The sequence below is a fragment of the Citrobacter sp. Res13-Sevr-PEB04-36 genome, from assembly GCF_015672735.1.
Taxonomy (GTDB): Bacteria; Pseudomonadota; Gammaproteobacteria; order Enterobacterales; family Enterobacteriaceae; genus Citrobacter.
Genome location: NZ_JADABY010000007.1, coordinates 1 through 203,909, shown reverse-complemented (window position 1 = coordinate 203,909; position 203,909 = coordinate 1). Strand labels below are relative to the sequence as shown.

General features: G+C 53.1%; 180 protein-coding genes, 3 tRNA genes, 1 pseudogene, 1 riboswitch and 1 other annotated feature. Of the genes and pseudogenes, 108 read left to right on the top strand and 76 right to left on the bottom strand.

Features of this window, described 5'->3' with window-relative positions; genetic code table 11:
- Positions 1–371 (top strand): DNA-binding transcriptional activator BglJ (gene bglJ / locus IMQ48_RS02735; RefSeq protein WP_196207810.1); only part of this gene is annotated, 371 nt, incomplete at its 5' end.
- Positions 372–430: 59 nt separating this feature from the next.
- Here the strand turns inward: bglJ and IMQ48_RS02730 are convergent.
- From IMQ48_RS02730 to IMQ48_RS02720, 3 genes are all read right to left on the bottom strand, one after another.
- Positions 431–889: a YbaK/EbsC family protein gene (locus tag IMQ48_RS02730; RefSeq protein WP_196207809.1), complete on the bottom strand. Its 459-nt coding sequence runs from the start codon at positions 887–889 to the stop codon at positions 431–433.
- 154 nt (positions 890–1,043) lie between these two features.
- A complete protein-coding gene (gene fhuF, locus IMQ48_RS02725; RefSeq protein ID WP_196207808.1) occupies positions 1,044–1,832 on the bottom strand; it encodes a siderophore-iron reductase FhuF in 789 nt (262 codons plus the stop codon).
- 119 nt (positions 1,833–1,951) lie between these two features.
- The gene (locus IMQ48_RS02720; RefSeq protein WP_196207807.1) at positions 1,952–3,016 is read right to left on the bottom strand and encodes a diguanylate cyclase; all 1,065 of its coding nucleotides are present in this window, start codon (positions 3,014–3,016) and stop codon (positions 1,952–1,954) included.
- Positions 3,017–3,354: 338 nt separating this feature from the next.
- Here IMQ48_RS02720 and IMQ48_RS02715 point away from each other — a divergent pair, with 338 nt between their 5' ends.
- Positions 3,355–3,630: a DUF1435 domain-containing protein gene (locus tag IMQ48_RS02715; protein WP_196207806.1), complete on the top strand. Its 276-nt coding sequence runs from the start codon at positions 3,355–3,357 to the stop codon at positions 3,628–3,630.
- Between the two features lie 39 nt (positions 3,631–3,669).
- On the opposite strand, the gene IMQ48_RS02710 is transcribed toward IMQ48_RS02715, so the two are convergent.
- From IMQ48_RS02710 to rsmC, 4 genes are all read right to left on the bottom strand, one after another.
- Positions 3,670–3,755, bottom strand: a tRNA-Leu gene (locus IMQ48_RS02710).
- 33 nt (positions 3,756–3,788) lie between these two features.
- Positions 3,789–3,874, bottom strand: a tRNA-Leu gene (locus IMQ48_RS02705).
- A gap of 29 nt (positions 3,875–3,903) precedes the next feature.
- A tRNA-Leu gene (locus tag IMQ48_RS02700) sits at positions 3,904–3,990 on the bottom strand.
- 137 nt (positions 3,991–4,127) lie between these two features.
- A complete protein-coding gene (gene rsmC / locus IMQ48_RS02695; protein ID WP_196207805.1) occupies positions 4,128–5,159 on the bottom strand; it encodes a 16S rRNA (guanine(1207)-N(2))-methyltransferase RsmC in 1,032 nt (343 codons plus the stop codon).
- Between the two features lie 155 nt (positions 5,160–5,314).
- Between rsmC and IMQ48_RS02690 the strand changes: the two genes are divergently transcribed.
- The 8 genes from IMQ48_RS02690 to IMQ48_RS02655 all read left to right on the top strand — a co-directional run bounded on the left by IMQ48_RS02690 (position 5,315) and on the right by IMQ48_RS02655 (position 11,826).
- The gene (locus IMQ48_RS02690) at positions 5,315–5,728 is read left to right on the top strand and encodes a DNA polymerase III subunit psi (RefSeq protein WP_137399159.1); all 414 of its coding nucleotides are present in this window, start codon (positions 5,315–5,317) and stop codon (positions 5,726–5,728) included.
- Complete coding sequence (gene rimI, locus IMQ48_RS02685; RefSeq protein WP_196207804.1) at positions 5,697–6,143, top strand: ribosomal protein S18-alanine N-acetyltransferase; 447 nt, start codon at positions 5,697–5,699, stop codon at positions 6,141–6,143. The genes IMQ48_RS02690 and rimI overlap by 32 nt, the downstream gene beginning before the upstream one ends.
- Positions 6,144–6,160: 17 nt before the next feature.
- Positions 6,161–6,838: a pyrimidine 5'-nucleotidase gene (yjjG, locus tag IMQ48_RS02680; RefSeq protein ID WP_196207811.1), complete on the top strand. Its 678-nt coding sequence runs from the start codon at positions 6,161–6,163 to the stop codon at positions 6,836–6,838.
- Positions 6,839–6,930: 92 nt separating this feature from the next.
- Complete coding sequence (prfC, locus tag IMQ48_RS02675) at positions 6,931–8,520, top strand: peptide chain release factor 3 (RefSeq protein WP_196207803.1); 1,590 nt, start codon at positions 6,931–6,933, stop codon at positions 8,518–8,520.
- 305 nt (positions 8,521–8,825) lie between these two features.
- On the top strand, positions 8,826–9,443 hold the full coding sequence (gene osmY, locus IMQ48_RS02670; RefSeq protein WP_196207802.1) for a molecular chaperone OsmY: 618 nt from the start codon (positions 8,826–8,828) through the stop codon (positions 9,441–9,443).
- 126 nt (positions 9,444–9,569) lie between these two features.
- Positions 9,570–9,731, top strand: coding sequence for a DUF1328 domain-containing protein (locus IMQ48_RS02665; RefSeq protein WP_003019081.1), 162 nt, complete (start codon positions 9,570–9,572; stop codon positions 9,729–9,731).
- Between the two features lie 245 nt (positions 9,732–9,976).
- Complete coding sequence (locus IMQ48_RS02660) at positions 9,977–11,053, top strand: patatin family protein (protein WP_196207801.1); 1,077 nt, start codon at positions 9,977–9,979, stop codon at positions 11,051–11,053.
- Positions 11,050–11,826, top strand: a complete 777-nt coding sequence (locus tag IMQ48_RS02655; RefSeq protein ID WP_196207800.1) for a metal-dependent hydrolase — start codon at positions 11,050–11,052, stop codon at positions 11,824–11,826. The genes IMQ48_RS02660 and IMQ48_RS02655 overlap by 4 nt, the downstream gene beginning before the upstream one ends.
- A gap of 115 nt (positions 11,827–11,941) precedes the next feature.
- Here IMQ48_RS02655 and IMQ48_RS02650 read toward each other — a convergent pair whose 3' ends face one another.
- Positions 11,942–12,805: a YjjW family glycine radical enzyme activase gene (locus IMQ48_RS02650; RefSeq protein ID WP_196207799.1), complete on the bottom strand. Its 864-nt coding sequence runs from the start codon at positions 12,803–12,805 to the stop codon at positions 11,942–11,944.
- A complete protein-coding gene (locus tag IMQ48_RS02645) occupies positions 12,777–14,327 on the bottom strand; it encodes a YjjI family glycine radical enzyme (protein WP_196207798.1) in 1,551 nt (516 codons plus the stop codon). Before IMQ48_RS02645 ends, IMQ48_RS02650 begins: the two co-directional genes overlap by 29 nt.
- Before the next feature lie 261 nt (positions 14,328–14,588).
- Here IMQ48_RS02645 and deoC point away from each other — a divergent pair, with 261 nt between their 5' ends.
- From deoC to deoD, 4 genes are all read left to right on the top strand, one after another.
- The gene (gene deoC / locus IMQ48_RS02640; protein ID WP_196207797.1) at positions 14,589–15,368 is read left to right on the top strand and encodes a deoxyribose-phosphate aldolase; all 780 of its coding nucleotides are present in this window, start codon (positions 14,589–14,591) and stop codon (positions 15,366–15,368) included.
- A gap of 107 nt (positions 15,369–15,475) precedes the next feature.
- On the top strand, positions 15,476–16,798 hold the full coding sequence (deoA, locus tag IMQ48_RS02635; RefSeq protein WP_196207796.1) for a thymidine phosphorylase: 1,323 nt from the start codon (positions 15,476–15,478) through the stop codon (positions 16,796–16,798).
- A 175-nt stretch (positions 16,799–16,973) separates the two neighbouring features.
- Entirely contained in the window at positions 16,974–18,197 is a 1,224-nt protein-coding gene (deoB, locus tag IMQ48_RS02630; RefSeq protein ID WP_196207795.1) for a phosphopentomutase, read from the top strand.
- Positions 18,198–18,296: 99 nt separating this feature from the next.
- Positions 18,297–19,016, top strand: coding sequence for a purine-nucleoside phosphorylase (gene deoD, locus IMQ48_RS02625; protein WP_000224864.1), 720 nt, complete (start codon positions 18,297–18,299; stop codon positions 19,014–19,016).
- Between the two features lie 85 nt (positions 19,017–19,101).
- Here the strand turns inward: deoD and lplA are convergent, their stop codons facing one another.
- Positions 19,102–20,118, bottom strand: coding sequence for a lipoate--protein ligase LplA (lplA, locus tag IMQ48_RS02620; protein ID WP_196207794.1), 1,017 nt, complete (start codon positions 20,116–20,118; stop codon positions 19,102–19,104).
- Positions 20,119–20,140: 22 nt separating this feature from the next.
- Complete coding sequence (locus IMQ48_RS02615) at positions 20,141–20,782, bottom strand: YtjB family periplasmic protein (RefSeq protein ID WP_096758398.1); 642 nt, start codon at positions 20,780–20,782, stop codon at positions 20,141–20,143.
- A 115-nt stretch (positions 20,783–20,897) separates the two neighbouring features.
- On the opposite strand from IMQ48_RS02615, the gene serB reads away from it, so the two are divergent.
- The 3 genes from serB (at position 20,898) to nadR (ending at position 24,773) form a co-directional block, all read left to right on the top strand.
- Entirely contained in the window at positions 20,898–21,866 is a 969-nt protein-coding gene (gene serB / locus IMQ48_RS02610; protein WP_196207793.1) for a phosphoserine phosphatase, read from the top strand.
- 11 nt (positions 21,867–21,877) lie between these two features.
- Positions 21,878–23,260 carry a DNA repair protein RadA gene (gene radA, locus IMQ48_RS02605; protein WP_196207792.1) on the top strand — a complete coding sequence of 461 codons (1,383 nt, stop codon included), beginning with the start codon at positions 21,878–21,880 and terminating at the stop codon, positions 23,258–23,260.
- A 280-nt stretch (positions 23,261–23,540) separates the two neighbouring features.
- Positions 23,541–24,773: a multifunctional transcriptional regulator/nicotinamide-nucleotide adenylyltransferase/ribosylnicotinamide kinase NadR gene (gene nadR, locus IMQ48_RS02600; RefSeq protein WP_196207791.1), complete on the top strand. Its 1,233-nt coding sequence runs from the start codon at positions 23,541–23,543 to the stop codon at positions 24,771–24,773.
- A 100-nt stretch (positions 24,774–24,873) separates the two neighbouring features.
- Here the strand turns inward: nadR and ettA are convergent, their stop codons facing one another.
- The gene (gene ettA, locus IMQ48_RS02595) at positions 24,874–26,541 is read right to left on the bottom strand and encodes an energy-dependent translational throttle protein EttA (RefSeq protein WP_182270470.1); all 1,668 of its coding nucleotides are present in this window, start codon (positions 26,539–26,541) and stop codon (positions 24,874–24,876) included.
- A gap of 331 nt (positions 26,542–26,872) precedes the next feature.
- Between ettA and sltY the strand changes: the two genes are divergently transcribed.
- On the top strand, positions 26,873–28,810 hold the full coding sequence (sltY, locus tag IMQ48_RS02590; protein ID WP_196207790.1) for a murein transglycosylase: 1,938 nt from the start codon (positions 26,873–26,875) through the stop codon (positions 28,808–28,810).
- 89 nt (positions 28,811–28,899) lie between these two features.
- Complete coding sequence (trpR, locus tag IMQ48_RS02585; RefSeq protein WP_196207789.1) at positions 28,900–29,226, top strand: trp operon repressor; 327 nt, start codon at positions 28,900–28,902, stop codon at positions 29,224–29,226.
- Positions 29,227–29,327: 101 nt separating this feature from the next.
- On the opposite strand, the gene yjjX is transcribed toward trpR, so the two are convergent.
- Positions 29,328–29,843 (bottom strand): inosine/xanthosine triphosphatase, encoded by a 516-nt coding sequence (gene yjjX, locus IMQ48_RS02580; RefSeq protein WP_196207788.1) that lies wholly within the window; start codon positions 29,841–29,843, stop codon positions 29,328–29,330.
- Between the two features lie 52 nt (positions 29,844–29,895).
- On the opposite strand from yjjX, the gene gpmB reads away from it, so the two are divergent.
- Positions 29,896–30,543, top strand: coding sequence for a 2,3-diphosphoglycerate-dependent phosphoglycerate mutase GpmB (gene gpmB, locus IMQ48_RS02575; protein ID WP_196207787.1), 648 nt, complete (start codon positions 29,896–29,898; stop codon positions 30,541–30,543).
- Here the strand turns inward: gpmB and robA are convergent.
- Complete coding sequence (gene robA / locus IMQ48_RS02570; RefSeq protein ID WP_196207786.1) at positions 30,540–31,409, bottom strand: MDR efflux pump AcrAB transcriptional activator RobA; 870 nt, start codon at positions 31,407–31,409, stop codon at positions 30,540–30,542. The two genes, gpmB and robA, sit on opposite strands and share 4 nt — an antisense overlap.
- Positions 31,410–31,620: 211 nt before the next feature.
- Between robA and creA the strand changes: the two genes are divergently transcribed.
- Genes creA through creD form a run of 4 tightly spaced genes read left to right on the top strand, consistent with a single transcriptional unit; the run spans position 31,621 to position 35,624 of the window.
- Positions 31,621–32,094 (top strand): protein CreA, encoded by a 474-nt coding sequence (gene creA / locus IMQ48_RS02565; protein ID WP_196207785.1) that lies wholly within the window; start codon positions 31,621–31,623, stop codon positions 32,092–32,094.
- A 12-nt stretch (positions 32,095–32,106) separates the two neighbouring features.
- Positions 32,107–32,796, top strand: coding sequence for a two-component system response regulator CreB (gene creB / locus IMQ48_RS02560; protein ID WP_196207784.1), 690 nt, complete (start codon positions 32,107–32,109; stop codon positions 32,794–32,796).
- Entirely contained in the window at positions 32,796–34,220 is a 1,425-nt protein-coding gene (creC, locus tag IMQ48_RS02555) for a two-component system sensor histidine kinase CreC (protein WP_196207783.1), read from the top strand. The genes creB and creC overlap by 1 nt, the downstream gene beginning before the upstream one ends.
- A gap of 57 nt (positions 34,221–34,277) precedes the next feature.
- Positions 34,278–35,624, top strand: coding sequence for a cell envelope integrity protein CreD (gene creD / locus IMQ48_RS02550; RefSeq protein ID WP_196207782.1), 1,347 nt, complete (start codon positions 34,278–34,280; stop codon positions 35,622–35,624).
- Between the two features lie 60 nt (positions 35,625–35,684).
- Here the strand turns inward: creD and arcA are convergent, their stop codons facing one another.
- Positions 35,685–36,401 (bottom strand): two-component system response regulator ArcA, encoded by a 717-nt coding sequence (gene arcA, locus IMQ48_RS02545; RefSeq protein ID WP_001194359.1) that lies wholly within the window; start codon positions 36,399–36,401, stop codon positions 35,685–35,687.
- Positions 36,402–36,496: 95 nt separating this feature from the next.
- On the opposite strand from arcA, the gene yjjY reads away from it, so the two are divergent.
- From yjjY to thrC, 6 genes are all read left to right on the top strand, one after another.
- Positions 36,497–36,637 carry a protein YjjY gene (yjjY, locus tag IMQ48_RS02540; RefSeq protein ID WP_001541509.1) on the top strand — a complete coding sequence of 47 codons (141 nt, stop codon included), beginning with the start codon at positions 36,497–36,499 and terminating at the stop codon, positions 36,635–36,637.
- 399 nt (positions 36,638–37,036) lie between these two features.
- On the top strand, positions 37,037–37,723 hold the full coding sequence (locus IMQ48_RS02535) for a tRNA/rRNA methyltransferase (RefSeq protein ID WP_196207781.1): 687 nt from the start codon (positions 37,037–37,039) through the stop codon (positions 37,721–37,723).
- A gap of 206 nt (positions 37,724–37,929) precedes the next feature.
- Positions 37,930–38,056, top strand: a sequence feature (Thr leader region).
- Positions 37,935–38,000, top strand: coding sequence for a thr operon leader peptide (thrL, locus tag IMQ48_RS02530; protein WP_096759473.1), 66 nt, complete (start codon positions 37,935–37,937; stop codon positions 37,998–38,000). It overlaps the preceding feature by 66 nt.
- A 23-nt stretch (positions 38,057–38,079) precedes the next feature.
- A complete protein-coding gene (gene thrA / locus IMQ48_RS02525) occupies positions 38,080–40,542 on the top strand; it encodes a bifunctional aspartate kinase/homoserine dehydrogenase I (protein WP_196207780.1) in 2,463 nt (820 codons plus the stop codon).
- Position 40,543: 1 nt separating this feature from the next.
- Positions 40,544–41,476, top strand: a complete 933-nt coding sequence (gene thrB / locus IMQ48_RS02520; RefSeq protein WP_196207779.1) for a homoserine kinase — start codon at positions 40,544–40,546, stop codon at positions 41,474–41,476.
- Positions 41,477–42,763, top strand: coding sequence for a threonine synthase (thrC, locus tag IMQ48_RS02515; protein WP_196207778.1), 1,287 nt, complete (start codon positions 41,477–41,479; stop codon positions 42,761–42,763).
- A gap of 103 nt (positions 42,764–42,866) precedes the next feature.
- Here thrC and yaaA read toward each other — a convergent pair whose 3' ends face one another.
- Both yaaA and IMQ48_RS02505 read right to left on the bottom strand, forming a co-directional pair.
- Positions 42,867–43,640: a peroxide stress protein YaaA gene (gene yaaA, locus IMQ48_RS02510; RefSeq protein ID WP_196207777.1), complete on the bottom strand. Its 774-nt coding sequence runs from the start codon at positions 43,638–43,640 to the stop codon at positions 42,867–42,869.
- A gap of 77 nt (positions 43,641–43,717) precedes the next feature.
- Complete coding sequence (locus tag IMQ48_RS02505; protein ID WP_196207776.1) at positions 43,718–45,148, bottom strand: sodium:alanine symporter family protein; 1,431 nt, start codon at positions 45,146–45,148, stop codon at positions 43,718–43,720.
- Between the two features lie 274 nt (positions 45,149–45,422).
- Between IMQ48_RS02505 and tal the strand changes: the two genes are divergently transcribed.
- The 3 genes from tal to IMQ48_RS02490 all read left to right on the top strand — a co-directional run bounded on the left by tal (position 45,423) and on the right by IMQ48_RS02490 (position 48,506).
- Positions 45,423–46,376, top strand: a complete 954-nt coding sequence (gene tal, locus IMQ48_RS02500) for a transaldolase (protein ID WP_196207775.1) — start codon at positions 45,423–45,425, stop codon at positions 46,374–46,376.
- A 110-nt stretch (positions 46,377–46,486) separates the two neighbouring features.
- Positions 46,487–47,074, top strand: a complete 588-nt coding sequence (mog, locus tag IMQ48_RS02495) for a molybdopterin adenylyltransferase (protein WP_196207774.1) — start codon at positions 46,487–46,489, stop codon at positions 47,072–47,074.
- Positions 47,075–47,198: 124 nt separating this feature from the next.
- Positions 47,199–48,506, top strand: coding sequence for an MFS transporter (locus tag IMQ48_RS02490; RefSeq protein WP_196207773.1), 1,308 nt, complete (start codon positions 47,199–47,201; stop codon positions 48,504–48,506).
- A gap of 34 nt (positions 48,507–48,540) precedes the next feature.
- On the opposite strand, the gene satP is transcribed toward IMQ48_RS02490, so the two are convergent.
- The 3 genes from satP to IMQ48_RS02475 all read right to left on the bottom strand — a co-directional run bounded on the left by satP (position 48,541) and on the right by IMQ48_RS02475 (position 50,408).
- The gene (gene satP, locus IMQ48_RS02485; RefSeq protein ID WP_196207772.1) at positions 48,541–49,107 is read right to left on the bottom strand and encodes an acetate uptake transporter; all 567 of its coding nucleotides are present in this window, start codon (positions 49,105–49,107) and stop codon (positions 48,541–48,543) included.
- 148 nt (positions 49,108–49,255) lie between these two features.
- On the bottom strand, positions 49,256–49,969 hold the full coding sequence (gene msyB / locus IMQ48_RS02480) for an acidic protein MsyB (RefSeq protein WP_196207771.1): 714 nt from the start codon (positions 49,967–49,969) through the stop codon (positions 49,256–49,258).
- Positions 49,970–50,003: 34 nt separating this feature from the next.
- On the bottom strand, positions 50,004–50,408 hold the full coding sequence (locus IMQ48_RS02475; RefSeq protein ID WP_196207770.1) for a DUF2541 family protein: 405 nt from the start codon (positions 50,406–50,408) through the stop codon (positions 50,004–50,006).
- Between the two features lie 382 nt (positions 50,409–50,790).
- Here IMQ48_RS02475 and dnaK point away from each other — a divergent pair, with 382 nt between their 5' ends.
- The 4 genes from dnaK (at position 50,791) to nhaR (ending at position 56,242) form a co-directional block, all read left to right on the top strand.
- Complete coding sequence (gene dnaK / locus IMQ48_RS02470) at positions 50,791–52,707, top strand: molecular chaperone DnaK (RefSeq protein WP_196207769.1); 1,917 nt, start codon at positions 50,791–50,793, stop codon at positions 52,705–52,707.
- A gap of 86 nt (positions 52,708–52,793) precedes the next feature.
- Positions 52,794–53,927: a molecular chaperone DnaJ gene (gene dnaJ, locus IMQ48_RS02465; RefSeq protein WP_196207768.1), complete on the top strand. Its 1,134-nt coding sequence runs from the start codon at positions 52,794–52,796 to the stop codon at positions 53,925–53,927.
- Between the two features lie 210 nt (positions 53,928–54,137).
- Entirely contained in the window at positions 54,138–55,304 is a 1,167-nt protein-coding gene (gene nhaA, locus IMQ48_RS02460; protein WP_196207767.1) for a Na+/H+ antiporter NhaA, read from the top strand.
- A gap of 38 nt (positions 55,305–55,342) precedes the next feature.
- The gene (nhaR, locus tag IMQ48_RS02455) at positions 55,343–56,242 is read left to right on the top strand and encodes a transcriptional activator NhaR (protein WP_196207766.1); all 900 of its coding nucleotides are present in this window, start codon (positions 55,343–55,345) and stop codon (positions 56,240–56,242) included.
- A 59-nt stretch (positions 56,243–56,301) separates the two neighbouring features.
- Here nhaR and rpsT read toward each other — a convergent pair whose 3' ends face one another.
- Positions 56,302–56,565 (bottom strand): 30S ribosomal protein S20, encoded by a 264-nt coding sequence (rpsT, locus tag IMQ48_RS02450; protein WP_003018940.1) that lies wholly within the window; start codon positions 56,563–56,565, stop codon positions 56,302–56,304.
- 105 nt (positions 56,566–56,670) lie between these two features.
- On the opposite strand from rpsT, the pseudogene IMQ48_RS02445 reads away from it, so the two are divergent.
- The 9 genes and pseudogenes from IMQ48_RS02445 (at position 56,671) to IMQ48_RS02405 (ending at position 65,117) form a co-directional block, all read left to right on the top strand.
- Positions 56,671–56,885, top strand: a pseudogene (locus IMQ48_RS02445) (DUF2575 domain-containing protein).
- Between the two features lie 7 nt (positions 56,886–56,892).
- The gene (gene ribF / locus IMQ48_RS02440) at positions 56,893–57,831 is read left to right on the top strand and encodes a bifunctional riboflavin kinase/FAD synthetase (RefSeq protein ID WP_196207764.1); all 939 of its coding nucleotides are present in this window, start codon (positions 56,893–56,895) and stop codon (positions 57,829–57,831) included.
- A gap of 37 nt (positions 57,832–57,868) precedes the next feature.
- Positions 57,869–60,685 carry an isoleucine--tRNA ligase gene (ileS, locus tag IMQ48_RS02435; RefSeq protein ID WP_196207763.1) on the top strand — a complete coding sequence of 939 codons (2,817 nt, stop codon included), beginning with the start codon at positions 57,869–57,871 and terminating at the stop codon, positions 60,683–60,685.
- On the top strand, positions 60,685–61,182 hold the full coding sequence (gene lspA, locus IMQ48_RS02430; RefSeq protein WP_196207762.1) for a signal peptidase II: 498 nt from the start codon (positions 60,685–60,687) through the stop codon (positions 61,180–61,182). Before ileS ends, lspA begins: the two co-directional genes overlap by 1 nt.
- Positions 61,183–61,299: 117 nt before the next feature.
- On the top strand, positions 61,300–61,749 hold the full coding sequence (gene fkpB / locus IMQ48_RS02425) for an FKBP-type peptidyl-prolyl cis-trans isomerase (protein WP_096758362.1): 450 nt from the start codon (positions 61,300–61,302) through the stop codon (positions 61,747–61,749).
- 1 nt (position 61,750) lies between these two features.
- Entirely contained in the window at positions 61,751–62,701 is a 951-nt protein-coding gene (gene ispH, locus IMQ48_RS02420; protein WP_115259499.1) for a 4-hydroxy-3-methylbut-2-enyl diphosphate reductase, read from the top strand.
- A gap of 65 nt (positions 62,702–62,766) precedes the next feature.
- Entirely contained in the window at positions 62,767–63,681 is a 915-nt protein-coding gene (gene rihC / locus IMQ48_RS02415) for a ribonucleoside hydrolase RihC (RefSeq protein ID WP_196207761.1), read from the top strand.
- 97 nt (positions 63,682–63,778) lie between these two features.
- A complete protein-coding gene (locus IMQ48_RS02410) occupies positions 63,779–64,342 on the top strand; it encodes a glucose-6-phosphate isomerase family protein (protein WP_196207760.1) in 564 nt (187 codons plus the stop codon).
- A complete protein-coding gene (locus tag IMQ48_RS02405; protein WP_196207759.1) occupies positions 64,335–65,117 on the top strand; it encodes a glucose-6-phosphate isomerase family protein in 783 nt (260 codons plus the stop codon). Before IMQ48_RS02410 ends, IMQ48_RS02405 begins: the two co-directional genes overlap by 8 nt.
- Before the next feature lie 70 nt (positions 65,118–65,187).
- Here the strand turns inward: IMQ48_RS02405 and IMQ48_RS02400 are convergent, their stop codons facing one another.
- From IMQ48_RS02400 to IMQ48_RS02380, 5 genes are read right to left on the bottom strand one after another with little or no spacing between them, the layout of a single operon-like run.
- Positions 65,188–66,006, bottom strand: coding sequence for a PTS system mannose/fructose/sorbose family transporter subunit IID (locus IMQ48_RS02400; protein WP_196207758.1), 819 nt, complete (start codon positions 66,004–66,006; stop codon positions 65,188–65,190).
- On the bottom strand, positions 66,006–66,803 hold the full coding sequence (locus IMQ48_RS02395; RefSeq protein WP_196207757.1) for a PTS sugar transporter subunit IIC: 798 nt from the start codon (positions 66,801–66,803) through the stop codon (positions 66,006–66,008). Before IMQ48_RS02395 ends, IMQ48_RS02400 begins: the two co-directional genes overlap by 1 nt.
- 10 nt (positions 66,804–66,813) lie before the next feature.
- Entirely contained in the window at positions 66,814–67,308 is a 495-nt protein-coding gene (locus IMQ48_RS02390; RefSeq protein WP_196207756.1) for a PTS sugar transporter subunit IIB, read from the bottom strand.
- Positions 67,309–67,319: 11 nt separating this feature from the next.
- Complete coding sequence (locus IMQ48_RS02385) at positions 67,320–67,748, bottom strand: PTS sugar transporter subunit IIA (protein ID WP_196207755.1); 429 nt, start codon at positions 67,746–67,748, stop codon at positions 67,320–67,322.
- 4 nt (positions 67,749–67,752) lie between these two features.
- Positions 67,753–69,498, bottom strand: a complete 1,746-nt coding sequence (locus IMQ48_RS02380; protein ID WP_196207754.1) for a class I mannose-6-phosphate isomerase — start codon at positions 69,496–69,498, stop codon at positions 67,753–67,755.
- Between the two features lie 189 nt (positions 69,499–69,687).
- Between IMQ48_RS02380 and IMQ48_RS02375 the strand changes: the two genes are divergently transcribed.
- The 5 genes from IMQ48_RS02375 to caiF all read left to right on the top strand — a co-directional run bounded on the left by IMQ48_RS02375 (position 69,688) and on the right by caiF (position 77,168).
- Positions 69,688–70,695, top strand: coding sequence for a LacI family DNA-binding transcriptional regulator (locus IMQ48_RS02375; RefSeq protein WP_196207753.1), 1,008 nt, complete (start codon positions 69,688–69,690; stop codon positions 70,693–70,695).
- A gap of 133 nt (positions 70,696–70,828) precedes the next feature.
- Positions 70,829–71,650, top strand: a complete 822-nt coding sequence (gene dapB / locus IMQ48_RS02370) for a 4-hydroxy-tetrahydrodipicolinate reductase (protein ID WP_196207752.1) — start codon at positions 70,829–70,831, stop codon at positions 71,648–71,650.
- 455 nt (positions 71,651–72,105) lie between these two features.
- The gene (gene carA / locus IMQ48_RS02365; protein WP_196207751.1) at positions 72,106–73,254 is read left to right on the top strand and encodes a glutamine-hydrolyzing carbamoyl-phosphate synthase small subunit; all 1,149 of its coding nucleotides are present in this window, start codon (positions 72,106–72,108) and stop codon (positions 73,252–73,254) included.
- Between the two features lie 18 nt (positions 73,255–73,272).
- Positions 73,273–76,497 carry a carbamoyl-phosphate synthase large subunit gene (gene carB / locus IMQ48_RS02360; RefSeq protein WP_196207750.1) on the top strand — a complete coding sequence of 1,075 codons (3,225 nt, stop codon included), beginning with the start codon at positions 73,273–73,275 and terminating at the stop codon, positions 76,495–76,497.
- A 275-nt stretch (positions 76,498–76,772) separates the two neighbouring features.
- Positions 76,773–77,168: a carnitine metabolism transcriptional regulator CaiF gene (gene caiF / locus IMQ48_RS02355; RefSeq protein ID WP_196207749.1), complete on the top strand. Its 396-nt coding sequence runs from the start codon at positions 76,773–76,775 to the stop codon at positions 77,166–77,168.
- A 76-nt stretch (positions 77,169–77,244) separates the two neighbouring features.
- On the opposite strand, the gene caiE is transcribed toward caiF, so the two are convergent.
- From caiE to caiT, 6 genes are all read right to left on the bottom strand, one after another.
- The gene (caiE, locus tag IMQ48_RS02350; RefSeq protein ID WP_196207748.1) at positions 77,245–77,841 is read right to left on the bottom strand and encodes a carnitine operon protein CaiE; all 597 of its coding nucleotides are present in this window, start codon (positions 77,839–77,841) and stop codon (positions 77,245–77,247) included.
- 93 nt (positions 77,842–77,934) lie between these two features.
- On the bottom strand, positions 77,935–78,720 hold the full coding sequence (caiD, locus tag IMQ48_RS02345) for a crotonobetainyl-CoA hydratase (protein WP_196207747.1): 786 nt from the start codon (positions 78,718–78,720) through the stop codon (positions 77,935–77,937).
- A gap of 53 nt (positions 78,721–78,773) precedes the next feature.
- The gene (gene caiC / locus IMQ48_RS02340; RefSeq protein WP_196207746.1) at positions 78,774–80,327 is read right to left on the bottom strand and encodes a crotonobetaine/carnitine-CoA ligase; all 1,554 of its coding nucleotides are present in this window, start codon (positions 80,325–80,327) and stop codon (positions 78,774–78,776) included.
- A 63-nt stretch (positions 80,328–80,390) separates the two neighbouring features.
- Positions 80,391–81,608 carry an L-carnitine CoA-transferase gene (caiB, locus tag IMQ48_RS02335; protein WP_196207745.1) on the bottom strand — a complete coding sequence of 406 codons (1,218 nt, stop codon included), beginning with the start codon at positions 81,606–81,608 and terminating at the stop codon, positions 80,391–80,393.
- A gap of 105 nt (positions 81,609–81,713) precedes the next feature.
- Positions 81,714–82,856 carry a crotonobetainyl-CoA dehydrogenase gene (caiA, locus tag IMQ48_RS02330; RefSeq protein WP_181498955.1) on the bottom strand — a complete coding sequence of 381 codons (1,143 nt, stop codon included), beginning with the start codon at positions 82,854–82,856 and terminating at the stop codon, positions 81,714–81,716.
- Between the two features lie 33 nt (positions 82,857–82,889).
- Positions 82,890–84,407, bottom strand: coding sequence for an L-carnitine/gamma-butyrobetaine antiporter (gene caiT / locus IMQ48_RS02325; protein WP_181498956.1), 1,518 nt, complete (start codon positions 84,405–84,407; stop codon positions 82,890–82,892).
- Between the two features lie 481 nt (positions 84,408–84,888).
- On the opposite strand from caiT, the gene IMQ48_RS02320 reads away from it, so the two are divergent.
- From IMQ48_RS02320 to folA, 9 genes are all read left to right on the top strand, one after another.
- Positions 84,889–85,659, top strand: a complete 771-nt coding sequence (locus tag IMQ48_RS02320) for an electron transfer flavoprotein FixA (protein ID WP_181498957.1) — start codon at positions 84,889–84,891, stop codon at positions 85,657–85,659.
- Positions 85,660–85,674: 15 nt separating this feature from the next.
- Positions 85,675–86,616: an electron transfer flavoprotein subunit alpha/FixB family protein gene (locus IMQ48_RS02315; protein ID WP_196207744.1), complete on the top strand. Its 942-nt coding sequence runs from the start codon at positions 85,675–85,677 to the stop codon at positions 86,614–86,616.
- A 49-nt stretch (positions 86,617–86,665) separates the two neighbouring features.
- Positions 86,666–87,952, top strand: a complete 1,287-nt coding sequence (locus IMQ48_RS02310) for an FAD-dependent oxidoreductase (RefSeq protein WP_196207743.1) — start codon at positions 86,666–86,668, stop codon at positions 87,950–87,952.
- On the top strand, positions 87,949–88,236 hold the full coding sequence (gene fixX / locus IMQ48_RS02305; RefSeq protein ID WP_096758345.1) for a ferredoxin-like protein FixX: 288 nt from the start codon (positions 87,949–87,951) through the stop codon (positions 88,234–88,236). The genes IMQ48_RS02310 and fixX overlap by 4 nt, the downstream gene beginning before the upstream one ends.
- A 108-nt stretch (positions 88,237–88,344) precedes the next feature.
- On the top strand, positions 88,345–89,688 hold the full coding sequence (locus tag IMQ48_RS02300; protein ID WP_196207742.1) for an MFS transporter: 1,344 nt from the start codon (positions 88,345–88,347) through the stop codon (positions 89,686–89,688).
- 90 nt (positions 89,689–89,778) lie between these two features.
- Entirely contained in the window at positions 89,779–90,012 is a 234-nt protein-coding gene (locus tag IMQ48_RS02295; RefSeq protein ID WP_196207741.1) for a YgdI/YgdR family lipoprotein, read from the top strand.
- 104 nt (positions 90,013–90,116) lie between these two features.
- Positions 90,117–90,647, top strand: coding sequence for a glutathione-regulated potassium-efflux system oxidoreductase KefF (kefF, locus tag IMQ48_RS02290; protein ID WP_196207740.1), 531 nt, complete (start codon positions 90,117–90,119; stop codon positions 90,645–90,647).
- On the top strand, positions 90,640–92,502 hold the full coding sequence (gene kefC / locus IMQ48_RS02285; RefSeq protein ID WP_196207739.1) for a glutathione-regulated potassium-efflux system protein KefC: 1,863 nt from the start codon (positions 90,640–90,642) through the stop codon (positions 92,500–92,502). The genes kefF and kefC overlap by 8 nt, the downstream gene beginning before the upstream one ends.
- 198 nt (positions 92,503–92,700) lie before the next feature.
- Positions 92,701–93,180: a type 3 dihydrofolate reductase gene (folA, locus tag IMQ48_RS02280; RefSeq protein WP_137383754.1), complete on the top strand. Its 480-nt coding sequence runs from the start codon at positions 92,701–92,703 to the stop codon at positions 93,178–93,180.
- Between the two features lie 96 nt (positions 93,181–93,276).
- Here the strand turns inward: folA and apaH are convergent, their stop codons facing one another.
- From apaH to lptD, 6 genes are all read right to left on the bottom strand, one after another.
- The gene (apaH, locus tag IMQ48_RS02275) at positions 93,277–94,125 is read right to left on the bottom strand and encodes a bis(5'-nucleosyl)-tetraphosphatase (symmetrical) ApaH (protein ID WP_196207738.1); all 849 of its coding nucleotides are present in this window, start codon (positions 94,123–94,125) and stop codon (positions 93,277–93,279) included.
- A 10-nt stretch (positions 94,126–94,135) separates the two neighbouring features.
- Complete coding sequence (apaG, locus tag IMQ48_RS02270; RefSeq protein ID WP_045439694.1) at positions 94,136–94,513, bottom strand: Co2+/Mg2+ efflux protein ApaG; 378 nt, start codon at positions 94,511–94,513, stop codon at positions 94,136–94,138.
- A gap of 2 nt (positions 94,514–94,515) precedes the next feature.
- Positions 94,516–95,337 (bottom strand): 16S rRNA (adenine(1518)-N(6)/adenine(1519)-N(6))-dimethyltransferase RsmA, encoded by an 822-nt coding sequence (gene rsmA, locus IMQ48_RS02265; protein ID WP_196207737.1) that lies wholly within the window; start codon positions 95,335–95,337, stop codon positions 94,516–94,518.
- The gene (gene pdxA / locus IMQ48_RS02260; protein ID WP_196207736.1) at positions 95,330–96,322 is read right to left on the bottom strand and encodes a 4-hydroxythreonine-4-phosphate dehydrogenase PdxA; all 993 of its coding nucleotides are present in this window, start codon (positions 96,320–96,322) and stop codon (positions 95,330–95,332) included. The genes rsmA and pdxA overlap by 8 nt, the downstream gene beginning before the upstream one ends.
- On the bottom strand, positions 96,322–97,608 hold the full coding sequence (surA, locus tag IMQ48_RS02255; RefSeq protein ID WP_196207735.1) for a peptidylprolyl isomerase SurA: 1,287 nt from the start codon (positions 97,606–97,608) through the stop codon (positions 96,322–96,324). The genes pdxA and surA overlap by 1 nt, the downstream gene beginning before the upstream one ends.
- Before the next feature lie 256 nt (positions 97,609–97,864).
- Positions 97,865–100,222: an LPS assembly protein LptD gene (gene lptD, locus IMQ48_RS02250; protein ID WP_196207734.1), complete on the bottom strand. Its 2,358-nt coding sequence runs from the start codon at positions 100,220–100,222 to the stop codon at positions 97,865–97,867.
- A gap of 378 nt (positions 100,223–100,600) precedes the next feature.
- Here lptD and djlA point away from each other — a divergent pair, with 378 nt between their 5' ends.
- Positions 100,601–101,413 (top strand): co-chaperone DjlA, encoded by an 813-nt coding sequence (gene djlA, locus IMQ48_RS02245; RefSeq protein WP_181618629.1) that lies wholly within the window; start codon positions 100,601–100,603, stop codon positions 101,411–101,413.
- A gap of 95 nt (positions 101,414–101,508) precedes the next feature.
- On the opposite strand, the gene rluA is transcribed toward djlA, so the two are convergent.
- The 3 genes from rluA to polB all read right to left on the bottom strand — a co-directional run bounded on the left by rluA (position 101,509) and on the right by polB (position 107,613).
- Positions 101,509–102,168: a bifunctional tRNA pseudouridine(32) synthase/23S rRNA pseudouridine(746) synthase RluA gene (rluA, locus tag IMQ48_RS02240; protein ID WP_115259480.1), complete on the bottom strand. Its 660-nt coding sequence runs from the start codon at positions 102,166–102,168 to the stop codon at positions 101,509–101,511.
- 11 nt (positions 102,169–102,179) lie between these two features.
- Entirely contained in the window at positions 102,180–105,086 is a 2,907-nt protein-coding gene (gene rapA, locus IMQ48_RS02235; protein ID WP_196207733.1) for an RNA polymerase-associated protein RapA, read from the bottom strand.
- 175 nt (positions 105,087–105,261) lie between these two features.
- On the bottom strand, positions 105,262–107,613 hold the full coding sequence (gene polB / locus IMQ48_RS02230; RefSeq protein WP_196207732.1) for a DNA polymerase II: 2,352 nt from the start codon (positions 107,611–107,613) through the stop codon (positions 105,262–105,264).
- 520 nt (positions 107,614–108,133) lie between these two features.
- On the opposite strand from polB, the gene IMQ48_RS02225 reads away from it, so the two are divergent.
- A complete protein-coding gene (locus IMQ48_RS02225; protein WP_196207731.1) occupies positions 108,134–108,517 on the top strand; it encodes a DUF4751 family protein in 384 nt (127 codons plus the stop codon).
- Between the two features lie 49 nt (positions 108,518–108,566).
- On the opposite strand, the gene araD is transcribed toward IMQ48_RS02225, so the two are convergent.
- The 3 genes from araD to araB all read right to left on the bottom strand — a co-directional run bounded on the left by araD (position 108,567) and on the right by araB (position 112,590).
- Positions 108,567–109,262: an L-ribulose-5-phosphate 4-epimerase gene (araD, locus tag IMQ48_RS02220; RefSeq protein ID WP_196207730.1), complete on the bottom strand. Its 696-nt coding sequence runs from the start codon at positions 109,260–109,262 to the stop codon at positions 108,567–108,569.
- 105 nt (positions 109,263–109,367) lie between these two features.
- Entirely contained in the window at positions 109,368–110,870 is a 1,503-nt protein-coding gene (gene araA, locus IMQ48_RS02215; RefSeq protein WP_196207729.1) for an L-arabinose isomerase, read from the bottom strand.
- A gap of 10 nt (positions 110,871–110,880) precedes the next feature.
- Complete coding sequence (araB, locus tag IMQ48_RS02210) at positions 110,881–112,590, bottom strand: ribulokinase (protein WP_196207728.1); 1,710 nt, start codon at positions 112,588–112,590, stop codon at positions 110,881–110,883.
- A 339-nt stretch (positions 112,591–112,929) separates the two neighbouring features.
- Between araB and araC the strand changes: the two genes are divergently transcribed.
- Positions 112,930–113,775 (top strand): arabinose operon transcriptional regulator AraC, encoded by an 846-nt coding sequence (gene araC / locus IMQ48_RS02205; RefSeq protein WP_196207727.1) that lies wholly within the window; start codon positions 112,930–112,932, stop codon positions 113,773–113,775.
- A gap of 119 nt (positions 113,776–113,894) precedes the next feature.
- The gene (locus IMQ48_RS02200) at positions 113,895–114,662 is read left to right on the top strand and encodes a DedA family protein (RefSeq protein WP_096758325.1); all 768 of its coding nucleotides are present in this window, start codon (positions 113,895–113,897) and stop codon (positions 114,660–114,662) included.
- A 50-nt stretch (positions 114,663–114,712) separates the two neighbouring features.
- Here the strand turns inward: IMQ48_RS02200 and thiQ are convergent, their stop codons facing one another.
- The 4 genes from thiQ to sgrR all read right to left on the bottom strand — a co-directional run bounded on the left by thiQ (position 114,713) and on the right by sgrR (position 120,214).
- Positions 114,713–115,414: a thiamine ABC transporter ATP-binding protein ThiQ gene (gene thiQ / locus IMQ48_RS02195; RefSeq protein WP_196207726.1), complete on the bottom strand. Its 702-nt coding sequence runs from the start codon at positions 115,412–115,414 to the stop codon at positions 114,713–114,715.
- Positions 115,398–117,008 (bottom strand): thiamine/thiamine pyrophosphate ABC transporter permease ThiP, encoded by a 1,611-nt coding sequence (thiP, locus tag IMQ48_RS02190; RefSeq protein WP_196207725.1) that lies wholly within the window; start codon positions 117,006–117,008, stop codon positions 115,398–115,400. Before thiP ends, thiQ begins: the two co-directional genes overlap by 17 nt.
- A complete protein-coding gene (thiB, locus tag IMQ48_RS02185) occupies positions 116,984–117,967 on the bottom strand; it encodes a thiamine ABC transporter substrate binding subunit (RefSeq protein ID WP_196207724.1) in 984 nt (327 codons plus the stop codon). The genes thiP and thiB overlap by 25 nt, the downstream gene beginning before the upstream one ends.
- Before the next feature lie 232 nt (positions 117,968–118,199).
- Positions 118,200–118,378: riboswitch (TPP riboswitch) on the bottom strand.
- Positions 118,379–118,558: 180 nt separating this feature from the next.
- Complete coding sequence (sgrR, locus tag IMQ48_RS02180; protein ID WP_196207723.1) at positions 118,559–120,214, bottom strand: HTH-type transcriptional regulator SgrR; 1,656 nt, start codon at positions 120,212–120,214, stop codon at positions 118,559–118,561.
- A 99-nt stretch (positions 120,215–120,313) separates the two neighbouring features.
- Here sgrR and sgrT point away from each other — a divergent pair, with 99 nt between their 5' ends.
- Together sgrT and IMQ48_RS02170 are read left to right on the top strand one after the other, a co-directional pair.
- Positions 120,314–120,436, top strand: a complete 123-nt coding sequence (sgrT, locus tag IMQ48_RS02175; RefSeq protein ID WP_196207722.1) for a glucose uptake inhibitor SgrT — start codon at positions 120,314–120,316, stop codon at positions 120,434–120,436.
- A 380-nt stretch (positions 120,437–120,816) separates the two neighbouring features.
- On the top strand, positions 120,817–121,995 hold the full coding sequence (locus tag IMQ48_RS02170; RefSeq protein ID WP_196207721.1) for a sugar efflux transporter: 1,179 nt from the start codon (positions 120,817–120,819) through the stop codon (positions 121,993–121,995).
- Between the two features lie 107 nt (positions 121,996–122,102).
- Here IMQ48_RS02170 and leuD read toward each other — a convergent pair whose 3' ends face one another.
- The 5 genes from leuD to leuL all read right to left on the bottom strand — a co-directional run bounded on the left by leuD (position 122,103) and on the right by leuL (position 126,961).
- Positions 122,103–122,708, bottom strand: coding sequence for a 3-isopropylmalate dehydratase small subunit (gene leuD, locus IMQ48_RS02165; RefSeq protein ID WP_196207720.1), 606 nt, complete (start codon positions 122,706–122,708; stop codon positions 122,103–122,105).
- A 10-nt stretch (positions 122,709–122,718) separates the two neighbouring features.
- Positions 122,719–124,119 carry a 3-isopropylmalate dehydratase large subunit gene (gene leuC / locus IMQ48_RS02160; RefSeq protein ID WP_196207719.1) on the bottom strand — a complete coding sequence of 467 codons (1,401 nt, stop codon included), beginning with the start codon at positions 124,117–124,119 and terminating at the stop codon, positions 122,719–122,721.
- 2 nt (positions 124,120–124,121) lie between these two features.
- The gene (gene leuB / locus IMQ48_RS02155) at positions 124,122–125,213 is read right to left on the bottom strand and encodes a 3-isopropylmalate dehydrogenase (RefSeq protein ID WP_196207718.1); all 1,092 of its coding nucleotides are present in this window, start codon (positions 125,211–125,213) and stop codon (positions 124,122–124,124) included.
- Positions 125,213–126,784: a 2-isopropylmalate synthase gene (leuA, locus tag IMQ48_RS02150; RefSeq protein ID WP_196207717.1), complete on the bottom strand. Its 1,572-nt coding sequence runs from the start codon at positions 126,782–126,784 to the stop codon at positions 125,213–125,215. Before leuA ends, leuB begins: the two co-directional genes overlap by 1 nt.
- A gap of 96 nt (positions 126,785–126,880) precedes the next feature.
- Positions 126,881–126,961, bottom strand: coding sequence for a leu operon leader peptide (leuL, locus tag IMQ48_RS02145; RefSeq protein ID WP_115259466.1), 81 nt, complete (start codon positions 126,959–126,961; stop codon positions 126,881–126,883).
- Between the two features lie 653 nt (positions 126,962–127,614).
- Here leuL and leuO point away from each other — a divergent pair.
- The 23 genes from leuO to mutT all read left to right on the top strand — a co-directional run bounded on the left by leuO (position 127,615) and on the right by mutT (position 154,742).
- Positions 127,615–128,562 (top strand): transcriptional regulator LeuO, encoded by a 948-nt coding sequence (gene leuO, locus IMQ48_RS02140; protein WP_196207716.1) that lies wholly within the window; start codon positions 127,615–127,617, stop codon positions 128,560–128,562.
- Positions 128,563–128,881: 319 nt separating this feature from the next.
- A complete protein-coding gene (gene ilvI, locus IMQ48_RS02135; RefSeq protein WP_196207715.1) occupies positions 128,882–130,606 on the top strand; it encodes an acetolactate synthase 3 large subunit in 1,725 nt (574 codons plus the stop codon).
- Positions 130,607–130,608: 2 nt separating this feature from the next.
- Entirely contained in the window at positions 130,609–131,100 is a 492-nt protein-coding gene (gene ilvN, locus IMQ48_RS02130) for an acetolactate synthase small subunit (RefSeq protein ID WP_196207714.1), read from the top strand.
- Positions 131,101–131,280: 180 nt separating this feature from the next.
- Positions 131,281–132,285: a catabolite repressor/activator gene (gene cra / locus IMQ48_RS02125; RefSeq protein ID WP_196207713.1), complete on the top strand. Its 1,005-nt coding sequence runs from the start codon at positions 131,281–131,283 to the stop codon at positions 132,283–132,285.
- 615 nt (positions 132,286–132,900) lie between these two features.
- Positions 132,901–133,359, top strand: a complete 459-nt coding sequence (gene mraZ / locus IMQ48_RS02120) for a division/cell wall cluster transcriptional repressor MraZ (RefSeq protein WP_005124560.1) — start codon at positions 132,901–132,903, stop codon at positions 133,357–133,359.
- A gap of 1 nt (position 133,360) precedes the next feature.
- A complete protein-coding gene (rsmH, locus tag IMQ48_RS02115) occupies positions 133,361–134,302 on the top strand; it encodes a 16S rRNA (cytosine(1402)-N(4))-methyltransferase RsmH (RefSeq protein ID WP_096758310.1) in 942 nt (313 codons plus the stop codon).
- Positions 134,299–134,664, top strand: a complete 366-nt coding sequence (ftsL, locus tag IMQ48_RS02110; RefSeq protein ID WP_115259462.1) for a cell division protein FtsL — start codon at positions 134,299–134,301, stop codon at positions 134,662–134,664. The genes rsmH and ftsL overlap by 4 nt, the downstream gene beginning before the upstream one ends.
- 15 nt (positions 134,665–134,679) lie before the next feature.
- Positions 134,680–136,446 carry a peptidoglycan glycosyltransferase FtsI gene (gene ftsI / locus IMQ48_RS02105; protein ID WP_196207712.1) on the top strand — a complete coding sequence of 589 codons (1,767 nt, stop codon included), beginning with the start codon at positions 134,680–134,682 and terminating at the stop codon, positions 136,444–136,446.
- Entirely contained in the window at positions 136,433–137,920 is a 1,488-nt protein-coding gene (gene murE / locus IMQ48_RS02100; protein WP_196207711.1) for a UDP-N-acetylmuramoyl-L-alanyl-D-glutamate--2,6-diaminopimelate ligase, read from the top strand. The genes ftsI and murE overlap by 14 nt, the downstream gene beginning before the upstream one ends.
- Positions 137,917–139,275 (top strand): UDP-N-acetylmuramoyl-tripeptide--D-alanyl-D-alanine ligase, encoded by a 1,359-nt coding sequence (gene murF, locus IMQ48_RS02095; RefSeq protein ID WP_196207710.1) that lies wholly within the window; start codon positions 137,917–137,919, stop codon positions 139,273–139,275. The genes murE and murF overlap by 4 nt, the downstream gene beginning before the upstream one ends.
- Complete coding sequence (gene mraY / locus IMQ48_RS02090; RefSeq protein WP_096758305.1) at positions 139,269–140,351, top strand: phospho-N-acetylmuramoyl-pentapeptide-transferase; 1,083 nt, start codon at positions 139,269–139,271, stop codon at positions 140,349–140,351. The genes murF and mraY overlap by 7 nt, the downstream gene beginning before the upstream one ends.
- Positions 140,352–140,353: 2 nt before the next feature.
- Positions 140,354–141,670, top strand: a complete 1,317-nt coding sequence (murD, locus tag IMQ48_RS02085; RefSeq protein WP_196207709.1) for a UDP-N-acetylmuramoyl-L-alanine--D-glutamate ligase — start codon at positions 140,354–140,356, stop codon at positions 141,668–141,670.
- Positions 141,670–142,914, top strand: a complete 1,245-nt coding sequence (gene ftsW, locus IMQ48_RS02080) for a cell division protein FtsW (protein WP_196207708.1) — start codon at positions 141,670–141,672, stop codon at positions 142,912–142,914. The genes murD and ftsW overlap by 1 nt, the downstream gene beginning before the upstream one ends.
- Positions 142,911–143,978 carry an undecaprenyldiphospho-muramoylpentapeptide beta-N-acetylglucosaminyltransferase gene (murG, locus tag IMQ48_RS02075; RefSeq protein WP_196207707.1) on the top strand — a complete coding sequence of 356 codons (1,068 nt, stop codon included), beginning with the start codon at positions 142,911–142,913 and terminating at the stop codon, positions 143,976–143,978. The genes ftsW and murG overlap by 4 nt, the downstream gene beginning before the upstream one ends.
- A gap of 51 nt (positions 143,979–144,029) precedes the next feature.
- Positions 144,030–145,505 (top strand): UDP-N-acetylmuramate--L-alanine ligase, encoded by a 1,476-nt coding sequence (murC, locus tag IMQ48_RS02070; protein WP_196207706.1) that lies wholly within the window; start codon positions 144,030–144,032, stop codon positions 145,503–145,505.
- Positions 145,498–146,418 carry a D-alanine--D-alanine ligase gene (locus IMQ48_RS02065; RefSeq protein WP_196207705.1) on the top strand — a complete coding sequence of 307 codons (921 nt, stop codon included), beginning with the start codon at positions 145,498–145,500 and terminating at the stop codon, positions 146,416–146,418. Before murC ends, IMQ48_RS02065 begins: the two co-directional genes overlap by 8 nt.
- A 1-nt stretch (position 146,419) precedes the next feature.
- Positions 146,420–147,253, top strand: a complete 834-nt coding sequence (gene ftsQ / locus IMQ48_RS02060) for a cell division protein FtsQ (protein WP_196207704.1) — start codon at positions 146,420–146,422, stop codon at positions 147,251–147,253.
- A complete protein-coding gene (gene ftsA, locus IMQ48_RS02055) occupies positions 147,250–148,512 on the top strand; it encodes a cell division protein FtsA (RefSeq protein WP_003018755.1) in 1,263 nt (420 codons plus the stop codon). Before ftsQ ends, ftsA begins: the two co-directional genes overlap by 4 nt.
- 60 nt (positions 148,513–148,572) lie before the next feature.
- Positions 148,573–149,724, top strand: coding sequence for a cell division protein FtsZ (ftsZ, locus tag IMQ48_RS02050; RefSeq protein ID WP_003018753.1), 1,152 nt, complete (start codon positions 148,573–148,575; stop codon positions 149,722–149,724).
- A 100-nt stretch (positions 149,725–149,824) separates the two neighbouring features.
- Entirely contained in the window at positions 149,825–150,742 is a 918-nt protein-coding gene (gene lpxC, locus IMQ48_RS02045; RefSeq protein ID WP_045439825.1) for a UDP-3-O-acyl-N-acetylglucosamine deacetylase, read from the top strand.
- 281 nt (positions 150,743–151,023) lie between these two features.
- Positions 151,024–151,530, top strand: coding sequence for a secA translation cis-regulator SecM (secM, locus tag IMQ48_RS02040; RefSeq protein ID WP_196207703.1), 507 nt, complete (start codon positions 151,024–151,026; stop codon positions 151,528–151,530).
- 60 nt (positions 151,531–151,590) lie between these two features.
- Positions 151,591–154,296 (top strand): preprotein translocase subunit SecA, encoded by a 2,706-nt coding sequence (gene secA / locus IMQ48_RS02035; protein ID WP_196207702.1) that lies wholly within the window; start codon positions 151,591–151,593, stop codon positions 154,294–154,296.
- Between the two features lie 56 nt (positions 154,297–154,352).
- The gene (gene mutT / locus IMQ48_RS02030; protein ID WP_196207701.1) at positions 154,353–154,742 is read left to right on the top strand and encodes an 8-oxo-dGTP diphosphatase MutT; all 390 of its coding nucleotides are present in this window, start codon (positions 154,353–154,355) and stop codon (positions 154,740–154,742) included.
- A gap of 88 nt (positions 154,743–154,830) precedes the next feature.
- Here the strand turns inward: mutT and yacG are convergent, their stop codons facing one another.
- From yacG to coaE, 3 genes are read right to left on the bottom strand one after another with little or no spacing between them, the layout of a single operon-like run.
- Positions 154,831–155,025, bottom strand: coding sequence for a DNA gyrase inhibitor YacG (gene yacG / locus IMQ48_RS02025; RefSeq protein ID WP_181637211.1), 195 nt, complete (start codon positions 155,023–155,025; stop codon positions 154,831–154,833).
- Between the two features lie 9 nt (positions 155,026–155,034).
- A complete protein-coding gene (zapD, locus tag IMQ48_RS02020) occupies positions 155,035–155,778 on the bottom strand; it encodes a cell division protein ZapD (protein ID WP_196207700.1) in 744 nt (247 codons plus the stop codon).
- Positions 155,778–156,398 (bottom strand): dephospho-CoA kinase, encoded by a 621-nt coding sequence (gene coaE, locus IMQ48_RS02015; protein ID WP_196207699.1) that lies wholly within the window; start codon positions 156,396–156,398, stop codon positions 155,778–155,780. Before coaE ends, zapD begins: the two co-directional genes overlap by 1 nt.
- A 225-nt stretch (positions 156,399–156,623) precedes the next feature.
- Here coaE and IMQ48_RS02010 point away from each other — a divergent pair, with 225 nt between their 5' ends.
- Positions 156,624–157,667 carry a GMP reductase gene (locus tag IMQ48_RS02010; protein ID WP_196207698.1) on the top strand — a complete coding sequence of 348 codons (1,044 nt, stop codon included), beginning with the start codon at positions 156,624–156,626 and terminating at the stop codon, positions 157,665–157,667.
- 108 nt (positions 157,668–157,775) lie between these two features.
- Here IMQ48_RS02010 and hofC read toward each other — a convergent pair whose 3' ends face one another.
- The 4 genes from hofC to nadC all read right to left on the bottom strand — a co-directional run bounded on the left by hofC (position 157,776) and on the right by nadC (position 161,925).
- Positions 157,776–158,978: a protein transport protein HofC gene (gene hofC / locus IMQ48_RS02005; RefSeq protein WP_196207697.1), complete on the bottom strand. Its 1,203-nt coding sequence runs from the start codon at positions 158,976–158,978 to the stop codon at positions 157,776–157,778.
- A complete protein-coding gene (gene gspE / locus IMQ48_RS02000) occupies positions 158,968–160,353 on the bottom strand; it encodes a type II secretion system protein GspE (protein ID WP_196207696.1) in 1,386 nt (461 codons plus the stop codon). Before gspE ends, hofC begins: the two co-directional genes overlap by 11 nt.
- Before the next feature lie 9 nt (positions 160,354–160,362).
- Positions 160,363–160,800, bottom strand: coding sequence for a prepilin peptidase-dependent pilin (ppdD, locus tag IMQ48_RS01995; RefSeq protein ID WP_196207695.1), 438 nt, complete (start codon positions 160,798–160,800; stop codon positions 160,363–160,365).
- A gap of 231 nt (positions 160,801–161,031) precedes the next feature.
- Entirely contained in the window at positions 161,032–161,925 is an 894-nt protein-coding gene (nadC, locus tag IMQ48_RS01990) for a carboxylating nicotinate-nucleotide diphosphorylase (RefSeq protein ID WP_196207694.1), read from the bottom strand.
- 87 nt (positions 161,926–162,012) lie between these two features.
- Between nadC and ampD the strand changes: the two genes are divergently transcribed.
- Together ampD and ampE are read left to right on the top strand one after the other, a co-directional pair.
- A complete protein-coding gene (gene ampD / locus IMQ48_RS01985; protein WP_096758288.1) occupies positions 162,013–162,576 on the top strand; it encodes a 1,6-anhydro-N-acetylmuramyl-L-alanine amidase AmpD in 564 nt (187 codons plus the stop codon).
- A complete protein-coding gene (gene ampE / locus IMQ48_RS01980; protein ID WP_196207693.1) occupies positions 162,573–163,427 on the top strand; it encodes a beta-lactamase regulator AmpE in 855 nt (284 codons plus the stop codon). Before ampD ends, ampE begins: the two co-directional genes overlap by 4 nt.
- A gap of 81 nt (positions 163,428–163,508) precedes the next feature.
- Here the strand turns inward: ampE and IMQ48_RS01975 are convergent, their stop codons facing one another.
- The 3 genes from IMQ48_RS01975 to aroP form a co-directional block, all read right to left on the bottom strand.
- The gene (locus IMQ48_RS01975; RefSeq protein WP_196207692.1) at positions 163,509–164,459 is read right to left on the bottom strand and encodes a family 43 glycosylhydrolase; all 951 of its coding nucleotides are present in this window, start codon (positions 164,457–164,459) and stop codon (positions 163,509–163,511) included.
- Positions 164,459–165,865 carry a glycoside-pentoside-hexuronide (GPH):cation symporter gene (locus IMQ48_RS01970; protein ID WP_196207691.1) on the bottom strand — a complete coding sequence of 469 codons (1,407 nt, stop codon included), beginning with the start codon at positions 165,863–165,865 and terminating at the stop codon, positions 164,459–164,461. The genes IMQ48_RS01975 and IMQ48_RS01970 overlap by 1 nt, the downstream gene beginning before the upstream one ends.
- 154 nt (positions 165,866–166,019) lie before the next feature.
- On the bottom strand, positions 166,020–167,393 hold the full coding sequence (aroP, locus tag IMQ48_RS01965; RefSeq protein WP_196207690.1) for an aromatic amino acid transporter AroP: 1,374 nt from the start codon (positions 167,391–167,393) through the stop codon (positions 166,020–166,022).
- 564 nt (positions 167,394–167,957) lie between these two features.
- Between aroP and pdhR the strand changes: the two genes are divergently transcribed.
- The 5 genes from pdhR to traT all read left to right on the top strand — a co-directional run bounded on the left by pdhR (position 167,958) and on the right by traT (position 176,091).
- Positions 167,958–168,722, top strand: coding sequence for a pyruvate dehydrogenase complex transcriptional repressor PdhR (pdhR, locus tag IMQ48_RS01960; RefSeq protein WP_096758283.1), 765 nt, complete (start codon positions 167,958–167,960; stop codon positions 168,720–168,722).
- 284 nt (positions 168,723–169,006) lie between these two features.
- Positions 169,007–171,670 carry a pyruvate dehydrogenase (acetyl-transferring), homodimeric type gene (gene aceE / locus IMQ48_RS01955; protein WP_196207689.1) on the top strand — a complete coding sequence of 888 codons (2,664 nt, stop codon included), beginning with the start codon at positions 169,007–169,009 and terminating at the stop codon, positions 171,668–171,670.
- Positions 171,671–171,684: 14 nt separating this feature from the next.
- Complete coding sequence (aceF, locus tag IMQ48_RS01950; protein ID WP_196207688.1) at positions 171,685–173,565, top strand: pyruvate dehydrogenase complex dihydrolipoyllysine-residue acetyltransferase; 1,881 nt, start codon at positions 171,685–171,687, stop codon at positions 173,563–173,565.
- A 175-nt stretch (positions 173,566–173,740) separates the two neighbouring features.
- Complete coding sequence (gene lpdA / locus IMQ48_RS01945) at positions 173,741–175,165, top strand: dihydrolipoyl dehydrogenase (RefSeq protein ID WP_003018686.1); 1,425 nt, start codon at positions 173,741–173,743, stop codon at positions 175,163–175,165.
- Between the two features lie 194 nt (positions 175,166–175,359).
- Complete coding sequence (gene traT, locus IMQ48_RS01940) at positions 175,360–176,091, top strand: conjugal transfer complement resistance protein TraT (RefSeq protein WP_137361998.1); 732 nt, start codon at positions 175,360–175,362, stop codon at positions 176,089–176,091.
- Between the two features lie 52 nt (positions 176,092–176,143).
- On the opposite strand, the gene IMQ48_RS01935 is transcribed toward traT, so the two are convergent.
- A complete protein-coding gene (locus tag IMQ48_RS01935; protein WP_196207687.1) occupies positions 176,144–176,938 on the bottom strand; it encodes a DUF2950 family protein in 795 nt (264 codons plus the stop codon).
- A gap of 10 nt (positions 176,939–176,948) precedes the next feature.
- Complete coding sequence (locus IMQ48_RS01930) at positions 176,949–178,541, bottom strand: DUF3300 domain-containing protein (RefSeq protein ID WP_196207686.1); 1,593 nt, start codon at positions 178,539–178,541, stop codon at positions 176,949–176,951.
- Positions 178,542–178,976: 435 nt separating this feature from the next.
- Between IMQ48_RS01930 and acnB the strand changes: the two genes are divergently transcribed.
- Both acnB and yacL read left to right on the top strand, forming a co-directional pair.
- Positions 178,977–181,574 carry a bifunctional aconitate hydratase 2/2-methylisocitrate dehydratase gene (gene acnB / locus IMQ48_RS01925; protein WP_196207685.1) on the top strand — a complete coding sequence of 866 codons (2,598 nt, stop codon included), beginning with the start codon at positions 178,977–178,979 and terminating at the stop codon, positions 181,572–181,574.
- 174 nt (positions 181,575–181,748) lie between these two features.
- On the top strand, positions 181,749–182,111 hold the full coding sequence (gene yacL, locus IMQ48_RS01920) for a protein YacL (protein ID WP_196207684.1): 363 nt from the start codon (positions 181,749–181,751) through the stop codon (positions 182,109–182,111).
- Positions 182,112–182,170: 59 nt separating this feature from the next.
- Here yacL and IMQ48_RS01915 read toward each other — a convergent pair whose 3' ends face one another.
- Positions 182,171–182,518, bottom strand: a complete 348-nt coding sequence (locus IMQ48_RS01915) for a YacC family pilotin-like protein (RefSeq protein ID WP_096758273.1) — start codon at positions 182,516–182,518, stop codon at positions 182,171–182,173.
- A 153-nt stretch (positions 182,519–182,671) separates the two neighbouring features.
- Between IMQ48_RS01915 and cueO the strand changes: the two genes are divergently transcribed.
- From cueO to hpt, 3 genes are all read left to right on the top strand, one after another.
- Positions 182,672–184,267, top strand: coding sequence for a multicopper oxidase CueO (cueO, locus tag IMQ48_RS01910; protein WP_196207683.1), 1,596 nt, complete (start codon positions 182,672–182,674; stop codon positions 184,265–184,267).
- 144 nt (positions 184,268–184,411) lie between these two features.
- Entirely contained in the window at positions 184,412–186,067 is a 1,656-nt protein-coding gene (locus IMQ48_RS01905) for a methyl-accepting chemotaxis protein (protein WP_196207682.1), read from the top strand.
- A 291-nt stretch (positions 186,068–186,358) separates the two neighbouring features.
- The gene (hpt, locus tag IMQ48_RS01900; protein WP_003018658.1) at positions 186,359–186,895 is read left to right on the top strand and encodes a hypoxanthine phosphoribosyltransferase; all 537 of its coding nucleotides are present in this window, start codon (positions 186,359–186,361) and stop codon (positions 186,893–186,895) included.
- Between the two features lie 72 nt (positions 186,896–186,967).
- Here the strand turns inward: hpt and can are convergent, their stop codons facing one another.
- Positions 186,968–187,630 (bottom strand): carbonate dehydratase, encoded by a 663-nt coding sequence (gene can, locus IMQ48_RS01895; protein WP_196207681.1) that lies wholly within the window; start codon positions 187,628–187,630, stop codon positions 186,968–186,970.
- A gap of 109 nt (positions 187,631–187,739) precedes the next feature.
- On the opposite strand from can, the gene IMQ48_RS01890 reads away from it, so the two are divergent.
- The 4 genes from IMQ48_RS01890 to IMQ48_RS01875 all read left to right on the top strand — a co-directional run bounded on the left by IMQ48_RS01890 (position 187,740) and on the right by IMQ48_RS01875 (position 191,268).
- The gene (locus IMQ48_RS01890; RefSeq protein ID WP_196207680.1) at positions 187,740–188,666 is read left to right on the top strand and encodes an ABC transporter ATP-binding protein; all 927 of its coding nucleotides are present in this window, start codon (positions 187,740–187,742) and stop codon (positions 188,664–188,666) included.
- Positions 188,663–189,433, top strand: coding sequence for an ABC transporter permease (locus IMQ48_RS01885; protein WP_196207679.1), 771 nt, complete (start codon positions 188,663–188,665; stop codon positions 189,431–189,433). The genes IMQ48_RS01890 and IMQ48_RS01885 overlap by 4 nt, the downstream gene beginning before the upstream one ends.
- Positions 189,434–189,536: 103 nt before the next feature.
- Complete coding sequence (locus tag IMQ48_RS01880; protein WP_196207678.1) at positions 189,537–189,977, top strand: PTS sugar transporter subunit IIA; 441 nt, start codon at positions 189,537–189,539, stop codon at positions 189,975–189,977.
- A 61-nt stretch (positions 189,978–190,038) separates the two neighbouring features.
- On the top strand, positions 190,039–191,268 hold the full coding sequence (locus IMQ48_RS01875) for a polysaccharide deacetylase family protein (protein ID WP_196207677.1): 1,230 nt from the start codon (positions 190,039–190,041) through the stop codon (positions 191,266–191,268).
- Positions 191,269–191,274: 6 nt separating this feature from the next.
- Here the strand turns inward: IMQ48_RS01875 and panD are convergent, their stop codons facing one another.
- The 9 genes from panD to thpR all read right to left on the bottom strand — a co-directional run bounded on the left by panD (position 191,275) and on the right by thpR (position 198,452).
- On the bottom strand, positions 191,275–191,655 hold the full coding sequence (panD, locus tag IMQ48_RS01870) for an aspartate 1-decarboxylase (RefSeq protein WP_126319212.1): 381 nt from the start codon (positions 191,653–191,655) through the stop codon (positions 191,275–191,277).
- A gap of 94 nt (positions 191,656–191,749) precedes the next feature.
- Positions 191,750–192,604, bottom strand: a complete 855-nt coding sequence (gene panC / locus IMQ48_RS01865; protein WP_196207676.1) for a pantoate--beta-alanine ligase — start codon at positions 192,602–192,604, stop codon at positions 191,750–191,752.
- Positions 192,605–192,615: 11 nt separating this feature from the next.
- Positions 192,616–193,407, bottom strand: a complete 792-nt coding sequence (gene panB / locus IMQ48_RS01860; RefSeq protein WP_096758264.1) for a 3-methyl-2-oxobutanoate hydroxymethyltransferase — start codon at positions 193,405–193,407, stop codon at positions 192,616–192,618.
- Positions 193,408–193,527: 120 nt separating this feature from the next.
- Positions 193,528–194,019 (bottom strand): 2-amino-4-hydroxy-6-hydroxymethyldihydropteridine diphosphokinase, encoded by a 492-nt coding sequence (gene folK, locus IMQ48_RS01855; protein ID WP_196207675.1) that lies wholly within the window; start codon positions 194,017–194,019, stop codon positions 193,528–193,530.
- A 110-nt stretch (positions 194,020–194,129) separates the two neighbouring features.
- Positions 194,130–195,527 carry a polynucleotide adenylyltransferase PcnB gene (gene pcnB, locus IMQ48_RS01850; RefSeq protein WP_370551825.1) on the bottom strand — a complete coding sequence of 466 codons (1,398 nt, stop codon included), beginning with the start codon at positions 195,525–195,527 and terminating at the stop codon, positions 194,130–194,132.
- A 71-nt stretch (positions 195,528–195,598) separates the two neighbouring features.
- A complete protein-coding gene (gene gluQRS, locus IMQ48_RS01845) occupies positions 195,599–196,495 on the bottom strand; it encodes a tRNA glutamyl-Q(34) synthetase GluQRS (protein WP_196207673.1) in 897 nt (298 codons plus the stop codon).
- A gap of 72 nt (positions 196,496–196,567) precedes the next feature.
- On the bottom strand, positions 196,568–197,023 hold the full coding sequence (gene dksA, locus IMQ48_RS01840) for an RNA polymerase-binding protein DksA (RefSeq protein ID WP_196207672.1): 456 nt from the start codon (positions 197,021–197,023) through the stop codon (positions 196,568–196,570).
- A gap of 178 nt (positions 197,024–197,201) precedes the next feature.
- Complete coding sequence (gene sfsA, locus IMQ48_RS01835; RefSeq protein ID WP_196207671.1) at positions 197,202–197,906, bottom strand: DNA/RNA nuclease SfsA; 705 nt, start codon at positions 197,904–197,906, stop codon at positions 197,202–197,204.
- Positions 197,907–197,918: 12 nt separating this feature from the next.
- Entirely contained in the window at positions 197,919–198,452 is a 534-nt protein-coding gene (gene thpR / locus IMQ48_RS01830; RefSeq protein WP_196207670.1) for an RNA 2',3'-cyclic phosphodiesterase, read from the bottom strand.
- Between the two features lie 73 nt (positions 198,453–198,525).
- On the opposite strand from thpR, the gene hrpB reads away from it, so the two are divergent.
- Positions 198,526–200,958 carry an ATP-dependent helicase HrpB gene (hrpB, locus tag IMQ48_RS01825; RefSeq protein ID WP_196207669.1) on the top strand — a complete coding sequence of 811 codons (2,433 nt, stop codon included), beginning with the start codon at positions 198,526–198,528 and terminating at the stop codon, positions 200,956–200,958.
- A gap of 163 nt (positions 200,959–201,121) precedes the next feature.
- The gene (mrcB, locus tag IMQ48_RS01820) at positions 201,122–203,659 is read left to right on the top strand and encodes a bifunctional glycosyl transferase/transpeptidase (RefSeq protein ID WP_196207668.1); all 2,538 of its coding nucleotides are present in this window, start codon (positions 201,122–201,124) and stop codon (positions 203,657–203,659) included.
- Positions 203,660–203,909: the final 250 nt, after the last annotated feature.

Below are 203,909 nucleotides of genomic sequence, written 5' to 3'. Positions count from 1 at the left end.
CTCTTTCTCCATTGCCGCTGGATGGCGTCATCAGTAAAGCATCATCATTAGATGTTTTACAGGAAGGGTTACTTTCAGCCTTGAATTGCGCCGGGCGGGGAAGAGAAAGTACAAAAAACCACTGGTTTATTAACCAAAACCGTATGTTAAGCCCCACTGAGCGCGAAATACTGCGTTTTATGTCGAATGGATACTCGATGCCGCAGATCGCCATTCAGCTTGAGCGGAATATTAAAACTATTCGGGCGCATAAATTTAACGTGATGTCTAAATTGGGAGTGAGCTCCGATGCCGGGCTGCTGGATGCTGCTGATATTCTGCTGTACCTGCGTGCCGGGGAATCTATGCCTTTCTTCCATGCGGTTTCATAGCGAGTATTATTGATGTGGTGTGTGCCGGATTCAGCTGCCGGCACTGGGACGAGGATTTGTCACTGGCAGACATCGACCCAAGTGGCGGCAGTTAGCTCGGCTATCCTGTCTGGCGTGATACGAACCGCGCTGTGCGTAGCCCCTGCCGCAGGGAGCACTTCAGCGTAGTGCTTCAGAGAGATATCGCAGTACACTGATAGTGGTGTTTCCAGCCCAAAAGGGCAGACGCCGCCAACAGGATGACCCGTTGCGCTGACCACTTCATCACTACTCAACATGCGCGCTTTTGCGCCAAAGGTAATTTTTAGCTTCTTATTATCCAGACGTGCATCGCCTTTGGCGACAACCAGGATAATGTCGTTTTTCACCTTTAGAGAAAGCGTTTTAGCGATCTGTCCTGGTTCGACATTGTGGGCTTTCGCTGCCAGATCGACCGTGGCCGTGCTCTGATCCAGTTCGATGATTTCAATATCCGGGGCATATTCCGCCAAAAATTGCCGTACTGATTGCAAACTCATTCTTCTCTCCCGATCGCGTACAAGCAGCCCTGCAGCGCAGAAAACTGCATAGCGTAATTTGTCACAGGGAAAGCGCCGCTGTAAATATTTTATTGGTTACAACAAAGTAACATTAGCAGGATGGTTAAGATAAACAGTGAGGGGAGATTCTTGCTTATTTCAGCGTGCAGTCGCCACATTGTTGGACGTCTGGCAGACGGTAGCGCTGGCAGCAGGTTCTACGAACTAATAGCCCGTCGCGCGGAACCACGGTGCGCCAGAGTGGATTATCTTCACCGCAGGAGAGTTGTTTCTCAAAGAAGCAGGTCTGGCGCAGTGCTGTCAGTAATTCATCACCCAGTAGTGGCTTCATCTCTGTCAAATACCAGTGAATTAAGTATCCGGTATTGCTCCAGATAAGCTTACCGTTGATCTCTCCCGTCGCCTCAAGCGCCTGGACAACCGGCGTCAGCGCAGAAAGAATCAGTGTTTCCATCCGCTGTTGAGGAGAGCGGGCGGTAGTCTGCATATCCTGGTGAACATCTATCCAGAAGCATGCTGCACGACCCGTTTCGTGAAACTCGACGTGCATATGCTCTGGCGCAACATTAATAGCGTCTTTTTGCGTCAGCAGCGCCACCATCAGCGGGGGCATCATCAGGCCGATGTACCATTGCGCCCAAAATGAAATTAGCGGTTTATTTTCACGGGGCAATGTGGGCTGGTTGCGATAGATATGATCGGAATAGACAGCCAGGAGTGCGCTAAGCGTTGCGGGTTGGGTCCATTCTTGCAGCACCATGGCACCTTGTGGCGGTGTCTCGTCAAGACGAATAAAATCCAGCAGGTGCTCACGGGTTTCGGCAATGGTTGCGCGCACGGAATCGGCCAGCGAAGGTATCTCCGGGGGGAGGTGGCTACGCCAGATGACATCTTCAACGATCGGTGCGGAACGATAAGTCATGTCTATATAAGGATGTTAATCTAAATGATAATGATTTCTAATCCTATAGGTGGGCGCAAGCGATAGCAAGATTTTTGTCGTGGTGTCGGGCGACAGCGCACAGATAGCGTAGCCAGGGGTTAACCTATCCGCAGTTCATCGCTGACCAGCGTGTTATTGCGTCCTTGGTTTTTGGCTTCGTAAAGGGCTTTATCTGCTTTGCTGATTGCGGCATCAATATCTTGATCCACCAGTGGTGCAATGCCGATACTGACAGTCACGTTGGTTGCTACGTTTTCATTAAACATGTGAGGAATTTTAAGATCGTAGACTTTCTGGCGAATACGCTCGGCAGCGGCCTGCGCTTGCTGCGGATCGATTGCCGTCAGCAAAACCATAAATTCCTCACCGCCAAAGCGTGCCACAACATCCCGTGAACGCACAGAGTCTCGAATTGCGGCGGAGACGCGAATCAGCGCCTGGTCACCCATCATATGCCCGTAGTGGTCGTTATAGGCTTTGAAATGGTCGATATCCAGCAGCAGCACGTAATGCTTCGCGTTGCTCAGGGCCAGCAGCGTATCGAGTCGGTGTTGCAGCCCCCGGCGGTTATACAGACCGGTTAGCGGATCGAGCATACTGAGGCCGTTAAGCGTTTCTCGCTCTTCCAGGAGCTTGTACATCAGTTGCTGAGCAAAACCGTCGTAACGCTTTTGTATCACGTGCTGAATGGCTATCCCGGCCATCGGCAGCGCCATAAAATAGATCACTCGCAGCCCATGTTCGCTGCCATTTAGCCACAAGCACACGGCAACGGAGGGGAGTGAATGTAGGGTAAAGGCGATGATATTATTGGCAAAAGCAATCGATCCAATAAACAGTACGCTGAGCAGTGCGATCAATAGAAAAGAATAATCGTTATGCCCCATTGCGGTATATTTCTGGGCGATATGCACCGCCCACAGCACGCCAAAAAGGGTTGAAATAAAAGGGAGATTAATTCTTTTCTCCGTGTATTTCCCATGCCATATCAGCAGTAGCGTACTGGCGACAAAGATCAGTACCGCCGGGACGGATAACACCTTGACGGCGAAAAGCGGGAAAAAAAGCGTAAACATCGCGGACACTGCGTTAAGCAGCAGAAATAAGCGTAAGGAAAGTTGATATTTTTTTGTGCGCAGAGCTCGCCAGGATTGTACTGTCATAGGTAAATATTGTTATTTATCTGCAATATATCCATCATACTTCAAGCTGCCTGTGCGTTGGCTACGTTTGCTCACCTTAGTCACATAGTTATCTATGCCCCTGGCGATTGGCTCTCTTGCCGCCTTCATGCAACTCGAATTATTTTGGGTATATACGAGGTTGAGTTTGTCGGAAAAAATAACGTGCGGAGAATTGTCCGCCCAGGTTTTTATTGTTTTTTTGTTGATAAGCTACCGGCGAGCAATTTATCACCTTCAATTATTCGTGTCATCAATCGTTAAGTAAAACTCATATAATTGATAGCCTTTCCATGCTGACAAATGAGAAAACATATCATATGATATTGATTATCATTATCGATATTGTAGGTGAAACCATGTTGCAACGTGCGCTGGGCAGTGGATGGGGTGTGCTGCTGCCGGGGATATTCATTGCGGGTCTGGCTTTTACTGACCTGTCAGTTCACGCATGGAAAGCGATGATTGTATTAGGATTGCTGTTAACTTCACTCATGCTGTACCACAAGCGTTTACGGCATTTTGTTTTACTGCCTTCATGCGCAGCAGTGATCGCCGGTGTGGTGCTGATGATGATGAACTGGAATCAGGGATGAACAAAGCAAGGAAGAGAATCGAGAGGAAAATAAGATAATTGGTGCGAGGGGGGGGACTCGAACCCCCACATCCTAAGGACACTAACACCTGAAGCTAGCGCGTCTACCAATTCCGCCACCTTCGCACAGTTATCTTACTTTTTTTGATATCGCCTCGTTGGTGCGAGGGGGGGGACTCGAACCCCCACATCCTAAGGACACTAACACCTGAAGCTAGCGCGTCTACCAATTCCGCCACCTTCGCCCAGTGCGAGCAATATCAAACGTGGATTATGGTGCGAGGGGGGGGACTTGAACCCCCACGTCCGTAAGGACACTAACACCTGAAGCTAGCGCGTCTACCAATTCCGCCACCTTCGCATACCATCGACACTCAAAAAGTATCGTTACCACGGAGGCGCATTCTAGTGGTTTTCAACTTTTCGTCAATAGCTAATTGCGCGGTCTGGGTTGATTGGCGCAAAAACGGCCACGTACATGGCCGTGAGTGATTTCCGTTAGGCTTTCTTTGCCTGGCGCGTCATCACCGTGCGGTACACCTTAAAACGACCGGTCTGGGCGATGACTTCATGGAAGCCAAACATCTCATCGAGGATTTTCGGGTACGGCAGGAAGGCGTTGGCCACAATACGCAGTTCACCGCCGCTGTTCAGGTGACGCACCGCGCCGCGAATCAGCGTTTGTGCGGCGTCGAGGCTGGTTTGCATCCCGTCGTGGAACGGCGGGTTAGAGATGATCATGTCAAAGCGACCGGTCACGTCAGAAAAGACGTTACTGGCGAAGACATCACCTTCAATACCGTTTGCCGCAAGCGTTGCCCGGCTGGCTTCAACCGCTGATGCGCTGACATCGCACAGAGTCAGGCGCACTTTCGGTGAATGACTGGCTAAGGCTACGGAAAGAACACCAGCCCCACAGCCGACATCCAGCACTTTACCTTTGGTGTGTGGTGTCAGGGTTGAGAGCAGGAGCTGGCTGCCGACATCCAGGCCGTCACGGCTGAACACGCCCGGCAGCGTTTTGATGGTCAGGTTGTCGACGCTGTACTCGTCCCAGTATTTTTCTGCATCGAAGACCGGCTGTTTTTCCAGACGACCGTGATAGAGACCACAACGGCGTGCGCTGTCGATTTTATTCAGCGGCGCGTATTCGGCCAGCATCTGTTCCGCGCTGCGTACACCGCTGCGGTTCTCGCCAACGACAAAAATATCGGTGCCGACCGGCATTAGCGACAGAATGTTCATCAGCTGGAACTGGGCTTCCGGCTTATTCTTCGGCCAGTAATAGACCAGTGTATCGCTGTCCGCAACGTCTTCGGCCTGGGCTACGAGGCTAAAGCGTACGTTATCGCCCATCTGGCGGTTTAACACCTGCCAGTGGTGGAGTTGTTGGGTATGTGCGCGGTTGGCGGCACTTTCGAAGTGGGCAGGCAGGTCATCCTGCAAATCACCGGCAAAGAGAATACGGCTTTGTTCGAAATCATCACTGTGGCGCAGCAAGACTTCACTTGCCGGGGTAAAAGCAGACATGGAATGCTCCTCAATTTATACAGGTTGCGATTATATACACAAAATCAGTCAAGCTGAATCAAGGCGGCCTGCGGGATGTCGTGTATCGTTGTTTGTTGGCGTAGATTCGACAGATTTGCTATATTTGCGCCCCTGATAGACAGGAGTGTTTCGCTATGACATCCCGACGAGACTGGCAGTTACAGCAACTGGGCATTACGCAGTGGTCGCTGCGCCGTCCTGGCGCACTGCAAGGGGAGATCGCGATTTCCATTCCTGCGCACGTCCGTCTGGTGATGGTCGCGGCGGAGCTACCCGCGTTAACCGAACCGTTGATGAACGATATTTTACGCGCATTGACCGTCAGTGCGGATCAGGTTTTACAACTGACGCCAGACCGTGTCGCCATGCTGCCGCAAGGCAGTCGCTGTAATAGCTGGCGGCTGGGAACCGAAGAGCCTCTGCAACTGGATGGCGCTCAGGTCACCAGTCCTGCGTTTAATGAATTACGGGAAAACCCAGCGGCACGCGCCGCCTTATGGCAACAAATCTGCGCATATGAACACGATTTCTTCCCTCAATCCGACTGATTTACCCGCAGCATTTCAGATTGAAAAACGCGCCCATGCCTTTCCATGGAGCGAAAAAACATTTGCCAGCAACCAGGGCGATCGCTATCTCAACTATCAGTTAACCGTTGATGGAGTGATGGCCGCCTTTGCAATAACGCAGGTCGTGCTGGATGAAGCCACGCTGTTCAATATCGCCGTCGATCCTGATTTTCAGCGGCGGGGATTGGGACGTGAGCTACTGGAGTACCTGATCGACGAGCTGGAAAAACGCGGCATTCTGACGCTGTGGTTAGAAGTTCGCGCCTCGAACGCTGCAGCGATTGCGCTGTATGAAAGCCTCGGCTTTAACGAGGCGACAATCCGCCGCAATTACTACCCGACAGCCGACGGCCACGAAGACGCCATTATTATGGCATTGCCAATCAGTATGTAAGACAAGGTGTAATGATGATGAAGTGGGACTGGATTTTCTTTGATGCCGACGAAACGCTGTTCACCTTTGACGCGTTTACCGGCCTACAGCGGATGTTTCTCGACTATAGCATTACCTTTACCGCTGAGGATTTTCAGGACTACCAGGCCGTGAATAAACCGCTGTGGGTGGATTATCAAAACGGTGCGATTACCTCATTACAACTGCAGCATGCCCGTTTCCTGAGCTGGGCTGAGCGTCTGAACGTGCCGCCGGGCTCGCTCAATGATGCGTTTATTAATGCGATGGCCGAAATCTGTTCCCCGTTACCGGGTGCAGTGTCACTGCTGAATGCGATTCGTGGCAAAACGAAAATCGGCATTATTACCAACGGTTTTACCGCCTTGCAGCAAATTCGCCTTGAGCGTACCGGGCTGCGCGATTACTTCGACCTGATGGTTATTTCTGAGCAGGTTGGCGTGGCAAAACCCGACCCGCGTATTTTTGATTATGCGCTGGAGCAGGCGGGTAATCCCGATCGCTCCCGCGTGCTGATGGTGGGTGACACGGCGGAGTCCGATATTCTGGGTGGTATCAATTCCGGGCTATCAACCTGCTGGTTAAATGCGCACCAACGCGAACAGCCGGTAGGCATTCAGCCGACCTGGACTGTGGCTTCATTAAGCGAACTGGAGCAACTGCTGTGTAAACACTGATTGCCTCCCCCCCGTTGATGGGTAAAATAGCCGCAATTTTTCGTATTCAACATGCCCGGCTTGACGCCGTGCTTACCTAAGAAGATTTGACTATGACGTTGTCTCCTTTTTTGCAAGAGGTGGCCAAACGCCGCACTTTTGCCATTATTTCTCACCCGGATGCCGGTAAAACGACCATCACCGAAAAGGTGCTGTTATTCGGACAGGCAATCCAGACCGCCGGTACCGTTAAAGGCCGCGGTTCTAACCAACACGCGAAGTCCGACTGGATGGAGATGGAAAAGCAGCGTGGTATCTCCATTACCACCTCTGTGATGCAGTTTCCGTATCATGATTGTCTGGTAAACCTGCTGGATACCCCAGGGCACGAAGACTTCTCGGAAGATACCTACCGTACGCTGACGGCGGTCGACTGCTGCCTGATGGTCATCGACGCCGCGAAAGGTGTTGAAGACCGTACCCGTAAGCTGATGGAAGTAACGCGCCTGCGCGATACGCCGATCCTGACGTTCATGAACAAGCTCGACCGTGATATCCGCGATCCGATGGAGCTGCTGGATGAAGTCGAAAACGAACTGAAAATCGGCTGTGCGCCAATTACCTGGCCGATTGGCTGCGGTAAATTGTTCAAAGGCGTTTACCACCTGTATAAAGACGAAACCTACCTGTACCAGACCGGTAAAGGTCACACTATTCAGGAAGTCCGTATTGTTAAAGGTCTGAATAACCCGGAGCTGGATGCTGCCGTCGGTGAAGACCTGGCGCAGCAGCTGCGCGACGAACTGGAGCTGGTGCAGGGCGCGTCTAACGAGTTCGACCAGGAATTGTTCCTCGCCGGTGAAATCACTCCTGTGTTCTTCGGAACCGCGCTGGGTAACTTCGGCGTTGACCATATGCTCGATGGTTTGGTGGAGTGGGCGCCTGCGCCTATGCCGCGCAAAACCGACACCCGCGTGGTTGAGGCTGCAGAAGAGAAGTTCACCGGTTTCGTGTTTAAAATTCAGGCCAATATGGACCCGAAACACCGCGACCGCGTGGCGTTCATGCGTGTGGTTTCTGGCAAGTACGAGAAAGGCATGAAAATGCGCCAGGTGCGCATTGGTAAAGACGTAGTGATCTCTGATGCGCTGACCTTTATGGCGGGTGACCGCTCTCACGTAGAAGAAGCCTATCCGGGCGATATCCTCGGTCTGCACAACCACGGCACTATTCAGATTGGCGACACCTTTACCCAGGGTGAAATGATGAAGTTCACTGGCATTCCGAACTTTGCGCCGGAGCTGTTCCGTCGTATTCGCCTGAAAGATCCGCTGAAGCAAAAACAGCTGCTGAAAGGGCTGGTGCAGCTGTCTGAAGAAGGTGCGGTGCAGGTCTTCCGTCCAATTGCCAACAACGACTTGATCGTTGGTGCCGTCGGTGTGCTGCAGTTTGACGTCGTCGTTTCCCGCCTGAAAAGCGAATACAACGTTGAAGCGATCTACGAATCGGTCAACGTGGCGACCGCGCGCTGGGTAGAATACTCAGACGTGAAGAAATTCGAAGAGTTTAAGCGTAAAAACGAAATTCAGCTGGCGCTGGATGGCGGCGATAACCTGACCTATATCGCCCCGACCATGGTTAACCTGAACCTCACCCAGGAACGTTACCCAGACGTGACGTTCCGTAAAACGCGCGAACACTAATCGGCCTTCCAGGGTGCGGCTTATGCCGTGCCCTGCGACTTTCCCTGCCTTATTAATCCCTTACGGAATGTTCTTAAATCCCGCACTTTTTCCTCATTTCGCCTGTTTTTTAATCGCATTTGTCTGCGGCATCAAAATTGTGATCTATATTTAACAATGTGATGACATAAATATCGGTTTTAAATTCTACGTTATCTCCTCAGCTTAGTTGTTTTTGCTGATATTTATTTCTATTACGAGATGAGTTGCTGGCTCGGCCCGATAAGCGGCAGGGCATCGATATGAGCAAAAAAAGGATTAAATCGATGACAATGACAAAACTGAAGATCTCAAAAACGCTGCTGGCTGTGATGCTGACCTCTGCTGTTGCCACGGGTTCTGCATTTGCAGAAAACGCGACCACCGATAAAGCGCAATCCGGTCTTGAAAGCGCGGGGCAGAAAGTCGATAGCTCGATGAATAAAGTCGGCGATTTCATGGATGACAGCTCCATCACCGCAAAAGTGAAAGCTGCGCTGGTCGATCATGAAAGCATTAAGAGCACCGATATCTCGGTCAAAACAGACCAGAAAGTGGTCACGTTAAGCGGCTTTGTTGAAAGCCAGGCGCAGGCAGAAGAAGCGGTAAAAGTGGCGAAAGGCGTTGAGGGCGTTACCTCCGTGAGCGACAAACTGCACGTGCGTGACAGCAAAAGTACATCTGTAAAAGGCTATGCGGGCGATACGGCAACCACCAGTGAAGTCAAAGCCAAATTGCTGGCTGATGACATCGTGCCTTCTCGCAAAGTGAAAGTGGAGACCACCGATGGTGTGGTTCAACTTTCAGGCACCGTTGACTCACAGGCGCAAATCGAGCGCGCTGAGAGTATCGCCAAAGCCGTTGATGGCGTGAAAAGCGTTAAAAACGACCTCAAAACTCAGTAATTCGACTTAATTCGGCAACCTGATATTTGTCGGAAGGCGTGTTGTGCACCACACTAAAATATCGCAATGGGCGGCCTGAGCGCCCATATCAAGCGGTTGACATTAACTATGGTAAAGGAGAAGCGTATGTTTCGTTGGGGCATCATATTTCTGGTTATCGCGTTAATTGCCGCCGCTCTGGGCTTTGGTGGACTGGCGGGTACTGCTGCAGGTGCAGCGAAAATTGTCTTCGTGGTGGGGATTATCTTGTTCCTGGTCAGCCTGTTTACCGGGCGTAAACGACCTTAGCTATATCCCCTTTATTCTTCAAGTTACAGGTGCGTTGGCTACGCTCGCTCCCCCGAATCACTTACCAGAGTAAGTTCATCGGGATTCACGCACTTGCCGCTTTCCTGTAACTCGAATTATTTTGGGGATTAACCGTAAAGAAAAATTGCTACTCAGCCAGTCCAGCGGACTGGCTTTTATGGTTTTAGTGATACGTAATTTGCGTTACTTTGTCGCACTATCATAAAAAAAACAGGAAGGCAGAGGTGGGGCAGAGAATACCCGTCACACTCGGTAATATTGCGCCGTTATCGTTACGTCCGTTTCAACCCGGCAGCATGGCGCTGGTGTGCGAGGGCGGAGGGCAAAGAGGCATTTTTACCGCGGGCGTGCTGGACGAGTTTATGCGCGCGCAGTTTAATCCTTTTGATCTCTTCTACGGGACTTCTGCGGGTGCGCAAAACCTGTCGGCCTATCTCTGCAATCAACCGGGCTACGGGCGCAAAGTGATTATGCGCTACACAACCCGGCGCGAATTCTTTGACCCGGTGCGATTTGTGCGCGGGGGAAATCTTATCGATCTCGACTGGCTGGTGGAGGCCACCGCTGCGCAAATGCCGCTGGCGATAGACCATGCCGAAAAGTTATTTGCCGCGGGAAAAGCGTTTTACATGTGTGCCTGTCGCGGAGATGACTACACGCCGGGTTATTTTTCGCCGAACCGACAAAACTGGCTCGACCTTCTGCGTGCGTCCAGCGCCATTCCAGGATTTTATCGTAGCGGGGTAGCGCTGGACGGCGTGAACTATCTGGACGGTGGGGTCAGTGACGCCATCCCCGTTCAGCAGGCGGTAAAGCAGGGGGCGAAAACACTGGTGGTGATCCGCACCGTGCCCTCGCAAATGTACTACACCCCGCAGTGGTTCAAACGCATGGAACGTTGGCTGGGGGAAAGCAGCCTGCAACCGTTGGTCAATCTGGTGCAGCATCATGAGGCCAGCTACCGCGCCATTCAGAGTTTTATTGAAAAACCGCCGGGTAAGCTGCGTATCTTTGAGATCTATCCGCCCAAACCGCTCCACAGTATGGCGCTGGGAAGCCGAATTCCGGCCCTGCGGGAAGACTACAAAACCGGACGCCTGTGCGGACGTTACTTTTTGGCGACCGTCGGTAAACTGTTGGCGAAAAACACACCGTTGCCCCGCCAGACGCCGAAGATTATGGTACCTGGACCGGTGGTGGTCCCTCCGGCACCGGTTGCCAACGATGCCCTTATACCACCCGTGGTGGCCGATGCACCTCAGGCCAACGACACCACGTTTAGCCATGAGGATCTGGCGTGAGCTATCGGTTTATCGATACGCATTGTCATTTTGATTTTCCGCCGTTCACCGGCGACGAACCTGCCAGCATTCAGCGGGCAGTTGAAGCCGGTGTGAGCCGCATTATTGTGCCGGCGACCGAGGCGGCGAACTTTTCCCGCGTGCTGGCGTTGGCGCAAACCTACCCCCCGCTATTTGCAGCTTTGGGTTTACATCCGATTGTGATTGAACATCATGACGATGATGCCCTGGACCAGTTGCAACAGTTGCTGGAAAAGCGTGTACAGAAGGTGGTGGCGGTCGGGGAGATAGGACTGGATCTGTATCGTGACGATCCGCAGTTCGACAAGCAGGAAAGGATGCTGGACGCGCAGCTTCAACTGGCGAAGCGCTACGAACTGCCGGTGATCCTGCATTCCCGACGTACTCATGACAAACTGGCGATGCACCTTAAACGCCATGCGCTACCGCGTACCGGCGTGGTGCATGGTTTTGCCGGGAGCTTGCAGCAGGCGGAACGCTTTGTGCAACTGGGGTACAAAATTGGCGTGGGCGGAACCATTACCTATCCCCGCGCCAGCAAAACGCGCGAGGTGATGGTGCGGCTGCCGCTGGAATCCTTGCTGCTGGAAACCGATGCGCCGGATATGCCGCTCAACGGCTTTCAGGGTCAGCCCAATCGCCCGGAGCAGGTCACCAGGGTGTTTGAAGTATTATGTGAGCTGCGCCCGGAGCCCGCAGAGGTCATCGCCGAGGCGTTGTATCGCAATACGACGGCATTGTTTACGGTGTGATTGTTGAGTGCCGGATGGCGTATCCGGCCGACAAAAGTGTGCGCTCCGTAGGCCTGATAAGCGAAGCGCATCAGGCATATCTTCGCCAGATGGCGGCTGTGCCTCATCCGGCATTTCACAGGTACAGCGCCGGGAAGATCACATTATTCATACCGCGTTCGCGCAGCCCTTGCGCCAGTTGCTCCACATCCTCTGGCGTCGCGCTCGGCCAGGTTTTGGCTTCACCATACACGCCATACGCATGAAACGCGTTAAGCCGCACGGGAATGTTGCCCAGACGGTGAATAAACGCTGTCAGCGCATCAATGTGCTGCAGGTAATCAACGTGTCCGGGAATGACCAGCAGGCGAAGCTCCGCCAGTTTTCCCCGCTCGGCCAGAAAGAGAATACTGCGCTTGATTGCCGCGTTATCGCGCCCGGTGAGCTGCAAATGACATGCGCTGTCCCAGGCTTTTAAATCCAGCATGACGCCATCGCAAACCGGCAGCAGTTTCTCCCAGCCGGTTTCACCCAGCATGCCGTTGCTGTCCACCATGCAGGTCAGGTGTTGCAGGTGCGGATCGGCTTTGATCGCTGAGAACAGCGCAATCACGAAGGGAAGCTGCGTTGTCGCCTCGCCGCCGCTTACGGTTATCCCTTCAATAAACAACGATGCCTTACGCATGTGACGCAGCACCTCATCGACGCTCATCGTCTGCGTCATTGGCGTGGCCTGCTGTGGGCATATTTGCAGGCAGGTGTCGCACTGCTGGCAAACATCGGACTGCCACCACACCTTTCCCGCGCTCAGACTTAATGCGTCATGTGGACAATGCAGTACGCACTCCCCGCAATCGTTGCAGCGCCCCATCGTCCACGGATTGTGGCAATTTTTACAGCGCAGATTGCACCCTTGCAGGAACAGGACCAGGCGACTGCCCGGCCCGTCGACGCAGGAGAAAGGGATCAGCCTACTTACTGAAGCGCATCTGTTGTTCATGACTTATCACGCGAGGTTGACGTTCCAGAATGCGGGTATTGCGTGCGGCCTCTTCGCCCAGCCAGGTGGTGTTGGTGCGTGAGCCTTCGGCACGGTATTTTTCCAGATCCGACAGGCGCACCATATAACCGGTGACGCGGACCAGATCGTTACCGCTGACGTTAGCGGTAAATTCACGCATTCCGGCTTTAAACGCGCCCAGGCAAAGCTGTACCAGCGCCTGTGGATTACGCTTGATGGTTTCATCCAGCGTGAGGATGTCGCTGATCCCGGCGTGATAATACGCGTGATGCGGGGCCACGGTTTGCAGATGGGTAATAGGATCCGGCTCGTCGCCATATGGCAGACGTGCGCCCGGCGTGGTGCCGATGTCTGAACTGATCCCCGACTGCGCATGCAGCATCGCGCGCTGCTGCCAGCCGTATTTCACCGGTGTGTTGGCTACAAAGTCGGCAAGCTGGGCGCTGATCCGATAGCCCATCTCATTGGCGCTCTCATCTTTGCCGTAGCGTGCGTTCAACCCGGCTTTCTCACACAATAGGTTTACCGCTTCCGCCAGACCGTACATGCCAAACATTGGCACAAAACGTTCGGGATCAATCAACCCTTCCTGCACCAGGAAGCTATTCTCAAAGAAATGTGATTTCTCATAGAGGAATTCACACCGTGAATCAATGATGGCAATTTGCTGCTGGCAATAGTGCGGTAGGGTGTGCGTAAAGAAGTCATCGACAGACGTGCTGCGCTCTGCGATGGCTTTCAGGTTCATCCTGACCAACGTACTTCCGCCGCCCGCCAGCGGCAGAGAGTTGTAACAACTGACGACACCATAGTGGCCTTTTGTGAAAATTTTATCATTTTCCGGGCCGTTGGAAATATGCGGTTTACTGCATTCGCAAATATTTTGTGCCACATTCAGTAGCAGGTCGTCAGGGGTGATTTGTGGATCATAAATAAAGGTAAGATTCGGCGAAACCTGCTTTAACTCTGCATCTGCACGTAAAATGGCGCGTGTGATCGGCGTATCGGCCGGGCCAATATTGGCATGCATAAAGGCATCTGGCAGAGTTCTGTCGAGATAGCGCCAGAAACGTTTTATTCGAATATCGATCTCGTCTTGTGTTAGAATTTTAACATAAGGTTGTAGCAGAGCGTCGAGTTGACCAAGATACACCGGCATAGACGTCACTGACGGAACATGGTGGTACAGAATGGTGAGCAAGGATAATGCGTCGTCAAGATCCTGTGCACCTTCCAGCTCAAGCCATGCGGAACCGTTGGCCAGAAAATGGGCATAATTGGGCAAAACATAACGTGGTTTGAACGGGGCATGACCTTCGTACATATCGCAGATAACCCCGTCATCCAGTGCCTGGCGTGCTTCGGAAGGCAATTGTGGATAAGGCAGTGCGTTTTCTGCCTCCAGTGCCAGAAAGTGGCGTTTCTGCTCAGGGCTGAGCACCGGACTGGTCACGATTTGTTGGCAGCGCTGTTGCAGCGCGAGTTCGCTTGGAGTGGGCATCGTTGATTCCTTTATGTGCCGAAGGTTAAGCAACATTGTAGGAAGCAACCGATCCTCAACCTTTGATCCGGATGCGCTTGATGCCATCGCTTCTCGCCAGTAAAGGTCGATTGTTTGAAGTAGATCTCATTAGAGTAATGCAAATCTGTATGTGGTTTTCATTAACTGTGATGTATATCGAAGTGTAATAGCGAGCGGATGTTAGAATACTAACAAACTCGCAAGGTGAAATTTTATACGGCGATGCCGTTGGAGAATGTTATGACCGATTTAACAGCAAGCAGCCTGCGTGCCCTGAAGCTGATGGACCTGACCACCCTGAATGACGACGACACCAATGAAAAAGTGATCGCGCTGTGTCATCAGGCAAAAACCCCGGTGGGCAACACGGCGGCAATCTGTATCTATCCGCGTTTTATCCCTATTGCGCGTAAAACGCTGAACGAGCAGGGTACGCCGGATATCCGTATTGCAACGGTAACCAACTTCCCGCACGGCAACGACGATATTGATATTGCGCTGGCAGAAACCCGAGCAGCGATTGCCTACGGCGCAGACGAAGTTGACGTGGTATTCCCGTACCGCGCGCTGATCGCCGGTAATGAGCAGATCGGTTTTGACCTGGTGAAAGCCTGTAAAGACGCATGTGCAGCGGCAAACGTGCTGCTGAAAGTGATCATCGAAACCGGTGAGCTGAAAGAAGAAGCGTTGATTCGCAAAGCATCTGAAATCTCCATCAAAGCAGGGGCTGATTTCATCAAGACCTCTACCGGTAAAGTCCCGGTTAATGCGACACCGGAAAGCGCACGCATCATGATGGAAGTGATCCGTGATATGGGTGTTTCTAAAACCGTTGGTTTCAAACCAGCTGGCGGCGTGCGTACTGCGGAAGACGCGCAGCAATTCCTTGCCATTGCCGATGAACTGTTTGGCGCAGACTGGGCGGATTCCCGTCACTATCGCTTTGGCGCATCCAGTCTGCTGGCAAGCTTGCTGAAGGCGCTGGGTCACGGCGACGGTAAGAGCGCAAGCAGCTACTAAGTTTTCATTGCCCATCGTAGGCCGGATAAGGCGCAAGCCGCCATCCGGCATGAATACGACTTGCCGGGGGGCGCATTGCTTACCCGGCCCATAATCGGGAGGTTCCCTTGTTTCTCGCACAAGAAATAATTCGTAAAAAACGTGATGGTCATGCGCTGAGTGATGAAGAAATTCGTTTCTTTATTAACGGTATTCGTGATAACACCATCTCTGAAGGGCAAATCGCCGCCCTGGCGATGACCATTTTCTTCCACGATATGACAATGCCTGAGCGTGTTTCGCTGACTATGGCGATGCGTGATTCAGGTACCGTGCTGGACTGGAAAAGTCTGCAGCTGAACGGCCCGATTGTGGATAAGCACTCTACCGGCGGTGTAGGTGATGTGACGTCACTGATGTTAGGGCCAATGGTCGCAGCATGCGGCGGTTATATTCCGATGATCTCCGGGCGCGGTCTGGGTCATACCGGCGGTACGCTGGATAAACTGGAAGCGATCCCGGGGTTTGACATCTTCCCGGACGATGCGCGTTTCCGTGAAATTATTAAAGACGTGGGTGTGGCGATTATTGGGCAAACCAGCTCGCTCGCACCGGCGGATAAACGTTTTTATGCCACCCGCGACATTACCGCGACGGTGGATTCCATCCCGCTGATCACCGGTTCGATCCTGGCGAAAAAGCTGGCGGAAGGGCTGGATGCGCTGGTCATGGATGTAAAAGTCGGCAGCGGCGCCTTTATGCCGACCTACGAGCTTTCTGAAGCCCTTGCCGAAGCAATTGTTGGCGTGGCGAACGGGGCAGGCGTGCGTACCACCGCACTGTTAACCGATATGAACCAGGTGCTGGCTTCCAGCGCTGGTAACGCAGTAGAAGTCCGCGAAGCGGTGCAGTTCCTGACTGGTGAATACCGCAATCCACGTTTGTTAGACGTCACCATGGCGCTGTGTGTGGAAATGCTGATCTCCGGCAAACTGGCGAAAGACGATGCCGAAGCCCGCGTCAAACTGCAGGCGGTGTTGGATAACGGTAAAGCGGCGGAAATTTTTGGTCGCATGGTGGCTGCGCAAAAAGGCCCGACCGACTTTGTGGAAAATTATGCGAAGTACCTGCCGACGGCAATGCTCAGCAAAGCGGTATATGCTGATACCGAAGGTTTTGTCAGCGCAATGGATACCCGTGCGCTGGGGATGGCGGTGGTTTCCATGGGCGGCGGTCGTCGTCAGGCATCGGACACCATTGATTACAGCGTTGGCTTTAGCGACATGGCGCGTCTGGGCGACAGCGTAGACGGGCAGCGTCCGCTGGCGGTGATCCATGCCAAAGATGAAGCTAGCTGGCAGGAAGCGGCGAAAGCGGTCAAAGCGGCAATCAGCCTTGACGACAAAGCGCCAGAAATTACACCGACAGTCTATCGTCGTATAACCGAATAACTGTATACTGATCTGATCGCTTTTTTGCGGCGCAGATAGATACCCTAAATAATTCGAGTTTTAGAAAGGCGACAAACGAGTGAATCCCCGGGAGCGCACATCAGTACGTGACTGGGGTGAATGAGTGAAGTTAACGCATCGACAACTTGAAGTATGATGGGGAATGGAGAACAAGATGAAACGTGCATTTATTATGGTGCTGGACTCCTTTGGTATTGGTGCGACTGAAGATGCGGATCGCTTTGGCGACGTAGGCGCCGATACTATGGGGCATATTGCAGAAGCCTGTGCGAAAGGCGAAGCTGACAATGGTCGCAAAGGTCCGCTGAATTTGCCTAACCTGACCCGTCTGGGCCTGGTGAAAGCTCACGAAGGTTCTACAGGTAAAATTGCCGCCGGAATGGACGGTAATGCAGAAGTGATCGGTGCCTACGCATGGGCGCACGAACTCTCTTCCGGCAAAGACACGCCGTCTGGTCACTGGGAAATCGCCGGTGTGCCGGTGCTGTTTGACTGGGGTTACTTCTCCGATCATGAAAACAGCTTCCCGCAGGAGTTGCTGGACAAGCTGGTTAAGCGTGCCAACCTGCCGGGCTACCTCGGCAACTGCCACTCTTCCGGTACGGTCATTCTGGATCAACTGGGCGAAGAACATATGAAAACCGGCAAGCCGATTTTCTATACTTCCGCTGACTCCGTGTTCCAGATTGCCTGCCACGAAGAGACCTACGGTCTGGATAAACTCTACGAGCTGTGCGAAATCGCCCGTGAAGAGCTGACCGAAGGCGGCTACAACATTGGTCGCGTGATCGCCCGTCCGTTTATTGGCGATAAAGCCGGTAACTTCCAGCGTACCGGTAACCGTCACGACCTGGCCGTAGAACCGCCAGCGGCAACCGTTCTGCAGAAATTGGTCGACGAGAAAAAAGGCCATGTTGTTTCTGTGGGTAAGATTGCCGACATTTACGCGAACTGCGGTATCACTAAAAAAGTGAAAGCGACCGGTCTGGACGCGCTGTTCGACGCCACCATCAAAGAGATGAAAGAAGCGGGTGATGAGACCATTGTCTTCACCAACTTCGTCGACTTCGACTCCTCCTGGGGCCATCGTCGCGATATCGCCGGTTATGCAGCAGGTCTGGAGCTGTTCGACCGTCGTCTGTCTGAGCTGATGGAGCTGGTAGGGGAAGATGACATTCTGATCCTGACCGCTGACCATGGCTGTGACCCAAGCTGGCCGGGCACTGACCACACTCGTGAACACATTCCGGTGTTGATCTACGGCCCGAAAGTCAAACCAGGTTCACTGGGTCATCGCGAAACCTTCGCGGATATCGGTCAGACGCTGGCGAGCTACTTTGGTACGTCGCCAATGGACTACGGTAAAAACATGCTGTGATGCAATTGCCCGGTGGCGCAAGCTTACCGGGCCTACGGTTTTGTAGGCCTGATAAGGCGTAGCCGCCATCAGGCAATAACAACGAAATAAGGATAAAAGATGGCAACTCCACATATTAATGCAGAAATGGGTGATTTCGCTGACGTCGTATTGATGCCTGGCGACCCGCTGCGTGCGAAGCACATTGCTGAAACTTTCCTCGAAGATGTCCGTGAAGTGAACAACGTTCGCGGCATGTTAGGCTTCACCGGGACTTACAAGGGCCGTAAGATCTCCGTGATGGGTCACGGCATGGGTATCCCATCCTGCTCCATCTACACCAAAGAACTGATCACCGATTTCGGCGTGAAGAAAATCATCCGCGTAGGCTCCTGTGGCGCTGTGCGTATGGACGTAAAACTGCGCGACGTGGTTATTGGCATGGGTGCTTGCACCGACTCCAAAGTTAACCGTATCCGCTTCAAAGATCATGACTTCGCTGCTATCGCTGACTTCGACATGGTGCGTAACGCCGTTGATGCGGCCAAAGCGCTGGGCGTAGACGCGCGCGTGGGCAACCTGTTCTCCGCTGACCTGTTCTACTCTCCGGACGGCGAAATGTTCGACGTGATGGAGAAATACGGCGTGCTGGGCGTGGAAATGGAAGCGGCGGGTATCTACGGTGTTGCGGCTGAGTTTGGTGCGAAAGCGCTGACCATTTGCACCGTGTCCGACCATATCCGTACTCACGAGCAGACCACAGCTGCTGAACGTCAGACGACTTTCAACGACATGATCAAAATCGCGCTGGAATCTGTTCTGCTGGGCGATAAAGAGTAATATCTTTAGTGCCGGGGGGCGGCTTCGCCTGACCCGGCCTACGGTTTTGTAGGCCCGCTAAGCACAGCGCCAGCGGGCTTTTTTATTAGCGTACCGCGCTCGCTATCCACGCTGACAGTTCTCGTAGCTCTTTTTCCTGTTGCGGGAAATCGCCAATCAACGCCTCGCACTCCTGTTGCAGCCTGTCTGCCCGATACAGACACCCTTGCAAGCTGCCCGCCAGCGCTTCTAATGGCGCGGGATTGAGGCTGTCGGTAAAGACCTGCGCGCGGGTGATATGGCCTTTCTCCACATCAAAATGCAGTTCAACGCCGCCCCAGGTAAAGCGCTCATCCAGCAGATGCGAAAAGGCGGGGGCCTGACCAAAGTTCCACTCCCAACTACTCTGCCGGGCAAACGTTTCGGCAAAGTTGGGCAGATCCGGCGTGTTATCCGGGGAAATAATTTCAGCCGCCACGCGTTCGCCGTAGTGCTGGAAAAAGGCTTCGGTTACGGCTTCACAGATTTTTTCATGAGTGACCTCAGGCAGCAGTTCAACCAGATTAGCGACCCGACCACGCACGGAGGTGATCCCCTTCGCCTGGAGCTTTTTCTTATCAGGGTTGAGGTAATTAGCAAGGCGACTGAGGTCGGCATTCAGCAGCAGAGTACCGTGGTGGAACCCGCGATCTTTGGTTTCGCGATACGCCGAGCCTGAAACTTTGCGGTCTCCTTCGGCCGTTTTGACCACCAGATCGTTACGTCCGGAGGCCTCGGCGTTGACGCCCAGAGCGTTCAGGGCATTGAGTACGATAGCGGTGGAGATGGTTTTGTCGTATTCCGGTTTGCCTGCCATAAAAGTAAAGCAGGTATTGCCGAGATCGTGAAACACCGCGCCGCCGCCGCTACTTCGACGCGCCAGCCGGACGTTATCCTCCTCCATGCGCCGGGTATTGCACTCTTTCCACGGGTTTTGCGCCCGACCAATGACCACCGTATCGGCGTTGCGCCATAAAAACAGCACACGCTGTGTAGCGGGCATTTGACGAAAAATGCACTCTTCAACCGCCAGATTAAACCACGGATCGTAAGAGTCGGAGATAAGCAGGCGTAATGTGGTCATGGTTGATTTCCTTCCTGGTGAATTACTCTTTTTTCTCGCTGTCTTCTTCCTGCACCGGTTTGTTGGCGGTTAGCAGGAACGGCGATTGTTGCCAGCGGGTGCGCTTACCTTGCAGTAATGTCCGGGTCAGTACCACGCCAATAGCCAGTGACAGGAGCAGCATCAGGCGTAGAATGTTGGTGGTGTTATCCACCTGTTTGGCCTCGGTGGCGAGCGTGTGGGTATCCAGCGTCAGTCGCAGGTAGCCCAGTGGACCATTTTTTCCCTGAATGGGCTCGACAATTTGTTGATTAAAATAGCCCCCGGCTTTTTTACCATCCAGCGCCAGGCGGTCGCGAACATTCACGCTCTCGCCGGCATGCGTAATGAGATCGCCCTGTTCATCATAAACGCCCGCATCGAGAATACGGCTCTCGTCGGTGAGTTGACGCAGTACGACAGCGATGCGTTTTTCATCCGGCGTTTCGGTACGCATCAGCGGCGCGACGTTTAACGCGACCTGGCGGGCCAGCGTGCGGGCCAGCTCTTCCAGCTGCGGGTTTCGCTGCTGTTGATGGTTTTGACTAAACCACGACGCGCCCTGCATCAGGGCGACGAGCAGCGCGAGGCAGGATAATACAATCACTGCACGATGAAGTCGGAATTTCAGTTTTGCGCGAGCCATATTCCACCTGCTGAAAATTTGAGGCTTAATGTTGCCAGAAGCGCTGGTTACAGGGTAGCCTCATGCGTTATTTTCCCCTGATGATTCCGACCCGAACGATTTTACAGGAGCTTTAATGCCTAACATTACCTGGTGCGATCTACCTGAAGATGTCTCTCTGTGGCCAGGTCTGCCCCTCTCTTTAAGTGGTGATGAAGTCATGCCACTGGATTACCACGCGGGCCGTAGCGGCTGGCTGCTGTATGGTCGTGGGCTGGATAAGCAACGCTTAACGCAGTACCAGGGCAAACTGGGTGCGGCGATGGTGATCGTGGCGGCCTGGTGCGTCGAGGATTATCAGGTGATTCGCCTGGCGGGGTCGTTAACGCCGCGTGCGACAAAACTGGCGCATGATGCCAAACTGGATGTCGCCCCGCTGGGGAAAATCCCGCATTTGCGCACGCCAGGCCTGCTGGTGATGGACATGGATTCGACGGCAATCCAGATCGAGTGCATTGATGAAATCGCGAAACTGGCTGGAACCGGCGAGATGGTTGCAGAAGTAACGGAACGCGCGATGCGCGGCGAGCTGGATTTTACCGCCAGCCTGCGCAGCAGGGTCGCCACGCTGAAGGGCGCTGATGCCAATATTTTGATGCAGGTACGTGAAAATCTCCCGCTGATGCCCGGCTTAACGCAGCTGGTGCTGAAGCTGGAAACGCTGGGCTGGAAAGTCGCGATAGCCTCCGGTGGCTTTACCTTCTTTGCTGAATATCTGCGTGAAAAGCTGCGCCTGACGGCGGCTGTGGCGAACGAGCTGGAGATCATGGACGGGAAATTTACCGGTAACGTGATTGGCGATATCGTCGATGCGCAGTACAAAGCCAATACCCTGACCCGACTGGCGCAGGAGTATGAAATCCCGATGGCGCAGACGGTAGCGATCGGCGACGGCGCCAACGATCTACCGATGATCAAAACGGCAGGGCTGGGGATCGCCTACCATGCTAAGCCGAAAGTGAATGAAAAGACGGAGATCACTATCCGTCACGCTGACCTGATGGGAGTGTTCTGCATTCTCTCCGGCAGCATGAACCAGAAATAACGAGGTAAAACGTGGCAAAAGCTCCTAAACGCGCCTTTGTATGTAATGAATGCGGGGCCGATTATCCGCGCTGGCAGGGGCAATGTAGCGCTTGTCAGGCGTGGAACACCATTACTGAGGTACGCCTTGCCGCGTCGCCGACGGTGGCGCGTAACGAGCGCCTCAGCGGCTATGCGGGTAATGCGGGCGTCGCGAAGGTGCAAAAGCTGGCGGATATCAGTCTGGAAGAGCTGCCGCGTTTTTCTACCGGTTTTAAAGAGTTCGACCGCGTGCTGGGCGGCGGTGTGGTGCCCGGCAGCGCTATTCTAATCGGCGGTAATCCAGGCGCCGGCAAATCCACCCTGCTGCTGCAAACGCTGTGCAAGCTTGCCGAGCAGATGAAAACCCTGTACGTCACCGGGGAAGAGTCGCTGCAACAGGTGGCGATGCGCGCCCATCGGCTCGGTCTGCCGACGGCGAATCTGAATATGCTGTCAGAAACCAGCATTGAGCAGATTTGCCTGATTGCAGAAGAAGAGCAACCAAAGCTGATGGTTATCGACTCCATTCAGGTGATGCACATGGCGGATATTCAGTCTTCGCCCGGCAGCGTGGCGCAGGTGCGTGAAACCGCCGCTTACCTGACGCGCTTTGCTAAAACTCGCGGTGTGGCGATTGTTATGGTCGGTCACGTCACCAAAGATGGCTCGCTGGCCGGGCCAAAAGTGCTGGAGCACTGCATTGACTGCTCGGTGCTGCTTGACGGCGATGCGGATTCTCGTTTCCGCACTCTGCGTAGCCATAAAAACCGCTTTGGTGCGGTGAATGAACTTGGCGTCTTCGCCATGACCGAACAGGGCCTGCGCGAGGTCAGCAACCCTTCCGCTATCTTCTTAAGCCGTGGTGATGAAGTGACCTCCGGCAGCTCGGTGATGGTGGTCTGGGAAGGGACGCGTCCGCTGCTGGTGGAGATTCAGGCGCTGGTCGATCATTCGATGATGGCGAACCCTCGGCGCGTAGCGGTAGGGTTGGAACAAAACCGTTTGGCGATCTTGCTGGCGGTGTTGCACCGTCACGGCGGCCTGCAAATGTCTGACCAGGACGTGTTCGTTAACGTCGTCGGCGGTGTCAAAGTCACCGAAACCAGTGCGGATCTTGCGTTACTGCTGGCGATGGTTTCCAGCCTGCGCGACAGGCCGCTACCGCACGATCTCGTGGTCTTTGGCGAAGTGGGGTTGGCGGGTGAAATTCGCCCGGTTCCCAGCGGTCAGGAGCGTATTTCTGAAGCCGCGAAGCACGGTTTCCGTCGGGCGATTGTCCCTGCCGCCAATGTGCCGAAAAAGGTGCCGGAAGGAATGCAGGTTTTCGGCGTTAAAAAGCTCGCGGATGCGTTAAGCGTGTTTGACGACTTATAATTCATTACCCGTCGTCTTTCTGTCGGCAGGTGTGTTGGCTGCGTTCGTTCACCCGAATCACTTAGTTTACTAAGCTCATCGGGATGAAATGAGGGACATTCATGTCCCTCACCAGAGGCCAGCCCTCGGCTGGTCAAATTCGTTCCTGACGAATTTGTCACTCACTTGCCGCCTTCCTGCCACCAGAAATCCATAGGGTAATTATTTGTTTCACCCTGTAGGCCTGATAAGCGAAGCGCCATCAGGCAGTGTTACGCGATTTTTCCAGCAGGAGGCTCTTGTGTCATCGTTCGACTATATCAAAACCGCCATTAAGCAAAAGGGCTGTACCCTGCAACAGGTGGCGGATGCCAGTGGCATGACCAAGGGATATTTAAGCCAGCTGCTGAATGCCAAAATCAAAAGCCCCAGCGCGCAAAAGCTGGAGGCGTTGCACCGTTTTCTCGGGTTGGAGTTTCCGCGCCAGCAGAAGAATATCGGCGTGGTATTCGGTAAGTTTTATCCGCTGCATACCGGTCATATCTATCTGATCCAGCGCGCCTGTAGCCAGGTTGATGAGCTGCATATCATCATGGGCTATGACGATACGCGCGACCGTAGCTTGTTTGAAGAAAGTGCCATGTCACAACAGCCCACGGTTTCTGACCGTCTTCGCTGGCTGCTGCAAACCTTTAAGTACCAGAAAAATATCCGTATTCATGCCTTCAATGAAGAGGGGATGGAACCCTATCCACACGGTTGGGATGTCTGGGGGAACGGCATCAAAACGTTTATGCAGGAGAAAGGGATTCAGCCAAATTGGATCTACACGTCTGAAGAATCAGATGCCCCGCAGTATTTGGAGCATTTGGGCATTGAAACGGTGCTGGTCGATCCCCGGCGGACGTTTATGAGTATCAGTGGCGGACAAATTCGTGAAAATCCGTTCCGCTACTGGGAGTATATCCCCACTGAGGTAAAGCCGTTTTTCGTACGTACCGTGGCGATCCTCGGCGGCGAGTCTAGCGGCAAATCGACGCTGGTGAATAAGCTCGCCAATATCTTCAACACCACCAGTGCGTGGGAATATGGCCGTGATTACGTCTTCTCCCATTTGGGTGGCGATGAGATGGCGCTGCAGTATTCCGATTACGATAAAATCGCGCTTGGTCAAGCGCAGTACATTGATTTTGCAGTTAAATATGCCAATAAAGTGGCATTTATCGACACCGATTTTGTGACGACTCAGGCGTTCTGTAAAAAGTACGAAGGACGTGAGCATCCGTTTGTGCAGGCGCTGATCGACGAGTACCGCTTTGACCTGGTGATTCTGCTGGAAAACAACACCCCGTGGGTGGCAGATGGACTACGCAGTCTGGGCAGTTCGGTTGACCGTAAGGCATTTCAGTCGCTGCTGGTGGAAATGCTGCAGGAAAATAACATCAATTTTGTCCACGTTGAGGAGCCTGACTATGACGACCGCTTTCTGCGCTGTGTGGAGCTGGTGAAAGAATTGATGGGTGAGCAGGGGTAGGTTTTAATGCCGGATGGCGGCGTAAACGCCTACCCGGCCTACAAGTTACACTCACCTCGTAGGCCGGACACGCGCAGCGCCATCCGGCACTTAACGGCAATTACTTAGCAATACGCTTGTACTTGATACGCTTTGGCTCCAGCGCATCGGCGCCCAGCGTGCGTTTCTTGTACTCTTCGTATTCGGTAAAGTTACCTTCGAAGAACTCGACTTTACCTTCATCCTGGTAATCCAGAATGTGGGTAGCAATACGGTCGAGGAACCAACGGTCGTGCGAGATAACCATTGCGCAGCCCGGGAACTCCAGCAGGGCGTTTTCCAGCGCGCGCAGGGTTTCGATATCCAGGTCGTTGGTTGGTTCATCGAGCAGCAGCATGTTGCCGCCAACCTGCAGCAGCTTCGCCAGGTGCAGACGACCACGCTCACCACCGGACAGCTCGCCGACGCGTTTGCCCTGATCAACACCTTTGAAGTTGAAGCGGCCTACGTAAGCGCGGCTTGGCATTTCGGTGTTGCCGATCTTCATGATATCCAGCCCGCCGGACACTTCTTCCCACACGGTTTTGCTGTTATCCATCGCGTCACGGAACTGGTCAACGGAGGCCAGTTTCACGGTTTCACCCAGTTCAATGGTGCCGCTGTCAGGCTGTTCTTCACCGGAGAGCATGCGGAACAGGGTGGATTTACCCGCGCCGTTCGGACCGATGATCCCGACAATCGCACCTTTCGGTACCGAGAAGCTCAGGTCGTCGATCAGGACGCGGTCGCCGTAGGATTTACGCAGATTGGTAACTTCAACGACTTTATCGCCCAGACGGGGTCCAGGTGGAATAAACAGTTCGTTGGTTTCGTTACGTTTCTGGTATTCGGTATTGTTGAGTTCTTCAAAGCGTGCCAGACGGGCTTTGCCCTTAGACTGACGGCCTTTTGCACCCTGACGTACCCACTCCAGCTCTTTCTCAATGGATTTACGTCGAGCTGCTTCCTGAGAGGCTTCCTGTGCCAGACGCTGATCTTTCTGTTCCAGCCAGGAAGAGTAGTTACCTTCCCACGGAATACCTTCACCGCGGTCAAGCTCCAGGATCCAGCCGGCAACGTTATCGAGGAAGTAACGGTCGTGGGTAATCGCCACCACGGTCCCTTCGAAGTCGTGCAGGAAGCGTTCCAGCCATGCCACGGATTCTGCATCCAGGTGGTTGGTTGGTTCGTCGAGCAGCAGCATGTCTGGTTTTTCCAGCAGCAGGCGGCATAGCGCGACGCGACGGCGTTCACCCCCGGACAACTTCTCAATTTTGGCATCCCAGTCCGGCAGACGGAGTGCGTCAGCGGCACGCTCCAGTTGCACATTCAGGTTGTGACCGTCATGCGCCTGAATAATTTCTTCGAACTTACCCTGTTGCGCGGCAAGCTTATCGAAGTCGGCATCCGGCTCGGCGTACTTCGCATACACTTCGTCCAGGCCTTTCAGGGCGTTAACTACTTCGGCAACCGCTTCTTCAACGGATTCACGCACGGTATGTTCCGGGTTCAGTTTCGGTTCCTGCGGCAGGTAACCGATCTTGAGGCCCGGTTGTGGACGTGCTTCTCCCTCGATGTCGGTATCAATACCGGCCATGATGCGCAGCAGGGTGGATTTACCCGCGCCGTTCAGACCGAGTACACCGATTTTGGCACCCGGGAAGAAGCTCAGAGAGATGTTTTTAAGAATATGACGTTTCGGCGGAACGACTTTGCCGACACGATGCATGGTATAAACGAATTGAGCCACGTTGGACTTCGCCTCTTTTATATACTCTTCATCCTTCAGGCTGCCTCTGTGTTGGCTGCATTCGAAAACCCTGGTCACATAGCCATCTATGCTCGCAGGGATTTTCTCTTTTGCCGCCTTGATGCAGCCAGAATGATTTTGAGTAGGGTAGTGAATAGTTATCAAAGGCGAAGTGTAGCCTTTTTCACGTTCTAATCCCAGCCAGCAGATCTCACTCGCAACAAAAGTAAAAAAGTGTCCGGAACGTGGCACTTTCTGCAATGTCTGATTAGCATGAATCTATTAAGCGGCATGATGCTGCACAGTCGTAACACGATAAGAGGAAGAGCTTGTGGACAAAGCCAAACACGTAGCCTGGCGCCTGCTGGCGGTCAGCGTATGTCTGATGACGGTCAGTCAAGTGGCGCGAGCTGATTCTCTGGATGAACAGCGCAATCGCTATGCACAAATTAAGCAGGCCTGGGATAACCGGCAGATGGATGTCGTCGAGCAGATGATGCCGGGTCTGAAAAGCTACCCTCTGTATCCTTATCTTGAATATCGTCAGATTACTGACGATTTGATGAATCAGCCTACCGTTACCGTCACCAATTTTGTGCGTGCTAACCCAACGCTGCCGCCTGCGCGCACGCTGCAATCGCGCTTCGTGAACGAACTGGCGCGTCGGGAAGACTGGCGCGGGTTGTTAGCGTTCAGCCCGGATAAGCCCGGCACTACCGAAGCGCAATGTAATTACTATTATGCGAAATGGAGTACCGGACAGGCTGAAGAAGCCTGGCAGGGCGCAAAAGATCTTTGGCTGACCGGGAAGAGTCAGCCCAACGCTTGCGACAAATTATTCGGCGTATGGCGGGCATCTGGCACTCAGGATCCGTTAGCTTATCTCGAACGTATTCGCCTGGCGATGAAAGCGGGTAACACCGGGTTGGTTACCGCGCTGGCCGGACAAATGCCAGCGGAGTATCAGACCATTGCTTCAGCGATTATTGCACTGGCAAATAACCCTAATTCGGTGATGACGTTTGCGCGTACCACCGGAGCTACGGATTTTACCCGTCAGATGGCGGCGGTGGCGTTTGCCAGCGTAGCGCGCCAGGACGCGGAAAATGCGCGTTTGATGATCCCATCATTGGCGCAGGCGCAGCAGCTTAATGACGATCAAACCCAGGAGCTGCGCGATATCGTCGCCTGGCGTCTAATGGGCAACGATGTCACTGACGAGCAGGCCAAATGGCGCGATGACGCGATAATGCGCTCACAATCCACCACGCTTGTGGAGCGGCGCGTGCGGATGGCGCTAGGAACTGGCGATCGTCGAGGGCTAAATACCTGGTTGGCGCGTCTGCCGATGGACGCGAAGGAAAAAGATGAATGGCGCTACTGGCAGGCGGATCTGCTGCTGGAGCGTGGACGTGACGCCGAAGCGAAAGAGATCCTGCATGCGCTAATGCAGCAGCGTGGCTTCTATCCGATGGTGGCGGCGCAACGCCTGGGTGAAGAGTACACGCTGAAAATTGACAAAGCGCCTGCGGATGTCGACTCCGCGCTGACGCAGGGGCCGGAGATGGCGCGTGTGCGTGAACTTATGTACTGGAACATGGATAATACCGCGCGCAGCGAGTGGGCGAATCTGGTCACCAGCCGCACCAAGTCTGAGCAGGCACAGCTGGCACGTTATGCGTTTAACAACCACTGGTGGGATCTGAGTGTACAGGCCACGATCGCTGGCAAACTCTGGGATCATCTGGAAGAGCGTTTCCCGCTGGCTTACAAAGATCTGTTTACCCGTTACACCAGCGGGAAAGACATTCAGCCAAGCTACGCGATGGCCATTGCGCGTCAGGAAAGTGCCTGGAACCCGAAGGTAAAATCACCGGTGGGTGCCAGCGGGCTGATGCAAATTATGCCGGGCACGGCGACGCATACGGTGAAGATGTTCTCGATTCCGGGTTACAGCAATCCTAATCAGCTGTTGGATCCCGACACCAATATCAACATCGGCACCAGCTATTTGCAGTATGTGTATCAACAGTTTGGCAATAACCGTATCTTCGCTTCAGCAGCCTATAACGCCGGACCGGGTCGCGTTCGTACCTGGCTTGGCAACAGCGCAGGGCGCATTGACGCGGTGGCCTTTGTAGAAAGCATCCCGTTCTCTGAGACCCGTGGATATGTGAAAAACGTACTGGCTTACGATGCCTACTATCGTCACTTCCTTGGCGATAAGCCGGAGTTGATGAACGACGCAGAATGGCAACGCCGTTACTGATCGTGGTGAGTGTGTTATGCTATCGTACTCGTTAAAGAGTACAAAGGGGGAGGCAATCGCGCTTCCCCCCGCAACGATGGCGATATCTTATGACTCAGCAATCACCCTATTCAGCAGAGATGGCAGAACAGCGTCACCAGGAGTGGTTACGTTTTGTCGACTTGCTTAAACACGCTTATGAGCAAGATTTACACCAGCCACTGCTTAATTTGATGTTAACGCCAGATGAACGTGAAGCTCTGGGAACGCGCGTGCGCATTATTGAAGAGCTGCTACGCGGCGAGATGAGCCAGCGAGAGCTTAAAAACGAACTCGGGGCGGGGATCGCCACCATTACGCGAGGTTCGAACAGCCTCAAATCCGCCCCAGTGGAACTGCGTCATTGGCTGGAGCAGGTGTTGCTCAAAAATGGCTGATTCGTTCGTAGGCTGGATAAGGCGAAGCCGCCATCCGGCAACATCGCCGCGAAATGCCTGATGGCGCTGTGCTTATCAGGCCTACAACGTAGCGCAAATAATTACCGATACGCGGCGTTATGAAACGGGCTGAGCGCCAGGATCACCGCCTGATGATAGACACTGGCGCGGGTTAGCTTCCCGGCGGTAAACACGCCAATCGCCCCTTCTTTACGGCCTATCTCGTCAATGCCCGTGTACTGTGACATCACCGGACCGAGCGCTTCTCCCTGGCGAACTCTGTCGAGAATCACCGCTGGCAGCGGCAGCGTGGCTGAGCGGGCTTCGCCGCGCTGAACGCCATTATCAATCACCACCCAACTGAAGGTGGCGTCATCGTCAATGCCGGCTTCAATGGCCACCCAGAAATCGGCCTGTGGATGCAGGCGGCGTGCGTTTTCTACGCGATTTCGTGCGCCAGTGCGCGTTTCCTGACTTCCAAAAGGTTGTTCCGGCACACCGCTCTCGACGGCGATGGGTTCAATATGGCAGGATCCTTCACCGAAAATCTCTTCAAATGCCCGAAGAATTGCCTGAATTTTGGCAGGATTGGTGGTCGCAGAGATAACCTTGTGCATAATTAAGCTCAGTTTGAAAATTCATCGCATCGCAGTATAACGGAAAAAACGCATGTTACAGGTATACCTTGTTCGCCACGGTGAAACGCAGTGGAACGCCGAGCGACGTATTCAAGGCCAGTCAGACAGCCCGCTGACCGCTAAAGGTGAACAGCAAGCTATGCAGGTTGGCGAACGCGCCCGCTCGCTTGGCATTACTCACGTCATCAGTAGCGATTTAGGTCGTACACGACGCACAGCAGAAATCATCGCCCAGGCTTGCGGCTGTGATATCACCTTCGATGCCCGCCTGCGCGAGCTGAATATGGGGGTGCTGGAAAAACGCCACATCGATTCTCTGACACCAGAGGAAGAGGGTTGGCGTCGCCAGTTGGTGAATGGCACGGTTGATGGTCGTATTCCGGAAGGGGAATCTATGCAGGAACTGGCCGATCGTGTTAATGCCGCGCTGGCAGCCTGTCTGGAACTGCCGCAAGGGAGCCGCCCACTACTGGTAAGCCACGGTATTGCGCTGGGCTGCCTGGTGAGTACGATTCTGGGACTGCCCGCCTGGGCTGAGCGTCGCTTGCGTCTGCGCAACTGCTCAATTTCCCGCGTCGATTATCAGGAAAGTTTATGGCTGGCGCCGGGTTGGGTGGTCGAAACGGCAGGGGACATCTCACATCTGGACGCCCCTGCGTTGGATGAGTTACAGCGTTAACGGCGGATAGGAATCAGGAATTCGCAGCGTAGATTAATAGGGCGATCGCCTGCTTTGGCATCTTCTGCCGGGTAGTATCGCTCTATATCCTGACCTTTACGACGGGTCAGGTTTAGCATTGGCATACAGGTGCCGTATACCGTCAGAATGAATTCTTGCACGCCCGTTCCCAGGCCTTCATAGGTAAACATCACGTATTCACCGCCCTGCAACAGGATCGGCTGCGCCGACTGGACATAGCCATTGGCCTGTTCTGGCGTAAGAGCGGTGGTATAGAATACTTCCTGTTCGTCATCTTTCTCAAAGCTGGGGCGTGTTTCGTTCAGTCCGTACAGCACCGGTGGGATCGCAGGGGCCTGGCTGAGGAAGTCGCGCCAGAACTGAATACGCATTTCATGACGGAAATCAGAAATTTGTTCCAGCGAGCAGGAGTAGCTTTGCGTGGTGCCGAGCAACTGCGTATCTTCCAGCGTCACAAACTGATGCGCTGGCATGGCGAATTCTCCGAGTCGCATCGGTGGTCGAATACCAAAAGCGCTCCATTCCGGCGAACGGCGGTACAGTGCGGGCGTTTGGGAAAATTGCTTTTTGAATGCTCGGGTAAACGTCTGTTGAGAGTCAAAACGGTATTGCAGGGCAATATCCAGAATCGGACGCGCAGTCAGGCGTAGCGCCACAGCGGACTTCGATAAACGACGGGCGCGGATATAGGCGCCAATAGCGTGGCCCGTCACGTCCTTAAACATTCTCTGCAAATGCCACTTGGAATAGCCTGCTTTTGCCGCCACATTGTCAAGCGACAGAGGCTGATCCAGATGACCTTCCAGCCAGATTAATAGGTCGCGAATAATGCCAGCCTGATCCATAAAATATCCTCATCCTTTCAACAGCGAATACCTGACGTCAGGTAAGAGGATAATAGCATTTTTTGTTGTTTTAGCATTCAGTGTTTTTTTTGCTCATAAATGCTGTTTTCGGACATACGAAAGCGTGATTATTGTAATCCTGTGATCTGTATACGTTTTATTTTAAGATGTTGAATAATTACACAGAGTAACTTTAAAGAATGGTAACAATATGAAATATAAGAGCTTAGTCATTTCCTCAATTTTGCTGATGTTGGGGCAGGTGGCCCATGCGGAGCAGATTGGTTCTGTCGATACGGTATTTAAAATGTTTGGCCCGGATCATAAAATTGTCGTCGAAGCGTTTGACGATCCCGACGTGAACAATGTGACCTGCTATGTTAGCCGCGCAAAAACCGGCGGTATTAAGGGTGGGTTGGGACTGGCTGAAGATACCTCTGATGCGGCCATTTCCTGCCAGCAAGTGGGGCCGGTTGAACTGAGCGACAGAATTAAGAACGGTAAAGCGCAGGGTGAGGTCGTCTTCAAGAAACGGACGTCGCTGGTGTTCAAATCATTACAGGTCGTGCGTTTTTATGATGCGAAGCGTAACACGCTGGCGTATCTGGCCTATTCCGACAAGGTTGTCGACGGTTCGCCTAAAAATGCCATCAGTGCGGTGCCTATCATGCCGTGGCGGCAGTAACAAGGAAGCAAAATGCAACAGGCGTTGATCTGGTTGGTTGAGGATGAGCAGGGGATCGCGGATACGCTTATCTACATGCTGCAACAGGAAGGTTTTAGCGTGGAAGCGTTTGAACGTGGGTTGCCTGTGCTGGAAAGCGCACAACAGCGATGCCCGGATGCGATAATCCTTGACGTCGGACTGCCCGACATCAGCGGTTTTGAGCTGTGTCGACGTCTGCTGGAGCGCCACCCGGCGCTGCCTGTTCTTTTTTTGACTGCTCGCAGCGACGAAGTGGACCGCCTGTTAGGTCTGGAGATTGGTGCGGATGATTACGTCGCCAAACCCTTCTCACCGCGCGAAGTGTGCGCCCGGGTACGCACGCTGCTCAGGCGGGTGAGAAAATTTTCCGTGCCGCCATCAGCAACACGTTTTGGCAATTTTGAGCTCAATGAACCTGCTGCACAGATTGCGTGGTTTGGCAGTCCGTTAAACCTGACTCGCTATGAGTTCCTGCTGCTGAAAACCTTGCTGATGTCGCCGGGGCGTATTTATTCGCGCCAGCAACTGATGGATTTAGTCTGGGCCGATGCGCAGGATACCTACGACAGAACGGTGGACACGCACATCAAAACGCTGCGTGCCAAACTGCGGGCTATTAACCCCGATCTATCGCCGATAAACACTCATCGCGGTATGGGATATAGCCTGAGGAACGCCTGATGCGTATTGGCATGCGGTTGCTATTGGGCTACTTTCTGATTGTCGCCGTTGCCGCTTGGTTTGTTCTGTCTATTTTTGTGCAGGAGATTAAGCCTGGCGTACGCCGGGCGACCGAAGGCACGCTGATTGACACCGCCACGCTGTTAGCGGCGCTGGCGCGCGACGACGTTCTCTCTGGCTCTGCTACCAACGGCAAGCTGGCGCAGGCTTTCTCGCAACTGCATAATCGCCCTTTTCGCGCCAATATCAGCGGTATTAACAAAGTGCGCAATGAATATCACGTCTATATGACGGATGCTCAGGGCAAGGTGCTGTTTGATTCGGCCAATAAGGCAGTAGGGGAAGATTATTCCCGCTGGAACGACGTATGGTTAACGCTGCGCGGGCAATATGGCGCGCGCAGTACGCTGCAAAATCCGGCCGACCCGGAAAGCTCTGTGATGTACGTTGCGGCACCGATTATCGACGGTGAGCGCATCATCGGGGTGCTTAGCGTCGGTAAACCCAATGCGGCGATGGCCCCGGTGATTAAACGCAGCGAGCGGCGGATGCTGTGGGCGAGCGCCGTGTTGCTGGGGATCGCGTTGGTGATTGGCGCAGGGATGGTATGGTGGATCAACCGCTCTATTGCCCGGCTGGCGCGCTATGCCGACTCCGTGACGGATAATCGGCCAGTGGCGTTGCCTGATTTAGGCAGCAGTGAATTGCGAAAACTGGCGCAGGCGCTGGAAAGTATGCGCCTGAAGCTGGAGGGTAAGAATTATATTGAACAGTATGTGTATGCCTTAACACATGAACTGAAAAGTCCGCTGGCGGCCATCCGCGGCGCGGCGGAAATTTTACGTGAGGGGCCGCCGCCCAACGTGGTAGCGCGTTTCACCGATAATATTCTGACGCAAAATGCGCGTATGCAGGTGCTGGTCGAAACCTTGCTGCGCCAGGCTCGACTGGAAAACCGGCAGGCTGTTGCGTTTACGCCTGTTGCGGTTAACACACTGTTTGCCCAGTTGCGTGAGTCGCGTAGCGTCCAGCTGGCAGCTAAAAATATCACACTGAATATCGAGCCCTCATTGTTGATGGTTTCTGCTGAACCTGCGTTGCTGGAGCAAGCCGTGGGCAATCTGCTGGATAACGCCATCGACTTCACGCCAGAGTGGGGGACCATTGTTCTGAGCGCGCAACAGCAAGGAGAGAAGGTTACGTTGCAGGTGACGGACAGCGGCAGTGGGATCCCTGACTTTGCGTTACCGCGCATATTTGAGCGCTTCTATTCGCTGCCCCGCGAGAATGGACTCAAGAGCAGCGGTTTGGGGCTGGCGTTTGTCAGCGAAGTTGCGCGCTTGCTTGAAGGTGACGTGACGTTGAGCAATCGCCCTGAAGGCGGGGTACAGGCGTCGTTCACTCTTCACCGTCACTTCACATAACTTCAAATTCTGCGCACATAGCCGTTCTACCTTGTCGTTATTGCAAAGGAGAACGCTATGTTGAAATCCCCCCTGTTTTGGAAAATTGTCACCTTAGGTGGCGCCATGCTGCTGCTGTTAATTCCGCTGACGATGGTCAGGCAGATAATTGTTGAGCGGTCGGATTATCGTAATGAGGTCGAAGATGCCATCCGGCAGAGTACCAGTGGGCCACAGAAGTTAGTTGGGCCGCTGATCGCTATCCCTGTGACCGAACTGTATACCACGCTGGAGGATGAGAAACAGGTCTCGCATAAGCGCAGCTATATCCATTTCTGGCTACCAGAGTCGTTGATGGTTGAAGGCAATCAAAATGTTGAAGGACGTAAAGTCGGTATTTATGAGGGGCAGGTCTGGCACAATGATGTGTCGCTGAAAGCGGAGTTTAATGCTGAACGACTGAGTGAGTTGAATCATCCCAATATAACGTTAGGGAAACCGTTTATTGTGGTTGGTGTTGGTGATGCGCGCGGGATTGGCGTGGTGAAAGTGCCACAGATCAACGGGATGTCGCTGGCCGTTGAGCCAGGAACGGGGCTGGATGGGCGTGCGCAGGGGATCCACATTCCGCTACCGGATGCGGGATGGACGAAGCAAAATCTCAGCCTGGCAATGTCGCTAAATTTGAGCGGTACCGGTGATTTCTCCGTTGTCCCCATTGGACGTAACAGTGAAATGACCTTAACCAGCAACTGGCCGCATCCCAATTTCCTGGGGGATTTTCTGCCCACTAAGCGTGAAGTTAGTACGTCAGGGTTTACGGCCCAATGGCAAAGCAGTTGGTTTGCCAATAACCTCGGTGAGCGTTTTGACGGGGAAAAGATTGGCTGGCAGGGAATGCCGGCGTTTAGCGTAGCGGTGGCAACACCGGCCGATCAGTATCAGCTCACTGACAGAGCGACGAAGTATGCCATATTACTGATCGTACTAACCTTTATGTCTTTCTTTGTGCTGGAGAGTATGACCAGTCTGCGCCTGCACCCTATGCAGTATCTGTTGGTAGGGTTATCGCTGGTGATGTTTTATCTGCTGCTGCTGGCGCTGTCAGAACATATTGGTTTTACCGCGGCGTGGATTATTGCCAGCCTGATTGGTGCCCTGATGAACGGCGTGTATTTACAGGCGGTATTACAAGGATGGCGTAACAGTATTTTGTTTACGGTGGCGCTGCTGGCGCTGGATGGGGTCATGTGGGTGTTGCTGCGTTCGCAGGACAGCTCTTTGCTACTGGGAACCGGTGTGCTGTTATTGGCACTGTGCGGGATTATGTTCCTGACGCGTCATCTTGACTGGCACGCGCTGGCTCAGCCCAGGACAAAGGAAACTCAGAACGTTGATAATGACGAGTTACGGTTGTGGAAATAGGGTAATAAAGAAATGAAAAACGGCGCGTAAAGCGCCGTTTTTATTCCCGCAAGGATTGGATTAATCCTGCAGGTCGCCGCAGAAACGGTAACCTTCACCGTGAATGGTGGCGATGATTTCTGGCGTATCCGGCGTAGATTCGAAATGCTTACGAATGCGGCGGATAGTCACGTCAACGGTACGGTCATGCGGTTTCAGTTCGCGACCGGTCATTTTTTTCAGCAGTTCTGCGCGAGACTGGATCTTGCCCGGATTCTCACAGAAGTGAAGCATGGCACGGAATTCGCTACGTGGCAGTTTATACTGCTCGCCGTCAGGACCGATCAGAGAACGGCTGTTGATATCCAGTTCCCAACCATTGAACTTGTAGCTTTCGACGCTACGGCGTTCTTCGCTGACCGTGCCCAGGTTCATGGTACGGGACAGCAGGTTACGAGCACGGATAGTCAGTTCACGCGGGTTAAACGGCTTAGTGATGTAATCATCAGCGCCGATTTCGAGGCCGAGAATTTTATCGACTTCGTTATCGCGGCCCGTCAGGAACATCAGCGCAACGTTAGCTTGCTCGCGGAGTTCGCGCGCTAACAGAAGACCGTTTTTGCCTGGCAGATTGATATCCATAATCACAAGGTTGATGTCATATTCAGAGAGGATCTGATGCATTTCCGCGCCATCTGTCGCCTCGAATACATCATAGCCTTCCGCTTCGAAAATGCTTTTCAACGTGTTACGTGTTACTAACTCGTCTTCAACGATAAGAATGTGCGGGGTCTGCATGTTTGCTACCTAAATTGCCAACTAAATCGAAACAGGAAGTACAAAAGTCCCTGACCTGCCTGATGCATGTCGTAAATTAACATGATCGGCGTAACATGACTAAAGTACGTAATTGCGTTCTTGATGCACTTTCCATCAACGTCAACAACATCATTAGCTTGGTCGTGGGCACTTTCCCTCTGGACCCGACAGTGTCAAAAACGGCTGTCATCCTAACCATTTTAACAGCAACATAACAGGCTAAGACGTACCGGACACCCAATAAAACTACGCTTCGTTGACATATATCAAGTTCAATTGTAGCACGTTAACAGTTTGATGAAATCATCGTATCCAAATGTTAGCTTTCATCACAAAATTGCAATAATACAACTAGTTGCACGCGCTAACTAATAAATGTAGTGAATCCAACTGATGAGAACCATCTTAAATTAAATTATCATGAATAAACAGAAGGATATGCAACTTCTGTTAACATAAAAAGCAATAGTACAGGTACGAAACAGTTTAGCATTTTTTACTTAATGTGAAATGCTTTTTCAGTGATCTCTGTTAAAAATATGTAAATTCGCGCTGCGTAATATGTTGATGCGCATCACATTATTATCGGCAAACTGACTAAAAAGAGTAGCAAAATGCGTTTAACAATTATTCTGGTAGCCCCTGCCAGAGCGGAAAATATTGGTGCGGCTGCCCGTGCGATGAAAACCATGGGATTCACCGAGTTGCGGATCGTTGACAGTCAGGCTCACCTGGAACCTGCCACGCGCTGGGTGGCTCACGGTTCGGGTGACATTATTGATAATATTAACGTTTTTACAACGTTAGCCGAGGCGCTGCACGACGTGGATTTTACTGTTGCTACCACGGCGCGCAGTCGCGCAAAGTTTCATTATTACGCTACTCCGGTCGAATTGGTTCCGTTGCTGGAGGAAAAATCGGCGTGGATGGATCACGCTGCGCTGGTTTTTGGCCGTGAGGATTCTGGCCTGACGAATGAAGAACTGGCGCTGGCGGACGTGTTGACCGGCGTACCGATGGTCGCTGACTATCCTTCACTGAATTTGGGGCAGGCGGTGATGGTGTATTGCTATCAATTAGCCGGTTTAATACAACAGCCCGCTAAAACCACTGAGGTGACGGATGAGCTTCAGCTCCAGGCATTACGGGCGCGTGTATTACGTTTATTGACCACGCTGGACGTTGCCGATGACATCAAACTCACGGACTGGTTGCAACAACGAATGGGCCTGTTAGGACAGCGAGACACGGTAATGTTGCACCGTTTTTTACATGACATTGAAAAAAATGTCACAAAATAAAACATTGCCAATATAGTCTGTGTTGGTTTTTTATTCTGACTTCAAGCGTGTCTGACGCGCTGTATTGGTTGAAAGTAAAACGGTAAGCAGTGACTCGTGAACAAGTTTCGGAACGTGATCAATTTAGAAATTTATTGACTTAGGTCACGAGATACTTTAACCCTAAAAGAATAGAGCACAGACAGATAATAATTACAGAGCACACAACATCATGAAACGCATCGGCACCACCATTACTACAACCATCACCATTACCACAGGTAACGGTGCGGGCTGACGCGTACAGGAAACACAGAAAAAAGCCCGCACCTAAACAGTGCGGGCTTTTTTTTCGACCAGAGGCAACGAGGTAAACCATGCGAGTGTTGAAGTTCGGCGGTACATCAGTGGCAAATGCAGAGCGCTTTCTGCGGGTTGCCGATATTCTGGAAAGCAATGCCAGGCAGGGGCAGGTTGCGACCGTCCTCTCTGCCCCGGCAAAAATCACTAACCATCTGGTGGCGATGATTGAGAAGACCATCGGTGGTCAGGACGCTTTAGCCAATATCAGTGACGCCGAACGTATTTTCTCTGAGCTTTTGGTCGGTCTTGCCGCGGTACAGCCCGGTTTTCCACTGGCGCAGCTCAAAGCTTTTGTTGAACAAGAATTTGCCCAAATCAAACATGTCCTGCACGGTATCAGCCTGCTGGGACAGTGTCCGGACAGCATCAACGCCGCGCTTATCTGTCGTGGTGAAAAAATGTCGATCGCAATTATGGCCGGGCTGCTGGAAGCGCGTGGCCACAAAGTGACGGTTATTGATCCGGTCGAGAAACTGTTAGCGGTGGGTCATTACCTCGAATCTACCGTTGATATTACTGAGTCTACACGTCGTATCGCCGCCAGCCGTATTCCTGCAGACCATATGGTGTTGATGGCAGGCTTTACCGCCGGGAATGAAAAAGGTGAACTGGTGGTGCTGGGGCGTAACGGCTCTGATTACTCCGCCGCCGTACTGGCCGCCTGCCTGCGTGCAGACTGCTGTGAGATCTGGACGGATGTTGACGGCGTATATACTTGCGACCCGCGTCAGGTGCCTGATGCCAGACTGCTGAAGTCAATGTCATACCAGGAAGCGATGGAGCTGTCTTATTTCGGCGCCAAAGTGCTTCACCCGCGCACCATTACCCCGATTGCCCAGTTCCAGATCCCTTGCCTGATTAAAAATACCGGTAACCCGCAAGCGCCGGGTACGCTGATTGGCGCCAGCCGCGATGAAGATGATCTGCCGGTAAAAGGCATTTCGAATCTCAACAATATGGCGATGTTCAGCGTGTCGGGCCCGGGAATGAAAGGGATGGTTGGCATGGCGGCCCGTGTGTTTGCCACGATGTCTCGTGCCGGGATTTCGGTGGTGCTGATCACCCAGTCGTCTTCTGAATACAGCATCAGCTTCTGCGTCCCGCAGGGTGACTGTGCGCGTGCACAGCGTGCGATGCAGGATGAATTCTACCTCGAGCTGAAAGAAGGGCTGCTGGAGCCGCTGGCGGTCACTGAGCGTCTGGCGATCATCTCAGTGGTTGGCGACGGTATGCGTACGCTGCGTGGTATCTCGGCGAAATTCTTTGCCGCGCTGGCGCGTGCCAACATCAATATCGTGGCCATCGCCCAGGGCTCGTCTGAGCGCTCTATTTCGGTGGTGGTGAACAATGATGATGCTACCACCGGCGTGCGTGTGACGCATCAAATGCTGTTCAATACCGATCAGGTGATCGAAGTCTTTGTGATAGGCGTCGGTGGCGTCGGGTCTGCGCTGCTTGAACAACTTAAGCGGCAACAAACCTGGCTGAAGAGCAAGCATATTGATTTACGCGTTTGCGGGGTGGCGAACTCGAAGGCCCTGCTGACCCATGTTCACGGTCTGAATCTGGAAAACTGGCAGGCGGAGCTGGCGGAAGCCAAAGAACCCTTCAACCTCGGTCGCTTAATTCGCCTGGTGAAAGAATACCACCTGCTTAACCCGGTGATTGTGGACTGTACCTCAAGCCAGGCCGTGGCGGATCAGTATGCCGATTTCCTGCGCGAAGGTTTCCACGTGGTCACGCCGAATAAAAAGGCCAACACCTCGTCGATGGATTACTACCATCAGCTGCGTTTTGCCGCCGCGAAGTCCCGGCGTAAATTCCTCTACGACACCAACGTTGGCGCGGGCTTGCCGGTTATCGAAAACCTGCAAAACCTGCTTAGTGCAGGCGATGAACTGCAACGCTTCTCGGGGATTCTGTCCGGTTCACTGTCGTTTATTTTTGGCAAACTGGATGAAGACATGAGCTTCTCGCAAGCCACCACGCTGGCACGCGAAATGGGCTATACCGAACCCGATCCGCGCGACGATCTTTCCGGGATGGATGTGGCGCGTAAGCTGCTGATCCTCGCCCGTGAAACCGGCCGTGAGCTGGAGCTTGCAGATATTGTTATTGAACCGGTGTTACCGCAAGACTTTGATGATTCCGGCGACGTCTCTGCGTTTATGGCTAAGCTGTCGCAGCTCGATGATGCGTTTGCCGCTCGCGTGGCGAAAGCCCGTGATGAGGGGAAAGTCATGCGCTATGTTGGCAATATCGAAGAGGACGGCGTGTGTCGGGTAAAAATCGCCGAAGTGGATGGTAACGATCCGCTGTTTAAAGTGAAAAATGGCGAAAACGCGCTGGCGTTCTACAGTCACTACTACCAGCCATTGCCGCTGGTACTACGTGGTTACGGTGCGGGTAATGATGTCACGGCGGCGGGTGTCTTTGCCGACTTGCTGCGTACCCTTTCATGGAAGTTAGGAGTTTAACATGGTGAGAGTTTATGCCCCGGCTTCCAGTGCCAATATGAGCGTCGGGTTTGATGTGCTCGGGGCGGCGGTCACGCCGGTGGATGGTTCTTTGTTAGGCGATGTTGTCTCTGTGGAGGCAGCCGATAGCTTTAGTCTCAAAAATCTGGGGAGATTTGCGAGCAAACTGCCGTCAGAGCCGCGGGAAAATATCGTCTACCAGTGCTGGGAGCGATTCTGTCAGGAGCTGGGGAAAGCTGTTCCGGTGACGATGACGCTGGAAAAAAATATGCCGATTGGCTCCGGCTTAGGTTCCAGCGCCTGTTCTGTCGTTGCTGCGCTGGTGGCAATGAACGAGTACTGTGGCAAACCGCTCAACGATACGCGCTTACTGGCAATCATGGGCGAGCTGGAAGGGCGTATCTCCGGCAGTGTTCACTACGATAACGTGGCACCGTGCTTTTTGGGCGGTATGCAATTGATGATTGAAGAAAACGGCATTATCAGCCAGCAGGTGCCAGGCTTTGATGAGTGGTTGTGGGTGCTGGCCTATCCGGGCATTAAGGTTTCCACGGCTGAAGCGCGGGCGATTTTACCGGCGCAATACCGTCGTCAGGACTGCATCGCCCATGGGCGACATCTGGCGGGCTTCATTCATGCCTGTTATTCCCGTCAGCCAGGGTTAGCAGCAAAGCTGATGAAAGATGTGATTGCCGAGCCATACCGTACCCGCTTGCTGCCCGGCTTCAGCCAGGCGCGTCAGGCGGTGGCGGAAATCGGTGCGGTGGCCAGCGGCATCTCCGGTTCTGGACCGACGCTGTTTGCCCTGTGCGATAAACCGGATACGGCGCAGCGGGTTGCAGACTGGCTGGATAAAAATTACCTGCAAAATCAGGAAGGCTTTGTTCATATTTGCCGGCTGGACACGGCGGGCGCACGGGTACTGGGAAAATAAATGAAACTCTATAATCTAAAAGATCATAACGAGCAGGTCAGTTTCGCGCAGGCTGTCACCCAAGGGTTGGGTAGAAAACAGGGGTTATTTTTTCCGCACGATCTGCCGGAATTTAGCCTGACCGAAATCGATGAAATGCTGAAGCTGGATTTTGTCAGCCGCAGCGCAAAGATCCTGTCCGCCTTTATTGGTGATGAAATTGCGCACGACGTCCTCGCAGAGCGTGTGCGTGCGGCGTTTGCGTTCCCTGCACCGGTTGCTCAGGTGACGAGCGATGTTGGTTGTCTGGAGCTGTTCCACGGCCCGACGCTGGCCTTTAAAGATTTTGGCGGGCGCTTTATGGCGCAGATGCTGACGCACATCAGCGGCGACAAGCCGGTGACCATCCTGACGGCCACTTCCGGAGATACCGGGGCGGCGGTTGCGCATGCCTTTTATGGCCTGAAAAATGTACGTGTGGTGATCCTCTATCCGAACGGTAAAATCAGCCCGTTACAGGAAAAACTGTTCTGTACGCTGGGCGGAAACATTGAAACTGTTGCTATTGACGGCGATTTTGATGCCTGCCAGGCGCTGGTGAAACAGGCGTTTGATGACGAAGAACTGAAGGTGGCACTGGGGTTAAACTCGGCTAACTCGATCAACATCAGCCGTTTGCTGGCTCAAATCTGCTACTACTTCGAGGCTGTGGCGCAACTGCCGCAGGAGGCGCGTAATCAGCTGGTGGTTTCTGTACCGAGCGGCAACTTTGGCGATCTGACCGCCGGACTGCTGGCAAAATCACTCGGTCTGCCGGTGAAGCGCTTTATCGCGGCAACCAACGTCAATGATACGGTTCCGCGTTTCCTTGAAGAAGGTGAGTGGGAGCCAAAAGCCACCCAGGCGACCTTATCGAATGCCATGGATGTCAGCCAGCCGAACAACTGGCCGCGCGTGGAAGAGTTGTTCCGCCGTAAAATTTGGCGTCTGAACGAGCTGGGCTATGCGGCTGTTGACGATGCGACCACAGAGGAAACGATGCGTGAGCTGCAGGCGATTGGCTACACCTCTGAGCCGCATGCTGCGGTGGCTTACCGTGCGCTGCGTGATCAACTGAATCCAGGCGAATATGGCCTGTTCCTCGGGACCGCGCACCCGGCGAAGTTTAAAGAAAGCGTTGAGCAGATCCTTGATGTGACGCTGGATCTACCAAAAGAGCTGGCGGAGCGTGCGGACTTGCCGCTGCTGTCACATCATCTGCCGGCTGATTTTGCCGCGCTGCGTCAGCTGATGATGACCCGCGGGTAATTATTGTGCCGGATGGTGACGCTGGCGCGTCTTATCCGGCCTACGGGCGTTCGTTTTGTGTCGTAGGCCGGATAAGGCATTAGCCGCCATCCGGCCTCTTTCATTACTGCTCGTGACGTTTAAACACCAGTTCGCCTTTACCGGAAGCCTCTTCATCAAAGAAATAGCCTTCGCTGTTAAAGGCGGTCAGCTGTTCTGGCTGGGTTAAGCGGTTTTCAATGATATAGCGGCTCATCAGACCACGCGCTTTTTTAGCATAGAAACTGATCACTTTGAATTTGCCATTTTTCTCGTCGAGGAAGACCGGTTTGATCAGCTCCGCGTTCAGTTTTTTCGGTTTCACGGATTTAAAATACTCATCCGAGGCGAGGTTAATTACCACGCTGTCGCCTTGTGCTTCCAGCGCTTCGTTCAGCTTGTCAGTAATGATATCTCCCCAGAACTGATAGAGATCTTTACCTTTGGTATTGGCGAGGCGAATGCCCATCTCAAGGCGATAAGGTTGCATCAGATCCAACGGGCGCAGCACGCCGTACAACCCGGACAACATGCGTAAATGCCGCTGGGAAAAATCAAAATCGGCCTCGCTGAAAGTGTCTGCCTGCAGCCCGGTGTAGACGTCGCCTTTAAACGCCAGAATAGCCTGGCGCGCATTGTCGGGCGTGAAATCAGGCTGCCAGTCGTGGAAGCGGGTGGCGTTCAGGTCCGCCAGTTTGTCGCTAATTCCCATCAGCTTACCAATCTGCGGCGCTGAAAGCTGACGCGCTTGGTGAATCAACTGCTGGGAATGATCCAGCAACTCGGGCAGCGTATAACGCGTAGTGGCCAGTGGGCTTTGATAGTCGAGTGTTTTTGCAGGTGAAATCAGAATCAGCATATCCAGTCCTTGCGGGAGATTTACTGCGACTGTAGCAAAAAAAACGACAGAATTGATCGATGGTTGTGATTGCCGCGCTAGCTGCGCGGCGGTTCATCCCAGGCATCAGGTGCAAGCTGTTGTCTGATATCAGGATAACGCTGCGGATTAAATTCCGGCCGCACGCCGAGTTTTCGCTGGCGCAGGTAATCGCTGGCAAGGGTATGGACAACCGGGGAAAGCAGCAAAATTGCCGTCAGATTCGTGATGGCCATGCAGGCCATGATAATGTCGGCGAGCTGCCACACCAGCGAAAGGTTGAGTAATGTTCCGCCGATCACGGTGCAGACGGTGGAGATACGCAAAACCCAGATGACGCGCATATTGTCTAACTTCAAAAAGATCAGATTATTTTCTGCATAAATGTAGTTGGCGACAATAGAGCTGAAGGCAAACAGAACCACAATCAGTGCAACGAACCCGGCACCCCATTCACCCGTGAGCGTTACCATGGCCTTCTGGACCAACTGAATACCTTCCATTGGGGCGTACGTGGTGCCATTGCCTGCCAGTAGAATAATCATTGCGCTGGCCGTACAGATAATCAACGTATCGCCCAGCACACCAATCATCTGCACAATGCCTTGTGCGGCGGGATGCGGAGGCCATGACGCTGCTGCGGCGGCTGCGTTAGGGGTTGAGCCCAGTCCCGCTTCATTAGAAAACATACCGCGTTGAAAGCCGCTGGCAATGGCCTGGCTTAGCGTATAGCCGGCAGCGCCGGCGGCGGCTTCCTGCCAGCCAAACGCACTTTTCACGATAGTGACAATGACCTCAGGGATCTGTCCGATATGCCACAGGCAGATGGCGATGCTGCTGCCGACCCACAGCAGGGCCATTAATGGCACGAACCATTGCATCAGGCGGGCAACGCCTTTAATACCGCCAATGATAACCAGTAAAGACAGTAACGCCAGCGAGATACCAGACGCGAGAGGCGGAATGTCGAAAGCAAACTCCAGCGCACGCGACACCGAGTTCGCCTGGACACTGTTAAAAATAAAACCATAGGCAATGAGTAAAAAGATAGCAAACAGAACGCCCATCCAGCGCATGCCCAGCCCGCGCGCCATATACCACGCGGGTCCGCCGCGAAACTGACCTTTACTGTCGCGCTCTTTATACAGTTGGGCGAGTGAGCATTCGGCAAATGAGGTCGCCATACCGATCACCGCCGAGACCCACATCCAGAAGACGGCGCCAGCACCCCCTGCGGCGATGGCCAAAGCAACGCCCGCCAGATTACCGCTGCCGATACGGGCGGCGAGACTGGTACACAGTGCCTGAAATGAGGTTAAACCACCCGGTTGCGGACTGATGCTATTTTTAAGACTTTTGCCAAACTGGCGAATGTAGCGGAACTGGACGAACCCGGTACGGTAAGTGAACCAACATCCTGCGCCAAGCAGGAGGTAGATCATCACCGAGCCCCACAATATTTCATTAATAAATACGAAAAAATCAGGCATTAACATCCCTCTTGTTGATGCCGGTACGCGCTAATATCCCCGTGTAAGCGCTACCAATTATCGAACAGTATAAACCTTGTAATGAGAATGATAGAGGGAGTTTACCATAACATCAGCTCGACTCTTTAATTGCGCACAATGGGCTCTGAGATGCGTAATCAGGGCTGAACGGTAAGTGAGGTACTCCCGGCGGTTGCGCTGAGAGTGCGTCGTGCTATCATCAGGAAAGATCGGTTACATCCCCCTAACAAGCTGTTTAAAGAGAAACGCTATCATGACGGACAAATTGACCTCCCTTCGTCAGTTCACCACTGTAGTGGCCGACACCGGAGACATCGCGGCAATGAAGCTGTATCAGCCTCAGGATGCCACAACTAACCCTTCTCTCATTCTTAACGCAGCGCAGATCCCAGAATACCGCAAGCTGATTGATGACGCTGTGGCCTGGGCTAAGCAGCAGAGCAACGATCGCGCGCAGCAAGTCGTCGACGCGACGGACAAACTGGCGGTAAATATCGGTCTGGAGATCCTGAAGCTGGTCCCGGGTCGTATCTCTACTGAAGTTGACGCTCGCCTGTCCTACGACACCGAGGCATCTATCGCGAAAGCGAAACGCCTGATCAAAATGTACAACGATGCTGGCATCAGCAACGATCGCATTCTGATCAAACTGGCTTCCACCTGGCAGGGTATCCGTGCCGCGGAGCAGCTGGAAAAAGAAGGCATCAACTGTAACCTGACTCTGCTGTTCTCCTTCGCGCAGGCGCGCGCATGTGCAGAAGCAGGCGTGTACCTGATTTCTCCGTTTGTTGGCCGTATTCTGGACTGGTACAAAGCCAATACTGACAAGAAAGAGTACGCACCGGCAGAAGATCCGGGTGTGGTTTCCGTTACGGAAATCTATGAGTACTACAAACAGCACGGTTACGAAACCGTGGTGATGGGCGCAAGCTTCCGTAACGTCGGCGAAATCATTGAGCTGGCGGGCTGCGATCGTCTGACGATTGCCCCGGCACTGCTGAAAGAGCTGGCAGAAAGCGAAGGCGCTCTCGAACGTAAACTGTCCTTCTCTGGCGAAGTGAAAGCACGTCCTGCGCGTATCACCGAAGCCGAATTCCTGTGGCAGCACAACCAGGATCCGATGGCTGTAGACAAACTGGCGGACGGTATCCGTAAGTTTGCTGTAGACCAGGGCAAACTGGAAAAAATGATCGGCGATCTGCTGTAATCATCTTAGCGTGGCCCTGACAGGGGTCACGCTACCTCTTCTGAAACCTGTCTGTCCTTCCCTTCGCAGTGTATCATTCTGTTTAACGAGACTGTTTAAACGGAATAATCATGAACACTTTACGCATTGGCTTAGTTTCTATTTCTGACCGTGCCTCCAGCGGCGTTTATCAGGATAAGGGTATCCCCGCACTCGAAGAGTGGCTGGCGTCTGCCCTGACAACCCCTTTTGAATTGCAAACCCGACTGATCCCGGACGAGCAGGCGATCATTGAACAAACGTTGTGTGAACTGGTTGATGAAATGAGCTGCCACCTGGTGCTAACCACTGGTGGCACTGGCCCAGCACGTCGCGACGTCACTCCTGATGCTACGCTGGCGGTGGCCGACAGGCAGATGCCCGGCTTTGGTGAGCAAATGCGCCAGATTAGCCTGCACTTTGTGCCGACGGCGATCCTCTCCCGTCAGGTTGGGGTTATTCGCAAGCAGGCGCTGATCCTCAACCTGCCAGGCCAGCCGAAGTCGATCAAAGAAACGCTGGAGGGGGTGAAAGACGCTGACGGTAACGTTATCGTGGCGGGTATTTTCGCAAGTGTACCATATTGTATACAGCTGCTGGATGGGCCGTATGTGGAAACTGCTCCCGCTGTAGTAGCATCTTTTCGGCCTAAAAGCGCGATACGCGATACAAATACCTGAAAGTAGCCTTTTCGTGACATAAAGCGTAATGCCGGTGGAGTATTGAATTGTTTACGATATAGTAATTTTTGATTTACATATATCGCTAAGCACCTTCAATCACTCCACTGACGCATGGTTTGCTATGTCACAACATTCTCGACCACTGAATCGCCAGGATTATAAAACCCTTTCGCTCGCCGCTCTCGGCGGGGCGCTTGAGTTTTATGATTTTATTATCTTTGTCTTCTTTGCCGCCGTTGTGGGTGAGCTGTTCTTCCCCGCAGACATCCCCGAATGGCTACGTCAGGTGCAAACCTTCGGTATTTTTGCCGCAGGATATCTGGCGCGCCCATTAGGCGGCATCATCATGGCGCATTTTGGCGATCTGGTTGGGCGTAAGAAAATGTTCACTCTGAGCATTTTATTGATGGCGATACCGACGCTGGCGATAGGTCTGCTGCCGACGTATGCCTCGATGGGGATCCTGGCCCCGCTGTTGCTATTGATGATGCGTATTTTGCAGGGAGCAGCCATTGGGGGAGAAGTGCCGGGGGCGTGGGTGTTTGTTGCCGAGCATGTGCCGGAGCGCCGTATCGGCATTGCCTGCGGAACGCTGACTGCCGGGTTAACGGTGGGGATTCTACTGGGCTCGGTGGTGGCCACGTTGGTGAATACCAGCCTGACGCAGCAAGCGGTGCATGAGTACGGCTGGCGTATACCTTTCTTGCTGGGGGGCGCATTTGGGCTGATAGCAATGTATCTGCGCCGCTGGCTGCAGGAGACGCCGATCTTTCTTGAGATGCAGCAGCGTAAAGCATTGGCGCAAGAACTGCCGGTGAAGTCGGTCGTCAGTAAACATAAAAAAGCGGTGGTGGTGTCGATGCTGCTGACCTGGTTGCTTTCAGCTGGGATTGTGGTGGTGATCCTGATGTCACCTGTCTGGCTGCAAAAACAGTATGGTTTCGCTCCTGCACTGACATTACAGGCCAACAGCGTGGCCACCATTATGCTGTGCATCGGGTGCCTGCTGGCTGGATTTGTGGTCGACAGAGCAGGTGCCAGCAAAACCTTTATTGTTGGCAGCCTGCTGCTGGCCTGTTCCAGCTGGTTTTTCTATCACCTGACCGGCAGTCATCCTGAGCACCTGTTCCTGTTGTACGGTCTGGTCGGGCTGTGCGTTGGCGTGGTCGGCGCGGTGCCATACGTGATGGTGCGGGCGTTTCCGGCGGAAGTCCGTTTTACCGGTATCTCTTTTTCCTATAACGTCTCATATGCCATTTTCGGTGGTTTGACGCCAGTCGCGGTAACGATGTTGATGAGCGTGTCGCCGATGGCTCCGGCCTGGTATGTGCTGGCACTTTCGCTGGTGGGGTTAGGGCTGGGAATTTGGCTACGACAGGATATTTATCATCGTGATACGGACGTTGAGGAAGCATTACAGCGTCTGTAAGGATTATCCCCCCTTGCGGGGGGATAATGGAAGATTAGTGCATTTCACCAATCGGCAGGATGGTGCGGCCAAACTGTTCGTTCAGCACTTCACCCATCGCCAGGTAAATGGCGCTTGCGCCACACACTAAGCCAATCCAGCCAGCAACATGGATAATGGCTTCGTTACCTGCAATGTTACCCACAGCCAGCAGGGCAAACAGCACGGTCAGGCTCAGGAAGACAAACTGCAATGCGCGGTTTGCTTTCAGCGTGCCGAAGAACATGAACAGGGTGAACACGCCCCACAGTCCCAGATACACGCCCAGGAACTGGCCATTTGTTGCATCCGCCAGACCCATTTTAGGCATGATCAGGATCGCAACCAGAGTCAGCCAGAAAGAACCGTAGGACGTAAAAGCGGTTAACCCGAAGGTATTGCCTTTTTTGTATTCCAGCAGTCCGGCAAAAATTTGCGCGATGCCGCCGTAGAAAATTCCCATCGCCAGAATAATAACGTCAAAGGCGAAGAAACCCGCGTTATGCAGGTTAAGCAGAATGGTGGTCATGCCAAAGCCCATCAGGCCCAGCGGTGCCGGATTAGCCAACTTAGTGTTGCCCATAATTCCTCAAAATCATCATTGATTGAATGGTGAAATAATTTCCCCGAAAAACGATCATAGACTTCGGGGCGCGGCATGATAATCAGGGGAGAGGGCACTGTCTATGATCTAACGAAGGGAAAATGAATTATTTTCCCTGTGATGGGCATCACGCTTGCGCGTGGGCGATCATTCTGCGCAGGCAGGCGATTTGAAGTACCGCCGGAATCGTCACGCGATAGGCGCTGCCGCTCACCGCTTTAACCCCGTTTAATGCGGCGCCGACCGGGCCGCCAAGTCCGGCTCCACGCAGTAATCCGTGTCCGATGACGCTGACGGCGGCGTGTGTTCTTAGGATCTTGCTAAGCTGGCTGGAGAGCAGGTGAGATACACCTGTCGCCAGATGACGGTCCTTCATTAATAGTGGCAAAAGTTCTTCCAGTTCAGAGACTTTTGCATCAACGGCCTGTAAAAAGGTCCGCTTGTGTTCCGCATCCATTTTTTGCCAGGCATTACGTAAAAAGTGTTCCAGCAGATATTGTTCAATTTCGAATGTGGACATCTCTTTGTTGGCTTTCAGCTTCAGACGCTTCGAAACATCCAGCAAAATCGCCCGATACAGTTTTCCATGGCCGCGGAGTTTATTGGCAATGCTGTCGCCGCCATAATGCTGAAGCTCGCCGGCAATCAGCTGCCAGTTGCGGCGATGTTGTTCCGGGTGTCCTTCCATCGATTTAAATAAATCGTTGTGGTTTAGTACGCTCGACAGACGGGCTTTCCCTTTTTCATTATGCGTGAGCAGGCGGGTAATATTGGCGAGTTGCTCCTCACTACAATGCTGAAGAAAGTCGAGGTCGTCGTCATTCAAATACGTGACATTCATGTTTTCTATGGCTTCTGAATAAAAGTGTGCGGAATTAGTCGTCGCCGATGATTTTCAGCGTCGCCATATCAGAGGAGTTCACCGTATGGCCGGAGAAGGTGATTTTTTTGACGCAGCGCTTATTGTCGTTGTCACTATTAATGTTGATCCAGTTGGTCGTTTGCCCTTCTTTGATGGAGGAAGGCACATTCAGACTTTGGCTGGACATGCGGGCAGCCTTGAAATAAACAGATGCGCCACTGAGCTGTAAATCACCATGATCGGCAGTGAGTTGAATGCGTTTCACCACGCGACAAACGGGAAGTTTTAGGGTCAGATCGTTGGTTTCATTACGGGGCATGGCAATCATACCCAAAACTTTATGATCGTTAGCGTGCGCGGCGCTGCTCAGCAGCAGGCCCATAAACAGGCTGGCGGAAAGGGTTAACGTGGATTTCATGGGATTTCTCTTTGACGGCTGCAAAAGTGTGTGACTTCAGACCATCTTACCGCCGTCGGAAAAACGATTCATGCTCGTAATCTTTTCTTTTTATTACAATTTTTATGTGAATAACTTTACTTATTAAATTGATGGCGCGAATTAATTCTGGTTGGCAACTATTCATTTTTTATCTTTTAGCCTTTTTTCTGTGATTTTATTGCCACAAGGCTAAAAAAAATTTTCATTCCCCCCTTGATGAAGTGGGTTACGACCCCATCTTGTAGACAACCGCAGTGGTGAGTCTGAAAAAAAACGATTCAGGGTAGTTGAAACAGCACGTTTCGCCCTTATTACAGATTCACAACCACCTGATGACAGAATTTTTAGTGGAGACGTTTAGATGGGTAAAATTATTGGTATCGACCTGGGTACTACCAACTCTTGTGTAGCGATTATGGATGGCACTACTGCACGTGTGCTGGAGAACGCCGAGGGCGATCGCACCACGCCTTCTATCATTGCTTATACCCAGGATGGTGAAACTCTGGTTGGTCAGCCGGCTAAACGTCAGGCAGTGACAAACCCGCAAAACACCCTGTTTGCGATTAAACGCCTGATTGGCCGCCGCTTCCAGGACGAAGAAGTACAGCGTGATGAAGCCATCATGCCGTACAAAATCATCGGTGCTGACAACGGTGATGCATGGATTGACGTAAAAGGTCAGAAACTGGCACCGCCGCAGATCTCTGCTGAAGTGCTGAAAAAAATGAAGAAAACGGCTGAAGATTACCTGGGCGAGCCGGTAACTGAAGCGGTTATCACCGTACCTGCTTACTTCAACGATGCTCAGCGTCAGGCAACTAAAGACGCTGGTCGTATCGCAGGTCTGGAAGTTAAACGTATCATCAACGAACCGACCGCTGCTGCGCTGGCTTACGGTCTGGACAAAGAAGTCGGCAACCGTACTATCGCGGTTTACGACCTCGGTGGTGGTACTTTCGATATCTCTATTATCGAAATCGACGAAGTTGACGGTGAAAAAACCTTCGAAGTTCTGGCAACCAACGGTGATACCCACCTCGGTGGTGAAGACTTCGATAGCCGTATGATCAACTACCTCGTTGATGAATTTAAGAAAGATCAGGGCATTGACCTGCGTAACGACCCGCTGGCTATGCAGCGCCTGAAAGAAGCCGCAGAGAAAGCAAAAATTGAGCTGTCTTCTGCGCAGCAGACCGACGTTAACCTGCCGTACATTACTGCAGATGCGTCTGGTCCGAAACACATGAACATCAAAGTGACTCGTGCGAAACTGGAAAGCCTGGTAGAAGACCTGGTTAACCGTTCTATCGAGCCGCTGAAAGTTGCTCTGCAGGATGCTGGTCTGTCTGTTTCTGACGTTCAGGACGTTATCCTGGTCGGTGGTCAGACTCGTATGCCGATGGTACAGAAGAAAGTTGCTGAGTTCTTTGGTAAAGAACCGCGTAAAGACGTTAACCCGGACGAAGCCGTGGCAATCGGTGCTGCTGTTCAGGGTGGTGTATTGACCGGTGATGTTAAAGACGTACTGCTGCTGGACGTTACCCCGCTGTCTCTGGGTATCGAAACCATGGGCGGCGTGATGACTCCGCTGATCGCGAAAAACACCACTATCCCGACCAAGCACAGCCAGGTGTTCTCTACCGCTGAAGACAACCAGTCTGCGGTAACCATCCATGTGCTGCAGGGTGAACGTAAACGTGCTGCTGATAACAAAGATCTGGGTCAGTTTAACCTGGATGGTATCAGCCCGGCACCGCGCGGTATGCCGCAGATCGAAGTGACCTTCGATATCGATGCTGACGGTATCCTGCACGTTTCTGCGAAAGATAAAAACAGTGGTAAAGAGCAGAAGATCACCATCAAGGCGTCTTCTGGTCTGAACGAAGAAGAAATTCAGAAAATGGTTCGTGAAGCAGAAGCGAACGCAGAATCTGACCGTAAGTTTGAAGAGCTGGTTCAGACCCGTAACCAGGGTGACCATCTGCTGCACAGCACTCGTAAGCAGGTTGAAGAAGCTGGTGATAAACTGCCGGCTGACGACAAAACCGCTATTGAGTCCGCTCTGACTGCGCTGGAAACGTCTTTGAAAGGCGAAGACAAAGCAGATATCGAAGCGAAAATGCAGGCGCTGGCACATGTTTCCCAGAAACTGATGGAAATCGCTCAGCAGCAGCATGCACAGCAGCAGGCGGGTTCAGCTGATGCTTCCGCGAACAACGCAAAAGATGACGATGTTGTCGATGCTGAGTTTGAAGAAGTGAAAGACAAAAAATAATCGCCCTTTGAACGGGTAAAACACTGGCACGGGCGAAGAGGTTTCCTCTCCGCCCGTGCACGCATGTTAGGGGCAGATAAAAAGAGATGGCTAAGCAAGACTATTACGAGATTTTGGGCGTTTCCAAAACAGCGGAAGAGCGTGAAATCAAAAAGGCCTATAAGCGCCTGGCCATGAAATTTCACCCGGACCGTAACCAGGGTGATAAAGAGGCCGAAGCCAAATTCAAAGAGATCAAAGAAGCCTACGAGATCCTGACCGACGCGCAAAAACGCGCGGCTTACGATCAGTACGGCCATGCGGCGTTTGAGCAAGGCGGTATGGGCGGCGGCGGCGGTTTCGGCGGCGGTGCTGACTTCAGCGATATCTTTGGTGACGTGTTTGGCGATATCTTTGGCGGTGGTCGTGGCCGTCAGCGCGCCTCACGTGGTGCGGATTTACGTTACAACATGGATCTCACTCTGGAAGAAGCCGTGCGTGGCGTCACCAAAGAGATCCGTATTCCTACGCTGGAAGAGTGTGACGTTTGCCACGGCAGCGGTGCTAAATCTGGCACTCAGCCGCAGACCTGTCCGACCTGTCACGGTTCCGGTCAGGTGCAGATGCGTCAGGGCTTCTTTGCCGTACAGCAGACCTGTCCACACTGTCAGGGCCGCGGTACGCTGATTAAAGATCCGTGCAACAAATGTCACGGGCATGGCCGCGTAGAGAAGAGCAAAACACTGTCCGTTAAAATCCCGGCAGGGGTTGATACCGGCGACCGTATCCGTTTGTCTGGTGAAGGCGAAGCGGGTGAGCATGGCGCACCGGCAGGCGATTTGTACGTTCAGGTGCAGGTGAAACAGCACCCGATTTTCGAACGCGAAGGGAATAACCTGTACTGTGAAGTACCGATCAACTTTGCGATGGCTGCGCTGGGCGGCGAGATTGAAGTCCCGACGCTGGACGGTCGCGTGAAGTTAAAAGTCCCTGGCGAAACGCAAACCGGTAAACTTTTCCGTATGCGTGGCAAAGGCGTTAAATCGGTTCGCGGTGGTGCTCAGGGCGATCTGCTGTGTCGCGTGGTGGTTGAAACCCCGGTTGGTTTGAACGACAAGCAGAAACAGTTGCTGAAAGATCTGCAGGACAGTTTTGGCGGCCCGACGGGTGAGCAAAACAGCCCGCGTTCTAAAAGCTTCTTCGACGGCGTGAAGAAATTCTTTGACGATCTGACGCGCTAATTTACCGCCATAAATTTGACAAAAAGCCTGGGACTGAAGAGTCTCAGGCTTTTTTTATTTATTTCGATCCGTCCTGAACAGGGACGATACTTTTCAAAATCATTAACTCGTAAAAACCGAATTATTCATCATGAATAATCTAATATTAACGATGAGTTATGCGGAGTAAGATAGTAATTACGAAGTATTCACCCAATAGAGAGAATAAAAGTGAAACATCTACATCGTTTTTTTAGTAGCGATGCCTCGGGAGGCATTATTTTGATCATCGCTGCGGTAGTCGCAATGTTGATGGCCAACATCGGTATAACCAGTGGATGGTACCACGACTTTCTGGAGACCCCGGTTCAACTGCGGGTGGGCGCGCTTGAGATCAATAAAAATATGCTGCTGTGGATCAACGATGCGTTGATGGCGGTGTTTTTCTTGCTGATTGGTCTGGAAGTTAAGCGCGAATTGATGCAGGGATCGCTGGCCAGTCTGCGACAGGCGGCGTTTCCGGTTATTGCCGCGATTGGTGGCATGATCGTCCCGGCGTTGCTGTATCTGGCATTCAACCATGCTGACCCCATCACCCGTGAAGGATGGGCAATCCCAGCGGCAACGGATATCGCTTTTGCGCTCGGCGTACTGGCGCTGTTGGGTAGTCGCGTTCCGCTGGCACTGAAAATCTTCTTGATGGCGCTGGCGATTATCGACGATCTTGGCGCGATTGTGATCATCGCACTGTTCTATACCAGCGATCTCTCCCTGCTGTCGTTGGGGGTTGCCGCGTTCGCTATCCTCATTCTGGCGGCGTTGAATCTGTGTGGTGTCAGACGTACCGGTATTTATATCCTGGTAGGCGCAGTGCTGTGGACTGCAGTGCTGAAGTCAGGTGTGCATGCGACGCTGGCGGGTGTGATTGTCGGTTTCTTTATCCCGCTGAAGGAAAAGCATGGCCGTTCTCCGGCGAAACGTCTGGAGCATGTTCTGCATCCGTGGGTAGCCTATCTGATCCTGCCGCTGTTTGCCTTCGCCAATGCGGGGGTTCCACTGCAGGGCGTGACGTTAGATGGACTGACCTCCATCCTGCCACTGGGGATTATTGCTGGCCTGCTTATCGGTAAGCCGCTGGGGATCAGCCTGTTCTGCTGGCTGGCGTTACGCCTCAAGGTAGCGCAATTGCCTGAAGGCACGAACTTCCAGCAAATCATGGCGGTGGGTATTCTGTGCGGCATTGGCTTTACGATGTCGATTTTCATCGCCAGCCTGGCGTTTGGTAACGTTGATCCGGAACTGATTAACTGGGCGAAACTGGGGATCCTGATTGGTTCTCTGCTGTCGGCGGTAATCGGTTATAGCTGGCTGCGTACCCGCTTGAACGCGTCAGTCTGAGCCGATAACCCTTTGGTGACAATTTTCAGGGAGAGAGTATGTCTCATATAAATTACAACCACCTGTATTACTTCTGGCATGTGTATAAAGAAGGTTCGGTGGTGGGGGCCGCAGAAGCGCTTTATCTGACACCGCAAACTATTACCGGGCAGATCAAAGCGCTTGAGGAGCGCTTACAAGGGAAATTGTTTAAGCGTAAAGGGCGAGGTCTGGAACCCAGCGAGTTAGGCGAGTTGGTTTTTCGTTATGCGGACAAAATGTTCACCTTAAGCCAGGAGATGCTGGATATCGTGAACTACCGTAAAGAGTCTAACTTGCTGTTTGATGTGGGCGTGGCGGATGCGTTGTCTAAACAGCTGGTTAGCAGTGTGCTTGACGCCGCCGTGGTGAAAGATGAACAAATTCACCTGCGCTGCTTTGAATCAACGCATGAGATGCTGCTGGAGCAACTCAGCCAGCACAAGCTGGATATGATTATCTCCGACTGCCCGATCGACTCAACGCAGCAGGAAGGGCTGTTCTCTGTGAAAATTGGCGAGTGTTGTGTGAGCTTTTGGTGCACCAACCCGCTACCGGAGCAGCCGTTTCCTGCCTGTCTTGAGGAGCGGCGTTTACTGATACCAGGGCGTCGCTCAATGCTAGGGCGTAAGCTGCTGAACTGGATTAACTCGCAGGGACTGAACGTTGAGATTCTCGGGGAGTTTGACGATGCCGCATTAATGAAAGCCTTTGGCGCTACGCATAATGCTATTTTCGTCGCCCCTACGCTCTATTCGAACAATTTCTACGCTGATGACTCGATCATTGAGATTGGGCGCGTGGAGAATGTGATGGAGGAGTACCATGCTATTTTTGCCGAGAGGATGATCCAGCATCCGGCGGTGCAGCGCATTTGCAATGCTAACTACTCGGCATTGTTTGCGCCGGGGAGTAAGTAAAAAGACATAAAAAAACCCGCTTGCGCGGGTTTTTTCACAAAGCGACAACAAGCAGGCGATTAAGCCAGTTTGTTAATCTGTGCAGTCAGGTTTGCTTTATGACGTGCAGCTTTGTTTTTGTGGATCAGACCTTTAGCAGCCTGACGATCCACGATTGGTTGCATTTCGTTAAATGCTTTCAGTGCAGTAGCTTTGTCGCCAGCTTCAATAGCTGCGTATACTTTCTTGATGAAAGTACGCATCATAGAGCGACGGCTAGCGTTGTGCTTGCGGGCCTTTTCAGACTGAACGGCACGCTTCTTAGCTGATTTGATATTAGCCAAGGTCCAACTCCCAAATGTGTTCTATATGGACAATTCAAAGGCCGAGGAATATGCCCTTTTAGCCTTCTTTTGTCAATGGATTTGTGCAAATAAGCGCCGTTTAAATTGCAGCACTCGTTGCGTAGTGATGGCGCAGGATTCTACCAGCTTGCGGGTTGTGAATACAGCTTTTCCACGAGAAAAGTTGAATTGGGTGGTCAGTGAAGGCATCTATTTGTTTCATAGTAATGAAAACAATCTTCTTTCTGTTTCACAGCGCCAATCGCCGGTTAACGTTGACCGCGGTACAGGGTATACTTTCACGATTTTCACTGTTTTGAGCCAGACATGAAGCTGATACGAGGCATACATAATCTCAGCCAGGCCCCGCATGGGTGTGTGCTGACTATTGGTAATTTCGACGGCGTGCACCGTGGTCATCGTGCGTTGCTGCAGGGCTTACAGGAAGAAGGACGCAAACGAAATTTACCGGTGGTGGTGATGATTTTCGAGCCGCAGCCGCTAGAGCTGTTTGCGACCCAAAAGTCACCAGCACGACTGACTCGCTTGCGGGAAAAGCTGCGTTATCTGGCGGAATGCGGCGTGGATTACGTACTGTGCGTGCGTTTTGACCGGCGTTTTGCCGCATTAACGGCGCAGAACTTTATCAGCGACCTGCTGGTTAAGCGCCTTGGCGTACAATTTCTTGCCGTAGGTGATGATTTCCGCTTTGGCGCTAGCCGTGCGGGCGATTTCTTGTTATTACAGGAAGCGGGCGCGGAGTATGGCTTCGATATCACCAGCACGCAGACTTTCTGTGAGGGTGGGGTGCGAATTAGCAGCACCGCCGTGCGCCAGGCGTTGGCTGACGATAATCTGCTGCTGGCCGAAAGCTTACTGGGCCATCCGTATACCATTTCAGGACGGGTGGTACACGGCGACGAATTAGGGCGTACCATCGGTTTTCCGACGGCCAATGTCCCTCTCCGTCGCCTGGTTTCTCCGGTGAAAGGGGTGTATGCGGTTGAAGTGATGGGACTGGGCGACACGCCTTTACCCGGAGTCGCGAATATTGGTACCCGTCCAACGGTGGCAGGCGTACGCCAGCAGTTAGAAGTGCATCTACTGGACGTTGTAATGGACCTCTATGGTCGCCATATAGATGTAGTGCTGCGTAAAAAAATACGCAGTGAACAGCGATTTGCCTCGCTGGATGAACTAAAAGCGCAGATTGCGCGTGATGAGTTAACTGCCCGCGAATTTTTTGGGCTATCAAAACCGGCTTAACGCCTATACGAGTTTTAAATACGGAACCGAGAATCTGATGAGTGACTATAAATCAACCCTGAATTTGCCGGAAACAGGGTTCCCGATGCGCGGCGATCTCGCCAAGCGTGAACCGGGAATGCTGGCGCGTTGGACCGATGATGACCTGTACGGCATCATTCGTGCGGCTAAAAAAGGCAAAAAAACCTTTATTCTGCATGATGGCCCTCCTTATGCGAATGGCAGCATTCATATTGGTCACTCCGTTAACAAGATTCTGAAAGATATTATCGTGAAGTCCAAAGGACTTTCCGGTTATGACTCACCGTATGTTCCAGGCTGGGACTGTCATGGCCTGCCTATCGAACTGAAAGTAGAGCAAGAATTCGGCAAGCCGGGCGAGAAGTTCACTGCCGCAGAGTTTCGTGCCAAGTGCCGTGAATACGCTGCAACGCAGGTTGACGGTCAGCGTAAAGACTTTATCCGTCTGGGTGTGCTGGGCGACTGGCAGAAGCCGTACCTGACGATGGACTTCAAAACCGAAGCCAACATCATCCGCGCGCTGGGCAAAATCATCGGCAACGGTCACCTGCATAAAGGCGCGAAGCCGGTGCACTGGTGCGTAGACTGCCGTTCCGCGTTGGCGGAAGCGGAAGTTGAGTATTACGACAAAACCTCCCCGTCTATCGACGTTGCGTTCCACGCCGCCGATCAGGATGCGGTGAAAGCGAAATTTGGCGTGTCTGACGTCAACGGCCCGATCTCCCTGGTTATCTGGACCACCACCCCGTGGACCCTGCCGGCTAACCGGGCGATCTCTCTGGCCCCTGATTTTGACTATGCGCTGGTGCAGATTGACAGCCAGGCTGTGATTCTGGCGAAAGATCTGGTCGAAAGTGTGATGCAGCGCCTCGGCGCGGCGGATTACACTATTCTCGGCACAGTAAAAGGCGCGGAGCTGGAACTGCTGCGCTTTACCCATCCGTTCATGGGCTTCGATGTTCCGGCTATTCTTGGCGATCACGTGACGCTGGATGCCGGTACCGGTGCGGTACATACCGCACCAGGCCACGGTCCGGATGACTACGTGATTGGTCAGAAATACGGCCTGGAAGTCGCAAACCCGGTAGGGCCAGATGGTACCTATCTGCCGGGCACGTACCCGACCCTGGATGGCGTTAACGTCTTCAAAGCGAACGATGTTGTCGTGGCGCTGCTGACTGAAAAAGGTGCATTGCTGCACGTTGAGAAGATGCAGCATAGCTATCCGTGCTGCTGGCGTCACAAGTCACCGATCATCTTCCGTGCCACTCCGCAGTGGTTTGTCAGCATGGATCAGAAAGGCCTGCGTGCGCAGTCGCTGAAAGAGATCAAAGGCGTGCAGTGGATCCCTGACTGGGGCCAGGCGCGTATTGAATCGATGGTTGCCAACCGTCCTGACTGGTGTATCTCCCGTCAGCGTACGTGGGGTGTGCCGATGTCACTGTTTGTCCACAAAGACACTGAAGAACTGCATCCGCGCGCCATCGAACTGATGGAAGAAGTGGCTAAACGCGTTGAAGTTGACGGCATCCAGGCGTGGTGGGATCTCGATCCAAAAGATATTCTCGGTGATGAAGCCGACCAGTACGTCAAAGTACCGGATACCCTGGACGTATGGTTCGACTCTGGCTCTACCCATTCATCCGTTGTCGACGTGCGCCCTGAGTTTTCGGGTCACGCGGCAGATATGTATCTGGAAGGATCTGACCAGCATCGTGGCTGGTTCATGTCTTCGCTGATGATCTCCACCGCGATGAAGGGCAAAGCGCCGTACCGTCAGGTACTGACCCACGGGTTCACCGTTGATGGTCAGGGTCGCAAGATGTCCAAGTCCATCGGTAACACCGTTTCTCCGCAGGACGTGATGAACAAGCTGGGTGCGGATATTCTGCGCCTGTGGGTGGCGTCTACCGACTATACCGGTGAAATGGCCGTTTCTGACGAAATCCTGAAACGTGCTGCCGACAGCTATCGCCGTATCCGTAACACCGCGCGCTTCCTGCTGGCGAACCTGAACGGGTTCGATCCGGTAAAAGACATGGTGAAACCGGAAGAGATGGTAGTGCTGGACCGGTGGGCTGTGGGCTGTGCGCAAGCGGCACAGGACGAAATCCTCAAAGCCTACGAAGCCTATGACTTCCACGAAGTGGTACAGCGCCTGATGCGTTTCTGCTCCGTCGAAATGGGTTCGTTCTACCTCGACATCATTAAAGACCGTCAGTACACCGCGAAAGCGGACAGCGTGGCGCGTCGTAGCTGCCAGACCGCGCTGTATCATATTGCCGAAGCGCTGGTGCGCTGGATGGCGCCGATCATGTCCTTCACCGCGGATGAAATCTGGGGCTACCTGCCGGGCTCCCGCGAGAAGTACGTCTTCACCGGTGAGTGGTATCAAGGGTTGTTTGGCCTGGCCGATACCGAAGCGATGAACGACGCGTTCTGGGACGAGCTGCTGAAAGTGCGTGGCGAAGTGAACAAGGTCATCGAGCAGGCACGTGCAGACAAGAAAGTGGGCGGTTCTCTGGAAGCGGCAGTGACCCTGTACGCTGAACCTGAACTGGCTGCCAGGCTGACCGCGCTGGGCGAAGAACTGCGCTTTGTTCTGCTGACCTCCGGTGCGGTTGTTGCGGACTATGCCGCAGCACCGGCTGATGCTCAGCAGAGTGAACTGCTCAAAGGCTTGAAAATCGCCCTGAGCAAAGCCGAAGGCGAGAAATGCCCGCGCTGCTGGCATTACACGACCGACGTGGGTCAGGTGGCGGAACACGCAGAGATCTGCGGACGCTGTGTCAGCAACATCGCCGGTGATGGCGAACAACGTAAGTTTGCCTGATGAGTCAGCCTCTTTGTTCAACAGGACTCCGCTGGCTGTGGCTGGTGGTAGTCGTGCTGATTATTGATTTGGGCAGCAAGTACCTGATCCTCCAGAATTTTGCTCTGGGGGATACGGTGTCGCTGTTCCCGTCACTGAATCTGCACTATGCGCGTAACTATGGCGCGGCGTTTAGCTTCTTAGCCGACAGCGGTGGCTGGCAACGCTGGTTCTTTGCTGGTATCGCAATCGGTATCTGCGTCATCCTGGCGGTGATGATGTATCGCTCTAAGGCGACGCAGAAGCTGAATAACATCGCGTATGCGTTAATCATTGGCGGTGCGTTGGGCAACCTGTTTGACCGCCTGTGGCACGGCTTTGTCGTGGATATGATTGACTTTTACGTCGGTGACTGGCATTTCGCCACCTTCAACCTTGCCGATACGGCGATTTGTATCGGTGCGGCGTTGATTGTGCTGGAAGGCTTCTTACCGTCGAAAGAGAAAAAAGCCGCATAAAAATGTGCCGGATGGCGCTATGCTTATCCGGCCTACACTCTACTGCGAATCTTGTAGGCCCGGTAAGCGTAGCGCCACCGGGCAAACAGGCGGCAGCACTTTTAAAGAGCAATCTGCATGTCTAAATCAGTACAGAGTAACAGTGCGGTGCTGGTGCACTTCACCTTAAAGCTCGACGATGGCTCCACCGCAGAGTCAACCCGCAGTAACGGCAAGCCAGCGCTGTTTCGCCTGGGTGACGGTTCTCTGTCTGAAGGACTAGAACAACACCTGCTGGGGTTAAAAGAGGGCGATAAAACCACTTTTGCCCTGGAGCCGGACGCCGCTTTTGGCGTATCAAGCCCGGACCTCATTCAGTATTTCTCGCGTCGGGAGTTTATGGACGCGGGTGAGCCAGAAATTGGCGCTATCATGCTCTTTACCGCAATGGACGGCAGTGAGATGCCTGGCGTTGTCCGCGAAATCAACGGTGATTCCATCACGGTTGACTTCAACCATCCGCTGGCCGGGCATACCGTTCATTTTGATATTGAAGTGCTGGAAGTCGAACCGGCACTGGAGGCGTAAAATGCAGATCCTGTTGGCTAACCCGCGCGGATTTTGCGCTGGCGTAGACCGCGCTATCAGCATTGTGGAAAACGCGCTGGCTATTTACGGCGCGCCGATTTATGTCCGTCATGAAGTGGTACATAACCGCTATGTGGTGGATAGCCTGCGCGAGCGCGGCGCTATTTTTATTGAGCAAATCAGTGAAGTGCCGGATGGCGCGATCCTGATTTTCTCCGCCCACGGTGTGTCTCAGGCTGTGCGTAACGAAGCCAAAGGCCGCGACCTCACGGTCTTTGATGCGACCTGCCCGCTGGTGACCAAAGTGCATATGGAAGTCGCGCGCGCCAGCCGCCGTGGCGAAGAGTCGATTCTGATTGGTCACGCCGGACACCCGGAGGTTGAGGGTACGATGGGCCAGTACAGCAACCCGCAGGGGGGGATGTACCTGGTGGAATCACCGGAAGACGTTCTGACGTTGAATGTCAAAAATGAAGGTAAGCTCTCCTTCATGACCCAGACCACGCTCTCGGTTGACGATACCTCTGATGTTATCGATGCCCTGCGCCAACGCTTCCCGAAAATCGTCGGGCCGCGTAAAGACGATATCTGCTATGCCACCACCAACCGCCAGGAAGCGGTTCGTGCCCTGGCGGAGCAAGCGGACGTGGTACTGGTGGTTGGCTCGAAAAACTCGTCGAACTCCAACCGCCTGGCAGAACTGGCCCAGCGTATGGGCAAGGCCGCGTATCTGATTGACGATGCGACCGATATCCAGGAAGCCTGGGTGAAAGACGCGGCGTGCGTCGGCGTGACGGCCGGGGCTTCCGCGCCGGATATTCTGGTACAGAACGTGATTGTCCGTCTGCAGGAGCTCGGCGGTGGAGATGCTATCCCACTGGAAGGCCGTGAAGAGAACATCGTGTTCGAAGTACCGAAAGAGCTGCGTGTGGATGTTCGTGAAGTAGAGTAACTCTTTCGCGTCATGATTATGAGAAGATGCCAGACTTAACGTCTGGCATTTTTTTTGGAGAAACCATGCGCTTACCTATCATACTTGATACCGATCCCGGCATTGATGATGCGGCGGCGATTGCCGCTGCACTGTTTGCCCCTGAGCTGGATCTGCAACTGATGACCACGGTGGCAGGCAACGTGTCGGTGGAAAAAACCACCCGTAATGCGTTGCAGTTGCTGCACTTCTGGAATGCGGATATTCCGCTGGCGCAGGGGGCAGCTATGCCACTGGTGCGGCCGCTGCGTGATGCGGCTTCAGTACACGGTGAGTCCGGTATGGCAGGGTATGATTTCGTTGAACATAATCGGCAGCTGCTGGCGAAACCCGCTTTCCAGGCAATTCGTGATGCGCTGATGCATGCCCCGCAGCCCGTTACGCTGGTGGCAATTGGTCCGTTAACCAATATTGCGTTACTGCTTACCCACTATCCTGAATGCGTGTTCAATATTCACCGTCTGGTGATGATGGGCGGTTCAGCCGGACGCGGGAACTTCACGCCAAACGCCGAGTTTAATATTGCTATCGATCCCGAGGCCGCCGCGAAAGTTTTTCAGAGCGGGCTGGAGATAGTGATGTGCGGGCTGGATGTGACTAATCAGGCGATGCTCGCACCAGAGTACCTGGCAACATTGCCCGCGCTGAATCAGACGGGGAAAATGCTGCACGCGCTGTTCAGCCATTATCGTAGCGGCAGCATGAACACCGGGCTGCGCATGCACGATCTCTGCGCTATTGCCTGGCTGGTCCGCCCGGATCTGTTTACGCTCCAACCCTGCTTTGTGGCGGTGGAAACCCAGGGGGAATATACCTCCGGGACGACGGTGGTGGATATCGAAGGGCGATTAGGTCAACCGTCGAATGCCCAGGTGGCGCTGGGGCTGGATGTTGAAGGCTTCCAGCACTGGGTGGCACAGGTGCTGGCACTGGCACCGTGAGGCTGTGATCCGGCCCGCAATATGCAGACAGAATTAGAAGGTTAATCGATTAATCTGCTAATCTGACAGTGTTGTTCTCCTCGGGCCGGAGACACATATGAACCTTTCTTTTATCCAGCCACCGCAGGTGGCGTGGGCAAGCGGCGCTTTAGCTGATGGCCCGTTATTGCGTAAATCTACCCGTATTCAGGATCTTACTGACGTTTTTATCGATGAAAACGCCCGCCAGCAACTGGCTGGTGAGCAGGTCGCGTATGACGTTGAGATGCTGGATACGTCTCCCGCTGAAGGCGAACTCTATACCGGCGTGACCCACCTTTATCCTGGCCGGGTCGGCTGCGAGTATTTTATGACCCGTGGGCATTTTCATGCGCGCCGCGAACAGGGAGAAGTCTATTTTGGCCTGCATGGCAGTGGTTTGCTGCTGCTGCAAACTGAGCAGGGCGAAGCGCGGCTGGAAAAGGTATTTGCGGGATCTGTCCACATCATCCCTGGCTTTACCGCTCATCGGTTAATTAACACCGGGTCAGAGGTGCTGTCCGCGCTCGCCGTATGGCCAGGGATTGCGGGCCATGACTATGCGGCGCTGGCAAGAGGCTTCAGAATAAGAGTCTTTGAGGAAAATAAGACGGTTCAGGCGAAGGAGGTACAGAATGGCTGATTTAGCGCATTCTTACGGCCTGGACATGACGGTGCATCACCATCCGCTTGGCTTTAGCTATGGGGATGAAGTCACCGGCCCGATGCCGGAGATCCGCCGACTCGATCACATTCGCGCCTCACTGCGCGATCCGCACTGTGAAGGTCCGGAAGAGGTGTATGCCATTGCGATGGATGTAGCACGGATGCAGGATCGTGAAGAGCTGAAAAAGCGGATGCTGCTGTTTGGTGTGGTGACCTATGCCGCGGGGCGACTGGGGGAAGAGCCGGTGCGTAGCCAGGGGCATATTCATCGTATCAGCCAGCACAGCGGCTGGTCTCCGCCGGAGCTTTACGAAATCTGGCAGGGAAAAGCGATAATCTATATGCAGGAGTATGTTGAGGATGACCCAGGCCGTTGTTTTGCTGTGATCGCCGGACCCGGTGAGAAAGTGTTGGTACCACCCGGCTGGGGGCATGCGACCATATCCGCAGACCCGGATGTACCGCTAACCTTTGGTGCGTGGTGCGACCGTGAATATGGTTTTGAATACGACGCCGTGCGGGCGCATAAAGGGCTGGCATGGTACCCGTTACTGCAGGGTAACAATATTATCTGGCAGCATAACCCACGTTACGTACCCGGGCGACTGCAGGCCATTACGCCCCGGCAATATACGGAATTTTCGATTACTTCCGCACCTGTCTACCAGCAATTTATTGAGGACCCGGCACGTTTTCAATTTATCTCACGCCCGGACAGGCACCCTGAGCTGTGGCAAAACTTTCATCCATAAAGAGCCGGGGCTATGCCCCGGTACTTATTTTGCCGGATAAGCGTATGCGCCATCCGGAAAATGCGAGACGCTAACCCGCAAACAGGCCCGTGGCGACGCCGAGGGCGGCCAGTATCAACAGTAAAATCATCGCTTTCACTGGCGACACACCACGCTTGGCCATCAGATACCAGGTACCGAGTACCACAATCAGCGGCAGTAACTGTGGGAAGATACCGTCCAGCATCTGCTGAACGTGGATATTCACTCCATCTTTGGTGATGAATTCCAGTCCGGTGCCGAGCTTAACGTAGCTTGCTGCGACGCCGCCCATAACAAATACACCAAGCAGCGACAGGGCTTCGCGCAGGCGGGCAGACTTGCTGCTCACCAGCATTTCCACCGAGCCGGATCCCATTTTGTAGCCTTTCAGGAATAAAAACCACGAACCGGGAATGATGATGGCCAGCCAGGCAACGGTATAAAACAGCGGCCCCAGAATGTTACCGCCGGCTGCCAGCGCCATGCCGATGCTGAGCAGGATCGGGATCAACATGCCAGGGATCATTGAATCGCCGATCCCGGCAATAGGGCCCATCAAACCAACCTTCAGGGTGTTGATCGTTTCTCCGTCAATCGGTTCTCCGTTTGCCTTTTTCTCTTCCAGCCCCAGCACCATGCCATTCACGATAGCGCCTATCTGGGGTTCTGTATTATAGAATGAGGCGTGGCGGCGCAGCATTTCAGTACGCTGGGTTGCATCGGGGTAAAGCTTTTTCGCCACCGGCAGCATACTCAGGCAAAAACCAAAAGATTCCAGACGTTCAAAACTCATGGATGACAAGTTATGCATCATCCATGCACGCCAGCAGCGGCGCAGATCTTTACGCGTAAGTGTACGTTCTTCCATCAGAATTCATCCTCATCATCGACTGCCGATTTTGCATTCGTGGCCTGCGGCGGTTCCGGTTTGTAGTTGTAATGGATCAACGCCAATAGCGAACCGACGATCACTAGCGCGACCATGTTGAGTTTTAAAAAGACGATGCAGACGAAACCGACGAGAAAGTAGATCAGCATGGTGTAGTTTTTGATGATCTGCTTAAGCAAAATAGCGATCCCGACGGCGGGTAAAATGCCGCCCAGCACGTTCATCGTCGACAGAACAATTTTTGGCAAACTGTCCATAAAACCGCTGATGTATTGCGCCCCGAAATAGACCGCAATAAAGGTCGGTACAAAACGCAGGACAAAGTTTGTCACCTGCGGCCAGATGGCGCTGTTCAGATAAATTCCACGTTCATCGCCCCGTTCCAGCGCTACATCTGCCCGGTGATTCCAGAAGGAGTTCAGTACCATCATCGCGTTAAACAAAATGGTTCCGGCGATACCGATGGTCGCCGCCAGCGCGACTGCGACTTCTGGTCCTTTTCCCGAAAGGATCCCTAACGCAATCGCGGGGTAAGCAACAAAGTTGAGATCGGCGGGCATCGAACCGCCCGGCGTTACCATCGCGATATACACTGCCTGAACTGCGACGCCAATCATGATCCCTGTTTTAACGTCGCCGAGAATAATCCCGACCAGCATGCCTGAAATCAGCGGGCGGGTGATCAGATACCAGCCGCCGGTCAGTCCCAAAAGCCAGGGGCTGCTGAGGGCGCCGAGATAGCAAAGTATGCCAATCAACGTAGCTTCGATAATCATCGTGCGCTCCTTATTTCAGTTTCTGACGTGCGTCCTGCCAGCTGTAGCAACTGGCATCAGGAACCAGGCGAAACTCAACCAGGTGTCCATGCTGCGTCAGCCAGTCAAAAGCGGCAATTTCATCCCCATTGACCGACTGATTCGGACCGATGGTAGTGGTATCAGCACGAGCGCTCATCGGACCCACATTAATCTTGCCGTTGGCATTTTTCAGGCTAATACCTGCTTCTTCAATGCGTTTGAGCGTAATGGGGGATTTGCCAATGACGAAATAACGTTTCTCGCTGGCAATAACTTTTGGCAGCTTTTCGATCGCGGTGGCCGTATCAAACAACCAAACTTTGGTGTCCTGAACGGCACCCTTCATCACCGAAGAGAGCAGAGGGTCGGCCGCGACGGCATCGTCAATGGCGACAATGCCGTCACAGGGCAGCTCTTTGGCCCAACGTGTCACGAGCTGCCCATGGATTACGCGGTCATCGATACGTACAAAAGAAATACTCATAGTGGTTTCCTTTAAAAATCATCGGACTGAACGGATAAAACCGGGGCGGCTTTAATCAGTGTGGGTAGCGTCAGCGCCAGTAGCTCGTCGGCTGCAGCGTGAACATCTGTTAAATGGCATATCTCTTCGCTTTGCAGCAACATCGGGAAATTGACCCCTGCCACTACGGCCACGGGAGGAACGGTTTGTGAAGAAAACGCATGATGGCAGGCGACATTCCACGGTGTGCCGCTTTGCATGTCGCACAGGACCAGCACACCGTCAGCGTTTTTCCCGGCACTCGCGAGAACCTGAGAGAACGTCTGTTTAAATCCTTCGATACCCGCTTGTTCGCTTAGTATTACGGGGTAAACATGCGGTAATTCTCCGTAAACCATACGGCCACTGGCGAGAAGCGCTTCTGCCAGGGGGCCATGGGTGGCAACAATAATGTTGATCATGCGCTTATCCTCTCACCCAGGCTTTTATCGTGGCGAGCTGTTGACCGACGCCTTTACCAAACGGTGAAATACGATATTCTCCAACGGCAGCTGGGATGATAAAGGTCTCTGCATAGTTGACGACAAACGGGGGAAACGCACCGCTCGGGCTTTCGACAACGGCTTGTGTACCTTCGACCAGGTTCAGGACGTTCACGCCGCCATGGGTATGGTGAGTTACCGATGCCGTAAACCAATGGCGACGCGTTTCGATAAACTCGCGCTCGTGCATCCCGGTTCTTTCTTCCCGCCAGCCTTCTCCTTCAGCGATGGGTTCAATACGGTTGACCAGGTTATCGTGTACCCATTGGGTATCACGCTGCCAGTCGATCACCTGTTGACCGTGTTCCAGATGGACCGGACGCGGCAAGCCGTCTAACCCTAAACGTCCCCAATCCCACAGCTTGAAGGTGAAGATATACGGTGTTGCGCTGATCTCAAGGACCATGGTTCCCGCACCTGAGCAGTGCACGGTTCCTGCAGGGATCAGAAAGTGGTCGTGTTTATGTGCAGGGATCTGATTCACGAATCGCTCATCATCAAACGTTTTTTCGCCACGACCCGCAGCTCGTAAATCGTCGAGCATATCCTGCGGTGCAATCCCGGTTTTGGTGCCGAGATACACCACGGCGTCCGGCTCGGCTTCGAGAATGTAATAGCTCTCATCCTGGGTATAGTGCATACCAAACTGTTGCTGTATGTACTCAGTGAGCGGATGAACCTGAAAACTCAAATTCTGGCCGCCAATAGTGTCGAGGAAGTCAAAACGGATCGGGAATTCCGCGCCAAAGCGCGCATGAACTTTTTCGCCCAGCAGTGGGCGGGGAAAGGTCAGCACCAGATCCTGAGAGGGGATCTCGATCCGCACGTTGCCAAAACGCAGTAACAGGCTGTTTTCCTCGGGCACGCAATCAAAACACCACGCGTAATTGGGGGCTGAGGGATCGAGATCGAATTGTTGTTTCATCCATTGCCCGCCCCAGACGCCTGGGTCAAAGAAAGGGGCAACGCGAAACGGTTGTTCGGTGGTTTGTTGCAGACCGGCGCGTAGCGCGTCGCCGCTGACCATCGCAGGGTTATTTTCTACCGTGGTATCAAGCAAATAATCAGCGCGTTTGAGTAACGGCGTTTTGTGCCTGTCGAATACCCGCCACTCAATGAAGAAAGCGCGTTTGTAACGACGAAGAATATCTTCATCCTGGTTTTCTGCCCCCCAGTTACCCAGCCCGTCATGGCGCATGCGTTGTTGAATTTCCCAGCGGGGAAGGTCAGCATAAACCAGCACGTCACCGGGGTGTGCCAGCGCTGCGCCGGATCCATATACGACGACCAACCCTTCGGGGACGGCATCAATCTGTTGCCGGAGTTGACTGAGCTTGTCGCTGTCAAAAAACTCATCCAGATGATGGCAGGAGAGGACGCCAAAGACGCGATCGTCGGTAAGGTTGCGCGCCAGTAAATCATGCAGAGCTTGCTCATCTCTGCGGGCAGATTCAATGTTCAGTACCAGGGCAGTATCTAACGTCGTGACGAGCTGTTGCTCCAGCTCATCAAGCCGTACGCCTGGATAGCAATCCACTATCAATACGGTTTTGGCCGCAGTAGAAACCCTGGTGTTAAGCATTGAATGGATCGACGCCCAACCCTGCCAGGCGTGATTGTCATAGCCCTGAACGTTAACCTCAGGGAATTTATTATAGGTTGTACGCACTTTCTGTCTCCGTGTTGGCTTATTTAAGATTAATCGATTAACCTTATTTTCATAGTGTGGTTAACGCGATTAACCCGCCATATTCAGAATCCAGTGCGGTGAAAAGCACGTTCGCGTGATGTGAATCACACGTAAAAAGACAAGATTTAGGTTATTCGATTAACCCGAGATCAAAAACCAGGAGAAGTCATGACAACAGTCACGTTGGCGCAGGTCGCTGAACGCGCGGGAGTCTCCACGGCGACCGTTTCAATGGTATTGCGTAACCGGGGGAGAATATCTCAGGCTACACGCGACCGTGTGCTAAAAGCACTGGACGATGCGGGCTACGTTTACAATCAAACCGCTGCTAATCTGCGTAACCGGAGTAGTAATCAGGTCGGATTGTTGTTACACGATATCACTAACCCTTTTTACGGCGAGATGACGGCAGGGCTAAGCCACGAGATGGAACGGCATGACCTGCTGTTGTTTCTGGCAAATAGCGAAGAGTCAGGAGAACGGCAGCAAAAATTTGTTGATTCGCTGATGCGTAATAATGCTTGTGGCATGGTGTTGTGCGCCGCGAGGGAAACGCCGACCTCCTTTTTTGAAGCGCTGAAAAGGCGCAACATTCCCGCCATCATGGTGGTCCGTCCTCTTAGCGATCCTGATTTTGATTTTGTGGGAACCGATAACTTTCTCGGTACGCAAATGGCGACCACCCATTTAGTCAAAATGGGGCACAAGAATATTGCGTTTATTGGTGGTAGCCCCAGTTCAGGGAGTCGGGCACAGCGTATTGGTGGCTTCACCAGCACATTGCTGGAGCAGGGAATATCACCGAATCCGGAATGGATCGTGGCGACGCAGGCCAGCCAAATTGACGGCGCAAAAGCGGCGGAGTCTCTCCTTCTGCGCCATCCGCAAATTACCGCCGCCGTATGTTATCAGGATATCGTAGCGCTTGGGGTCATGCAGGCGCTACGCAAAATGGGGCGTGAGCCTGGACGTGATTTTGCGTTGGTGGGGTTCGATGACATCACCGAAGCTGCGTTGGTTCAGCCTGCGCTTACCACCGTGTCGGTGGCCGCAAAAGAGATAGGTCGCAAGGCGGGGGAGCTACTTTATAGTCGCATTCAAGGAAATGACGAACCACCGAAACGCATTATTCTGCCGCCTGCGCTGGTGGTCAGAGAATCATGTGGTTTTAGCTGATCGTCATGCCTTTTACTGATATCTCCGCCTGTTTATCATTAAATTCTAATTATCGACGTTTTCGGCTGGCGGCGTAGCGATACGCTGGTTACTCTGAAAACGATTCACGTAAAATTAACAAAAGAGAATACCTATGCATGATGCACAAATCCGCGTGGCCATCGCGGGAGCCGGAGGACGCATGGGGCGTCAATTGATTCAGGCCACCCTCGGCATGGATGGCGTACAGCTCGGCGCGGCGCTGGAGCGCGAAGGGTCTTCGCTACTGGGCAGTGATGCTGGAGAGTTAGCGGGCGCCGGGAAGACAGGCGTTACCGTAAAGAGCAGCCTTGAGGCGATTAAAGATGATTTCGATGTTTTCATCGATTTTACCCGCCCGGAAGGCACATTGGTGCACCTGGCGTTTTGTCGTCAGCACGGTAAAGGGATGGTGATTGGCACCACCGGCTTTGATGAGGCGGGCAAACAGGCTATTCACGATGCCGCGCAGGAGATTGGCATTGTCTTTGCCGCTAACTTTAGCGTTGGCGTGAACGTCATGCTGAAGCTGCTGGAAAAAGCGGCGAAAGTGATGGGGGATTACACCGATATCGAAATTATCGAAGCCCATCACCGTCATAAAGTGGATGCGCCGTCAGGTACCGCTCTTGCGATGGGGGAGGCGATCGCCGGCGCGCTGGATAAAGATTTAAAGGACTGTGCAGTCTACTCACGCGTGGGTTACACCGGTGAGCGCGTACCTGGCACTATCGGTTTTGCCACGGTGCGAGCGGGTGACATCGTCGGGGAACATACTGCGATGTTCGCCGATATTGGTGAACGTATTGAGATTACACATAAAGCGTCCAGTCGTATGACGTTCGCCAACGGTGCCGTGAGATCGGCGATGTGGCTAAAAAATAAATCAAACGGTCTTTTTGACATGCGTGATGTGCTGGATTTACGTAATTTATAAGTTTTTTTACCCTTCGTGATGTGGTCGTTGTAATCATAATTTATTGATTACATAGGGCAATATTTTATTGCCCTTTTATTTTAACCTGATTGTTCTTTGTTTTGTTTTAAATTCATGTTTTTACCTATTTTCCTCTGTATTTTTGTTGATTTTATGCGAATTTTGACCAAATGGTCCACTTTCTTTATCGCGATGACCATCTTTTACATTCTTTGTCTTCCGCAAGCGTTTTCTACCACAACTTAGCTGATCTTTTTGCCTGTTAAATCGAATGATTCATCCCAGTGGCGTAAAATAATAATAAAAATTGCCCTTTTGGGTAGACTTTTATCCGGGCTGTCTCTAGAATGCCGCCGTTTGCCAGAAATCCATAGGTAAGCAAATTTGCATTGATTCATAGTGGTTGAATGAATTAATATGCAAATAAAGTGAGTGAATATTCTCTGGAGGGTGTTTTGATTAAGTCAGCGCTATTGGTTCTGGAAGACGGAACCCAGTTTCACGGTCGGGCCATCGGGGCAACAGGTTCGGCGGTTGGGGAAGTCGTTTTCAATACTTCAATGACCGGTTATCAAGAAATCCTCACTGATCCTTCCTATTCCCGCCAAATCGTCACCCTTACTTATCCTCATATCGGCAATGTCGGCACCAATGAAGCCGATGCAGAATCTTCTCAGGTACATGCGCAAGGCCTGGTCATCCGCGACCTGCCGCTGATTGCCAGCAACTACCGCAATACTGAAGACCTCTCTTCTTACCTGAAGCGCCATAACATCGTGGCGATTGCCGATATCGATACCCGTAAGTTGACCCGTCTGCTGCGCGAGAAAGGCGCTCAGAACGGCTGCATCATCGCAGGGGATAACCTGGATGCACAGCTAGCGCTGGAAAAAGCGAAAGCCTTCCCGGGGCTGAACGGCATGGATCTGGCGAAAGAAGTCACCACGGCGGAGCCGTATGGCTGGACGCAAGGTAGCTGGACGCTGGCTGATGAGCTGCCGGAAGCGAAATCTGCCGATGAGCTCCCGTTCCACGTGGTTGCCTACGATTTCGGCGCAAAACGTAACATCCTGCGTATGTTGGTGGACCGCGGCTGCCGCCTGACGGTTGTGCCGGCACAGACCTCCGCAGAAGACGTATTGAAGATGAATCCGGACGGTATCTTCCTGTCCAACGGTCCTGGCGACCCGGCACCGTGTGATTACGCGATTGCTGCAATTCAGACATTCCTCGAAACCGATATTCCGGTATTTGGCATCTGCCTCGGCCATCAGTTACTGGCGCTGGCGAGCGGTGCGAAGACCATTAAGATGAAGTTTGGCCACCACGGCGGCAACCACCCGGTAAAAGATATTGATAACAATACCGTGATGATTACCGCGCAGAACCACGGTTTTGCGGTGGATGAAGCCTCGATGCCTGCGACCTTGCGCGTCACGCACAAATCACTGTTCGATGGCACCCTGCAGGGTATCCACCGCACCGATAAACCGGCGTTTAGCTTCCAGGGGCACCCTGAAGCGAGCCCGGGGCCGCATGATGCTGCGCCGCTGTTCGACCACTTTATCGAGCTTATTGAGCAATACCGTCAGTCCGCGAAATAATCAGGAGTTAAAAGAGCCATGCCAAAACGTACAGACATAAAAAGTATCCTGATTCTGGGCGCGGGTCCGATTGTTATCGGCCAGGCGTGTGAGTTTGACTATTCCGGTGCGCAAGCGTGTAAAGCCCTGCGTGAAGAGGGTTACCGCGTTATTCTGGTCAACTCCAACCCGGCGACCATCATGACCGACCCGGAAATGGCCGATGCCACTTACATCGAGCCGATTCACTGGGAAGTGGTACGCAAAATTATCGAAAAAGAGCGCCCGGATGCGGTGCTGCCGACCATGGGCGGCCAGACGGCACTGAACTGTGCGCTGGAGCTGGAGCGTCAGGGCGTACTCGAAGAGTTCGGCGTGACCATGATTGGCGCCACCGCTGATGCGATTGATAAAGCCGAAGATCGCCGTCGCTTCGACATTGCGATGAAGAAAATTGGCCTCGACACCGCGCGTTCTGGCATCGCCCACACCATGGAAGAAGCACTGGCGGTTGCCGCTGACGTCGGCTTCCCTTGCATTATCCGGCCTAGCTTCACCATGGGTGGTACCGGCGGCGGTATCGCCTATAACCGTGAAGAGTTCGAAGAAATTTGCGAGCGCGGTCTGGATCTTTCCCCAACTAAAGAGCTGCTGATTGATGAGTCGCTGATTGGCTGGAAAGAGTACGAGATGGAAGTGGTGCGTGATAAAAACGACAACTGCATCATTGTCTGCTCGATTGAAAACTTCGATGCGATGGGCATCCACACGGGTGACTCCATCACCGTGGCGCCTGCCCAGACGCTGACTGACAAAGAATATCAAATCATGCGTAACGCTTCGATGGCGGTACTGCGTGAAATCGGCGTAGAAACCGGCGGTTCTAACGTACAGTTTGCGGTTAATCCGAAAAATGGCCGCCTGATTGTTATTGAAATGAACCCGCGCGTTTCTCGTTCCTCAGCGCTGGCCTCGAAAGCGACCGGTTTCCCGATTGCTAAAGTGGCGGCGAAACTGGCGGTCGGTTACACCCTCGATGAGCTGATGAACGACATCACCGGTGGTCGCACCCCGGCATCGTTCGAACCGTCCATCGACTACGTTGTGACTAAGATCCCGCGCTTTAACTTCGAGAAGTTTGCCGGTGCTAATGACCGTCTGACGACACAGATGAAGTCCGTCGGCGAAGTGATGGCGATTGGCCGTACCCAGCAGGAATCGCTGCAAAAAGCGCTGCGCGGTCTGGAAGTGGGCGCCACCGGTTTCGACCCGAAAGTGAGCCTGGATGACCCGGAAGCGCTGACCAAGATTCGTCGCGAGCTGAAAGATGCGGGCGCCGAGCGTATCTGGTACATCGCCGATGCGTTCCGCGCGGGCCTGTCCGTTGATGGTGTCTTCAACCTGACCAACATCGACCGATGGTTCCTGGTGCAGATTGAAGAACTGGTGCGTCTGGAAGAACATGTCGCAGAGCTGGGCATTAACGGTCTCGACGCTGATTTCCTGCGCCAGCTTAAGCGTAAAGGTTTTGCCGATGCGCGTCTGGCAAAACTGGCTGGCGTGCGTGAAGCGGAAATCCGCAAGCTGCGCGAACAGTATAAGCTGCACCCGGTTTATAAGCGTGTGGATACCTGCGCGGCGGAATTCTCCACCGATACCGCCTACATGTACTCCACGTATGAAGAAGAGTGTGAAGCGAACCCGACTCAGGATCGCGACAAAATTATGGTGCTGGGCGGCGGTCCGAACCGTATCGGTCAGGGTATCGAATTCGATTACTGCTGCGTACACGCCTCGCTGGCGCTGCGCGAAGACGGTTATGAAACCATTATGGTCAACTGTAACCCGGAAACGGTTTCTACCGACTACGACACCTCTGACCGTCTGTACTTTGAACCGGTAACGTTCGAAGATGTACTGGAAATCGTGCGTATCGAGAAGCCGAAAGGCGTTATCGTGCAGTATGGCGGGCAGACCCCGCTGAAGCTGGCGCGTGCGCTGGAAGCCGCAGGCGTGCCGGTTATAGGCACCAGCCCGGACGCGATTGACCGCGCTGAAGACCGTGAGCGTTTCCAGCAGGCGGTTGACCGTCTGAAGCTGAAACAACCCGCCAACGCCACCGTCACCGCCATTGAAATGGCGGTCGAGAAGGCAAAAGAGATTGGCTACCCGCTGGTGGTTCGCCCATCCTACGTGCTCGGTGGTCGGGCAATGGAAATTGTGTACGACGAAGCCGACCTGCGTCGCTACTTCCAGACTGCGGTCAGTGTCTCCAACGATGCACCGGTCCTGTTGGACCGCTTCCTGGATGATGCGGTTGAGGTGGACGTAGATGCTATCTGCGACGGCGAAATGGTGCTGATTGGCGGCATTATGGAGCACATCGAGCAGGCGGGCGTTCACTCCGGTGACTCCGCGTGCTCTTTGCCAGCCTACACGCTAAGCCAGGAAATTCAGGACGTGATGCGCCAACAGGTACAGAAGCTGGCCTTCGAACTGCAGGTTCGCGGCTTGATGAACGTCCAGTTTGCGGTGAAGAACAACGAAGTTTACCTGATTGAAGTCAACCCGCGTGCGGCGCGTACCGTACCGTTTGTCTCCAAAGCCACCGGCGTTGCGCTTGCAAAAGTAGCGGCGCGCGTGATGGTCGGTCAAACGCTGGCACAGCAGGGCGTGACCAAAGAAATTATCCCGCCGTACTATTCGGTTAAAGAAGTGGTGCTGCCGTTCAATAAGTTCCCGGGCGTTGACCCCCTGTTAGGGCCAGAAATGCGCTCTACCGGCGAAGTGATGGGCGTAGGCCGCACCTTTGCGGAAGCATTCGCCAAGGCGCAACTAGGCAGCAGCTCAACCATGAAGAAACAGGGCCGTGCGCTGCTCTCTGTGCGTGAAGGTGATAAAGAACGCGTTGTTGACCTGGCGGCGAAGCTGCTGAAGTTTGGTTTCGAGCTGGATGCTACGCACGGTACGGCAATTGTGCTGGGTGAAGCCGGTATTAACCCGCGTCTGGTGAACAAGGTGCATGAAGGTCGTCCTCACATTCAGGACCGTATCAAGAATGGCGAGTACACTTACATCATCAACACCACTGAAGGGCGTCAGGCGATCGAAGACTCCAAGCTGATTCGCCGCAGTGCGTTGCAGTACAAAGTCCATTATGACACCACACTGAATGGCGGTTTCGCCACGGCGATGGCGTTGAATGCGGATGCTACCGAAAAAGTGACCTCCGTTCAGGAAATGCACGCGCAGATCAAAAAGTAATAAACTGCAGGTTCGGTAATATTTGCGCTAACCGAGTCTGCAATATAATTCGTAAGGGTTTCTGTAAAGAAACCCTTTTTTTATATCTTGTAAGACCAGTCCTGACTAAATGCGGTTTCATAACCACATTTTCAATGTAATAAGCACGATGTTGCTCACACTAATCAACATTCAAGTCGCATACTATCTCTCATATACACAATTTTAATAGGGCTTTGTTTTTATTTATCCAGACAGGCCGTAGCCAGATTTTTAATTTGTGAAATGGTGTGCTTATGTGTGAAAAATATGTTGAAAGACCGCTTTATTTGTTAATTGCTGACTGGATCATGGCTGAAGATCGTTGGGTCACGGCAAAGGAAATTTCCCGCCATTTTGATATTGAACACAGCAAAGCGATTAATACGCTCTCCTATATTCTGTCAGAAGTGGGAGAAATTGTTTGTGAAGTTAAGATGATTCCTAATCAGATTGCAGGTCGGGGCTGTCAGTGCCAGCGTCTGGTGAAAGTCATCAGCATTGATTCTCATCTCTACCGCCGATTGAATCACAATTTGCAGGAAAAAAAGGTGAGCGTGGCGAAAACGCCGCGACTGTCTGCAGTTCCCCCAACAGAACTCAATCGCGAGCAGAAATGGCAGATGATGCTCTCCAAGAGTATGCGTCGCTAATTGTCAGTTTGCCTGATGGCGGCATAAACGGTGATTGAATCGTAGGCCGGATAAGCGTGAGCGCATCCGGCATCAATTACTGTGCTGATTTTGGCTTCACATCCGTCGTACCCTTCAACCGTGGGCGATTTTTATCAACCAGCGTTAACGGCTGTGTTTCGTGTAATCCTATCCGATAACGGACCGCGAGGTCCTGATACTCTTTGGTATTCAGCCGCTTCCAGTGCATCTCCTGGTCTGTCACTTCACGCAGTATGCGGGCGGGTGAACCGACCAGCATCTGCCTCGCCTCACCGATAAATCCGGCTTTAACAAAACTCATGGCGGCGACAATGCTCTCTTCGCCAATGATCGCGCCGTCCATAATGACGCTGTTCATGCCAACCAGCGCATCGCGGCCAATTATGCAGCCATGCAAGATTGCGCCGTGTCCGATGTGTCCATTCTCATGCACGATGGTGTCGGTGTCGCAGTAGCCGTGCATGATGCAGCCATCCTGAAGATTAGATCCCGCTTCAAGGATCAGGCGGCCATAGTCGCCGCGCAATGATGCGTGCGGACCAATATAAACCCCGGCACCCACAATGACATCGCCAATCAGCACTGCACTGGGGTGGACATAAGCCTCTGGATGTACCACCGGGATCAGACCTTCAAACGCATAATAACTCACGATATTCCTCAGTTGTTTTTGCCGGATAACGCGGCCTACGAGTGTGCATTTTTTGTAGGCCGGATAAGCAAAGCGCCATCCGGCATCAGCACATTAACGTCCTTTCCACACCGGATCGCGTTTTTCGGCAAACGCCTGCGGCCCTTCAAGCGCATCTTCAGAGTGCAACACGGATGGGTAATGCTTCAGCACGCCGCTGCGGATGTAGCGGTAGCCTTCTTCTACCGGCATTTCGCTGGTCGCGCGGTAAATCTCTTTCAGTGCGGCAATAGCCAGTGGAGCGCTATTCACCAGCTGCTGCGCCAGTTCGCGGGCGCTGTCCATCAGTTCAGCCTGGCTGACGACGCGGTTCACAATCCCCCAGCGCAGCGCTTCTTCGGCACCCATTCGTCTGCCGGTCATCACCATTTCGTTGACGATAGCAGGCGGCAGCAGCTTCGGCAGACGCAGCACACCGCCGCTGTCTGGCACGATACCGAGCTTGGCTTCCGGCAGCGCGAAGCTGGCGTTTTCCGCACAGACGATAAAATCCGCCGCCAGCGCCAATTCAAAACCACCGCCAAACGCATAGCCGTTTACCGCGGCGATGACCGGTTTATCGAGGTCGAAAATTTCGGTTAACCCGGCAAAACCACCTGGACCAAAATCGGCATCCGGCGCTTCACCTTCAGCCGCTGCTTTTAAGTCCCAGCCTGCGGAAAAGAATTTTTCGCCGCCGCCGGTGATGATCGCCACACGTAATTCCGGGTCATCACGGAAATTAAGAAAAGCCTCGCCCATGGCAAAACTGGTTTTGGCGTCAATGGCATTCGCTTTGGGCCTGTCTAATGTAATTTCCAGAATCGGGCCGTTGCGGGTCAGATGTAATGATTCACTCATAGTTCATCTCCAAAAAATAGGTTTACCGGCAGGAGAAATTCCTGCCAGTGGGTTTATTTCAGATTCTTTTTGATTATTTTTCCTGAACAATTACGCGGCAGGTCGGCTCTTATCTCCATAAATGAGGGAACCTTAAATTTCGCCATATTGCTTTCGCAGAAACTGAAGAATTCCGCTTCGCTTAATGTTTCACCCTCATTCAATACAATAAAGGCTTTAATCGCCTCATCGCGGATAGCGTCTTTAATACCGACGATGACAATGTCCTGAATTTTAGGGTGAGCAGAGATAATATTTTCCAGTTCGACGCAGGAAACATTTTCCCCACCGCGTTTAATCATGTTGCAGCGCCGGTCAACGAAATAGAAAAAACCGTCTTCATCGCGGTAGCCGGAATCACCGGTATGCAGCCAGCCGTCTGACTCCAGCGCATTGGCAGTGGCCTGCGGTTGCGCATAGTACTCTTTAAATATCGTTTTACCCGGCACGCCTTTAATGCAGATTTCGCCAATCTCTCCGGCGGGTAGTACCTGATTATGATCGTCACGAATTTCGGCTTCATAGCTAAAGCCCACGCGGCCAATAGAAGGCCAGCGACGCTTGTCACCGGGGCGGTCGCCAATAATACCGACGATGGTTTCCGTCATGCCGTAGGAGGTCAGCAGCCTGACGCCAAAGCGCGCGATAAACTCGTCTTTTTCCTGCACCGACAAATTGAGGTAGAACATCACTTCGCGCAGCTTGTGCTGCCTGTCTGTCGGGCTTGCGGGCTGTACCATCAGGGTGCGGATCATCATCGGAATGCATTCCGTCACCGTCGCCTGATATTTGCGTACCTGGTCCCAGAAGGCCCGGGCGCTGTATTTCTCTATCAGCACAAAGGTACTGCCTGCGGAAAAAGCCGCCATGGCTGCCGTACACTGGCAGTCGATATGGAAAGCGGGCATTACCGTCAGGTAGACGTCGTCGTCGCGCAGGGCGCACTGCCAGGCGGAGTAGTAACCGGCAAAACGCAGGTTATAGTGGGTAATGACCACCCCTTTGGGACGTGAGGTGGTGCCAGAGGTAAACAGAATTTCTGCTGTGTCATCAGTGGATAACGGTGGCGTATAGCACAGCGTTGTCGGCTGCTGATCCTTGAGCTGAGAAAAATGGCTCACGCTATCGTCAGCCGGAACCTGCTCGCCTATTAAACAAATGTGGTTGAGCGGGGTAGTATTTTCCCGTTTTATCTGGCGGTACATTGGATAAAACTGGGCGCTGGTGACCAGCAAGCTGACCAGACTGTTTTGCAGGATCCAGGCGCTTTCTTCCCCCAGCAAGCGGGCATTAACAGGCACCATAATGGCGCCAATTTTTGCCAGTCCAAACCAGCAAAAGATAAACTCCGGGCAGTTATCCAGATGTAATGCGACCTTGTCGCCTTTGCGTATGCCTAATGAATGAAAAAGGTTCGCCGTACGGTTAATCTCTTCATTAAGTGAGGCATAGCTAAACTGTCTAACGTTTCCTTCGCAGGATTCGAAAATAAGCGCCGTTTTATCTCCGTATACCCCGGCCAGGTCGTCCCACATCTGACGTAAGTTTTGTCCGCCAACGATATCCATTTTACCTTATCCACTGAAATCAGGCGTGAGCGCTAACCCGCAAAGCTAGTCAGCGCATCGCGTTTAATCCTCAACTCTGGCCAGGCCTTTGCCGACCAGCTCATTAATGTCTGCTTCGCTGTAACCAATATTTTTCAGAATGGCGGCGGTATCCATACCGTGTGTCGGCATGCCACGCCAGATTTTCCCTGGGTTGTTTTTGAATTTCGGCATGATGTTGGGGCCTTTACAGGTGCGACCGTCCATCGTTTGCCACTGGGTAATAGATTCACGGGCTACGTACTGCGGGTTGGCTTCCAGTTCCGGAATTGTCAGTACTTTCGCGCAGGCGATATTCAGTTCGGCAAAGCGCGCCTGAACATCTGCAATGGTGTGTTCCGCCAGCCAGGCATCCAGTTTCTCTTCGACTAACGGGCCGTACGGGCACTCAACGCGATGGATAAGCTGTGTACCTTCAGGGACTTCTGGTGTGCCAAGAATGTGCGCCAGACCAATATCCTTGAAGCATTCGTTGATTTGCGTAATGCCAACCAGTTCCATCACGATGTAGCCGTCGGCGCATTTATACAGGCCGCAGCCGGCGTAGTAGGGGTCTTTACCTTTGGTCATGCGCGGGCAAACTTCACCGCCGTTGAAGTAATCCATCATGAAGTACTGGCCCATACGCAGCATGACTTCGTACATGGCTATATCAATACTTTCGCCTTTACCCGTTTCGCGCACTTTATACAGGGCCGCCAGGGCTGCCGTGGTGGCGGTCATGCCGGAGAAGTAATCGGCGGTGTAAGGGAAGGCCGGCATCGGCTGGTCAACGTCGCCGTTTTGAATCAGATAACCGCTGAATGCCTGGGCGATGGTGTTGTACGCCGGGAGGTTGGTGTACTCATCGGTGCCATACTGGCCGAAGCCGGAGAGGTGAGCGATAACCAGCTTCGGGTTGTGTTCCCATAACACGTCATCGGTAATACCCCGGCGGGCAAAGGCTGGGCCTTTACTGGCTTCAATGAAAATGTCGGTGGTTTCCATAAGCTTCAGAAACGCTTCCCGGCCTTCATCTTTGAAAATATTGAGTGACAGGGCGTGCAGGTTGCGGCGTGACAGCTGCGGGTAGTTGGGTTGTACGCGGATGGTATCGGCCCAGGCGACGTTTTCAATCCAGATAACCTCTGCGCCCCATTCGGCAAACATCTGTCCGGCGAACGGACCGGCGATTTCTATTCCTGAAAAGACAACCCGTACCCCGGCAAGCGGGCCAAACGCAGGCATTGGTAAATGATTCATAATTTAGCTCCTGGCATTTTTTGTAGGCCCGGTAAGCACAGTGTCACCGGGCATGTTGCCGGATGGCGGCGTAAACGCCTTTTCCGGCCTACGAATCGTGCTGAATTAGCGGTATTGCTTGAGTACCGCACGACCCAACGTCAGGATCTGCATTTCATCAGAGCCACCGGAAACACGGTCAACGCGTAGGTCACGCCAGAAGCGCGTGATGCGATGATTGCCCGCAATACCCACGCCGCCCAGTACCTGCATGGCGCTGTCTACGACCTCAAACGCGGCGTTGGCGCAGAAGTATTTGCACATCGCCGCATCTCCCGAGGTAATGGTGCCGTTATCTGCTTTCCACGCGGCTTCCAGCAGCATGTTTTTCATGGAGTTCAGTTTGATCGCCATATGTGCAAACTTCTCCTGAATTAGCTGGAAACGACCGATCGCTTCGCCAAACTGGACGCGCTGATTGGCGTAGCGCGCCGCATCTTCAAAGGCGCACATTGCCGTACCGTAGTTGGTCAGGGCGACGAGGAAACGTTCGTGGTCAAACTCTTCTTTCACGCGGTTAAAGCCATTACCTTCCCGACCGAACATGTCTTTTTCATCCAGTTCGACGTCATCAAAAGTAATTTCACAGCAACTGTCCATGCGCAGGCCGAGCTTCTCCAGCTTGTTGACCTTGATACCGGCCTTGCTCATATCAACAAACCACTCGGTGTAAACAGGTTTATCCGGTGAAGCACCATCTCGTGCCATTACCACAACATACGGGGTGTAGGCGCTACTGGTGATAAAGCACTTACTGCCATTAAGATAAACCTTACCATCTTTGCGTGTATAAGTGGTTTTCAGACTGCCAACATCCGATCCTGCTCCCGGTTCGGTAATGGCGGAGTTCCACATCTGCTTACCGGTGCCCTGGAATGCCATGATTTTATCAATTTGTTCCTGGGTACCTTCACGCAGGAATGTGTTAAAACCCCCCGGTAATTGATACAGCACGTAAGTCGGTGCGCCAAGGCGACCCAATTCCATCCATACCGCGGCAACGGTGACGAAACCGGCTTCCAGACCGCCGTGTTCTTCCGGGATCAGCAGGCTATCGATACCCATATCCGCCAGCGCTTTTACAAAACGTTCCGGGTAGACGCTGTCACGATCGCACTCGGCAAAGTAAGCTTCCCAGTTCTCACTGGCCATCAGTTCACGAATACCTGCGACAAACAGTTCCTGCTCGTCATTCAAATTGAAATCCATCTTCAAGCCTCTTCAGTAATGGGTTAATTAAACTTACTTGTCTTTCCAGTGCACTTTGGCGTCTTTAATAAAGGACAGCGTGACCATAATGTTGACGAAGAACAGCGGGCATCCTCCGGCAATAATCGCCGTCTGGATGGGCTTCAATCCGCCCAGCGCCAGCAGAACAATACCGATGACGCCGACCAGTACCGACCAGCCGATGCGGATCAGCAGCGGCGGTTCTTCGCCGTCGCGGACTTCGCGGCAGGTGGACATCGCCAGGGTATAAGAGCAGGCGTTAATCAGGGTAACGGTGGCGATAAAGCAGAGGATAAAGAATCCCCACATGGTGGCGGTGCTGAACGGCAATGCGGCCCAGGTTTCGATGATGGCGCGCGCCACGCCGTGTTGCTCAATCAGTTGCGGGATGTTGAGAATGTTTTTATCCATCAACAGCAGCGTGTTGCTGCCAAGAACGGTCCACAGGATCCAGGTGGAAGCGGTCAGACCCAGCACCATGCCGAAGCACAGTTCACGTACGGTACGGCCACGCGAAATACGGGCGAGGAAGATACTCATCTGGATGGCATAAATTACCCACCATGCCCAGTAGAAGACAGTCCAGCCCTGCGGGAAACCGCCTTTACCGATAGCATCGGTATAGAACAGCATGCGTGGCAAATACATCATCAGCATGCCGACGGAGTCGGTGAAGTAGTTCATGATGAAGCTGGCACCGCTGACGATAAACACCCAGCCCAGCATCAGGAAGCTCAGATAGCTACGAATGTCGCTGGCGATCTTCACCCCTTTTTGCAAACCACATGCCACGCAAATGGCGTTCAGAATGATCCAGCAGGTAATGATGATGGCGTCTAATTGCAATGTGTGCGGAATGCCGAACAGATACTGGATGCACTCGGTCACCAATGGTGTCGCCAGGCCAAGACTGGTCCCCATCGCGAAGATCAGCGCGACCAGGTAGAAGTTGTCGACGATGGTGCCGAATAACCCTTTGGCATGTTTCTCGCCAACCAACGGTACCAGCGTGGAGCTGGGACGGATGACGTCCATCTTGCGTACAAAGAAAAAGTAGGCGAAGGCCACTGAAAGGAAGCTATAGGTTGCCCATGGCAGCGGTCCCCAATGGAACAGGCTGTATGCCAGCCCCAGTTCTTTTGCACCCGTGGAGTTGGGGGCGAGAGCAAAGGGCGGGGTGGAAATATAGTAGTAAATCTCTATTGAACCCCAGAACAGCACGGCAGCCGATGTACAGGAGGCGAACATCATAAAAATCCAGCTGGCGGTGCTAAACTCCGGTTTTTCATCACCTAATTTCTTTTTGGCATAGGGGCCAAAGACCAGCCAGAACCAGCCGAACAGCATGATGACCATATACCATTCAAATGCCCAGCCCCAGACATTGGTGACATAACTGAATACCGCATTAATAACCACATTCGCGGCATCAAGATCTCGAACTGTTAGCCAACAAAGTATTCCGACAATTATTAATGGCGGAAAAAAAACCTTAGGTTCTATTCCCGACTTCTTCTTTTCATTTTTCATAAGTGAATTCCAGTGTGAAAACGAAATTTATTTAGCGTTCCCGATTGTGCTGTTTTGTATATTTATTATTAATGATTTGTTGATAACTATTTAACCTTTGGGGCGCCTCGGTGAGTAACTCATAATGGGTATTCGTTACCGGTGGTTCTGTTATGCTCGTCACATTTTTTTACGCTGGTAGTTTTGATGGTTTTTATGAATTTTATTGTTATTAATCAATTTGTTGATGTTTGTTTTTTAAGTTTTTTAAGTGGTTGTCTTTCAATATTGTTGAGCCAGTAAACAATATTGAAAACTTTCATGTTTGACAGGCGATTTTCAATATTGGTGAGATGCGTAACACTATTGAAAGTTACAAATATCAATGTGTGACATTTTCAATATTGGTGATCAATGTTTTATTTCCGAATTAAAGAGCGTGATATCTGTATTTAACACCGCCGATATGAATAACGTTTCCTTCATGATTTCTGGAGATGCAATGAAGATAATTACTTGCTACAAATGCGTGCCTGATGAACAGGATATTGTGATTAATAATGCTGATGGTTCTCTGGATCTCAGCAAGGCTGACGCCAAAATTAGTCAGTACGATCTGAATGCGATAGAAGCTGCCTGCCAGTTAAAACAGCAGTTGGGAGAGGCTCAGGTTGTTGCGCTGAGCGTGGGTGGCAAAGCGTTGACCAATGCTAAAGGGCGCAAAGATGTGCTTTCTCGTGGCCCTGATGAATTGATCGTGGTGATTGACGATAGGTTCGAACAGGCGCTGCCACAGCAGACGGCGACAGCGCTGGCTGCCGCGGCACAAAAATCTGGTTTTGATCTGATTATCTGCGGCGATGGGTCTTCCGATCTCTATGCGCAGCAGGTCGGTCTGCTGGTGGGCGAAACGTTGAATATCCCGGCGATTAACGGCGTCAGCAAGATCCTCTCGCTGACGGAAAACACCCTCACGGTAGAACGTGAGCTGGAAGATGAAATTGAAACCCTGAGCATCCCGCTTCCGGCGGTGATTGCGGTCTCTACCGACATCAACACACCACAAATCCCTTCCATGAAAGCCATTCTTGGCGCAGCGAAAAAACCGGTTCAGGTCTGGTCGCCAGTGGATATTGCGCTAAATAGCGTGGATGCGTATTCCGTCCAACAGGTTGCTGCACCGAAGCAACGCGAGCGTCAGCGTGTTGTGATTGAAGGTGACGGTGAAGAACAGATTGCCGTGTTTGTCGAGAATCTGCGCAAAATCATTTAATTATCAGGGGATGTTATGAACAAGTTTTCCAGTGTCTGGGTATTCAGCGATACCCCTTCTCGTCTGCCGGAACTGATGAATGGCGCGCAGGCTTTAGGTGAAAAAATTAACGCGTTCGTATTGAACGAGGCTGAGAGTGCGATGGCAATTCAGCTGGGCGCCAACCATGTTTGGCTGCTCAGCGGTAAGCCAGATGACCGGATGATTGAAGATTATGCGGGCGTGATGGCCCAGACCATTCGTCAGCACAGTGAAGGTGGTGCAGTACTGCTGCCGAATACGCGTCGCGGCAAACTGCTGGCGGCAAAGCTGGGCTTTCGCTTGTCGGCTGCGGTGTCTAACGATGCCAGCGCGGTGACGGTGCAGGACGGCAATATGGCGGTCAAACACATGGTGTATGGCGGTCTGGCAATGGGGGCGGAAACCATCACCTCACCATTTGCGGTGGTTACGCTCGGCAGCGGAACGTTTGATGCGATACAGCCAGATTCGTCCCGCAGCGGCGAGAGGCATGAGGTGCAGTGGCAGACCCCGGCTGTCGCGGTCACCCGCACCGCCACGCAGGCGCGTAAGAGCAACAGCGTCGATCTCGACAAAGCGCGACTGGTGGTCAGCGTGGGACGCGGTATTGGCAGCAAAGAGAATATCTCGCTGGCGGAAGCGCTGTGTCAGGCCATGGGCGCTGAGCTGGCCTGTTCCCGTCCGGTGGCGGAAAACGAGAAGTGGATGGAGCATGAACGCTACGTCGGTATCTCCAATCTGATGCTCAAGCCTGAGCTGTATCTGGCGGTGGGGATCTCCGGGCAGATTCAGCACATGGTGGGCGCGAACGGCGCACAGACGATTTTTGCCATCAACAAAGACAAAAATGCCCCGATCTTCCAGTACGCAGACTTTGGCATCGTTGGCGATGCGCTGAAGATCCTGCCTGCGCTGACGGCCGCATTAGCGCGCTAAACCATTCCGGGCAGAGTACGACAGTACTCTGCCGCTGAGAGGAGTACTTATGTCCGAAGATATCTTTGATGCCATTATCGTGGGTGCAGGCCTGGCCGGTTCGGTTGCGGCGCTGGTGCTCGCTCGCGAAGGTGCACAGGTGCTGGTTATCGAGCGCGGCAATTCTGCTGGCGCGAAGAATGTCACCGGTGGTCGCATGTATGCGCATAGCCTGGAGCGTATCATCCCCGGTTTTGCTGAGCATGCTCCCATTGAACGCATAATCACCCACGAAAAACTCGCCTTTATGACTGAAAAAGGGGCGATGACGATGGATTACTGCAACGGAGAAGAAGCGACGGCGTCGCAAGTTTCCTATTCCGTATTGCGCAGTAAATTTGACGCCTGGCTAATGGAACAGGCTGAAGAGGCTGGAGCCCAGTTGATCACAGGTATTCGCGTGGATAACGTCGTCCAGCGTGATGGCAAAGTTGTGGGCGTGGAAGCCGATGGCGACATCCTTGAAGCAAAAGTGGTGATTCTCGCCGACGGCGTGAATTCTTTGCTGGCAGAAAAGTTGGGCATGGCCAGGCGCGTTGAGGCGGCACATGTTGCCGTTGGTGTGAAGGAGCTTATCGAATTACCGAAATCGGTGATTGAAGACCGCTTTCATCTGCAGGGCAACGAAGGCGCAGCCTGTCTGTTTGCCGGGGCGCCAACCGACGGTCTGATGGGCGGTGGCTTCCTCTATACTAATGAAACCACCGTTTCTTTGGGGCTGGTATGCGGCCTTCATCACCTGAAAGACGCGAAAAAATCGGTTCCACAAATGCTGGAAGATTTCAAACAGCACCCGGCCGTTGCACCGCTGATTGCCGGTGGCAAGTTGGTGGAATATGCCGCTCACGTGGTGCCGGAAGCCGGGATGAATATGCAGCCGGAGCTGGTGGGCGACGGTGTACTCATTGCCGGTGATGCTGCCGGAATGTGTATGAACCTTGGCTTCACCATTCGCGGTATGGATTTGGCTATCTCGGCAGGTGAAGCGGCAGCTAAAACGGTACTTTCAGCCATGAAACGTGACGACTTTAGCAAACAGGCGCTTGGTGAATATCACCAGCATCTGGATGATGGTCCTATGCGCGATATGCGCATGTATCAGAAGCTACCCGCGTTCCTCGATAACCCTCGTATGTTTACCGCCTATCCAGAAATGGTGGTCAATATCGCCCGCGACCTGTTCACCGTCGATGGCTCAGCGCCGGTCCCTGTGCGTAAGACATTGCTGCGTCATGCGAAGAAAGTGGGCTTCATCAACCTGATGAAAGATGGCCTTAAAGGAGTGACCGTATTATGACTTCTCCCGTCAATGTGGACGTCAAGCTGGGCGTCAATAAATTCAATGTCGATGAAGAAAGTCCGCACATCATTCTGAAGACTCAGCCTGATAAGCAGGTGCTGGAGGTGTTGATCAAAGCCTGCCCAGCCGGTTTGTATAAAAAGCAGGATGACGGCAGCGTGCGTTTTGATTACGCCGGTTGCCTGGAATGCGGTACCTGTCGAATTCTCGGTCTCGATACGGCGCTGGAGAAATGGGAATACCCGCGCGGCACCTTTGGCGTGGAATTCCGCTACGGCTAAACCTGGTGCCGGATGGCGGCTTCGCCTTATCCGGCCTACAGGCACAGTACGTAGGCCTGATAAGCGCAGCGCCATCAGGCATTAAGTTAAATAAAACAGGACATCACCATGCAGCAGCCCAGGAACTTTGATGACATCAAATTCACCTCTATTCACCGCCGGATAATGCTGTGGGGAAGCGGCGGACCGTTTCTGGATGGCTATGTGTTGGTGATGATTGGCGTTGCGCTGGAGCAGCTTACACCGGCATTGAACCTGGATGCTGAGTGGATTGGTCTGCTGGGAGCCGGAACTCTGGCTGGGCTGTTTGTCGGCACGTCGCTGTTTGGCTATATCTCTGACAAAGTTGGGCGGCGCAAAATGTTTATCATCGATATCATCGCCATTGGCGTGATATCGGCGGCAACGATGTTTGTGACGTCCCCCGTTGAATTGTTGGTGATGCGGGTGCTGATTGGGGTGGTGATTGGTGCTGATTATCCGATAGCCACTTCCATGATCACCGAATTTTCTAATACTCGCCAGCGCGCCTTCTCCATCGGTTTTATTGCCGCCATGTGGTATGTCGGTGCAACCTGTGCCGATCTGGTCGGTTACTGGCTGTATGATGTCGAGGGCGGATGGCGCTGGATGCTGGGGAGTGCGGTGATCCCCTGCATTTTGATCCTCATCGGTCGCTTTGACCTTCCCGAATCGCCGCGCTGGCTGCTGCGTAAAGGTCGGGTTAAAGAGTGTGAAGCGATGATGATCAAGCTGTTCGGCGAGCCGGTGGTGTTCGACGAAGAAGCACCGCAGGAAACACGCTTTCTCCAGTTGTTTAATCGCCGCCATTTTCCGTTTGTCCTGTTTGTTGCCGCCATCTGGACCTGCCAGGTGATTCCGATGTTCGCCATTTACACCTTCGGTCCACAAATTGTCGGGCTGCTCGGCCTCGGCGTTGGGAAAAGCGCTGCACTGGGTAACGTGGTGATTAGCTTGTTCTTTATGCTGGGCTGTATTCCGCCGATGTTCTGGCTCAACAGCGCGGGTCGTCGACCGCTGTTGATCGGCAGCTTTATTATGATGACGCTGGCGCTGGCTGCGTTGGGGTTGATCCCGGATATGGGCGTCTGGCTGGTGGTGCTGGCGTTTGCTGTGTATGCGTTTTTCTCGGGAGGGCCGGGGAATCTTCAGTGGCTGTATCCCAATGAGCTGTTCCCTACCGATATTCGTGCGTCAGCCGTCGGGGTGATTATGTCGCTAAGCCGGGTAGGGACCATTGTTTCCACCTGGGCGCTGCCTGTCCTCATCACCAAATACGGGATCAGCCACGTAATGCTAATGGGGGCCGGGATTTCGCTGATTGGTCTGCTGGTTTCTATTGCCTATGCGCCAGAAACGCGGGGGATGACGCTGGCTCAGACCAGCCAAATGACGATCCGCAGTAAGCCTGTGTCGAGAGTGACCCATTAGGAGTGTTCTGTATTTTCCCTGTTCCTCAGTCAGTTAGTCTAAGCTTAATCGGTATATCACTGAAAATGACTGAAAAGCAGGGAGAACACCATGCAAAAACATATTCTGATCACCTCGATTTTTACCGCAGCAGCGCTGTTCACCGTCGCCGGTTGTTCCTCAAACCAGGCGGTTAAAACGACCGACGGTAAAACTATCGTTACCGACGGCAAGCCGCAGGTGGATGACGATACTGGCCTGGTGTCGTATGAAAATGCGGAAACCGGTAAAACGGAACAAATTAACCGCGATCAAGTGAAAGATATGAGCGAACTCGACAACTAATTCAGTTTTCTCCATTCAGCTACTCAATAATATTGACTTTTAGCCTGCTGATTAACTGACTAAACTCACTGGTATTACAATAATGCAGTGATAGCAGGCTAATCATGATTCTCATCATTTATGCACATCCCTATCCGCAGCATTCGCATGCGAATAAGCGGATGCTTGAGCAGGCAAGGGCGCTGGAGGGTGTAGAGGTTCGTTCGCTCTACCAGCTTTACCCCGACTTCAATATCGACATCGCCGCGGAACAAGACGCGCTTTCACGCGCGAGCCTTATCGTCTGGCAGCATCCCATGCAGTGGTACAGCACGCCGCCTCTCCTCAAACTGTGGATGGACAAAGTTCTTGCCCACGGCTGGGCGTATGGTCATGGCGGTACCGCGCTGCACGGTAAACATTTGCTGTGGGCGGTCACCACCGGCGGCGGTGAAAATCATTTTGATATCGGCGCCCATCCGGGGTTTGACGTGCTTTCCCAGCCTTTGCAGGCCACGGCGTTATATTGCGGTCTTAAGTGGCTGCCGCCTTTTGCGATGCACTGTACGTTCATCTGTGACGACGAAACGCTGCAGGCGCAGGCGCGGCATTACAAGCAGCGCTTAATGGAATGGCAGGAGACACATCATGGATAGTCATACTCTGATACAGGCGCTGATATATCTTGGTTCAGCGGCGTTGATTGTACCGATTGCGGTCCGGTTGGGGTTAGGGTCGGTGCTGGGGTATCTCATTGCAGGGTGCATCATCGGCCCGTGGGGTTTAAGACTGGTGACGGACGCTGAATCTATCCTGCATTTTGCAGAAATCGGCGTGGTGCTGATGCTGTTTGTCATCGGTCTGGAACTCGACCCACAGCGCTTGTGGAAGCTACGTGCCTCGGTGTTTGGCGGCGGCGCATTGCAAATGGTGGTTTGTGGTGGATTGATTGGTCTGTTCTGTATGTTCCTTGGCCTGCGCTGGCAGGTGGCAGAACTGATTGGCATGACGCTGGCACTATCCTCCACGGCTATCGCCATGCAAGCGATGAATGAACGTAACTTGATGGTGTCGCAATTGGGACGCAGCGCATTTGCCGTGCTGCTGTTCCAGGATATTGCCGCCATTCCGCTAGTTGCCATGATCCCGCTGCTGGCGGCGAGCGGGGCGTCAACCACGCTTGGGGCGTTTGCGCTGTCAGCGCTGAAAGTGGCTGGTGCGCTGGCATTGGTGGTGGTGCTGGGGCGATATGTCACACGACCGGCCCTGCGTTTTGTCGCGCGCTCCGGGCTGCGGGAGGTGTTCAGCGCCGTTGCCCTGTTCCTTGTTTTTGGATTCGGTTTATTGCTGGAAGAAGTGGGCCTGTCGATGGCGATGGGTGCATTCCTGGCGGGAGTGTTGCTGGCAAGCTCGGAGTATCGTCATGCCCTGGAAAGCGATATCGAACCGTTTAAAGGGCTGTTGCTGGGGCTGTTTTTCATCGGCGTCGGGATGTCTATCGACTTCGGCACGCTGATTGATAATCCGCTGCGTATTATTATTCTGCTGGCGGGTTTCCTGGCAATCAAAACCATCATGCTGTGGGTAATTGCTAAGCCGTTGCAGGTGCCGAACAAGCAACGTCGCTGGTTTGCCGTATTATTAGGACAGGGGAGTGAGTTTGCCTTCGTGGTGTTTGGTGCGGCGCAAATGGCCAATGTGCTTAACCCTGAATGGGCAAAAGCGCTGACGCTGGCGGTGGCGCTGTCTATGGCGGCTACGCCAATTTTACTGGTTGTCCTGACGCGTCTGGAAAAATCGTCCGCCGGTGAAGCGCGTGAGGCGGATGAAATCGATGAGGAGCAACCTCGGGTGATCATTGCCGGGTTTGGTCGATTTGGTCAGATAACCGGTCGTTTGCTGTTGTCGAGCGGGGTGAAGATGGTGGTACTCGATCATGATCCGGACCATATCGAAACGCTGCGCAAATTTGGTATGAAGGTTTTTTATGGCGATGCGACACGGATGGATCTGCTGGAGTCTGCGGGTGCCGCGAAAGCGGAGGTGATCATTAACGCTATTGACGATCCGCAAACCAGCCTGCAATTGACCGAAATGGTGAAAGCACATTTCCCGCACCTGCAAATTATTGCCCGGGCGCGCGATGTTGATCATTACATCCGTCTGCGTCAGGCGGGGGTCGAGATGCCCGAGCGTGAAACCTTTGAAGGCGCATTAAAAACCGGGCGTCTGGCGCTGGAAGGTCTGGGGCTTGGGCGCTATGAAGCACGCGAGCGGGCCGATGTATTCCGTCGCTTCAATATGCTGATGGTTGAAGAGATGGTGAAAGGTGAAAACGACGCGATTTCACGCGCGGCAGTATATAAACGCACCAGCGCCATGCTGAGTGAAATTATTACCGAGGATCGTCAGCATTTGTCTCTCATTCAACGCCATGGCTGGCAAGGCACGGATGAAGGTAAACATACGGGCGACATCGCAGATGAGCCGGAAGTGAAACCGTCAGCATAGGGTAAAAAGTGTGATGTTCTGCAAACTTTACTGCTAATTGGCTGTTTTTGAACTACTGTAATGCTGGGAGTCCGCTCAGAAGTTACGGACTCGCCAGCAGAACAGAAAATTTTCCTGCACATCTTCCTTTGGCTAGTCGACGAAAGAATGCGCTTTCCGTATAGTGGCGACAATTTTTTTGTATCCGGGAAATATTCAATGATCAGTCTGATTGCGGCGTTAGCGGTAGATCGCGTCATCGGTATGGAAAACGCCATGCCGTGGAACCTCCCTGCCGATCTCGCCTGGTTTAAACGTAATACCTTAAACAAGCCAGTTGTCATGGGACGCCATACCTGGGAATCGATCGGCCGACCGTTGCCAGGGCGTAAAAATATCGTCATCAGCAGCAAGCCTGGCACCGACGATCGCGTGCAGTGGGTGAAGTCTGTTGATGAGGCGATTGCTGCCTGTGGCGATGAACCCGAAATTATGGTGATTGGCGGTGGGCGCGTGTATGAGCAGTTCTTGCCTAAAGCGCAGAAGCTGTATCTGACGCATATTGATGCAGAAGTTGAAGGGGATACGCATTTCCCTGACTATGAGCCAGACGACTGGGAATCTGTTTTCAGTGAATTCCACGATGCCGACGCGCAAAACTCGCACAGCTACTGCTTCGAAGTTCTGGAACGTCGTTAAGCATGTCAATGCCGGATGGCGGTGAAACGCCTTATCCGGCCTACATCCGGCACTGGAGTAGGCCTGATAAGCGTAGCGCCATCAGGCATAAACATTTCAGGCGTTTACCGCCTCGCCGGGATCCAGACTCTGATGGCGATTTGACGGCTGAGTAAAGTACTGCTTGTCTTCCCAACGTAGACAGGTGAGATCCCCGCCCCAGCAGCAGCCCGTATCCAACGCGTAAATCCCTTCCGGCGTCCCTTTACCTTCCAGCGATGCCCAGTGCCCAAAGGCAATACTATAGGCGTCATTTACCGGTCCAGGGATGGCAAACCACGGTTTCAGCGGCGCAGGCGCGTCTTCCGGCGACTCTTTGCTGTACATATCCAGCTGGCCGTTGGGGAAGCAATAGCGCATACGGGTAAAGGCGTTTGTAATAAAACGTAGGCGGGCAAGTCCCGTCAGTTCCGGCGTCCAGTTATTTGGCATGTCGCCATACATGGCATCGAGGAAGAACGGATACGAGTCGCTCGACAGTACCGCTTCGACATCCCGGGCGCAGTCTTTCGCGGTTTGTAGATCCCATTGTGGCGTAATCCCGGCATGCGCCATCACCAGCTTCTTCTCTTCGTCTACCTGCAACAGAGGTTGGCGACGTAGCCAGTTCAGCAGCGAATCAGCATCCGGAGCTTCGAGCAGCGACGCCAGCCTGTCTTTGGGTTTATTCCGGCTGATGCCTGCAAACACTGCCAGCAGGTGTAAATCGTGATTACCTAATACTAACCGCACGCTATCGCCGAGCGATTTGACATAGCGCAGCACGTCCAGAGAGCCGGGCCCACGAGCGACCAGGTCGCCGGTGAGCCATAAGGTATCTTTCCCGGGGGCAAAATTGACTTGATGCAGCAAGGCTACCAGTTCATCGTAACAACCATGAACGTCGCCAATGAGGTATGTTGCCATAGCTATTGTTTTAGTGGATGAGAGTTGGAACGGCGAGCCTGAATACGGGAATGTCGATGGTAAAGGCAACGCCCTGCTCATCAATCATTTCGTAATGCCCCTGCATGGTACCCAGCGGGGTTTCAATCACCGCACCGCTGGTATACTGGTACTCTTCGCCGGGCTCAATGTGGGGCTGAACGCCTACCACACCTTCGCCCTGGACTTCGGTTTCACGGCCATGACCATTGGTAATTAACCAGTAACGCCCTAACAGCTGTACTGGCGCTCGCCCCAAATTGCGAATAGTTACGGTATAAGCGAAAACGTAACGTTCATCATCAGGTGAGGATTGCGCCTCAATATAGACGCTTTGTACCTGAATACACACTCGGGGCGAATTGATCATGCTTAACTCTCCTTCGATGGCGCTTTTTCTGACAGATAGTTAGCCATCCGGCAGTATTGGGCGACAGAGATATTTTCCGCGCGCAACGCCGGATCAACACCCAGCTCCGTCAGTACTTCAACGCTGAACAGATTACCAAGGCTGTTACGTACCGTTTTACGGCGCTGGTTAAACGCTTCGGTGGTAATGCGGCTCAGGACGCGAACATCTTTAACCGGGTACGGCATTGTCGCGTGAGGGACCAGGCGTACAACGGCAGAATCGACTTTAGGCGCAGGCGTGAACGCTGATGGCGGCACTTCGAGTACCGGGATCACCTGGCAGTAATATTGTGCCATAACGGTTAGTCGACCATACGCTTTACTGTTTGGCCCTGCAACCAGACGGTTGACCACTTCTTTTTGCAACATGAAATGCATGTCGGCAATGGCATCAGTATAGGTAAAAAGATGGAACATCAGCGGCGTGGAGATGTTGTAAGGCAGGTTACCAAATACGCGCAGCGGCTGTCCCAGGGTTTGCGACAACTCGCCGAAGTTCATGGTCATGGCGTCTTGCTGATAGATAGTCAGCTTTGGCCCTAAAAACGGGTGCGTTTGCAGGCGTGCGGCCAGATCGCGGTCCAGTTCAATGACCGTGAGCTTGTCCAGACGTTCACCTACCGGCTCGGTCAGTGCCGCAAGGCCCGGGCCGATTTCGACCATGGCCTGGCCCTTTTGCGGGTTGATAGCAGAGACAATACTTTCGATCACAAATTGATCGTTGAGGAAGTTTTGCCCGAAACGTTTACGGGCTAAATGGCCCTGATGGACTCGATTATTCATTAGTATTAACAATCATCTTGATGGCGAGGTTAAGCGCCGTAATAAAACTGCCGACATCTGCTTGTCCACGACCCGCCAGTTCAAGTGCGGTGCCGTGATCAACGGATGTGCGAATAAATGGCAGGCCCAGTGTGATATTCACACCGCGACCAAATCCCTGGTATTTTAGCACGGGGAGGCCCTGATCGTGGTACATTGCCAGCACAGCATCCGCGCTATTGAGATATTTGGGCTGAAACAGGGTGTCTGCAGGCAGTGGGCCATGCAATTTCATGCCCTGTGCGCGCATCTCATCCAGTACCGGAATGAGCGTGTCGATCTCTTCCGTTCCCATATGACCCCCTTCCCCCGCATGCGGGTTCAGGCCACAGACCAGAATCTGCGGATCGTTCAGACCAAACTTGGTGCGTAAATCATGATGCAGGATGCCGATCACTTCCCGCAGTAGCGCGGGCGTAATCGCATCGGCAACGTCTCTGAGCGGCAGGTGCGTGGTTGCCAGTGCTACGCGCAACTCTTCGGTTGCCAGCATCATCACGACTTTTTTCGCTTGCGAACGTTGTTCAAAAAATTCGGTGTGTCCGGTAAACGGCACGCCGGCGTCATTGATCACGCCCTTGTGAACCGGGCCGGTAACCAGCGCGGCAAACTCTCCATGTAAGCAACCGTCGCACGCGCGAGCCAGCGTATCGACCACATACGGTCCATTTTCTACCGCCAGTTGACCCGCAACGGCAGGGGCCCGCAGCGCAATCGGTAGCAGTGTCAATGTGCCTGCTAATTGTGGTTTAGCAGGCGTTTCTGGAGAGTAGGGGAGGAGCGAGAGCGGTAAACCGAGCATGGCTGCCCGGTTTGAAAGTAGTGCGGCATCGGCGCAGATGACGAGTTCTACCGGCCACTCACGCTGCGCAAGCTGGACCACCAGGTCCGGGCCAATCCCGGCAGGCTCGCCGGGAGTGATGACAACGCGTTGAGTACGGGCCATTAGTTGCTCAGAATTTTAACGTACGCACTGGCACGCTGTTCTTGCATCCAGGTTGCCGCTTCTTCTGAGAACTTACGGTTCATCAGCATGCGATAGGCTTTGTCTTTCTGCGCGGCGTCAGTTTTATCAACGTTACGCGTGTCCAGCAGTTCGATCAGGTGCCAGCCAAAAGAGGAGTGTACCGGGGCGCTCATCTGGCCTTTATTCAGTCGGGTCAGCGCATCGCGGAAGGCCGGATCGAAGATATCCGCTGCAGCCCAGCCCAGATCGCCGCCCTGGTTTGCTGAACCAGGATCCTGAGAGAACTCTTTAGCAGCGGCGGCAAAGGTGGTTTTACCGCTCTTAATATCAGCCGCAATTTGCTCCAGCTTCTGGCGCGCTTGCTGATCGGTCATGATCGGCGACGGTTTCAGCAGGATATGGCGGGCATGAACTTCAGTCACGGAGATGCTCTGGCTCTGGCCACGCATATCGTTGACTTTCAGGATGTGGAAACCGACACCTGAACGGATCGGGCCGATAATATCGCCTTTTTTCGCGGTGCTTAACGCCTGAGCAAAGATACCCGGCAGTTCCTGAATACGGCCCCAACCCATCTGACCACCTTTCAGTGCCTGCTGGTCTGCGGAATAGGTGATAGCCAGTTTGCCGAAATCGCTACCATTACGAGCTTCATCGACAACTGAACGCGCCTGGCTTTCTGCTTCGTTAACCTGGTCTGAGGTTGGGTTTTCCGGTAACGGAATCAGAATGTGGCTCAGATTCAGTTCAGTGCTGGCATCATTTTGGTTGCCAACCTGCTGTGCCAGAGCGTCTACTTCTTGCGGTAGAATGGTGACGCGACGGCGGACTTCATTGTTACGCACTTCAGAGATGGTCATCTCTTTGCGGATCTGGCTACGATAGGTAGAATAGCTCAGGCCATCATGTGCCAGACGGCTGCGCATCTGGTCCACTGTCATGTTGTTCTGCTTAGCGATGTTGGCAATGGCTTGATCCAACTGCTCATCAGAGATTTTCACCCCCATCTTCTGACCCATCTGCAGAACGATTTGATCCATGATCAAACGTTCGAGGATCTGATGACGCAGCGTAGCGTCGTCGGGTAATTGCTGACCCGCCTGACCCGCATTAAGTTTTACTGACTGCATTAATCCATCGACGTCGCTTTCCAGAACGACGCCGTTATTGACGACGGCTGCGACTTTATCGACTACCTGTGGGGCAGCGAAACTGGTATTCGCGACCATGGCGATACCGAGAAGCAGCGTTTTCCAGTTCTTCATACTTTTTCCATTATTAATTAACCGCAAGGCGGATTACGTTTATACCCGTCGTCTTTCAAACTGCATTTTTGTTGGCTGCTGAGTTACTCGTTTCATCCATGAGACCCGCCCTTACGGGCCGTCGCTGTGCGACGTTCAAATCTGTTCCTCACAGACTTGTCATTCACCCCAGTCACTTACTTATGTATGCTCCTGGGGCTTTTCTCAGTTGCCGCCTCAATGCAGCTCGAAATCCATTGGGTATTAATCAATCAGATCATAATGTGCTTTGATACGGCAAAATATTCGAACGCAACATTTGACTGGTGCCGAGACCATAGTTAGAGCTCAGACCGCGCAGTTCGATATTAAAGCCGATCGTGTTGTCATAAATCGCGTGTTGCATTTTGTTATCCCATCCGTTCAGCTTACGCTCGTAGCCAAAGCGAATAGCGTAACAGCAGGAGTTGTACTGTAAGCCCAGCATTGAGTCCGCTGCTTTGTTCACATTGGTATCGAAGTAGTACGCCCCGACAATTGACCAACGGTCAGCAATCGGCAAGCTGGCCACGCCACCCACCTGAGAGATCCCGTTTGCATACTGTGCGTTTGTCACATCACGCGAAGGTACTGCGGCCTGAATATATTCCGGACTGGCGTAGCGGTAGTTCAACTGCAGTAAACTGTTTTCGTCACGACGGTATTCGATACTGCTGCTGCTGGTCGCGATGCTGTCCAGACGGGTGTCGTACTGGATCCCGCTGCGTAAACCCCAGCGATCGGAGATACGCCAGTAGGTATCGCCTGCCCACACTAGCGAGCCGGTTTGGTCGTCATTCTCCCATTTTATCTGGTCATCACCGGTGCGAGACTCGGTGAAATAGTAGATTTGACCCACAGAAATGTTAAAACGTTCAACGGCAGCGTCATCATATACGCGAGATGTGACCCCGGTCGTCACCTGATTGGCTGAGGCAATACGGTCCAGGCCGCCATAGGTGCGGTCGCGGAACAGGCCGCTGTAGTCAGATTGCAGCAGGGAAGAGTCATAGTTATAGATATGACTTTGGTCGCGATACGGCACGTACAGATATTGCGCGCGCGGCTCGAGCGTCTGAGTATAGCCTGGCGCCAGCATTTCCATGTCACGCTCAAAGACCATTTTACCGTCGACTTTGAATTGCGGCATCACGCGGTTGGCGGAGTCATCCAGCTTGGTGTTCTGCGGGTTACTGTTATACCAATCCAGGTTGGTCTGCTGATAGTGTGTCGCCAGCATTTTGGCTTCAGTGTTGATACTTCCCCACTGATTAGATAAAGGCAGATTGATGGTCGGTTCGAGGTGTAAACGCGTTGCTTCCGGCATGTTGTCGGTCGTGTTGACGAAATGCACTGCCTGCGCATAAACGCGGGTATCAAATGGACCAACGTCGTTCTGATAGAAGTTAACGTCTAGCTGTGGCTCGGCGGAATAGCTACTCTTGTTCTGATCGCCAAAGACCTGGAACTGTTTGGTGGATACTGTCGCATCAAAGTTTTTCACCGCGTAGCCGACGCTGAATTTCTGCGTGGCGTAACCGTCGGTACTGGAACCATACTTGTTATCAAAGTCGTTGAAATAGCTGGAGTCGCTGACCTTGGTGTAGTCGACATTAAAGCGCCATACCTGGTCCATCACGCCAGCGTGGCGCCAGTAGAACAGCCAGCGGCGCGAGTTGTCATCCTTCGAGTTTTCATCCTCGTAGACTTTATCAGAGTTCAGATAGTCGAATTCCATTAAACCGGCACCCGCCTGGCTGAGGTAGCGGAATTCGTTCTCCCACATCACGCCGCCACGACGGTGCATGTAATGCGGCGTGATGGTGGCGTCCATATTGGGCGCAATGTTCCAGTAATATGGCAGGTAGAACTCAAAATAGTTATTGCTAGTGTATTTTGCGTTCGGGATCAAGAAACCGGAGCGGCGTTTGTCGCCGACGGGCAGCTGCATATACGGGCTGTAAAAGACCGGAACCGGACCCAGCTTAAAGCGGGCGTTCCAGATTTCTGCAACCTGTTCTTCACGGTCGTGGATCACTTCGCTACCGACAACGCTCCAGGTATTGGAGCCCGGCAGACAGGAGGTAAAGCTCCCATTTTCCAGAATGGTATAGCGGTTTTCACCACGCTGTTTCATCAGGTCGGCTTTTCCGCGTCCCTGACGTCCCACCATCTGATAGTCACCTTCCCAGATGTTGGTATCTTTGGTATTCAGATTCGACCAACCCTTTGGTCCCTTCAGAATGACCTGGTTGTCATCATAATGGACGTTACCCAGCGCATCGACGGTACGAACCGGCTCCGGCAGACCCTCGGCCTGCTTCTGGTGCAGCTGCACTTCGTCAGCCTGCAGGCGGCTGTTACCCTGTGCGATATCCACGTTGCCAGTAAACACGGCGTCATCCGGGTAGTTCCCTTTCGCGTGATCGGCATTGATGGTAACAGGTAATTCATTGGTCTCGCCCTGCACCAGAGGACGGTTATAGCTCGGCACGCCCAACATGCACTGTGAGGCGAGATCGGCTGCCAGGCCCTGTTGACTATAAAGGGCGCTGGCAATCATGGTGGCCAGAAGAGTGGGAATACGTTTTTTCATACGTTGTATTTATTGTTCCATCATCAGTAGCGTCGCGCGTGACAAACGGTCACAGCCTAACTTATCTCATCTTCACTTCGCTAGTATTAATCCAGCCCATTTTATACCTGCCACCTTTCAAGCTGCATCTTCGTTGTCTTCCTCGTTCACCCCAGTTACTTACATTGGCAAGCTCTTGGGAGTGACTGTGTTACCGCCTTGTTGCAACTCGAAATCCAACGGGTATAGCGTTTGTGGTGTTAGGCACGGCATTGAATGACAGGTATGATAATGCAAATTATAGGCGATGTCCCACAATTGACCGCTGCCGTAAAACGGTAAAAGCACCTTATATTGTGGTACATAGCCCGGCTGGCAGCGTAAAGATTTGGGGAGTCTATGCAGTATTGGGGAAAGATTATTGGTGTGGCCGTGGCCTTAATGATGGGCGGCGGCTTCTGGGGCGTGGTTTTAGGTCTGCTAGTCGGCCATATGTTCGACAAAGCCCGCATGCGCAAAATGGCGTGGTTTGCCAATCAACGTGAACGTCAGGCGCTGTTTTTTGCTACCACCTTTGAGGTGATGGGACACCTGACTAAATCAAAAGGACGCGTCACGGAAGCCGATATTCATATCGCCAGCCAGCTGATGGACCGGATGAATTTACACGGGGATTCACGTACCGCCGCGCAGCATGCCTTCCGGGTGGGAAAATCAGACAATTACCCATTACGTGAAAAAATGCGCCAGTTTCGCAGCGTCTGTTTTGGCCGCTTCGATCTGATCCGTATGTTCCTGGAGATCCAAATTCAGGCGGCGTTTGCGGACGGGTCTCTGCATCCTAACGAACGCGAAGTGCTGTATGTAATCGCTGAAGAGCTGGGGATCTCGCGCGCGCAATTTGATCAGTATCTGCGCATGATGCAGGGTGGTGCGCAGTTTGGTGGTGGATATCAGCAACAGTCTGGCGGTGGCTGGCAGCAGGCACAGCGTGGCCCGACGCTGGAAGATGCGTGTAATGTGCTGGGTGTTAAAGCGACCGACGATGCCACTACTATTAAGCGGGCTTATCGTAAACTGATGAGCGAGCACCATCCCGACAAGCTGGTCGCGAAAGGACTGCCGCCAGAAATGATGGAAATGGCCAAGCAAAAAGCGCAGGAAATTCAAAAAGCTTACGAGCTGATTAAGGATCAAAAAGGATTCAAGTGATTGAATTGCCGGATGTGGCTAGCGCCTTATCCGGCCTACGTTAATGAATGTAGGCCGGGCAAGCGAAGTGCCCCCGGCATAAATTGGCTCAGAATTTAAAAATCCGCTGGGACTTTAAAGGTCATACTGTTGCCGTACTCGGGATGGGTAATGGTGAGCATCTCGGCATGCAGCAGCAGGCGTGGCGCTAACGCCAGGGCCTCCGGCGGGGCATAGAAGCGGTCACCCAGAATCGGATGCCCTAACGCCAGCATATGCACGCGTAGCTGATGAGAACGCCCGGTAATGGGTTTCAGCACCACCCGGGCGGTATTATCCGCCGCGAATTCCACCACTTCATATTCGGTCTGCGCGGCTTTGCCCGTCTCATAACACACTTTCTGTTTTGGTCGGTTCGGCCAGTCGCAAATCAGCGGTAAATCCACCAGTCCCTCGGCGGGTGAGGGATGTCCCCACACGCGTGCGACATATTGCTTCTTCGGTTCGCGCTCGCGAAATTGACGCTTTAGCTCGCGCTCTGCCGCTTTGGTCAGCGCCACTACAATTACGCCGCTGGTGGCCATGTCCAGACGATGCACTGATTCCGCCAGTGGATAGTCGCGTTGAATACGCGTCATCACGCTGTCTTTGTGCTCTTCAAGGCGACCCGGCACGGACAGCAAACCGCTCGGCTTGTTGACCACCATAATGTGTTCATCCTGATACAGGATAACCAGCCAGGGTTCCTGCGGCGGATTGTAGTTTTCCATCCCCATGTATGGCTCCGTTACTGATGCGTCACGACGATCAGGCGTAAGGCATCCAGACGCCAGCCGGCCTGATCCAGGCTTTCCATGACCTGTTGGCGGTTGCTTTCAATTGCGGAAAGTTCGTCATCACGGATATTCGGGTTAACGGCGCGCAGCGCTTCCAGACGCGACAGTTCTGCAGACAGCTTCTCATCCGCTTCTTTACGCGCGGCGTCGATCAGCGCGCGGGCAGATTGCTCAACCTGTGCTTCACCCAACTGCAGAATCGCATGGACATCTTGCTGCACGGCATTGACCAGCTTGCTACCGGTATGGCGGTTAACGGCGCTGAGTTGGCGGTTAAAGGTTTCAAACTCCACCTGGGCGGCGAGGTTGTTACCGTTTTTATCCAGCAACATGCGCACCGGTGTCGGTGGCAGGAAGCGGTTGAGCTGCAGTTGCTTCGGTGCCTGCGCTTCAACCACATATACCAGTTCAACCAGTAGGGTACCAACCGGTAATGCTTTGTTTTTCAAAAGAGAAATCGTGCTGCTGCCGGTATCGCCAGACAGGATTAGATCCAGACCGTTGCGGATCAGCGGATGCTCCCAGGTGATAAACTGGGCGTCTTCACGCGACAGTGCAATATCTCGCTCAAAGGTAATGGTGCAGCCATCTTCCGGCAGTCCTGGGAAATCCGGGACCAGCATATGATCGGACGGCGTCAGCACAATTAAGTTGTCCCCGCGATCGTCCTGATTAATACCGACGATATCAAACAGGTTCATAGCGAAAGCGATCAGGCTGGTGTCATCATCCTGCTCTTCAATGCTCTCGGCCAGTGCCTGCGCTTTTTCACCACCGTTGGAGTGAATTTCCAGCAGACGGTCACGTCCTTGCTCCAGCTGTACTTTCAGCGCGTCATGCTGTTCGCGGCAGGTTTTGATCAGGTCATCAAATCCTTCGTTGTTTTCCGGCTCTGCCAGATAACCAATCAGGTTGTTATAGACTGTGTCATAAATCGTACGCCCGGTCGGGCAGGTGTGCTCAAATGCATCCAGACCTTCGTGGTACCAGCGCACCAGCACGGACTGGGCGGTTTTTTCCAGGTAGGGGACGTGAATCTGAATATCGTGCGCCTGACCAATACGGTCCAGACGTCCAATACGTTGTTCCAGCAGATCCGGGTTAAACGGCAGGTCAAACATCACCAGGTTGCTGGCGAACTGGAAGTTACGGCCTTCAGAACCGATCTCCGAGCACAGCATCACCTGGGCACCGCTGTCTTCTTCGCTAAACCAGGCGGCAGCACGGTCACGTTCGATGATCGACATACCCTCATGGAATACGGCGGCACGAATGCCTTCACGCTCGCGCAGCACCTGCTCCAGCTGCAACGCGGTGGTCGCTTTCGCACAGATAACCAGTACTTTCTGCGAACGATGGCTGGTCAGGTAGCCCATCAACCATTCAACGCGTGGGTCGAAGTTCCACCAGGTGCCGGTATCGCCTTCGAACTCCTGATAAATCTGCTCCGGGTAGAGCATGTCGCGGGCGCGCTCTTCTGCGCTCTTACGTGCGCCCATAATGCCGGAGACTTTGATTGCCGTCTGGTATTGGGTCGGCAGCGGCAGCTTGATGGTATGCAGTTCGCGTTTCGGGAAACCTTTTACCCCGTTACGGGTGTTACGGAACAGCACGCGGCTGGTGCCATGGCGATCCATCAGCATGGAAACCAGCTCCTGGCGCGCGCTCTGGGCATCTTCACGATCGCTGTTAGCGGCCTGCAGCAGCGGCTCAATGTCCTGCTCGCCAATCAGATCGCCGAGCATGTTCAGCTCATTATTGCTCAGTTTGTTGCCTGCCAGCAGCATGGCAACGGCATCAGCTACCGGACGGTAATTTTTTTGCTCTTCAACAAACTGCTCGAAATCGTGGAAACGGCTTGGGTCCAGCAGGCGTAAACGTGCAAAGTGGCTTTCCATGCCCAGCTGTTCCGGCGTGGCAGTCAGCAGCAGGATACCCGGTACGCGCTCGGCCAGTTGTTCAATCGCCAAATACTCGCGGCTTGGCGCATCTTCGCTCCACACCAGGTGATGGGCTTCATCAACCACCAACAGATCCCATTCTGCTTCACACAAATGTTCCAGACGCTGCTTGCTACGACGAGCAAAGTCCAGCGAGCAGATGATCAGTTGCTCGGTTTCAAACGGGTTGTAGGCATCGTGCTGCGCTTCGGCATAGCGCTCATCATCAAACAGCGCAAAGCGCAGGTTGAAACGGCGCAGCATTTCGACCAGCCACTGGTGCTGTAACGTCTCAGGGACGATGATCAGCACGCGTTCGGCGGCGCCGGACAGCAGTTGCTGATGCAGGATCATCCCGGCTTCAATGGTTTTCCCCAGGCCTACTTCATCTGCCAGCAAAACGCGAGGGGCATGGCGACGACCGACATCATGGGCAATATTAAGCTGGTGGGGGATCAGGCTGGTACGTTGACCACGCAGACCACTCCACGGCATACGATACTGTTCGCTCTGAAATTTACGCGCCCGATAGCGCAGTGCAAAGCGGTCCATTCGATCGATTTGGCCGGCAAACAGGCGGTCCTGAGGTTTGCTGAAGACTAGCTTGCTGTCGAGCAGCACTTCGCGCAACACAACGCCGGTTTCTTCGGTATCAAGGCGGGTTCCGATATAGGCAAGCAGTCCGTTTTCTTCTTTTACTTCATCGACATGCAATTGCCAGCCTTCATGGCTTGTTATCGTATCGCCAGGATTGAACATCACGCGGGTCACGGGGCAGTCACTGCGCGCATACAGACGGTTTTCACCCGTCGAGGAGAAAAGTAGGGTGACGGTTCGCGCATCCATGGCGACAACGGTACCAAGTCCCAATTCGCTTTCTGTATCGCTGATCCAGCGTTGACCAAGTGTAAAAGGCATATGTGTTCGGCTCTATATCTTTAATTGCAGGTAATACTCGTCATTTATCGGGTAACCCGAGTTTTCAGAGCATACGACCCCGCTACCAGGCTAATGAATCAGTGGTAGTGGTGTTAAATGGGTCCAGGAATGGAAAGGGCGCTATGGTACTGGATGGCGGCGGTTTCGTCACGCGTCAAAATAACCCCAGTTGCCCTGTGAGTAGTGTAGCAAAGTTATCATCAACAAAGGGAAGAATTCCCTCGGCAACCGGCTGTATCTGGCGGGTGAGATAATGCTCGTAATCCAGGGCAGAGAGCTGATAATCCACAGGTTCCGGGCCATTAATTGTCCAGACATATTTAATGGTGCCACGATTTTGATACTGCGGCGGGCGGCCTCGCTTGACGTTCTGTTCGTCGGCAAGCCGCGCGGCACGAACGTGCGGCGGAACATTACGCTGGTATTCGCTTAACGGGCGGCGCAGGCGCTTGCGGTAAACCAGCTGTTCGTCCAGTTCACCGGCCATCAGGTTGTCGATGGTTTCCCTGACAAAGTCCTGATACGGCTCCTGACGAAAGACCCGTAAATAGAGTTCCTGCTGGAAGCGTTGCGCCAGCGGAGTCCAGTCGGTGCGCACCGTTTCCAACCCTTTGAAGACCATGCGCTGTTGATCTCCATCTTGAATGAGTCCGGCGTAGCGTTTCTTGCTGCCGGTATCCGCGCCACGGATGGTCGGCATGAGAAAACGGCAGAAATGGGTTTCAAATTCCAGCTCCAGCGCGCTGGTCAGGTTTTTTTGTTGCAGCGACTGCGCCCACCAGGTATTGACGTGGCGCACCAGCTCCCGACCAATCTTTGCCGCATTTTCTTCTGTATGCGCGCCTTTGAGCCAGACAAACGTTGAGTCGGTATCGCCATAAATAACGTCGTAGCCCTGCGCCTCAATCAGCGCTTTGGTCTGGCGCATGATCGCATGCCCGCGCATGGTGATCGACGAGGCCAGTCTGGGATCGAAAAATCGACATGCCGTGGTGCCTAGCACGCCGTAAAAGGCGTTCATAATGATTTTGAGCGCCTGCGAGAGCGGCTTATTTCCCTGGCGTTTTGCTTCGTCACGCCCGTGCCAGATCTGGGTCACTATTTCCGGTAGGCAATGCTTTTCGCGTGAGAACCAGGCGTCAAGAAACCCTTCAGTGCTGTGTTCAGGATCTGGCTGTGCCATGCCTTCGATAAGTCCTACCGGATCGATCAAAAAAGTGCGGATGATCGACGGGTACAGGCTTTTGTAATCCAGTACCAGCACCGAATCATACAAACCAGGACGCGAGTCCATCACATAGCCGCCAGGGCTGGCGAGCGGTGGGACTTCACCGAGATTTGGCGCGACGTAGCCAGCACGGTGCATGCGCGGAAGATAGAGGTGACCAAAGGCGGCAACTGAACCACCGTGCCTGTCAACCGGCAGGCCGTTAACCGTTGAACGCTCCAGCAGAAACGGCATGATCTCGGTTTTATGAAAGATCCGTGTGACCAGCTCACAGTCTTTGAGATTATAAGTAGCAAGCGCGGGCTTATCCTGAGCGAACCGACGGTCAATTTCGTCCATGCGGTCCCAGGGATTATCAATCGATTTCCCTTCACCCAGTAGCTCCTGTGACACTGTTTCCAGCGAAAACGAAGAAAAATTCCAGAATGCGGATTTGAGGGCTTCAATGCCGTCAATAATCAGGCGGCCTTTGGCTTGGGCGAAAAAAACGCCGTTTTTGAAACCGTGCTCGCGCCATTCCAGTTCGCTGTTGTCGCGGCCAAAACGCAGGGGAATTCGGTAACGCTCGGCATGATTTTGCAGAACGCGTAAATCGAACTGCACTACGTTCCAGCCGATGATGACATCAGGATCGTGACGGGCTATCCACGCGTTGAGTTTTTCCAGCAACAGTGGGCGACTCGCCACATATTCAAGTTCAAAATCAAGCTGTGAGGCATCGCCATTGGCCGGACCGAGCATATAGACAATGCGCTGCCCGCAACCTTCGAGGCCAATGCAGTAAAGCTCGCCGTGCCGCGTGGTTTCGATATCCAGCGACAGCCATTTTAAGGGTGGGCGATAGTCCGGGTTTGGCTTAAGCCGGGCGTTGATCAGCGTGTTGTTATGCCGATCGCCGTCCACCCAAACGGGGGAGGTGATAAACCGCTCCATTAGATACCGTTCCGGGGGACGCACGTCAGCCTCATACACCGTGACGCTGTTTTCGCGCAGCAGTTTCTCGAGGCGCATTAGTTGGCGATGCGAATGGCAGTACAGGCCAGAAACGGGCTGGCGATGAAAATCTCTCAGGTTAAGCGGCGCCAGCCGATAGCCGTTTTCTGCGCGTAATAATGTGGTAACGCGGGAAACCTGGCTGGTGGGGATAAAGGCAACCGACTCCTGTGGCGCAAGCGTGACCTGCAACGGCCCGTTGTCCGTTGCCAGCCAGAATGAAACCTCTGTCCCCTGCGGGGTATCCCGCCAGTGCCGGGTTAAAATAAAACCTGCCTGCGCCACGCTGTATACCCATCAAAAAGCCCGGCATGATTATAGCCTGGTTTACTCAGATATACTGTTATTTTGTACAGGGTATGATGCATTTAAGCCATGAATAGGATGATTGAGATTGGGGTGGATGAATTATTTTATTCGTGGGTTTTTGGATTTTGTTTTTTATTACTTATCTTGTTTATACTTTGTGATGTATTTTCAAGTCCATTTTCGGATGCTTACTGTTTTTCAGATTTTTGCTTATTTGTTTTTGCTACATCTTTCTCGGATTCAGGAAAATTGTATTTTTTTATTTGTGTTTATTAATGGTTAATGTAAAAATTTCATTCGAAGCATCCGGGTATTAACTTGAAATATAATATATATTTAATGGTTTTTATTGCTGAATAGAAACGGATTTTCATTTCGAATTCGTCGGGAATCTCTGTAAAATTTTGTTTTTATTTCGGGATATAATTTTATTCTCAACTTATTATTCGGGTGCTTTTTAATACCTCCTCGAAGAAGTGCATTAAATGGAGTTTTTATGAATGTCTACACGCAGGCTATTTTTCCTGGATATCATCGCCATCTATTTGTTAACACTCAACTTTCAAATCCATCAATCAAAGCAGTGAGCAAATACATAGAGTACAAAACATGGACTGGACAAATTTGGCGGGCTGAAGTTATTGAAAATGGAAACGCTTTTTTTCATTGGCAGGGGCATGACAGAAAAAATGGTCATCGGGACACACTGATTAACTATTTGTTACGTGGGCAGAAATGGCAGTCAACAATAACAGACTATATTTTCTTTCATTCATTAGAAGGAGGGGAAGTACACGGAAATTATGACAATGTGATTGAATATGTTTGCTCTAATAACTGTGTATATCAAAGTGCTTTTGCTGAATATATAGAAGATTAAGAATAAAGCGCGCTACGACAAAAACGCGCTTATAACTTATAACAGAAGGTTACTGCCCGTAGTAGGCTTTAGCACCGTGCTTACGCAGATAATGCTTGTCCAGCAGTGTTTGCTGCATATCCGGCAGCTGTGGCGCGAGCTGGCGGCAGAAGATCCCCATATAAGCGACCTCTTCCAGCACAATCGCGTTATGAACGGCATCTTCGGCGTTTTTACCCCACGCAAACGGGCCGTGAGAATGTACCAGTACGCCTGGCATTTGTGCAGCATCAATACCTTTTTTTTCAAAGGTTTCAACGATCACATTCCCGGTTTCCCACTCGTATTCACCGTTAATCTCGCTATCGGCCATTTTGCGCGTGCAGGGAATAGCACCGTAGAAATAGTCTGCGTGGGTCGTGCCGGTTGCCGGAATTGACTGGCCTGCCTGTGCCCAGATCGTCGCGTGACGTGAATGGGTGTGGACAATACCGCCAATGCTCGGGAAAGCCTGATACAGCAGACGGTGAGTAGGTGTATCGGAGGATGGTTTTTTCTGCCCCTCCACCACTTCGCCCGTGGCGATGCTGACCACCACCATGTCGTCAACGGTCATCACGCTGTAATCAACACCGGAAGGTTTGATCACAAATACGCCATGTTCGCGGTCGACGGCGCTGACGTTCCCCCAGGTGAGGGTCACCAGGTTGTGTTTCGGTAGCGCCAGGTTTGCTTCCAGGGCCTGACGTTTAAGATCTTCTAGCATAGTTGTCTCCATGCAAGCTTTACCGGATGGTGCTTGGCTTATCCGGCCTACAGGCAGTATGTCCCGTAGGCTGGATAAGGCGGTTATGCCGCCATCCGGCAACGGTTAGCGTTTAAAACCGTAATACACTTCGTTCCAGCGCAGCGCGTCTTTAAAGGCCGGCAGGCGGGTATCGTTGTCGATCACGGCGATCTCGATATCGTGCATTTCAGCGAACTGACGCATATCGTTCAGATCCAGCGCGTGACTGAAGACGGTGTGGTGCGCGCCACCGGCAAGGATCCACGCTTCAGAGGCGGTTGGCAGATCCGGCTGGGCTTTCCACAGCGCGTTAGCCACCGGCAGTTTCGGCAGGGAGTGCGGGGTTTGTACCGTATCGATGCAGTTGACCAGCAGACGATAGCGATCGCCGAGATCGATCAGGCTGGCGACGACGGCCGGGCCGGTTTTGGTGTTGAAGATCAGACGGGCAGGATCATCTTTACCACCAATGCCGAGGTGCTGTACGTCGAGGATCGGTTTCTCCTCTACGGCGATAGATGGGCACACTTCCAACATGTGCGAGCCGAGCACCAGATCGTTGCCCTTCTCAAAGTGGTAGGTGTAATCCTCCATAAATGAGGTGCCGCCCTGCAGGCCGGTTGACATCACCTTCATGATGCGAAGCAGCGCGGCAGTTTTCCAGTCGCCTTCGCCCGCAAAGCCGTAGCCCTGCTGCATCAGACGCTGTACGGCCAGACCCGGAAGTTGTTTCAGGCCGTGCAAATCTTCAAACGTGGTGGTAAAGGCATGGAATCCACCCTGTTCGAGGAAACGCTTCATGCCCAGTTCAATACGGGCCGCTTCCAGCACGTTCTGACGCTTGTCGCCGTGGATCTGCGTCGCTGCCGTCATCGTATAGGTACTTTCGTATTCGTCGATCAGCGCGTTGATCTCTCCATCGCTAATCGCGTTCACTACCTGCACCAGGTCTCCAACGGCCCAGGTATTCACCGAGAAACCGAATTTGATCTGTGCTGCCACTTTATCGCCGTCAGTGACTGCGACTTCACGCATGTTGTCGCCAAAACGGCATACTTTCAGATGGCGGGTATCCTGTTTGGACACGGCCTGGCGCATCCAGGAACCGATACGCTCGTGCGCTTGCTTATCCTGCCAGTGACCGGTGACCACGGCATGCTGCTGGCGCATACGCGCGCCGATGAAGCCAAACTCACGGCCGCCGTGTGCGGTCTGGTTCAGGTTCATAAAGTCCATATCAATGCTGTCCCACGGCAGGGCGGCATTAAACTGGGTATGGAACTGCATCAGTGGTTTGTTGAGAATAGTCAGGCCGTTGATCCACATTTTGGCCGGCGAGAAGGTATGCAGCCAGACCACCATCCCCGCACAACGATCGTCATAGTTGGCGTCACGGCAAATAGACGTAATCTCGTCAGGTGACGTACCCAGTGGTTTTAATACCAGTTTGCAGGGCAGTTTAGCTTCCGTATTCAGTGCGTTAACGACGTGCTCGGCATGCTGAGTTACCTGACGCAGAGTTTCTGGGCCATACAGGTGCTGGCTGCCAATCACAAACCACACTTCATAGTTATCAAAAATCGTCATTGTCGTGTCCTTAATGTGTCAGGGTTGCCAGGTCTACCGGGGCTTTGTGCGCCGGCGCGGCAGTCGGAAGGTATTGTTGTTCGGCGCTTACTGCCCATTGCTGGTAGCGGCGATATAGCTGTTCAAAACGTTGAGCCTGTTCAGGACGAGGTTGCAGCGTGTTTTCCACGGCACTCGCCATTTTTTGTTGGGCTTCGGGGATATTGGCATGCACTTTAGCGGCAACGGCGGCAAAGATTGCCGCGCCGAGCGCGCAGCACTGGTCTGAGGCGACAATCTGCAGCGGACGGTTAAGCACATCGCAGCAGGCCTGCATGATGACCGGGTTTTTACGCGCGATGCCGCCGAGTGCCATCACGTTGTTCACCGCGATGCCTTGTTCGGTAAAGCATTCCATAATGGCCCGCGCGCCAAACGCCGTTGCAGCAATCAGGCCGCCAAATAGCGCTGGTGCGTCTGTCGCCAGGTTAAGATCGGTGATGACCCCTTTCAGGCGCTGGTTGGCATTTGGCGTACGACGACCGTTGAACCAGTCGAGTACTACCGGCAGATGATCCAGCGACGGATTTTTTGCCCATGCTTCGGTTAGCGCAGGCAGCAGCTGTTTTTGGCTGGCTTTAATCTGGGTTTTCAGTTCCGGGTGTTGTACAGCAAGCTGCTCCAGCGGCCAGCTCAGTACGCGGCTAAACCAGGCATAGATATCGCCGAAGGCGGATTGGCCGGCTTCCAGACCAATAAAGTGCGGCACCACGCTGCCATCAACCTGGCCGCATATGCCTTTCACAGCACGCTCACCGACGCTGGCTTTGTCGGCAATCAGAATGTCGCAGGTGGAGGTGCCAATGACTTTTACCAGCGTGTTTGGTTGTGCGCCCGCGCCGACTGCACCCATATGACAGTCGAATGCGCCGCCGGAAATAACCACGCTTTCCGGCAGGCCCAGGCGCTGCGCCCATTCTGTGCTCAGTGTGCCCACCGGCAGATCGGCGGTGAAGGTGTCGGTAAACATTGGGTATTGCAGATGTTGGTTGATGAGCGGATCGAGTTCATCAAAGAAACTGGCTGGGGGCAGACCACCCCAGCTTTCATGCCACAGGGATTTGTGACCGGCGCTGCAGCGTCCGCGACGAATATCCTGCGGGCGTGTGGTGTCAGAGAGTAGGGCGGGGATCCAATCGCACAGCTCAATCCAGGACACGGCAGCCTGTGCGACCGCATTGTCCTGGCGGGTAACGTGCAGGATTTTAGCCCAGAACCATTCGCTGGAATAAATGCCGCCAATATAGCGGGAATAATCGACCTTGCCTGGCGTATGGCACAGGCGGGTAATTTCTTCGGCTTCCTCGACGGAAGTGTGATCTTTCCACAGAACGAACATTGCATTCGGGTTTTCAGCGAATTCTTCTCTGAGCGCCAGAACGTTGCCGTTGGCATCAATAGGCGCGGGGGTTGAACCGGTGCTGTCCACGCCAATCCCGACAACAGCCGCACGTTGTTCTGCGCTCAGTTCGGCAAGGACGGTTTTCAGCGCCGCTTCCATGGATTCAATATAGTCACGTGGGTGATGACGAAACTGGTTGTTTGGGCCATCGCAATATTGCCCCTCCTGCCAACGCGGGTACCACTCTACGCTGGTGGCGATCTCCTCGCCGGTGGCACATTCCACCGCCAGAGCGCGTACTGAATCACTTCCAAAATCGAGGCCAATTGCAATCGCCATCGTCTTACTCCATCCAAAAATACGGGTATGGATAAACAGTAGATAATTGGGGTGAAAACCGTCAGGCAGGATCCGCTAATCTTATGGACTAAAGTGCTGTGGCATCACAAAGTGTGACGCCGTGCAAATATTCAATGTGGACATTTCTGCCGTAGTTATAGACACTTTTGTTAGCCGTTTTTATCGTTGGCGCAGGACATGTTTTTTACAAAATGCTTTTAGCAAGCGGGGTTGATGGTCCATCACTGAAACCACAACGGTCTACAGGGGCGACGGTGACGATATCTTGCGTAATATGGACGATTTGTTTCTTATCAGAACACCGGGAGTATTGAAATTATGGCTGAACCGCAAAATGATCCCCTGCTGCCGGGCTACTCGTTTAACGCACATTTGGTGGCGGGATTAACCCCTATTGAGGCGAACGGGTACCTGGATTTTTTTATCGACAGGCCGCTGGGTATGAAAGGTTATATCCTGAACCTGACTATTCGTGGGGAAGGGGTCATCAACAATCAGGGCAAGCAGTTTGTCTGCCGACCGGGGGATATTTTGCTGTTTCCGCCGGGTGAGGTTCACCATTACGGCCGCCACCCCGACGCCAGTGAATGGTATCACCAGTGGGTTTACTTTCGACCGCGTGCTTACTGGCAGGAGTGGCTCACCTGGCCGGCGATTTTTGCGCAGACCGGTTTTTTCCGTCCGGATGAAGTGCATCAGCCGCACTTCAACGAACTGTTCGGTCAGATAATTAATGCCGGGCAACGGGAGGGACGCTACTCCGAACTGCTGGCGATAAATTTGCTCGAGCAACTGCTGCTCAGACGTATGGAAGCGATTAATGAATCGCTGCATCCCCCCATGGATAACCGCGTGCGCGACGCCTGCCAGTACATCAGCGATCACCTGGCGGACAGTAATTTTGATATTGCCAGCGTCGCGCAGCATGTCTGCCTGTCGCCGTCTCGTTTGTCGCACCTGTTTCGCCAGCAGCTCGGTATCAGCGTACTCAGCTGGCGTGAGGATCAGCGTATCAGCCAGGCAAAGCTCCTGTTAAGCACCACGCGCATGCCGATCGCCACCGTTGGGCGCAACGTCGGGTTTGACGATCAACTCTATTTCTCCCGCGTTTTCAAAAAATGTACCGGCGCCAGCCCGAGCGAGTTTCGCGCTGGATGTGAATAAAAAGTGAATGATGTGTCCGAAAAGTTGTCATACCTCGCAAACTATTCAGACAAATGATGGCTTGACGAAGTTGAGAAGGGTTATCAGAATCCTTGCTTCGTAAATCTGACGGACACATTATGCAAGCATTGCTGGAACATTTTATTCTCCAGTCCGCCGTATACTCTTTGATAGCCGTACTGCTGGTGGCTTTCCTGGAGTCGCTGGCGTTGGTTGGCCTGATTTTACCTGGCACCGTGTTGATGGCCGGACTGGGTGCGCTGATTGGCAGCGGCGAACTAAACTTCTGGCATGCCTGGCTTGCGGGCATAGTCGGTTGTCTGATGGGCGACTGGATCTCCTTCTGGCTGGGCTGGCGGTTTAAAAAGCCGCTGCACCGCTGGTCTTTTATGAAGAAGAACAAGGCGTTACTGGACAAAACCGAACATGCTCTGCATCAGCACAGCATGTTTACTATTCTGGTGGGACGCTTTGTTGGCCCGACGCGTCCGCTGGTGCCAATGGTGGCGGGGATGCTGGATCTGCCTGTCGCCAAATTTATTGTGCCTAATATCATTGGCTGCGTACTGTGGCCGCCGTTTTATTTTCTGCCGGGTATCCTGGCGGGCGCGGCAATTGATATTCCTTCAGATGTACAGAGCGGCGATTTCAAATGGCTATTGCTGGCGACCGCGCTATTGCTGTGGGTCGGGGGATGGCTGTGCTGGCGGCTATGGCGTAGCGGCAAAGCGGCTGTTGATCGCTTAACCGTTTATTTGCCGCGAGGTCGACTGCTGTATCTGGCGCCGCTTGTTCTCGGGATCGGCGTGGTGGCGCTGGTCGCACTGATCCGCCATCCGTTGATGCCGGTGTATATCGATATTCTGCGCAAAGTGGTGGGCTATTAGGGCATATTTTGCCGGATGGCGCTGGCGCTTATGCGTCGCCATCCGGTATGTCACTGATGTTTGATGCCCAACAGCGCCGAGGCGCTGGCGTGACCGCTCAACAGCTCATCTGTTTTACCTTGCCACGCAATGCGCCCGTCGGCGACTACGATTGAACGTGGCGCAATGCGCGCGGCGTCTTCTACGCTGTGGGATACCATCAGCATCGTCAGCTGCTTCTCACGACACACGTCGGCCACCAGTGTGAGCATTTCCTGACGCAGGGCGGGGTCGAGTGCGGAGAACGGTTCATCAAGCAGCAACACGGGCTGTTCCCGCACCAGGCAGCGCGCCAGTGCTACACGCTGGCGTTGCCCGCCGGAAAGCTCGCCGGGTAGCCTTTCCAGTAGCGTGTCGAGCCCCATTTGTTGACCAATGTGGTGCATTTTCTCCCGCTGCTGCGCGTTTAGCTTTAACCCCGGGTTAAGGCCGAGGGCGATGTTCTGTTGCACACTCAGGTGACTGAACAGATTATTTTCCTGAAAGAGCATGGAGACAGGGCGGCGAGAAGGCGGCGTGGTGGTGTGATCCTCACCCCCAATCATCATTGTGCCGCTGGCCGGAGCCAGAAAACCGGCAATTAGGTTTAATAGCGTACTTTTCCCGGCACCGCTGGGCCCCAGGACGGCGACCTGTTCACCGCGCGCGACCGACAGCGAAAAGCGCATGGGCAAATGGTGATACAGCCATGTGATATCAATCAGTTTTAACATGTCGACCCGGTAATTTCTCAATAACGGTAAACAGCGTAAAGCACAGGATCAGCAGCAATAATGCGGTGACCGCACCATCCTGACTGCGATATGAGCCAATCTGCTGATAGAGGTAAAACGGTAATGTGCGGAAATCCTCGTTGCCAAACAGGGCCACCACGCCAAAATCGCCAATCGACAGGACGCAGGCGAAGGCCATAGCTTGCGCCAGTGGACGTTTAAGCGCACGTAGCTCAACCACTTTCAGCCGTGACCATCCTTCAATGCCTAAAGACTGGCACAACATACTGTAGCGTGCCGTTACGTCACGCATAGGGTTTTCCAGTACTTTCAGCGCATAGGGGATGGCCATCAGGGCGTTGGTAAAAATCACAATTCCGTCGGCAGAGTCCGGCAGGCCAATACTGTTATTGAGCAGCAGGAAGAACCCGGTTGCCAGCACGATGCCCGGCATTGCGAGGATCAGCATACCGCTCAGTTCCAGTGTCTGACCTGCCAGTATCTGCTGCCGTGCCCGTAGTTCCCGGCTGCTCCATAGCAGCATCATGGTAAGAATGACGCACAGCAGACCTGCCGCCAGCGCAATACGCAGCGAAGTCCACAGGGCTTGCCATAATACAGGCTGCGCGAGAACATCCAGAATATGACGGTTAAAACCATCGACAATCACCGCCAGCAGTGGCGGGAGCAACAGCAGCAGCGCCAGAATAATCAGTAGGGTGTCGGTTAGACGGCTGTGCAGGCGGTCGTCGGGATCGCGCCAGCCTTGTACCAGCGTGGTGCCGGGGGCTATCGCTCGACTCATGCGCTGGCTGAGCAGTACCAGTCCTAAGCAGCAAATCATCTGGATCAGCGCCAGCATGGCGGCGCGCGAGGGATCGTAGTCGAAGCTCAGTGCCTGATAGATAGCCAGCTCGATGGTGGTCGCCTGCGGCCCGCCGCCGAGTGACAGCACGGTAGCAAAACTGGCGAAGCACAGCATAAAGATGAGCGCCGCTACCGGAGGGATCTGGCGGCGCAGCCACGGCCATTCAACAAAGCGGAAGAAATGCCAGCCGCGCATACCTAGCTGCGCGGCGAGCTGCCGCTGTTCGCCGGGAATATTCTCCAGCGACTGCAGCAGTAAACGGCTGGCCATCGGCAGGTTGAAAAAGACGTGTGCCAGCAAAATGCCCTGCAGACCGTACGGTGAAAACGTCCACTCCAGGCCGAGAGCCTGCCAGAGTGAGGACAGCCAGCCCTGGCGACCGTAGACGCTAAGGATGCCAAAGACGGCGACCAGTACCGGCAGGATCAGCGTCATTGCGCACAGGCGCAGCAGCGCTATACGCCCAGGGAAACGGCGACGATAAAGCGCTCGGGCGAGGAAGATTGCCGGGATCACCGATAGCGCAGCGGATAAAAATGCCTGCCAGAAGGAAAAGCGGACCACGTGCCACAGGTAGCTGTCCTGCCACAGCGTGATCCAGTCTCCCTGAGGGGCGTTAAGCCACAGCGCCAGAAATGCCGCCAGGGCGACGGCCACTATCAGAGTAGCGGCCGAAAGCCCTGGGATCAGCCAGCCGGGAATTAACGGCTGACGGCGCGTTGCCATGCGTTAATCCATGTCTGACGTTGAGTTGCTACCTGCTGTGGGGTGAACTCCAGCGCGGTGGACGGTTTTTCCAGTTGTTCAATGTCCGGAGGAAGCGTGACCTGAGTTACCGGATACATCCAGTTGCCGGTGGGAATTGCATTCTGGAACGCCGGAGAAATCATAAATGTCAGGAATTTTTCCGCCAGTTCTGGCTGCTTGCTGGCGGCGGTACGTGCGGCGACCTCCACCTGCAAATAGTGTCCCTCGCTAAAATTGGCGGCGGCGTAGTTATCTTTCTTCTCTTCGATGATGTGATACGCCGGAGAGGTGGTATAGCTCAGCACCAGATCGCTTTCACCCTTCAGGAACAGACCGTAGGCTTCACTCCAGCCTTTGGTGACGGTGACGGTTTTGGTTGCCAGTTTCTGCCAGGCTTTCGGCGCTTTATCGCCGTACACTTTTTGCATCCACAGCAGCAGTCCCAGACCCGGCGTGCTGGTGCGTGGGTCCTGATAAATTACGCGCCATTTCTGGTCGCTTTCGACCAGTTCTTTCAGGCTCTTCGGTGGGTTTTTCAGCTTGTTTTTGTCATAGACAAAGGCGAAATAGCCGTAATCAAACGGTACAAAGGTGTCGTTTTTCCAGCCGCCAGGAACGTTAATGGCATCGCTCGCCACGCCGCTTTTGGCAAACAGTTTGGTCTGCATTGCCGCGTCGAGCAGGTTGTTATCCAGTCCGAGCACGACGTCGGCTTTACTGTTTTTTCCTTCCATGCGCAGGCGGTTAAGCAGCGAGACGCCATCTTCCAGCGCCACCAGCTTTAGCTCGCAGTTGCAGTCGGCTTCAAAGGCTTTTTTGATGGTTGGACCGGGGCCCCAGTCGGCGGCGAACGAGTCGTAGGTATAGACGGTCAGCACGGGTTTGGCGAAGGCAGGCACTGCGCACAGCAGTAAAAGCGGAAGACATTTTTTAAACACTTTGCACCTCATAAAGTAAAACTCTAAATAATTCGAGTTGCAGGAAGGCGGCGACGCAGCGCATCCCCGGGAGCGTACAGGTAGTACGTGACTGGGGTGAGCGACAAATCTGCCGGGAGCAGATTTGAACGCTGCTTGCAGCGGCCCTGAAAGGGCGAGGCCCATGGATGGGCCGAGTAATAAAGCCAACGCATCTGCAGCTTGAAGTATGACGAGTTAGGTGGCAAAGGACTTGAGCTACAGCCTCAAATCCCTTCGCCGGCATTATCCGGATCAGGTTCGACGGGTATCTCTCAGCCTCATACACTTCATCCTTCAAGCTGCCTCTGTGTTGGCTGCGTTTGCTTGCCGCCTTGATGCATCATGAATGATTTTGTGTATGTTTTTTATTTGGCACCCCGTTGAGAACGGCGATAGTGTAATGATTTTGTTGCTATGCGGCAATCAAGAGCCTTGTCCATTAGGCTATCTTGTTTGCCAGTTTGAACCTGGGCAGTGCTCAAAATCCTCACGTACTACGTGTACGCTCCGGTTTTTCCGCGCTGTCCGTGTTCAAACTGTCTTCACCGATTACGCCTACTGAACAAGGCGTTAAGGATCCGGTGGTGCAAACCACGCCGATTTAAAATCAAACCAGCCAAGCGTATTCATGCGTAACCCGCGCATGCTGCGTTGCCCCTGAATGATCAGCCAGTGATGGATCAGCGGTACAATGGCTTTACTGGCAAGCAGTTGCTGACACCATGCTGCGAGGCTCATCTCGCCGGTGCGCCAGCGGGCGGCGTCGCTTTCCCAGTCCAGAGAAAGACAGTTTTGCAGCAGCGGGACTTCGCTCAAATGGGCGAACAGCGAGAAGTCCAGCGGTAAGGTAAAGTTGGCGCTGTTGAGCCAGATATCGCTGACGGTCTCGCCTGCGTGCCATTGATCGTAGTCGATCTCCTGAATATTCAGCTGTACCTGATGCTCCGCTAGCAATGTTTTCATGATCTGCGCAATCACCCGATGCTCGATATGATCGCGATAGTAGGTGAGCGTCAGTGTTTCCAGCCCCGCCGGTTTTTCACCGAGCCCAGGTCTGGCGTGATGCCAGCGAGGCAGTAATCCGTAAGCGGGAAACCAGTGACGCTGATACTGCTCGTCAGCCTGAAAAATTAAATTTGTCGGCGAGAGAATGCGGCTTACCCATTCGCGCACCTCCTGATTGGCTCCGCGATGGGAACGCGAGTCAAACAGCATGTAGTAACAACCTTCCTCAAGCCGGCTTTCGATGGCCTTTTCATCTTCCGTCGGGCCTTTGAGCGTGAGTCCGCCGCCTGGCTCCTCGGCAATGTCCGGTAACACCCATACGTTCACTTCGTCGATCAGCGCCCGGTAGCCAAAGTAATCATCAAAGGCGTGAATTTTAAGCTGGTTACTCGTATTGCGGATGACTGCATAGGGGCCGGTGCCAATCGGGTGGCTGGAAAAATTATTCAGCGTTTCCCATTCGCGCGGCAGGATCATGGCGGGGACCTGTCCCAGCAGCCACGGTAGCCAGCGATCCGGTTGCGCCAGATGGATATCCAGCGTCCAGGCTGTGGGGGAGACAATCTGTGTAATATGCGAGTACAACGGCAGAGTGTTAATGCGCATCAGCGAGGCGATGACATCTTCCATTTCCAGTTCGCGGCCATGATGAAAATGGATCCCAGGACGCAGGAAGAACCGCCAGTGCAGCGGCGAAATTTGTTGCCAGTGGTGGGCAATGTCCGCTTCCAGTTCCCCATTTTCCTCATTTACCCGAATTAAGGCGCTGAAGATTTGCCGGGCGATATGGGTTTCGGAACGGCGTAGCGCCGTACCGGGAAGCAGGTTGTGCATCGGGCGATAATAAAGAACGCGCATGATGTGCCGCCCCTGGCGAAAGCTGCGGCCCAGATGGGAAACCAGCATTTGGCGTACGGCCGTTTTGTCGCCGACCAGTTGTACCAGTTGATCAATGCGATCCTGTTCCAGCAGGTCTTCCGCCCGCTGCTGCTGGAGCGCCAGCCCGGTGTAGAGAAAGGTCAGGCGTGAACGTTTGCCGCGACCGACCTCGGCTTCCCACGTTAGCCAGCCGCGTTCCTGCATGGTGTTGAGCAGGGTGCGCATATGGCGGCGTGAGCAACTGAGTAACTCCGCCAACTCGTTCAGCGTGGTGTCTTGTGTTTTGCCGTCGCAGCATTGCCACAGGCGGATAAACTGTTGTTGCAAACGACCGGAAGACATAAAAGGGGAACTCCCACGGAAAACTCAGCAATTTTATTATCCCCATATTAAGCCAATAATGAATTCTGATGAAGCGATGAGACAACGAAGGGGTCATCTATGCGTCAGTTCTATTTAAAGTACTTTACCTCGACAGCACGTTTGTCCTGGTTGGCTTGCCTGAGCGTGCCGCAGCGCTTAAAGATGCTCGATGAACTGATGCAGTGGGAGTTGCAAGACTGACCTCTGAATTGGGAATTGCAGACATCATGTGTGACTGAGTATTGGTGCAGGCTGTATCCTGCCATTATCTCTGAGCATCGCTGGTGGCTATTTTTTCACATGGTAAGGCGCGAACAGTGAAATTTGGTGAACCAAATAAGGTGTGAGCAACACAGCTATGTGAAAAAATAGTCCCAGCCCTCTGGGATGCGTGTAAAAAACGCATACTCTGCGTTGTCAGGCTTGGGAATAGGTTTCTATACCCAGCGCCCTCCGCCTGGATTATGCGTTTTTTAGCCAGCGTCGATGCCAGATATAATGGCAGGATACAGCCTCGTTCACCCGCCAGCAGGTATTATCTGCTGGCTTTTTTCGTTTCCGCTGCGCTTAAAAGGAAAGATATGCTCTGGATTATGACCATGGGACGGCGCCTCAACGGCGTGTATGCGGCGTTTATGTTGGTCGCCTTTATGATGGGCGTGGCGGGCGCGTTACAGGCACCCACGCTGAGTCTGTTTCTGAGTCGCGAAGTGGGGGCGCAGCCATTTTGGGTTGGGCTGTTTTACACCGTCAATGCGATCGCCGGGATCGCGGTCAGCCTGGGTCTGGCGAAACGATCCGACAGTCGGGGCGATCGGCGTAAGCTGATCATGTTCTGCTGTCTGATGGCGATTGGTAACGCGTTGCTGTTTGCCTTTAACCGCCACTATTTAACGCTGATCACCTGCGGGGTGCTGCTGGCTTCGCTGGCAAATACCGCCATGCCGCAGCTGTTTGCGCTGGCACGGGAGTATGCCGATAACTCGGCGCGAGAAGTGGTGATGTTCAGCTCGGTGATGCGTGCGCAGCTTTCGCTGGCGTGGGTGATTGGGCCGCCGCTGGCGTTTATGCTGGCGTTAAATTACGGCTTCACGATGATGTTTTCGATTGCTGCCGGGATATTTGCCATTAGCCTGGTGCTGATTGCGCTGATACTACCGTCGGTGGCGCGGGTCGAGCTTCCTGTTGATGCCCCGCTTGAACAGACTGGCGGTTGGCAGGACAAAAATGTGCGCATGTTGTTTATTGCCTCCACGCTGATGTGGACCTGCAACACCATGTACATTATCGATATGCCGCTGTGGATTAGCCTTGAACTGGGGCTCCCGGACAAACTGGCCGGGATATTGATGGGCACCGCCGCCGGGCTGGAAATTCCGGCCATGATTCTGGCGGGCTACTACGTGAAACGTTTTGGTAAGCGGCGGATGATGATAACCGCCGTGGCGGCAGGCGTGCTGTTTTACCTTGGGCTTATCTTCTTCCATAGCCATACTGCGCTGCTGCTCCTGCAGCTGTTTAACGCGGTATTCATCGGAATTGTTGCCGGAATAGGCATGCTGTGGTTTCAGGATTTAATGCCGGGCAGGGCGGGTTCAGCCACCACCTTATTTACCAACAGTATCTCAACGGGGGTGATTCTGGCGGGGGTAATTCAGGGGGCGGTGGCGCAAAGTTATGGGCATTATGCCGTCTACTGGGTGATTGCGGGAATTTCGGTGGTTACGCTGGTGATGACCGGACGAGTGAAGGATGTGTAGTGGGGGTGCCGGATGCGCTGCGCTTATCCGGCCTACAAATCTTTCCGTAGGCCGGATAACACACTTTTGCGTCGCCATCCGGCATGCTTATCCGGCAACAACAAGCACTAGCGCATAAACGCCGGCTGTTTGTCCTCGTAAGTCGAGATCGCGTCTTCGTGTTGTAACGTCAGCCCGATGCTGTCGAGACCGTTCAGCATGCAGTGGCGGCGGAAGGTGTCGATTTCAAACGGATACGCTTTATCCCCAGCCTTCACCACCTGTGCTTGCAGATCCACCTCAAAACGAATCCCCGGATTGGCCTGTACCAACGTGAACAGGTCATCCACTTCGTCGTCGCTTAATTTCACCGGCAGCAGTTGGTTATTAAAGCTGTTGCCGTAGAAGATGTCGGCGAAGCTTGGCGCGATCACCACTTTGAAACCGTAATCGGTCAGCGCCCACGGCGCATGTTCGCGCGAGGAACCACAGCCAAAGTTTTCTCGCGCCAACAGAATGGACGCGCCTTGATACTCCGGGAAGTTCAGCACGAATTCCGGGTTAGGCTGCTGGCCGTTTTCATCGAGAAAGCGCCAGTCGTTAAATAGGTGGGCACCAAAACCGGTACGCGTTACTTTCTGCAAAAATTGTTTGGGAATGATTGCATCCGTATCGACGTTGGCGGCATCCAGTGGGACAACCAGGCCGGTATGCTGGGTAAATTTCTCTGCCATGGTAGTTTCCTTATTTGATGCGGCGAATGTCGGCAAAATGACCGGTAACGGCGGCGGCAGCGGCCATGGCCGGGCTGACTAAGTGCGTACGCCCTCCGCGGCCCTGACGACCTTCAAAGTTACGGTTGCTGGTGGAAGCACAGCGCTCGCCCGGATTCAGACGATCGTTGTTCATCGCCAGGCACATCGAGCAGCCCGGCAAACGCCATTCAAAACCGGCCTCAATGAAAATCTTATCCAGGCCTTCTGCTTCCGCCTGCGCTTTAACCGGACCCGAACCCGGCACTACCAGTGCCTGCACGCCAGGAGCGACCTTGCGCCCTTTGGCAATTTCAGCAGCCGCACGTAAATCTTCAATACGCGAGTTGGTGCAGGAGCCGATAAACACTTTATCGATAGCCACTTCCGTCAACGGAATGCCCGGTTTCAGCCCCATATAGGCCAGCGCTTTTTCCGCTGATGCGCGTTCAACCGGATCGCTAAACGACGCCGGATCGGGAATGTTATCGTTCACGGAGATTACCTGGCCTGGGTTAGTGCCCCAGGTGACCTGCGGGGCAATCTCTTCTGCCTGCAGGGTGACGGTGGTATCAAACGTCGCCCCGTCGTCGGTGTTCAGCGTTTTCCACCAGGCGACAGCATCGGTAAAATCCTGACCTTTAGGGGCATGCAAACGCCCCTGTACATAGTTGAAGGTGGTTTCATCCGGTGCGACCAGGCCCGCTTTGGCCCCCATTTCGATCGCCATGTTACACAGGGTCATACGACCTTCCATGCTCAGGGCGCGGATGGCATCGCCGCAAAACTCAACCACGTGCCCGGTACCGCCTGCACTACCGGTTTTACCGATAATTGCCAGCACGATATCTTTGGCGGTAATGCCTGGCGCTGCCGTGCCATTGACTTCTATTTTCATGGTTTTGGCGCGCCCTTGCTTCAGGGTTTGCGTGGCCAGCACGTGTTCGACTTCGGAGGTGCCGATACCAAACGCCAGCGCGCCGAACGCACCGTGTGTGGCTGTGTGGGAGTCACCGCAAACGATGGTCATACCCGGTAAGGTCACACCTTGCTCGGGTCCCATCACGTGGACGATGCCCTGAAAAGGGTGGTTCAGATCGTACAGTTCGACGCCGAACTCATTGCAGTTTTTGATCAGCTCCTGCATCTGGATGCGCGCCATTTCACCGGAGGCGTTAATGTCTTTGGTTTGCGTCGAGACGTTATGATCCATGGTGGCGAAGGTTTTACCCGGTTGGCGAACCGGACGGTTGTGCGCCCGCAGGCCGTCGAATGCCTGTGGGGAAGTGACTTCGTGCACCAGGTGGCGGTCGATATACAGCAGCGGCGTTTCGTTTTGTGCTTCATACACGACGTGCGCATCGAACAGCTTTTCATATAATGTCTTAGCCATGATTACACCCCTTCCGCGACGTAACGAGCAATGATATCGCCCATTTCATCGGTACTGACTGCGGCTGCGCCACGGGCTAAATCACCGGTGCGAATACCTTCTGCTAATGCGCGGTTAACGGCGCTTTCAATGGCGGTGGCCGCATCATTGGCATCCAGGCTGTAACGCAGCAACAGCGCCAGCGACAAAATCTGGGCGATCGGGTTGGCAATGTTTTTCCCGGCGATATCCGGTGCCGAGCCGCCGGCGGGCTCGTACAGGCCAAAGTCCTGCTCATTCAGGCTGGCGGATGGCAACATGCCCATGGAGCCGGTGATCATCGCACATTCATCGGACAGGATGTCACCAAACAGGTTGGAGCACAGCAGTACGTCAAACTGAGACGGGTCTTTAATCAACTGCATGGTGGCGTTGTCGATATACATATGCGTCAGGACAACGTCCGGGTATTCATTGGCAATTTCATTGACGATTTCGCGCCACAGAATAGAGGTTTGCAGCACGTTGGCTTTATCAATCGATGTGACTTTACAGCGACGCTTGCGGGCTGACTCAAACGCAATGCGCGCAATACGTTCGATCTCGAAACGGTGATAGACCTCGGTATCAAAGGCTTTTTCATGTTGACCGCTGCCTTCGCGGCCTTTTGGCTGACCGAAGTAGATCCCGCCGGTCAGTTCACGTACGCACAGGATGTCGAAGCCGTTGGCGGCAATGTCGGCGCGCAGTGGGCAAAAATCTTCCAGTCCTTGGTACAGCTTAGCTGGACGCAGATTGCTGAATAATTTGAAGTGCTTACGCAACGGCAGCAGGGCGCCGCGCTCAGGCTGCTGGTTGGGCGGCAGGTTTTCCCATTTTGGGCCACCCACGGAGCCAAACAGAATCGCATCGGCCTGCTCACAGCCTTCAACCGTTGCGGGTGGCAGTGGCTGTCCGTGGTTGTCGATAGCGACGCCGCCGACGTCATAGTGGCTGGTGGTAATGCGCATAGCAAAACGGGTGCGAATTGCGTCCAGTACTTTCAGGGCCTGCGCCATCACTTCCGGGCCAATACCGTCACCCGGCAAAACAGCAATATGGTAATTCTTCGACATCACACGGTTTCCTTATTGTTCTCGTTGTTTTGAGCTTTGCGTTGCAATTCTTTTTCGACTTCTTCGGCACGCCAGATATTGTTCAGCACATGGACCATGGCTTTGGCGGAGGACTCGACGATATCTGTTGCCAGACCTACACCGTGGAAGCGGCGGCCATTAAAGTTAGCGACGATATCCACCTGACCCAGCGCATCTTTACCGTGGCCTTTTGCGGTCAGGCTATATTTCACCAGTTCGACGTTGTAGTCGGTAATGCGGTTGATGGCCTGATAGATGGCGTCAACCGGGCCGTTACCGTTGGCGGCTTCGGCTTTGATTTCTTCGCCACAGCCAAGCTTGACGGAGGCGGTAGCAATATCGTTTGAACCAGACTGCACGCTGAAATAATCCAGACGGAAGTGTTCGGGCTCTTCTTGCTGTTTGTTAATAAAGGCGAGTGCTTCCAGGTCGTAATCAAATACCTGACCTTTCTTATCCGCCAGCTTCAGGAAAGCGTCGTACAGGCTGTCCAGGCTGTATTCACTTTCTTTATAGCCCATCTCATCCATGCGGTGTTTAACGGCGGCACGTCCGGAACGGGAGGTCAGGTTCAATTGCACCTGGTTCAGGCCAATGGACTCCGGGGTCATGATTTCGTAGTTTTCACGGTTTTTCAGCACGCCGTCCTGATGAATACCGGAGGAGTGCGCAAAAGCGCCACTGCCGACAATGGCTTTGTTGGCCGGGATCGGCATGTTGCAGATTTGGCTGACTAACTGGCTGGTACGCCAAATTTCCTGGTGATTAATACGGGTCTGTACGTTCAGGATGTCTTTACGGACTTTGATCGCCATGATCACTTCTTCCAGCGAACAGTTACCGGCGCGTTCACCGATCCCGTTCATCGCCCCTTCAACCTGTCGTGCACCAGCATGGACGGCGGCTAGCGCGTTACCGACGCCCAGGCCTAAATCATCGTGGGTGTGGACCGAAATGATTGCTTTGTCGATATTCGGTACTCTTTCATACAGGCCGGATATGATTGCGCCAAATTCGAAGGGCATGGTGTACCCGACGGTATCGGGGATATTAATGGTTTTGGCACCGGCATTAATCGCTGCTTCTACCACACGGGCCAGGTCTGCAATAGGGGTACGGCCAGCGTCTTCGCATGAGAACTCCACGTCATCCGTGTAATTACGTGCTCGCTTAACCATATAGACTGCCCGCTCGATAACTTCATCCAGCGTGCTGCGCAATTTGGTGGCGATATGCATCGGTGAAGTGGCGATAAACGTATGGATGCGGAAAGCCTCAGCTACCTTCAGGGATTCAGCCGCCACGTCGATATCTTTTTCTACACAGCGGGCTAAGGCGCAAACACGGCTGTTTTTGACCTGCCGGGCAATGGTTTGTACTGACTCAAAATCGCCTGGTGAAGACACAGGGAAACCGACTTCCATCACGTCAACGCCCATACGCTCGAGAGCCAGAGCAATTTGCAGTTTTTCTTTAACACTCAGGCTTGCCTGTAACGCCTGTTCACCATCGCGTAAGGTGGTATCGAAAATAACGACTTGCTGGCTCATGATTTAGGTCCTTTGTCTTTTTTGGCGCCTTGCTTCGAGCATAAAAAAACCCGCGCAACGGCGCGGGTTTTTGTCTTAACTGGAGCTGACTTAATACTAAATGTCGTTCACCAGTCTACCGCGCAACGAAGATGCGTTTAGTAGTAGTAGACCGTTAAAACGAACAATGTAAGTCATCAATCTGGCTCCAGGCGAATGCGATATGCTTTTAGTGGTACTGGATATGAAAGCTGAAGTCAACCCCATTCCCCGTAAACATCCGCACTTAGAAGAAAAACACCTCTCCAATCTAAGCGAATTGTGCTGAATTTTTAGCGTTGCATAAAATAAATTAGTGCGCGCTCGTACATACTTTTCATGCTTTGACATATTTAAGCATACTTGTTTGCAACTATTGTGACAGCATGCTGAGGATACGAAACGGAGTAGGAGATTTTATCTTTATGATTTGTCTGTTTTTATCGTAACTATGAATAGGTATAGAGAACATGCTCACTCATGATTGATAAGTTAATGTTAACTTTTAATGTATTAATAATATAAACATTTAATCAAATTTTAAATATATATTCACAGTATGTATGATTGTGTATTCGCCAAGCTTATGGTTATATTGCTAGCGAAATTTAAACATATGAATCATTGTGCAGTGACATCCGCCACACTGCGCTCGCATTGGGTTTCTGTTCATTTAGGTTTTTACCTTTATGTTTTCCTAATTTTAATGTTTTCTCTTTTTCTTATTTTATATGTATGGTAAATCATATTAACGGAGGTTATTTCTTACTCCGTCTGGGAAAAGGGAGTTTAGAGTGACAGTGGAGTTAAATATGCCGGAAGTAAAAATAATAGATAAATCAAATTCTATAGAGATGGGGAAACCGCAGCTTCGCATGGTTGATCTTAATTTATTAACCGTCTTTGATGCAGTGATGCAGGAGCAAAATATTACCCGCGCAGCGCATACTCTGGGGATGTCGCAACCCGCAGTCAGTAATGCCGTGGCCCGTCTGAAAATCATGTTCAATGATGAACTCTTCGTTCGTTATGGCCGTGGGATCCAGCCGACAGCAAGGGCCTTCCAACTCTTTGGTTCCGTTCGCCAGGCATTACAACTGGTACAGAATGAATTGCCAGGATCGGGGTTTGAACCTACCAGCAGCGAGCGCGTATTCAATCTTTGCGTGTGCAGTCCATTAGACAATATTCTGACCTCCTTAATTTATAATCGGGTTGAGCAAGTTGCGCCTAACATTCATGTCGCATTTAAATCTTCACTTAATCAAAATACCGAACATCAATTACGCTATCAGGAAACTGAGTTCGTTATTAGCTATGAAGAGTTCCGTCGCCCTGAATTCACTAGTATTCCCTTGTTCAACGACGAGATGGTGTTAGTAGCGAGTCGGAAGCACCCACGTATTAGTGGTCCATTGCTGGAAAACGATGTCTATAATGAACAGCATGCGGTGGTATCTCTCGAGCGCTTTGCATCATTTAGCCAACCCTGGTACGACACTGCGGATAAACAATCCTGTGTTGCTTATCAAGGTATGGCATTAATCAGCGTGTTGAATATTGTTTCGCAAACGCATCTGGTGTCTATAGCACCACGTTGGTTAGCGGAAGAATTCTCTGAACAGTTAGATCTGCAAATATTGCCTTTACCGTTAAAATTGAATAGCCGTACCTGTTATCTTTCCTGGCATGAAGCTGCGGGCAGGGATAAAGGTCATCAATGGATGGAAGAATTGTTAGTCTCCGTCTGTAAGCAGTAGTATTTGGCAGAATAAATCAGGCGATACGTCTGGTTTATTCTGTTTTTATATTTTTATCTGAAATTTTATGCTGAATGTGTATTTTTATATCGCGCGAAAAGTGTAAAAAAATAGAGTAATCACTGTAAGTCCCCATTTTTAAGCGATTATTTATCATTTCATTTGCGGATACTGGTTTAAATCTCCATTTATTCGACGCTTTCCTCCTTTTTATTCTTATTCACACGAATCCCCCCTCTTCGGTGTCAATTGCCATGCGTCATCCTCAGCGGTTAATGTGTTGTTAAACCGTTATTCATTATAAGAGTGGAGGCAAGCCATGGAGATGTTGTCTGGAGCCGAGATGGTCGTGCGATCGCTCATCGATCAGGGTGTGAAGCAGGTATTTGGCTATCCTGGAGGCGCAGTACTCGATATTTATGATGCGCTGCATACGGTTGGGGGTATCGACCATGTGCTGGTGCGTCATGAACAAGCCGCAGTACATATGGCTGATGGTCTGGCGCGTGCCACGGGTGACGTCGGTGTGGTTCTGGTGACTTCCGGGCCGGGTGCAACCAATGCGATAACCGGGATTGCCACGGCGTACATGGATTCCATTCCACTGGTGATCCTCTCCGGGCAGGTGGCGACGTCGCTGATTGGTTATGACGCCTTTCAGGAGTGCGACATGGTGGGGATATCCCGTCCGGTGGTGAAGCACAGCTTCCTCGTTAAGCAAACGGAAGATATTCCTCAGGTACTAAAAAAAGCCTTCTGGCTGGCGGCTAGTGGTCGTCCTGGTCCTGTGGTGGTGGATTTGCCGAAGGATATTCTGAATCCGGCGAAGAAACTGCCGTATAGCTGGCCAGAGTCGGTCAGTATGCGCTCGTATAATCCGACAACGACCGGACACAAGGGGCAAATAAAACGTGCACTGCAAACGCTGGTCGCGGCTAAAAAACCGGTGGTGTATGTTGGCGGCGGTGCGGTTAATGCGGCCTGTCATGAACAACTGGGCCACATTGCTGAAGCCCTTAATCTGCCGGTTGTTTCTTCGCTGATGGGATTGGGCGCGTTCCCGGCCACACATCGTCAGGCGTTGGGCATGCTGGGCATGCATGGCACCTATGAAGCCAATATGACCATGCATCATTCCGATGTGATCTTTGCCGTAGGCGTTCGCTTTGACGATCGCACGACCAATAACCTGGCAAAATATTGCCCAAATGCGACCGTACTGCATATTGATATCGATCCAACCTCTATTTCAAAAACCGTTAATGCGGACATCCCTATTGTCGGCGATGCCCGCCTGGTGCTTGATCAGATGCTGGAACTGCTACCTCAGGAGAGATCACAGCAGCCGCTTGATGATAACCGCGACTGGTGGCAGCAGATAGAACAGTGGCGTGCGCGCCAGTGCCTGAAATATGACACGCAGAGTGAGAGCATTAAGCCGCAGGCTGTTATTGAAACCATCTGGCGTCTGACGAATGGGGATGCGTATGTGACCTCGGACGTTGGCCAGCACCAGATGTTTGCCGCACTGTATTATCCGTTTGATAAGCCGCGCCGTTGGATTAACTCCGGTGGCCTCGGCACTATGGGATTTGGTTTACCTGCGGCGTTAGGCGTAAAGATGGCGCTGCCGAATGAAACGGTGGTGTGCGTCACTGGTGATGGCAGTATTCAGATGAATATCCAGGAACTGTCGACGGCGTTGCAATACGAATTGCCCGTGCTGGTACTCAACCTTAACAACCGCTACCTCGGCATGGTTAAACAGTGGCAGGACATGATCTACTCCGGGCGCCACTCGCAGTCCTACATGCAGTCGCTGCCCGACTTTGTGCGTCTTGCTGAGGCGTATGGCCATATCGGTATCCAGATAAACCATCCGGATGAACTCGAGAGCAAACTGGGTGAGGCGCTGGAGCACGTGCGGAATCATCGTCTGGTGTTTGTCGATGTCACTGTTGATGGCAGTGAACATGTCTACCCGATGCAGATTCGCGGAGGCGGTATGGATGAAATGTGGTTAAGCAAAACGGAGAGGACCTGATTATGCGCCGGATATTATCAGTATTGCTGGAAAACGAGTCGGGGGCATTGTCACGGGTGATTGGTCTCTTCGCTCAACGCGGTTACAACATTGAAAGTCTGACCGTTGCACCGACGGACGATCCGACGTTATCGCGAATGACGATCCAGACGGTGGGTGATGAAAAGGTCCTTGAGCAGATCGAAAAGCAGCTGCACAAACTGGTGGATGTCCTGCGCGTAAGCGAGCTGGGGCAGGGATCTCACGTTGAACGAGAGATCATGCTGGTGAAAATTCAGGCCAGCGGTTACGGCCGTGAAGAAGTGGTACGCAATACGGAAATTTTCCGTGGACAAATCATCGACGTCACACCGTCCATCTATACCGTACAGTTGGCGGGTACCAGCGATAAGCTGGATGCTTTCCTGGCAACCTTGCGTGAAGTGGCGAAAATCGTCGAGGTTGCACGCTCCGGCGTGGTGGGGCTTTCTCGCGGTGATAAAATCATGCGCTAATCATGACCCTGCTATTAATTCGCGAGCCCAATGCTACCGGTTGGGCTTTTTTTTGCGAAATCAGCAGTAACCAGAGACAAAAGCGGTTGCCGCAGTCATTATTCTGCGCTTAGATGTTAATAAATTTAACCCATGCCATCTCAAAGGTTATGGTTGGTACATTTTACGCAAGGGGCAATTGTGAAACTGGATGAAATCGCTCGGCTGGCCGGCGTTTCGCGAACGACTGCAAGCTACGTTATTAATGGCAAAGCAAAGCAATATCGCGTAAGCGACAAAACGGTTGAAAAAGTCATGGCGGTGGTGCGTGAGCATAATTACCACCCAAATGCTGTGGCCGCCGGGCTACGTGCTGGACGCACACGTTCTATTGGGCTGGTGATCCCGGATCTTGAGAACACAAGTTATACCCGGATAGCCAACTACCTGGAGCGCCAGGCGCGTCAGCGCGGCTATCAACTGCTGATTGCGTGTTCAGAAGATCAGCCAGATAACGAAATGCGCTGTATTGAGCACCTGTTACAACGCCAGGTTGATGCCATCATTGTGTCGACCTCTTTGCCGCCGGAGCATCCGTTCTACCAGCGCTGGGCCAACAGTGCATTCCCGATAGTGGCATTAGACCGTGCGCTGGATCGTGAACATTTCACCAGCGTCGTCGGGGCCGATCAGGACGATGCAGAAATGCTGGCGGAGGAATTGCGTAAGTTCCCGGCTGATACCGTCCTTTATCTCGGCGCTCTGCCGGAATTATCCGTCAGTTTCCTGCGTGAACAGGGTTTCCGTACCGCGTGGAAGGACGATCCGCGTGAAGTGAATTTCCTGTATGCCAACAGCTATGAGCGGGAGGCCGCCGCACAGCTGTTTGATAAATGGTTGGAAACTCACCCGATGCCGCAGGCGTTGTTTACCACCTCATTTGCGTTGCTACAGGGAGTGATGGATGTGACATTACGTCGCGACGGACAGTTACCGTCCGATCTTGCCATTGCGACTTTTGGCGACCATGAGCTGCTCGACTTCCTGCAGTGCCCGGTGCTGGCGGTGGCGCAGCGTCATCGCGATGTCGCCGAACGCGTACTGGAAATCGTGCTGGCCAGTCTGGATGAGCCGCGTAAGCCAAAACCAGGTCTGACGCGGATCCGACGTAATCTGTATCGCCGCGGTATTCTCAGCCGGAGCTAAGTTGCTCTGCTGGACGCGCCGGAAGGCGATAACCTTCTGGCGCGACCATTTATTCAATTATCAGAAATAACCTCATTATATTTAAGAATATTCTTTGGAATTGTCTGAAATTGAATATTTTAAATATCTCGATTTAAAACACGACCCACCATTTTTACGTTATTGATACGTAACTACGCGTTACGGTTGTATTGTTTTGTTACATGGTTGTATGGAATTGCCGAATTAACAAACACTTTGCTTCTGTATTGCAGATTTTTCTCGCCTGCCTTGGTACTACAAGGCGTACAGACCGATTAACTGGTACTGTTATCTCGCTGCATATTGTCCTAAAATGCCGCTCGCGTCGCAAACTGACACTTTATATTTTCTTGAGATGATATTGAGTTGTTTTAAACAATGATGAGTTGTTGGATTTTTTTCTTACAAATATTCATGACGTTAATTTGCTTCGTTCGCTGTACGGAATTTGTTCAACGCTGATATTAGCCGTAAACATTGGGTTTTTTGCTCCGCTAAGCGCCGTGACTTGCTTGACAAGGTTTTCCTCCGCTCCGTAAACTCCTTATAAGTGGGATTTTGTGGGACAAAGTGGTAATCGGGGGTGAGACTGGCATGTTCCGGGGAGCGACGTTAGTTAATCTCGACAGTAAAGGGCGCTTATCTGTGCCTACCCGGTATCGGGATCAACTGCTCGAGAGTGCTACCGGTCAAATGGTTTGCACCATTGACATCCATCACCCGTGCCTGCTGCTTTACCCCCTGCCTGAATGGGAAATTATCGAGCAGAAGCTATCTCGTCTGTCCAGCATGAATCCGGTTGAGCGCCGCGTACAGCGCTTGCTGTTGGGGCATGCCAGTGAATGTCAGATGGATAGCGCTGGTCGATTACTGATAGCTCCGATTCTGCGACAGCATGCAGGGTTAACGAAAGAAGTGATGCTGGTTGGGCAGTTCAACAAATTTGAGCTGTGGGATGAAACGACCTGGTATCAACAGGTCAAGGAAGATATCGACGCTGAGCAATCTGTTACCGGCGCGCTGTCGGAACGATTGCAGGATTTGTCTCTATAAGATGATGGAAAATTTTAAACATACAACGGTGTTGCTGGATGAGGCCGTAAACGGTCTGAATATTCGTCCGGACGGCATCTACATTGACGGGACATTTGGTCGCGGCGGTCACTCACGTCTGATCCTCTCGCAGCTTGGTGAAGAGGGGCGCTTGCTGGCTATCGATCGCGATCCGCAGGCAATTGCTGTAGCCCAGACTATTAACGATCCCCGCTTCTCCATTATCCATGGACCTTTCTCTGCGCTGGCTGAGTACGTGAGCGAGCGCGGGCTTACCGGCAAGATCGATGGCATCCTCCTCGATCTTGGCGTGTCTTCTCCGCAGCTTGACGATGCGGAGCGTGGTTTTTCGTTTATGCGTGATGGTCCGCTGGACATGCGCATGGATCCGACGCGCGGTCAGTCAGCCGCCGAATGGCTGCAAACGGCAGATGAAGCAGATATTGCCTGGGTGATTAAAACCTTTGGCGAAGAACGCTTCGGTAAACGCATTGCTCGCGCCATCGTCGAGCGCAACCGCGTTGAACCGATGACTCGCACCAAACAACTGGCGGAAGTCATTGCGGCGGCCATGCCGGTAAAAGACAAATTCAAACATCCCGCGACCCGTACCTTCCAGGCGGTGCGCATTTGGGTGAACAGTGAACTGGAGGAGATAGAGCAGGCGCTAAAAAGCTCGCTCAGCGTGCTGGCTCCAGGTGGACGCCTTTCGGTAATCAGTTTCCACTCGCTTGAAGACCGTATTGTGAAGCGCTTTATGCGCGAACAAAGTCGCGGTCCTCAGGTTCCGGCGGGGATCCCGATGACTGAAGCGCAGATCCAAAAGCTGGGCGGCCGTGAGTTGAGAGCATTAGGCAAGTTGATGCCGGGTGAAGAAGAGGTCGCAGAAAATCCTCGTGCCCGTAGTTCAGTTCTGCGTATTGCAGAGAGGACGAACGCATGATCAGCAGAGTGACAGAAGCCCTCAGCAAAGTTAAAGGATCGATAGGAAGTAACGAGCGCCATGCCTTGCCTGGCGTGATCGGTGACGATCTTTTGCGGTTCGGGAAGCTGCCACTCTGCCTGTTCATTTGCATTATTTTGACGGCGGTCACCGTCGTGACGACCGCGCACCATACACGGTTGCTGACTGCACAGCGCGAACAGTTAGTTCTGGAACGCGATGCGCTGGATATCGAATGGCGTAACTTGATCCTTGAGGAGAACGCTCTCGGTGATCATAGCCGTGTTGAACGGATCGCAACGGAAAAGCTGCAGTTGCAGCATGTGGATCCCTCACAAGAAAATATCGTAGTACAAAAATAAGGATAAACGCGACGCATGAAAGCAGCGGCAAAGACGCTCAAACCAAAACGCCAGGAAGAACAAGCCAACTTTATCAGTTGGCGTTTTGCGTTACTGTGCGGCTGTATTTTGCTGGCGCTGTGCTTCCTGCTGGGACGCGTTGCCTGGCTGCAAATTATTGCGCCTGACATGCTGGTGCGTCAGGGTGACATGCGTTCCCTGCGTGTTCAGGAAGTCTCTACGTCGCGCGGGATGATTACCGACCGCTCCGGTCGTCCGCTGGCGGTGAGCGTGCCGGTGAAGGCTATCTGGGCCGATCCGAAAGAAGTGCATGATGCGGGCGGCGTGAGCGTCGGCGAACGCTGGCGAGCGCTGTCGACCGCGTTGAATCTCCCGCTTGACCAGCTGGCTTCTCGCATTAACGCCAACCCTAAAGGGCGCTTTATCTACCTCGCACGTCAGGTTAACCCTGACATGGCCGACTACATCAAAAAACTGAAGCTACCGGGGATTCATCTGCGCGAAGAATCCCGCCGTTACTATCCTTCCGGGGAAGTGACCGCTCACCTCATTGGTTTTACTAACGTCGACAGCCAGGGTATTGAAGGCGTTGAGAAGAGTTTTGATAAGTGGCTCACCGGCCAGCCTGGCGAACGCGTGGTGCGTAAAGACCGCTATGGCCGCGTGATTGAAGATATTTCTTCAACGGACAGTCAGGCGGCGCATAACCTGGCGCTGAGTATTGATGAGCGCTTGCAGGCGCTGGTCTATCGCGAACTGAACAACGCCGTCGCGTTTAACAAAGCAGAATCAGGCAGCGCCGTGCTGGTAGATGTGAACACCGGCGAAGTGCTGGCGATGGCTAACAGCCCATCCTATAACCCAAATAATCTTTCAGGCACGCAAAAAGATGTCATGCGTAACCGTACCATCACCGACGTGTTTGAACCGGGGTCAACGGTTAAACCGATGGTGGTGATGACTGCACTGCAGCGCGGCGTGGTGCGTGAAAACACCGTGCTGAACACTATCCCCTATCGAATTAATGGTCACGAAATCAAAGACGTGGCGCGTTATAGCGAATTGACCCTGACCGGGGTACTACAGAAGTCGAGTAACGTCGGTGTTTCCAAGCTGGCGTTAGCGATGCCGTCCTCAGCGTTAGTAGACACTTACTCACGTTTTGGGCTGGGAAAAGCGACCAATTTGGGGTTGGTCGGAGAACGCAGTGGCTTATATCCTCAAAAACAACGGTGGTCTGACATAGAGAGGGCCACCTTCTCTTTCGGCTATGGGCTAATGGTAACCCCGTTACAGTTAGCGCGAGTCTACGCAACGATCGGCAGCTATGGCGTTTATCGCCCGCTATCGATTACCAAAGTTGATCCTCCTGTTCCGGGTGAGCGTATCTTCCCGGAATCTACCGTACGGACCGTCGTTCATATGATGGAAAGCGTGGCACTGCCCGGCGGCGGCGGCGTGAAGGCGGCGATTAAAGGCTATCGCATCGCCATTAAAACCGGTACGGCGAAAAAAGTAGGGCCAGATGGCCGCTACATCAACAAATACATTGCTTATACCGCAGGCGTTGCGCCTGCGAGTCAGCCGCGCTTTGCGCTGGTGGTTGTTATCAACGACCCGCAGGCGGGTAAATACTACGGTGGCGCCGTTTCCGCGCCGGTCTTCGGTGCCATCATGGGCGGCGTACTGCGCACCATGAACATCGAACCGGATGCGCTGGCAACGGGCGATAAAAGTGAATTTGTGAATAATCAAGGCGAGGCGACAGGTGGCAGATCGTAATTTGCGCGACCTTCTTGCTCCATGGGTGCCAGGAGCACCGGAGCGAGCACTGCGGGAGATGACGCTCGACAGCCGTGTGGCTGCATCGGGCGATCTCTTTGTGGCAGTGCCAGGTCATCAGGCGGACGGGCGTCGATATATCCCGCAGGCGATAGCGCAAGGTGTGGCTGCCATTATTGCAGAGGCAAAAGATGAGGCAACCGACGGTGAAATCCGTGAAATGCACGGCGTACCGGTTATCTATCTGAGCCAGCTTAACGAACGTTTATCAGCACTGGCGGGCCGCTTTTACCACGAGCCCTCTGAAACTATGCGTCTGGTGGGCGTAACTGGCACCAACGGAAAAACCACGACCACCCAATTGCTGGCGCAGTGGAGCCAATTGTTGGGCGAAACCAGTGCTGTGATGGGGACGGTGGGCAATGGCCTGCTGGGCAAAGTGATCCCGACAGAAAATACCACCGGTTCAGCCGTTGATGTCCAGCATGTGCTGGCGGGACTGGTTGAGCAGGGCGCCACGTTAGGCGCGATGGAAGTGTCATCCCACGGTCTGGTTCAGCATCGCGTGGCGGCGTTGAAGTTTGCCGCGTCGGTATTTACCAACTTAAGCCGTGACCATCTCGACTATCACGGCGATATGGAACATTACGAAGCCGCGAAGTGGCTACTGTACTCCACGCACCATTGCGGTCAGGCCATTGTCAATGCAGATGATGAAGTTGGTCGACGCTGGCTGGCAAAATTGCCGGATGCGGTCGCCGTTTCGATGGAAGACCATATTAATCCGAACTGCCACGGTCGCTGGCTGAAAGCGATTGAGGTGAACTATCACGACAGCGGCGCGACAATCCGCTTTACCTCGTCCTGGGGTGACGGTGAAATTGAAAGCCGCCTGATGGGTGCCTTCAACGTCAGTAATCTGCTGCTGGCACTGGCAACGCTGCTGGCATTAGGGTATCCGTTGACGGATTTACTGAAAACGGCGGCACGTTTGCAGCCAGTTTGTGGGCGTATGGAAGTGTTCAGCGCGCCGGGCAAAACGACGGTAGTGGTGGATTATGCCCACACGCCGGATGCGTTGGAAAAAGCGCTGCAGGCGGCACGCCTGCACTGCACCGGTAAGCTGTGGTGCGTCTTTGGCTGCGGCGGCGATCGCGACAAAGGCAAGCGTCCACTGATGGGCGCTATCGCGGAAGAGTTCGCCGATATCGTGGTGGTTACCGATGACAATCCGCGCACTGAAGAGCCGCGCGCCATTATTAACGACATTCTGGCTGGTATGCTGGATGCCGGGCACGCGAAGGTGATGGAAGGCCGCGCTGAAGCGGTGACTAACGCCATTATGCAGGCGAAAGAAAACGACGTTGTACTGTTGGCCGGTAAAGGCCACGAAGATTACCAGATCGTCGGCGCGCATCGCCTCGACTATTCTGATCGCGTGACGGCCGCTCGCCTGTTGGGGGTGATCGCATGATTAGCGTAACGCTCAGCCAGTTGGCGGAGATCCTCGCTGGCGAACTGAAAGGGGGCGACCTGACCCTTGATGCGGTCACCACCGATACGCGTAAAGTTACACCGGGCTGCCTGTTTGTCGCGCTGAAAGGTGAACGATTCGACGCCCATGATTTTGCCCAACAGGCGAAGGATAACGGGGCAGGGGCGCTGCTGGTCAGTCGCCCGCTGGACGTCTCTCTGCCGCAGGTAATTGTGAAGGACACGCGCCTGGCATTTGGCGAGCTGGCGGCGTGGGTGCGCGCTCAGGTTCCGGCCCGCGTGGTGGCGTTGACCGGTTCATCCGGTAAAACTTCTGTCAAAGAGATGACCGCCGCGATTCTCAGCCAGTGCGGGAACACCTTATATACCGCCGGAAATCTGAACAACGACATCGGCGTACCGATGACGCTGCTGCGACTGAACAACGATTATGATTATGCGGTGATTGAGCTTGGTGCCAACCACCAGGGTGAGATTGCCTGGACCGTCGGGTTGACGCGTCCGGAAGCGGCGCTGGTGAATAATCTGGCGGCGGCTCACCTGGAAGGGTTCGGTTCTCTGGCGGGTGTCGCCAAAGCGAAAGGCGAAATCTTTACTGGCCTGTCGGAAAACGGTATCGCCATTTTGAATGCTGATAATAACGACTGGTTGAACTGGCAGCGCATTATTGGCGAGCGCACCGTCTGGCGCTTCTCGCCGAACGCGGCCAACAGCGATTTTTCTGCTACCAACATTCATGTCACGTCGCACGGCACCGAATTTACGCTGCACACACCGACCGGCACTATTGATGTTCTGCTGCCGTTACCGGGCCGTCACAACATTGCCAATGCCCTGGCTGCCACCGCACTCTCCATGGCGGTTGGCGCGACGCACGAAGCGGTTAAAGCTGGCCTGAAAGAGTTACATGCGGTGCCGGGGCGTCTGTTCCCGATCCCGCTTGCAGAAAATCAGCTGCTGCTGGACGACTCCTATAACGCCAATGTTGGTTCGATGACTGCCGCGGTACAGGTACTGTCTGAAATGCCGGGCTATCGCGTGCTGGTGGTGGGCGATATGGCAGAGCTTGGCGCGGAAAGCGAAGCCTGTCACGTTCAGGTAGGTATGGCTGCGAAGGCTGCGGGTATTGACTGCGTATTGAGTACAGGAAAACTGAGTCAGGCAATCAGCGATGCCAGCGGCGTTGGTGAACATTTTGCGGATAAACCCGCGTTGGCCGCGCATCTTAAGACATTGATTGCCGAGCATCAGGTGATGACGATTTTAGTGAAGGGTTCACGTAGTGCCGCCATGGAAGAGGTAGTACGCGCATTACAGGAGAATGGAACATGTTAGTTTGGCTGGCCGAACATTTGGTCAAATATTATTCCGGCTTTAACGTCTTTTCCTATCTGACGTTTCGCGCCATCGTCAGCCTGCTGACCGCGCTGTTCATCTCGCTGTGGATGGGCCCGCGTATGATCGCCCGCCTGCAAAAAATGTCTTTCGGTCAGGTCGTGCGTAACGACGGTCCGGAATCGCATTTCAGTAAACGTGGTACGCCGACCATGGGCGGCATTATGATCCTCACCGCGATTGTTATCTCCGTTCTGTTGTGGGCCTACCCATCTAACCCGTACGTCTGGTGCGTGCTGGTGGTGCTGGTGGGTTACGGCATTATTGGTTTTGTCGATGACTACCGCAAAGTTGTGCGTAAAGACACTAAAGGCCTGATCGCCCGCTGGAAGTACTTCTGGATGTCGGTGATTGCGTTAGGTGTGGCGTTCGCGCTGTATCTGGTGGGCAAAGATACGCCCGCCACGCAGCTGGTGGTGCCGTTCTTTAAAGACGTCATGCCGCAGTTAGGCCTGTTCTATGTTCTGCTGGCCTACTTCGTGATTGTCGGGACCGGCAATGCGGTCAACCTGACCGACGGCCTTGATGGTCTGGCGATTATGCCGACCGTGTTCGTTGCAGCCGGCTTTGCGCTGGTGGCATGGGCGACCGGGAACATGAACTTTGCCAACTATCTGCATATTCCGTATTTACGCCATGCGGGGGAGTTGGTGATTGTCTGTACGGCGATTGTCGGGGCTGGATTAGGCTTCCTGTGGTTTAACACTTATCCGGCGCAGGTCTTTATGGGCGATGTCGGTTCGCTGGCTCTGGGTGGCGCACTGGGCATTATTGCTGTGCTGCTGCGCCAGGAGTTTCTGCTGGTGATTATGGGTGGCGTGTTTGTGGTGGAAACCTTGTCGGTCATCCTGCAGGTTGGCTCTTTCAAGCTGCGCGGACAGCGCATCTTCCGTATGGCGCCGATCCACCACCACTATGAATTGAAAGGCTGGCCGGAACCGCGCGTGATCGTGCGCTTCTGGATTATTTCGCTGATGCTGGTGCTTATTGGCCTGGCAACGCTGAAGGTACGTTAATCATGGCTGATTACCAGGGTAAAAAAATCGTCATTATCGGTCTGGGGCTGACCGGGTTGTCTTGCGTTGATTTCTTCCTTGCGCGTGGTGTCACGCCGCGGGTGATGGATACACGCATGACGCCGCCGGGTCTCGATAAATTACCGGAAGCGGTTGAGCGCCACGTCGGCAGCCTGAATGATGACTGGCTGCTGGCTGCAGATTTAATCGTCGCCAGCCCTGGTATTGCCCTGGCGCATCCTGCGCTGAGTGCGGCTGCAGATGCCGGGATTGAAATTGTTGGTGACATCGAACTGTTCTGTCGCGAAGCACAGGCGCCGATCGTGGCGATTACCGGTTCTAACGGTAAAAGCACCGTCACCACGCTGGTTGGTGAAATGGCGAAAGCGGCCGGGGTGAATGTCGGCGTCGGCGGCAATATTGGTTTGCCTGCTTTGATGCTACTGGACGCTGAACGTGAGCTGTACGTTCTGGAGCTCTCCAGCTTCCAGCTGGAAACCACCTCCAGCCTGCAGGCTGTGGCGGCGACTATTCTGAACGTCACTGAAGATCATATGGATCGCTATCCATTTGGATTACAGCAGTACCGTGCAGCGAAACTGCGTGTCTATGAGAACGCGAAAGTGTGCGTGGTCAACGCAGATGATGCGCTGACGATGCCGATTCGCGGGGCTGATGAGCGCTGCGTGAGTTTTGGCATCAATATGGGTGACTATCACCTGAACCGCCAGCAGGGCGAAACCTGGCTGCGGGTGAAGGGTGAAAAAATTCTGAATGTGAAAGAGATGACGCTTTCCGGCCAGCATAACTATACCAACGCCCTGGCGGCGCTGGCGCTGGCAGATGCTGCGGGCTTGCCGCGTGCATCCAGCCTGAAAGCACTGACCACATTTACCGGCCTGGCGCATCGTTTCCAGGTTGTGCTGGAACACAACGGCGTACGTTGGATTAACGATTCAAAAGCCACCAACGTCGGCAGCACTGAAGCGGCGCTGAATGGCCTGCACGTTGACGGCACGCTGCACCTGCTGCTGGGCGGTGATGGGAAATCAGCTGATTTTTCTCCGCTAGGTCGTTATCTGGTCGGCGATCGTATTCGTTTGTACTGTTTTGGCCGCGATGGCGCGCAGCTTGCCGCCCTGCGACCAGACGTTGCTGAGCAAACTGAAACTATGGAGCAGGCGATGCGTCTGCTCGCGCCGCGCGTTAAACCGGGCGATATGGTGTTGCTGTCGCCAGCCTGTGCCAGTCTTGACCAGTTTAAAAACTTTGAGCAACGTGGTGATGTCTTTACCCGCCTGGCGAAGGAGTTGGGTTAATGCGCTTATCTCTCCCTCGTCTGAGAATGCCGCGCGTACCGGGATTGGGTGTCCTGGCGTGGATCTTCGCGGCGCTTAAAGGCTGGGTGATGGCGTCGCGTGATAAAGACGCGGATAGCCTGATCATGTATGACCGCATGTTGCTGTGGCTGACGTTTGGTCTGGCAGCGATTGGTTTTGTGATGGTGACATCGGCGTCAATGCCTGTAGGGCAACGTCTGGCGGGCGATCCGTTCCTGTTCGCCAAACGTGATGCGCTGTATATCTTCCTGGCATTCTGTCTGGCGATGGTCACGCTGCGTCTGCCGATGGAGTTCTGGCAAAAGTACAGCACTACAATGCTGATCGCCTCGATCATCATGCTGCTAATCGTACTGGTGGTGGGTAGCTCGGTTAACGGGGCATCGCGCTGGATTGCGCTGGGACCCCTGCGTATTCAGCCTGCAGAATTTACCAAGCTGTCGCTGTTCTGTTATCTCGCTAACTACCTGGTGCGTAAGGTGGATGAGGTGCGTAACAACCTGCGCGGCTTCTTAAAACCGATGGGCGTTATCCTGGTGCTGGCGGTATTACTGCTTGCGCAGCCTGACCTCGGTACGGTAGTGGTGCTGTTTGTTACCACGCTGGCGATGCTGTTTCTGGCCGGGGCAAAATTGTGGCAGTTCATCGCCATCATCGGCATGGGGATTTCGGCTGTAGTGCTGCTGATCCTCGCCGAGCCGTATCGTATTCGCCGCGTAACCTCTTTCTGGAACCCCTGGGAAGATCCGTTTGGTAGTGGTTACCAGCTGACACAATCCCTGATGGCTTTTGGCCGTGGTGAGATATGGGGCCAGGGACTGGGGAATTCGGTACAAAAACTGGAGTATTTGCCGGAAGCGCACACCGACTTTATCTTCGCCATTATTGGGGAAGAACTGGGTTATATCGGTGTGGTACTGGCACTTTTAATGGTATTCTTCGTCGCTTTTCGCGCGATGTCGATTGGTCGTAAAGCGCTGGAAATTGACCACCGCTTTTCAGGATTTTTGGCCTGCTCGATCGGCGTTTGGTTTAGTTTTCAGGCGTTGGTTAACGTCGGGGCGGCGGCTGGTATGCTGCCCACTAAAGGTCTGACGCTGCCACTGATTAGTTATGGTGGTTCGAGCTTGTTGATCATGTCGACAGCCATCATGTTTTTGTTACGTATTGATTATGAAACGCGTCTGGAAAAAGCGCAGGCATTTACACGAGGTGCACGATGAGTGGTCAACCGAAGCGGTTAATGGTGATGGCAGGCGGTACCGGTGGGCATGTGTTCCCGGGACTGGCGGTTGCGCACCATTTAATGGCCCAGGGCTGGCAGGTTCGTTGGCTGGGCACCGCCGATCGTATGGAAGCGGACTTAGTGCCGAAGCATGGCATTGACATTGATTTTATTCGCATCTCCGGTTTGCGTGGCAAGGGCCTCAACGCACTGCTGGCCGCGCCTGTGCGTATTTTTAACGCCTGGCGTCAGGCTCGCGCCATCATGAAGCAGTTTAAGCCTGATGTAGTCCTGGGGATGGGCGGCTATGTCTCGGGGCCTGGTGGCCTGGCGGCCTGGTCGTTAGGCATTCCGGTTGTGCTGCACGAGCAGAACGGCATCGCGGGCTTAACCAATAAATGGCTGGCGAAGATTGCCACGACGGTGATGCAGGCGTTTCCTGGCGCCTTCCCGAATGCGGAAGTGGTGGGCAACCCGGTACGTACCGATGTACTGGCGCTGCCGTTACCTGAAGAACGTCTGGCTGGACGTGAAGGTCCGGTTCGCGTGCTGGTGGTTGGGGGATCTCAGGGCGCGCGCGTGTTGAACCAGACGCTGCCACAGGTTGCTGCAAAGCTTGGTGATGCGATAACTATCTGGCATCAGAGCGGTAAGGGCGCACAGCAGACCGTGGAGCAGGCCTACATTGACGCCGGGCAACCGCAGCATAAGGTCACCGAATTTATTGACGATATGGCCGCAGCCTATGCGTGGGCAGATGTGGTGGTTTGTCGCTCTGGTGCGCTGACGGTGAGTGAGATCGCAGCAGCTGGCCTGCCAGCGATTTTTGTGCCGTTCCAGCATAAAGACCGACAGCAGTACTGGAATGCGTTGCCGCTGGAAAAAGCGGGCGCCGCCAAAATTTTAGAGCAGCCGCAGTTTACTGTGGATGCCGTCGCCAGCACCCTTGAAGGGTGGTCGCGAGAAACCTTATTAACCATGGCAGAACGTGCTCGCAATGCATCCATACCGAATTCCACCGAGTGGGTTGCAAATGCAGTGAGCCGGGCTGTCCGGGCGTAATTGTGGCGATGCCTTTTGCATCGCATGAACTGAGAAGTTAATGGCTAAAGAATGAATACACAACAATTGGCAAAACTGCGTTCCATCGTGCCCGAAATGCGTCGCGTTCGGCACATTCACTTTGTCGGCATCGGTGGTGCTGGTATGGGCGGTATTGCCGAAGTTTTGGCCAATGAAGGTTATCAGATCAGCGGTTCTGACCTGGCGCCGAACCCGGTCACGCAGCAGTTGAGTAATCTGGGTGCGACGATTTTCTTCAACCATCGCCCGGAAAACGTGCGTGATGCGAGCGTAGTGGTTGTGTCCAGCGCCATTTCTGCTGATAACCCGGAAATTGTTGCTGCGCATGAAGCGCGTATCCCGGTGATTCGCCGCGCAGAGATGCTGGCGGAGTTAATGCGTTTTCGTCACGGTATTGCCATTGCCGGGACGCACGGTAAAACCACGACCACTGCGATGGTTTCCAGCATTTACGCTGAAGCGGGGCTGGATCCGACTTTTGTCAACGGTGGGCTGGTGAAGGCCGCGGGCGTACATGCTCGTTTAGGCCATAGCCGCTATTTAATTGCGGAGGCGGATGAGAGCGATGCGTCGTTCCTGCATTTGCAGCCGATGGTGGCGATTGTCACCAATATTGAAGCTGACCATATGGATACCTACCAGGGCGACTTCGAAAATTTAAAGCAGACGTTTATTAATTTCCTGCATAACTTGCCGTTTTATGGTCGTGCGGTGATGTGCGTTGATGATCCGGTGATCCGTGAATTGTTACCGCGTGTAGGTCGTCAGACCACGACCTACGGTTTCAGCGATGATGCTGACGTACGCATAGAAGACTACCAGCAAATTGGCCCACAGGGTCACTTTACGCTGCTACGTCAGGGGATGGCCGATCTGCGCGTGACGTTGAACGCACCGGGCCGTCATAACGCGTTGAACGCGGCTGCAGCAGTGGCGGTTGCGACCGAAGAGGGAATTGAAGACGACGCTATTCTGCGCGCACTGGAAAGCTTCCAGGGGACCGGGCGTCGTTTTGACTTCCTCGGTGAATTCCCGCTGGAGTCGGTAAACGGTAAAGCAGGCAGCGCAATGCTGGTGGATGACTACGGACATCACCCTACGGAAGTAGATGCCACCATCAAAGCCGCGCGGGCTGGTTGGCCGGACAAAAATCTGGTGATGCTGTTCCAACCGCACCGCTTTACGCGTACACGCGATTTGTACGATGACTTTGCTAACGTGCTCACGCAGGTTGACACGCTGCTGATGCTGGACGTGTATGCCGCAGGTGAAACGCCGATTCCGGGAGCCGACAGTCGTTCGCTGTGCCGTACTATTCGTGGTCGCGGCAAGATTGACCCGATCCTGGTGTCCGATCCGGCTCAGGTGGCAGAAATGCTGGCACCGGTTTTAACCGGTAACGATCTGATTTTGGTGCAGGGTGCTGGAAATATCGGCAAAATCGCGCGTTCCTTAGCTGAAATCAAACTCAAGCCGCAAAACCCGGAGGAAGAACAACATGGCTGATAAAATCGCGGTCCTGTTGGGTGGAACCTCCGCAGAACGAGAAGTGTCATTGAATTCAGGCGCAGCGGTGCTGGCCGGTCTACGTGAAGGCGGCGTGGATGCGTACCCGGTTGATCCAAAAGAGGTCGATGTCACTCTTCTGAAATCGATGGGTTTTCAGAAGGTGTTTATTGCGCTGCACGGCCGTGGTGGTGAAGATGGTACCTTGCAGGGCATGCTGGAGCTGATTGGCCTGCCCTATACCGGCAGCGGTGTGATGGCTTCCGCTATCTCAATGGACAAACTGCGCAGCAAGTTGCTGTGGCAGGGCGCAGGTTTACCTGTTGCTCCGTGGGTAGCGTTGACCCGCCCTGAGTTCGAAAAAGGGCTTAGCGATGAAGTGGTTACGCAGATTTCTGCATTAGGCTTACCACTTATCGTGAAGCCAAGCCGTGAAGGCTCCAGCGTTGGGATGTCAAAAGTTGAAGAAGAAAATGCTTTGCAGGCTGCATTAGCATTGGCTTTTCAGCATGATGAAGAAGTACTGATTGAAAAATGGCTGAGTGGCCCGGAATTTACTGTTGCGATACTTGGCGAAGAAATTTTACCGTCGATACGTATCCAACCGGCTGGAACCTTCTATGATTATGAGGCGAAGTATCTGTCTGATGAGACACAATATTTCTGTCCTGCTGGTCTGGAAGTTGAACAAGAGGCCGCTTTACAGGTGTTAGTGCTGAAAGCATGGACCGCGCTGGGCTGTAAGGGCTGGGGGCGCATTGACGTCATGCTGGACAGCGATGACCAGTTTTATCTGCTGGAAGCCAATACCTCTCCGGGTATGACCAGCCACAGTCTGGTGCCGATGGCGGCACGTCAGGCGGGTCTGAGCTTCTCGCAGTTGGTGGTACGAATTCTGGAGTTGGCGGACTGATATGTCGCAGGCTGCGCTGAACACGCGAAACGGTGATGAAGAAGAGGCTCTCTCCTCGCGCCGCAACAATGGAACGCGTCTTGCAGGAATTATTTTCCTGCTGACAGTGCTGTGCACCGTGTTTGTGAGCGGCTGGGTAGTGTTGGGATGGATGGAAGATGCGCAGCGTTTGCCGTTGTCAAAACTGGTTTTGACCGGTGAACGTCACTACACGCGCAATGATGATATTCGTCAGTCCATTCTGGCGCTGGGCGCCCCGGGAACCTTTATGACTCAGGATGTCAACATCATCCAGAGCCAGATTGAACGTCTCCCCTGGATTAAACAGGCGAGCGTCAGAAAGCAATGGCCTGATGAATTGAAGATTCATCTGGTTGAATATGTGCCAATAGCGCGTTGGAATGATCAACATATGGTCGATGCTGACGGAAATACGTTTAGCATACCGACAGGTCGATCCAACAAGCAGGTATTACCGATGTTGTATGGACCGGAAGGCAGCGCAAGTGAAGTGCTGCAAGGGTTCCGCGATATGGGGCAGGTGCTGGCTAAGGACAGATTCACCCTGAAGGAAGCGGCGATGACCGCTCGTCGTTCCTGGCAGTTGACGCTGAATAACGATATTAAGCTCAATCTGGGCAGGGGCGATACGATAAAACGCTTGGCTCGCTTTGTGGAACTCTACCCGGTTTTACAGCAGCAGGCGCAAACCGATGGCAAACGGATTAGCTACGTTGATTTGCGTTATGACTCAGGAGCGGCAGTAGGCTGGGTTCCCTTGCCTCCTGAGGAATCTAATCAGCAACAGAATCAGGCACAGGCAGAACAACAATGATCAAGGCGACGGACAGAAAACTGGTAGTTGGACTGGAGATTGGCACCGCGAAGGTAGCCGCTTTAGTAGGGGAAGTTCTGCCCGACGGTATGGTCAATATCATTGGCGTGGGCAGTTGCCCATCGCGAGGTATGGATAAAGGCGGGGTGAATGACCTTGAGTCAGTGGTGAAGTGCGTACAGCGCGCCATTGACCAGGCTGAACTGATGGCAGATTGCCAGATTTCCTCGGTGTATCTGGCGCTTTCTGGTAAACATATTAGCTGTCAGAATGAAATTGGTATGGTGCCCATTTCCGAAGAGGAAGTGACGCAGGAAGATGTGGAAAACGTGGTGCATACGGCGAAATCCGTACGCGTACGCGATGAGCATCGCGTTCTGCATGTCATTCCACAGGAATACGCCATTGACTACCAGGAAGGCATTAAAAATCCGGTCGGGCTTTCTGGTGTACGCATGCAGGCCAAAGTGCATCTGATTACCTGCCACAACGACATGGCGAAGAATATTGTTAAAGCCGTTGAACGTTGTGGTCTGAAAGTTGACCAACTCATATTTGCCGGGTTGGCAGCCAGTTATTCTGTCTTAACGGAAGACGAACGTGAGCTGGGTGTCTGCGTAGTCGATATTGGTGGTGGTACAATGGATATCGCCGTTTATACTGGCGGCGCGTTGCGCCATACCAAAGTTATCCCTTACGCAGGGAATGTGGTGACCAGCGATATCGCGTATGCCTTTGGTACGCCGCCGAGCGATGCCGAAGCCATCAAAGTGCGTCATGGTTGCGCGCTGGGATCTATCGTCGGTAAAGATGAAAGCGTTGAGGTGCCAAGCGTGGGCGGTCGTCCGCCGCGTAGTCTGCAACGTCAGACCCTGGCAGAGGTGATCGAGCCGCGTTATACCGAGCTGCTCAACCTGGTCAACGAAGAGATTTTGCAATTACAGGAACAGCTTCGCCAGCAGGGTGTGAAACATCATCTGGCGGCGGGGATTGTATTAACCGGTGGCGCTGCACAAATTGAAGGCCTTGCGGCCTGTGCTCAACGCGTGTTCCACACGCAGGTGCGAATTGGTGCACCGCTGAACATTACCGGTCTGACAGATTATGCCCAAGAGCCGTATTATTCAACGGCGGTGGGGTTGCTTCACTACGGGAAAGAATCCCATTTGAGTGGTGAGGCTGAAGTTGAAAAACGTGTAACAGCATCGGTTGGCTCGTGGATCAAACGACTCAACAGCTGGCTGCGAAAAGAGTTTTAATTTTTATGAGACCGGCAACAATTACGGTCTCAGGCGACAGGCACAACGGAGAGAGAAACTATGTTTGAACCTATGGAACTGACCAACGACGCGGTGATTAAAGTCATCGGCGTCGGTGGCGGCGGCGGTAATGCCGTTGAACACATGGTGCGCGAGCGTATCGAAGGTGTTGAATTCTTCGCAGTGAATACCGACGCTCAGGCGTTGCGTAAGACTGCGGTTGGACAGACCATTCAGATTGGTAGCGGTATTACCAAAGGTCTGGGCGCGGGTGCAAACCCGGAAGTCGGTCGCAATGCGGCTGATGAAGATCGTGAAGCTCTGCGTGCAGCGCTTGACGGCGCAGACATGGTGTTCATCGCAGCAGGCATGGGCGGCGGTACCGGTACCGGTGCAGCGCCAGTGGTTGCTGAAGTAGCAAAAGATTTAGGTATTCTGACCGTTGCTGTTGTGACTAAGCCTTTCAACTTTGAAGGCAAGAAGCGTATGGCATTCGCGGAGCAGGGTATCACCGAGCTGTCCAAACATGTGGACTCTCTGATCACTATCCCGAACGACAAACTGCTGAAAGTATTAGGTCGCGGTATTTCCCTGCTGGACGCGTTTGGCGCAGCGAACGACGTGCTGAAAGGCGCGGTTCAGGGTATCGCTGAGCTGATCACCCGTCCGGGTCTGATGAACGTTGACTTTGCAGACGTGCGCACCGTGATGTCCGAAATGGGCTACGCGATGATGGGCTCTGGCGTGGCGAGCGGTGAAGACCGTGCAGAAGAAGCCGCTGAAATGGCGATCTCTTCTCCGCTGCTGGAAGACATCGATCTGTCTGGCGCACGCGGCGTGCTGGTCAACATCACTGCGGGCTTCGACCTGCGTCTGGATGAGTTCGAAACTGTGGGTAACACCATCCGTGCATTTGCTTCGGATAACGCGACCGTGGTTATCGGTACCTCTCTGGACCCGGATATGAACGACGAACTGCGCGTCACCGTCGTTGCCACTGGAATTGGTATGGACAAGCGTCCGGAAATCACCCTGGTGACCAACAAGCAGGTACAGCAGCCGGTAATGGATCGTTACCAGCAGCACGGCATGGCGCCGTTGACGCAAGAGCAGAAACCGGTAGCAAAAGTGGTCAACGACAATACGCCGCAGACCACCAAAGAGCCGGATTATCTGGATATCCCCGCATTCCTGCGTAAGCAAGCTGATTAAGAATTAGCTGGAATTTGGGAATTGTGCCTCTTTGTGCTAAACTGGCCCACCGAATGTATAGTACACTTCGGTTGGATAGGTAATTTGGCGAGATTATACGATGATCAAACAAAGGACTCTTAAACGTATCGTTCAGGCGACTGGCGTTGGTTTGCATACCGGCAAAAAAGTCACCCTGACATTACGCCCTGCGCCGGCCAACACCGGGGTCATCTATCGTCGCACCGACTTGAATCCTCCGGTAGATTTCCCGGCCGATGCCAAATCTGTGCGTGATACCATGCTCTGTACGTGTCTGGTCAATGAGCATGATGTACGGATTTCAACCGTTGAGCACCTGAATGCTGCTCTGGCGGGCTTAGGCATCGATAACATCGTTATTGAGGTTAATGCCCCGGAAATCCCGATCATGGATGGCAGTGCTGCTCCGTTCGTTTACCTGCTGCTTGACGCAGGTATTGAAGAACTGAACTGCGCCAAAAAATTTGTACGCATCAAAGAGACCGTTCGTGTCGAAGATGGCGACAAGTGGGCTGAATTCAAACCGTACAATGGTTTCTCGTTGGACTTTACCATCGATTTTAACCATCCGGCGATTGACTCCAGCACCCAGCGCTATGCGATGAACTTCTCTGCCGATGCGTTCATGCGCCAGATTAGCCGTGCGCGTACTTTCGGCTTCATGCGTGATATCGAATATCTGCAGTCCCGTGGCCTGTGCCTGGGCGGTAGCTTCGATTGTGCCATCGTTGTTGACGATTATCGCGTATTGAACGAAGACGGCCTGCGTTTTGAAGATGAATTCGTTCGTCACAAAATGCTCGACGCGATTGGTGACTTGTTCATGTGTGGTCACAATATTATTGGTGCATTCACCGCGTATAAATCCGGTCATGCATTGAATAACAAATTGTTGCAGGCGGTCCTGGCAAAACAGGAAGCTTGGGAATTTGTGACCTTCCAGGACGATGCAGAACTGCCGCTGGCGTTCAAAGCACCTTCGACCGTACTGGCGTAACGACACTCGTTGTCGCAAAATTCGACTGGTAAATCTGGTACTCTCTCCGGCCAGGTAAGCCAGTCGTTTTTTTTATATACTCACTAACGCAGCCTTTCTCAGCGCAAACTTTTCCCTGCCGTAACGTTAAAATAGTGTGCGATCGCTGCTTTGTTGAGCATATTTTCCCATGGCGGGTTGTCATTACTGCTGTGGAGCGGCCGCTTTAATGATAAGATCCGTGCGCAAAAATCGTTTTGAATTTATAACCCCAAATGCAGGGTATATCAGGTGGCAAAAACGTGAGTGGAATACTGACGCGCTGGCGACAGTTAGGCAGACGGTACTTCTGGCCGCATCTCCTTTTGGGGATGGTCGCGGCGAGTTTTGGCCTGCCCGCGATCGGTAATGCTGCTGAACCGAATACTCCCGCCAAGGCGACCGCCAGCAACCACGATCAATCTGCTAAGGTAAACTTTAGCCAGCTGGCGTTGCTGGAGGCGACCAATCGTCGCCCGAATTTTACCGTCGATTACTGGCATCAGCATGCTATTCGTACGGTTATCCGCCACCTTTCCTTTGCTATGGCACCTCAGGCGTTACCCGTTGCTGAAGAGCCGTTGCCGATCCAGGCGCATCATCTTGCTTTACTGAATACGCTCAGCGCGATGCTGACGCAGGAAGGCAGCCCTCCTGCGACCGTAAGTTGCGTGACGTATGCCCATTTTACTTCTCAAGCCGCGTTTAGCGTTCCTGTCTGGATAAGCCAGCTGCAGGGGATCCGCGCTGGTCCTCAACGCCTCAGCTAAAAAAAGAACCTTCCAACTATAATTTTTGACTCCGCGCTGCGGGGCGTTTGAGATTTTATTATGCTAATCAAATTATTAACGAAAGTATTCGGTAGTCGTAACGAACGTACGCTGCGTCGTATGCGTAAAGTGGTCAACGTCATCAATGCGATGGAACCGGAGATGGAAAAACTCTCCGATGACGAACTGAAAGCGAAGACCGCTGAGTTCCGTGCACGTCTGGAAAAAGGCGCGACCGTTGAGAGCCTGATCCCTGAAGCGTTCGCGGTGGTACGTGAAGCGAGTAAGCGCGTATTTGGCATGCGCCACTTCGACGTGCAGCTGCTGGGCGGTATGGTGCTCAACGAGCGCTGCATTGCAGAGATGCGTACCGGTGAAGGTAAAACCCTGACCGCGACGCTTCCTGCATACCTGAACGCGTTAAGCGGTAAAGGCGTACACGTGGTAACCGTCAACGACTATCTGGCACAGCGTGACGCCGAGAATAACCGTCCGCTGTTCGAATTCCTCGGTATGACCGTGGGTATCAACATGTCTGGCCTGCCAGCGCCTGCTAAGCGTGAAGCCTATGCCGCCGATATCACCTACGGTACCAACAACGAATACGGTTTTGACTACCTGCGCGACAACATGGCATTTAGTCCGGAAGAGCGCGTTCAGCGTAAGCTGCACTATGCGCTGGTGGATGAGGTTGACTCCATCCTGATCGATGAAGCGCGTACTCCGCTGATCATTTCTGGCCCAGCTGAAGACAGCTCGGAAATGTATAAGAAAGTGAACAAAATCATCCCGCATCTGGTGCGTCAGGAAAAAGAAGATTCTGACTCCTTCCAGGGTGAAGGCCACTTCTCTGTCGATGAGAAAGCGCGTCAGGTCAACCTGACCGAGCGTGGTCTGGTACTTATTGAAGAACTACTGGTAAATGAAGGCATCATGGATGAAGGTGAGTCGCTGTACTCTCCGGGCAACATTATGCTAATGCACCACGTGACCGCAGCACTGCGCGCACACGTGCTGTTTACCCGCGATGTTGATTACATTGTGAAAGACGGCGAAGTTATCATCGTCGATGAACATACCGGACGTACCATGCAGGGGCGTCGCTGGTCCGATGGTCTGCACCAGGCCGTTGAAGCGAAAGAAGGCGTGGATATCCAGAACGAAAACCAGACGCTGGCATCCATCACCTTCCAGAACTACTTCCGTTTGTACGAAAAACTGGCCGGTATGACCGGTACAGCGGATACCGAAGCGTTTGAGTTCAGCTCTATCTACAAACTGGATACCGTTGTCGTGCCGACCAACCGTCCGATGATCCGTAAGGATTTGCCGGATCTGGTGTACATGACCGAAGCGGAAAAAATTCAGGCTATCATTGAAGATATTAAAGAGCGTACCGCTAACGGTCAGCCGGTGCTGGTGGGGACCATCTCCATCGAAAAATCTGAAGTGGTTTCTAATGAACTCACCAAAGCCGGTATCAAGCACAACGTGCTGAACGCCAAGTTCCACGCCAACGAGGCGGCGATTGTTGCACAGGCGGGCTATCCGTCAGCCGTGACCATCGCCACCAACATGGCGGGTCGTGGTACGGATATCGTGCTGGGCGGTAGCTGGCAGGCAGAGGTTGCCGAGCTGGAGAACCCAACCGAAGAGCAAATTGCGCAGATTAAAGCCGACTGGCAGGTGCGTCACGACGCGGTATTAGCCTCCGGTGGTTTACACATCATTGGTACTGAACGTCACGAATCTCGTCGTATCGATAACCAGCTGCGCGGTCGTTCTGGTCGTCAGGGGGATGCGGGTTCTTCCCGTTTCTACCTGTCGATGGAAGATGCGTTGATGCGTATTTTTGCCTCTGACCGCGTGTCTGGCATGATGCGTAAACTGGGTATGAAGCCGGGCGAGGCGATCGAACACCCGTGGGTAACAAAAGCGATTGCTAACGCGCAGCGTAAAGTGGAAAGCCGCAACTTTGATATTCGTAAACAGCTGCTGGAATACGATGACGTTGCCAACGATCAGCGCCGCGCAATCTACAGCCAACGTAACGAACTGCTGGACGTGTCTGACGTTAGCGAAACCATCAACAGCATCCGTGAAGACGTCTTCAAAGCCACTATTGATGCCTATATTCCGCCTCAGTCACTGGAAGAAATGTGGGATATTCCTGGTCTGCAGGAGCGTCTGAAAAACGACTTCGATCTGGAAATGCCGATTTCAGAGTGGCTGGATAAAGAGCCTGAACTGCACGAAGAAACGCTGCGTGAACGTATTCTGGCAAACGCTATCGAAGTTTATCAGCGTAAAGAAGAGGTTGTGGGTGCGGAGATGATGCGTCACTTCGAAAAAGGCGTGATGCTGCAAACACTCGACTCTCTGTGGAAAGAGCACCTGGCAGCAATGGACTATCTGCGTCAGGGCATCCACCTGCGTGGGTATGCGCAGAAAGATCCGAAGCAGGAATACAAGCGTGAATCTTTCTCTATGTTTGCATCAATGCTGGAGTCACTGAAGTATGAAGTGATCAGTACCCTGAGCAAGGTTCAGGTGCGTATGCCTGAAGAAGTCGAAGCAATGGAGCAGCAGCGTCGTGAAGAAGCTGAGCGTTTAGCACAGATGCAGCAGCTGAGTCATAAAGATGACGAGTCTGCTGTGGCAGAAGAGCTGGCCGCACAGACAGGGGATCGTAAAGTGGGTCGTAACGATCCGTGTCCTTGCGGTTCCGGTAAAAAATTCAAACAGTGCCATGGCCGTCTGAGCTAATCAAATAACTCACTGAAAAGGCGCAGAATTCTGCGCCTTTTTTATGGATGATAAAGATGAAAATACTGCAAATTGCCGTTGGGATTATTCGTAATCAGCAGAATGAGATTTTTATTACTCAGCGCGCCAAAGATGCCCACATGGCGAATAAGCTGGAATTCCCCGGTGGCAAAATTGAAGCCGGCGAAACCCCTGAGCAGGCGCTGATTCGAGAGCTACAGGAAGAAGTCGGGATTACACCCGTTCATAGTACGCTGTTCGAAAAGCTGGAGTACGCGTTCCCGGACCGACACATCACGCTGTGGTTCTGGCTGGTCGACAGCTGGGAAGGTGAGCCATGGGGTAAAGAGGGGCAACCGGCGCAGTGGATTGCGCAGAATGCGCTGAATGCAGAAGATTTTCCGCCGGCCAATGAACCGGTGATTAACAAGCTGATTGTGGGCTAATGTCGTTCATAGGCCGGATAAGGCAATGCTGCCATCCGGCAAATTTTGGCGGGGGCGCCACGCTTGCCCGCCCTACGTATTAGTTGAATTACTTTTGCTCTTCACTCCAGTCATCGCTCTCTGACAGATCGCCGGAGCTGGGAATACGCTTCTCTTCTGCAGCCCACTCTCCCAAATCGATTAACTGACAGCGTTTACAGCAAAAGGGGCGAAATGGACTTACTTCTCCCCAGACGACTGGCTTACCACAGGTTGGGCAGTTGACGATGGTTTGTTCAGACATATTCACTCCTTAACAGCATGCCAGGTCAAAATCGAGGCGTTCTGGAACCTGGCCATTTTCGCTATCCAACGGCATAAAACGAATGGCAAAACGGCTCTTATGACCCGATATCTGCGGAGAGAGCTGTGAATTAAGCGGTAGATGCAAACGGAGCAAATCCGCATCTTCACCGTTATCCTGGTAAAAACCATTCAGGCTGGTTTGCTTACGGAACGGCGCAGAATTACGGATTAAATCCAGAACCAGCGTCAATGCCTGAGTCAGAGGGTTCAGGCTGGAAAGCCAGGTTTCGATCTGGGTATCGCGTTGTGCCTGAGGCAGATGCAGCCAGATATGCAGGGTAGGTAAATCAAAACTGCAGCATCCGCCAGGAATACTTAAACGTTGGCGTACCAGGCCAATCAAACGGTCTTCACGCAGTGTTTGTCCAATGCGTGGTGCTGAAATCAAAATGCTGCCTGCACTTTTTAACTGCTGGCGCAGGGCGTCTATTCTGCTTTGATCAACGCCAGGAACTTCAACCCAGGCTTGAAGTTTACGTTGTTGTCGTTCCAGTTCTTTGAGGAGTTCGGTACGGACTTCGCCACGTTCAAATACATCCAGTAAGTCCCCAATATTTCTAAAAAAATGCAGTGCGCCTGCATAATCAGCGATGGGTAAGTTAACGGAGAGTTGCTGGGTCAGAAACTCAATGCGCAACCATGTACGCATTTTCTCATTGAGTGGGTGTTCAAAAAGGACCTGGGTGTGCATTACGGTTTTTCCTGTGAGACAAACTGCGACGCGCAGTGCAAATAGCGTGCGTGCAGGCGGGCGACATCCGAGATGATGGCATCCGGTGCGCCATTATTATTAATAACATCGTCTGCCACGGCAAGACGCTCTTCACGCGTTGCCTGGGCAGCCAAAATTTGTTCAACGTGTTTGCGTGTCACATCATCACGCTGCATGGTTCGTCTGAGCTGGGTCTCGGGAGTAACATCCACCACAAGTACACGATTGGCTTTTTTATACAGCGAGTTTTCCACCAACAAAGGTACAACCCACAACAGATAAGGAGACGTCGCTTGCTGAAACTGGCGCTGAGTTTCCTGTTGAATAAGCGGATGGAGCAGGGCGTTCAGCCAGGATTTTTCAGCAGGATCGGAAAAAATTCGTTCGCGTAAAATTCGCCGTTGCAACGTTCCATCTGCAGCGATGAGTTCACTGCCAAAATGTTCAGCAATCGCGTTAAGGGCCGGCGTACCAGGCTCAACGACCTGGCGCGCAATAATATCGGCGTCAATCACGTTTATTCCGAGGTCAGCGAACGCATTGGCAACGGTACTTTTACCACTGCCAATACCGCCTGTTAAGGCTACCGTATACCTCATAGATCCGGATCCTGGAGTTTAAGTTTGATTATCAAACAGTTAAAAGTTAAGCATGCGAAGGCAAGGCTGCTGCAGGATTGACCTACTCTGCGCCAGGTAAATTTATGGGATTGTAGCGTAAAAAAAGAGAATTTCGCAGTCTTGCGCGGTATTGATTAGTGCGTATGATAGCGTCACTGGAGTTGTGAGTTTCGATTTTTCGCCATTAACCCCAGGAATCCGCACATGCGTATCGAAGAAGATCTGAAGTTAGGTTTCAAAGACGTTCTTATCCGCCCTAAGCGTTCTACTCTCAAAAGCCGTTCCGATGTTGAGCTGGAACGTCAATTTACCTTTAAACATTCAGGTCAGACATGGTCCGGCGTGCCAATCATCGCCGCAAATATGGACACCGTCGGAACATTTGCCATGGCAACTGCGCTTGCCTCTTTTGACATTCTGACTGCCGTACATAAACATTATTCCGTAGAAGACTGGTCTGCTTTCGTTGCGAATGCATCTGCTGATGTCATCAAACACGTGATGGTTTCTACCGGGACATCTGACACCGATTTCGAAAAAACCAAACAGATTCTGGCACTGAATCCTGCGCTGAGCTTCATTTGCATTGATGTGGCAAATGGCTACTCAGAGCATTTCGTTCAGTTTGTGTCGAAAGCGCGCGAAGCATGGCCGACGAAAACAATCTGTGCTGGTAACGTGGTGACCGGTGAGATGTGTGAAGAACTGGTACTTTCTGGTGCGGATATCGTCAAAGTCGGCATTGGTCCGGGTTCTGTTTGTACCACACGCGTAAAAACCGGCGTGGGCTATCCGCAGCTTTCTGCTGTTATCGAATGTGCGGATGCCGCACATGGCCTTGGCGGTATGATTGTCAGCGATGGTGGCTGCACGATGCCGGGTGACGTAGCAAAAGCGTTTGGCGGTGGTGCAGACTTCGTGATGCTGGGCGGTATGCTGGCCGGTCACGAAGAAAGCGGCGGCAAAGTGGTTGAGGAGAACGGTGAGAAATTCATGCTGTTCTACGGTATGAGCTCTGAGTCCGCTATGACGCGTCACGTGGGCGGTGTTGCCCAGTACCGTGCAGCGGAGGGTAAAACCGTTAAGCTGCCGCTGCGCGGTCCGGTTGAGAATACCGCACGCGATATCCTCGGCGGCCTGCGTTCTGCCTGCACTTACGTAGGGGCATCTCGTCTGAAAGAGTTGACCAAACGTACTACCTTTATACGTGTGCAGGAACAAGAAAACCGTATTTTCAATAGCCTGTAAGAACAAGTAGTTTGCTGTAAAATGCCTGATGGCGCACAGTTTATCAGGCCTACGCTCAGATTCTCGTAGGCCGGATAAGGCACTTACGCCGCCATCCGGCATTTGAATTTATCCCATCCCGCTCATCGCATCCCCCAGATGAAAAATCGGTAAATACATCGCCACCACCAGCGTACCTATGATTAATCCCGTAATCACAAGCAATGCCGGCTCAAGTAGTGCAGCCAGATTCTCAGCCTGTGACATCGTGTTTTCGCTATGATGTCGGGCAATATTTTGCAGCATTGCATCCAGCGAGCCGGACGCCTCACCGGTTCTCACCAGCTGTAAACACAATGGACTAAATTCACCGGCATTTTTCAGCGCCTGCCAGACCGGTTTTCCGGCACTGATGTCTAGGTGTACCTGCGCTAATCGTTGTGACCAGAATGGGCAGGCGAGGGTTTCCACCACGCTCTCCAGACCTTGTAGAAAGGGAATACCCGCGTTTTGCGTCAACGCCAGAACGGTGAAGATCTGCGTGAGTTTTTGGCCCCTGACCAGCGGCCCCATAACAGGACAGCGTAACAAAAGCCGCTGACGCAGAATAAGCCAGAATGTTTTTTGTTTTATCAGACCATATGTTCCGCTCAGCACCAGACCGAGTAATCCCATCAGCCATCCCCATCGACTGCTGTATTGGGCAAGGGTCATAATTCCCTGTGTTAACGCCGGTAGCGGGGTGTTGAACGTACGATAGATGGCGGCAAATTCAGGCAGTACAAAGTGCAGCATCGCGAAGACGACCATCGCGGCCATAGTGAGAATAATTATCGGGTAACGCAGCGCTTTTTTAACTTTATCAGTCAGCTGTTGTTGTTGTTTCTGCTGACGGGCCAATTCAAAGCAGCAGAGGTCGAGTTTGCCGGTTAGCTCTCCGGTGCGGATCATTGCCTGGTAAAGTGGTGGAAAAACGTGTTGCCAACGCGTCAGTGAGGTGGAAAGTGAAATGCCTTGTTCCATGTCGTAAGCCAGCGAGCGCAGCAGCGCCTGCCACTGGCTGCTGGGATGCTGTTGTGCAAGCAGGGCCAATCCGTCGGAAAGCGTTAACCCTGCTTTCAGTAATGTGGCCAGTTGGTGTATGACTTCGATGCTTCGTTCTCTACTCCAGTGCGCGGTTTTAACACGCATCCGCATAATGCGAATTGGTGTAATGTGCATTTGTTGCAGGGCAAAGACCAGCGAGGGACGGTCGTCCGACCATAGCGCTCCCTCTGCTGGCAGGCCCTGATCGTTTATGCCTTGCCATCGCCAGAGTTGCTTAACGGGCATGGGGCATTCCCAGCACGCGGATGAGCTCTTCAAACGTCGTTAGCCCTTGTTCAACCGCCTGACATCCGTTCTCGAAAAGCGAATTCATTCCCGCCTGATGGGCGCCGGACTCTACCACGTCAGCAGTGGTACCGTTAGCGATAAGCTGGCGTAATACGGGAGTGACAGGTAGAACTTCAAACAGCGCCGTGCGGCCATAAAATCCCTGATAACAGTGTTCACAGCCAGGTGCCTGCCAGCGCGGAAGCGGCGTGGGCCAGAGTGATGCAGGCAGTGTGACCGGAGCATCAAGACGTCGCCGACAATGGGGGCACAGTTTTCTGACTAATCGCTGAGCGATAACCAACGTCAGCGCGGAGGCGATCATCCATCGGGCGACGCCCATTTGCTGCAAGCGTATCAGTGTTTCAGTGGTGGAATTGGTATGCAGCGTTGAAAGAACTAAATGACCGGTTTGCGCGGCTTTAAGGGCTATTTCTGCCGTTTCACCGTCGCGGATCTCACCCACCATTATAATGTCGGGATCCTGTCGCAGCAGTGCGCGTAATACACCCTGAAAATTCAGACCAGCGCGCGGGTGAATTTGCGTTTGGTTTACCCCTTCAATGGGGATCTCTACCGGATCTTCCACACTACACAGGTTCACATCCGGGGTATTTCGGGTTTGTAGCGCGCTGTAAAGCGTGACCGTTTTGCCGCTCCCGGTCGGGCCGGTTACCAGGATCAGCCCCTGAGGTTGCTGCAAGGCTTGTGAAAATGCGGTCAGTTGCGCGTCCTGCATCCCCAGCGCGTTAATTTCTAACGCCTGCTCAACCTGATGCAGCAGACGTAACACCACTTTTTCTCCATAGCGACAGGGGAGTGTCGCTATGCGAAACGAGATGGGGGCGCCTGAAATCTCAACAGTAAACTGCCCATCCTGCGGAAGTCGGTGCTCAGCAATGTCCAGACTGGCCAGCACTTTTAACCTTGCGGTAAGCGCAATACCCATCTCCGTCACCACCTCCGGTAACGTGTGCAGTACGCCATCTACGCGAAGCCGTATCCGATAGCGATGTTGTGTGGGCTCAATGTGAATATCAGATGCCCGTTTTACCAGCGCGGATTGTAACGTCTGGGTCAGTAATTCTGCTGCTGTCACACTGCTTTCAGAGATGATCGCTGGCAGCATTTGCCGCGGTTTGTGCGTGTGTCCTTCCATCTGCTGACGTGTCCAGCATACGATGTCGATGCGTCTGGTGGTGGCAAAATGCAGGGCATCCAGCAGTTCGTGGGAAGGCGCATCCACGACAGCGATGTGAACCACGTCATTGTCTGCATCCAGTAATATTCCTTGATAGCGTTGGCATAGTGCCGTCAGTTGCGTGGTATTCATCTCTGTTCCTTAGTTGGCATCGAAACGGAAAACGTCTTCACAGGCCTGCTGCAAAGCACCGTCATTTTGGATGTTGCAGTTACGGCTCCAGCCGGTAATACCGTTGGCATTGTCCCAGTTGGGCGTCAGGGTCACGCTCAGGCCGTTGAGGCTTTCCTGCCCGGTAAGGCTGACGATGCCTTTTTCGACGCTCATGCCGGAGACATAGCGCGTGGTGGTAGGAGAAGGAATACCATTGGCCCCGGCATCACAGGTGTCTGTACCGCCGTGCTCCAGCGCGCAGAGTTCGACTGCTGTGCGGTAGGGGACAAAGGTTTGCAACATGTCTGTCAGTGCCGCCTTGCGTAGATAGTTCTGATAAGCCGGAATACCGATGGCGCTGAGAATGGCAATGATGCCAATGACCACCATCAGTTCGATAAGCGTGAAGCCTCGTTGCTTGTCCATGGTTCGCTCCTTGAGTTAGCTGATGCTACTGTGGCAAATCAGAGGGCGCTTAGGCGAGGGGCAAAAAATAGAACGGGAAGATGGGTTCAGAGGGTTTTTACGAAATTACACAAGCAAACAATGTTTTTGCGAGGGAACGCGAAGAAACTGCCGGATGGCAGCGTAAATGCTTTATCCGGCTGGGGTTGTAGGCCCGATAAGCGAAGCGCCATCGGGCATTACCATGAGCAATTAACGAAAACGCATGGAGAGATCGAGCGCGCGCACATGTTTGGTCAGTGCGCCTACGGAGATGAAATCCACGCCGGTTTCGGCGAATTCGCGCAGCGTTTCATAGGTGACGTTTCCCGAAACCTCCAGACGTGCCTGACCGTTGGTACGCTTTACCGCCTCGCGCATTTGGTCGGTTTCGAAATTGTCGAGCATGATGATGTCCGCCCCGGCTTTCAGCGCGTCGTCCAGTTCATCCAGACTTTCCACTTCCACTTCAACAGGAACGTCCGGATGCAGCCAGAAGGCTTTCTCTACGGCCTGACGCACCGAGCCAGAGGCAATAATGTGATTTTCTTTAATCAGGAAAGCGTCAGAAAGTCCCAGGCGGTGATTGGCGCCGCCGCCGCACAGCACAGCATATTTTAGCGCGGTACGCAGCCCTGGCAGGGTTTTACGCGTATCCAGCAGCTGTGTTTTTGTCCCTGCCAGCAGGTCGACGTAGCGACGTACTTCACTGGCGACGCCGGACAATGTCTGTACAAAGTTGAGCGCGGAGCGTTCGCCGGTCAGCAATACGCGGGCAGGGCCGTCCAGTTCAAATAATGGCTGATTCGCTTTAATGCTGTCGCCATCTTCAACGTGCCAGCTGATTTTTACATCATCGCCAGCAAGTTGAATAAAGACCTCTTCGACCCAACGTTTTCCACAAAAAACGCCGTCTTCGCGGGTAATCACGGTGGCGTGAGAGCGCATATCCTCAGGCAAAAGTTGTGCAGTGATATCGTTCCTGGCATCAACGTCGCCGCCTAAATCTTCACGCAGCGCCTGAGCAACAGCGGCAGGGATATCCAGGTTGATGCGTTCCAACAGCGCGTCACGTCGGGAGTCAGGGTTGTAGCGGCGAGGCGGCATGATAAAACTCCAAATAGCTAACGAATCATAAGATAGAAACATGCTACCCTGAACCCGATATGAGCACCACCAATAAGGAGATTATGCATGTTGTTAGATAAGGGTTGGCTGGCGGAGGCGCGACGCGTTCCTTCTCCTCATTATGATTGCCGCCCGGATGACGAAAACCCTTCTTTGCTGGTGGTACATAATATCAGCCTGCCGCCGGGTGAATTTGGTGGTCCGTGGATCGACGCGTTATTCACGGGAACAATTGATCCTAACGCCCATCCTTTTTTTGCTGAAATCGCCCATTTACGCGTTTCGGCCCATTGTCTGATTCGCCGCGATGGTGAAATTGTTCAGTATGTCCCTTTTGATAAACGAGCCTGGCATGCGGGCGTGTCGAACTATCAGGGACGTGAGCGTTGTAATGATTTTTCGATTGGTATTGAGCTGGAAGGTACGGATACGCTGGCCTATACCGATGCGCAGTACCAGCAGTTGGCAGCCGTAACGCATGTCCTGATTCAGCGTTATCCGGCGATTGCTAATAACATAACCGGGCATTGCAATATTGCGCCCGAGCGTAAGACCGATCCTGGCGCGTCTTTTGACTGGGAAAGGTTTCGCGCTCTGGTCACCCCCTCGTCGCACAAGGAGATGACATGACGCTGTTTACAACATTACTGGTGCTGATTGTCGAGCGCCTGTTTAAGCTGGGTGAGCATTGGCAAATCGATCACCGTACGGAAGCATTTTTCCGCCGGATTAAGCATTTTTCTATGGTCCGTACCCTCGGCATGACGATGGTTGCGATGGGTGTGACATTCCTGCTACTGCGTGCGCTTCATGGACTACTGTTTAACGTTCCGCTGCTGGTGGTGTGGATTTTAATTGGCGTACTGTGTATCGGCGCTGGCAAAGTACGTTTGCATTATCATGCGTACCTGAATGCGGCGTCGCGCAATGATGCCCACGCCCGTGAGGCGATGGCAAGCGAGTTAACGCTTATCCATGGTGTTCCACCGGAGTGTAATGAGCGGGAGTATTTGCGCGAGCTACAAAATGCGCTGTTGTGGAATAACTTTCGCTTTTATCTGGCACCGCTGTTCTGGTTGATTGTCGGTGGTCCGTGGGGGCCCGTGACGCTGGTCGGTTATGCTTTTTTACGTGCATGGCAGTCCTGGCTGGCGCGCTATCAGACCCCGCATCAGCGTTTGCAGTCGGGAATTGATGCGATCCTGCATGTGCTGGACTGGATCCCCGTGCGGTTGGCGGGTGTGGTTTATGCGCTGTTGGGGCATGGTGAGAAGGCGCTGCCTGCGTGGTTTGCTTCTCTGGCGGATTTGCATACTTCGCAGTATCAGGTGTTAACACGCCTGGCGCAGTTCTCGCTGGCGCGCGAACCGCACACCGATAAAGTCGAAACGCCAAAAGCCGCCGTGGCGCTGGCGAAAAAGACATCGTTTGTGGTGGTGGTGATTATTGCGTTACTGACCATTTATGGGACATTAGTATAGCGTTATGCCGGATGGCGCTAACGCTTATCCGGCCTACACCATATGTAGGCCCGGTAAGCGCAGCGCCACCGGGCAATGGTTTTAGAATGTATCAGCAGGCGGGATGCCAAAATCAGGCATTCCGTTTTCGTCCCAGCGTACGAGTTTCAACCGTGTATGGCGGTTGGGATCGTACAGCGGGTCACCCTCAATCTCGGTGTAGTTCCTCGCATGGTACACCAGCACATCTTCCCCTTCCGGCGTTTGCGTAAAGCTATTATGTCCCGGTCCGAACTGACGATTCTCGTAGCTGGTGGTAAAGACAGGACGCGGAGATTTTTGCCAGTTATCCGGGTTCAGTGGGTCGGCACTGAGATCAATCCACAGTAACCCCATGCAGTAGTTTTCGTCGGTGGCGCTGGCAGAATAGCTGACGAACAGTTTGTCGCCGTGCACCATCACGGCGGGGCCTTCGTTGACCCAAAAGCCACGGCACTCCCAGTCGTACTCTGGATGACTGAGCATTACCGGCTCGCCTTTAATCGTCCACGGATTTTCCAGCTCCGCGAGATAAACATTGGAGTTCCCGGCGATATCGGGGGATTTTTGCGCCCACAGATACCACTGCTTTCCCTGGTGGTTAAAGGTAGTGGCATCCAGGGCGAAGGTATCAAACTGCGTTTTAATCTGGCCTTTCTCTGTCCAGGTGCCGGTTAGCGGGTCGGCATCTGCGCACTCGAGGGCAAACATGCGGTGTTGGAACATCCCCAACTTGTCGAGTGCCTGAGTATGCGTAGCGGCAAAATAGATGTACCACTTGCCAGCAATATGATGGATCTCCGGCGCCCAGATCAGTTCGCTCATCGGGCCGCTGTCTGGTTTGCGCCAGATAACCACCGGAGCCGCAGTGCGTAGTCCTTCCAGGGAGTTAGCCCGACGGATCTCCAGTCGATCGTATTCCGGCACTGAAGCAATGAAATAATAGTGGCTACCGTCACGGAGAATAAACGGATCGGCACGCTGTTCGATAAAGGGGTTAGGCCACTGATTCATCAGGCTTTCCTTGCATTTTCAGGAGATTTAACGTCGTGATACTCATTCAATTCACGGTAGTTGGTGCGACGCTTTTCCAGGTCTGACTGGATTTGCTGCATAAACTCGCGGTCAACTTTCAGCAGACGAACTACGCCAGCGGTAATCAGATAGCCCACGCCCGGAATAAGGGTGAACAGCAGCATAATACCGTTAATGGCGGACTCGCTTTGTGCTTTAGCACCTGCGTCGTAACCGTACCAGGAGAGCAGGAATCCGACCATTGCCCCGGCAATAGCCAGTCCCAGTTTCAGGAAGAACAGGTTGCCGGAGAAGCTGATGCCGGTGATGCGTTTACCTGTTTTCCACTCGCCGTAGTCATCGACATCGGCCATCAATGACCAGTGCAGCGGGGAAGGGATCTGATGCAGGATGTTGAGCAGGAAGTAGAGCACCATAATCATCACGGTGGCTTTCGGATCGAAGAAGTAAAACGCGCCGGAGAAGACAGCCAGTACGATATTGGTCCAGAAGAACACCTTCAGTTTGCACCAGCGGTCGGTTAACACCTTCGCCAGGATACTGCCGATCATCATGCCGACAACGCCGAGGCTAATAAACAAGGTGGCGAAGTGTGTGCTTTGCTGCATAACCCAGGTGACGTAGTACATGGTGGCGGCCATGCGAATAAAGCCCGGACAGACGTTGCACAGGGTTAACAGCAGGATTTTCACCCATTGATCGTTCTTCCAGACATCTTTCAGGTCAGCTTTTAAATCGTCGTTGGTCTGGACGGCAGGACGCACGCGCTCGCGTACCGTCGCAAAGCAAAACAGGAACATGCACATGCCAATAAAGGCCAGCACGGCCATCGCCATCTGATAGCCTTTGGCTTTATCTTCGCCACCGAACCAGTCGGCCATCGGTAGCAAAGTGAGAGAAAGTAGCAGGGTGGCAATCCCTACCAGCACAAAGCGGTAGGATTGACAGGCGACGCGCTCTTTCGGGTCGTTGGTGATGACGCTGCCGAGCGAGCAGTAGGGAATATTGATTGCCGTGTAGGTAATCGACAGCAGGAAGTAGGTGACAAACGCATAGATAACTTTGCTGTTATACGTCCACTCAGGGGTGGTAAACATCAGTACGCTGAATAATGCGTAGGGAAAAGCCATCCATAAAAGCCATGGACGAAATCGACCATATTTACTGCGCGTGCGATCGGCCATTGCACCCATAATAGGGTCTGTTACGGCATCGATTACGCGTACTGAAAGCAGTAAAACGCCGACCAAAGCAGGAGCAAGGCCAAATATATCCGTATAAAAATAGTTAACAAACAGCATGATAGCGCCAAATATGATGTTACATCCGGCGTCGCCCATACCATAACCGATCTTTTCTTTCACCGACAGTTTACTGGTTTCCATCAACTGCGCTCCATAAATAAGATATGGAGAGAATTATTGTCTGGTGAGTTCGTTTTTGCGTTGCAGGATAGCGCCGCTGATATGGATGAAATAGTCGTCTGTGGGAAAGTGTGAGGCAGGTAACACCCCCTACCTTTGCAGGCAGGGGGGAGAATTAATGCGCTTTAGCCGCTCTGGCTGTTTTCTGCTTACACAGATAACCGACGCCAAGAATAGCAATCCATACCGGGATCAGGTAAACGGAGATTGCCATGCCCGGTGTCATCAGCATAATCACCAGCACTGCCGCCATGAAAATCAGGCAAATCCAATTACCCAGTGGATAGAACAGCGCCGGGAAGCGACTGGCAACGCCCTGCTGTTGTTTCGCCTTGCGGAACTTGATGTGCGCAAGGCTGATCATCGCCCAGTTGATCACCAGCGCGGAGACCACCAGAGCCATCAGTAAACCAAAGGCGGATTCTGGCGCCAGGTAGTTGATCAGGACGCACAGGGCGGTGACCAGCGCGGAGACGAGGATGGTATTGACCGGGACGCCACGTTTATCCACGCTCATCAGCGCTTTTGGCGCGTTGCCCTGCTGAGCCAGACCGAAAAGCATACGGCTGTTGCAATATACGCAGCTGTTATAGACAGACAGGGCGGCGGTCAGTACCACAACGTTCAGTGCGTTAGCCACAAACGTGTCGCCCAGCTCATGGAAGATAAGGACAAATGGGCTGGTATCTGCTGTTACGCGCGTCCACGGCATCAGGGAGAGCAGGACGGCCAGCGAACCCACATAGAAAATCAGGATACGGTAAATAACCTGGTTGGTAGCCTTCGGAATGCTCTGCTCCGGGTTATCCGCTTCTGCCGCGGTAATACCGACCAACTCCAGCCCGCCGAAGGAGAACATGATAATCGCCATCATCATTACCAGACCGGTGAAGCCGTGCGGCAGGAAGCCACCCTGATCCCACAAGTTGCTGACGCTGGCCTGCGGGCCGCCGTTGCCGCTAAACAGCAACCAACCACCGAACAGAATCATCGCCACGACCGCAATAACCTTAATAATGGCAAACCAGAACTCCATCTCACCGAATACTTTAACGTTGGTCAGGTTGATAGCGTTGATGGCCACAAAAAAGACGGCAGCGGAGACCCAGGTCGGGATCTCCGGATACCAGAACTGGATGTATTTCCCAACGGCAGTCAACTCAGCCATGGCAACCAGAACGTACAGCACCCAGTAGTTCCAGCCGGAGGAGAAACCAGCGAAACCGCCCCAGTACTTATAGGCAAAGTGGCTGAAGGAACCGGCTACCGGCTCTTCAACCACCATTTCACCTAACTGGCGCATAATTAAAAAGGCGATAAAACCGGCGATAGCGTAACCCAGAATAATCCCCGGCCCTGCAGACTGGATAACGGACGCGCTGCCGAGGAATAACCCGGTGCCTATCGCGCCACCCAGCGCGATAAGCTGTATATGGCGGTTTTTAAGACCGCGCTTTAGCTGATCGCCATGCTGTTGACTTTCCATCATGAAACCTCGTGTGTGGTTTTACTCTTCATCGTTCGAGTACTTATATTTTGAACCACGCAGTGATGCGTGTGTAAGTTTGCAATTCCGTTTGTTGTATTAATTTGTTTACGGCAGTGGTCAGTAAAATGTTGCCTAAATACTTTTGTCTTGATCAGAATAATGTTATGCGAGCGCGAATGCACCTGCTTTGTGAAGGGAGGATGACGACTTGAATAAAAAGAAACCATTTGTAAATACGAATCTATCTACCACAAAATTTCCATTTTGAATTTTTATTCGTTTATTCCGCTTGAAAAATCGATAAATAAGCAGGTGAATCGGTTCAGATGGGATAGTTTTTCGTTTCAATTACGTTAAAACTACCCCGTGATGGGTAAATTTAACATTTGTGCATAGTTACAGGTTTGAAACGTTATTTCTGTAATGTTGTTAAAATATGCCTCCTTTACTGATTTCAATCAAAACCTGTATGGACAGAAGGTGAATACTTTGTTACTTTAGCGTCAAGAACATGAAATTGGTAAGACCAATTGACTCCGGGCAAATGGCTTAAGACAGGAAATCATGGCCTACAGCAAAATCCGCCAACCAAAACTCTCCGATGTGATTGAGCAGCAGCTGGAGTTTTTAATTCTTGAGGGGACACTTCGCCCCGGAGAGAAACTCCCACCGGAACGCGAGCTGGCAAAACAGTTCGACGTCTCCCGTCCCTCCTTGCGCGAGGCGATCCAACGTCTCGAAGCGAAGGGTTTGCTGCTTCGTCGTCAGGGCGGTGGCACTTTTGTTCAGAGCAGCCTGTGGCAGAGCTTTAGCGACCCACTGGTAGAGTTGCTCTCCGACCATCCTGAATCCCAGTTTGACCTGCTTGAGACGCGCCATGCGCTGGAAGGTATTGCTGCTTATTACGCCGCACTACGCAGCACGGACGAAGATAAAACGCGTATCCGTGAACTCCACCATGCGATCGAGCTTGCTCAACAGTCCGGCGATCTTGACGGCGAATCTGATGCGGTTCTCCAGTATCAAATTGCTGTCACCGAAGCGGCGCACAATGTGGTACTGCTCCATTTGCTCCGCTGTATGGAGCCGATGCTGGCCCAGAACGTCCGTCAAAACTTTGAATTGCTGTATTCGCGTCGGGATATGCTGCCGTTGGTAAGCAGTCACCGTACGCGTATTTTTGAAGCGATTATCGCCGGGAAGCCGGAGGAGGCGCGTGAAGCGTCCCACCGCCACCTGGCGTTTATCGAAGAAATTCTCCTGGACAGAAGCCGTGAGGAAAGCCGTCGTGAACGTGCCTTACGCCGCCTGGAGCAACGAAAGAATTAGTGATTTTTCTGGCAGCTAGTTAACCAGAAGATGTTGTAAATCAAGCGCGAACCAAAAGCGCGGCAACTAAACGCAGAACCTGTCTTATTGCACTTTTAGTTGTTCAAAATAATTCGGGTAGTATCGCGGCGGCAAGCGTGCGAGTCGCCAGAAGCATAGTGAACTATGTGACTGGTGCGAGGAAGCGCAGCCAACAAAGAGACAACCTGAAGTATGAAGAACAAAGAGCGCAATGGGACAGGTTCCAGATAACTCAACGTATTAGATAGATAAGGAATACCCCCATGTCAGAACGTTTCCCAAATGACGTGGATCCGATCGAAACTCGCGACTGGCTACAGGCGATCGAATCGGTCATCCGTGAAGAAGGTGTTGAGCGTGCTCAGTATCTGATCGACCAACTGCTTTCAGAAGCCCGCAAAGGCGGCGTGAAAGTAGCGGCAGGTACAGGGGCCAGCAATTATGTAAACACTATTGCCGTTGAAGATGAGCCGGAATACCCGGGCAATCTGGAGCTGGAACGTCGTATTCGTTCTGCTATCCGCTGGAACGCCATCATGACCGTACTGCGTGCGTCTAAAAAGGACCTCGAGCTGGGTGGCCACATGGCATCCTTCCAGTCCTCCGCAACGGTCTATGATGTGTGCTTCAACCATTTCTTCCGTGCACGCAACGAGCAGGATGGCGGCGACCTGATTTACTTCCAGGGCCACATCTCTCCGGGCATCTATGCACGTGCATTCCTGGAAGGTCGTCTGACTGAAGAGCAGATGAACAACTTCCGTCAGGAAGTTCATGGCAAAGGCCTGTCTTCTTATCCGCACCCGAAACTGATGCCGGAATTCTGGCAGTTCCCGACCGTATCCATGGGTCTGGGTCCAATCGGTGCTATCTACCAGGCTAAATTCCTGAAGTATCTGGAACACCGTGGCCTGAAAGATACCTCTAAGCAGACCGTTTATGCCTTCCTGGGCGACGGCGAGATGGATGAGCCAGAATCTAAAGGCGCTATCACCATCGCGACCCGTGAAAAACTGGACAACCTGGTCTTTGTTATCAACTGTAACCTGCAGCGTCTTGACGGCCCGGTCACCGGTAACGGCAAGATTGTTAACGAACTGGAAGGCATCTTCGCAGGTGCTGGCTGGAACGTGATCAAAGTGATGTGGGGCGGTCGTTGGGATGAGCTGCTGCGTAAAGACACCAGCGGTAAACTGATCCAGCTGATGAACGAAACCGTTGACGGCGACTATCAGACCTTCAAATCCAAAGACGGCGCGTATGTTCGTGAGCACTTCTTCGGTAAATACCCGGAAACCGCAGCACTGGTTGCTGACTGGACTGACGAGCAGATTTGGGCGCTGAACCGTGGCGGTCACGATCCGAAGAAAGTTTACGCTGCACTGAAAAAAGCGCAGGAAACCAAAGGCAAAGCAACTGTAATCCTCGCCCATACCATCAAAGGTTACGGCATGGGTGACACCGCCGAAGGTAAAAACATCGCTCACCAGGTTAAGAAAATGAACATGGACGGCGTGCGTTACATCCGCGACCGTTTCAACGTTCCAGTGACCGATGAGCAGGTTGAAAACCTGTCTTACATTACCTTCCCGGAAGGTTCTGAAGAGCATACTTATCTGCACGCTCAGCGTCAGAAACTGCACGGCTACCTGCCGGCTCGTCAGCCTAACTTCACTGAGAAGCTGGAGCTGCCGGCGCTGGAAGACTTCGGTGCGCTGCTGGAAGAGCAGAACAAAGAAATCTCCACCACTATCGCTTTCGTTCGTGCCCTGAACGTGATGCTGAAGAACAAGTCGATCAAAGATCGTCTGGTGCCGATCATCGCCGATGAAGCACGTACTTTCGGTATGGAAGGTCTGTTCCGTCAGATTGGTATCTACAGCCCGAACGGCCAGCAGTACACCCCGCAGGACCGTGAGCAGGTTGCTTACTACAAAGAAGACGAAAAAGGTCAGATCCTGCAGGAAGGTATCAACGAACTGGGTGCTGGGGCATCCTGGCTGGCGGCTGCGACCTCTTACAGCACCAACGATCTGCCGATGATCCCGTTCTACATCTACTACTCCATGTTCGGGTTCCAGCGTATCGGTGACCTGTGCTGGCAGGCGGGTGACCAGCAGGCGCGCGGCTTCCTGATCGGTGGGACTTCTGGTCGTACGACGCTGAACGGTGAAGGTCTGCAGCACGAAGATGGTCACAGCCATATTCAGTCTCTGACTATTCCGAACTGTATCTCTTACGATCCGTCTTACGCGTACGAAGTTGCGGTCATCATGCACGATGGTCTGGAGCGTATGTACGGTGAGAAACAAGAGAACGTTTACTACTACATCACCACGCTGAACGAAAACTACCACATGCCGGCAATGCCGGAAGGTGTTGAGGAAGGTATCCGTAAAGGTATCTACAAACTCGAAACCCTCGAAGGTAAGAAAGGTAAAGTTCAGCTGTTGGGTTCCGGTTCTATCCTGCGTCACGTTCGTGAAGCAGCGCAGATCCTGGCGAACGACTACGGCGTAGGTTCTGACGTGTATAGCGTCACGTCCTTCACTGAACTGGCGCGTGATGGCCAGGATTGTGAGCGCTGGAACATGCTGCACCCGCTGGAAACTCCGCGCGTTCCGTACATCGCTCAGGTGATGAACGACGCACCGGCTGTAGCATCTACTGACTATATGAAACTGTTTGCCGAACAGGTTCGTACTTATGTACCGGCTGATGATTATCGCGTACTGGGTACTGACGGCTTCGGTCGCTCTGACAGCCGTGAAAACCTGCGTCACCACTTCGAAGTTGATGCTTCCTATGTGGTTGTAGCGGCACTGGGCGAACTGGCTAAACGTGGCGAAATCGATAAGAAAGTGGTTGCTGACGCTATCACTAAATTCAATATCGATGCAGATAAAGTTAACCCGCGTCTGGCGTAAGAGGTAAAAGAAACATGGCTATCGAAATCAATGTACCGGACATCGGGGCTGATGAAGTTGAAATCACCGAGATTCTGGTCAAAGTGGGCGACAAAGTTGAAGCTGAACAGTCGCTGATCACCGTAGAAGGCGACAAAGCCTCTATGGAAGTTCCGTCCCCTCAGGCGGGTATCGTTAAAGAGATCAAAGTCTCTGTTGGCGACAAAACTGAGACCGGCAAACTGATCATGATTTTCGATTCCGCCGACGGTGCAGCAGCTGCTGCACCTGCTCCGGCAGAAGAGAAGCAAGCAGCCGCTCCGGCAGCTGCGGCAGCAGCGAAAGACGTACACGTACCGGACATTGGCGGCGACGAAGTTGAAGTCACCGAGATTATGGTTAAAGTCGGCGATACCGTTGCGGCTGAGCAGTCTCTGATCACCGTAGAAGGCGACAAAGCCTCTATGGAAGTCCCGGCTCCGTTCGCGGGTACCGTGAAAGAGATCAAAATCAATACCGGCGACAAAGTGTCTACTGGCTCCCTGATTATGGTCTTCGAAGTTGCAGGCGCAGCGCCAGCCGCGGCACCAACTCAGGCAGCTGCACCGGCAGCCGCAGCGGCTCCGGCAGCGTCTGGTTCTAAAGAAGTTAACGTCCCGGACATCGGTGGTGACGAAGTTGAAGTCACTGAAGTGATGGTCAAAGTGGGCGATAAAATTGCCGCTGAGCAGTCACTGATCACCGTTGAAGGCGACAAAGCGTCGATGGAAGTTCCGGCACCGTTCGCGGGTACCGTGAAAGAAATCAAAATCAGCACCGGCGATAAAGTGAAAACCGGTTCTCTGATTATGGTCTTCGAAGTTGAAGGCGCGGCACCGGCTGCTGCCCCTGCGCAAGCGGCTGCTCCGGCTGTGGCCGCAGCACCTGCACCTGCCGCAGCTCCGGCTCCGGCAGCGAAAGCAGAAGGCAAATCTGACTTCGCAGAAAACGACGCTTACGTCCACGCTACTCCGCTGATTCGTCGCCTGGCGCGCGAATTCGGTGTGAACCTGGCGAAAGTGAAAGGGTCTGGCCGTAAAGGTCGCATCCTGCGCGAAGACGTTCAGGCTTACGTGAAAGACGCGGTTAAACGCGCTGAATCTGCACCGGCAGCTGCGGCTGGCGGCGGTATCCCGGGCATGCTGCCTTGGCCGAAAGTGGACTTCAGCAAGTTTGGTGAAATCGAAGAAGTGGAACTGGGCCGTATCCAGAAAATCTCGGGTGCTAACCTGAGCCGTAACTGGGTGATGATCCCGCACGTTACCCACTTCGACAAAACTGATATCACCGATCTGGAAGCGTTCCGTAAGCAGCAGAACGCCGAATCTGAAAAACGTAAACTGGATGTGAAATTCACCCCAGTAGTCTTCATCATGAAAGCGGTCGCAGCGGCTCTCGAGCAGATGCCACGCTTCAACAGCTCCCTGTCCGAAGATGGCCAGAAGCTGACGCTGAAGAAATACATCAACATCGGTGTTGCGGTTGATACGCCAAATGGTCTGGTTGTTCCGGTCTTTAAAGACGTGAACAAGAAGAGCATTACCGAGCTGTCTCGTGAACTGACGGTGATCTCTAAGAAAGCGCGTGATGGTAAGCTGACGGCTGGCGAAATGCAGGGCGGTTGCTTCACTATCTCCAGCATCGGCGGCCTGGGGACTACCCACTTCGCACCGATTGTGAACGCGCCTGAAGTGGCTATCCTTGGCGTGTCCAAGTCGGCTATTGAACCGGTGTGGAATGGTAAAGAGTTTACTCCGCGTCTGATGATGCCGATTTCTCTCTCCTTTGACCACCGCGTGATTGACGGTGCTGATGGTGCTCGTTTCATTACCATCATCAACAACACGCTGTCTGACATTCGCCGTCTGGTGATGTAAGCGAAAAAGCCGGCCCGACGGCCGGCTTTTTTCTGGTAATCTCATGATGTCAGTGAGGTTATTGTGCGAAAGACAAATCGGTTGCCGTTTGTTGTTTCAAAATTGTTAACAATTTTGTAAAATACCGGCGGATAGAACGACCCGGTGGACGACGGGTATAAATTAAGAGGTCATGATGAGCACTGAAATCAAAACTCAAGTCGTGGTACTTGGGGCAGGCCCGGCAGGTTACTCTGCAGCCTTCCGTTGCGCAGATTTAGGTCTGGAGACCGTCATCGTAGAACGTTACAGCACCCTCGGCGGTGTTTGTCTGAACGTCGGCTGTATCCCTTCTAAAGCACTGTTGCACGTAGCAAAAGTTATCGAAGAAGCGAAAGCACTGGCTGAACACGGTATCGTTTTTGGTGAGCCGAAAACCGATATCGACAAGATTCGTACCTGGAAAGAAAAAGTTATCACTCAACTGACTGGCGGTCTGGCTGGTATGGCCAAAGGCCGTAAAGTGAAAGTGGTAAACGGTCTGGGTAAATTTACCGGGGCTAACACCCTGGAAGTTGAAGGCGAAAACGGCAAAACCGTGATCAACTTCGACAACGCGATCATCGCGGCGGGTTCCCGTCCGATTGAACTGCCGTTCATTCCACATGAAGATCCTCGCGTGTGGGATTCCACCGATGCGCTGGAGCTGAAAACCGTACCAAAACGCCTGCTGGTTATGGGTGGCGGTATCATCGGTCTGGAAATGGGTACCGTTTACCATGCGCTGGGTTCAGAGATCGACGTGGTTGAAATGTTCGACCAGGTTATCCCTGCTGCCGATAAAGACGTGGTTAAAGTCTTCACCAAGCGTATCAGCAAGAAATTCAACCTGATGCTGGAAACGAAAGTCACCGCCGTTGAAGCGAAAGAAGACGGTATTTACGTTTCTATGGAAGGCAAAAAAGCACCTGCTGAAGCACAGCGTTACGACGCCGTGCTGGTGGCTATCGGTCGTGTACCGAACGGTAAAAACCTTGATGCGGGCAAAGCTGGCGTTGAAGTTGATGACCGTGGCTTCATCCGCGTGGACAAACAGCTGCGTACCAACGTACCGCACATCTTTGCGATCGGCGATATCGTTGGTCAGCCGATGCTGGCGCACAAAGGTGTTCACGAAGGTCACGTTGCCGCTGAAGTTATCGCCGGTAAGAAACACTATTTCGATCCGAAAGTGATTCCGTCCATCGCCTATACTGAACCAGAAGTTGCCTGGGTCGGCCTGACTGAGAAAGAAGCGAAAGAGAAAGGCATCAGCTACGAAACCGCCACCTTCCCGTGGGCAGCTTCTGGCCGTGCTATCGCTTCTGACTGCGCAGACGGTATGACCAAACTGATTTTCGACAAAGAATCTCACCGTGTTATCGGTGGTGCGATTGTCGGTACCAACGGCGGCGAGCTGCTGGGCGAAATCGGTCTGGCGATCGAAATGGGCTGTGATGCTGAAGACATCGCGCTGACCATCCACGCACACCCGACTCTGCACGAGTCCGTGGGCCTGGCGGCAGAAGTGTTCGAAGGTAGCATTACCGACCTGCCGAACCCGAAAGCGAAGAAGAAGTAATCTTCTGACTTTGTAAGAAACGCCTCTTCGGAGGCGTTTTTTTTGCCTGTAACTACCTGTTCTGGTAGTGATCTTATTGATATTTCCTCTAAAAATTTCCATTCAACTGCCGATACTTTTTTCACCATTGTGTGGCTACTGGCCGCGCGGAGAAGAGGCTCTGGACTCTCTATTACACGAAAAAAGGAAAAAACATGTCTTTAAAAAAAATCGCGGTTGTTGGCATGGTTGTCGCGGCAATGACGCTGACCGGTTGTGGTGCAATGACGACTGCCGTGAAAAAACGTAACCTTGAAGTGAAAACGCAGATGAGTGAAACCATCTGGCTGGAGCCTTCCAGCGAGAAGACGGTCTATATTCAAGTTAAAAACACCTCTGATAAAGATATGAGCAACCTGCAGACGCTGTTAGCCAATGATCTGTCAGCGAAAGGGTATAAAGTGACCAGTTCTCCGGACAGCGCCTACTATTGGGTACAAGCAAACGTGCTAAAAGCGGACAAAATGGATCTGCGTGAGTCACAGGGATTCCTGAAAACCGGTTATGAAGGTGCCGCGATGGGGGCCGCTTTAGGAGCTGGTATCACGGCGTATAACAGCAACTCCTCCGGCGCCGCGCTGGGTGTCGGGTTGGCGGCGGGTCTGATCGGCATGGCCGCAGATGCGATGGTTGAAGATGTGAACTATACCATGGTTACCGACCTGCAAATCTCCGAACGCAGCAAAGCGAAAGTGACCACGGATAATGTAGCGGCCCTGCGTCAGGGCACGTCTGGCATCAAACTGCAAACCAGCAGCGCGCAGGGTGACCGCGCGAAATACCAAACCCGCGTAGTCTCTAACGCCAACAAAGTTAACCTGAAATTCGAAGAAGCTAAGCCGGTGCTGGAAGCGCAGCTGGCGAAGTCGGTGGCGAACATTCTGTAAGATAAAGTGCCGGGTAGCGCTAGCGCTGACCCGGCCTATGGTTTTCCCCGCTTTACTGCGCTACTGGCTGCCAGGTTTTATCCGGAGCGTAGGTGGCCATCGCTTGCGCTTTTTGCTGCGATGTCCCTCCAAGATCCTTCTGATAGACAGTGTCATCCCCGCTAATCATAAAGCTCATTACGCCAGTGTGACCGTAGCTGACAGGCCACGCTACCATCGCAAAGCCACTGGTTTTGTCGGGCAGAATACGAAAGCGATAACCGTGATAACCCGTGCCAGGCTCTTGCGGGCTGAAGGCCGGTCCCAAAGGACTTGGCGCTTCGCCAGGGGCAACGGGCCAGTACAAACCATCCTTTTTACCGTCAGAACTGACAATCTTCTGCGCATATTTCTGGTTTATCGCAAAGTAGCTCTGCTGGGCATCTACATAGGCATGTAATGCTTCGATGGCGGCGAGTTCATTGCGCCCAATCTCACGGGTCTGGATCTCTTCGGCGGCTTCGTGCATATCAAATTGCCATCCGGAAGTGGTTTTGATCACCGGGATCGGCAGCTGCCAGTTGTTGTCTCCGACAACAAGGTGTGCGACGTCGCCGTCGACGACGGTATTATGATGGACCTTCCAGTCGCGCAGGAAGCGATCAACGGCATCAGGATCGACGCCCTCGGGTGGCAGAAAGTCGCGCCAGTTTTCTCCGAGCAGGTTATTCATCGCACTTTCATTTTGCTCTCCGATTGCGCTGGTCAGTGCATCGGTTGCCTGGTCTGGTGTACTGAAGGATTGCTGTGCCATCGCGGTGGCCGAAACCATGAACAACACCATTCCACTGAGTAATTTCGTTTTCATGTCGGTTCCCTTAACGATGACGGAATTCACGGTGTTCAGCACGCCCGCCAGATTCCAGGCGTGATGGCTGGTTGCGGGATATCTGTCGGCTCTGAGCGCCTCGTTGCTGCTGGGCTTGCCAACTGCCTGAGCGACTGTCGTTGCCGCTCAGCGCGTTGGCGCGCGACTGGCTGGTTCGCTGTTGGACATTACGCTGTTGCATATTGCGTTGCTGTGCCGGTTGCGTGATCCGTTTTTCTTGTCGTTGGGTGGCAGCCTGGCGATTTTCACGTTGCTGAGTGTTCGCCCGTTTCGCCGTTTGCGGTTTGGTATCGTAACCCCGGTAGTTATTACGCTGGGAAATTTGCTTCAACTGTTGGCTCGATGCCTGACGCTGGGCATCTTTTGTTCCTGGACGCGCTGTCTGAGGGAATGTTTTTCCCGTTGATTTTTCCATCTGGCTCATCGCTGCCTGGCGTTGGCTATCGCGGTTGACCGATCTTTGCGGGGTTTGCTGGGTCGCGCTGAGTCCCGTTGCCGTGTTAGTGGAGTGGAAGCGGTTATTGAGCTGGTTATTTGGGTACGGCACGCCCTCGCGATAGGCCGGGTTATGCTGCCAGGTACGGTTGGCGTCCGTCAGCCGTTGCCCACTGATTTTATTGAAGTTATCAACGTTGATATTAATGTTGTTATCACCATTGCGGTTATAACCGCCATGGTTATCCCAGTCATCGTTATGATGGTGATCGTCGTCATCCCAGTCGATATTGCTGAAGATGGCATAGGTTGTGGCAACACCGAGGCTGAAGCCTAAACCGTTAACGAAGCTGTTGCCAAACTGCTCGCCGGGCGTTGGGGGGAGATAGGTAGGCGGGTAGGCGGTATTGGGCCAGGTACCATAAACCGTATTCGGGTTATAAGTAGGGACGTACACGACCTGCGGATCGGCGGATTCAATTTTGATAACTGTAGGGCTTGTCGTGGTGGTGGTTGTGGTATTGGTTGTTGACTCGCTGGTGGTGGTTTTAGTCGGTGCAGATTTTGTCACGGTAGTGACCGTCTGCTGCGGTGTCGATTGCAACGCACCGGTCTGTTGCGCCAGCGCACGCAGGCGTTGAACGGAGTCCATGACGTCTTGCGGCTGCGCGAGGAAAGCATCGCCCAGGTTTTGTACCCACGGCGGATTTTCACCCATCAGCGACATCAACTGAGGAAATGCGACCAGTGATTTTACGCTGGGGTCCCAGGGTTGCCCGGCAACAGCCTGAATCGCGGCGTCACCCTGCATTTTAGGATTGTCTTTCGACCACTGAGCGGCCTGGATGACGTTGGCTGGATAGGTTGACGCCATGAATATTTGCGACAGCAACGCATCCGGGTAGAGCGCGATGGGCGCAACCCACTGGTCGATTTGTGCGGCAGTGTACGTTGGCGCGACGGCAGGCGCGGGTTGCACGGCCGGTGCGGCTACGGGCGCTGGAGTTGGTGCTGAAGGTTGTTGTGCTACGGGGGCGGGAGCAGCAGGCTCCGTTGTGCGGCTTTTGACGAACATTACGCCAGAGGCGGCAAACAGCCCGGCACTGCACAGTAGGACGAGCAGATGTGGCTTAAGGGGCAACTTCATAAAATGACTCCAACGAGACAAGCGCTGTGCCGTGAGGCGTTCCTGTTGCCGCGAGTATTATTCACCCGTGTTTTACAGTTTTGACTTTTATTGGGGATTCACCCGATATGTCCGAAAAAAGAGTGTGAACATTTATTACACAATTATATCTGATGGCTAAAAAATCGCTGGAATATTCAGCAGGTCACGCTTGAAAATCAACCGGTTCAGGGCGGTTTTAGGAGGCCTTATGTGCGCTCCACCTTGTCGCTACACCATTCTTAACGATTCAGCCAATTTTTTATGTTGCTTTTTTGTAAACGGATTAACACTTAGTGAAAATCCTGTTATTGTGCCTTATGCGGTACCGGGCATTTACCCTACAAACTGCTGTCTCACAGGAGCGTGAAGAGAATCGCCTACCGCATATGACAATGAGAGCGAGGAGATACCGTCGTGCTAGAAGAATACCGTAAGCACGTAGCTGAGCGTGCCGCCTTAGGGATTGTGCCAAAACCGTTAGACGCAACCCAAATGGCCGCACTTGTCGAGCTGCTGAAGACCCCGCCTGTGGGCGAAGAAGAATTCCTGTTAGACCTGTTGATCAACCGCGTTCCCCCTGGCGTCGATGAAGCCGCTTATGTCAAAGCTGGTTTTCTTGCTGCCGTCGCAAAAGGCGACACCACGTCCCCGTTGGTGACACCCGAGAAAGCCATTGAACTGCTGGGTACCATGCAGGGCGGCTACAACATTCATCCGCTGATTGACGCGCTGGACGATGCGAAACTGGCGCCGATTGCTGCCAAAGCGCTCTCTTCAACGCTGCTGATGTTCGATAACTTCTACGATGTAGAAGAAAAAGCCAAAGCGGGCAACGAATATGCGAAGCAGGTAATGCAGTCCTGGGCTGATGCCGAATGGTTCCTGAACCGTCCAGCACTCGCTGAGAAAATGACCGTTACCGTCTTTAAAGTGACCGGCGAAACCAATACCGACGACCTGTCTCCGGCTCCGGACGCATGGTCGCGTCCGGATATCCCGCTGCACGCGCTGGCGATGTTGAAAAACGCCCGTGAAGGCATTGAGCCGGATCAGCCGGGCGCGGTAGGCCCGATCAAACAGATCGAAGAACTGCAGAAAAAAGGTTACCCGCTGGCCTATGTTGGTGACGTTGTCGGTACCGGTTCTTCGCGTAAATCCGCAACCAACTCCGTACTGTGGTTCATGGGCGATGATATCCCGCATGTGCCGAACAAGCGCGGCGGCGGTCTGTGCCTCGGCGGCAAAATTGCACCTATCTTCTTCAACACCATGGAAGATGCGGGCGCACTGCCGATCGAAGTGGATGTGTCGAACATGAATATGGGTGACGTGATTGATGTTTACCCGTTTAAAGGTGAGGTACGCAACCACGAAACCGGCGAACTGCTGGCAAGCTTTGAGCTGAAAACCGATGTGCTGATTGACGAAGTGCGCGCCGGTGGCCGTATTCCGCTGATCATCGGTCGTGGTCTGACTACCAAAGCGCGTGAAGCGCTGGGTCTGCCGCACTCAGACGTATTCCGTCAGGCGAAAGACGTGGCGGAAAGCAGCCGTGGTTACTCCCTGGCGCAGAAAATGGTCGGGCGTGCCTGTGGCGTTACCGGTATTCGTCCGGGCGCTTACTGCGAACCGAAAATGACCTCCGTCGGTTCTCAGGACACCACCGGTCCTATGACCCGTGATGAACTGAAAGACCTGGCGTGTCTGGGCTTCTCCGCAGACCTGGTGATGCAGTCGTTCTGTCATACTGCCGCCTATCCGAAGCCGGTTGACGTGACCACGCACCACACGCTGCCTGACTTCATCATGAACCGTGGCGGTGTCTCGCTGCGTCCAGGCGACGGTGTTATTCACTCCTGGCTGAACCGCATGCTGCTGCCGGATACCGTCGGTACCGGTGGTGACTCTCATACCCGTTTCCCGATCGGTATCTCCTTCCCTGCTGGTTCTGGCCTGGTGGCGTTTGCCGCTGCGACTGGCGTGATGCCGCTGGATATGCCGGAATCCGTTCTGGTGCGCTTCAAAGGCAAAATGCAGCCGGGTATCACCCTGCGCGATTTGGTCCATGCGATCCCGCTGTACGCGATCAAACAGGGCCTGCTGACCGTTGAGAAGAAAGGTAAGAAAAACATCTTCTCAGGCCGCATCCTGGAAATCGAAGGTTTGCCGGATCTGAAAGTCGAGCAGGCGTTTGAGCTGACCGATGCGTCCGCTGAGCGTTCTGCTGCTGGCTGTACCATCAAGTTGAACAAAGAGCCGATCGTTGAGTACCTGACATCTAACATCGTTCTGCTCAAATGGATGATCGCCGAAGGTTACGGCGATCGTCGTACGCTGGAACGTCGCGTGCAGGGCATGGAAAAATGGTTGGCAGATCCACAATTGCTGGAAGCCGACGCTGACGCAGACTATGCGGCAGTGATCGACATCGATCTGGCGGATATCAAAGAGCCAATCCTGTGTGCGCCGAACGATCCTGACGACGCGCGTCTGCTGTCTGACGTGCAGGGCGAGAAGATCGACGAAGTGTTCATCGGTTCCTGCATGACCAACATTGGTCACTTCCGTGCCGCAGGTAAGCTGCTGGATGCGCATAAAGGCCAGCTGCCAACGCGCCTGTGGGTGGCGCCACCAACCCGTATGGATGCCGCACAGCTGACTGAGGAGGGCTATTACAGCGTCTTTGGTAAGAGTGGGGCGCGTATCGAGATCCCTGGCTGTTCGCTGTGCATGGGTAACCAGGCGCGTGTAGCCGACGGCGCGACCGTGGTGTCTACCTCAACCCGTAACTTCCCGAACCGTTTAGGTACCGGTGCGAACGTGTATCTGGCGTCTGCGGAACTGGCGGCAGTAGCGGCGTTGATTGGCAAGCTGCCAACGGCGGAAGAGTATCAGACCTATGTTGCCCAGGTGGATAAAACCGCTGTGGATACCTACCGTTATCTGAACTTTGACCAGCTCTCTCAGTACACCGAGAAAGCGGACAGTGTGATTTTCCAGACAGCGGTATAATTCGCTAGCGGATTTTGCGCAAAAACGCATCAATGCCCGGAGAGGTCAGCTTCTTCGGGCATTTTTATTTCTATTCCTTATACCCGTTACGCTTTTTTTCTGCCGCGCTGCTGCGATAATTACAGCAAGGTGCAGTGCGGTATTGGCGCACTGCCGGGAGCAGAGGAACACATTATGGATTACGAATTTCTGCGCGATATTACCGGAGTGGTAAAAGTGCGAATGTCCATGGGCCACGAAGTGGTAGGGCACTGGTTTAATGAAGAAGTGAAAGAGAACCTGGCCTTACTGGATGAAGTGGAACAGGCAGCGCGTGCGGTAAAAGGCAGTGAGCGTTCCTGGCAGCGAGCAGGGCATGAATATACGCTCTGGCTGGATGGCGAAGAAGTGATGGTACGTGCCAATCAACTGGAGTTTACGGGCGACGAAATGGAAGATGGGATGAACTATTACGACGAAGAGAGTTTATCTCTGTGCGGCGTCGAAGATTTCCTTCAGGTAGTGGCGGCATACCGCGAATTTGTTCAGCAGAAATAATAATTACCGTCGGGTGTGTTTTGTAAGCCGGATAAGCGTCAGCGCCATCCGGCATCACATTATTTAACGTAGGCCAACAGGCTCAGGGAGTCACGCGCCAGCGCTTTGCACTTTTTGGCGACCGGGATGCCAATACCGCTTAAATCGCGGTAGCTGTCTTCACCGAGTGATTTCATGTCGAAGGTGTCGTAATTACTGAGGTCCCACTGGTTCTGCTGGGCAAAAAAGACCAGTGCGCGACGGATCTGCCCGTTCGGCAAATTCTGGTATCCACAGTCATTTTTCAGAAAGACAAACACCGCCGTTAAATCGGCCATATCTTCGGCTTCGGACTCGCTGAGCGCGTAGCTGTTTGCGCATACGGCCATCAGGCTACCGAACAAAATTGTTCTGAAAAACGTCTTCATTGCTTCTACCACTGCATCACGGAATTTAAACGTTAGCACACTGCGAGCGAAGCGACGACCTTTATTATCAGCGGTTCACTTGACCTTCCCGTAAGGGGAAGGCTTATGCTTAAAAGATAGCCTGCTTAAGCTGCTGAATATAAGGAAGTGATTATGCAACGTCGTGACTTTTTAAAGTACTCCGTGGCGCTGGGCGTCGCGTCAGCGTTACCTCTCTGGAGCCGTTCGGTTTTTGCCGCCGAGCGTCCTGCATTACCTATCCCTGACCTGTTAACGACGGACGCGGCCAATCGCATCCAGTTGATCGTTCAAGCCGGGCAGTCAACCTTTGCCGGTAAAACGGCGACTACCTGGGGATATAACGGTAATTTGCTGGGGCCTGCGCTGAAACTGCAGAAAGGTAAAGCAGTCACCGTTGATATCCATAATCAGCTGGCCGAAGAGACGACACTACACTGGCACGGGCTGGAAATCCCCGGTGATGTCGATGGCGGACCGCAAGGGGTTATTCAGGCGGGCGGGAAACGTTCTGTGACCTTCACGCCCGAACAACGGGCAGCGACCTGTTGGTTTCACCCACATCAGCATGGCAAAACCGGTCGTCAGGTGGCGATGGGGCTGGCAGGACTGGTACTGATTGAAGATGAAGACATCCACAAACTGCTGCTGCCGAAGCAGTGGGGAATTGATGATGTTCCGGTGATTATTCAGGACAAGCAGTTCTCCGCAGACGGACAAATTGACTATCAGCTGGATATGATGACTGCTGCTGTCGGGTGGTTCGGCGATACGCTGCTGACCAACGGGGCGATGTACCCGCAGCATGCCGCGCCGCGCGGTTGGCTGCGTCTGCGTCTGCTGAATGGCTGTAACGCCCGTTCACTTAACGTGGCGGCCAGCGACAACCGTCCGCTGTACGTCATTGCCAGCGATGGCGGACTGTTGGCTGAGCCGGTGAAAGTCACCGAGTTGCCCATGCTGATGGGCGAACGTTTTGAAGTGCTGGTAGATATCAGCGACGGCAAAGCCTTTGATCTGCTCACTTTGCCGGTGAGTCAGATGGGCATGGCGATTGCGCCCTTTGATAAGCCGCATCCGGTGATGCGCATTCAGCCGTTGCGTATTACCGCTTCCGGTACGCTGCCGGACACGCTGACCACCCTGCCTGCCTTGCCTTCTCTGGAGGGGCTGACAGTGCGCAGGCTGCAGCTGTCTATGGACCCGATGCTCGACATGATGGGCATGCAAATGCTGATGCAGAAATATGGTAACCAGGCCATGGCAGGCATGAGGCATGGGCAGATGATGGGGCATATGAATAATGGCGAGATGAGCCACGGTAAAATGAATCATGGCAACATGAATCACGGTAATATGGGTAGTATGGACCACGGCGGGAAGTTTGATTTCCATAATGCCAACCGCATCAATGGCCAGGCATTTGATATGAATAAACCAATGTTTGCCGCGACGAAAGGTCAGCACGAACGCTGGGTGATTTCCGGGCAGGGCGACATGATGCTACATCCGTTCCATATTCACGGCACCCAGTTCCGCATTCTGTCTGAGAACGGTAAAGCACCGACCGCGCACCGTGCGGGCTGGAAGGATACCGTTCGTGTTGAAGGCGGCGTCAGCGAGGTGTTAGTGAAGTTTGACCACGACGCACCGAAAGAGCATGCCTATATGGCGCACTGCCATCTGTTAGAGCATGAAGATACCGGCATGATGCTCGGCTTTACGGTTTAATACCTCATCGCCGGATAGACCCCTGTCCGGCGCTTAACTGCACAGTTCCCCCTCTCTCGCACATTTCACCATTGAACATAAAGTAATCGCCTTTGGGGCCGATAATCGTTATGTCCCCAATGTGAGTTCAATGGATGAAAAAGTATGATTAGAAATGTACGCGTTATTACCGGCATTCTTATGGTTCTCGCCATTTTCTGTTTATTGCAGATCGTTACGGGAAGTCTGTTTTATTCTGCAGTAAACAACGATCGTCTTAATTTCCAGAATTCAGGTACGCTGAATTCTCAACAGGAAAATCTGAGTGATAGCGTCAATACGCTGATTAAAACCCGCGTGACTGTTACCCGCGTAGCAATCCGCTTCTTAAAAAATCAACGCGATCCGGCTTCGCTGGCGGCAATTGATACTCTGCTGAATACGGCCAGTGAGTCGATGAAAAAGGCTGAGGGGTATTTCGCCCGTTATCAGGCACTGCCGCATGTGACAGGACAAAACCCACAGATTGCCGCTGATATGGAAAAGCAATATCGGCAGATGCATGATGTGATGAAGTTATCGATAGAGTATTTGCGTGCAAATAACTATCAGGCCTATGGCGATCTTGATGCACAGAAAGCGCAGGATGAGATGGAAGCCAGCTACGAACAGTGGCGAAATGAAAATAATGCGCTGCTCCAGCATGCTGCTGCAGAGAACCAGCACAGCTTTACCCGTATGCAATGGACGCTGGGGGGCATCGTACTGGTCGTGCTCATTGTGCTCGGTGTGATCTGGAGTGGGTTGCAGCATATTTTGCTTAAACCGCTGGCGCAGATTATGGACCATATTCGTACTCTCACCCAGGGAGATTTAACCCACCGACTTGGCGTTCAGGGGCGCAATGAAATGGGGCGTCTGGCGATGGGTCTGGAAGAGATGCAGCAGTCGCTGATTTCGACAGTGACTGCCGTACGTAACAGCTCGGAGTCAATTCATAGCGGTGCGACGGAGATTTCCTCGGGCAATAACGACCTCTCTTCACGAACGGAGCAGCAGGCGGCCTCACTTGAGGAAACCGCCGCCAGCATGGAACAGCTTACTGCAACCGTAAGACAAAATACGGACAATGCAAAACAGGCGACTCAACTGGCGAAGAATGCGTCTGATACCGCCGCACGTGGCGGGCAGGTTGTAGATACCGTTGTACACACGATGAGTGAGATAGCAGATAGCTCAAAGCAAATTGCCCAGATCACCAGCGTTATTGACAGTATTGCTTTTCAGACCAATATCCTGGCGCTGAACGCGGCGGTTGAGGCCGCCAGAGCCGGTGAGCAGGGAAGAGGGTTTGCTGTTGTAGCCGGAGAAGTCCGTACCCTGGCAAGCCGTAGCGCTCAGGCGGCAAAAGAGATTAAAGCGTTGATTGATAAGTCAACCAGCTGCGTAGGAATGGGATCGCAGCAGGTATCCGATGCCGGTAAAACCATGAAAGAGATTGTTGCGGCGGTGACCCGTGTGACCGATATTATGGGCGAGATTGCTTCGGCCTCTGAGGAGCAGAGTCGAGGTATTGAGCAGGTAAGTCTTGCTGTCTCGCAAATGGACAGCGTCACCCAACAAAACGCCGCGCTGGTGGAAGAGTCCGCAGCCGCCGCTGCCTCACTTGAACAACAGGCTGAGCAGTTACGTCTGGCTGTGGCGGTATTTCACATTACCCATTCGCTGGGTGACAGTGTGAGTCGACAACCGCCGACGTCCCCTCCGCGCGTAACGACAAGCGCTCCAGTTACTCAAGATGCTCACTGGGAAACCTTCTGAATTCCCGCTCTGATTGCCAGAGTGGATACAATATTCGTTCAAGAGACAAGCCGGGGATGTTCCCCGGCTTTTGCGTAGTAAATGAGCAAAAAAATACGCACACAGGCTCTCCCGTTAACTATCAGAGGAACCGGGTCTCTTTACTGGTATACTTCATCAACTGAATTGTTTGTATGCTGTCGCAAGTTTTGTGGTTAGAGCGAGCCACCGTCGGTTGGTGTTTCAACGTAAGCGCTTTCTTTCGATTTGCATGATGTGTTAACTGATAAAAATCAGTGAGTTATATAGTTTATGAAACATACTGTAGAAGTCATGATCCCGGAAGCGGAGATCAAAGCGCGCATTGCTGAACTCGGGCGTCAGATTAACGAACGTTACAAGGACAGCGGCAGTGACATGGTGCTGGTTGGTCTGTTACGCGGCTCATTTATGTTTATGGCAGACCTGTGCCGCGAAGTGCATGTCTCCCACGAAGTTGATTTCATGACCGCCTCAAGTTACGGCAGCGGCATGTCGACTACCCGTGATGTTAAGATCCTCAAAGACCTGGATGAAGACATTCGTGGTAAAGATGTACTGATCGTTGAAGATATCATCGACTCCGGTAACACGCTGTCTAAAGTGCGTGAAATCCTCAGCCTGCGCGAGCCGAAATCTCTGGCGATCTGTACGCTGCTGGACAAACCCTCTCGTCGTGAAGTGAATGTTCCGGTCGAATTTATCGGCTTTTCCATTCCGGATGAGTTTGTTGTTGGTTACGGCATCGACTATGCCCAGCGTTATCGCCATCTGCCGTATGTTGGCAAAGTGGTACTGCTGGACGAGTAAATCTGCGAACGCGCCTGATGGCGCGTGTTTTGTAGGCCGGGTAAGGCGTAACCGCCACCCGGCAATAATGCGTTATTTGTGATTGATATGTTTCTGGCTGAGGTTCGACAAACCCTGTCGGTAGCGCTGTTCCAGGGATTCGCGGCTGGTGGCGGTCACGTCCAGATCGCGAAGCAGGCCATCATGAATACCGTAGGCCCATCCATGAAGGGTCACTTTTTGACCGCGCTTCCAGGCTGAACGCATGATGGTGGAGTGGCCGAGGTTGTAGACCTGCTCCATGACATTCAGTTCGCACAGCGTATCAATACGGCGCTCCGGCGGCATTTCACCCAGCAACGAGCTGTGTTTAAACCAGATATCGCGGATATGCAGTAACCAGTTGTCGATAAGCCCCAGTTCCGTATTTTCAATGGCCGCCTGTACGCCGCCGCATCCGTAGTGCCCACAAATAATAATGTGTTCCACTTCCAGCACATCAACCGCATACTGAACCACTGAGAGACAGTTCAGATCGGTATGGATAACCAGATTAGCAACATTACGGTGAACAAATAATTCGCCCGGTTCAAGACCGGTTAAACGTTCCGCGGGAACGCGGCTATCGGAGCATCCAATCCATAGAAAGCGCGGATTCTGCGCGTGCGTCAGTGTTTCAAAAAATCCGGGATCTTCTTCTACCAGCATCTTTGACCATAGTGCATTGTTGCTGATGAGTGTATCTATGTCTTTCATGGAGTGTTACGACCCGAAGCCAGATAAATGCGAGGGGCTAATATAGGGTAACTCCAGGATTAATTAAACTATATATACAATGTCGGAATGTAAGGTAAGTGGAAAAAACATGACCATTGCTCTGGAACTTCAACAGCTTAAGAAAACTTATCCCGGTGGCGTTCAGGCGCTACGTGGCATAGATTTGCAAGTCGAAGCGGGTGATTTTTATGCGCTTTTAGGCCCTAACGGCGCAGGAAAGTCCACCACCATTGGGATTATCAGCTCACTGGTGAATAAATCCTCCGGGCGGGTTAGCGTCTTTGGATACGATCTTGAAAAAGATACGGTTAACGCTAAACGTCAGCTTGGGCTTGTGCCGCAGGAGTTTAACTTTAACCCGTTTGAAACCGTGCAGCAGATTGTGGTGAACCAGGCGGGGTATTACGGTGTTGAGCATAAAGAGGCCGTAAAACGCAGTGAAATTTATCTAAAACAGCTCGATCTGTGGGAAAAACGTAACGAACGCGCGCGTATGCTGTCCGGTGGTATGAAGCGCCGTTTGATGATCGCCCGTGCTCTAATGCATGAGCCGAAGCTGTTGATCCTCGATGAACCGACGGCAGGTGTTGATATCGAACTGCGTCGTTCAATGTGGGGCTTTTTAAAGGATTTAAACGACAAAGGCACGACGATTATTCTGACCACCCACTATCTCGAAGAGGCGGAAATGCTGTGCCGTAATATCGGTATTATTCAGCATGGTGAGTTGGTGGAGAATACGTCGATGAAAAATCTGCTCTCCAAGTTGAAGTCCGAGACCTTTATTCTCGATTTAGCAGCGAAAAGCCCGCTGCCAAAGCTGGAAGGTTATCAATACCGCCTGGTTGATACTTCCACGCTGGAAGTTGAAGTGCTGAGAGAGCAGGGAGTGAACAGCGTGTTTTCCCAGCTGAGCGCCCAGGGCGTTCAGGTATTGAGTATGCGAAACAAGGCGAACCGACTGGAGGAGCTGTTTGTTTCTCTGGTGCATGAAAAACAAGGAGATCGCACATGATGCAGCTTTACTGGGTCGCACTGAAAAGCATCTGGGCGAAAGAGATTCACCGCTTTATGCGGATCTGGATACAAACGCTGGTCCCACCGGTCATTACCATGACGCTGTATTTTATTATCTTCGGTAATTTGATTGGCTCACGTATCGGCGAAATGCACGGCTTTAGCTACATGCAGTTCATCGTACCGGGGCTGATTATGATGGCGGTGATCACTAACTCGTACGCCAACGTAGCGTCGTCATTTTTCAGCGCCAAGTTTCAACGCAACATTGAAGAACTGCTGGTCGCACCGGTGCCGACGCACGTCATTATTACCGGTTTTGTCGGCGGTGGTGTGGCGCGCGGACTGTGCGTAGGTATTCTGGTGACCGCTATTTCCCTGTTCTTTGTCCCGTTTCAGGTGCACTCGTGGGTCTTTGTGGCGCTGACGCTGGTGCTGACGTCGGTCCTGTTCTCGCTGGCCGGGTTGTTGAATGCGGTGTTCGCCAAAACCTTTGACGACATCAGCCTGATCCCGACCTTTGTGCTGACACCGCTGACCTACCTTGGGGGCGTTTTCTACTCATTAACGCTGCTGCCACCGTTCTGGCAGGGACTGTCGCACCTGAATCCGATTGTCTACATGATCAGCGGCTTCCGCTACGGTTTCCTCGGTATTCATGATGTGCCGCTGGTCACGACGTTTGGCGTGCTGGTGGTATTTATTGCCGCATTTTATTTACTCTGCTGGTATCTGATTCAGCGTGGACGTGGGCTACGCAGTTGATTTTTTCTTCCTCTCCCGGTTCGGGAGAGGAAGACTTTTGATGCTTATCACCGTTATGTATTTATCACCTTGATAAACTACTTGCCTGCTAAGGAGGTAGGCAATGTTAGGTTGGGTGATTACCTGTCATGACGATACGGCACAGGATATGCTGCATCGTCTGGAAAAAAAGTTCGGCCCGCAGACGCAATGTCGGGCAGTGAGTTTTTGGCGTGGACTAAGCGCAAATATGTTAAGCCGGATGATGTGTGATGCTCTGCACACGACAGATTCTGGCGAGGGCGTGATATTCCTGACGGATATTTCTGGCGCTGCGCCATATCGCGTAGCGGCATTGATGAGCCATAAACATTCGCAATGTGAAGTGATCTCCGGCGTGACTTACCCATTGCTTGAGCGAATGCTTTTATCGCGAGAATCATTGAGCAGTTCTGAATTTCGTGATCAGATCGTGTCCCTCGGAGGCCCCGATGTCACCAGCCTCTGGCATCAACAACAGAAAAATCCCCCCTTTGTGTTGAAGCATGATTTGTATGAGTATTAAGCATTGGTATTGATGATGCTTTTGCTACAATAGCCGAGGTTTTTCGCCTCGGTTATCCCATATGGTTATGCGTGCTCTGCTCATTCTGATGTTCCTGTATTCTGGTTTTGCTGCCGGGGCATTGCCTGTGCGTTATATGCAAACTACCGAAGATGCCGCAGTCTGGGCGCAGATTGGCAATAAAATGGTGACGGTAGGGAATATTCGCGCGGGCCAGATCCTCTCGGTCATTCCCGGCGGCAAAGACTATTACGCGTTTAACTTTGGCTTTGGTAAGGGGTTTATCGATAAAGGCCATCTGGAGCGCGTGCAGGGGCGGCAGAAGGTCGAAGATGGGTTGGGCGATCTCAATAAACCGCTGAGTAATCAGAATCTGGTGACCTGGAAAGATACGCCGGTTTACAATTCCCCTGATGTCGGGAGCGCGCCATTTGGCATACTGGCGGACAATTTGCGCTACCCCATAATAAACAAGCTGAAAGGCAGGCTGAACCAGACGTGGTATCAAATTCGCATTGGCGACCGACTGGCGTATATCAGCGCCTTAGATGCTCAGGCCGATAGCGGGATCCCAGTGCTGACTTACCATCATATTCTGCGTGATGAAGAGAATACCCGTTTTCGTCATACCTCGACGACCACTTCCGTACGCGCGTTCAGCAACCAAATGACCTGGCTGCGTGATATGGGCTACGCCACGCTGACGATGTACCAATTAGAAGACTACGTGCGTAACCGCGCTAATCTGCCCGCACGCGCGGTGGTGATCACCTTTGACGATGGCCTGAAGTCGGTCAGTCGCTATGCGTACCCGGTGCTGAAGCAATACGGCATGAAAGCGACGGCGTTTATTATCTCATCGAGAATTAAGCGCCACCCGCAGCGGTGGGATCCAAAATCGCTGCAGTTTATGAGTATCTCTGAACTGAATGGCATCAGGGATATTTTTGACTTTCAGTCACATACCCATTTTTTACATCGGGTAGATGGTTACCGCCGGCCCATTCTGCTCAGCCGTAGTCACCATAATATCCTGTTTGATTTTGCCCGTTCGCGACGCGCGCTGGCCCAGTTTAATCCGCACGTGTTGTATCTCTCTTACCCCTTTGGCAGTTATAACGCCACAGCGGTGCAGGCAGCAGGAGAGGCTGGATTCCACATGGCGGTGACGACGGTAAAAGGGAAGGTGAAGCCGGGTGATAATCCGATGTTGTTAAAGCGGCTTTATATTTTAAGAACGGATTCGTTAGAGACGATGTCGCGGCTGGTCAGCAACCAGCCGCAGGGGTAACACGTTTCAGGCAACCTGTACCGGGATCGCTTTCGCAGTACGTTTCATTTCGTTGTCACCTTCGAAGTAGGCAACTTTCGGCCGCCAGGTCCGCGCTTCGGCATCAGACATCGTGACGAAGCTGGCGATAATGACAATGTCGCCAACCTCAGCGCAATGTGCCGCTGCACCGTTCACGGAGATGATCTTCGAACCGCGCTCAGCCGCAATCGCATAAGTAGAGAAACGTTTACCGTTGGTCACGTTCCAGATATCAATGGCTTCGTTTTCCAGAATACCGGAAGCATCGAGGAAGTCCTGGTCAATGGCGCAGGAGCCTTCGTAATGCAGGTCTGCCTGTGTGACCTTCACGCGGTGAAGCTTGCCTTGCAGCATGGTGCGAATCATAACGTCTATACCCTGTCGTTTACCTTAGCTAAGCAGGCAAAAGACCTGCTTTGAGAATTTTCTCAGGCAGTATTGCCCGATTTTTAGCCCTTGTCTACTGGGCTAATGTAACGCTTTGATTGTCGATCAGACGCGCCTGACCCAGCCATGCAGCGACCAGAATCACCGCGCGTTTGCTGGTTTCGCTTAGCGCCAGTAAGGTATCGGCATCGCGAATCTGAATGTCATCGGCACGGAAGCCTTTTTCGTTTAGCTCCTGCTCGGCAATGGCAATAATTTCCTCCTGGTCGCGTTCACCAGCCTGTAATTTTTCCCCGATGCGGCTCATTACTTTGTATAAGCCAGGGGCGATCTTACGCTGCTCAGCCGTCAGGTAGCCGTTGCGTGAGCTGAGGGCTAAACCGTCTTTGGCACGAATAATCGGCACACCGACGATCTCAATGTCGTAACCCAGATCGGCCACCATTTTGCGGATCAGCGCCAGTTGCTGAAAGTCCTTCTCGCCAAAGCAGGCAATATCCGGCTGGATCAGGTTAAACAGTTTGCTGACGATAGTGGCAACACCGCGGAAGTGGCCAGGACGACTCGCACCCTCCAGCATGGTAGACAGCCCCGGAACCTCGACGTAGGTTTGGGATTCAGTACCTTGCGGATAGATCTCAAGCGCAGCCGGGGCAAAGATAACATCCACTTTACGCTTGTTCAGCTTTTCGCAATCTTCTTGCAGCGTACGCGGGTAACGCACCAGATCGTCCGGCCTGTCAAACTGCATGGGGTTTACGAAAATGCTGACGATGACCACATCCGCTCGGGCTTTGGCTTCATCAACCAGCTTCATATGACCATCGTGCAGGTTGCCCATGGTGGGAACTAACGCGATACGTTTACCTTCCTGACGCAGGCGACGGATATGCTGACGCAGCAGCGGTAGGGTTTCAATAATTAGCACACCTTGACTCCTTAATGGAAACTGTGTTCTTCACCCGGGTAAACGCCGGATTCAACCTCGGCAATATACTGCCGCACCGCGGCGCGCATGTCGCCTGCTTCATTGAGGAAATTTTTGGCAAATTTAGGGATATGGCCGCCGGTAATGCCAAACGCATCGTGCATCACCAGGATCTGACCATCGGTCACATTACCCGCGCCAATACCTATTACCGGGATGGACAACGCGTCGGTCACGCGTTTTGCCAACTCAACCGGAACGCACTCCAGCACCAGCAGTTGCGCACCTGCGGCTTCTAACGCCAGCGCATCGTCGAGCAGCGTTTGGCCCGCATCGCCACGGCCCTGCACTTTATAACCGCCAAAGATATTCACCGACTGTGGTGTTAGGCCCAGATGACCACAAACCGGAACCGCACGTTCGGTCAGCATTTTTACCGTATCAATCAGCCACGCGCCGCCTTCGATTTTGACCATATTGGCGCCAGCACGCATAACGATCGCTGAGTTTTCGAATGCTTGCTCTGGCGTGGCATAGGCCATAAATGGCAGGTCAGCCAACAAGAGACAGTTTGGTGCACCGCGACGAACAGCAGCGGTGTGGTAAGCGATATCGGCAACGCTCACCGGTAGTGTGGATTCATGCCCCTGAATCGTCATGCCCAGCGAATCGCCGACCAGCATGACATTGATCCCTTCATCGGCGAACAGTTTGGCAAAGCTATAGTCGTAGGCGGTGATTGTGGCGAAGCGCTTTTTCTCTTGCTTGCATTTCTGCAGCAAGGAAATGGTCGTCGGTTTCATAACATTTCCTGAGTGTGAAAGTCATATTTACCGGCATTCTAGCAGTCACATTCAGAGGGGCAATGGTTTTAAGCAACCGTTTAGCGCGAAAGCAGTAAACGCTAAAGGGGAGGGGAAAATTTACCAGTGGGCAGGTTTTGCTGCACCAAGGAGGGTGAGGTGGTGATGCAGGCGGGTACCGTCCGGGAAAGTCAGTTCCGGCGCGATTTCAAACAGCGGCCACAGCATAAAGCCCCGGTTTTTCATATCGTAATGCGGAATAGTCAGGCGACGGGTGTTAATCACTTCGTTGCCAAACAACATAATGTCGAGATCCAGCGTACGTGGACCCCAACGTTCGGCTTTACGTACCCGGCCCTGCTGTAACTCGATACGTTGAGTGTGGTCGAGCAGCGTTTCTGGCGTGAGCGTTGTTTCCAGCGCAACGGCGGCGTTCAGGTAATCAGGTTGATCCTGAGGACCTAATGGCGGCGTGCGGTAGAAAGAGGATACGGCGATGATCCGGCTGTCCGGGATTTCTCCCAGCGCCTGTACGGCAGCATTAACCTGCTCCAGCGGAGAGGCTAAATTACTGCCGAGGGCGATATATACCCGTTGTCTTTCAAGCTGCATCTGTGTTGGCTTTCCTCGCTCATCCCAGTCACGTACTGATGTACGTTCTTGGGTATTCGCTGTGTCGCCGCCTTGATGCAACTCGAAATCCGTTGGGGATACGGGATGGGTCACGCACTTCCCTCGCGGCGCGGCGCACGTTTACGCGGACGACGATGGCGACGGCGTGCATCTGGCTCTTCATCCAGTTCGTTCAGCATACCTTTTTGCTCTGGCGGAGCGGAAACCTGGAATTCACCCCACCACTGCGCCAGTCGCTGCAGTTCGGTGTTGTTTTCCACTTCAGCACGCAGCGCCAGCAAATCGTAGGCCGCGCGGAATTTCGGGTGCTCCATCAGCTTCCAGGCGCGTTTTCCCTGACGGCGGGACATGCGTAACTGAAGCTGCCAGATATCACGGGTAAGCGCTGTCAGGCGTTTAGGAATCGCCAGCGAACGGCACGCTTCGTCCAGTACGTCGTTCATCGCCAGGGCGAAAGCGTCGTAGTAGGCCAGGCCGCTTTCCTGAGCAATTTTCTGCGCCGCTTCCAGTAACGGGTACCAGAACATGGCGGCAAACAGGAACGCTGGATTGACACGCATATCGTTATGGATACGGGTATCGGTATTCTTCAGTACCTGGGCAATAATGCGTTCCATTGCGCTGTCACCGTCTTCGGTGAAATAGCGGGTAATGGTCGGGAACAGCGGCTGGAACAGGCTGTACTCACGCAGTTTTTTGTAGGTCTCAAAACCGTAGCCCGCCTGTAATAGTTTGAGCGCTTCTTCAAACAGGCGTGCCGGCGGAATATCGTTCAGCAAGGTTGCCAGACGCGGGATTGGCTCGGCGGTTTCCGGGCTGATGCGCATGTCGAGTTTTGCTGCAAAGCGGACGGCGCGTAGCATACGCACGGGATCTTCACGATAGCGTGTTTCAGGATTACCGATCAGGCGAATGACGCCGTCTTCCAGATCCTGCATCCCGCCGACGTAATCACGAACGGTGAAATCCGCTACGCTATAGTAAAGGCTGTTAATGGTGAAATCGCGGCGCTGAGCATCTTCTTCGATGGAACCGAAAATGTTGTCACGTAGCAGCATGCCATTTTGACCGCGCTGTGAGGTTGCACGGTCGGCTTCGCTGCCTTCATGGTGTCCGCGGAAGGTTGCCACTTCAATAATTTCCGGGCCAAACATCACATGGGCCAGACGGAAACGACGACCTACCAGACGGCAGTTACGGAACAGTTTCCGCACTTGATCGGGTGTCGCGTTAGTCGTGACATCAAAGTCTTTCGGCTTTTTGCCCAGCAAAAGATCGCGTACGCCCCCGCCAACCAGCCATGCCTCGTATCCGGCCTTATTAAGCCTGTACATTACCTTCAGGGCATTTTCACTGATATCTTTGCGGGAGATAGAGTGCTGCTCACGCGGGATTACCGTCATATGTGGACGGGCGATGGCAAGCTCGGCCTCGCGCTCCTCGCGGCTTAGCACCTTGCGGCAAAAATTAGCGACTCGGGTAAAAATAGTGCACCTCGGTAGTGTCAAACTTCAGTCAGAACAAGTGTTGCTGTGTAAAAATAGCGGCTAATCATAGCTCAGCAAGAGGCATTTGAGAATGCCGGATTTACATTCACTGAACCCGGCACTGTCGTAAGCGCCCAATTTTGCACCGCAGTTTGCAGTAATTCTTCTACGCTTAGCGCTTGCCACGGTATCGCTATGTCCTGTCCGAGGAAGCGCAACGCGTCGATAAGAACCGGGCGCGGGTCGCTTTGTGGCAGGGCAGGCGCATGATTCTGCTTAGAAAGTTTAGCGCCGTGTTCATTGAGCGCCAGCGGGAGATGAATGTAGTCCGGCACTGGCCAGCCGAACTGCTGATACAGCGAAATTTGGCGTACCGTGGGTTCGATGAGGTCCGCGCCACGTACGATTTCCGTCACGCCCTGAAAGTGGTCATCAACCACTACCGCAAGGTTATAGGCAAACAGCCCATCGCGCCGGTGGATGACAAAATCTTCCCGTGCAAGCTGAGGGTTGGCCTGAATCTCGCCGCGCAGACGGTCGTTAAAAAGCATGACCGGGTGGTGTTGCTTGATACGCACCGCCGCGTGCTCCGGCCCGTGGCGTAATGCGCGGCAGTGGCCGTCATAAATGCCGCCAATACTTTGAATGCGGGCGCGAGTGCAGGTGCAGTAATAGCTCAGATCCTGTTCTTGTAACCAGGCCAGCGCTTCACGGTACGCGTCATGGCGCTGAGATTGCCACAGTACCTCGCCATCCCAGTGCAGGCCGTAATGTTCCAGCTGACGCAGAATAGTATCTGCAGCACCGGGAACTTCACGTGGGGGATCGATATCTTCAATGCGCACCCACCAGATCCCGTGCTGCGCACGAGCCTGCAGGTAACTCCCGAGGGCGGCAATCAATGAACCAAAATGCAGTTCGCCGGAAGGGGATGGGGCGAAACGGCCAATATAGCGTTTGTCAGTCATGTTGGTGGATAACATAAAAGAAGAAGGCGGGAGAAACTCCCGCCTGTAGTAAACGTGGTACAAATGACGGGATTAACCCGCCATCTGTTTTTCGCGAATCTCAGCCAGCGTTTTGCAGTCGATGCACAGATCGGCTGTCGGACGTGCTTCCAGACGGCGAATACCAATTTCTACGCCGCATGATTCGCAGTAGCCGAAATCTTCGTCTTCTACTTTCTTCAGCGTCTTCTCGATCTTTTTGATCAGTTTGCGCTCACGGTCACGGTTACGCAGCTCAAGGCTGAACTCTTCTTCCTGTGCGGCACGGTCAACCGGATCGGGGAAGTTAGCTGCTTCGTCCTGCATATGAGTCACAGTGCGATCGACTTCATCCCTGAGTTGATTACGCCATGCATCAAGAATACGCCTAAAGTGCGACAGCTGGGCTTCGTTCATATACTCTTCGCCCGGTTTCTCCTGGTACGGCTCCACCCCAGCGATGGCGAGAATACTCAGGGACGATGTTTTACGGTTTTGCCCTTCTTGCATGTTGCTTCTCCTTAACACGCACTATCGATCCCCATGTTCGGGGGAAAAATCAGGTCGCTATAAATAGCAGATGCTTTTCCGGATAGCAATTATCTAAACGTTACACTTGACAACCCTGTGAGGAAAAGCGTATTTGCGCACGCGGCCAGAATACTAATTAATCCGTTTGTATACGCCATTACAACGTAATGGCTAATGGCTCTTTAAGAGTCATCCCGTGGGCAGAAAGTTCCGCTTTATATGCCAGAATTTCTACCCCCTTAAGCCGTGATTCGGCTAATAGTTGCGCATATTTTGCATCAATATGGCGTGCGGGTGAAAATTGTGTAATGGCTGAATGCAGCACCGCGAAAAATATTACCGCTCGCTTGCCCTCAGCCGCTACGCTCATCAATTCCCGAAGATGTTTCTGACCTCGTTCAGTGATGGCATCGGGAAAATAACCCTGATTTTTTTCCGCCAACGTGACTGATTTTACTTCAATATAGCAGTCAGGGCGGGAATCCGCCTGTAACAAAAAATCAATGCGGCTGCCTTCGGCGCCGTATTTTACTTCACTTTTCAACATGCTGTAGTTCGAAAGTTCTGAAATTAACAAATTCTGAATGGCTTCTTTCGTTAATCTGTTGGCCCACAGGGTGTTAACACAAATAAACGCACCGGATTGGGTTTGCGTTAATTCCCAGGTATGCGGGTATTTCCGTTTAGTATTTTCTGACGTTGAATACCAAACGGTGTCACCCGGTGTCGCGCATCCGGTCATCGCGCCAGTATTGGGGCAGTGTAGCGTTAACGTTGTACCGTCGGGTGTGATCACATCCGCTAAAAAACGCTTGTAGCGCTGAATTAAGGTCGCGCGTTGAAGTGGGGGAGAAAATTCCATGGCAATGTCCTTTTATTTTTCGCCAAGCGTCCAGCGTTGTAGCGGCGTGTAGCGCGTGCGACCGCGTTCAAATGAAGAGGCATAAAGTGCAAACTCGGTGACCGGAAATGACCAGCAAAAGCCCGGTGCCGGGATCGCGACCGCATGACCAGCATCGCGCAGCAGCGTGATATGCGGATGAAACGGCTGCGGGCTTTGGTAACATCCGCTGCGCGCGGCTTGCGCCCGCAGCATACTCGCTAACTGCAACAGCCCGCGAGGTGGCTGGCGCATTCCCAGCCATACGACGCGTGAGCGCAGCCATTGCCCGGCGTCATTCAGTGTTAGCGTAAAACCTGGCTGGCGAATACGCCCGGCCAGTTGCGACAGCGCCTGCTGCTTCTCAGCGCTGACCTCGCCTAAAAAGGCCAGCGTCAGGTGCAGATTGTCAGCCGCGACGGGGCGACCCGCTTCAGGAGGGAACTGTGCGGCTCGCCAGTGGATAAGCTGCTCCCGAACCTCGGCTGGCAATTCAATGGCAAAGAACAGCCTTTTTGGCTCAGACATGATGGATACTCGGTTATGAATTAACGCGATGCTACAATGCAGCGCGAAGAATGTTAACCCTCTGGAGTCATTTGTGACGTCGTTGCCCGTTGCCGCCGTAGTGCCTGAACTGCTTACCGCCCTTGATACCTCATCGCAGGTTCTGCTGACTGCACCCACCGGCGCTGGGAAGTCGACCTGGCTGCCGTTGCAGCTTCTTGCGCACAATGGCATTCAGGGGCGGATTATTCTGCTGGAGCCGCGTCGTCTGGCTGCCCGCAACGTGGCGCAGCGTCTGGCAGAGTTACTGAACGAAAAGCCCGGCGAGACCGTGGGCTACCGCATGCGTGCTCAACACTGCGTTGGACCGCATACCCGGCTCGAAGTGGTAACGGAAGGTGTGCTTACACGTATGATCCAACGCGATCCCGAGCTAAACGGCGTTGGGTTGGTGATCCTTGATGAATTTCATGAGCGCAGCTTGCAGGCTGATCTGGCACTGGCGCTGTTGCTGGATGTACAGCAAGGGCTGCGGGATGATTTAAAACTGTTGATTATGTCGGCAACGCTGGATAACGGGCGTCTGCAGCAGCTGTTGCCTGATGCGCCGACGATTGTCTCTGAAGGCCGTGCCTTTCCAGTGGAACGGCGCTATCAGCCGCTGGCTGCGCATCAGCGTTTTGATGAAGCCGTGGCGGTGGCAACGGCGGAGCTATTGCGCCAGGAGCACGGCTCGCTGCTGCTCTTTTTACCGGGCGTGGGGGAGATTCAGCGAGTGCAGGAACAGCTGGCCTCACGCGTAGGCAGCGATGTTCTGCTTTGCCCGCTGTACGGTGCGTTATCTCTTGCTGAGCAGCGTCAGGCGATTTTGCCAGCACCGCCAGGCTCGCGCAAAGTGGTGCTGGCCACCAATATTGCCGAGACCAGTTTAACTATCGAAGGTATCCGGCTGGTGGTGGACTGTGCGCAGGAGCGTGTGGCGCGCTATGACGCGCGCACGGGTTTGACGCGCCTGATTACCCAGCGTATTAGCCAGGCGTCGATGACCCAGAGAGCCGGGCGTGCAGGCCGTCTGGAGCCGGGTATTTGTTTGCATCTGCTGGCGAAAGAGCAGGCTGAAAGAGCGTCGGCGCAGGGCGAACCAGAGATGTTGCAAAGCGACCTGTCCGGCTTGCTAATGGAATTGTTGCAATGGGGATGCACTGACCCGGCGCAGTTAAGTTGGCTGGATATGCCGCCAGCGGCCAATTTGCAGGCGGCAAAGCGACTACTACACATGCTGGGTGCACTTGAGGGCGACAGGCTCAGTGCTGTGGGTCAGAAAATGGCGGCGCTCGGTAACGATCCGCGTCTGGCGGCGTTGCTGGTCCGTGCCACAGATGACAACGAAGCGGCAACGGCAGCAAAACTGGCGGCGATTCTCGAAGAGCCCCCGCGTGGGGGGAGTACCGACCTAACGGTGGCGTTTTCGCGCAATCAGCCGAACTGGCAGCAGCGTAGCCAGCAATTACTGAAGCGCCTGAACGTTCGGGGTGGACAGCCTGATAGCTCGCTGATCGCCCCGTTACTGGCTTCGGCTTTTGCCGATCGTATTGCCCGACGTCGTGGTCAGGAGGGGCGCTATCAGCTGGCTAACGGGATGGGGGCGATGCTGGACGCTGACGATGCGTCAGGGCGTCATGAGTGGCTTATTGTTCCTTTATTGCTGCAAGGCAGCACCTCGCCTGATGCGCGTATTTTGCTGGCCATGCCGCTGGATATCGATGCACTGATCCAAACATCTCCTGAGTTGTTGCAGCAGTCCGACACTATCGAATGGGATGAAAATCAGGGGACGTTAAAGGCATTGCGCCGTACGCAGGTAGGCCAGTTGACGCTAAAAGTGCAGCCGCTGGCTAAGCCCTCGGAAGAGGAACTGCATCAGGCGATGCTGAATGGTATTCGCGATAAAGGGCTAAGTGTGCTCAACTGGACGCCGGAAGCAGAACAGTTCCGACTGCGTCTGCAATGTGCGGCAAAATGGTTACCGGAATACGGCTGGCCTGCCGTGGACGACGCGTCGTTGCTGGCAACGCTGGAGAGCTGGCTGCTGCCGCATATGAGCGGTGTGCACGCTTTACGCGCGCTTAAAGCAGTAAATGTGGGCCAGGCATTGCGCGGATTACTGGACTGGTCAATGCTGCAACGTCTGGATAGTGAATTGCCCACACATTACACTGTGCCGACGGGAAGCCGGATAGCCATTCGCTATCACGAGGATAACCCACCGGCGCTGGCGGTCAGGATGCAGGAAATGTTTGGTGAAGCCAATACGCCGACCCTCGCACAGGGGCGCGTCCCGCTGGTGCTGGAACTGCTCTCCCCGGCGCAGCGACCGCTGCAAATCACTCGTGATCTGAGCGCGTTCTGGCAGGGGGCATATCGTGAGGTGCAAAAAGAGATGAAAGGGCGTTATCCCAAACATGTCTGGCCGGACGATCCGGCGAATACCGCACCGACGCGGCGGACGAAGAAGTATTCTGCCTGATGGCGCTGCGCTTATCAGGCCTACTCGCTCGAACGTAGGCCGGATAAGGCTTCAACCGCCATCAAGCATTAGGGCGGCAGTAAATTGAGAGATTTCTTCTTCTGTCGCTTGACGTAAGAACAGAGAATCAGGCCTTTGCGCCTGAATGTTGCGGAGAAAAAGCATGGCGGGGAATGACCGCGAGCCAATTGGACGTAAAGGGAAACCGACGCGTCCGGTGAAACAAAAGGTAAGCCGTCGTCAACTCAGAGATGATGAGTATGACGACGATTATGATGATGACTATGAGGATGAAGAACCGATGCCGCGCAAAGGTAAAGGCAAAGGGCGTAAGCCTCGTGGTAAACGCGGCTGGTTCTGGCTGCTGGTAAAACTGTCGATTGTCTTTATGGTGCTGATTGCCATTTACGGCGTCTATCTGGATCAAAAAATCCGTAGCCGTATTGATGGCAAAGTCTGGCAGCTGCCTGCGGCCGTGTATGGTCGGATGGTTAACCTTGAGCCAGAAATGCCTGTCGGCAAGAAAGAGATGGTGAAGTTGCTGGAGGCCACACAGTATCGTCAGGTCTCGAAGATGACGCGTCCCGGCGAGTTTACCGTGCAGGCGAACAGCATTGAGATGATTCGTCGTCCGTTTGACTTCCCGGACAGTAAAGAAGGGCAGGTGCGCGCGCGTTTGACCTTTGACGGCGATCATCTGGACACTATCGAGAATCTGGATAACAACCGCCAGTTCGGTTTCTTCCGTCTTGATCCGCGCCTGATCACCATGCTCTCTTCGCCCAACGGTGAACAGCGTTTGTTCGTGCCGCGTAGCGGTTTCCCGGATCTGCTGGTGGATACGCTGCTGGCGACCGAAGACCGCCATTTCTATGAGCATGACGGCATCAGCCTGTATTCCATTGGGCGTGCGGTGCTGGCGAACCTGACGGCAGGACGCACGGTGCAGGGGGCCAGTACGCTGACCCAGCAGCTGGTGAAAAACCTGTTCCTCTCCAGTGAACGTTCTTACTGGCGTAAAGCCAACGAAGCCTACATGGCGCTGATCATGGATGCGCGCTACAGCAAAGACCGCATTCTTGAGCTGTACATGAACGAGGTTTATCTCGGCCAAAGCGGCGACAATGAAATCCGTGGCTTCCCGCTGGCGAGCCTGTATTACTTTGGCCGTCCGGTAGAAGAACTGAGCCTTGATCAGCAGGCCCTGCTGGTGGGAATGGTGAAAGGGGCGTCGATCTACAACCCGTGGCGTAACCCGAAACTGGCGCTGGAGCGACGTAACCTGGTGCTGCGCCTGCTGCAACAGCAGCAGATTATCGACCAGGATTTGTATGACATGCTGAGTGCGCGTCCGTTAGGCGTGCAGCCGCGTGGTGGGGTGATCTCCCCGCAGCCGGCGTTTATGCAGATGGTGCGTCAGGAGTTGCAGGCGAAGCTGGGAGACAAAATTAAAGATCTTTCCGGCGTGAAGATTTTCACTACCTTTGATTCCGTGGCGCAGGATGCTGCAGAAAAAGCGGCGGTGGAAGGCATTCCAGTGCTGAAGAAACAGCGTAAGTTGAGCGACCTGGAAACGGCGATTGTGGTTGTGGACCGCTTTAGTGGTGAAGTTCGCGCCATGGTTGGTGGGGCTGAGCCGCAGTTTGCAGGCTACAACCGTGCCATGCAGGCGCGTCGCTCGATTGGTTCTCTGGCGAAGCCAGCGACCTATTTGACCGCCCTGAGTCAGCCGAAGCTGTACCGCCTGAATACCTGGATTGCTGATGCGCCAATTGCGCTGCGTCAGCCAAACGGTCAGGTGTGGTCTCCACAGAACGATGACCGTCGCTACAGCGAAAGCGGGAAAGTGATGCTGGTGGATGCGCTAACGCGCTCCATGAACGTGCCGACCGTCAATCTGGGCATGGCGTTGGGGCTGCCCGCGGTCACCGATACCTGGGAGAAACTGGGCGCACCTAAAGATCAGCTTAACCCGGTTCCGGCCATGTTGCTGGGGGCATTGAACCTGACGCCAATCGAAGTGGCACAGGCGTTCCAGACGATTGCCAGCGGCGGTAACCGCGCGCCGCTATCGGCTCTGCGTTCGGTGATTGCCGAAGACGGTACGGTGTTATATCAGAGTTTCCCGCAGGCCGAACGCGCCGTGCCAGCACAGGCGGCGTATATGACGCTGTGGACCATGCAGCAGGTGGTGCAACGCGGTACCGGACGTCAGCTTGGCGCGAAGTATCCGGGCCTGCACCTGGCAGGTAAGACCGGGACCACCAACAACAATGTGGATACCTGGTTCGCCGGTATTGACGGCAGCCAGGTGACTATTACCTGGGTGGGGCGCGATAACAACCAGCCTACCAAGCTGTATGGTGCGAGCGGGGCGATGTCGATTTACCAGCGCTACCTGGCAAACCAGACACCAACACCGTTAACGCTGACGCCACCGGAAGATATTGTGGATATGGGCGTTGATTACGACGGTAACTTCGTGTGCAGCGGCGGGATGCGCACGCTCCCTGTGTGGACCAGCGTTCCGGATTCGCTGTGCCAGCAAGGCGAGATGCTGCAGCAGTCGGGCAATCCGTTTGAACAGTCAACGCCGCCGCAGCAGCCTCAACAGCAGCAACAGCAACAACCGCCGCAGCAAGAGAAGAAAGACGGCGACGGCGTCGCAGGCTGGATCAAAGATATGTTCGGCAGTAATTAACATATCGAGTTACGCGAAAGCCATCTCATTCCCTGAGATGGCTTTTGTTTTTTGTGTTTATGTTATGTTGATTGGCATTGGTGGTGTGAATGTTAATTTTATTAAATTACGCTTTAATAAAATCTAAGTTACTACGATGCAATTAATGAAAACAACGAGTTGAATACAAAACATTCATCTTGGCAATGAAATGGGTATTGGTTTTAATATTGTAAATAGGATAGATTTATAATCTATTATCCTGGAGGTT

Bases quoted from the DNA above. Each gene is read 5' to 3' on its own strand.
- IMQ48_RS02730 (WP_196207809.1), bottom strand. From the start codon at position 889: ATGAGTTTGCAATCAGTACGGCAATTTTTGGCGGAATATGCCCCGGAT.
- fhuF (WP_196207808.1), bottom strand. From the start codon at position 1,832: ATGACTTATCGTTCCGCACCGATCGTTGAAGATGTCATCTGGCGTAGC.
- IMQ48_RS02720 (WP_196207807.1), bottom strand. From the start codon at position 3,016: ATGACAGTACAATCCTGGCGAGCTCTGCGCACAAAAAAATATCAACTT.
- IMQ48_RS02715 (WP_196207806.1), top strand. From the start codon at position 3,355: ATGATATTGATTATCATTATCGATATTGTAGGTGAAACCATGTTGCAA.
- rsmC (WP_196207805.1), bottom strand. From the start codon at position 5,159: ATGTCTGCTTTTACCCCGGCAAGTGAAGTCTTGCTGCGCCACAGTGAT.
- IMQ48_RS02690 (WP_137399159.1), top strand. From the start codon at position 5,315: ATGACATCCCGACGAGACTGGCAGTTACAGCAACTGGGCATTACGCAG.
- rimI (WP_196207804.1), top strand. From the start codon at position 5,697: ATGAACACGATTTCTTCCCTCAATCCGACTGATTTACCCGCAGCATTT.
- yjjG (WP_196207811.1), top strand. From the start codon at position 6,161: ATGAAGTGGGACTGGATTTTCTTTGATGCCGACGAAACGCTGTTCACC.
- prfC (WP_196207803.1), top strand. From the start codon at position 6,931: ATGACGTTGTCTCCTTTTTTGCAAGAGGTGGCCAAACGCCGCACTTTT.
- osmY (WP_196207802.1), top strand. From the start codon at position 8,826: ATGACAATGACAAAACTGAAGATCTCAAAAACGCTGCTGGCTGTGATG.
- IMQ48_RS02665 (WP_003019081.1), top strand. From the start codon at position 9,570: ATGTTTCGTTGGGGCATCATATTTCTGGTTATCGCGTTAATTGCCGCC.
- IMQ48_RS02650 (WP_196207799.1), bottom strand. From the start codon at position 12,805: ATGAACAACAGATGCGCTTCAGTAAGTAGGCTGATCCCTTTCTCCTGC.
- IMQ48_RS02645 (WP_196207798.1), bottom strand. From the start codon at position 14,327: ATGCCCACTCCAAGCGAACTCGCGCTGCAACAGCGCTGCCAACAAATC.
- deoC (WP_196207797.1), top strand. From the start codon at position 14,589: ATGACCGATTTAACAGCAAGCAGCCTGCGTGCCCTGAAGCTGATGGAC.
- deoB (WP_196207795.1), top strand. From the start codon at position 16,974: ATGAAACGTGCATTTATTATGGTGCTGGACTCCTTTGGTATTGGTGCG.
- deoD (WP_000224864.1), top strand. From the start codon at position 18,297: ATGGCAACTCCACATATTAATGCAGAAATGGGTGATTTCGCTGACGTC.
- lplA (WP_196207794.1), bottom strand. From the start codon at position 20,118: ATGACCACATTACGCCTGCTTATCTCCGACTCTTACGATCCGTGGTTT.
- IMQ48_RS02615 (WP_096758398.1), bottom strand. From the start codon at position 20,782: ATGGCTCGCGCAAAACTGAAATTCCGACTTCATCGTGCAGTGATTGTA.
- serB (WP_196207793.1), top strand. From the start codon at position 20,898: ATGCCTAACATTACCTGGTGCGATCTACCTGAAGATGTCTCTCTGTGG.
- trpR (WP_196207789.1), top strand. From the start codon at position 28,900: ATGACTCAGCAATCACCCTATTCAGCAGAGATGGCAGAACAGCGTCAC.
- yjjX (WP_196207788.1), bottom strand. From the start codon at position 29,843: ATGCACAAGGTTATCTCTGCGACCACCAATCCTGCCAAAATTCAGGCA.
- gpmB (WP_196207787.1), top strand. From the start codon at position 29,896: ATGTTACAGGTATACCTTGTTCGCCACGGTGAAACGCAGTGGAACGCC.
- robA (WP_196207786.1), bottom strand. From the start codon at position 31,409: ATGGATCAGGCTGGCATTATTCGCGACCTATTAATCTGGCTGGAAGGT.
- creA (WP_196207785.1), top strand. From the start codon at position 31,621: ATGAAATATAAGAGCTTAGTCATTTCCTCAATTTTGCTGATGTTGGGG.
- creB (WP_196207784.1), top strand. From the start codon at position 32,107: ATGCAACAGGCGTTGATCTGGTTGGTTGAGGATGAGCAGGGGATCGCG.
- creC (WP_196207783.1), top strand. From the start codon at position 32,796: ATGCGTATTGGCATGCGGTTGCTATTGGGCTACTTTCTGATTGTCGCC.
- creD (WP_196207782.1), top strand. From the start codon at position 34,278: ATGTTGAAATCCCCCCTGTTTTGGAAAATTGTCACCTTAGGTGGCGCC.
- arcA (WP_001194359.1), bottom strand. From the start codon at position 36,401: ATGCAGACCCCGCACATTCTTATCGTTGAAGACGAGTTAGTAACACGT.
- yjjY (WP_001541509.1), top strand. From the start codon at position 36,497: ATGACTAAAGTACGTAATTGCGTTCTTGATGCACTTTCCATCAACGTC.
- IMQ48_RS02535 (WP_196207781.1), top strand. From the start codon at position 37,037: ATGCGTTTAACAATTATTCTGGTAGCCCCTGCCAGAGCGGAAAATATT.
- thrA (WP_196207780.1), top strand. From the start codon at position 38,080: ATGCGAGTGTTGAAGTTCGGCGGTACATCAGTGGCAAATGCAGAGCGC.
- thrB (WP_196207779.1), top strand. From the start codon at position 40,544: ATGGTGAGAGTTTATGCCCCGGCTTCCAGTGCCAATATGAGCGTCGGG.
- thrC (WP_196207778.1), top strand. From the start codon at position 41,477: ATGAAACTCTATAATCTAAAAGATCATAACGAGCAGGTCAGTTTCGCG.
- yaaA (WP_196207777.1), bottom strand. From the start codon at position 43,640: ATGCTGATTCTGATTTCACCTGCAAAAACACTCGACTATCAAAGCCCA.
- IMQ48_RS02505 (WP_196207776.1), bottom strand. From the start codon at position 45,148: ATGCCTGATTTTTTCGTATTTATTAATGAAATATTGTGGGGCTCGGTG.
- tal (WP_196207775.1), top strand. From the start codon at position 45,423: ATGACGGACAAATTGACCTCCCTTCGTCAGTTCACCACTGTAGTGGCC.
- mog (WP_196207774.1), top strand. From the start codon at position 46,487: ATGAACACTTTACGCATTGGCTTAGTTTCTATTTCTGACCGTGCCTCC.
- IMQ48_RS02490 (WP_196207773.1), top strand. From the start codon at position 47,199: ATGTCACAACATTCTCGACCACTGAATCGCCAGGATTATAAAACCCTT.
- satP (WP_196207772.1), bottom strand. From the start codon at position 49,107: ATGGGCAACACTAAGTTGGCTAATCCGGCACCGCTGGGCCTGATGGGC.
- msyB (WP_196207771.1), bottom strand. From the start codon at position 49,969: ATGAATGTCACGTATTTGAATGACGACGACCTCGACTTTCTTCAGCAT.
- IMQ48_RS02475 (WP_196207770.1), bottom strand. From the start codon at position 50,408: ATGAAATCCACGTTAACCCTTTCCGCCAGCCTGTTTATGGGCCTGCTG.
- dnaK (WP_196207769.1), top strand. From the start codon at position 50,791: ATGGGTAAAATTATTGGTATCGACCTGGGTACTACCAACTCTTGTGTA.
- dnaJ (WP_196207768.1), top strand. From the start codon at position 52,794: ATGGCTAAGCAAGACTATTACGAGATTTTGGGCGTTTCCAAAACAGCG.
- nhaR (WP_196207766.1), top strand. From the start codon at position 55,343: ATGTCTCATATAAATTACAACCACCTGTATTACTTCTGGCATGTGTAT.
- ribF (WP_196207764.1), top strand. From the start codon at position 56,893: ATGAAGCTGATACGAGGCATACATAATCTCAGCCAGGCCCCGCATGGG.
- ileS (WP_196207763.1), top strand. From the start codon at position 57,869: ATGAGTGACTATAAATCAACCCTGAATTTGCCGGAAACAGGGTTCCCG.
- lspA (WP_196207762.1), top strand. From the start codon at position 60,685: ATGAGTCAGCCTCTTTGTTCAACAGGACTCCGCTGGCTGTGGCTGGTG.
- fkpB (WP_096758362.1), top strand. From the start codon at position 61,300: ATGTCTAAATCAGTACAGAGTAACAGTGCGGTGCTGGTGCACTTCACC.
- ispH (WP_115259499.1), top strand. From the start codon at position 61,751: ATGCAGATCCTGTTGGCTAACCCGCGCGGATTTTGCGCTGGCGTAGAC.
- rihC (WP_196207761.1), top strand. From the start codon at position 62,767: ATGCGCTTACCTATCATACTTGATACCGATCCCGGCATTGATGATGCG.
- IMQ48_RS02410 (WP_196207760.1), top strand. From the start codon at position 63,779: ATGAACCTTTCTTTTATCCAGCCACCGCAGGTGGCGTGGGCAAGCGGC.
- IMQ48_RS02405 (WP_196207759.1), top strand. From the start codon at position 64,335: ATGGCTGATTTAGCGCATTCTTACGGCCTGGACATGACGGTGCATCAC.
- IMQ48_RS02400 (WP_196207758.1), bottom strand. From the start codon at position 66,006: ATGGAAGAACGTACACTTACGCGTAAAGATCTGCGCCGCTGCTGGCGT.
- IMQ48_RS02395 (WP_196207757.1), bottom strand. From the start codon at position 66,803: ATGATTATCGAAGCTACGTTGATTGGCATACTTTGCTATCTCGGCGCC.
- IMQ48_RS02390 (WP_196207756.1), bottom strand. From the start codon at position 67,308: ATGAGTATTTCTTTTGTACGTATCGATGACCGCGTAATCCATGGGCAG.
- IMQ48_RS02385 (WP_196207755.1), bottom strand. From the start codon at position 67,748: ATGATCAACATTATTGTTGCCACCCATGGCCCCCTGGCAGAAGCGCTT.
- IMQ48_RS02375 (WP_196207753.1), top strand. From the start codon at position 69,688: ATGACAACAGTCACGTTGGCGCAGGTCGCTGAACGCGCGGGAGTCTCC.
- dapB (WP_196207752.1), top strand. From the start codon at position 70,829: ATGCATGATGCACAAATCCGCGTGGCCATCGCGGGAGCCGGAGGACGC.
- carB (WP_196207750.1), top strand. From the start codon at position 73,273: ATGCCAAAACGTACAGACATAAAAAGTATCCTGATTCTGGGCGCGGGT.
- caiF (WP_196207749.1), top strand. From the start codon at position 76,773: ATGTGTGAAAAATATGTTGAAAGACCGCTTTATTTGTTAATTGCTGAC.
- caiD (WP_196207747.1), bottom strand. From the start codon at position 78,720: ATGAGTGAATCATTACATCTGACCCGCAACGGCCCGATTCTGGAAATT.
- caiC (WP_196207746.1), bottom strand. From the start codon at position 80,327: ATGGATATCGTTGGCGGACAAAACTTACGTCAGATGTGGGACGACCTG.
- caiB (WP_196207745.1), bottom strand. From the start codon at position 81,608: ATGAATCATTTACCAATGCCTGCGTTTGGCCCGCTTGCCGGGGTACGG.
- caiA (WP_181498955.1), bottom strand. From the start codon at position 82,856: ATGGATTTCAATTTGAATGACGAGCAGGAACTGTTTGTCGCAGGTATT.
- caiT (WP_181498956.1), bottom strand. From the start codon at position 84,407: ATGAAAAATGAAAAGAAGAAGTCGGGAATAGAACCTAAGGTTTTTTTT.
- IMQ48_RS02320 (WP_181498957.1), top strand. From the start codon at position 84,889: ATGAAGATAATTACTTGCTACAAATGCGTGCCTGATGAACAGGATATT.
- IMQ48_RS02315 (WP_196207744.1), top strand. From the start codon at position 85,675: ATGAACAAGTTTTCCAGTGTCTGGGTATTCAGCGATACCCCTTCTCGT.
- IMQ48_RS02310 (WP_196207743.1), top strand. From the start codon at position 86,666: ATGTCCGAAGATATCTTTGATGCCATTATCGTGGGTGCAGGCCTGGCC.
- fixX (WP_096758345.1), top strand. From the start codon at position 87,949: ATGACTTCTCCCGTCAATGTGGACGTCAAGCTGGGCGTCAATAAATTC.
- IMQ48_RS02300 (WP_196207742.1), top strand. From the start codon at position 88,345: ATGCAGCAGCCCAGGAACTTTGATGACATCAAATTCACCTCTATTCAC.
- IMQ48_RS02295 (WP_196207741.1), top strand. From the start codon at position 89,779: ATGCAAAAACATATTCTGATCACCTCGATTTTTACCGCAGCAGCGCTG.
- kefF (WP_196207740.1), top strand. From the start codon at position 90,117: ATGATTCTCATCATTTATGCACATCCCTATCCGCAGCATTCGCATGCG.
- kefC (WP_196207739.1), top strand. From the start codon at position 90,640: ATGGATAGTCATACTCTGATACAGGCGCTGATATATCTTGGTTCAGCG.
- folA (WP_137383754.1), top strand. From the start codon at position 92,701: ATGATCAGTCTGATTGCGGCGTTAGCGGTAGATCGCGTCATCGGTATG.
- apaH (WP_196207738.1), bottom strand. From the start codon at position 94,125: ATGGCAACATACCTCATTGGCGACGTTCATGGTTGTTACGATGAACTG.
- apaG (WP_045439694.1), bottom strand. From the start codon at position 94,513: ATGATCAATTCGCCCCGAGTGTGTATTCAGGTACAAAGCGTCTATATT.
- rsmA (WP_196207737.1), bottom strand. From the start codon at position 95,337: ATGAATAATCGAGTCCATCAGGGCCATTTAGCCCGTAAACGTTTCGGG.
- pdxA (WP_196207736.1), bottom strand. From the start codon at position 96,322: ATGGCCCGTACTCAACGCGTTGTCATCACTCCCGGCGAGCCTGCCGGG.
- surA (WP_196207735.1), bottom strand. From the start codon at position 97,608: ATGAAGAACTGGAAAACGCTGCTTCTCGGTATCGCCATGGTCGCGAAT.
- lptD (WP_196207734.1), bottom strand. From the start codon at position 100,222: ATGAAAAAACGTATTCCCACTCTTCTGGCCACCATGATTGCCAGCGCC.
- djlA (WP_181618629.1), top strand. From the start codon at position 100,601: ATGCAGTATTGGGGAAAGATTATTGGTGTGGCCGTGGCCTTAATGATG.
- rluA (WP_115259480.1), bottom strand. From the start codon at position 102,168: ATGGGGATGGAAAACTACAATCCGCCGCAGGAACCCTGGCTGGTTATC.
- rapA (WP_196207733.1), bottom strand. From the start codon at position 105,086: ATGCCTTTTACACTTGGTCAACGCTGGATCAGCGATACAGAAAGCGAA.
- IMQ48_RS02225 (WP_196207731.1), top strand. From the start codon at position 108,134: ATGAATGTCTACACGCAGGCTATTTTTCCTGGATATCATCGCCATCTA.
- araD (WP_196207730.1), bottom strand. From the start codon at position 109,262: ATGCTAGAAGATCTTAAACGTCAGGCCCTGGAAGCAAACCTGGCGCTA.
- araA (WP_196207729.1), bottom strand. From the start codon at position 110,870: ATGACGATTTTTGATAACTATGAAGTGTGGTTTGTGATTGGCAGCCAG.
- araB (WP_196207728.1), bottom strand. From the start codon at position 112,590: ATGGCGATTGCAATTGGCCTCGATTTTGGAAGTGATTCAGTACGCGCT.
- araC (WP_196207727.1), top strand. From the start codon at position 112,930: ATGGCTGAACCGCAAAATGATCCCCTGCTGCCGGGCTACTCGTTTAAC.
- IMQ48_RS02200 (WP_096758325.1), top strand. From the start codon at position 113,895: ATGCAAGCATTGCTGGAACATTTTATTCTCCAGTCCGCCGTATACTCT.
- thiQ (WP_196207726.1), bottom strand. From the start codon at position 115,414: ATGTTAAAACTGATTGATATCACATGGCTGTATCACCATTTGCCCATG.
- thiP (WP_196207725.1), bottom strand. From the start codon at position 117,008: ATGGCAACGCGCCGTCAGCCGTTAATTCCCGGCTGGCTGATCCCAGGG.
- sgrR (WP_196207723.1), bottom strand. From the start codon at position 120,214: ATGTCTTCCGGTCGTTTGCAACAACAGTTTATCCGCCTGTGGCAATGC.
- sgrT (WP_196207722.1), top strand. From the start codon at position 120,314: ATGCGTCAGTTCTATTTAAAGTACTTTACCTCGACAGCACGTTTGTCC.
- IMQ48_RS02170 (WP_196207721.1), top strand. From the start codon at position 120,817: ATGCTCTGGATTATGACCATGGGACGGCGCCTCAACGGCGTGTATGCG.
- leuD (WP_196207720.1), bottom strand. From the start codon at position 122,708: ATGGCAGAGAAATTTACCCAGCATACCGGCCTGGTTGTCCCACTGGAT.
- leuC (WP_196207719.1), bottom strand. From the start codon at position 124,119: ATGGCTAAGACATTATATGAAAAGCTGTTCGATGCGCACGTCGTGTAT.
- leuB (WP_196207718.1), bottom strand. From the start codon at position 125,213: ATGTCGAAGAATTACCATATTGCTGTTTTGCCGGGTGACGGTATTGGC.
- leuA (WP_196207717.1), bottom strand. From the start codon at position 126,784: ATGAGCCAGCAAGTCGTTATTTTCGATACCACCTTACGCGATGGTGAA.
- leuL (WP_115259466.1), bottom strand. From the start codon at position 126,961: ATGACTTACATTGTTCGTTTTAACGGTCTACTACTACTAAACGCATCT.
- leuO (WP_196207716.1), top strand. From the start codon at position 127,615: ATGCCGGAAGTAAAAATAATAGATAAATCAAATTCTATAGAGATGGGG.
- ilvI (WP_196207715.1), top strand. From the start codon at position 128,882: ATGGAGATGTTGTCTGGAGCCGAGATGGTCGTGCGATCGCTCATCGAT.
- ilvN (WP_196207714.1), top strand. From the start codon at position 130,609: ATGCGCCGGATATTATCAGTATTGCTGGAAAACGAGTCGGGGGCATTG.
- mraZ (WP_005124560.1), top strand. From the start codon at position 132,901: ATGTTCCGGGGAGCGACGTTAGTTAATCTCGACAGTAAAGGGCGCTTA.
- rsmH (WP_096758310.1), top strand. From the start codon at position 133,361: ATGATGGAAAATTTTAAACATACAACGGTGTTGCTGGATGAGGCCGTA.
- ftsL (WP_115259462.1), top strand. From the start codon at position 134,299: ATGATCAGCAGAGTGACAGAAGCCCTCAGCAAAGTTAAAGGATCGATA.
- ftsI (WP_196207712.1), top strand. From the start codon at position 134,680: ATGAAAGCAGCGGCAAAGACGCTCAAACCAAAACGCCAGGAAGAACAA.
- murF (WP_196207710.1), top strand. From the start codon at position 137,917: ATGATTAGCGTAACGCTCAGCCAGTTGGCGGAGATCCTCGCTGGCGAA.
- mraY (WP_096758305.1), top strand. From the start codon at position 139,269: ATGTTAGTTTGGCTGGCCGAACATTTGGTCAAATATTATTCCGGCTTT.
- murD (WP_196207709.1), top strand. From the start codon at position 140,354: ATGGCTGATTACCAGGGTAAAAAAATCGTCATTATCGGTCTGGGGCTG.
- ftsW (WP_196207708.1), top strand. From the start codon at position 141,670: ATGCGCTTATCTCTCCCTCGTCTGAGAATGCCGCGCGTACCGGGATTG.
- murG (WP_196207707.1), top strand. From the start codon at position 142,911: ATGAGTGGTCAACCGAAGCGGTTAATGGTGATGGCAGGCGGTACCGGT.
- murC (WP_196207706.1), top strand. From the start codon at position 144,030: ATGAATACACAACAATTGGCAAAACTGCGTTCCATCGTGCCCGAAATG.
- IMQ48_RS02065 (WP_196207705.1), top strand. From the start codon at position 145,498: ATGGCTGATAAAATCGCGGTCCTGTTGGGTGGAACCTCCGCAGAACGA.
- ftsQ (WP_196207704.1), top strand. From the start codon at position 146,420: ATGTCGCAGGCTGCGCTGAACACGCGAAACGGTGATGAAGAAGAGGCT.
- ftsA (WP_003018755.1), top strand. From the start codon at position 147,250: ATGATCAAGGCGACGGACAGAAAACTGGTAGTTGGACTGGAGATTGGC.
- ftsZ (WP_003018753.1), top strand. From the start codon at position 148,573: ATGTTTGAACCTATGGAACTGACCAACGACGCGGTGATTAAAGTCATC.
- lpxC (WP_045439825.1), top strand. From the start codon at position 149,825: ATGATCAAACAAAGGACTCTTAAACGTATCGTTCAGGCGACTGGCGTT.
- secA (WP_196207702.1), top strand. From the start codon at position 151,591: ATGCTAATCAAATTATTAACGAAAGTATTCGGTAGTCGTAACGAACGT.
- mutT (WP_196207701.1), top strand. From the start codon at position 154,353: ATGAAAATACTGCAAATTGCCGTTGGGATTATTCGTAATCAGCAGAAT.
- yacG (WP_181637211.1), bottom strand. From the start codon at position 155,025: ATGTCTGAACAAACCATCGTCAACTGCCCAACCTGTGGTAAGCCAGTC.
- zapD (WP_196207700.1), bottom strand. From the start codon at position 155,778: ATGCACACCCAGGTCCTTTTTGAACACCCACTCAATGAGAAAATGCGT.
- coaE (WP_196207699.1), bottom strand. From the start codon at position 156,398: ATGAGGTATACGGTAGCCTTAACAGGCGGTATTGGCAGTGGTAAAAGT.
- IMQ48_RS02010 (WP_196207698.1), top strand. From the start codon at position 156,624: ATGCGTATCGAAGAAGATCTGAAGTTAGGTTTCAAAGACGTTCTTATC.
- hofC (WP_196207697.1), bottom strand. From the start codon at position 158,978: ATGCCCGTTAAGCAACTCTGGCGATGGCAAGGCATAAACGATCAGGGC.
- gspE (WP_196207696.1), bottom strand. From the start codon at position 160,353: ATGAATACCACGCAACTGACGGCACTATGCCAACGCTATCAAGGAATA.
- ppdD (WP_196207695.1), bottom strand. From the start codon at position 160,800: ATGGACAAGCAACGAGGCTTCACGCTTATCGAACTGATGGTGGTCATT.
- nadC (WP_196207694.1), bottom strand. From the start codon at position 161,925: ATGCCGCCTCGCCGCTACAACCCTGACTCCCGACGTGACGCGCTGTTG.
- ampD (WP_096758288.1), top strand. From the start codon at position 162,013: ATGTTGTTAGATAAGGGTTGGCTGGCGGAGGCGCGACGCGTTCCTTCT.
- ampE (WP_196207693.1), top strand. From the start codon at position 162,573: ATGACGCTGTTTACAACATTACTGGTGCTGATTGTCGAGCGCCTGTTT.
- IMQ48_RS01975 (WP_196207692.1), bottom strand. From the start codon at position 164,459: ATGAATCAGTGGCCTAACCCCTTTATCGAACAGCGTGCCGATCCGTTT.
- IMQ48_RS01970 (WP_196207691.1), bottom strand. From the start codon at position 165,865: ATGGAAACCAGTAAACTGTCGGTGAAAGAAAAGATCGGTTATGGTATG.
- aroP (WP_196207690.1), bottom strand. From the start codon at position 167,393: ATGATGGAAAGTCAACAGCATGGCGATCAGCTAAAGCGCGGTCTTAAA.
- pdhR (WP_096758283.1), top strand. From the start codon at position 167,958: ATGGCCTACAGCAAAATCCGCCAACCAAAACTCTCCGATGTGATTGAG.
- aceE (WP_196207689.1), top strand. From the start codon at position 169,007: ATGTCAGAACGTTTCCCAAATGACGTGGATCCGATCGAAACTCGCGAC.
- aceF (WP_196207688.1), top strand. From the start codon at position 171,685: ATGGCTATCGAAATCAATGTACCGGACATCGGGGCTGATGAAGTTGAA.
- lpdA (WP_003018686.1), top strand. From the start codon at position 173,741: ATGAGCACTGAAATCAAAACTCAAGTCGTGGTACTTGGGGCAGGCCCG.
- traT (WP_137361998.1), top strand. From the start codon at position 175,360: ATGTCTTTAAAAAAAATCGCGGTTGTTGGCATGGTTGTCGCGGCAATG.
- IMQ48_RS01935 (WP_196207687.1), bottom strand. From the start codon at position 176,938: ATGAAAACGAAATTACTCAGTGGAATGGTGTTGTTCATGGTTTCGGCC.
- IMQ48_RS01930 (WP_196207686.1), bottom strand. From the start codon at position 178,541: ATGAAGTTGCCCCTTAAGCCACATCTGCTCGTCCTACTGTGCAGTGCC.
- yacL (WP_196207684.1), top strand. From the start codon at position 181,749: ATGGATTACGAATTTCTGCGCGATATTACCGGAGTGGTAAAAGTGCGA.
- IMQ48_RS01915 (WP_096758273.1), bottom strand. From the start codon at position 182,518: ATGAAGACGTTTTTCAGAACAATTTTGTTCGGTAGCCTGATGGCCGTA.
- cueO (WP_196207683.1), top strand. From the start codon at position 182,672: ATGCAACGTCGTGACTTTTTAAAGTACTCCGTGGCGCTGGGCGTCGCG.
- IMQ48_RS01905 (WP_196207682.1), top strand. From the start codon at position 184,412: ATGATTAGAAATGTACGCGTTATTACCGGCATTCTTATGGTTCTCGCC.
- hpt (WP_003018658.1), top strand. From the start codon at position 186,359: ATGAAACATACTGTAGAAGTCATGATCCCGGAAGCGGAGATCAAAGCG.
- can (WP_196207681.1), bottom strand. From the start codon at position 187,630: ATGAAAGACATAGATACACTCATCAGCAACAATGCACTATGGTCAAAG.
- IMQ48_RS01890 (WP_196207680.1), top strand. From the start codon at position 187,740: ATGACCATTGCTCTGGAACTTCAACAGCTTAAGAAAACTTATCCCGGT.
- IMQ48_RS01885 (WP_196207679.1), top strand. From the start codon at position 188,663: ATGATGCAGCTTTACTGGGTCGCACTGAAAAGCATCTGGGCGAAAGAG.
- IMQ48_RS01880 (WP_196207678.1), top strand. From the start codon at position 189,537: ATGTTAGGTTGGGTGATTACCTGTCATGACGATACGGCACAGGATATG.
- IMQ48_RS01875 (WP_196207677.1), top strand. From the start codon at position 190,039: ATGGTTATGCGTGCTCTGCTCATTCTGATGTTCCTGTATTCTGGTTTT.
- panD (WP_126319212.1), bottom strand. From the start codon at position 191,655: ATGATTCGCACCATGCTGCAAGGCAAGCTTCACCGCGTGAAGGTCACA.
- panB (WP_096758264.1), bottom strand. From the start codon at position 193,407: ATGAAACCGACGACCATTTCCTTGCTGCAGAAATGCAAGCAAGAGAAA.
- folK (WP_196207675.1), bottom strand. From the start codon at position 194,019: ATGCAGCTTGAAAGACAACGGGTATATATCGCCCTCGGCAGTAATTTA.
- gluQRS (WP_196207673.1), bottom strand. From the start codon at position 196,495: ATGACTGACAAACGCTATATTGGCCGTTTCGCCCCATCCCCTTCCGGC.
- dksA (WP_196207672.1), bottom strand. From the start codon at position 197,023: ATGCAAGAAGGGCAAAACCGTAAAACATCGTCCCTGAGTATTCTCGCC.
- sfsA (WP_196207671.1), bottom strand. From the start codon at position 197,906: ATGGAATTTTCTCCCCCACTTCAACGCGCGACCTTAATTCAGCGCTAC.
- thpR (WP_196207670.1), bottom strand. From the start codon at position 198,452: ATGTCTGAGCCAAAAAGGCTGTTCTTTGCCATTGAATTGCCAGCCGAG.
- mrcB (WP_196207668.1), top strand. From the start codon at position 201,122: ATGGCGGGGAATGACCGCGAGCCAATTGGACGTAAAGGGAAACCGACG.